The sequence below is a fragment of the Nesterenkonia natronophila genome, from assembly GCF_003595215.1.
GTDB classification, from domain to species: domain Bacteria; phylum Actinomycetota; class Actinomycetes; order Actinomycetales; family Micrococcaceae; genus Nesterenkonia; species Nesterenkonia natronophila.
Genome location: NZ_QYZP01000002.1, coordinates 630,869 through 848,600, shown reverse-complemented (window position 1 = coordinate 848,600; position 217,732 = coordinate 630,869). Strand labels below are relative to the sequence as shown.

Below are 217,732 nucleotides of genomic sequence, written 5' to 3'. Positions count from 1 at the left end.
TCCACCAGTGCAAGCACCAGCTTCATCGTTCGACTTGCATGTGTTAAGCACGCCGCCAGCGTTCATCCTGAGCCAGGATCAAACTCTCCATCAAAAAATGAACAGTTGATCTGGCAATCCGCAGGTCCGTACACGGGGGTGCACGTCCTGCAGTTACCAAATAAATAAATAATTGGTTTTCAACAAACTTGGCACACTATTGAGTTCTCAAGCTACGAATGCTGCCGGCACCACCAAAAGAATTCTTCTGGATCGCTCCGGAGCAACTTCTCAATCTTACCGGATCCCGTTGTGGCTGTCAAACTCAGGGTTTCAACTGTGTTTGAAGCGCACCACTCGAGGACCGATTCCTTGAGGAGTAGTTTTGGGGCATTTGCCCCGATCTGTAACCCTCAGTTTCCCTCGGGCACAGGAGATTACTTTACACACACTCTGAGTGGCCGCGCAAACTGCTTTGCGGTGACCCTCACCACACCTCTCAAACGCCTCAGAAGTGCGGCGACTGACTGCACTTCTGAAGGATTTTGTGCGCTTAGGAGCGTGTCACCACAGCGAGATTCTTCTTACCGCGGCGGACTAAAAGGTACCGCCCATGCAGCCATTCTGCGTCAGACACCGGGCTCAGTGCGTCCTCAACCTTGACGTTGTTGACGTAAGCCCCACCCTGCTCGATAGCCCGGCGTGCTTCACCTCGTCCGTTGACCAGTCCGGTCTCAGTTAGCAGGGTGACTGGGGTTGCCTCCTCCCCATTGATCTGCGCCGTGGGCACCTCGGCAGCGACTGCTTGGAGGGTGGCCTCGTCAATTTCTGACACCTCTCCCTTGCCGAAGATCGCTGCAGCAGCTGCGATGACTTTGCGCGTCGATGTCTCACCGTGAACTAGTGAGGTGACATCCCATGCCAGGGCTCGCTGAGCTTCTCTCCTGAACGGCTCGTCCCTCACCGCTTGGGCCAGCTGTTCGATCTCAGCTCTCGTCTTGAAAGTGAAGACTTTCAGCCGGTCCACGACGTCAGCGTCGGCGGTGTTGAGCCAGTACTGGTAGAAGGCGTAGGGCGAGCAGAGCGCAGCGTCCAGCCAAATGGCGTTGCCTTCCGATTTGCCCAACTTGGTGCCGTCGGAGTTGGTGATCAGTGGTGTTCCCAATGCGTGGACCTGAGCGCTGGCGGCTTTGCGTACCAGCTCGGTGCCGGCGGTGAGATTTCCCCACTGGTCAGAGCCGCCGAACTGGAGGGTGCACCCATAGTCCTGGTGCAGGCGAAGGAAGTCATAACCCTGCAGAAGCTGGTAGCTGAACTCAGTGTAGGAGATCCCCTCATCTGAGTTCAAGCGCTTAGCCACGATGTCTTTCTTAATCATGGTGCCTACGCGGAAGTGCTTGCCGATGTCGCGGAGCATCTCGATGGCACCCACACCCTGCCACCAGTCGAGATTGTTCACCAACTGGGCGCCGTTGGCGCCCTCCATCGAGACATAGTGGCGAACCTGGTTCTGGAGTCGCCGCACCCAGTCACTGACAATCTCGGGAGTGTTCAGGACGCGCTCTCCTGATTCGCGAGGGTCGCCAATCAGGCCCGTGGCGCCTCCGACCAGACCCAGAGGCTTGTGTCCGGCCAACTGAATCCGGCGCATCGTCAGCAACTGCACCAGGTGCCCCAAGTGCAGAGAGGCTGCTGTGGGATCGAACCCGGCATAGTACGTCAGGGGCGGTCCTGCAAGTGCGCTCTCTAATGCGGGTGCATCTGTGGAAACATGGATGAGTCCGCGCCAGGAGAGTTCCTGGTAGATGTTCTCAAAGCTGGGGTCATTGCGCTGCTCGGCGAGCGCGGAATTCTGGCTGTTCTCGGTCACCTGAGGTAGGTTACCGCACAAGTTCAGCAGGTGCTCAGAATCCTGCGGGCAGGGCCCGGGAGGCGAGAACGCGCAGTGACTGGGTCGACCGAGTCATCGCCACATAGAGACTGCCGACTCGTCCGTCGGCCTCCTCGAGCAGGCCCGTCGGCTCCACCAGGACCACACCGTCGAACTCCAGGCCCTTTGCCTCATCCGCAGTCAAGGCCACCACGTCTTGCGCCATCGACCCGGCCCCGGAGCCTAATCGCTTTCCGAACCTCGCCCTGAGCGATTGACGCACCGCGCCGACAATAGTGGCCGGCGCAATAACAGCGATGATGCCCTCACCCAGTCGCTCGTGCTCCGCTGAGACAGCGTCCGTCGCTGCAGAGACCAAGGCTGAGTCGTCGTCGCAGTGCTCGATGATCGGGTCGTGCTCCCCATCTCGCACTGTTCGAAGTGAGGTGGTCGCCAGCCCATTAGCGGCAGCCACCTGCTCCGCCAGCTCTACGATGTTGCGCGGGGTGCGGTAATTAACGGTGAGTTCCTCCACCCGAAGACGATCCCCGGCAAATGGAGCGAAGGCATCCTCCCAGCTGCTCGCGGCCGACGGCGAGGAGCCCTGGGCGATGTCCCCCACAGCGGTGAAGGACTTCAAGGGGCAGCGGCGCATCAGGACATGCCATTGCATGGGTGAAAGTTCCTGGGCCTCATCGACCACGATATGACCGTAGGTCCACGTGCGGTCGACTCCTGCGCGTTCGGAGGGGGTCATCCGGTGACTGCCGTCAGCGTTCAGGTCAGCGACCGCCTCAGCGTCCAAGAAACCTTCGATTCCCATCTCCTCGAGCTGCGGAGTGGCGTTCTCGACGGCCTTGCGAGCGTTCTCGAGGTCTTTCTCACGCGTGTATTTCTTGCGCGCCTCATCCCGTCCGGCGGATTCGTCGAGTTCACCCAGAAGTTCCGCTGCCTCATCGAGCAGCGGAGCATCGGCAATGGTGAAGGCCCTATTCGGCTCGCGGCGCAACAACCGACGCTCAGCATCGGTGAGCTGAGGGGCAACCTCGGCCAAGTACTTCGGTTTGGAATACAGGTCTTCTAGCAGGGCCTGCGGGCTCCTCGGCATCCAGCAGAGGTTCAGCAGCACCCGCACGTCCCTGGACTGCCTGACGTCTTCGTCCAGGTAGCTGCGATCCGCGTCGTTGCCAGCGGAGCGCTGCTGGAGCACGCGCTCCGCTTTCTCCGCAATCTCTCGGATCATGACTTTCACGAATGTGGATCGAGCCTCATTGTATGGTTTGCCGGTAGCTCTTGCCCGATCAATTCCCCGCTTCACCATCTTGGGGGTGACGGTGACCTTGACGCCTTCCACCTCAACATCGCGGGGCTGCGGGATGTTTCGACGGCGGTGGGCGACCGCGTCCCCGACGATCTTGACCCAGTCCAGTCGCCCCTTGATCTCGGCGACCTGGGGGTCGGGCTCCTCCACACTGCGCACCCCCGGGTAAAGGTCCGCCAGGGAGGACATCACCACCCCGGTTTCGCCGAGGGACGGCAGGACACGTTCGATATAGGACATGAACGTGGAGTTCGGCCCCACGATGAGCACGCCTGCTGATTTGAGCCGCTCCCGGTGAGCGTAGAGCAGATAGGCCGCACGGTGCAGCGCGACTGCCGTCTTGCCGGTGCCCGGACCGCCTTGGACAACCAGCACGCCGGACCGATCGGCCCGGATGATGCCATCCTGTTCAGACTGAATCGTCGCGACGATGTCGCCCATCTGCCCGGTGCGCCGCGCCTTCAGCGCGGCAAGCAGTGCACCATCACCGTGGTTCTCTGTGCCTTCGTCCAGCACGGTGGCGTCGAGCACCTCATCTTCGAGTCCTTGCACTGAGCGGCGCTTCAGCAACAGGTGTCGGCGTCGGCGCACCCCTTGGCGGTCAAACGCAGTGGCCTGATAGAAGACTCCGGCTTCGGGAGCTCGCCAGTCGAGCATGAGCCGCTGTCTGGCCTCCGAGGTCAAGCCAAGACGCCCAATGTAGCGGGAATCGCCGTTGTCCAGATCCAGGCGGCCAAAGACCAGCCGGTCGTCGACCGCGCTGAGCTGGGCGAGCCGATCCTCATACATTGTGGCGAACGCGTCCCGTTCTGAGATGTTCTGCATGGTCCCGACTGCACCGGTGGCCCGCACCTTCGCCAGCTGCTGATGGTTCTCCTCGCGCAGCTGATCCAGGCGGCGGTATAGGGCGGCGACGTATTCGCGCTCCTGGTCGATTCCAGCGTCGATCCCAGGAAGCGCGATCATTTCACCCTGTGGATCGCGCTGGCGCCCGTTCTGGCGTGCCGCTGCTGCCTTGATCTTAGATTCACTCATCCGGTGGCGAGACTCTCCCGTTTGGGTCAAAACGATCAGTCAATACTACTCCCCCCGCGATGAAAGGGCGGCAGCGCGGGCACAAGAGTCAGCCCAGAGCGTGCACGCCGCTCATTTGCGGCGCAGTATGGTGAAGCCGTCCCAACCCTTGGAACCCACAGTCTGCAGCGCTGTGGCTGTGAGCCTGGAGTCGGATGCGATCATGTCCACCATTCGGCGGGTACCGATGATATCGGGATCATGCGAGGCGGCATCAACTACAGAGCCGCCGCGCACGGTGTTGTCAATGACGATGACACTCCCGGGCCGACTCAGCTGAACGGCCGCATCCAGGTAGTCGGGGTTGGACTTCTTGTCAGCGTCAATGAATACCAGGTCAAAGGGATCTTCATGCTGCCTGATCAGGGATTCCAGAGTCTCAGCTGCGGCACCAATCACGATGTTTACGCGCTCGGAGAGTCCGGCGCGGTCAATATTCGACTGGGCCACATCAGCGTTCGCCTGTTCGAGCTCGCAGGTCACCAGCTGCGCCCCCGGGCCCGCTGCCCGCGCCATCCAGATGGCTGAATAGCCGGCGAGCGTGCCGATCTCCAGGATGCGCACGGCCCCGGTGATCTGCACCAGCAGTCCCAGGAAAGCTCCCATGTTAGGGGTGACATCGATGCCGGGGTACAGCGTCTCACCGGAGCTCTCTCGCGCGGTCCGGAGAGCCTGATCCTCGTCCACCAGCTTCTCCGCCAGATAACTGTCCACCTCGGCCCACTGCTCTGCGCTCATGCCTCTCAGGGTAGCCCTGGGCTGGGCCGGCGGGAAGGGTTCGGCTGAGTCATTGCGGTGGCGCCGATCGCTTTCCTGGTCGGTACTGCGAGACCGTCGGGTGGGAGTCCACCCAGAACCGCCAGGGGTATTCGTTGGTGCCGCCGGCTCCCGACACTCCTACGCGCGGCCCCGTGCGCACTGAGTACGACGGCGCTTCGGGCGTGAGCGCGATACTCACCGAAGCCGGGCCAGCGCTGGGGAGGAGGTCTCGCCCAGGACCTCCAATGAGGACTTCTGTTCCGTCCATGGACAGGGTGATGCCCAGACCCTGCCCGAGCCGCCCGGGCCCGGACAGCAGTTTGGCGCCGGTGTCCTTTCCTCCACGGCGTGCCACCGCGAGTTCCCGACCATCCAGCACTTCTCCTGCGCGGATCAGAATGCCGCCAGCTTGAGCAGCTCCTGCAACAAGATTGAGACAGCGGTGGATGCCATAGCTGCGGTAGACGTAGACCTGCCTCGGAGGGCCGAACAGGGTGGCGTTCCGCGCCGTTTGACCGCGATAGGCGTGGGACCCGGGGTCCTCGCCCTGATCGCCGTAGGCCTCAACTTCGGTGAGTCTCACGGTGACCGTTCCGTCGTCTGTGGTGACGGAAAGTTCACATCCCAGCAGATGGGGTGCAACCTCCGCAGGATGCTGGTCGAACATCGTACTGAGCTCCAGGTGACTGATCATGGCGCGACCGGACTCCTCATTCATCCTTCAGATAGTGCTCTGCGTGGTGGGCAACATCGTGGGCATATTCGATGGACTGGTTGTACGCCGCGATGGCGTCGTTCCAGCCTCGGTCCTCGGTGAGATCGTCACCGCTGTCACACAGGTAAATCGCAGCGGCGAGGGCGGCGTCGTCGTACTGGTGAATGTTGGCCTGCCCAGAGAGGTTACCGTCTTGGCCGAAGGCCTCCCAGGTGGTGGGAATGAACTGCATGGGGCCCACCGCGCGGTCCCACTCGTCATCGCCGTCGAGGTCACCGTCGTCGGTGTCGGGGATTTCCATCAGGCCGTCGCTGCCATCCAGCGCCACTCCGATGATCGGAGGGTCAACCACCCCGTCCTCACCGATGCTGGAGCCGCCGAAAGCCCCGTGGAGGGACTCCACCTGGCCGATTCCGGCCAGGGTGTTCCAGCCGAGCTGACAATCTGGGTCGGTGAGCTCTGCATACGCGGCAGCACCTGCGTAGGACTCCATCGCGCGGTGCGGAATCTCAGCCCGCTCGGCGGTGCGCTTCACCCACTCAGAGTCCACCAGGTCGGTGATGGGCACCTCACCAGCCTGACCTGTCGCCTGGCTGAGGACGGGCTGTTCCTGCACCGGCGCCGGAGGAAAGCCCAACTCCGTGGGATCGGGCTCCGTCTCAGTGCTGCAGGTCCGCACAACCAACACGACGACACCTACGGCTGCTATCCCGCCGAGCAGCGGGTAGAGCCGACCGCGCCTACGCTGAGCGGTATTCTGCGACACGCTGCTTGGCTGTGGCCAGCTGGTCGGCCACCCGCGTCGGTGCGGTCCCACCGACGGCGTCCCGGGATGCGAGAGAACCCTCGACGGAGAGCACCGCCCGGACCTCCGGGGTCAGCGCGGGGTGGATGTCGATGAGCTCCTGATCGGTGAGTTCGTGCAACTCTTTGGCAGGTTCGTGCTGCTCGCAGACGCGCACGCAGGCACCGGCGGCCTCGTGCGCCACCCGAAATGGCACCCCCTGCCGCACCAGCCATTCAGCGACGTCAGTGGCAAGCGAGAATCCCTGCGGGGCGAGCTCCGCCAGCCGCTCGGGATGAAACGTCAAGGTGGCCACCATGCCAGAAACCGCAGGCAGCAGCAGCGCAAGGGTGTCTACGGCGTCGAACGCCGGTTCCTTGTCTTCCTGGAGGTCGCGGTTGTACGCCAGAGGAAGCGCTTTGAGCGTGGCCAGCAACCCGGTGAGGTTACCGATGAGTCGACCCGCCTTGCCGCGGGCAAGCTCGGCGATGTCCGGATTCTTCTTCTGGGGCATTATTGAGCTGCCCGTGGAGTAACCGTCATCAAGGGTGACGAAACCGAACTCTTTCGTAGCCCAGAGAATGACTTCTTCACTGATCCTGGAGAGGTCCACACCAATCATTGCGGTCACCCAGGTGAACTCGGCCACCAGGTCTCGAGAGGCAGTGCCGTCGATCGAATTCTCCACAGGGCCGTCGAAACCAAGCTCGGCAGCCACGTGCTCGGGATCCAGTCCGAGCGATGACCCGGCCAGCGCACCGGAGCCGTAGGGCGAATACGAGAGCCTTCGGGCCAAATCTCTCAGCCGGTCGACATCGCGCAGCAGCGGCCAGCTGTGCGCCAGCAAATGGTGCGACAGGAGGACGGGCTGCGCATGTTGCAGGTGGGTACGGCCCGGCATCGGCGCAGAAGAGTGCTGCTCAGCCTGGCTGATGAGCGCCTCGACCACATCCAACACGCCCTCGGCGATGCTTGCGGCGGCATCGCGGAGGAACATCCTCACCATGGTGGCGATCTGATCGTTGCGGGATCGACCGGCGCGCAGCTTCCCACCCAGTTCCTGACCCGCGCGCTCCAGCAGACCCCGCTCCAATGCGCCGTGGACGTCCTCATCGGAGTCCGCGGGCTGAAAGCTGCCGGATGCGACGTCGTCAGCCAGCCGACCCAATGCCGAAAGCATGGCTGCCAACTCGCCCTCTGTGAGGAGCCCCGCGCGGTGCAGGACCCGAGCATGAGCCTTCGACCCGGCGATGTCGTAGGGAGCGAGCTTCCAGTCGAAGTGTGTGGACTTGCTCAGTGCAGCCATCACATCTGCGGGCCCGGAGGAAAACCTGCCACCCCAGAGTGAACCCTGGTTCGTGCCCTGCTTCTCAGTCATTAATGTTCCCCGTTCGCCATAGTTTCTGCCCGCCAGCATAACTGTGGGGTGAGCCCTGATGAGCCCACCCCACGTGTCGTGGTGTTGGGGCTACTTCTGGACTCCGGCTCCGGAGAGGTCGGGTTTGCCGTGCAGACGCTCTTCGCGCTGAGAGGCTGTCTTGGCGGAGAGACCGTATATGTCAATGAACCCGCGAGCGCTGGACTGGTCGAAGGTGTCACCAGTGTCGTAGGTCGCGAGGTTGAAGTCGTAGAGGCTGGTCTCTGACCGGCGGCCCAGCACCGTGGCACGCCCACCATGGAGCTCCAGGCGAATGTCACCGGAGACGTATTTCTGGGTCTCGTGGATGAACGCATCCAGGTTGGCTTTCAGCGGAGAGAACCACTGACCGTCATAGACCAGCTCGGTCCAGCGCTGGTCCACAGTTTTCTTGAAACGAGCCTGCTCACGCTCCAGAGTGATGTTCTCCAGCTCCCGGTGAGCGGCGATCATGGCCATCGCCCCGGGAGCCTCGTAGATCTCGCGGGACTTGATCCCCACCAGCCGGTCCTCAACAATGTCGATCCGGCCCACGCCCTGGGCTCCAGCCCGACGATTGAGCTGTTCGATAGCTTGCAGCGCGGTGACGGTCTCACCGTCGAGCGCCACAGGCACACCCTGATCGAAGGTGATGGTCACGACGTCGGGAGCGGGCCCGAATGTTGGGTCGTCAGTGTATTCGTAGACATCTTTGGTCGGACCGTTCCAGATGTCCTCCAGGAAGCCTGTCTCCACTGCCCGGCCCCAAACATTCTGGTCAATGCTGAAGGGGTTCTTCTTGGTGGTCTCGATGGGAAGGTCGTGGGCTGTGGCGTAGTCGATCGCCTTGTCGCGAGTCAGGGCGAGGTCACGCACCGGAGCGATGCACTTCAGGTCCGGACCCAAGGTTTGGATGCTGACTTCGAAGCGGACCTGATCATTGCCTTTGCCGGTGCAACCGTGGGCAACCGTCGTCGCGCCGAACTGCTGCGCAGCCGCCACCAGATGCTTGGAGATCACCGGCCGGGAGATGGCCGAGACCAGCGGGTAGGCGTCCATGTACAGTCCATTGGCGCGCAGGGTGGGCATGCAGTACTGCTCTGCGAACTCATCACGGGCATCAGCCACATAGGCTTCCACCGCACCACAGTCCAGGGCACGCTGGCGCACAGTTTCCAGCGACTCTCCACCCTGCCCTACGTCGACTGCGACTGCGATGACTTCAGCCCCCGTCGCCTCGGCAATCCACCCGATAGCTACGGATGTGTCTAGTCCGCCCGAGTAGGCAAGAACAATACGATCGGTCACTGGTGCTCCTAGATATGAAGTCGAATCGGCTTAGCTCGCCACATAGTCTACATAAATATACATACCTATGCATACTTATCGTAGAAGTGTGAAAGCAGCACATCGCCTCTGCACCGCTCCACATCAAGAAATCACGCGGTTGTTGAGAGGTCAGGTCCCTTGAGGATGCTGATCACCCAGCAACCCCTCACGTTGTTGGGGTGAGGGCCTGGCCGTGGCCGCGTAAGCTTGTGGCATGGCTGAACACAGCGGCACCCCCGAGCTGACCGAAGAGCAGTTGGAGTTTCTCCACTCCATGCTGGACCTTGCCCGTTCAGGTAAGTCCGCGGAGCTGCTGGAGTTCATTGATCAGGGTGTACCGGTGAATCTCACCAATGCCCAAGGTGACTCGCTGCTCATTCTGGCCGCCTATAACGACCATGCGGAACTTGTGCGGGGCCTGCTCGAACGCGGGGTCGATGTGGATCGGATCAATGACCGCGGCCAGACAGCGCTCGGCTGCGCGGTCTTCCGGCAGAATCATGCCATCACCAGGGACCTGCTCGCGGCGGGGGCTGACCCGCGGAGGGGCGGGCAGAACGCCTATGCCGTGATCGATATGTTCGGGCTGGACTCAATGCGAGCCCTGCTGAAGGAGCACCCGGGGACGGCCTGAGGTGCCAGAATCAGAAACCGCTCAGCCTCTGGATTCAGCGAGCGCGGTGAAGTAGTCGGCGATCTGCTGACCACCGTCCGGCCCTTGAGCGATCACCATGATGGTGTCGTCTCCCGCGATGGTCCCCAAAATGTCCCTCGATGCGGAGTGGTCCACCGCGCTGGCCAGGAACTGTGCGGCCCCTGGTGGTGTGCGCAGGACCACGAGGTTTGCGCTGGCCTCCGCAGAGACCAACAGGTCCCGGCACAGCGAGGCCAGCTTCGCAGTGGAGGTCTCCGTGATGTCGGCCTGAAACTCGCGGTCGTGCCCCTCGGCAGGCACAGCGTAGATGAGTCCGCCGTCACCGGAGCGCACACGTGCCGCACCAATCTCCACCAAGTCACGCGAGAGAGTACCCTGGGTCACCTTGACCCCCTCGGCGGCCAGATCTCGGGCAAGCTCGGCCTGTGACTTGATCGAGGACCGGGAGATGAGCTCTCGGATCTTGGCGTGGCGAGCCGTCTTGGTCGTTGGAGTCATCGGCGCTGCACCTCACTTACCGCACGGGCGGTCTCCTCATCAGCAAGGTCGGACTCCACAAGCAGCCAGGCCATGAGGGCCTTCTGCGCGTGCAACCGATTCTCGGCCTCTTCCCACACAACAGACTGTGGCCCATCAATGACGTCAGCGGTGATCTCAGCACCTCGGAAGGCCGGCAGGCAATGAAGCACGATGGCGCCGTCGTGGGCTCGGCCCATCGCCTCCGCATTGAGCTGATAGTCACTGAAGACCCGTCGGCGCGTCCGCTCCTCCTGCTCCTGTCCCATGGAGACCCACGTATCAGTGGCGACCACATCGGCGTGGCTTAGCGCCACCGCCGCCTCTGTGGTGACAGTGACCATCCCGCCGGTGACTCTTGCCCGCTGCTTAGCGGCGCTGATGACGTGGGCGGCAGGCAGATAGCCCTCCGGGCCCGCGATCCGGACGTCCATACCTGCGTTGACTCCGGCCAGCAGATAGGAGTTCGCCATGTTGTTCGCGGCGTCACCCACGTACGCCAGGGCCTTGCCTTGCAGTGCCCCGAGGTGGTCCCGGACAGTCAACAGATCGGCCAGCAGCTGACAGGGATGGTACTCGTCGGAGAGGGAGTTGATGACGGGGACTCGCGAATACTCCGCCATCTCCTCCAGACCGGATTGGGCGTAGGTGCGCCAAATGATCAGGCTGACCTGTCTGTCGAGGACCCGCGCGGTGTCTGAGATGGACTCCTTGTGACCCAGTTGCGCTTCCCCCGGATTGAAGACCAGCGGATGCCCACCCAGCGCTGCGATCCCTGCGCTGAAGGAGACGCGGGTGCGCGTTGAGGTCTTGTCGAATATCAGCGCTGCCGTCTGCGGTCCGGTGAGCGCCTTGACTGCGTAAGGGTGATCGCGCATCCAATCGGCAAGGTCCAGCACCTGGTGCAGCTCCTCAGGGCTGAGGTCCAAGTCCGTGAGAAAATGCCTAGTCATGAGTGAATGCCTCGTTCGTGTGTCGCATGCTGAATCTCTCGCTCCAGGTTCAGGGGCCTCATATGCCGCCTCATGGACCTGAACGACCTATGTGGGACGGTGCGCTCGGCCGGTGAGCGGAGTTGCCGACCAGTGCGGCCTGCAGACGAGACAGTGCCTCATCCACCTCCGCAGGGGTGAGGTTCAGTGGTGGGGCCAGTCGCAGGGTCGTGTCCCCAGTGGCGTTGATGATGAGCCCGTGGCGCTGTCTTGCGAGATTCACAACCTGTTTGGCGGGAGCTTCCACGCCCGGTAACGGGTGCAGGTCGACTCCGATGTGCAGGCCGTACTGGCGCACCTGAGCGACCTGGGGAAGCTCGCGCAGTCCCGCAGCCAGGTGTGCACCCATGGTGCGGACGTGAGCCAGCAGACCACCAGATTCGACAGCGTGCAGAGTCGCCAGCGCGGCAGCGGTCGCCGGAGGGTTCCCACCGAAGGTGGTTCCGTGCTGCCCTGCTCCCAATAACGCACTGACCTGCTCGCCAAAGGAGACCAACGCACCTATCGGGAAGCCGGAGCCCAGCCCCTTAGCCAACGTCATCAGATCAGGAACGACGCCACTGACTGCTTGGAAGCGGAACCACTGACCGGTGCGCCCCACGCCGGTCTGGACTTCGTCAAGCACGAGCAGAGCGCCGGAGCCACGCGTGAGTTCGCGGGCCCGGACCAGGTATGAGTCCTCAAGAGCCAGCACCCCCGCTTCGCCCTGAATGGGTTCCAGGAAGATGCCTGCGACGTCGTCGTCCGCGAATGCGGCCTCCAACGCGTCGAGATCGTTGAACGGCAGAAATTCCACGCCGCTGATCAGCTCGCCGAAGGGCTCCCGGTAGGCCGGCTTATGGGTCAGCGACAGCGCTCCGACGGTTCGTCCGTGAAAACTGCCCTCGAGAGCGAGTATGCGTCGCTTGCCAGTAGTCTCGCGGTGGCGCAGCACCGCTTTCAGTGCGGCCTCATTCGCCTCGGAACCGGAGTTGGCGAAGAAAACGCTGGAGCCCGAGGGAGCCTGCGCCACACTCAGCAGTTTCTCTGCCAGGGCGATCTGCGTCGGCGAGGTGAAGAGGTTGGAAATGTGCCCCAGTGTGGCGTACTGGCCGCTGATCACCGAGGAGATCAGCGGGTGGGCATGGCCCAGCGCATTGACCGCGATACCAGCCAGCAGATCCAAGTACTCGTTTCCCTCAGCATCCCAGACCCACGCTCCGGAGCCGCGAACCAGTACCGCCTGAGGGGCGCCGAAGACCCCGGTCAGCGAACTCTGGTACCGCTCCAACAGCTCCGCGGCGGCCGGGGGGCCCGGTGGCAACTGCTCAGCGATGTCCACGGAAGTCAGCCGGGCGCCGTCATGCTCACTCATATGGTGTCCTCATCGGGAACGATCTGGGTGCCGACGCCCGCGGAGGTCACAATCTCCAGCAGCATCGAATGTGGCTGGCGTCCGTCCACAATGTGCGCCCGCGGCACCCCGGAGTCTACTGCGGTCAGGGCGGCGGCCATCTTGGGGATCATGCCCGACTCAAGGGTGGGGAGCATGGCGCGCAGGTCTGCGGCGGAAAGGGAAGAGATCAGCGACGATTTATCCGGCCAGTCGGCGTAGAGGCCTTCGACATCGGTGAGCATCACCAGTTTGGAGGCTCCGAGCGCGGAGGCCACCGCTCCGGCGGCGGCGTCGGCGTTGATGTTGAGCACCTCCCCGGTGGGGTTGCCTTCGGGGTCGAACTCCGGGGCGATGGTGGAGATCACCGGGATCCGTCCGGCATCCAAGATGTCCTGAACCGCCTCAGGGTTGACCCCCGTAACTTCCCCCACAAGCCCGAGGTCCGTCTGGACTCCCTCAATCTCCACGGTTTTCCGGCGGGCCTGGAGCAGCGCGGCGTCCTCCCCCGAGAGTCCCACAGCGTAGGGGCCGTGGGAGTTGATGAGGCCGATGAGTTCACGCGAGACCTGGCCAGTGAGCACCATGCGCACCACATCCATGGCCTCGGCAGTCGTCACCCGGTGCCCGCTGCGAAACTCAGAGACGATCCCCAAGGCATCCAACATGGCATTGATCTGCGGTCCACCGCCATGCACCACCACTGGGTCAACGCCCACATGTCGCAGGAACACGACATCCTCGGCGAAGGCTCTGCGAAGCTGATCGTTGACCATGGCGTTGCCGCCGTATTTGATGACGATGGTCGAACCGGCAAACTTCTGGATCCAGGGCAGTGCCTCAATCAGCACCTCCGCTTTCTCAGCGGCGGCGGAGAGGGTGGATTCGTCCCGTGGGAGCACGGTGGGCTTCTCGGTCATGTGGAGTAAGCGCTGTTCTCGTGGACATAGTCATGGGTGAGGTCGTTGGTGAGGATCGTCGCCTCAGAGTCTCCAGCGTTGAGGTCAATCAGCACCTGCACCAGACGGTCGGAGAGGTCGACCAGGGAACGGTCTTCACCGATTCCTCCACCTCGGCAGATCCACACGCCGTTCACGGCCACATCAACTCGATGCGGGTCGAACGCGACATCAGTGGTGCCCACCGCAGACAGGATGCGGCCCCAGTTCGGGTCCTGGCCGAAGATGGCTGTCTTGAACAGATTCGAACGCGCCACGGCTCGCGAAACCGTCTCTGCGTCCGCTTCAGAGGGTGCGGCTACCGTGCGTACTTCGATGGTGTGGGCGGCACCTTCGGCGTCATCGATGAGCTGGCGGGTCAGGTCATCGCAGACAGCGGTCACCGCATCCTTGAAGTCGCCGAGGTCGACCCCCGCCTCCTCGGCCTCAGGATGGGCTCCGGAGGCCATGGCGAGCACGGTGTCGTTGGTGGACATGCACCCATCCGAGTCCGCTCGGTTGAAGCTGACCCGGACAGCTTCGTGCAGGACGGCGTCGAGGTCCGCCTGCGCGATGACGGCGTCGGTGGTGATAACAGCGAGCATGGTCGCCATTCCGGGGGCAAGCATGCCCGCGCCCTTGGCCATCCCTCCCACGGTGAAGCGCTCGGCCTCGACGCTGGCCACCTTGTAATGCGAGTCGGTGGTCATGATTGCCTCTGCTGCGGCGACTCCACCCGCAGCGTCCGTGGTGAGCTCCTCAGCAGCCTGGTGCACGCCGGAAAGCAGTGCTTCCATGTTCAGGCGTTCGCCGATCAGGCCAGTGGAGCACACGGCGACATCAGTGGCCGAAACGTCTGAGCCGGCAGCACTGAGGATCTCTGCAAGCCGCTCGGCGGTGGCGTGCGTGTCTTGAAAACCCTCTGGACCGGTGCAGGCGTTGGCGCCGCCGGAGTTGAGGATGACCGCGTCAGCCCGGCCGTCGCTGAGCACCTGACGTGACCACAGCACAGGAGCTGCGGCGAAGCTGTTTGTGGTGAAAACCGCGGCGGCGTTCTTGGTGGGTCCGCTGTTGACCAACACAGCAACATCCCTGCCGCTGCTCTTGAGACCTGCGGTGACTCCTGCGGCGGTGAATCCGTGGGCTGCGGTGACGCTCATGGAGCTGCTCCGATCATGGTCAGGCCAGTGGTTTCGGGCAGTCCAAGGGCCAGGTTCATGGACTGGACTGCCCCACCGGCCGTGCCCTTGGTGAGGTTGTCCGATGCGGAGATCACGATCACCCGGCCCGCGCGGGTGTCCACGGCGAGCTGCAGAGTCACGTGATTGGTGCCCAGCACCTGTTTGGTGGCCGGCCACTGTCCTTCAGGCAACAGATGCACGAAGGGTTCCGGTGCATAGTGAGCTGCGTAGGCTTCGCGCAGCTGAGCCTCGGAGACCCCTGGCGCGGTTCGCGCTGTGGAGGTAGCCAGGATCCCCCGGGGCATCGGCGCCAAAGTGGGTGTGAATGAGACCTGCACGGGCTGGCCGGCGACCCAGCTCAGCCCCTGTTCGATCTCCGGGGTGTGACGGTGGCCTCCCCCGACCCCGTAGGGGCTCATCCCACCCATCACTTCGCTGCCCAGCAGATGCGGCTTCAGAGACTTACCGGCCCCCGAGGTGCCCGTGGCAGCAACGACGACGACGTCGTCGGGCTCCACGAGACCCGCCGCGAAAGCCGGCGCCAAGCCCAGCAGAATGGTGGTCGGATAGCAGCCGGGCACCGCGATGCGGCGAGACGCCGCGAGCTCCTCCCGCTGCCCGGGCAGCTCGGGCAGGCCATAGGGCCAGGTCCCCTGGTGGGTCGATGCGTAGAAGCGCTCCCAATCCGCAGCCGATTCCAACCGGTGGTCAGCCGCAGCGTCGATCACCAGCACATCATCGCCCAACTGCGCCGCCAGCTCACCGGAAGCGCCGTGCGGCAGAGCAAGAAAGACCACATCGTGCCCGGCCAGGTTCGCGGCGGTGGTCTCGGTGAGCAGTCGGTCTGCCAGTGGATGCAGGTGCGGCTGCAGCTCCCCCAGACGCTGGCCCGCGTTGGAGTGCGCTGTCACCGCACCTATCTCGATCTCGGGGTGGTCGGCGAGGAGACGCAGCACCTCCCCGCCGGCGTATCCGGAAGCGCCTGAAACCGCGGCTGTGAAACTCATGCAACTCATCCTATGCGGTTTTATGCAGAGTTACCAATATTTATGCAACAGGCTCTCGCGTTCCGCTGAAGAGCAACGCTCCGGTACCCTCGTGGGATGAGTGAACCGACAATGTTCGAAGAAGACCTTCCAGATGCCGCCACAGTGACTCGCGCCCGGGAGGCAGGCGGCTCCGACGTCCTAGAGACCGTGGAGGTGCCCGCCCCGGCACCGGGACCGGGACAGCTGTTGGTGAAGACCGCCGCGGCGGGGGTGAACTTCATTGAGACATACCAGCGATCAGGGGTCTACCCGGTGAATTATCCCTTTGTTCCCGGGGCGGAGGGCTCTGGCGAAGTCGTGGCCATGGGTGAGAACGTCGAAGGTTTCAACACTGGGCAGAGGATCGCCACCGCAGAAGGGTCCGGGACGTACTCCACGCACTTTCTGGTAGACGCAGCCAAAGCCGTACTAGTGCCGGACGATGTGTCCGATCAGCAGGCAGCGGCCCTGCCACTGCAAGGCGTAACAGCTCACTACCTGATCAACTCCACCTACCGAGTGGCCCCCGGACAGACTGTGCTCACCCACGCTGGCGCAGGCGGCGTGGGTCAGATACTCACCCAGCTGCTCAAGGCCCGAGGTGCCCGCGTGATCACCACGACTTCCACCCCGGACAAGGCGAAGATTGCTGAAGCCGCCGGCGCCGACTATGTGCTGGAGTACCAGGGCTTCGCCGAGAAGGTTCGCGACATCACCAACGGTGAGGGTGTCTCCGTGGTCTATGACGGTGTCGGCAAGGATACATTCCTCGGCTCGCTAGACTCACTGGCGGTCCGCGGTACTATGGTCCTCTTCGGCGGGGCCTCCGGGCAGGTTCCGCCCTACGACCTGCAGGACCTCAACAAGCGCGGCGGGCTCTACATCACCCGGCCGTCAGTTCCCTGGTACCTGCGCAATGCGGAAGAACGCACCTGGCGGTTCACCGAGCTCTTCGGTGCCCTGACGTCCGGGGATCTGAAGCTCGAGATCGGCGGCACCTACCCATTGGCTGAGGCTGGCCGCGCCCACGATGATCTTGAAGGGCGCCGGACCACGGGCAAGCTGCTCTTGGTCCCGTAACCACTTCCGATTGTCAGGGGGTTATTGGGATATCAGCATGCTTTAGGCAAGTGAGATCCCAGTAACCCCTGACTTCCGCTGCGACACTTCAGTGCTCAGCCGCGCTGCTGGGCTCCGTGCCGATCGCTGGCCAAATCCACCGCACCGGTGCGGGCCGCAGAGGCCTCCTCCGCGGTCAGCGTCCGGTCAGCGGCGCGGAACCGGAGCGCGAACGCCATGGACTTCTTGCCCTCTTCGATGCCCTCGCCTGAGTAGATGTCGAAGAGTTGGACGTGCTCCAGCAGCTCCCCAGCGCCCTCCATCAGAGTTTGGCGCAACTCCCCAGCAGTGACTGGCTGCTCCACGACCAGTGCGACGTCCTGGGTGGTCGGCGGGAATGTGGAAAGCGGCTGAGCGATGGTCTGGCCCACGGCGGCATCGATGAGGGTTCCCACGTTCAGCTCCATAACACTGGTGCGCGCCGGAAGATCCTGTTCCTCGACAATCTTCGGATGCAGCTCACCTGCGTGACCAATCGGCTCACCCTTCAAGAGTAGGTGCGCGGTGCGACCCGGGTGGAACGCCTGATGCGTCCCCTGAACGATCTCTATCTCTACTCCAAGCAGCCGAGCGACCTTGCGCGCTGCCTCCACTGCGTCCGCCCAATCGCGTGCACGGCCAGGCTGCCCGATGATCTCACCGGGCTCCCGACCTGCCACCGCCACCGCCAGGTGATGCGGCTGGTGAGGAATACCAGCCTGTAGCTGCGCCACCACCTCATCGCCGGGATAGAAGCCCAGACCGGGGATCTCTCGGCTGCCCAGCCCCTCGTCGGGCAGGAAAACCGAGCCCGCCTCGAATAGCGCCACATCGTTGAAACCGCGGGAGACGTTGCGGCGCAGGGCATCGAGAATGCCGGGCAGCAGGGTGGTTCGCAGCGTGGGAAACTGGCTGGCGATAGGGTTTGCCAGCCGCACCATCGGCAGCACATCCGTCTCATCCGCGCGCCCAAAGAGCTGGTTGGCCTCCTCGGAGTAGAAAGGGTAAGTCAGCACCTCGGTGTACCCGGCAGCCGCCAGTCCAGTGAACACGGTACGACGACGCTGCTGCGCCTCCGTGAGTCCCCGACCGGCAGGTGCCACAGGCAGTCTGGAGGGGATGGTGTCATAACCGACCAGCCGCGCGATCTCCTCGACCAGGGACTCTGGGATAGTCAGGTCCGGGCGCCAGCTGGGGGGCGTGGCCCTCAGCATCCCGGTCTCCTGAGCCTCGATGGAGCAGCCCACGTCGGTCAGCGTCTCGGTGACCTGTTGGACACCGAACGGCACGCCGACGATCCGCTCCGGCAGGGTCGGATCCAGGGATATGGGCGCCGGAGTGAGGGGATTCCCGACCTGCGTGACCTCTCCGGTCTCGGCACCACCGGCAAGCTGGATCAGCAAATCCACAGCACGCTGAGCAGCGACCGCCGGCAACAGAGGGTCGACACCGCGTTCGTTGCGCTTGGCTGCCTCGGAGGGAAGTTTGTGCCTCCGCCGTGTCCGGCTGACCGTGATGGGATCGAAGTGCGCGGACTCGATCAGCACCGTCGATGTCTGCGCTGTCACCTCCGTGCTGGCCCCACCCATGACCCCCGCAAGGCCGATGGCGCCGCTGCCGTCGGCTATCACCAAGTCTTCAGTGTTGAGAGTCCGCTGTTTGTCGTCAAGGGTGGTCAGCGTTTCCCCCGGCGCAGCTCTGCGCACCTCGATAGCACCGGTGAGCTTCTCAGCATCGTAGAAATGCAGGGGCTGACCGAGCTCCCACATGACGTAGTTGGAGATGTCCACGGCGATGCTGATGGGTCGAAGTCCCGCCAGTCGCAAGCGAGCGGCCATCCACGGTGGGGTCGGCGCTGCGGCGTCGACTCCTGTCACTGTCCGAGCCACGAAGCTGTCGCAACCTGGGGTGTCGTAGATCGGGGCCTCGTCCTTGAGGACCACTGGATGGCCCGCCCGGGCACGAGCCGGCAGGGTGACCAGCTCCGCCGGATCCGTGAATGCGGTTCCGGTGGCGTGGCTGTACTCCCGGGCCACGCCACGAATGGAGAAGGCATAACCGCGGTCCGGTGTCACGTTGATCTCCGCGGCCGAGTCACTGAGCCCCAGCAGGTCCAGAGCGTCAGCTCCTGGCTCGGGGTCCAGTCCCAGTGTGCTCAGCACGAGGATCCCAGCGTGGTCCTCACCAATCCCCAGCTCCTTGACGGAGGCGATCATCCCCGCCGAGACGTGACCATAAGTCTTGCGAGCTGCAATGCGGAAGTCACCGGGCAGCACGGCTCCGGGGAGGGTCACGACCACTTTGTCGCCGACCTCGAAGTTGTGTGCTCCACAGACCACACCCTGCACACCGGAGGGATCGATTCCTTCTCCCGTCAGGGTCTGTGACTGGCCCTCAGGCACCACTCGAACCCGGCACCAGTTGATGGTCTTGCCGTTGCTTTGGGGCTCGGGGTGCTTCTCCAACACCTCACCCACCACGATCGGCCCCGACAGTTCGCCGGTGTGCACCTCTTCCTCTTCCAGACCTACGCGGACCAAATCAGCCATCAGGTCCTCAGCCGTTCCGTCGGCCGGAAACTGGGTGTACTCACGAATCCAAGACAGGGGAATACGCACGCCGCTCAGACCTCCATTCCGAATTGGGCGCTGAAGCGAACATCGCCCTCGATCATGTCGCGCATATCTGGCACATCGTTGCGGAACATCAAAGTCCGCTCCACGCCCATTCCGAAGGCAAAGCCGGTGTACTCAGGGTCCTTGATTCCGGCCGCAGCGAGGACGTTGGGGTTGATCATCCCGCATCCTCCCCATTCGATCCACTGGGGACCGCCCTTCGCTCCAGGGTGCCATACGTCCATCTCCGCTGAGGGCTCGGTGAACGGGAAGTAGCTGGGGCGCAGACGAATGGCAGCCTCGGGACCGAACATCTGCCGGGCAAAGTGCTCCAAGGTTCCCTTGAGGTCAGCCATGGTCAGGCCCCTGTCCACGGCCAGCCCCTCAAACTGGTGGAAAGCTGGCAGGTGGGTGGCGTCCAACTCATCTGTACGGAACACTTTGCCCGGCGCCAGCACATACACCGGCAGCGTTCGGTCCAGCAGCGCCCTGATCTGCACCGGGGAGGTGTGAGTGCGCAGCACAAGGTGAGCCTCGGCGGGCTCCACGAAGAAGGTGTCCTGCATTTCACGTGCGGGGTGATCGGGGGCGAAGTTCAGCGCATCGAAGTTGAACCACTCCGACTCCAGTTCCGGTCCTTCGGCTACCTCCCAGCCCATGGCTGTGAAGACGTCCACCACTTTTTCCTGCAACCGGGTGATGGGATGACGGGATCCCAACGGACGACGAGGCGGCGCAGCGGTGATATCCACCGCCTCCTCCACCAGCATCTTGGCTGCGTGCTCCGCTTCCAGCACCTCGGTGCGGAGACCGAGTGCCTTCTGAATTCGGCCGCGGGCCGTACCAAGGAGTTTGCCGGCCTCTTTCTTCTGATTCTTGTCCAGGTCCTTGATCTGACGGTTGGCAAGCACAATCGGCGACTTGTCCCCCGTGTGGGCAAGCCGGGCAGCTTTCAGCTCCTCAATGGTTTCGGCCTCATCGAACGCGGCGATGGCCTGATTGACACACTGCTCGACGGCGGTTTCGTCGAGGGGGTGAGGTACAGGGGCGTGCTCGTCGGCCATTGTGCTCCGTGGTTCCGTCAGACTCGGGGTGAAAAGATCCTCAGACAGTTTATGCCCATGAAGTCCGGTATGCAGACTCGGTGACGTTGTGACACAGGGCACGGTGGTACCTTTCGTAAACACCACGTCAGCAACCCGGTCGCGGGCCACACCGCTGTCACCAATACCTGAGCGAGGAGTCTCCGATATGTCGTGTGAAGAACTAGTTTCCGCACTCCCCGAAGGCCGTGTGATCACGGAGCCGGCCACTATGGAGAGCTACCGTTGGGACCGCGCATACGACCCAGACGCCGGGACTCCGCTCGCCGTGGTCCGTGCAGAGTCCACCTCAGATGTTCAGACCGTGGTGCGGTACGCCGCCGAACGCGGCATTGCGGTAGTGCCCCGCGGGGCCGGCTCGGGGCTCTCCGGGGGGTCGACCGCGGTCGAAGGCGGGATTGTGCTGTCTATGGAGCGGATGAGGGAGATCACTGTCGACCCGTTGACGCGGACCGCCGTGGTGCAGCCCGGCGCCTTCAACTCTGAAGTAAAGGCTGCTGCTGCCGAGCACGGCCTGTGGTACCCGCCGGACCCTTCCTCCTACGACTTCTGCTCCATCGGAGGAAATATCGCCACTAATGCCGGCGGCCTGTGCTGTGTGAAGTATGGGGTGACCACAGACTATGTCCTCGGTCTGAACGTAGTGCTGGCTGACGGACGTTCGGTGGCACTGGGCGGACCTCGCCTGAAGGACGTGGCCGGGCTTGACCTCACGAAACTGTTCATCGGCTCGGAGGGCACGCTGGGCGTGGTGACCGAGATTACCCTCCGACTGATTCCCGCACAACGGCCTCCAACCACTCTGGTGGCCACGTTCAAGTCACTCGATGCGTCCACCGAGGCAATCCTTGCGATCTCATCCTCCATGCGGCCATCCATGCTGGAGTTCATGGACCGCCCCACCATCAATGCAGTCGAAGATGCCACCCGGATGGGGTTAGACCGAGACGCTGCGGCCATGCTGGTCGTGCAGTCCGACGAACCAGCCGAGTTTGCAGCCAAGGAGATCGCCCAGATCGAGGCCCTCTGTCAGGAGCATCAGGCCGACGAAGTCTTTTCGACCACTGATCCTGACGAGGGTGAAGCCTTTGTGGTGGCCCGCCGGATGGCGATACCGGCCGTGGAGCAGAAGGGCTCCCTGCTGCTGGAAGACGTGGGAGTACCGCTTCCGAAGTTGGGCGACCTAGTGCGTGGAATTGAGCAGATCGCTCAACGGCGCGACATCGTCATCGCGGTGATCGCCCACGCCGGGGACGGCAACACCCACCCCCTGCTGGTCTTCGACCCAGCCGATCTCGACCAGAAGGAACGCGCGCACATCGCCTACGGCGAGGTGATGGACCTTGCTGTGGAGCTGGGGGGTACCATCACGGGAGAACACGGGGTCGGTCGCCTCAAGCGGCCGTGGCTGGCAGGGTATATCGGCGAGGATGCTCTGGACCTCAACCACCGCATCAAAATGGCTTTGGACCCGCAGAACGTCCTGAACCCCGGCGCGGTCCTCGACCCCGCCGTGCTGAAGTCCTGAAGGAGAGAAAATGGCTGACTACACGACCATTCCCGCTGTTACCTACACCACCGCCGCAGAAGCTGTCAGGCACACAATTGAAATTGGTGCTGAGCGCGGTCTGAAGCTGTGCGCAACCGTCGTGGACCCCGCGCTGGGGCTGGTGGCCTACGGCAGAGCTGATGGCATGACCCCACACAGCGTGGAGACCTCCCGACGCAAAGCCCAAACAGCCGCCTCAACCCGGAAGCCCTCCGCCGCGGTGCCGGCCGAACTCGCCACCGCGATGGAAAACGGCACCGGAGGGCTGCTGACCCGAATCCCCGGCGGCGTGCCGCTGATGTTCGACGGTGTCGTGGTCGGCGGCCTGGGTGTGGCCGGTGGGCCCCCCGCCGAGGACGCAAAGGTCGCCGATGCCGTACTCGAGGCGCTGGGAGCTGCACCGGTGGGAGGTGCGGCATGAGAATTGCTGTCCTGGTAAAAGAAGTCCCCGACAGCTACGGCGAGCGCCGGTTGAACCTGACCACTGGGCTGGCGGACCGCCAAGCCAGTGACAAGGTGCTCGATGAAATCACCAGCAGGGCGGTCGAGGCCGCAGTCTCTCATGCAGAATCGGCCGAGGGCGTCGAAGTTGCCCTAGTCACTATGGGGCCAGAATCGGCGGAGGCCACGTTGCGCAAGACCTTGGCGATGGGAGCCGACTCCGCCCACCACGTGCTGGACCCGGAACTTTCCGGTGCAGATATGACACTGAGCGCGGAGGTGCTGGCCGCGGTGCTGCAACGCATCGGCTGTGACCTGGTGATCTCAGGGGATGTGTCCTCCGACGGCACTGGTGGCGTGATACCCACCATGATCGCGGAGCGGATGGGCGCAGCCCATGCCACGAGCCTGGACACACTGGCCATCACCGACTCCACGGTCACCGGGCAACGCGAGTCCTACGGCGGAACCCTCACCGTGGAGGCCCAGCTTCCCGCGGTGGTCTCGGTCACCGAACGGCTGCCCGACGCCAGGTTCCCGGGATTCAAGGGAATCATGGCTGCGAAGAAGAAGCCGCTGGAAACCTACACCTTGGCCGATCTGGGAATTGATCCGGCCGCAGACGTCCCACGTTCGATCATGCTGTCGGTGACGGAATCGCCGGCCCGCACAGCAGGAGAAAAGATCAATGACGAGGGTGACGCCGGCAAGAAGCTGGCGGAGTACCTCACTGAAAAGAAGCTGGTGTGAGACATGGCTGAACAAAAAATTCTGACCTACCTTCCCGTCCTCCCCTCCGGCGAGCTGATGGGATCGGCAGCTGAGCTGCTGGGGGCGGCGGCTCAGCTCGGCACCCCCGTGGGCGTCATCGTCACCACACCCGGTGTGTCCCAGGCCGCTGCAGAATCGGCAGGTGAGCTTGGTGCTGCCACCGTGTACGTGGCAGAGCACGAGGCGGTGGGCACTACGTTGACGGAACCCACGGTGAATGTCTTCACCACCGCATGGGAAAGCGTCAGCCCCGAGGCGGTCCTTGTGCCCAACGACATCGACGGACGGGACCTCGCAGCCAGGCTCTCGGTGCGCACACACAGCGCAATCGCTGCCGATGTGGTGGGAGTCCATCGCGACGAGGAAGGCATCGTCGCCCATCACTCGGTATACGGTTCGACTTTTACCACTGAATCAGCCACCACTCACGGAACTCTCATCGTCACACTGCGGGAGGGTGCGGTGGACCACCGGGGCCAGGCCGTGACACCTGAGATTCATCGGGTGGAGCTCGGCGAACTGTCCCCTCATGCTGCATCGATCACGGAATTCTCGGCTTCGGCTGAGGCCTCGACTCGCCCGGATCTCCGCGGGGCACCCACAGTGGTTTCCGGCGGACGGGGGTTGGGGTCCGCGGAGGGCTTCGCCCTGGCGGAGCAATTGGCCGACGCGCTCGGAGCAGGTCTCGGTGCTTCACGAGCAGCTGTGGACGCCGGCTATGCACCGCATTCACTCCAGGTGGGCCAGACCGGGGTGACAGTGGCCCCAGACCTCTACATTGCGTTGGGAATCTCTGGTGCCGTGCAGCACTTGGCCGGCATGCAGACAGCCAAGACCGTGGTGGCCATCAATAAGGACCCTGAGGCGCCGATCTTCGACATCGCCGACATGGGAATCGTCGGTGATGTTTTTGAGGTGGTGCCGCAGCTGATCGAAACGCTCAAGGGCCAGAATTCGTGAGCGGAGACTCTGGGCGCCGCAGGCGTGGCCTCCCGAGAACCGAGGCAGAAGCGCCAGCGTCTGCACCGACACCGACACCGACACCGACAGAGGTTGAGGTGCCGCAGGACGAATCCTCAGCTCCGGCACGACGCCGCGGCGGGCTCCCGCGCACGGCCGATGCTCCGTCTTCGAATGCCGCTGAGCCGAGTACCGCAACGCCGAATGCCCCGGAGACGAAGAGTTCGGAGCCACCAGCCCCCACTGCGTCAGCGGCTCCGCGTCGCCGTGCCGGACTGGGCAGCGGCCCATCACCCAGCCAGGCCTCGACTCCCGAGCCCCGCTCTGAACCAGGTGCCTCGGCGGCACCAGAGCCCGCCGCCTCGACTGCGGAGCGGACCCGTACTGAGACCCCGCCGACCGAGCGACCCGGCACGCCGCCACGCAGACGCAGCAGAATCCCCGTATGGGCTGCCGCGGGCATCGGCGGCGTCATTATTCTGGCGGCAGTTCTGGTTCTCACTGTGCAATGGTTCCTAGGCACCGACACCGGACGCAGCTTCCTCAGCCGCTACCCGGGCCAGTACGAGCAGCCCGACGCCCCGGGTGGCTATCCGTGGTGGCTGAATTGGGCGCACTTCTTCAATGCATTCCTGATGGTGCTGATCATCAAGACCGGCATTCAAATTCGGCGTGAGACCAAACCGGAGGCCTACTGGACCCCCAAGTGGGGCAGGAAGCGCCGAATCAGCCTCACCATCTGGACACATAATGCGCTGGACCTTCTCTGGGTCCTCAACGGAGTGGTATTCGTGGTCCTTCTCGCAGTGACCGGCTACTGGTCCCGAGTGGTACCCACCAGTTGGGAGGTCTTTCCCAATGCGGTCTCCGCGGCGTTGCAGTATGTCTCACTGGATTGGCCCACCGCCGGTGACTGGGCCCACTACAACAGTGCACAGGAGTTGGCGTACTTCTTCACAATTTTTGTTGCTGCGCCTCTGGCGATCGCCACCGGAGTGCGAATGTCCGGGCTTTGGCCTGACGATAAGCACAACCTGAATAAGGCGTTTCCAGTCGAATGGGCGCGTGCAGTGCATTTTCCGGTCATGATCTATTTCACGACGTTCATCCTCTTACATGTGATTCTCGTCTTCGCCACCGGTGCATTGCGAAATCTCAATCAAATCTATACCGGCCAAGACGCCACCAATTGGGCTGGATTTTGGCTGTTTGTGCTGTCCCTGGTGGTCATCATCGGCGCGGCGCTGGCTACCCGACCCGTGATCGTCGCGCCGCTGGCCAGCCTTTTCGGAAGGGTAGGACGCTAAGAGTCCGCAATGCGAAAATTCTTCCCTGAATGATTGTGTGGTGTGTCACACTCGTGGTTGTGATGTGCACGCGCAGTTCGGCCGCACAATAAACTCGCCCATTGAAAGGACGTTATCAGGGTGGATAACTTGGCGCTCCTCGGCATCTTGGCCATCGCACCTATTCTTCTGGCAGGGATCCTCTTAGCGGGTTTTAGGTGGCCTGCGAAATACGCAATGCCGCTCAGCTACGTGGTGGCCTTGGTCATCGCCTGGCTCGTGTGGGAGATGGAGCCCACGGCACTGGCGGCGGCTTCTATAGAGGGCCTCATCGTGGCCGGAACTCTGCTGTACATCGTCTTCGGAGCCCTGCTGCTGCTCTCCACAGTCACTCTGTCCGGTGCCATGGACCGCATCAAGGGAGGCTTTAACTACATCTCCCCGGACCGGCGCATCCAAGCGATCATCATTGGCTGGCTCTTCGGCAGCTTCATCGAGGGCGCCTCGGGCTTCGGCACCCCCGCGGCGATCGTGGCCCCCCTGCTGCTCGCGATGGGCTTTCCCGCTATGGCAGCGGTGGCCGTGGGTCTGATCATCCAATCCACCCCGGTGAGCTTCGGCGCGGTGGGCACCCCCATCCTCGTCGGTATCGGCAACGGTCTGGGTGAAACCCTGCCAGGAGTACCAGAACGCATCGATGGACTTGGGATGGACTATTCCGAGTACGTCGCCAATATCGGCTTCCAGACGGCGCTGATCCACATGGCCGTGGGCATCCTCATACCCCTGATTCTGGTTTGTCTGCTCACCGGGTTCTTCGGTGAGAAGCGAAACTTCGCGCTGGGCCTGAAGGTATGGCCGTTCGCAATCTACGCCTCTCTCGCTATGACGATCCCTTCGGTGACTGTGGCCTACCTCCTCGGCCCCGAGTTCCCTTCGCTGATCGGCGGGCTGGTCGGCCTCACCCTGGTGATGTTCACCTCCTCAAAGGGCTTCCTGATGCCTAAGGAGAACTTCGACTTCGGGCCACGTGCCACGTGGGAAGAGCGTTGGATGGGCCGGATCGCCCCAGGCGATGTCAAAGAGAGCGGTGAGGCCCCAAAGATGACGATGGTCCGCGCCTGGTCTCCCTATGTGATCCTCGCGGCCCTGCTGGTGCTGACCCGCCTCATCGAGCCGGTCACAGAGTTCCTCACCACCCCCGGAGTCACGCGCCTTGCGTTCACTGACATCTTGGGCGTGGAAGGCATCGAGGCGAATGTGGACTTGTTCTACTCCCCCGGTTTCGTCCTGATCTTCGTCTCGGTGATCTCCTACCTCATCTACCGGATGAGCGGCAGGCAGATCGCTACCACGTGGAAGGTTTCTGGCAAACAGATCGCCGCGACTGCAGTCGCCCTGCTGTTCGCCGTGCCCATGGTCAGAGTGCTCATCCAGTCCGGCATCAACGAATCCGGCTTGGAGTCCATGCCGGTGGTTCTCGCCCAGGGCGTGGCGAACGTCGCCGGTGACACGTGGCCGTTCTTCGCTCCGTTCATCGGCGCTGTGGGCGCCTTCGTCGCCGGGTCCAACACGTTGGCCAATTTGACCTTCGCTCAGTTCCAGTGGTCGACGGCGGACACGATCGGTGTCAGTCCGGAGACGGTGGTCGCAGCGCAGGCGGCGGGCGGCGCCGGCGGTAACCCGATTGCCATCCACAATATTGTGGCGGCCTCCGCGACGGTCGGGCTCTTCAACCGGGAGGGTGACATCATGCGCAAGACGGTGTGGATCACCCTCTACTACTGCATTGCCGCCGGATCGGTTGCTTTCCTGGCGATCCATGGCTTCGGCCTGAACATCGGCACCGGAGGGCTGCTCCTGCTGATCGCTGGTCTCGTAGGCCTCGGCTTCTGGGCCGTGCGCCGGGGCGATTCTCCCAAGATGCAGGTACCCCCGCAGGCTTGAGATGCTGGACACGCTCGCCCTCAGCAACTACCCCTTGCGTTCGAATGTATGTTCGACTCATACTGGCTTAGTGAGCATCTGTGACCTTCGTGCCGTTCCGGTGAGGGGACCCTCTCTGGAGGTGCCCGTGCTGCCCACTTCGGTGCAGGCTGGCTTTCCATCCCCCGCCCTGGACTTCGTGCACGAGAGCATCAATCTGCAGGATCATTTGGTCTACGATCCCCCAGCAACCTTCATTGCCCGGGTGAGCGGGGACTCCATGCTCGAAGCCGGCATCAGCGATGGTGATCAGCTCTTGATCCACAAGGGCACCAGACCCAGAGACGGAGATGTCGTGATCGCGGTGCTGGATGGCCAGTTCACCGTCAAGCGATTGCGTCTGACCGGGACGGGGGTGGTGCTGGCCGCGGCAAATCCGGACTATCCGGACATTGACGTGCCGGAGCTTTCGGAGCTGTCGATCTGGGGTGTGGCGTACATGTGCCTGCACAGTCTTCGATGAGCGGGAATCTTCTGGCGTTGGTCGACGTCAACAGCTTCTACGTCAGCTGCGAGCGGGCTTTCGACCCCCCGTTGGCCGGTCGACCGGTGGTCGTGCTGTCGAACAACGATGGCTGCGCTGTGGCCATGAGCTCCGAAGCCAAGAGGCTGGGCATCGACGTAGGTACACCCTGGTTCAAACTGGCTCCCACCGCTAGGGAGCGCGGCATCATAGCTCGGTCCAGCAACTACGAACTCTACGGAGACATGAGCCACCGCTTTCTGCAGATCATCGGAGAACACTCGCACGAGGTGGAGAAGTACAGTATCGACGAAGCCTTCGCCGCATTCGGTGGTCCCCTGCAACGAGCCGGAGTGTGGGCGCGAGAACTCCGGCGGAACATTGCTGACCGGCTGAGCCTGCCGGTGGGGATCGGGCTGGGGCGGACCAAGACTCTTGCCAAGCTGGCCAACCTAGCAGCGAAGCGTGTTCCTGAGATGCGCGGCGTCTGTGTCTGGGACGATCTCGACCGAGGCTACCTCGAGTGGGTGATGAACCGACTGCCGGTCCAGCAGGTTTGGGGCGTGGGCCCGCGCACTTCAAAGAAGTTGGCTGCTGTCGGGGTGGACACTGCCGCAGCACTTCGCGACGCTGACGCACAGGAAATGCGCCGGAGGTTCGGGGTCACCATTATGCGCACAGTGCTGGAACTGCGCGGCCAACCATGCATCCAGCTTGAAGAAGAGCGCGAGTTCCGTGACTCCCTGGTCTTCAGCAGATCGTTCTCCACCCCAGTGAGCACACGGGAGACTATGGCACAGGTGCTGGCCAGTTATGCACAGCGGGCGTGCACCCGATTGAACTCGCGCGATACCGTGGCCCAAACACTGACATCCTGGGCCATGACTTCCCGGTTCAATGCGGTGAAGCAGGAATCGCCCTCCGCGACGCTGTCGCTGCCGGCTCCGAGCAACGACCCTGTTCTTCTGACACGCGCCGCCCAGGCTCTGCTGCCGCGCATCGTTGAGGGCACCCGGTATACGAAGGCCGGAATCACCCTCACAGGTCTCTCCCCATCCGGCGCCCAGCCCGCGTTTGACCTCTTCGCGGAAACTCAGCAGGACCGCGGTCTCGGTCCGCTGCTGCAGCGGGTGCGGGAGAGATCCGGGACGGACTCCATCGGCATCGGCCGTGGAGGCCTACGCTCAGCAGCCGAGTGGGAGATGCGCCGTGAGATGATGAGCCCGCGCTACACCACCCGGTGGGACGAGATGCTCGAAGTCCACGCCCGCTGATCCACCGCCGTCCGCACAGCGGTTCCACGCCGTGAATAACCTGCAAGAATAGTGCCAGGTGCAGCGGCGAAATCGGAGTGGTGATGAGTGACCTCGAAGGCGATGTCCTCTCGGTAGGCTCAACGCGAGATTCGGGGCACGAATACATACGCATCCGCGGTGCCCGGAAGAACAACCTGCGCAGCATCAACGTGGACATTCCCAAGCGACAGCTCACGGTCTTCACCGGCGTCTCAGGATCCGGCAAGTCCTCCCTGGTTTTCGGGACCATTGCCGCCGAATCACGAAGACTGATCAATGAGACCTACGACGCGTTCATTCAGGGGTTCATGCCCTCTATGCCCAGACCCGAAGTGGAGTCATTGGAGGGGCTGACCGCCGCCATCATCATTGATCAGGAACGCATGTCACCCAATCCCCGATCAACGGTGGGGACTGTCACTGACGTGAACTCCATGCTGCGCACGCTCTTCAGCAGGTTCGCAGAGCCGCAGATCGGCTCGCCCCAAGCCTATTCCTTCAATGTCGCCTCAGCGTCGGGCAGCGGAACGCTCACGAAGGGCGACGGAACCCAGAAGGCCGCAGGTTTCAGCATCACCGGCGGCATGTGCCTGCGTTGTCAGGGCAGAGGCCAAATCAACGCCATCGACATCACTCAACTGGTGGATGAGACTAAGTCCCTCAGCCAGGGCGCAATCACCATTCCCGGTTACAAAGCTGGGGGTTGGTCCGTCCGGTTCTACACCGATTCGGGGTTCTTTGACCCCGACAAACCGGTCATGGAGTACACCGCACAGGAACGGCATGATCTTTACTACCGCGAACCGGGCAAGGTGAAGATCGGCGGGGCCAATATGACTTTCCAGGGACTGGTCCCCTCAGTGAAAAGGTCCTTCTTGACGAAGGACCGCGAAGGCATGCAGCCACATATCCGGGCTTTCGTCGACCGCGCCGTAACATTCACCCGGTGCCCTGAATGCACCGGCACGCGTCTCGCCCAGAAGACACTGGCCTCCCGGATCGCAGGCAATAACATTGCCGAACTCTGCGCCATGCAGATCAGCGACCTCGCCTCGTGGATCAATGAACTCGACGCGGGAGCTGGGCACCTCCGCGGCGCCGAGCCGCTGCTGACAGCCCTCGGTGACGTTCTTCGGCACTTCACGGCCCTCGGTCTGGGATACCTCACCCTGGAGCGTTCCGCCGGCACACTCTCCGGAGGGGAGGCTCAGCGGATCAAAATGATCCGTCATCTCGGGTCCTCTCTGACTGACGTCACGTACGTCTTCGACGAACCCACCATCGGTCTGCACCCCCACGATGTCGAGCGGATGAACGACCTGCTGCTCAAATTGCGGGACAAAGGAAACACTGTACTGGTGGTCGAACACGACCCAGACGTCATGGCCGTCGCCGATCGCATCGTCGACATGGGTCCAGCCGCCGGAAAGTGGGGTGGAGAAATCGTCTACAACGGTGACTTCGCTGGATTGCGCACCTCCGGCACCGCCACCGGTGATCACCTCGAGGCGCGACAGCCAATTAAGCAGCGGCCACGCCCCGCCACTGGCATGATTCGGATCCGCGGCGCCACGAGGAACAACCTGCGGAACGTTGACATCGACATCCCGCAGGGAGTCTTCGTTGCTGTCAGCGGAGTTGCCGGCTCGGGTAAGAGCTCGCTGATTCACGGCTCCCTGGCGGAGCGTGAAGGTGTCGTAGTGGTCGATCAAGCTCCCATCAGAGGCTCGCGCAGGTCCAACCCCGCCACCTACACCGGGCTTCTGGATCCGATCCGCAAAGCGTTCGCAAAAGCAAATGGCGTTCGACCAGCCCTCTTCAGCGCCAATTCCGAGGGCGCATGCCCGAACTGCAGCGGCGCAGGAGTCGTTTACCAGGACCTCGGAATCATCGCGGGGATATCCACAGTGTGCGAAGAGTGTCAGGGTAAGCGGTTCCAGCCCTCAGTTCTCGAATACACTCTGGGCGGTTTGAACATCGCCGATGTCCTCGCCACGCCGGTCCAACAGGCCCTCGAGTTCTTCAGCGGCGAAGGCACCGGAGGTGCGGAGGCCGCGTTGCCGGCAGCTGTCAGCGTTCTCAACAGACTCCGCGACGTCGGACTGGGCTACCTCACTCTAGGCCAGCCGCTGAGCACCCTCTCCGGCGGTGAACGCCAGCGCATCAAACTCGCCATCGAAATCGGTTCGGAAGCTGAGGTGCTCATCCTGGATGAGCCAACGTCAGGGCTTCACCTGGCCGACACCGAACGGATGATCTCCATGTTGGAGACGATCGTCGACTTGGGGCGTAGCGTGATCGTCATTGAGCACCACCCGGATGTTATCTCCAGAGCTGACTGGGTGATCGACATCGGTCCTGGCGCTGGGCATGATGGCGGCCAGGTGATTTTTTCGGGGCCTCCCGAAGATCTCCTCAGCGCGAGCCGGTCACTCACCGCCGCCCATCTGATCCGACGCCGATGAGGCAATTTACTGCGTCTGACGCAATGCTAGGCAATGGGTTTCGAATGTTAATTCTGACAGTTTCCTCACAGAAACCTTGACTCGAATGCATCTTCGATTTTGCCCTGGTTGACCTTGCGCAACCGTAGAATACGTGTTCTAATATGAGTGCGCGATGGGAAGCGCGACGCGTGCAGAAGCCCTCCTCACTGCTTCTGCACGCGTCTTCCATGTCCTGGGCCCTGACAGGTGACATGACGCGGTCTTCTGCGTGGCAGTCAGCTCAACTAACTTCGACGCTGGCCATCATGCCGGAATCCTCATGGTCAAGGATGTGACAGTGGTAGACACTGCGCCCGGGATGCCGGGCGAAGTCCACCAAGACTCTTACTCGGCCCTGCGCGGGTACATTGACAACGTCGCGCCATGTCGGGTCATTTACCGACTGTCCAGCTCGCTCGATAAGCTGCATCGGCCACACATGCAGGTGGAACGGATGGTCCATGGGGGTCGGGTTGCTGATCACCCACTCTTCCACCGTTCCGAGGCTCACCTCCTGGTCGATCCTGTCCGGATCAAAGCTGCGCCCGTCAAACCCGAGATCCATCATGGACCGGCGAGGGCTCATCATCGCTCCCATACTCATGGTGAATGTGATTTCCCGCTGCACGGCGACTGGCTGGTCGCGCAGATCAGGAACTGGCGGCCGGTCAGGCACAGGAGGGGCCGCCGTCGCCGTGTCTCCGGTGACTGTCAGCGAGGCCAAAGTGGCCGCCTCAGACAGACCCCCGCCGCCCATCCTGCCCATCCTGCCCATCCCGCCCATCCCGCCCATCCCGCCGCGGTCATAACTCAGAGTGCGCAGCTGAGTGGTGCCCGCGCGCATGGTGACTAACAAATCCGCGCGGTTCCCCGGCGCAAGGGTCACCTCCTCGACCTCGCGCGGAGCCGCTTCCTGGCTGCGGTCGATGCCCAGCAGCTCCATCAGCTGCCCGCTAACAGCCAGCCGCAAGTAGCGGGAGGTGCACGCGTTGATCACTCGCCAGCGTTCCCGCTGTCCAGGACGCGCTGCCAGCTGCGGCTGATGCTGTCCGTTGATAAGCAGAAGGTCCCCCTCCCGCCCCATCATCACCTCCGAGGCCGATACTGGGGCGACCTGTCCATCTTCATCCAGGGAGAGGTCCGAGACGACCAGCATTCGCTCCCGGCTGACTGGCACCTCGTCACCGTCGACAATGATCGCTCCGTAGAGACCGCCGAATAGTTGGTCGGCGACGGTGCCGTGCCGGTGGGGGTGGTACCAGAAGACTCCCGGTGGATGGTCTTCTGGGAGATCGAAACGGTAGTCGAAACTCTGACCGGGTTCGATGGAAAGGAAGGGGTTATCCCCGTCATCACGAGGGGAGACTTCCAAGCCATGGGTGTGCAGGTTGGTCGGGGTGTCCAACTCGTTGAGCAACCGCACCTCGATCCGGTCGCCCGGCCGCACCCTCCAAGTCTGGCCCGGCACGGAGGAATTATAGGTCAACAGTCGAGCTCGCCGTCCCGCGATGCGCACCTCACGGTGGTCGGCCACGAGCTCTACACTCAGCCGTCCCTCCCGGCTGCGCAGCACCTCAGGTTCGACCAAGGTGTCATCTCGGCCGTCGGCGAGGCCTCGCCAGGGTGGTTGACTGCGGGATAAACCAACTCCCCCAACGACGACACTCAGGCCCCCCAAGCCCGCCAGCCCAAGCGCCTCCCGCCGACTGATGGGTCTCATGAGTCAGGTCTCATTCTCCAAACGCTGGCGGCGCTCCTCATACTCAGCGGTCTCGATCTCACCGCGGGCGTACCGCTCATCTAACAGTTCCCGAGCTCGACTGCGACCCAGCGGGCGAGCACCTGGGTGTTGAGGTCGGTCACCTAGGATCCTGACGAGGGCCACTACCAGCACCACGATCCCGAGCACGATCAGCGCCAAGAAGAACCAACCCCAGACCATGGGCCACCAGCCCATGTGGTCCGTATTCCAACCCATAGTTCACCTCCGAACTACCGCCGCGCATCTCACATACGACTCGGGCAATAACGACTGGTCCCCCCAGCGTTGCCGGTTTCGAGAACCGGCCCCTGGGAGAGTCACCGAAATATAGATGAAAACCATCAACGACGCAAGAGCGCCCAGTTAAGCCTGACAGCGCCCCATCCCGGAGACTCAGGAGCCCTATGCCTGCCCGGACGGTCAACGTTCCCGAAACACATCGGAAGTACGCTGTTGCGCATGTCCACCCCAGACTCACAGCCCGGTCCCGCAGCACCCCGCGGTCGAGGCGATTCAGACGATCAGGCCGCGAATCTCCAGCCACTGGCGGGACACGTCCTCCCCCACACCGCCGCCGAAGACGTGCTGGGAGTGCTCACCGGCACCTTCATGGCCGCCTTAGGCCTATATCTGCTGGAACAGTCCGAAGCCGTCAGCGGTGGCACTGCAGGACTGGCACTGCTGCTGACCTTTGGCACTCCGTTGAATCTGGGGGCACTCTTCTTCCTAGTCAACGTTCCCTTCTTCGGACTGGCGATGTGGCGCAAAGGGTGGAGATTCACTCTGCGCACCGCTTTGTCGGTGGGCGTCGTCTCCGTCTTCGCTGCCGTCTGCGAGCAGTTCATGCCAGTCCCAGACATGAACCCGGTCTTTGGAGTCTTCGCCGGAAACGTGCTCATCGGCGTCGCACTGCTCATCGTGTTTCGGCACGGAAGCTCTTTAGGAGGGTTCAACATACTGGCGCTCATCGCCCAGGAACAATTCAACCTTCGCGGCGGCTACGTGCAGATGAGTCTGGACGTCACAGTGATTCTGCTCGCCTTCACGGTTCTCACCCCGGAGAATGTGCTGCTCTCTGCAGCGGGCGCCGTCATCATGAACCTCATCCTTGCTTTCAACCACAGGCCCGGCCGCTACAGGGCCTAACCCGTAGAGCGTAGGCTGGGTGCATGATCAGCGTGTTCGACCTCTTCAGCGTCGGTGTGGGCCCCTCGTCCTCGCATACTGTGGGACCGATGCGTGCTGCCCGTCGCTTCGTTGCCGAACACGTTGTCCCGAACATCGAACAGCTGGGCGGAATCCAAGTCGAGCTGCTCGGATCGCTTTCAGCCACCGGCGCAGGTCACGGCACGTTCGATGCAGTCTTGTTGGGGTTGGAAGGCTGGGCCGCCGACGAGATCCTTCCGCAGGAGGTGGATGAGCGCAAAGCTGCCATTGAAGCCTCAGGCACGGTGCAGGTAGCCGCTCAACTGGGTCAGCGCGCGGATGTCACCCTGCGCGTGGAAGACTTTATTCAACGTCCACTGACTCATCTGGAGCGGCACTCCAATGCCATGATCCTGCGCGCGGTCGACTCTGGTGATGAGCTGCTGGCCGAAGAGACCTATTACTCCGTCGGTGGAGGGTTCGTGGTCGCTGACTCCGACTCCCCTGCCGCTGAACTCGCTGAGGCCGATGCCTCAGTTCCCTATCCCTTCCGCACCTCCGCCCAGCTCATGGCACACTGCCGAGATTCTGGGCTTCCGATCTCTGAGGTGATGCTCTCTAACGAACGTGCTCAGCGCACCGAAGAGGAGATCTCCGATGGGATCTGGCACCTCTGGGAGGTGATGGAGGCCTGCAAAGACTCGGCACTGGATCGGGAAGGCCCGCTGCCCGGCGGGCTGAACGTGCGGCGGCGTTCGCCGGCCTGGCACGCCAAACTCTGGCAGGACGACCCGGAACGCTCTTACGCCTACTGGCAGGAGTGGGTGAATTTAGTGGCCCTAGCGGTCAACGAGGAGAACGCCTCAGGCGGACGGGTGGTCACCGCGCCCACCAATGGCGCCGCCGGCATCATTCCGGCGGTTGGCTTCTACGCCACTCACTACGGCCCCGGCGCCACGTTCGCCGATCAGGCGAAACGGCGGGAGATTGTGACGACCTATATACTCACCGCCGCCGCAGTGGGCGTGCTCTACAAGGAGCAGGCCTCCATCTCCGGCGCGGAGGTGGGGTGTCAGGGAGAGGTCGGTTCGGCCTCTTCGATGGCTGCAGCCGGTCTGTGCGAAGTCCTCGGCGGGACCCCCGCGCAGGTGGAGAATGCCGCAGAGATTGCCATGGAGCACAATCTGGGACTCACCTGCGATCCCATCTCGGGACTGGTCCAGGTCCCCTGCATCGAGCGCAACGCCATCGGCGCGACGAAGGCGGTCAACGCCGCGCGGATGGCTCTGATGGGAGACGGCGACCATCGGGTCACTCTCGACGACGTCATTAACACTATGCGCGAAACCGGCAAAGACATGTCTCACAAGTACAAGGAGACGGCCCTCGGAGGCCTCGCCGTCAACGTCGTCGAGTGCTGAGCCCGCAGGCCTCAGGCTGTGAGGTCCAGGACGATTTTGCCGGAGGCGCCGCGCTGATTGTGCTGCATCGCCTCGGCGGCTTTCTCGAGTGGGTAGACGGTGTCAATGTCAACTGTCAGGCGCCCGTCAGCGACGCGCTCTAAGAGGCTCTCCAGCCGGGCGCCGTCGGGCCGCACCCAGACCCAACGTCCCTGCTGCTCCAACACACTGGGATCCGCGATTGACACATGCCGGCCCCCTTCGGTCAGGACCGCCAAAGTCTGCTCCAGGACCTCACCAACACAGTCCACCACAGTTGTCACTCCCTCAGGAGCGAGCTCACGGACACGGTCGACAAGTCCGTCGCCGTAGGCCACCGGCTCCACGCCCCAATCACGGAGGCGCTGATGGTTTGCCTCGGAAGCAGTGCCGATTACTCGTGCACCGAGCTCGCGTGCCAGCTGGGACGCCAAGCGACCCACTCCGCCGGAAGCGGCATGAATGAGGACCGTGTCGCTCTCAGTCACGCTGAGTGTCTGCAGGCAGCGCAGTGCCGTCAGTCCGGTCAGCGGCAGTCCAGCGGCTGTGTCCGCACTGACCGTCTCCGGCACATGCGCCACTGAAGTCGCCGGCACGGACACATATTCGGCGTATGTGCCGCCCTGGACAAAGTCCTTCCGCGCATAGCTGGCGACCCGGTCCCCCGCGGAGAATTCGGGAACATCGGGCCCGACCTCCTCCACCACGCCATAGACGTCCCACCCGGGTATCACGGGAAAGAACGTATCCATCATGGGATCCAGGGCACCACTCATCAGCTTCCAGTCCACCGGGTTGATGGAGGCCCGTTCAGCACGGATCAGCACCTCTCCGGGAGAAACTTTCGGGGTGGGCAGATCCATTAGCTGGAGGGTGTTCGGTTCGCCGTATTCCTTGTAAGCCATTGCACGCATATCTGGGCCAACACCACGACCGGCACAGTCATTCCAAGAGATAGGCTGGGACGGTGAGCTCCCCCCACATCCGGCGTCTGAGGATTGACGACGCCGCTGATGTGCTGGCCGGTTTCCGGGCAGACTCTCCTGAGATGGCGCTGCAGGGGGAGGTTACCGATCTGAAGTCGGCGCGCACCTATATCGAGTTTCTCACCGATGCAGAGGAGGGAAATCACGGTTTCGCTCTCGAGATCGAGCACGGGTGCATGGGAGTTGTCGGCATCAACGCAGCCACCCAGCATCGACTGGGTTGGTTCTTCTACTGGGCTCACCCGCAGGTTCGCAACCGGGGTCTCTGCTCGGCTGCCGCAGCGACCGTTGCAAACTGGGCCCTGACCAGTCACGAGCGCGCAGGCGGTGGATTCGAACGTCTGGAGCTGGGACACCGGGCCAACAACCCTGCTTCCGGCGCCGTCGCACGGGCAGCCGGGTTTGTCCGGGAAGGCACAGAACGGCGCAAGCTCCTCATCAATGGGGAACGCATCGATGTCCACACCTATGGCCGACTGCCCTCAGATCCACCTCCGCAGAGCCCACTGCTGCCAATGGAGTCCTGAGCTTCGGGCTGGTGGCCTGCCTTTAGAGTAGTCACTATGACATCAACTCTTGAGCTCAATTCGGGTCACCAGATTCCTCGGGTCGGGTTCGGCACCTCTGCTCTGAAGGCTCCGGCCGAGTCAGTCTCAGCGGCTCTTCAGGCGGGCTACCGCGCAGTGGACACCGCTCAGATGTATCGCAATGAGGAAGCCGTGGGTCGCGGCTTGCGCGATTCAGCCGTGCCGCGTGATGAGGTCTTCATCACGACCAAGCTCAACAACGAGTTTCATGCTCCACCGGATGTGCACCGCACGTTCAAGGAGTCGTTGGACCGGTTGGGTCTCGAGACGGTGGACCTGTTCCTGATCCACTGGCCCATGCCGTTCCTCGACATCGACTATGTTGATACGTGGAAGGCGATGGTCGAGCTTCGGGATGCGGGCCGCGCCTCCGCCATCGGGGTGTCAAACTTCCAACCGGAGCATCTGGAGCGCATCATTGACGCCACTGACGTGGTCCCGGCGGTCAACCAGATCGAGGCCCACCCCCACTTCGCCAATAATGAGCTGCGTGAGTTCAGCAAAGCGCACGGAATCGCCGTTGAAGCCTGGAGTCCGCTGGGCAAGGGCACCGAGCTCAGCGAGCCTGTGATCAGGGGCATCGCAGAAAGGCACGGCAGGACTCCTGCCCAAGTGGTGCTGCGCTGGCACCTGCAACGCGGTGACATCGTGATTCCAAAGACCGACACACCAGCCCGCATGACGGAGAATCTGAATGTGTTGAACTTTGAACTTTCCGCAGAAGATATGGCCGATGTGGAGGCCCTCGACCGTGGCGAATCCGGTCGACGCAGCCCGCATCCGAATGAGTTCGGTCCGTAGTCTCATGGTCGCTCCTCTGGTACCGGACAGCGCGCTGCACGCAAGCCTTCTCTTTGCGGTGGGGCAGTCTCAGCACACTGCCGAACCGCCGCCGGAACTGTCCGCCGACATGATGGACAGCGTGAGCGCGATGCTCACCAATCAAGACACCCCCCACCTGATCCCGCTTGTGCAGGAAGCGGTGCGAGCCGGCCAGCAGAGTCTCGAACGGAACCCGGGGCTCACGATCTCAGCCAAGCGGTACGCGGAGATCAGAAGCGAGTTCATCGCGAAGCACGCCATCCTTTCCAGCAAAGGGAAGCAGATCTGGCCGGTCGGCGCCACCACGATTCTCAAGCGTGCTGGGGGGTCATGGAATGCGGCGCTCCGCGCGGCTGGATTCTCCACCTCGAAACAGCAGACACCGCAGGGCTTCGGGTCTGCCAGGTTCACCCCGGAGCAGTTCTCCAATGCCATTAGGACATTCAAATCCGACGCCGCCAGGGGCAACTTCTCCACCAAACTCCAGCATTACGTGGAATGGAGAAAGCATCTCGTCAAGCAGGGGCGGACGGATATTCCGTCCGGCCCCTCGATACGCAACTTCTACGGAAGCTGGAGCGCCGCTCTCAGTTCGACCAATGCAGAAGGACCGGCCGAACAGGATTGAGCGCCGATCGACCGCACAGTATCACTCGACCCCGAAGTCGATCCGGTGGCGGCCAGTTGCCGCATTGGGTATAGGGTCCTGGCGTTCGCCAGTCTGGACCTCACCGTCGGCGGTGCGCGCCCGTACAGTGACCCAGTGCCGTCCGGGCTCCGCATTGGAGAAGACGTACCTCCACTGACGCCAGGTGTCGATCGAGACCTCGGAGGCCAGTTCTGCGGGTTCCCAATCACCGCCATCGACTTGGACCTCAACGGCCTCGATCCCCACATGTTGAGCCCAAGCACTTCCCGCGATGACCACGTCTCCGGCAGGTAGGGTCTCCAACGCTTGGGGAACATCAATCCGGGAGGAGACAAGAACCGGTGCACGTTCGTCCCAGCCGCGATCGGTCCAGTACGCGGTCTCCAGATCAAACCGTGTCACTTCCAGTTCCACCACCCACTTGGTGGCCGAAACATAGCCGTAGAGGCCTGGGACAACAAGCCGCGCGGGGAATCCATGCTGAGTTGGAAGGGGCTCCCCGTTCATGCCCACAGCCAGCAGCGAATCGCGTGCATCAGTCAAAGCCTCCAAAGGAGTGGAGGCAGTGAAGCCGTCAGAGGATCGCGACAGCACCATATCCGCTTCAGGCAGCGGGCCAGCCCGAGCTAGGAGCTCGCGCACTGGATAGCCGAGCCATGTGGCGGTCCCCAGAAGGTCACCCCCAACCGGGTTCGAAACACACGCCAGCGTAATGTGATGCTCCTCGAGCGGAAGGGCCAGCAGCTCAGACATATCGATGAGAACCTCGCTCTCCACCAGACCGTGGATTCGAAGAGTCCACTCTTCGGGGTTCAACTCAGGGACAATCAAGGCGGTGTCGATGCGGAAGAACTCGGAGTTGCCCGTAATGAAGGGAGCTACACCCGGGACACCGATGGAGGCAGACTGAGGAATGAGTGCTGCTCGTACCGCCGGCGACGGAAGAACCAGCCGGTCGACCGCCATGGCCGCGTCCTGAACAAAGGTCTGCACCGAGCGCCCCAAGGTGAGCGAGACAGCAGCCACTGCGGTACCTGCGGAGGCCAGCCCGAGAAATGCGCGTCGGGAGGCAGCCGGGAGTGGCTCGTTCTCACAAAAGCTTGTGGCATGGGGGCGAGCGGTGGTGACCAGCGCAGTGAGCGCCGCAAGTCCCAAGCCCACACCCACCACAGTTGGCACAACATCGACCCATCCCGTATCCGGGCGGCGAAGAACGAGGCCGACGAAGATAAGTCCGATGGCGCTGAAGACCACACCAGCCACCTTGGGGCGCCAGCCCGCCAAGACTCCGAGCAGGGCAGCTGCGAGCGCTCCGCCAATTGCCATGCTGATGAAAAGCACCAACTTGTTGCTGCTCCCGAACGTCGAGATCGCGAATTCTTGCAGCGCGGGAGGTGAGAGTTCAACGATGGTGTTGCCCAGCGCCACCAGGGGTGAAGCTGAGGGTGCGAAGAACCGCGCCAGAATATCAGCGAGCCCGAGGAAGACCGCCGTCGCTACGACACCGGCCACGGAACACTTGATCATGATCAAGTATCTCCCAGGTAACGTCGTCCACCACCGCGGGCGGCCAAATCCCGCACTGCCACCGGGCTGACGCCACGGAATCTGCACGCTGTGCACCTTTAGGACTTCATGGTCGAAATCGCCCATGGAACTGTCTCGTGGAACTGGTCCAAGGACTCTCAGGAAGGCCCCGAAACCTAGGTATTGGCTGAACATCTATGGCAAAGTAAAACGACTGGCGCTCTCGTGTCATAGCGTAGACGTGCATCTTCCAAGACCGTTCAAAACTGAGTGAGGAACTCAATGGCCGCAGCCCCACCCGCCACAATCGCTTCGAAGGTCAATTGGCCCGTTTTCATCGTCTCCGCGGCAATCATTGTGGCGTTCACCCTTTGGGCCGCGGCAGCTCCTGGCTCCGCCTACGAGGTTCTTGAAGGTGCCTTCACCCGGATCAGCGGCTGGCTAGGATGGTATTTCATTCTCACTGCCGCAATCGTCGTCGGCTTCGTCCTGATCGTGGCCTTCTCCCGGTCGGGACGGGTCAAATTGGGACCGGATCACTCCAAGCCGCGTTTCAACCTGTTCACCTGGACCGCTATGCTTTTCGCCGCGGGCATCGGGGTGGATCTGATGTTCTTCGCCGTGGTGGGCCCGGCCACCAACCTACGCGTAGGTCCTGGCGCCGCGGAGGGCACTCTGCAGGCCGCGGAAGAGGCAGCCTTGTGGACCATGTTCCACTACGGTATCCCTGGCTGGGCCATGTATGCCCTGATGGGAATGGCTTTCGGGCTGTTCGCCTACCGGTACCATCTTCCGCTGAGTATCCGCAGCGCCCTGCTGCCCATTATCGGACGTCGTGCGCGCGGCGCGACCGGGGACGTCATCGAAACGGCAGCGGTTATCGGCACCGTATTCGGAATCGCGACGAGCCTCGGGATCGGCGTGGTGTTCCTCAGCTTCGGCATTGGGTGGGTCTTCGACATCGAAGCGGGAACAGGAGTGCAGGTTGCACTGGTCGTCCTCGCAGCCGTGGTCGTCACGTTCTCTACCGTCTCCGGTGTGGACAAGGGCATACGCCGACTCTCGGAGTTGAACGTTGTGGTCGCGATTCTGCTCATGATCTATGTGCTCGTCTCGGGTGAGACCGTTCAACTGCTCAACGCGCTGGTGAAGAACTTCGGCGACTTCATCGCGCTGTTCCCAGGCATGCTCACCGAAACCTTCGCCTACGACACCTCAGAGGCTTGGCTCGACGAAGGATGGGTCGAGTGGTGGACCGTCTTCTTCTGGGCCTGGTGGATGGCTTGGGCGCCGTTCGTCGGCCTGTTCCTCGCACGAATCTCGCGAGGGCGCACACTGCGTCAGTTCATCATCGGTGTCCTCGTGGTTCCCTTCGCCTTTATCGCAATATGGATCTCGATCTTCGGCAATGCCACAGTCTCCCGGATCATGGGTGGGGACACCGAGTTTGCGGAACAGGCTGAGGACTTTGAAGGATCCGGTTATTTCGCGCTGATGGCCGAATTCCCGGGCGCATCTTTCATCATTGGCGTGTCTGTGCTGGTGGGGCTGCTGTTCTACGTCACCAGCGCCGACTCCGGCGCCCTGGTCCTGGCAAACTTCACCTCCAAGACTCGAGACACGACCTCCGACGGCCCGCCCTGGCTGCGCGTCGTGTGGAGCTTCATCATCGGCGGGCTGACCCTGGTGATGCTGCTGCTGGATGGGATTTACACCCTGCAGATGGCCACCGTGATCGTGGGCCTGCCGCTGTCGATCATTCTTTATCTTCTGATGGCCGGTGTCTGGCGAGCCCTGCGCCTTGAGAACTACGCCGCAGATTCGCGTCAGTCCACCCTCTCCTCTGCCCTGTCGGAACGGATTGTGGCCAGCGGGGAGGGCGCGCGCGGCCAATGGCGTCGGCGTCTCGCCCGGCACATGCAGTACCCCACCGCGGCTGAAGTCACCACGTACATGAACACTGTGGCCGCCCCGGCGATCGAGGAAGTCGCAGCCGAACTGGAAAGTCAGGGCGCTCAGGTCCGATGCAGCCGCGGGACCGTCCCGGGGACCGACATTCCTCATATGGACCTGCATGTCTTCTTCGGCGACCAACCCGAGTTCAAGTATCAGGCTTACCCGATCGCCCATTCGGTGCCCAGTTTCGCACCCCGGCTGCGAACCCAGGATGAGGTCTGCTACCAAGTGGAAATCTTCTCCGCCACCGGATCGTTGGGACATGACATATTCGGATACACCCAGGAACAGATCATCACCGATGTAATCGATTCTTACCAACGGCATCTGGCGGTTCTCACCATGAACGAGGAGGCGGGAAGGCCCGTCACCATGGAGCTCGGACAAGTGCCCGACGAATGGGACCATGATCGGACCAGCCGAACCACTGAAGGAGACTCATGACCCAGAGCACCACCCCGCAGAAGGCCGCCACTCTGTTCATAAATGGCGCTTGGGTGCCCAGTGAGAGCGGCGAGACCCGACTCATCACATGCCCCGCTGATGGCAGCGAGGTCGCACTTGTCTCGGAGGCGGGAGAGCCTGACACCCTGGCGGCAATTGCTGCGGCGAAGCAGGCCTTCGAGTCGAGGGTGTGGGCTGATACACCTGCCGCCGAACGGAGTGAATTCCTGCTCAGCGTGGCTGCAAAACTCACCGAGCGCAAAGCGGAGTTCGCTCGTGCCGAAGCCCTCGACACCGGCAAACGCCTCGTCGAGGCTGAGCTGGACATGGACGACATCATCGCCTGCTTCAAGCACTTCGCGAAGCTCGCCGATTCGAGCCCCGGTCGCGTAATCGACGCCGGAGATCCCACGGTTCGATCCAAAGTGGTCTATGAGCCGGTCGGGGTCTGCGGGATGATCACGCCCTGGAATTTTCCACTACTCCAAGCTGCTTGGAAGCTCGCCCCAGCCCTGGCTGCGGGGAACTCGCTGGTTCTCAAACCGGCTGAACTGACCCCACACACGGGGATCCTCATCATGGATGTCTTCGACTCTCTGGGGTTGCCTGCCGGAGTGGCTAATCTGGTGACCGGGCCTGGCGCCACTGCCGGTGCACCTTTGTCCTCTCACCCCGACGTCGACCTGGTGTCCTTCACCGGAGGCCTGGTGACTGGACGGAAGATCGCCGCGGCAGCCTCAGAGACCGTCAAGAAGATCGCTTTGGAACTCGGCGGCAAGAACCCTAATGTGGTCTTCGCCGATGCCGACTTCGACGCGGCCGTCGACAATGCGCTCAACGCCGGTTTCACTGACTCAGGGCAAGTCTGCTCGGCCGGGGTCAGACTGATTGTGGAGGAGTCGATCAAGGCGAAGTTCGTGGACGAGCTGGTCCGCCGCGCGGAGCATATCCGCATGGGTGGTCCATTCGACGAGCACGCTGAAACCGGTCCGCTGATCTCCGATGAGCATCGCCAGAAGGTCCACGCCTACGTCCAAGAGAGCATCAGGGAAGGATGCACCCTGCGCACCGGTGGTCACTTCGGCGGCGCCGAACATGAGAAAGGATTCTTCTACGCTCCCACGGTGCTCGACGACGTCAAACGCGGCATGCACGCCGTCACCGAGGAGTCTTTCGGACCAGTCATCACTGTGGAAACCTTCGCCACCGAGCAGGAAGCCATCGAGACAGCCAACGACACCATCTACGGACTGGCCGGGGCAGTGTGGACCTCAGATGCGGGAACTGCCCAGCGGGTCTCCTCCAGACTCCGCCACGGCACCATTTGGGTCAATGACTACCACCCCTACCTGCCGCAGGCTGAGTGGGGCGGATTCAAGCAGTCCGGCATCGGCCGGGAACTGGGACTGATGGGCTTCGAAGAGTATCGCGAAGCAAAACACATCTACGAAAACACTGAACCGGCCGTCACCGGCTGGTTCAGCATGCCAGAGGAATAGGGAGACCCTTGGACAACACCACTTTTGATTATCTGGTCATCGGCGGCGGCTCCGCCGGCGCCGCAGTGGCTGCCCGACTCTCGGACGACCCCACCGTCACTGTGGCTCTGCTTGAAGCGGGCCCGACCGATGCGGACAAAGATGAAGTCCTTCAGCTGAATCGGTGGATGGAACTGCTCGAGTCCGGTTACGACTGGGACTACCAGATTGAGCCGCAGGAAAACGGCAACTCCTTCATGCGCCAGTCCCGGGCCAAAGTGCTCGGTGGATGCTCCTCTCACAACTCCTGCATCGCATTCTGGGCGTTGCGTGAGGATATGGACGAGTGGGAAACCATGGGTGCGACCGGATGGAACGCCGATAGCACGTACCCACTGTTCAAACAGCTGGAGACCAACGATGCTCCAGGTGATCACCATGGGCGCACCGGACCCGTCAACCTCATGACGATCCCACCTCACGACCCCTGCGGTGTGGCGCTGCTTGACGCCTGCGAGCAGCAGGGCATTCCCCGGGTGCAGTTCAACACCGGAGAGACGGTGCTCAAGGGTGCGAACTTCTTCCAGATCAACCGAAATGAGAACGGGACCAGGTCCTCCTCATCAGTGGCCTATCTCCATCCCATCCTGAATCGGGAGAACCTCACGATCCTCACCGACCACTGGGTCCGGGAAATCGTGTTTGACGGAGATCAGGCCGGGGGTGTGGACGCGGTCAACAATGCCTTCGGCCGCGCGCGACGCATCACCGCAACTCGGGAGGTCATTCTCTCAGCAGGTGCCATCGACTCGCCTAAGCTGCTGATGCTCTCAGGGATCGGCCCGGCAGCGCACCTGGCTGAGCACGGGATTGAGGTTCGCGTCGACTCCCCCGGTGTCGGCGAGCACCTGCAGGACCACCCCGAGGCGGTCATCGCCTGGGATGCGAAGCAGCCTATGGTGGATGAGGCCTATCAGTGGTGGGAGATCGGGATCTTCGCCCCCACCAGAGAGGGTCTGGACCGTCCGGACCTGATGATGCATTACGGTTCGGTGCCTTTCGACAAGCACACACTGCGCCACGGCTACCCCACCTCCGAGAACACCTTCTGTCTGACGCCGAACGTCACCCACGCCAAGTCTCGCGGCACCGTGCGACTGCGCTCGCGTGATTATCGGGACAAGCCGCGGTTAGACCCCCGGTACTTCACGGATCCCGAGGGCCACGACATGCGGGTAGCTGTGGAGGGCATCAAGCTTGCTCGGCAGATTGTGGCCCAGCCAGCAATGGCTGACTGGGCGGGCGATGAGCTCTTCCCAGGAAAGGATGTCCAGACCGACGAGGATCTGGCTGCATATATCACCCGGACACACAACACCGTCTATCACCCGGCAGGTTCGGTGCGAATGGGCCCCGAGGATGATGTGATGTCACCGGTTGATGCGCAGCTGCGCATCAAAGGCGTGAAGGGTCTGCGCGTAGCTGATGCCTCAGTGATGCCCGAGCTGACAACGGTCAACCCAAACATCACCACTATGATGATCGGTGAGCGGTGCGCCCAACTCATCCGGGAGGCCAGCGCCTAGAGGCGCGCCTGCGCAGCCGGAGGGGTCGGGCGATGGGCGATCATTGTTCGCTTCGCCGGACTAACCTATTTCCAGAGGCGCCGTGAAGCAGTCTGTGTGCACGCTGGCGGTGCGAAATGCGCTTCTGTGCGTCCATCTTGTCCAGCATGGAAACCATCATCTGTGACCGGTAGTTGGCGCTGAAGACGTCACGGTGGTCTGCGACGAAAGTCCAGTACAACCCGTCCCAGTCACCGGTCCACTCCCCTCCTGGAAGATTCGACATCTTCCGCAGGTAGTTGCTTCCGGAGACATACGGTTTGGTGGTGATCTCCTCGCCCGCGGCGAACTGACTCATCCCGTACACGTTGGGCACCATGACCCAGTCGTAGGCGTCGATGAACAACTCCATAAACCATTCATAGGCCGCGTCGGGATCGACGCGCAGCAGGCACATCGCATTCCCCAGCACCATCAATCGTTCGATGTGATGGGCGTAGCCGGTGGCGATGACACGGGAGATGACCATGTCCACAGGTTCTAGCCCGGTGGTGGCGTCCCACCATCCGTCACCGAGAGCGTTGCGGTGCTCCAGTTGGTTTGCCGAGCGCATCCTCCGCCCCCTGGTCCGGTAGGTGGCTCGCATGTATTCGCGCCATCCGATCACCTGTCGAACGAAGCCCTCCACAGAGGCCAAAGGGGTGTGCTCGTCGGAGCCGTCGAGCACGGCCTGGACTACCTCGTGGGGGTCAAGCAGCCCCACGTTCATCGAAGCTGACAGCAGACCGTGGTTGATGAATGCGAACTCAGTCGAGATCGCATCTTCATAGGGCCCGAAGTCGGGAAGCCGACTGTGCACGAATTCCCGCAGGTGTTCCCGTGCTTCCTTGGAGGTGGTTGGCCAGGAGAATAGGTGGGGATCCCCTGGAGCATGAGGAAACTCGGCACTTACCCACTCAATGGCACGGATGACGTCTTCGGCGTCGTCGTCCTGCACCGGAGTGCTCGCCTCTGCCCCCGTCCACAGGTCGAGAGTTTCCTCTTGCGGGTGCAGTGGATGCTTCGCGAATCGGTCCACAGTCGGCGGGACGTATCTGCGCGGCAACTTCTTGCGATTCTCGGCATCGAAGGACCATTTGCCCCCCAGGGGCTGACCCTCCTGATCGAGCAGGATCCCGAGACGACGGCGCTGCCAAATATAGAAATCGTGCATACGTACGTCATGGTGGGCGAACCACTCATCGATCTGAGCGCCAGTGGTGAGAAAGTTGGGGCTCTCCATAAATTCGCACCTGTGGAAGCAGTAGCCACCCTCCGCAAGTGCCGCCACAAGATCCTGCTCCAACCAGTCGTCCACCACGTCGTAGCAGGTCACCTCGGCCGGCGCTATGCGTCGGATAAGTTCAGCCACTTGATCGTGGGAGGCGCGGTCGGCGACACTTCGCAGCACCTCAACGTGATATCCGTGTCCGCGCAGACGGCGAGCGAAACGGTCTATCGATGCCCGGTGAAGGACCAACTTCTGTGAGTGAAAGGCGTATTGCCGGAACAGCAGATCATGTTCGACCAGGACACAGATCGTGTCCTTGGAGACCTCGAAGTGCTGCTCAAAGAGTTGGTGCGGCAGGATCAGCCGAACCATCGGTCGTTGCGTCATCTGATCAGGCTAGGAGGCAAGAAGTTCGGCTGCGGCAAGAGCTGCTCGGTCGCCAGAGACCAACGCCCCCTGGATCGAGCCGGTGTGGCGGTGGTCCCCGGCAACCAGCGTGTGTTCGCCGACCCACTGCGCGCGGCGGTCCACCAGCGGGGGCGGCTGCGCCGGGAGCGCGTGGGGAACCACATGGTGAGTAATCAGCTCCCAGTCCTGCGTGGGCGTCCGGTACAGGCGCTCCAAATCACGACGGACCACCGCCTCCTCAGCGAGACCATCCGGCCGATCCAGAAGTGTGGTGGCTTGCACCAAGTGCTCCCCTGGTGGCGCGTAGGATGGCGCGACCTCGGTGATGGCGGCTGTGTTCCAGACTGGCCCCGCCGGGCCGCCCCCATCTCGGGCGGCGTCGAGCACCAGAAAACGGCCTGTTCGCGGAGCTTCGGTGGCGCGGAACCACCAGGTGGTCAGACCGTTGGTTTCGGGAGAGGGTTCATCGGTCAGATCGGCGAGATGCTGAGGGTCTACGGCCACCACGGCCAGACGTGCACGCAGGACCCCATGCTCAGTGGTGACCCGCACTCCACCCGATGTCTCCTCGACCCTCAGAGCTGGCGTGTTGAGCAGGACTGGATCCGCGAGCGACGCGGCCATCTGCTCAGGCAGCGCTTGCATGCCCTTCTGCGGCAGCCCGGGCACACCGAGCGCGAACCAGCGCACCAAGAGCCGGACGTAGTTTGCGGACTTCCCGCCGGAACTGTCCGCAAGGACTCCTGCCAAGAAGGTGTCGAGCACGTCGCGGCGCAGCCGGCCGGTCAACCCAGTCTGGTCCAGTGACGCACTGAGAGTCTGGTCCTCTGCGGCACGCCACGCGCTGGCTGCCCTGAGCATTGTGGGACCGATCCAGCGCACCAGTGCGCGGACATCGGAGGCCGGAACATGCTTGCTGTTCAGAGTTGAAAGTGCAAGCCCAGGGTGACGGAGCGGATGCGCCACAATAGACGTTCCCTCAGCGGTGTTCACCGCCGCCCCCACCCCGAACTTCTGCAGCTTCAGGCCGGGCACGTTGATCCAGTCGCGGACCGCCGGGTAGGCCGGGTTGAGCACCTGGAAGCCTCGGTCACAGCGGAAGCCGTTGATGTGGTCAGTGCGCACTCGGCCGCCAACTGCATCCTCGGCTTCCAGAACGGACACGCTGTGTCCGTTACGCTGCAGGCGGCGAGCGCACTGCAAGCCTGCTAGTCCAGCTCCGATCACAATGACGTCAGTGTCCATGGGGCTTCCCTTACGGTGGTGTGTGGGCCAGTCTACGGTGCCCAAGCCGGCCGGTAGACTGGGATGCCGTCAGAGGATCGGTGGATCCTGCCTGCCCTGCCACACTATGAAGGAGTGTTCGCCACTGATGAGTCCTCACCTGCTTTTCCGCGTGATGGCAATCGCCGAGGCAGTGTCATGGACTCTCCTGCTGGGCGGGATCGTCCTGCGCGCCACAGCGGACCTGGACATTGCGGTCACTATAGGGGGCGGCATCCACGGGTTCGTTTTTCTGGCCTATGCCGTGACCTCAGTGTTGGTAGCGAAGAACCAGCGGATGCACCGATGGCCTGCCGCAGTGGCGATCATCAGCGCCATCATTCCCTATGCAACCATTCCGGCCGACATGTGGCTGACCCGCACCGGGCGGCTCTCCGGTGAGTGGAGACGCGCCCCTACCGGTGATCATCATGATCAGATATGGCACGACAGACTCTTCAGGGTGGTGTTGAGGCACCCGGTGTTCAGTTGCTTTGTTCTGCTTGGAGGGGTCTCTGTGGCGTTCCTTTCACTGTTGGCTTTGGGCTCACCCCTCGACAGACTCCCGGACTGATGAGCCGCGGACCTTCTGCAGCTGCCTCAGCTGCCGAGGGCCGAGCCCCCACCGGCCGGCTCGATGCGGTGGTGACTCTCGCCGGTGCGGTCGGCGGAGCGTCTTTGTTGATTGCTCTCTTCCCTTCTGGGGCCCTGGTGAGTGGGATGAGTGTGGCGGCGTCGTTGGTGGTCCCGGTCATTGCCGGGTGGTCAGTCCTTCGCCGTCGCCCCCGGATGATCACCTCCGCCGACCGAGTCACGCTGGTGCGGGTAGCCTTGATCGGCGTGCTTACCGCCGCCCTGGTGCTGACAATCGCCGGGGCGCTCCCCTTACGAACCTGGACTGTGCTGGTTGTGGCGACATTGGCGACCGCCCTGGATGCCGTGGACGGATGGGTAGCCAGACGAGCGGACCGGGGCACCGCGGCCGGAGCCCGGCTGGACAGTGAGACTGACGCGGCGGCCCTTCTGGTGCTGTCAGCACTCTTGGCGCTGACTGTGGGCTGGTGGGTGCTGCTGATCGGCATGATGCGGTACTTGTTCGTTCTCGGGTCTGTCATCAGACGACCCTGGCGCCAGACTCTGCCCTACAGCGGATTCCGCAGGGTGGTGGCAGCCGTTCAAGCCACGGTGGTGGTGGTGGGCTTGGGCCCCGTAGTGCCAGTGTCACTGGCTGCAATGTTTGCTGGGAGCGCTTTGGCGGCCTTGCTGTGCTCCTTTGGCCGTGACATTCTGCTGCTGGAACAGACCCACCGCTCTGCAGGGTCTGGTCGAGACCACGAGTCGGAGTCCTGATGATTACCGCAGGTGACCGGGCTTTCGTAGTGCCGGCGGACCTCCCCGGCCCCAGCGGAGGCTTGACCTACAACAGACGTGTGCTGCAGACCTGGCGCTCCCAAGGGCTGGCCGTCACCGAGGAGCCTGTCTCTGGAGCCTGGCCTTCCCCCGACGAGCCGGCACGCCAGGAATTGGCCCATACCCTGCACCGCTACCGTTCCGTGCTGGTCGATGGGATTATTGCCTCGGCTGCGCCTGAGGAGATTGCTCAGGCGCAGGCCGCGGGGGTGGAGGTATCAGTGCTGATGCATCTACCCCTCCCTGCCGAGACCGGTCTCGACGCCGCACAGCAGCGCCGGGTGACCGCCAGAGAGCGCCGAGCCCTGGAGCACGCAGCACAGGTGGTCTGCACAAGTGAATGGGCACGCCGTGATGTGGCCGAACGCTATGGTGCGCTCCCACTTGCCGTGGCAGCTCCCGGGTGCGATGCCGCACCGCTGGCCTGCGGCTCCGCACCTCCTCACATACTGTTCTTGGGATCAGTCTCCGAGAGAAAGAACCCGCTGCTGCTGCTGCGCGCCCTGGAACCTCTGCAGAGTCTGGACTGGAGTCTGACGATCGGAGGGCCGCGGGGCGCCGACCGGCGGTATGCGGAAGCGGTCGCTTCAGCTGCTCATCAGTTTGCTGACCGAATCTCACTTCCTGGTCCTCTCGCCGGGAAATCCTTGGAACAGGTGTGGGATCGCACGGATCTCTTGGTGCTGCCGTCGTTGGCGGAGACCTACGGGATGGTAGTCACCGAGGCGCTGGCACGTGGAATCCCGGCAGTGGTGGGTGCAGGGACGGGAGCTCAAGAGGCTCTGACGGGAGCTCGGGACCCACTCCGAACGGATCCCACGGCCCTGCCCGGCGCAGCGGTGGATCCCTCCGATGAGACTGCTTGGACCGCAGTGTTGGAAGAATGGCTGGGCAATGAAGCTCTGCGGAGACACTGGCGCACCAACGCTGTGGCGGACCGGGATAGACTCCGACCATGGAGCGAGACCGCGAAGAATCTCAGCACAGCACTCCGGTGGTGAACCGTCCCGTGGCCGCCGACTGGTTGGGCCTGCGCCGTAGCGCCGACCACCGGGCGCGGCAGAACACCGCACCGGCAATACAACGAATCAGCTCCTGGGCGCGCGCCGGCCTGGGGGTTGGGCAAGCCGCCCTGATCATCGATCTGGGGGCTGGGACAGGGTCGAACCAAGCCTGGTTGGCACCTCGCCTGACAGTGCCCCAGAGGTGGCTTCTTGTGGACCACGACGCACAGCTGCTCGAGGTGAGCGCCGCCACCGATGCCGAGCAGGTAGTGGGCACCGATCGGATGGTTGGCTCGGTGGATCAGCTTCCAGAGTTGGTCGGCTCAGAAACTCCGACATTGGTGACCTGCGCTGCACTGCTGGATCTGCTCAGCCCTCGAGAAGCATCGCTCATCGCGCAGACGATTGCTGCCTCGCACACTGCAGCCCTGCTGAGCCTGACGGTCACCGGGGATGTCTCCTTTGCCCCTGAGGATTCACTGGATCACACGATTGCTGCCGCATTCGACGCCCACCAGCGCCGTGAAGACTTATTGGGGCCCGACGCCGCGGAGACTGTGGCCGCAATGCTGCGCGACCACGGTGCGTACGTAGAGGTGGTCCCGACGGATTGGGTACTGGACGCCTCACAGCCAGAGTTGGTGGCACGGTACCTGACCGACCGTGCCCAAGCCGCCGTGGAGCAGAATCCCGCACTTCGTGACGCGGCCGAGGAGTGGGTGCGGCGCCGGACCGAACAGTTGGACCGTGGTGAACTGACTGTGCGAGTAGGTCACCTCGACGTGGTCTGCGTGCCGGAGACTGCGGCTGCTGACTCTGCAGGCTGAACGGTGAGCACCCCTGCCCAACCAGGTGCAGGGCGGGCACCGGGCTTGCCTTGGCGAACTATCGCGGTAGGGGCTGGCCAGATCATTGTCACCGGATCACTTCTGACGGTCATTGCAGTCTTATGGGGCCCGGAGAGTTTCACCTCCGCACTGCATGGCCTCCCATGGTGGTCCTTCCTGGCAGCAGGCGCGCTGGGCGGTTTGGGAGTGCTGATGCAGGCCCTGCGGTGGCGGATCGTCGCCCGGCATCATGCCATCAATGTGCGACTCGGAGCGGCGGTCGCTCGCTGTTGGCAGGCTGCCTTTCTCAACAGTGTCCTCCCCGGGGGGCTGGCAGGTGACGCCTTGCGGGCGGTAGATGACAGCACGGATGCCTCAGTGACCACGCGTCGTGGGGCCCTAGCCAGCGGGTTCGCCTCTGTGGCTGCCGAGCGGCTGGTCGGCACCGCAGTGGTGTTCACCGCCGGCGGGCTGGTGCTGCTGCCGCTGGCGCCACTGGCGGGACTGGGTTGCCTGGGTGCGGCAATTGTCGCTGCACTCGTTGCCGGCCGGTGGCTGCGCCGCCTGCCCGCATCGGAGATTGTGCAGGTCGTGCTGCTCTCAATACTGGGTTGGATATGTTTCGCCACTCTTTTCATGCTCTGCGTGACGGTGCTGGTTCCGACCGCTCCCGCGGCAGTACTGCCCAGCTCTGCGGCCGTTGCGCTGGCCGGCATGTCAGTTCCGGTGGGTGTGGGTGGATGGGGGATACGGGAGATGGCCTCCGCTTGGAGCTTCACTCTCAGCGGACTCTCCGCCGCTGAGGGGGTCAGGGTGGCGGTGGGCTACGGAGTACTGGCCTTAGCATCTGCTATACCGGGTGCTGTCATTGCCTCGCTGCGGGTCATACCGCGCGTGCGTCGGGCCCGCCGTTTCGCCGCAAGACAGAGACCGCAAAATCGGCGTCAGCGTCCCACAGCTTGAGATCCCACGTGGCGAACCGGTGCTCAACACGCATACCCGATGCAGTCACAAACCCATCGAAATCCGCCAACGACAAGTGCCGGTCCGTGTGAAAGCCCACGAGGACGAAGCCGCCGGACCGCATACAGGCATTCATCCGACGCAGAACCTCGCTCTCGGTCCCGGGCGCCAGGAACACCATGACATTGCCCGCCAGAATCGCGGCGTCGAAGGGTTCGTCCGCTCCGATGGCAGACAGTTCCAGTTCGGCCAGGTTTCTCACAGAGTACTTCGGCCCTGGATGATCCTCCTCGGCGGCAGCGATCAGTAGCGGGTCGGCATCGACCCCATAGACAGTGTGACCTCGTTCGTGAAGCGCTCCGGAAAGCCGCCCAGGGCCGCACCCAGCGTCAAGGATGCGTGCCCGCCGCGGAACCATGGCATCAACAAGTCGCGCCTCACCGGCGAGGTCCTCTCCCTGAGCAGCCATCGTTCGGAAGCGGTCGATGTACCACTGAGAGTGACCGTGCTTGGTCTCAGTCACCCAGCGCGTGGGCTGGGACCTCGGATGTGTCATGAGCTCCACTCTACGAGGAGCTCGACGACGCCATATTAGCCCCGTCATCCGCCTCATCTGAGAGCACTACATCGCGGGTGATCTCCGCCTGGCCCAGGTGCTGACACAGCTCCTCCAACACGTGAAGAAGCACGCCCGCACAGGAAGCAGTCCAGAAGTCGTTCCACCCCGGTGGGAGAAAGACGGGAGCGGCGTCGAGGTCCGTTCTTTCGATATCGGTCAGAAACGCAGCCCGCGCCTCAGCGGCGAGCGTCAACACCTCAGCCACCGGCATCACTACCTCGAACTCAGCCTCACGGTCACGCGGCACCTCAACGCCGAGGTTCACGGTGGATGACCAGCGGCGCAACATCCCGCAGCAGTGCGTCACCAGCTGCACCACTGAGTTGCTGCCCCGGGTCGAGGTAGTGGTATTGGCGGCGTCGTCATCCAGCTGGGCGGCAAGATCCACCAGTTCATCAAACTTGTGGAGGATGAACTCCACCAAGACGCTTCTGATTCCCGATCCGACCATCCTCGCTCCTACCCTCCCACCGTGCGTCCGCGCTCAGAATAGCTCAAGGACCCCGCAGCCCTGGCCACGCCTCAGCGAGACGCATCACCGCCTGGACCGGCAGGTGGTCGGATGCCCAACCGCCTGCATAACGTTCAGCGTTGACCGCTGCGCTTGCGACTTGGAAAGACGGCGAGGCTAGGATCCAGTCGACGCGACGGCTGCTCGCCTGAGGCGGAGCGTAATTGGCGAACGTGTCCCACTGCCTGCTGCGGTGGCGACCCGCCACCGTCCACGTCTCCTCAAGCATGCCACGGTGCTGCAGCTCTCGCATCGCCGCACTGTCCGCCCCCGCGTTGAGATCTCCGGTGACAATCGCCGGCAGCGAAGAGTCGGTGACGGTCTTGCGGAGCATCCGCGCTGCCATCAGCCGTGCTCTTTCGGACAAGTGATCGAGGTGTGTATTGATGATCAGGAAGCATAGACCGGTGGCCCGGTCCCGGAAGGAGGCTGTCACCATGATCCTGGGGTAGATGCTCCCCCAGGATCTCGAACCTGGCGTGTTCGGCCGTCTGGACAGTGCGGTCTGCTCCCAATCGAGCATCTCCAGGCGTTCGGCGTCATAGATGATCGGTGTCCCCTCCCCGCGTCCTGCTGCGCTTCTGCCGCGGCCAGTGACCCGGTAGCCGTCCCCCAAAGACGCCTGAGCGAAGAAGGCCTGATCAGCGAGCGCTTCCTGCACCCCCAGCACCGTGGGTCTCTCTGTAGTGAGAAGACCCTGCAGGCGCGGAGCGCGTTCAGACCAACGGTCGGCCGACCGCAGAGCGGGGAACCTGCTGCGACGGCGAATATTCCATGACATTACGTGCAGATCCGGTGCACTGACGGGCCCCACCAACCGAGCCGGGACGGCGGGCTCATCGTTGGAGGACCCGCGGCGAACGGAGCGCTTCTTCATGGTGGGACTGTACTTCACTGGCAGCTTTGGACGCCGTGCTTGGGTGGGTGGGTACCCTGTGCGGGACTGTGAGGTCCTGCTCAGCGAAGCGGAACAAAAGTATAGGGGCCGTGCCGGGTGACGCTGACGTCGTCTGGACGCTTTAAGATCCGCAGCAGTTCGCCGCGAACTGGGATCACCATGACGCCGTTCAACTCGAGCTGATCAACTAAGGCCTGGGGGATGTCATCGGCTTCCGCGGAGACAAGGATGCGGTGGAACGGAGCGTCCTCTTGCGCCCCGAGACTTCCCTTCACGGCCTGTCGCACCTGGATCCATGGCATACCGTACGGTGCAAGTGCTTTGGTGGCTCGCTGGACCAGCTCCGGGACCAGTTCCACCCCGATTACTCGACCCTGTCTGCCCACCAGGTGTCCGAGGATGCCGGTCGACCACCCGGATCCCGCCCCCACGTCGAGCACCTTGTGCCCGGGCTGCACATCCAGAAGCCGCAGCATGGCTTTCACTGTTCGAGGTTGAGAGTTGGTCTGAGCAAAACCGATAGGCAGGGCCTGATCCACCTCAGCGAGGTAGCGGACGTCTTCGGGCAGGAAGTCCGCGCGCAGAACGGCCTCCATCGCTTCTTCGATGACGTCTGGCCGATGTTTACGCCTCATAGTTCCATGGTGCCCTGCTTGCCTCAACGTTCGGTGATTATCCACTCTTCGACTCGCTTTGTTTCCCCGTGCAGACGCACATGGAGCACTTGCGCCGTATCCTGGAGAAGTCCAGCAGTGAGATTCTCGAGTACCCGAAAGCGGTTGTGTGAAAATTCTTCGTTGGCGTTCTGCGGCGCGGCGCTCACTGGTGCCCGCACCGAGCGAATTCGCGCGGGCGTCGAATGAAGCTCCCCCACTCGGCAGCTCCCCCATCCTCCAACAACGCTGGAGCGACGTGGTGTTCTTGCACTGGAGAGTCCATCCCAACGCCGTCGAACCGTATATGCCCCCCGGCTGCTCTCCTGACGTGATGAACGGAAGTTCTTGGATAGGGCTCATCGGTTTTCAGATGTCGGAGAGTTCGTTCTTCGGCAGCCCCAGCATCCCCTGGTTGGGAAACTTCCCAGAAGTCAACGTTCGGCTGTATTCCATTGACGAACGAGGCCAGCGGGGTGTCGTGTTCCGCAGCCTTGAGGCCTCTCACCTAATACCTGTGCTGATGGCGCGTGCAGCCTTCGGGCTGAGATACCAGTGGGCCTCGATGAAGTTGGAGAAGCGAGGCGGTGACGTCGCCTACCTCACAAGACGCCATGGCCAAGCCCATGCGCGCTCGCACTTCATTGTTCGAACCCAGGAGAGTCCAGCAGAGAGTGCGGAGATCGCCGCCGATCCGCTCTCCAATTTCCTGACGGCACGGTGGGGTTTTCACGAGGTCCATCGCGGGCGCACTATCTACTGTCGGAACCATCACGAACCCTGGCCGCTTCAGCGCGCTGAACTGCTCCACCTTGAGGACGGACTCTTGGCTGCCGCTGGCTTCTCCGGCGTCACCGAGCGCGCCCCCGACTCGGTTCTGTACTCCCCTGCGGTGACCACCGTCTTCACCTCACCGCAGCGTCTCGACAGCCCGCTCAACCAGTGAGCGTGCCGCCGAAGATCTGCCATGCCAGTGCAGACTTCGCGGTGAGACTGAGAGTGATGTAAAGCCGCTCCCCCAGCAGGTAGTCACGGAACCGGCCAACCGGGCGGTACTGAAGCCACTGCACCAGGGCGAACACGTTGAAGAACAGGAACAGCGAAACGATGATCGCGTAAACAAAACCTGGCGGTTCGGCCCCCGTGGTGGAGCCCGGGGCGACGGTGTAGATCACCACTCCGACCCAAGGCACAACCCCGGCGATGCACCCGAACACGAATGGGAGCCACCCCCCGTCGCCTGGCTGGTGGTAGCGCTCCTGCAGCCAGCCGAACAGAATCATGGAGGCGTTGACGCCGAAGAGCGCCAACAGCGCCACCACATCGGAGATGCCGACCAGCTGGGCGATGATGACGATCATCAGCGAGCTGGAGAGTGCGTACTCCACCCAGCGAAAGTAGTTGTGGCTCCGCGCCAGTCCCGCTCGGTAGCGGCCGAAGAATGGTGGCGAGGCAACAATGACGTGGAACAGCGCGGACAGGACCAGGAACGCCGCGATCGCCAGTGGGATCGGCACGTCCCACAGCGTGACGGCCTCGCCCGGAGGGGTGCCGGGCGGGCCCGCGAGGTAACTGGCGGTGACCGGTAGGGTGAAATCGGTCGCGAGCAGCACCACCGCGAGGGCTTGGACCGCGTGAACGACCGCGGCAAGAATGTTGTACCGGCGCAGGGCCGCGTAGCGGCTGGCGTCGAGTTTCGTCGGACTCATGCTGCTCCTTAATAGGTGCCCACCTCCAGTAAGCCTAATACCTCCGCGAACCCGGCACACGGGAGAGTTCGAGCCCCGATTGGTAAGACGAGACGCGTGGCAGAGCATTCACACCACCGTCCCCGGGGTAGTTAGGCTGGTGTGATGGCGACAGTCATTCTCGTGCGGCACGGTCGCACCACAGCAAATGCCGCTGGGCTCCTGACCGGTAGGACCGTCGGCGTCAGCCTGGACCAGATCGGGCGTGACCAAGCGGCTCGAACCGGAGACCGGCTCGCGGCCGTTCCCCTGGTCGCGGTGGTGTCGAGCCCCCTGGAGCGTTGTCAGCAGACCGCCCAACACATCCTCGACCGCCAGGCAGGCACGCCATACGCGCCGGTGGATCTCGATCTCACTGAATGCGACTACGGCCAGTGGCAAGGCCGTCCGCTTACCGATCTCGCGACTGAGGAGTTGTGGCCATTGGTGCAGTCGCAACCCTCGGCCGTCGTCTTTCCCGACGGTGAATCTATGGCCGCGATGCAGGCCCGCTCTGTGGCCGCGATTCGACGCCACGATGCAGCCTTCGAGGCCGAACACGGGCCTGAGGCCGTGTGGGTTGCGGTCAGCCATGGTGACATCATTAAGTCAATACTCGCCGACGCGCTCGGCATGCACCTTGACCTGTTCCAGCGCATCAATGTGGGCCCCGCGTCCATATCGATCGTGGGCTACGGCGCTGGTCGGCCGAGCGTGCACGCGACCAACACTGACGCAGGGGATCTTTCATGGCTGTCGAAGGGCATCCAATTCGGCGATGCCCCGGTGGGTGGAGGCGCGGGACACAAGGCGCAGTGAACCAGATGCGCCTAGAATATTAATATGCCTACACGGGTTCACGAGTTTGACTGGCCTGATCGGGTCGTCATTGGCACCATTGGTCTTCCGGGTGCGCGCACGTTCTACCTTCAGGTGCGCTCAGGGAAACAGCTGGTGAGCATCGCCCTCGAGAAGCAGCAGTCGGCTCAGCTCGCGGAGAAGATCGACGACATCCTCGACCAGCTGCGCACCGTCAAGGGCAACCCCTTCAGCGTTCCCACGAGCACTCCGGTGGAACTTGTCGACAATGAGCAGCTCGAAACCGTCCAGGAGCATTTTCGCACTGGCGCCATGAGCCTAGGCTGGGACCCCACCACGGCTCAGGTCGTCATAGAGGCTTACCCCATTACTGATGCGGATGTCGATGACAACCATGACTCGCATGATTCGGACAGCGGTCATGAAACCGAGATGTTGCTGGTGCGAATGCCGGTAGGCACTGCTCGTGCATTCGCCAAGCGCACCCATGAGATCGTGAGTGCCGGGCGCCCGGCGTGCCCGCTCTGCGGTTACCCCGTGGACGCCGACGGGCATATCTGCGCCACTCCCGAGGACTGATGTCGGCAACGGAGCTAGTGACCGCCGAACTGACGCTCACCGGCCGCCTCAGGACAGCCTCTAACGCGACATTTCTGGGCAGCATCGGCGACGTGCTCGTCGTCTATAAGCCGATAGCCGGCGAAACTCCGCTGTGGGACTTTCCCAGCGGCACCCTGGCGCACCGGGAGGTGGCCGCGTACCTCGTCTCGCAGACCCTCGGCTGGGGAGTGGTACCGCACACTTGGCTGCGCGACGGCCCCTTGGGCGAAGGAATGGTTCAGCTCTGGCAGGAGCAAGACCCCGAGCAGAGCGCCGTCAACTTGGTCGCCACCGACCACGTGCCGAAGTCGGGCTGGAAGAGCGTTCTCGAGGGACAAGACGAACAGGGACGGATGGTCACCCTCGTTCACGAAGACTCGCCGACGCTCCGGCGAATGGCCGTGTTCGACCTAGTCGTGAACAATGCCGACCGCAAAGGCGACCATGTTCTTGCAATGACGGACGGCCACCGGTACGGCGTGGACCATGGGCTCACCTTCCACCGTGACCACAAGCTGCGCACGGTACTTTGGGGATGGATAGGAGAAGCTCTGACCACTGAGGAGCGCGAGGGCATCGAGCGAGTCAGTGAAGGACTGCTTGGTGACCTGGGCCGAAACCTGGCGGACTTGCTCACCACCGAAGAAATCGACTCGATCGCTGCTCGCTGCGCTAAGGTGCGCTTGGCAGGGCGGTTTCCCGCTCCCGCTGGCGAGATGTCAGCGGTACCCTGGCCACTGTTCTGAGGGAGCGCAGGCTCACTCCTTCAGGACGTACCGCAGGGTCTCCACCACCTGATCGGTAGTCGTGCACCAGGCCTGGGCTTCGGCGTCAACTTCCTTGAGCGGATGAACGATGTTTGCCTCGTGAAGAGTCACATAGGGCTTGCCCAGGGCGGCGCAGTAGCCGGCATCGAAGGCGGCGTTCCACTGCTTGTACTTGTCCCCAAAGCGCACCACCACCAGATCGCTCTGTTCGATCAGGGTGCGCGTGCGAATGGCATTGACCTTGGCGGACTGGTGATCACGCCAGAAATGGCTTCCGGTCTCGCCAAGATGGTCGCCGGCGGCATCGCTCGCGGGGTGGTCGGTCACGGGCGCAGTGAACACCACATCCAACCCGGCGGCTTCCGCGCCACGCTGGATTTCCTCACGCCAGTCGGTATGAATCTCGCCGGAAAGATAGACAGAGAAACTCATGACTCAAGGCTCCTTTATCGGGTGTGGTCCAATCTGGTCTGCTTCCTCATTGACCACCCTAGTAGAAGGCCAGCTCGCACTCTGGAGTCGTGCCTTGCGCATTCAACACTCTGTGTCATCATCTCAGTCGCAACTAGAAGGCGGTGCTGGGCAGGTCCTTCTCGCCATCGACGATCGCAGTGACGATTCGCGCTGCAACGAGGTCTGGATCCAGTGACGCTCCGAATCGCGGCGCTGATCCGGCGATCGGGTGCTCAGACAGCGAGGTGCCGGTATGACCAGGGCGGGCATCCACGAGTCGAATGCCCGCGCGACGATACTCGCGCGCCGCTGCGACGACGAAGGCCGCAAGCCCCGCTTTGGACGCGGAGTATGCTGCCAGTCCGGCGACCGGTGTCTCCGCGACAACGCCGCTCAGTGTTAACACGAAGGGCTCCCGGCCGGCTTGTGCCGAGGCTGCGAGGTAGGGCTGGCTCTGGGTGATGAGCTGGATCGCACTGGTCGTGTTCACGGCGAACAGTTCGTCCACCGTGGCGGGATCGATCTCGGAGGCGGCGCCGAAGGCAACGACCCCGGACGCAATCACTACCCCATCGAGACTTCCGTGCTGCGCATTCGTGGCCTCCAGCACCTCCCGAATCACAGAAGGTTCACGTAGGTCGTGCCCAGCAGACTTAGACGACCGGGCAACAATGGCGCCGTCACGCTCCAGCTGATCGGCGATCCGCGAGCCGAGTCCGCCTGTGGCGCCGACTACCAGAACAACCGCACCCTGGGGATTCGTCATGGGTATACCTTAAATTACGTGCCACAGGTCGCCTAGCCCGAGTCGGTTCGGTGAGGTGGGACGACTGCGGCATTCCCGGAAACTCATTGAGCTACACGTTGAACTTGAAGTCCACCACGTTCCGAAGTCGAATAACCTCTCGACCCACCGATCCACATCATCCCCGAACGGCGCCCAATGCCGTTGCCGGGTCCATACTTACGGTCTTACGGTCGCTGGGATAGGGGAATATCCAGTGCTTACATCGGCTAGAAGAGCCGGCTGGGGTTTGGACGCGCGCTTCCCCGTTCATCGACCTGAAGTAAGTCACCCGGGGACGGGGGCGTTCAGACGTCAGAGACTGATCAAACTCGCTCTCCTTCAAGCGCCCGGCGCAACAAGTCCACCATCTTATCGTGATGAGTTCGCACATCTGCGTCGTTCCAACTCCAGGTCTCCGCCTGCCGTGCCATCAGCTCGAGCTTCAGGCTTTGCCGCCGCGCGGGGTTTTGCGCCTTTTGGACAGGGAGGTAGTTGCTGAACTTTGAGTTGGTGCTCACGGTGACCAGCGCCAAGTTCCCGAACCAGTCGAGAAGGTGCGGATTTTCCAGGCGGTCTGTGAAGGAGGAGTGCTCGATATCCTCGGTGCGCGGGGAGAAGTGCTCCACGGAGGTGCGGTAGCTGAAGGTGAAGTCCCATCGGTTCATCTCCTCCACCAACAGGTAGTCCAGGTACGTGAACACGATGCGCGGGATAGCGAAGCCGAGCGCCATCCCATCCGGACCGGTATCCTCCTTGTCCGGGTCCGGGGTCATCGCCTCACGCAGGCGCTCGTGGGCATGGGACTCGAGACGGTGGAGGAAGCCTTGAGCTGTGATCTGCTCATCGTGATCGGCGAGTTCGGTGACGTAGCGCAGTGCGTCGGTCATCCAGTGCATCGTGCGAGGGGAGGTGTAGGTGATGCGCAGCGCCGACTGCAGCAACAGGATCCGTCGGTGCAGGCTGCGCGGTCCGGCACCGGATTCGTCAGCGGCGAATGTAGAGAGGTACCGGGGCATGTCCTGCCAGCTGTTGCCGCGCCGGGACGATCCTCGCGCGAGCCGGTACAACGACCAGCTGCCAGGCTCCTCGTCGGTGGTGGATTCGTGCCCGGTGGCCAGCGTCGCATCACGCTTGAGAATGAACTGGTCGAACAGGTAGCGGATGCGCAGCAGGTCCGTGGTGAACTTGCGCACCCAGTCGATCCGCTCCCACGGCGGCAGTGAATCGACGCGTGCAGAGAAGCGCTGCACTAGCAGTTTGTCGTCGAGCTGACGGTCATACTCCCGTGCGGAGCTGCTGCCCGCTCCCTTCACCGCGAGAACCTGCAGCAGCAGAGTCGGGAACGTGATCTGCGATGTGAACCGCTCACCGTCGTCGGAAACTTCCGACTCGGTCGTGACCGTGGTCTGGGAGTAGGCAGCCACCGCATCGTCGAGCGTCAGGGCGGTGGATTCGAGCGTTTTCGAAGCGTCATCGGCGGCGGGTAGGGCCGCTTCGGAGGTGGTGTCGATGAGCTGGGCACGCAAGCGGGAAAAATCTGATGTCGGCACCTTGTCCCAGTCGGGACCAAAGACCTCTGCGCGTTGGGAGGTGTTTCCGGCGGTGGCGCTCATCCCCACGTAGTGCTCCATATCGGAGCATGCTGTCCAGACGCGGTTCAGTAGGGCGCGATCGAGAGGGTCAGGCAGGTAGCGGAGGAGTCGCGCCTTGACGATGTCCACGGGACTGAGCTGTGCACCGCGCGTGTTCATGATCTCGAAGTACCGGTTCAGATCGGCGCTCCGGTCGATAGGCATGCGGACGACGCGGACCCTAGTGAGTAGATAGTCGATCACCCGGGGGCTCTGTAAGCGGGCACCGTCGGCCCCACCGTCCAGTAGCTGTTCGATGATCGTCGAAGCGCGGAGGATGCCGGAGTCCTCTCGATCCTTCTCATCCTCCCTCGGCTCATCGATCGTATCGGCGACGCCGCGGAGAGCGCGGGTGGCCCTCTCCCGAGCCTCGTAGGTAAGTGGCTGAAGCGGACCGATGCGATTCTGCAGACCTGGCCGGGAGGAGAGCTTGACCAGCAGGATATACAAGGTGGTCAGGCGCTGCTGTCCGTCGATCACGTCAAACGGCTCATCGACCCGTTGCGGAGGAGCAACCACAAGGTTGCCGAGGAAGTAGTCCTTGGCCTTCTCCTGCTCGGCCGCGTCGAAGACGTCGTGGATTAAGCGGTGTATCTGCTCCTCGCCCCAGGTGTAATTGCGCTGGTAGAGGGGGATCGAATAGCTGGGGGCGTCCGGGCTGAAGAGCTGCCCGACGGGGATGGCCTGGACGTCATCCTGAGCGACGGTCCGTGTCATCTCAGCGGGTCTCCTTCAGTAAAGTGAGGAGCCGTGCATCCTCGGGGTTGTCCGTCCGCGCCGTGGGCGGGGCGCTCATGTTCTCCAGCTTGATCTCCCGCGGATCGAGACTGTCGCGGATGGCGGAGAACAGGTTCACCTTGTTCAGGCCTTCCATATTGGTTCTGAGCCCTCGTGCGTAGTTGTCCGTGGTTCTCCAGCTCAGACGTTCGTACGCCAACCGGAGAGAGTATGCCCAGCGGAAGAGGTGGTCTCGTACCTGCGGCATATCGGTCTCGGAGTACTTGTTCGTGTAGTACAGGGCCGCGGCGACGTACAGCTCCCGGCAGTACCTGAATCGCGCCCCTTCGTGGAAGACCGTGAGCTCCGCACTCGTGAAGCCGGCTGTGTTGACGTCGGAAAAGAGCTCCTCGTCCAGCCGCTCATATTCCTCGAGCATGAACGCGGCGTAGTCGAAGAAGTACTTGCCCGCAGCGACCGGAGCATCGAGCTGGTGCTGGGCGCGCTTGAGGTCTCTGCGTGTCGCCGGGTCGGCATCAGGATAGGACCAATCCTGCAGGCCGGGAAGCACCGCCTTGGCAGCGCGATGGTATTCAGCCCCTGGCAGGCGGCGAGTGGACCTGCGGACTCCCTTGAAGATATCGAGGTCATCGGTGGCAAATGAATGCGCTGGCATGTTACGACTCCACCAGTGGATGCGGGCCAGGTAGGTGCCGAAGAGCCGGTCCAACTCATTCTCGTCGGCCCTCTCCCATCGCTCGACCACGGCGCGCTGCTCGGCAGTGCTGGCATCCACCATCTCGCGCAGGTGGAAAGCCTTGAGCAAGTCGTGCGGACGCAGTGATTTCCCTCGAAAGTTCTGCGAGTCAAAGAACTGGAAAGCCTCATCCTCGTCATCGGTGACGATCCTCAGAACTTTGACCTTGGCGTCGAGGAAATCCCGGTACCTGTCGACGCACCCCTGAGAACGTTCGAGGTCGGATACCCGTCGCGAGAGCTCCTGATGGACGTGGTGGATTGCCGTGTCCCCAGCCTGGAGATGGCGGATTCTCTGGCCGCGCAGAAGCGCCCGCAGCAGATGGAGGGTCAGGATTCGCTGCTGTCCATCGACCACCTCGAAATGCGACTCCTTCGGACGCCTCAAGAGGATGACGGTGCCCATAATGTACGAATGCTCCGGCCTGCTGTCGAGAGCCTCCGCGACATCGGTGAACAGCTGTGCCCCGATGCGTGGAGACCATGAGTAAGGGCGTTGGAAGTCCGGTATGCGCAGATCGGGAGCGTGAGTGCCTAACAACTCGTCGACGGAGACGAACTGCAGCATCTCGGGGTTGATCGTCATGTTGTCGACGGTAATCGATCGGTAGGACTCTGCACCAGGGGTCGTGCTGGAGTGCACTTTGGGCGCAGACCGGGCGGACCGAGGCCGTGCGCCTAGCCAGAAAGAATCCGCGTCCTCTACGAAGAGCGCGCTGAAGCGTGCTGTCATCACCAGGCTCGAGGTAGGCGAGGACCCCGCAGCTACCTAGATTCCCGGGGGCGGAGCCATCACAGCTGCAGTGGTGCTCGCTGCTTGGGCCTATCCCGGCCGCGTCCGCGGTGAGCCTGCTCTTGCCCGCACCGTTGTGTGAGTCACGAAGGAAAATCGGAGTATGCCCAAGAATTTTAGTCTAGCGGTCCGTGATGGTGCGGTCCCCATGGTCTACAACCGATTAGCCCTCGAAAGGGGCGCCAGAGCGCCGTCGATCCTTTCAGTCGCACCCTAACTCGTCATGGGCGAGGAGGCCCTGGGCATCTGGTTCACTTGACCGTGTTCCGCTGATTCGGGCAGGAGGCGATCCCCCGTTGAGTAATCAGGTTCTGAATTAGTGCGAACACGCCTCCCGAGCGGCTCTAGCCGTGTCGAAAGCGGTCCTCTGCACCTCTTCGCGGTGGCCGATTTACGACGCCGGAACGTCACCTGAATCAGCTTCGGCGCATACGTGAACTCCGAGGGGTTCGATTAACAGCCCAGACCAGCGCGACAAACGCTTAGCAGCCGATGATAGTTCACAACTCGAGTCACGATCTCAAGCTAGGGTAGAAAGGCAAAACCCCTGGCGAGGCGGCATTTCTACACGTTGAACTTGAAATCTACAACGTCGCCGTCCTTCATGATGTATTCCTTGCCCTCAAGCCGCACTTTGCCAGCAGCCTTGGCGTCGTTCATCGAACCTGCGGCCACCAGGTCCTCAAAGCTCACAATTTCGGCCTTGATGAATCCCCGCTGGAAATCCGTATGGATCACTCCAGCTGCCTCCGGCGCGGTGTCACCCTTGTGGATGGTCCACGCGCGGGACTCTTTGGGTCCAGCCGTCAGATATGTCTGCAGGCCCAAGGTACGGAAACCCACCCTGGCCAGCTGGTCCAGGCCAGATTCGTCCTGGCCGTTCATCTCGAGCATTTCCCGAGCCTCCTCGGCGGAGAGCTCCACCAAGTCCGCTTCAAGCTTCGCATCGAGGAAGACCGCTTCGGCCGGAGAGACCAGCTCAGCCAATTCAGCCTGCTTCTCCGCGGAACCGAGCACCGTGTCGTCGGCGTTGAAGACAAAGATCTGTGGTTTGGCGGTGAGCAGATTCAACCCGCGCAGCTGCTCCATATCCAGTGACTTCGCCTCTGAGAAGACTGTCCGCCCATCTTCAAGGACCTTCTGCGCCTCCAGATAGGCATCCAGCGTAACCTTGTCAGCCTTCTTGCCGGACACCTGCTTCTCCAGCTTCGGGATCGCATTCTCCAGGGTCTGCATATCGGCCAGGATGAGCTCCGTGTTGATGGTCTCCATGTCGCTGGTGGGATCCACTTTGCCGTCTACGTGAACGACGTTCTCATCCTCAAAGACCCGCACCACCTGGGCGATGGCGTGAGCCTCGCGAATATTGGCCAGGAACTGGTTGCCCAACCCCTCCCCCTCGGAGGCGCCCTTGACGATCCCGGCGATGTCCACGAAGGAGACCGTTGCAGGAAGAATCTTCGCCGAAGAGAAGATCTCAGCCAGCTTGTCGAGACGCTCATCGGGCAGGTTCACCACCCCCACATTGGGTTCAATGGTCGCGAACGGATAGTTCGCTGCCAGGATGGTCTGCCGGGTCAGTGCGTTGAAGAGGGTCGACTTGCCCACATTGGGGAGTCCCACGATGCCAATAGTCAGTGCCACGGTGGTCTAACTTACCGCGCCGTGGGGCATTAAGGCGATCACGACGACGCCGCGACCTCTCCCCATGCGTCTCTCACGTGACTGCCATCATCACCAGTGCAGCCGAACCTAGGCCGACCACGGCGAGCGCTAGGGCAGCCACGGTGCCCAGAGCAGGCGGATAACTCTCCCGACTAATGCCTCGTACCGCTTTGCCGAGACGACGCCGCTGGCTCAGTGAGATCCCGGCCGCCACTAGTGCCGCTCCGCAGAACAGCCCCAGTACCGCGGCACCGTGATATGGCGCCCAACGCAGCATAAAACCGGCGACGACCATCAGAAGCAGGGCCGTGCGAGTCCACGAAAGCAGAGTCCGTTCCGGCTGAACACCGGGGTCCTGATGGGTCAGTGCTGCAGCGGCCATGAGTTAACCTCGGATAAGAGCGATGATGACCACTACCGTGATCACGGCTGCCCCGACTCCGAGCAGCGGCGCGATGAGCGGCAGTGGCAGGGGTCTCTTGTTGCGGAGGCTTCGTTCGATCCGCAGCCAGCGGGTAAACGCGCCGGCGGCCAGCAGCGCTCCCAGCACCAGAAGCACCACGGCCAGCAGGGTCCGCACCTGCGGTTCAAAGATCTGCTGTGTGAGCGCCTCCACCGCCACGCCTCCGGCCAGCAGGGCCAACGACGTGCGAATCCACGAGAGGAATGTTCGCTCATTGGCCAAGGTGAAGCGCGGATCCGGGTCGACTCCGCCACCTAGAATGCGCTCCCGCATATCGGGTTTGGCGTTGGGGGGCTCAGATGCCACGAGGTTCAGCCAATCGCCACCGTGTCGGTGACCACCGGGTTGAGCAGCTCCGGCGAGAGGTTGATCAGCCGGAGCCTACACAGGTCGGTGATCTGCTCGTCGGTGAGGCTGCGGATCAGCGCCGATTCGGCTTCGTGATCTGTGGCGTCGGAGAGCCCGCCCCTCGGCAGGGATGAAGAGACGGGCCCGCGATGCAGAGGAATATCTATCACGCTGACCGCAGCCGGGGTCAGTGGAATGAACTGGTGACGGTCTATCAGCTTCAGGCCCTCAAACAGCACCCGAAGTGCCGCTCCGTGTGACACGGCTGCTGCGGTGCGGACCTCAAAGCTCAGATCAGTCGAGACACTGGGGGTGGCATCCGCCGTGCGACGCACAATGTCGAAGAATGCGCCCCGCATCCGAGTCACCAGTTCGTGGTAGGTCTCACCATCGGTGGGAGTGAAGGTGCCAGCGCGCCAGCCTTCGAACTGATCGGGGAAGCGATTCCTTATCTCCGCAGCGTAGCCGCCTTCCCATTCACCGAGGTCCTGTTCTGCCAGATCCGGCCTGATGCTCGGCTCAAGGTCGAGGCCGAACTGGGCGAACGTTTGGTGCGTGCGCACCAGCGAAGACACGTAACCCTGCTGGGGATTCTGCGCTCTGACAAACCCGCCCGTGATCTGCGCCTGTGTGACCCCCGATTCGGCCAGCGGAATGTCAGACCGGCCCTGCAGCCGGTGGGCCTTGTTCCACTCGGTCTCTCCGTGGCGGACCAGCACAATGCGGATCATTCTTGCTCCCTATGCGATGTCGGGTTCTATGCCCCACACTTTATGTCATCGCCTCACCGCACCGGGAGCCGATCCGCAGTGCCGGTGCGCCCGGCTCACAGGTTGCCGACCATCACCTCGGCGAGTTCCCCGAACTCATCCTCACTGGAAGCGAACGCGTGAAGCTGCAGCTGGAGCACCGTTTCCTCAGAACGCACCCACAGGTTCTCGCTGTCTTCGTCGAATACCGCCTCATCAGCGCCCCCGACCTCCGTGGGCTCGCCGCTGGCGATACTGTCAAAGAGTTCCTCACCGGGTATGTCACTGTCGCTGATGCTGAGCACGCTGACGCCCTGATGCTCAACCTCAGGGTGCGGCCACATGCATGAAGCCACTTCACCCAATTCGCCCATGGCCTCACCTTTACCTACCGGTTCGGCGATGACTGTCTCGATCTCCTCAGCGCTGAGGAGGTGGCACACGCCTCCCCCGCTGTCCTGCGGGTCATCACGGTCGGCACCGTCGGGCTCCAGCACGTCGGTCTCTAGATCGTTGGGATCCACCGTGGGGATCTCTGGTTCGTCCGAGGCGCAAGCGGCGAGTGAGCCCAGCAGAGCTGCGGCGCTCAGCGGAGAAAGTGCCCTGCTCGCGGTGGCGTATCCAGACATTGCGGTTCAACTCCGTGAGGTGTCGTCAAGGGACGCGCATCGGTCAGTGACACAACGTAGGCAAGAACTCTGCCCAGTGACAGGGCTCGCGCTGAGAGCTTGCTGGATGCACTCGGCGTGGGGGCGTCGTCGGGCATTGATTACCCGTAGGCTGAGCGCATGAATCTGCGCGACTCGCCAGCCGAGTATCCGATCACCACGTCGGGTGTTCTGCTGAGCACTCCAGTGTTCAATGTCGCAGAGGAACGCTTCAACTTCGGAACGTCGGGAGAGGAGCTCACCCGCGTCTTCGTCACCCATCCTGGAGCGGTGGCGGTGGTGGCAGTCGATGCAGATGACCGCGTCCTGCTGATCAACCAGTACCGGCACCCGGTACGCATGAACCTGTGGGAGGTCCCGGCCGGACTCTTGGATGTCCCGGGCGAGCCGATGCTCCCTGCCGCGCAGCGGGAGTTGGCCGAAGAAGCGGATCTGAGTGCAGCCAATTGGCATGTCCTGGTGGACTTCTACACCACACCTGGCGCGCAGAACGAGGCAATTCGCGTCTATCTTGCCGAGGGCCTGAGCCAGGTGCCTGAGGCTGAGCGCCACAGCCGGCAGGCCGAAGAGGCCGAGATGAGCTTCGCCTGGGTCGAGCTGGCCGACGCGGTGGACGCAATCCTAGGCGGGCGCCTGCACAACCCCTCAGCAATCGTCGGAATATTGGCTCTGCACGCCGTGCGCCAAGGGTCGGGCCGGCTGCGCGCTGCCGAGGCGGTCTGGGAGCACCACCCCCGCGGCGTCGCGCCCGCCTAACACTTCCGGCGGTTGGCCGGAATGCTCAGGCGGACTTCTTCTTGTCTGACTTCTTGCGCCGATCATCGACAGATTTCTTCAGAGCCTCCATGAGGTCCACAACGTTGCCGTCGCCCTCATCCTCGTCGTCGACGTCACCGAACATAGCGTCGGTGTCGAGCTCCTCCCCTGATTCGAGCTTCTCATCAATGAGGATCTGCAGCTGCTCCTGGTACTCATCGGTGAATCGTTCCGGCTCGAAGTCCTCGCTGTAGGACTCCACGAGGGAGGAGGCCATCTCCTGCTCTTTCTTGGACACCTTTGATGCCGGGATGTCGAATTCGGGTTCGCGCATCTCGTCGGCCCACCGCATACCTTGGAGCACAATCACGTCACCGCGTACTCGGAGCACGCCGAGCCGCGTTTTTGACCTAAGCGTGAAGGTCACTACTGCTGAACGTTCAGCGGCATCCAGAGTGCGCCGCAGGAGCACATAGGCCTTGGCGTTCTTGCCGGCCGGCTCCAGATAATAGGACTTGTCCATCACCATAGAGTCGATCTGATCCGCAGGTACGAACTGTTCGACGGCGATTTCCTTGGAGTCGTCCGCGGGGAGCTCCTCCAGCTCATCTTTGGTGATGACCACGGACTTTTCGCCGTCCTCATAGGCACGATCGATGTTCTTGTAGTCAACTGTCTTGTCGCAGACTTCGCATCGCCGTTGGTACCGGATACGGCCGCCGTCGGCGTCGTGCACCTGATGAAGGCTCACATCGTGACTCTTGGTCGCTGAGTAGAGTTTCACCGGCACGGACACGAGCCCGAAGCTCACTTCTCCAGTCCATATGGCGCGCATTGGTCGATCACTTGTCCTCGCGTTTGTGGTGGATGGCGGTCAGAGAAGTATCAAATCATCGGGGCCTTGGCGAAACCCTGACGGCGTTCCGCTGAGGACACTCGGTGTGCGTATCCTGACAGGTGCTATTGATCGACGCCGAACAGGAGACTTTTTCATGGCTGAGGACAGACTGACGATCAACACTCAGACGGTGGGCGACTCTGGGGAGATCGTCGCGTTCCTGCCTGGGCTGTTCGGCCAGGGAAAGAACTTCACTCAGATTGCCAAGGGCTTGCAGCCTGATTTTCAGTCTGTGCTGGTGGACCTGCCCAACCACGGAGCCTCGGACTGGACCCAAGAGTTCGATTACACCGCACAGGCGGACCTGGTGGCAGAGCACTTGCGCCGGACGGCAGCCAGTGACGGGCCCATCAATCTGGTGGGGCACTCCATGGGCGGGAAGGTTGCCATGGTGCTTGCGCTGCGCCACCCGGACTTAGTCAGCCGTCTTGTGGTGGTGGACATTTCGCCGGTGGAGCGCGAGTCCATGGACGAGTTCGAACATCTGCTGGACAGCCTCGCTGCGCTCGACATTGAGGACCTGAAGTCCCGAGGTGAGGCGGACACGCGTCTTCAGGAGCCGATTCCAGAGGATATGGTGCGGGGCTTCCTGCTGCAGAGCCTGTCCCGGACCAGCGAGGGCTTTCAATGGAAGGTCAACCTGAAGCTGCTTCGTGACTTACTGCCGACCATCGCTGGATTTCCTGACCTGACGGACTCCACCTATGAAGGCCCCGTCCTCTGGATTGCCGGCGAGAAGTCTGACTACGTCAAAGACAAGTACGGTCCCGCGATGCGTGAGCTCTTCCCCCGCACTACGTTGACTACCATCAACAACGCCGGCCACTGGGTCCACGCTGAGCAGGCTGAAGTCTTCACCAACGTGGTCCGGGGATTCCTCTCCGGCGCCGATGCCTGCAATCCCGGCGAAGGCTAAGCGGAGGGCAGCTCCTCAGGAACGCCCCGCCCAGGCGAAGAAGTCGCTGGCGCCGATGACCAGCTTGCCCCACTGCTGGGCGTTTTGGGCTTTGCGGGACTGGGTGCCGAACTCGGCGACGACCAGCACGTCGCAGCGCGTTTTCGAGACGTTCTTCACCGGTGCGAGCCCGTGCTGTTCGGCCAGAGCGTGCATGTCCTCCCGGGACCACTCCCGCCCGTCGGGTCCGAAGGTGGTTCCGGTGAAGCAGATCCGCGCCCCGGAGACGAAGACCTCGTCTAGCAGGAGTTCGGACTCCTCCGCGTCTCCTGAGTCCGGGAGGATCTGCTCCCCGAGCAGCTGTTCCACCTCCCTGATCCGGCGCGCGAGCTCCGCCGGCACCATCACGCGGCTCACTGCAGCCCGCAGCTGATCCGCCAGCAGCGGCCGGGCGGCCTGATGCCACTCGTCCTCGCTGTGCCGTACTTCTGCGTTGTGCGGCCGGGCGGCACGGGCGGCCTCACCTCGTAGCACCGCCCCGACGTCACGTGAGATATCCAGCAGAGCCGCAAGCCCGGGCAGATGGTCGAAGGATGGCGTCGGCATCGCCGCGTCCCGGGTGAGCAGGTAGCCGATCCCCTCCTGCTCAGCGTCGGGCTCATCAAGAGGCGTGGCCGAGGAAGTCCCGGCCGTCTCTGAATCGAAACTCTTTAACGCGTGCCGGGCAGCGTCGAGCGCTGAAGCAAACCCCTGCGAACCCGCACCACCGACCTCCAGGCCGAAAGCCAGGGGGACCACACGTCCCAAGCGCTTCATTTCAAAGTCGATCAAGCCCAGTGTGCGTTCGATCCCAACTCCGACAGGTGTGTATCCAGCCGCCGCGTGGCTGATCAGGGTCCACGCCTCCACCAAGGACGGCGCGAGGAGCACGTCCGCCGCAGAGATTCCGTACGCGTTGCGCGCATCGGCCAGATCACGCTGAGGGTTCACCAAGGTGCTGATGGCGGTGCCGTCCTCAAACGCCACGGCGATTTCCACGAGTCGGGGCCGGTCACGGGTCCCCTCGTTGCCGACCGTCAGCACCGCCACCGAACAATAACGACGCGCGGAATCCGCAGCGGTGGTTCTGCGCAGGAACCTCAGGATCCGGCGGTCCGTCTTCATGTCCTTGGGCAACACCGGTCGGGTGAGCACCAGCCCCTCTAAGGAGGTGGCCCGGCTGAGGGCTACATAGAGCTGACCCGGTGCGAACGTCCCGCCGCGCAGGTCCACGACCAGCCGGTCCAGGGTCTGGCCTTGGGACTTGTGGATGGTGATGGCCCAGGCAAGTTTGAACGGCAGCTGGGTGAACGAGCCGACGACCCGGTGTGACACTCCATCAGAGTCAGCCACAGGCTGGGTGATCTCCCACCGGTGTGGCGTCACTGTGACCGTGTCTCCGTGACGCAGCTGAACCTGGACGCAGACCTCACCGTCGGCGGTGGTTCCCACGCGGCTGATCTTGCCCAGAGTGCCGTTGACCCACCGGTCGAGGGGGTCGTTGTTCAGCAGCATGATCTGCGCCCCGGTCTTGTAGACCAGCTCGCTGGCGGTGGGCTGTTCGAACCCGTCGGTCTCCCCGGTGAGCTGAGCGAAACTGCGGTGCTCGGCGGCGTCGAGCGTCTCCAGCCTCTGCCGGTTGCGGGCATTGGCGATCCTGTTGGTGGTGGCCAGAGTCAGCCAGAACTCACCCTCCTGGGGTTCAAAGTCTGGGTCCACCCGGGTGTTGAGCTCCTCCCGGGCGGAATGCAGCAGCACACCTTCCCGCGCGGCATTGAGCAGGGAGGTCAGCCGCTGGTCACCCTGCTGCCTGAACACCTGGGTCAGCGCCACAGTGGGAAAGTCCTCTTCAAGGTACTGCGCCGCGGAAAAGAAGTAAGGGGTGTCGTAGGTGGTCTCAAAAATCTGCTGCTCGTACTGAGGCACCACCGGTGGCAGCTGCAGGAGGTCCCCGACCAACACCAGTTGCACTCCCCCATAGGCGCGGCCGGGGCGCGGACCGAATCGCTCCAGTGCGGCGACGATCTGGTCGAACAAGTCTGCCCGTACCATGGAGGCCTCATCGATAATCAGTGTCTGCAGGGTGCGCAGCGTCTCGGCGAACCGGCCGGGGTAGTACCGGCCATTGCGGATGTCGGCGATGGTGGTGGTCGGGTGGAGGCTGAACAGCCGGTGGATGGTGTAGCCCTCGACGTTCAGCGCAGCGATCCCGGTGGGCGCGGTGACGATGACGTTGCGCTCCGTCTCGGCCATGAAGGTGCGGATCAGCGTGGACTTACCCGTGCCGGCCTTGCCGGTGAGGAAGAGGTTCTTGCCGCCGTGGAGCAGCTCCAAGGCGTGAGCGAACTCCTCAGTTCTGACAATCGTCATGCGTATGCCCTCCCCTCACGTGACTTCACTGTATCGGCCGGCACCCAGCGGCCGCGTCCAGCACACGACGGCAAGGACCACTCCGACGGTGCCGATCACGACCAGCACCAGGGAGACCGCTGGCAGTCCGATGGCCGCACCCAGGATCCCGGCCAGCGGGTAGGTGAGCAGGAAGCACGCGTGGGAGAGGGAGAACTGAGCTGCGAACACCGCCGGCCGGTTCTGCTCGGTGCTGCCCCGGCGCAGCAGCCGGGCCGAAGGGGTCAGCACAGCTGAGGTCGCCGCGCCCAACAGCACCCAGGTGACAAGCAGCGCCGCCCACTGGAGGGTGCCGTCGATCCACGACATGAACCCTGGGGCAATCAGCAGCAGGACCGGCAGTGCGATGCCTCCGAAGAGCATGACCAGGCGGTCCGGAACGGTCTCCAGGAGCTTCGGCATGAGCAGCGCCACCAGCATGGATCCGCCGCCGTAGACACCGAGCATCAGCGCCACATCAGCTTCTGACCGGCCCAGATCACCCTGGACGAGCACCACGGTGTTCACTATGACCATTGCGGTGGTGGCGGCCACCACCAGGTTCAGTCCCATGAGTCCCCGGAGCTCCGCACTGGTCCAGAAGACTCGCACGCCCCGGGTCAGGCGCTCCACGAACGGAGCCGGTGCCGACACCTCCCCCACCGGGAAGCGTGAGACGCTGACTAACACCGCGGAGACCATGAAGCCGATGACAGTGCCCACAAACAGGTTCTGGTAGACCAGGACTGTCAGCAGGGCGGCCGCAATCATGGGGCTGAGCAATGATTCCAGGTCGTAGGCCAGACGGGATAAAGAGAGCGCCCGCGTGTAATCGTCCTCATCAGGAAGGACCGAGGGGATAACCGCCTGGAAGGTCGGGGTGAAGGTCGCCGAGGCAGACTGGAGCAGAAAGATCAGAATGTAGATCTGCCACGCCTCGGTGACTAACGGCAGCGAGAGTGCCACTCCCGCGCGGATCAAGTCGGCGCCGATGAGTACCGGTTTGCGGCGGACCCTGGCCAGCAGCGCCGCGGCTACCGGAGCCACGGCCACATAGGCGATCATTTTGATGCTCATGGCGACACCCAGGACAATTCCGGCGTCGCCTCCGGCGATGTCGAAGGCGAGCAGTCCCAGCGCGACAGTGAGGACCCCGGTGCCCAGCAGCGCAATGACCTGCGCACTGAACAGCTTTGCGTAGGTGGGGTTGCGGAGGACACCGATCATGCGACCATTCTCCAGTGGATAGCGCCCATGGGGAGGGACACCGCAAAGTCCAGCCAACTCTCAGCCCTATCGCCCAACAATGGACCATGGCACCCAAGCAGCAGACCGTGACCGTGGCGGGCAGGAAGCTGAAGCTGACCAACCTGGACAAGGTCCTGTACCCGAAGGCCGGGACCACCAAGGCTGAGGTCATCGAATACTTCCAGACCATCGCTCCGGTGATGCTGCCCCATGTGCGCCGCCGCGCGGTGACCCGCAAACGCTGGCCGGACGGCCCCGGCACCGCCACAGACCCCAAGGACGCGTTCTTCCGCAAGAACCTGGAGGATTCCGCGCCCTCCTGGGTGCCGCGGCTGGGGTTGCAGCACTCCGACCACGTCAACACCTATCCCCTGGCTGAGGATGAGGCGGTGCTGGCCTGGTTCGGCCAGGTCGCCGCGTTAGAGCTGCACGTGCCTCAGTGGCGGTTCGACGCCGCCGTCACCCCCTTCATCCCCCAGGACCAGGACGGCGAGCCCCCGGTGGCTGAGCGGCGGAACCCGGACCGACTGGTGCTGGATCTGGACCCGGGCCCGGGCACGGATGTCACCGACTGCGCGCAGGTGGCCCGCTGGTGCCGGGAACTCCTCGATGACATCGGCCTGCCCAGTGTGCCGGTGACCTCCGGGTCCAAAGGCATCCACCTCTACGCCGCACTGGACGGCAGCTACACCTCGAACCAGGTCTCAGAGGTCGCCAAGGAGCTGGCGCGCTCGCTGGAGGCTGACCACCCCAAGAACGTGGTCAGCCAGATGAAGAAGACCGCCCGCAAAGGCAAAGTCTTCATTGACTGGTCGCAGAACAACGCGAACAAAACCACCGTGGCACCTTATTCGCTGCGCGGCCGGCCCCAACCGTGGGTGGCCGCTCCGCGGACCTGGGAGGAGTTAGAGGACCCAGACTTGGGACAGCTGACCTTCCATGAAGTGCTGGAACGCGTCGCCGAGGGGACTGACCCCTTGGCAGACTTCGGGCGCTACACCGACCCCAGTGACGCAGACTCCCCGGCGATGGCGGAGTCGGTACCGAAGAAGACCGAGCAGAAGACCACGGACATTGAGGACGCGCTGACCAAGTACCGGTCCATGCGCGACGCCGCCAAGACCCCTGAGCCGGTGCCCGACGATTCCCCCGCCGCCCGTGAGGGTGACCCGATCTTCGTGATTCAGGAACATCACGCCACCGCGCTGCACTACGACACCCGCTTGGAGCGCGACGGCGTGCTGGTCTCTTGGGCGGTGCCCAAGGGCCCGCCGTTGGAGGTCGGCGGGCAGGGCCTGGCGGTGCAGACCGAGGATCATCCCATCGAGTACGCCGAGTTCGAAGGCACCATCCCCAAGGACGAGTACGGCGGCGGGGAAGTCTCGATCTGGGATTCGGGGACCGTGGAGATCGAAAAGTGGGAGGACAAGAAGGTGGTCTTCGTCCTCCACGGCCAACCCGAGGGCGGCCTGGGCGGCAAGCCGCGGCGCTACGCCCTGGTGCAGACCGATGACAAGGGCAAAGATTGGCTGATCCGGCTGATGAAGGACCAGCCAAAGCAGACGACAGTGCCCGAGACCCAGGAGAAAACCAGCACCCACACCAAGTCCTCCTCGCGCAAGCCAAAGAATAAGCCGAAATCCGAGCCCGCACCGCTTCCGGACCCGCTGCCCTCCCCCATGCTGGCCACCATGGGCACGGCGAAAGACCTGCGCGGCGAGGACTGGATCTTCGAAGCCAAATGGGACGGCTACCGGATCCTCTCCGCAGTCCACCATCCCACCGGTGAGGACAACGCGGGCACAGTGGAGCTGCGCAGCCGCAATGGTAAGGACTACACCACAGTCTTCCCAGAGCTGAGCGAATTAGCGGACCTCGCACCCCCCGACACGGTTCTCGATGGGGAGGTAGTGGCGCTGAACTCCGCGCACCGGCCCGACTTCGGGCTGCTGCAGCGGCGGGGCCGACTGACCAAGAAGCGTGAGATCGACCGCGCAGCAGAGCGCATCCCGGTCCACTACATGGTGTTCGACGTGCTCCACACAGCCGAACACGGAGACCTCACAGACCGCCCCTACACCGAACGCCGCCAGATACTCCGCGAGCTGGTCACCTCCGGCAAGCAGGTGCAGGTCCCGGAGGATCTGGGTGACGAGCTGGACCACGCCATGGAGGTCAGTGAGGAGCTGAAGCTGGAGGGGATCCTGGCCAAACGCGCGCAGAGCACGTACCGGGCGGGCAAACGCTCCGATGACTGGATCAAGATCAAGCACGACAACCACGCCGACGTAGTGATCATTGGCTGGCGCCAAGGCAAGGGCGGCCGAGCCAAGACCTTCGGCTCGCTGCTTCTGGCGATAGAGAACGACGACGGCGATCTCACCTACGCCGGCCGGGTGGGCACCGGTTTCAGCGACGCTGAACTGACGGAGATCCGTCAGCAGCTTGAGAAGATCACCCGCAAGACTCCCCCAGTCGACGACGTTGCCCGCGAGGACGCTGGAGACGCCACCTGGGTCACGCCGAAGCTCCACGCTGAGGTCAAGCACTCAGGCATCACCCGGGATAACCGTCTGCGCCACCCTGCCTGGAGCAAGCTCAGAGATTAGGGCTCTGACCAGGTTTTCTCCTCTCCGATGGGACGTGAATCCAACCCTCGCTCAGAGCGAGGTCATGGTCCGTTGTGTCCGGAGCCCAGGTGCGCTGGGCACGGGTCTCACGGGCGACCAGTGCCGCAATCACTGCATCAAGCACGTCGTCGGATACCACGCATTCTTCACGAAAACCGTTCCAGTCCAGCTGGGGAAAAGCGGCGTCCAACCCCTCAACGATCTGCTCTCGTACAGCACGTGCGGTGGTCGACTTGTAGCCACGGTGCGGCAGACCCCACCAGCGCAGTGCCGCGGCTGGATACACTTCGCATACGCGGCCGGAGCCGTCTCGGACGCAATCAATGCCTCTTTCTCGAAGCCGTGCTTCGACTACGGTCCAGCGCAGGGCCGGATAGGCGATCCGGTCGGTGGCCACGCTCAGGGGCCTCAAGCCAAACCGCTCACCGACCAACAAGTCAGTGCGTCGCATCGCCATGGAACGGCGCCAAGCAATGTCGGAAGTTCCCAGTCCAGTGAGCGCACCGGTGGAGTGCGCCCACACGTGCTCAACGAAGGTCTGTGGCCACCCCAGGGGGACGTCCACGCCAGTCTTATCGGCCGCGATGACCATCTCGACGACGGCACCGTCCTCGACCCCGAGCCTGGCCTCCTCAATAACGAGCTCCTGCTGATCGGAATGCCCCGTGATCACTGCGAGACCGGTGCGCGCTGGCTCGGCCGCCAGATCAACGCCCGCGTATACCAGCCCCTGGTGAGTCCCGGCCATCATTCTCATCCCTCCTGCCCAGCATCGGTGATCACGCCGAACCAAAAATTAGTGGCACATCACGCCCGCTGATGACTATTGTGCCCTTCCTAGCGGAAGTTCCGCGACGATGACAGATGCGGTTCTCTCCCAAACCTCGCCCAGCAATACGTACCGGTGCTTCTGCCATTTCAAGGTGTGCGCTGCACAGCTGCACTGCCCCCAGGTTTGAAAGCTTCAATCACGCCGACGTCATCTTCACCGGCTGGGGCAGGGGCTGGGAGCCGGGCGCGTCGATAGGCGGTTGGGTGTGGAGATCCTTCGAAGATGGGAGTGACCACACCGCCCATCTGAAAGACCTCGACGTGCCCAAGCCTACTTTCACCCGTCCTGACCTCAACAGCTTCTGTCAGCTCAATGACCTCGGTCTGATCGTCACAGGCCAGCACATTCGCCGCGAGGTAGCCAAACAAGAGGCACGCCTCGTAGCCGTATCTAGGGGGCACTCACCCGTGGGTGTCGTCATAACCGAGGAAGCCTCCTAGCTCGCGGGTCAAGGGAAGGCTCCGGGATTGCGGTGGCGGGGTCTTAGAGGCCCAGGATAGTGATAAGAGCCAAGACTCCGACGATCGGGCTTCCGGCGCGTCGAGGTCATGCATGAAGTGGTACTCGCCGTGCACCAACGCCCCTCAACCTGGGTTTGTCGCGACTAGTGGCTCCGCCTCGGAGTCGTCTCAGTCACGAAGATTGGTACCTCTTCACCTTCTTGAACCAGGTATCGAGCACCTCGATCTCCTCATTCAACTGGTCGACAGTTGGGGCCGTGTAGTTCATTGCGGGGTGTGGGTCGTGTCGTGATGCCCACCCCGAAATGCGCTTATAGGAGTCGTCGTAGGTCTTCACGTCCTCAGCTGTGACTCGGCCCACCACTCGCAATTTGCCAACCCGGACTTCCAAGGATGTGTAGTCCACCAGAGGCTCGGCGAGAACCTGGCTGATAATGCGCTCCCAAGTCTGAGACATGCGACCAGCGATGCTCTCGGTTTCTCTGAGGTAGTCGCCCTCAATCATCCCCTCCTCGTAACGGCGCAGCGCCGCAACTTCTTGCCGCAACGTTTCTATGCGTTGGGCAGCATCCCGCGCTGTCCAGGGGTGATGCATAGTCGTAAACCCCGGGCCAACCTTGCGTCGCTGTTCTATCCCTCGCGTCGCGAAGTGCACCTGGGACTCGCTCGCAGCCTTTCGCAGCATCGTGGTGAACGCTACATCGTGAGTGAAGATGACAACTTGACGTTCTTCAGCCAATGCAACAATTCCCCGTGCAACAGACTCGCGCTTCACGTGGTCGAGGGACGAAACGGGATCATCGAACACAAGAGCAGACTTGCTTACGTCAAAGTGGGCTTCGGTGAGGAAACCAGCGAAGCCCAGCGCTGTCTGCTCTCCTTCTGAGAGCACTTCAATAAGTTTCACTCCAGGTCGTGCGTTCAGAAAGTCTGCCTTATGCAATAGAGCGCCTTGTCGGGCTTTGGTGGCCTTGAAGGTAACGCGCTCTAGGCCGAGGTTACTTGTCTGGCGCATGAAACGGGCGTGCGCCTCCTCGGTTACGTACCTCCGAGTCAGGTCGCCCGCCTTGTCAGTGATTGAGCGGGTGTTGGCTTCCGAGAACTTCGAGTTGAGCGCGGCGACCTTCTGAAGCCTGGTTCGTTCCGCCTCTATCAAATCGCGGCCATCGCGCATCGCGATTTGGTCGCGCAGGCGCTTTTCTTTGGCTCGAGCCTCGTCTATTTCCTGTGCGAAGCCTTCTGACTTTACCTCTGCAGCTCGGCGGCGGTGCTCGGCAGCCGCCGTCCGCAGCCGAGTCAACTGAGCCCGGAGATCGACCGGAGTTAGCTGCTCGCCAGCAACCATCGCGTCTTTTTGAATCTGGAGTTTATCTAGGAGCGGGTCGAGCGACTCCGCGAAGTCGCCTTCTCTCTGCAGCACGGTTGCGATGGCCGACGACACCTCGCGAGGAGTAATGTCCACTTGTGCGAGGTCACATCGAAGGCGTTCAAGCTCACGCCCGGCGGCCTCAGCTTCTTGCGCGGTCGTGTCCGTGACGAATTGGTGGAACCTGGTGAGCCGGTCTGATGCATCGTCGCTGAGTTTCTGCTGACACAGGACGCATACAGCGTCATCCTCGGTATGAGGGAACGTATTTTCCGGATGCACCTCCTTGGAGTATGCTTCCGCCGCACGCCACAACGTTTGCCATACGCGCGATCCGACTCCAGAAAGTGGCTCGTCTGCGAACGCCTGACGTGAGGCGAGGCCAGCTGCGTGTTGGGTTGTCGTCACGCTTTCGGCCAGTTCCTTAAGCCGCTTCTGACCCTCCGTCCCGAGAGCCTTGTCGAGGGCTATGAGATGCTGACGAACCGCCTCGAGCGCAGACGCGGTTTCGGTCAGTTGCCGTTTCTCTTGAGTCGGGTCGCAACTTCTGAGACGTGCGATCTTGTTCGCCTGATTCTGCAGCCGCTCCTCAACGTCTGAAGGACACGCCACTGCCGCGCTTATGGCGTCGTCTGCGGTTGAGGCGCTCAGGCTTCGGAGGAAGACCCCACCGGGACCGAGGGCATCTACGTTGGGCAAAGCGCCAGGGTGACTTGCTGCTTGCTTCCAACCTTCAATCACGTGCCGTACACCTGTGCAGACCGCCGCAAGGTCGTCTAAGAGTTGGACCGCAGCCGGTCGATACGAGATCTCCGCCTCGGTTGTGAGATACGTGTCACCGCAGTGCTCATCATAGAAGGCAACTCGGCTGAGGTCGGGATCGGCTGGCTGTCCCAATTGGGCAACACGCTCGCTCGCGCCCACAGCGAAGACAACCTCCCCTGCTTGCTCCCCCGGTGTTTGAGCGAAAACATCCGTCAAAATGTCGGCGCGATGTCGCGTTCGTACCATTGACCGGATCACCCTTGCGTACCCGGACTTGCCACTGGCATTGTGCCCGAACACGACCGTGAGTCCTTCTGGCGCGAACGTGAGCTCCTGACCAGACGCAAGACGGTTGACGTTCGTGAGTCCTCTCACCGCTACGATGCGGACTGGCTCATCCTTCGTGGCATGCGTAGGTGCCAGTTGAGCGAACCAGCCGCCGTTTGGCGGTGGCTCGGGATTTTCGAAGAGGGTCCGCGCGATCTCCTCATGGTCCTGCGGTCCGAGCGCTTCGCCCCCGGCGATTCGGGCCAACGCCTTTTGCTGCCACCATGGCCTCGACTTCGCCCAGTCCAACACGTCCTCGTAGGCGCTCATCCGCACGCTCCTTGACTCACCGTGCCGAATGAGGGTAGACGGTGGGCGGGCAGGGAGGTAGTCACTGGCCACCCCCGCCTCATACGGTGCCTTGGCGCTTTGGACGTCGTGGACCGCCGCACGCACGCAATGCTTGACGAGGACAAGGACAGGCAACATTCCGCCCGTCTCGGCCATGGACTGGATGTGGCGGAAGCCTTCTCCTTACCAGGCAACTCGACTATCTCGGGCTGATGCTCCTTAAAGACTGGCCCAAGTGTATGCCTTTCGGGCAAGGCAACGATCTCGGCCTCTAGTTCAGCGCCGCGTCGCGGGTCCGTCTTACGCGCCCGCCTCACCAACTCCGTAAGTGTCGACACCGAGGGGGCTCCTTAGTCGTATCTAGCAGAACGTCCAGACTACTTCCTGTCTTCAGAGTTTTGTCCGCGCCGGGAGCCCGTCGACTACAAGTTCAACGTGTTGTGGGCTTAGGGCAAGGTGCGCAGTCGCCTCATGGAGTTCATATACGAGCACCTGCATCTAGGTCCGCGGGTAGCGTGTCGGACGTTTACGGTATGTTTTGGTTTGTGGAGACTTTCAAGCAGACACCGCTGAAACTGTTCAACATACCGCAGCACTTTGTGATCCCGTTATTCCAGCGCCCCTATGTGTGGAAAGAGACCGAGCAGTGGGAGCCACTGTGGAAAGACGTCCGTCGCGTTGCAGAACTCCGGATCGCCGAGCCGCACTTAGATGCTTCCCACTTTCTCGGTGCTGTCGTGATTCAGTCCCGCGAGGCTCAAAGCAGTCGCTTGCCTGCGTGGAACGTGATTGACGGCCAGCAGAGACTGACTACTCTCCATATCGTCGCTGATGCGACCCGATCGTTGCTGGAGCAGGCTGATCTTTCAAAGCCTGCTGGGCAGCTCGAAGACCTCACACACAACGCCGAGAAGTACGTAGAAGACGGTGACAGTCCCCTCAAGCTCCGCCACCTAAACAAGGACCGAGAGCCCTTCGACGAGCTTCTGACCGCAGAAACACCCATCGATTATGAGGATCTATCGCACCCGGACTCACCGATCGTTGCCGCACACCAGTACTTCTCGGCAGCCGTTGCGCAATGGCTAGGACCGCACAACGCGCATGACTACAGGACTAAAGCCAAAGAATTGACCAACGTCCTACTCCACGGTCTGCAGCTCGTGTCGATCGAGCTAGAGCCGGCAGAAAACTCGCAAGAAATCTTCGAGACTCTCAACGCGCGAGGGACCCCCTTGACTGCTGCCGATCTGGTGCGCAATCTCGTATTCCAGCGCCTCGAGGCCGAGGGCGCCGACACCAAGCGTGCGTACCGCGAGGACTGGTCATTTGAGACGGAGTTCTGGGCGCAAGAAATAGGTGTCGGTCGAACCTTGGTTAGTCGGAGTTCCCTTTTCTTCAACCAGTGGTTGGCGGCTAGGACAGGAGAAGAAGTCAGTCCGCAGGCCACCTTTAGCCGTTTCAAATCATGGGTAGAACTAGAGTCGGGCCTGAAGATGACAGAGTTACTGCCGACGATCAAACATCAAGCCCAGCAGTATCAGGCGTGGACCGAAGCCGCGACACACGCTGGCGGGTCGTTGGATTCTGCAGGCATGGCCTTTTATCGAATGCGAGCAAGTGGCATTGAGGTTCTGAAACCATTGATCATCTGGCTGTATGAGCCAGGACGGAACCTTCCACAGCAATACATTGACAGGATCATTCAGGCTGCCGAGAGTTGGGTATACCGTCGCCAGATGCTGCGTTTGACAGGCAGCGACTTGGGACGCATTGTCGCTGACGTCATCGCCGCGAACACAGGCGCGTCCGCCAGCGAATTGCCCGAACGAGTGATCGGTCATTTAGCGCGACTTAATGTCACTAGCACCTACTGGCCCGGGGACGAGGAGGTCCGGCAGGCTTTAGGCACAGAGGCTGTGTACAGACGATTTCCACGGTCGAGGCTGCGCATGTTCCTTGAGGCCATCGAAGACCACTACAGGGCCGAGACTGGCCAGCCGCAGGTCGAGCGCAAGAATTATCCGATTGAGCACATCTTGCCTCGAAATTGGGAAGGCACGTGGCCGGTGAATACCCCCGAGGCTGAAGAGGCACGCCAGGTGAGGGTACACCGGCTGGGCAATCTCACCCTTCTTACAAAGTCACTGAACTCAAGAGTCTCGAACGGTCCCTGGCCGACGAAACGTACTGCCCTACTCCAGCACAACACCATCACGCTCACCGGTCGGGTCGTAGGCAAGACGGAGCACCACGATTGGGACGAGACGCTCATCGACCATCGCACCGTGGAACTCATCGACGCCATGCTCGATATATGGCCCGTACCTGAGGGGCATCTCGGCAAGGTCGTCGATCCTCAGACTAAGGCCGGTGATTGGGTCGAACTCAAGCACCTGATCGAGGCAGGGCTCTTGAAAGGCGGAGACTCGTTGTCGGCTACCCATCGTGACTTTAAGGGCAAAGAAGCGGTGCTGATGCCGGATGGTGCGATTGAGCTGGACGGAAAGCGATACACGTCACCTTCTGCGGCTGGTCACGCCCTACGGAAGAAGACGACGAACGGTTGGTACTTCTGGGCTGTGAGTGATGGACGGCGCCTCCGGGACGTCCGCTCTGAATACCAGAACCTCAACCTTCAACACAGCTGATCTGAACCGTACTGGGTTTAGTTCCGTCCTTGACGTGTCCTGGGTTTGGTTCCCTTCGGTTGTGAGAATCTGACACAACCCTTAGGAGGGAATATGCCCCGTCAGTACTCCCATCAGTTCCGTGAACGCGTGCTGTCTTTACTCGATAAAGGACGCCGCGTCGATGACCTCGCCCAAGATCTCGGTGTCTCTGCTGCCACGATCTACAAGTGGCGCCACCAAGCCCGCGTTGAGGCTGGCGTAATCGAGCCCAACGGCGAGCGGTTAGGCTCCGTCTACCGGCGAAGTCCAGCCGCCGCAACAGACAAGGAGAAGACCTCTCCCGATGAGGACAAGTGACAAGCTACATACCTTCGTATACCCGGTCTGTTCAAGGAAACGATACTTTCTCTCTTGAGGTCGCCTGTCGTTTGTCTAATGTGTTCCCATGGAACTGTGCCCAGTGTCATCTCAGTGGCAGTCAACTCTATGGAACCCCCACACCGTCTAACCCTCGTGCCCAGATGCAACCGGTGTTTTCGCTCCAGCGCGCAAGAACGGAGCAGGGACAGCTCGGTGTCGTCCCTGCACCTCAGAGACTCTCTCGACCCCTACCGTATGCTGATGGGCATTCTCGTAGACGACCGCTGAGGGGCAGCTGACATGCATGAAGTCGTAGACCGAGCCGTGATCAAACGTAAGCTTGCGGAGTTTTCTGCTTTCTGGGGCGAGCGTATCGCCAGCTGGCACGTTGAGGGCACGGAGTCTGGCTCGGAGAAGCGGCATGCTCAGCAGTTCTGGTCTGACCTGATGCGGTGCTTTGACATCAACCCGGAGCGGATCGACGTCTTCGAGCGCAACGCCGATCGTGGTTCGACTGGCGGGGCTGGATTCATTGACTTCTTTTGGTCTGGCGTCGTCATCGGTGAGGCAAAGTCCCTAGGCAAAAACCTCGACGTCGCTTATGAGCAGGCGATGGACTACCTCAACGGTGGGACTGTCAGCTCTCATGAGTGGCCGCGGTTCATTATTGCCACTGATTTCGAGAACATCCGTCTGGACAGGTTGGGTGAGGATTCCTGGACTCTGAGGTTCACCATCGACCAGGTGCCGGACCATTTGGAGCAGTTGCTGTTCTTCGCCGGTGTGGAAGCACTCACCAAGCGTGAGCAGGAGAATGCCTCCATTGAGGCAGCCAAGCTTATGGCCAATCTGTTCAACGCCCTGGCTGGCGAGGAGGCCGATGAGGAAGTCGGTGATGACGCCCCCACCACCGCTGAAGAGGAGGATGACGACACTGAACTCGCATCGGTCCTGATGACTCGTTTGCTGTTCCTGCTCTACGGGGACGACGCCGGTCTTTGGGAGCAGGACTTGTTCTTTCGGTGGATCGATTCGGTGGCCTCGAAGAACATCGGACCAGCCCTCGATGGCCTGTTCAATGTGCTCAACGAGAATCCCGGCACCCGACGGAAGAAGTACCGGGGTAATCTCCCTGATCTGGAGTCACGGTTCCCGTACGTCAACGGGGGGGTCTTCGACGGCACCGGACAGGTAGGCTACTCGGTCCCGGCGGAGTTCAAAGAGGTGCTCCTGGATGCGGCCCGCTTCCGATGGACCTCCATATCCCCGGCGATCTTTGGGGCAATGTTCCAGCTGGTGAAGTCCAAGGACGCCCGTCGCGGAGATGGTGAGCACTACACCTCTGAGAAGAACATCCTCAAGACACTCGGCCCACTGTTCCTGGATGACTACCGCAAGGAAGCCGACCGGCTCATCAGCGAAACCCACCAGGTGGCCCCGCTGCGCCGTTTACAGCAGCAGATCGCCTCGAACATCTACATCGACCCAGCTTGCGGGGCGGGGAACTTCCTCAACGTCGCATACGCCCAACTGCGCCAGATCGAAACCGATCTGATAGTCGAACGTCGTCGCCGTGAAGGCACCATCACCGGCACATTGGACTCGACCTTGGATCAGCTGCTGACCATCGACAAGTTCTACGGTTTCGAGCTGAACTGGTGGCCTGCGAAGATCGCCGAGACCGCGATGTTCCTCGTGGATCAGCAGGCCAACCGTGAGCTGGCTGCCCGGACTGGACAGGCACCTGACCGGTTGCCGATCACGATTACCGCGAAGATCATCCACGGCAACGCCCTAGACCTCGACTGGAACGCTGAGCTGCCTGTCCCGGACGGTAAGACCTTCGTGTTCGGAAACCCGCCTTTCATCGGACAGTACACTAAGACGCCGGTGCAGACGGAGGACATGAGGCGGGTCTGGGGGAAGGACTACGACGGTTATCTCGACTACGTGACAGCGTGGCACGCCAAGTCCAAAGACCTGCTGGCTGAACGGCCCGGCGAGTTCGCCTACGTCACCACCAACAGCATCAGCCAAGGCCAACCCGTCCCCGCGCTCTTCGGCCCCCTTTACCGGGACGGCTGGAGCATCAAGTTCGCGCACCGAACATTTGCCTGGGATTCTGAGGCACCCGGCAAGGCCGCCGTGCACTGCGTCATCGTCGGCTTCACTAAAGATAAGGAGCCCCGACGCCGTCTCTGGGACTACGCCCACGTCAGCGGTGACCCGGAGCCGCAGCGGGTCACCAACGGCATCAACGCGTATCTCATAGATGGTCCGAGCGTTCTGATCAGAAAGTCTAATAAGCCGCTGTCTCCGGCGCTGCCACCAATGACAAGGGGAGCTCAACCCACAGACGGCGGGCACCTCACCTTCAAAGCGAGCGAAGGGACTCGGGGACTCGATCAGGACCCCATTGCCGCCAAGTACCTGCGGCGACTCGTGGGATCGGTAGAACTCATCAACGACATCGAACGTTGGTGCCTCTGGCTCGAAGATCTCACATCGAAGGACTTAAGAGCCTCGAAGAACATCCGAGACGCTGTAGAAGGGTGCCACAGGTGGAGAGTTTCTCAGCCGAAGACCGGAGACGCTTACAAGCTCAAGGACACCCCACATTTGTTTCGCCCGACCCCATTTCACCCAGCGGGACCGTACCTCTGTGTCCCTAAAGTTGTGAGTAAACGACGGCGTTATTGGACCGCGAAGAGGTTTATGCCTGACGTCATCGCAACAGATCTGGTATTCATCGCTCCCGATGAGGACGGCCTGCTGTTCTCGTTAGTCTCTTCATCTATGTTCATGACATGGCAGCGCACAGTTGGAGGCCGGCTAAAATCCGACTACCGGTTGTCGAGCACAGTTACCTGGAACACCTTCCCAGTGCCTGACCTCGAAGAAGCCACCCGCCAGCGGATTATCGACGCCGGTCAAAAGATCCTCTTAGCTCGCGACGAGCGCCCAGACCAGTCCCTGGCTGATCTCTACGACCCTTATCTTATGGGTGGCCACAAGGGCCTCCAGAGGGCTCACAACACCCTAGACACTGAAGTTGATAAGGCTTTCGGCTCCAGTAGCCGTCTTACTGGTGACAAGCAGCGTCTCGAACTGCTCTTCCCCGCGTATCAACGACTGACTAGTGACCCTGGAGGAGCGCCTTCGTGAACTTCACAGCCCTGCACCGCGCCCTTGGTAGACCACCTTCAACCATCACCGAAGAACTCCTCGATGAAGCCGTAGATGAGGGTGTGATGGAGACTGACGACCTTGACTGGAAGACGAAGCTTCCACCCCGTAAGAACCTCGCGCAGAACGATTTTCCAAAGGATGTTGCCGCTATGGCCAACGCAGGCGGTGGGGTCATCATCTACGGCGTCGAAGAGGTCCAGAAAGCCGCCACTCGCCGTACCGATGCCGGTGAGCTCGGCGAGATTCATGAACGCGCTCTCCGCTCTGCTGCTTACACCGCAATCAGTCCGCCAGTGATGGGGCTAAAGATTTATCGTCTTGGGGACGAAGGCCACCGTGCCGTCATTGTGGAAATTCCAGCCAGTACCGAAGGCCCCCACCTGATTTATCGACAGGACCTCTTCGGCGCTCCCAAACGCAACGACGCTGACACGGTGTGGATGAGGGAACGTGAAATCGAAGTCGCCTATCGGGCCAGATTCGAAGAGCGCCGTCGCGGCGACGAGGCACTGGCAGGTCTGTATGATGAGGCAGCTGCAGGGCGTGGGGACGACCGCGCCTGGCTCATCGCAGTGGCCCGACCACGGTTCCCCCACATTGGTGCACCCATTGCTCGCCACGCAATCGGCGACCTCTTCAACAGGATAAGCACCGCTGCCCCCACGTGGTCCACGAACCAGGTAACGCATCCGATCAGCAAGTGCGACTTTTTCGCCCCCCGGCCAGGTCTTCGTAGGTGGGTAGCCCCGGACCGAGGTACGCGTGACAACCGCGAGACCTGGGCCAGTGTCCACCATGACGGGTCTGCCACGCTAGTGACTACCGCTGGTGGCCATTCGCGCCGGGAAGGTAACTTCGAGCCTCACCAGATCGAGTCCTCCGCCATTGAACTCGGTGTCGTTGATTTCCTTGCACTCGCATGGTCCACGGCGGAGAAGTATGGTCTCGATGAATACGACGTTCGAATGGGTCTCGTGTGGTCAGGTAAAGAACCTCTAAGAGTCTGGACAGTCGATAGCGTGGGAGATCTGACCGACCAGTACTCGACGCCGCTATGGCGGTACACGCCGGTCGACGCCACGCTCAACTTGCAGACAACACTTGAGGATTTTCAATCAGATGTTTATGAGTTCGCGGTGACCTGTGTCAATCAGACTGGTCTGCGCGGCCTGCGATGGACACGGAGCCCTGATAAGTCTTTTGACTAGAGGTCGACTGACCGAGATGTCAGCGGGACTGGGGAAACTGAGCTGCGAGCCATGTCAGCAGTGATTTCCCGCGTGAAGCCGAGCGGCGTGCACACAACGGACGCCAGGAGTAACTTTCGCCCGTGGTGAGCGCCGCGCTTGTTCAGTCTAGAGGAGTATGTAATTACTATGGGGAGCGAGACGCCCTGAGACTGCGACGGTGCCTCAATGTGCTGGCGTTCAGTCAAGCCCTGCCTCCCCGTTCCGTCGCGGGGTACAAGTGTGCCGTGGGCTGTACGATGCCATGCTCACGCCTCGGTGATGTCGACCTGTGCGTGGGCGGCGCGTCCGGAAGCCCACAACGTCAATTCTTCAGGCGTGCCGTGGACCATCATGAGCGGGGCAGCTGCTGGGCCTCGCGTCGTCGCGCCGTAGCCGGGGCTGAAGAAGGTGATGCGGCGGTTCTGCTTACGTGCGGCCATCACAAAGAACGTCAGCGAGGCATGCTGCCATATGCGTTTGCGCAGCTCCTCCGAGATCTCCCTGCGGTGGCTCAACTCGAAACCTGGCTGGGCCCGGAGGACATCCTCGGTGTGAATGTAGTACTCAAGCGTGTTCATCGCGTCGTCGACCGGTTTCAATATCTGTGGAAAGTACGGCGGCGGGCCCGCGGCCACGCGGTCGACCGACGCGTCATACCCGCCACTGGCGAGGTTCTGCAGGGCTGCGCGTGCCTTGGGCCCCACCAGCGGCAACCGCCGACCCACCATGAGGTCCGGCCGGGAGTCGCGGACCACAATGTGCAGGGCCAGGTCCTGGGCGGACCACCCCTTACACAATGTGGGGGCATCGGCAGTCACGCTGCGCAGGGCGCTGACCATAGCTTTGCGCTCCTGGGAGGCTGTTGAAGTCATGACCCCACTGTAGGGTCGAGGGCATCCCATTGGGTACCGATGGGGGTACTGAGAGGACTCCAACGTTGACGCAGAAGGACCCGCTGGCGCGCACCTCGGACTCGAGGCCGCGGCAAGTTCTGGCGCTGATTCTGTTCGTCGGGATACCGCTGGCTGTGGGATTTGTGGGGAGCCTGCTGACCCAGGATGAGACCGATGGTTGGTATCAGGAGGCCGACCAAGCGCCGTGGACTCCCCCGGATGCGGTTTTCGGCCCCGTGTGGACGGTGCTCTACATCAGCATGGGTGTTGCGGCCTGGCTGGTATGGCGGAAGCGCCACACCGTGAACGCGACGCCTGCCCTGGCGCTGTTTGTGGCGCAGTTGGTGCTCAACAGCATCTGGTCGCCGTTGTTCTTCGGCGGCTATCCGGTGGCCGGGACTGCCGCCCTGTGGGCAGCCATGGTGGTGATACTGGTGCTGGCAGTGGCTATTGCCGCCACCATCTGGCGCTTCTGGCTGATCACACCCGTGGCGGGGATCCTGCTGCTGCCGTACCTGGGGTGGACTGTGTACGCCTCCACCCTGAATCTCTATATCGCACTGATGAACTGACGCGGCGGCGCTGACTCACGATGCCAGAAGACGTTTGCGTTCTGCGGCGACGTCGTAATCTGCGGCGGGCCAGCGCAGGTTGAGGTCGGCGAGCGCGGCGATCAGCAGCTCCTGGACTGCCAGGCGGGAGTACCACTTCCGGTCTGCACCGATCACATGCCAGGGGGCGTAGTCGGCGTCGGTGGCTTCCAGCAGCTGCGCGTACACCTCCTGGTAGCGGTTGAAGTCAGCCCTCGCGTCAGCATCAGAGGGATCGTACTTCCAATGCTTCTTCTCCCGATCCAGCCGGGAGACCAGCCGGTCCAGCTGCACTTCCGGTGACACGTGGAGCATGACTTTAATGATGACGAATCCGTGGCGTACCAGCTCACGCTCAAGCAGGGTCAGCGCATCGGTCCGCGACTCCAGCTCTTCCTCTGAGTGGCTACCGGTCACCGCAGGGACCAGCACATCTTCATAGTGTGAGCGGTCAAAGACGCCGACGTGGCCTGGCCGGGGCAGACGCCGGATCACCCGCTCCAGGTAGTGCTCGCGCTTCTCCTCCGGGGTGGGGGCGCCGAACCCCGTCACCTCCACCCCCATGGGGTCCATGGAGCTGACCACCTGTTTAACCACTCCCCCTTTGCCGGCAGCATCCATTCCCTGCAGCACTAACAGCACCCGCGGAGCGCGGGTGACACGACTCAGAGCAATCTCTACCTCCGGGGTGAACAGCTGCTCACGGCGGGCCTTCTCCTGCGGGCTCCGGCGTGGGACGCGGGCGGTGATCGCTTTGAGGACCTCGCGCTGGTCCTTCTCTGGTGCGGACACCACGTGCGCCCACATCAGTTCCTGCAGGTCAGCCAGCAGCTGCGCGCGCTCCCCCATTGCCCGTTCAGCGTCCTTGCGCTTCCCACTGAACGCGACCTTCTTGCGGGTGTGCACCTCAGTGAGAGTCAACGGCGAGCTGAACTGCGTGACCCGCCACAGTGAGCGCGGATCCCCGGTGAACGGCGTCTTCTTGGCACCGGTGGGGCCGCGGACTCCGCTGAGGCCCACCTCGAGCGGGGCGGGGTTCTGGGTATCTTTCGGCACAGTGCCTCCTAATGGTCGGCGTCCCCTTCCGGTGGGGCCTGTGTCTATACCTATCAGAGGTGGTTACTTGTCACCTGATGCCCGTGCTGCGCGCCGTTCAGCATGCTGGAGCAGAACGGCCGCGCTGGCGGCGGACCAGGCCTGCGGGCGGCAGGCGGCAGGGTACGGGACAGGTTCGTCACCCACCGGCTCACCGGCGATCAACTCGGGGAAACGGTGCTGGCTGCGGGCGCTGAGCCGCACCAGGGCGTCGAAGACCTCGTCGGCTTCCGCCAAGTAGCCGCTCTGGGCCATGCCGCGCAGGATGATCGCAGTGTCGTGGACCCACACCGAACCCGAGTGGTACCCGGTGGGGTTGTAGGCGGGGTTCTGCGCAGACAGTGTGCCGATGCCGAAGCGCCGGAGCATATCGGGGCGCGTCAGCCGCTCCACCACCACGCTCTCTTCATCAGGGGTGAGCATGCCAGTGCCCAATGCGTGACCCATGTTGCTGCCCACGCCGTCGATCGGGTGGCCTTCACCGTCGAGTCCCATGGCCAGGTAGCGATCCCCCTCACGTTCAACCCAGAACTTCTCCCGCACGCGTTGGGCCAGTGCTTGCGCCCAGTCCCGCCAGCTCTTGCCTCCGGACTCCCCGAGCGCATCAAGGAGTTCCGCTGCGCCATAAGCTGCCTGAACTGCATACGCCTGGGCTTCCACCAGCGCGATGGGTGCTGGTGCGATGGACCCATCAGCCCTGCGCATGGAGTCCCCGGAGTCCTTCCACCCTTGGTTGCTCAGCCCGTGGCCGGTCTCATCCACATACCGGAGAAAACCATCGGGTGAGCTCTCCACCGCTGCGGCCTGCCACTGCAGGGCTGCCCGCAGATTCGGCAGCATCTCTTTGACCTCGCCCAAAGCCAGGCCAGCCTTCCAGGATTCGTGCAGCAGCACGATCCACAGCGGAGTGGCGTCGACACTGCCGTAGTAGACGGCTGGAAGTCTCAAGTTGTTTTGTGAAAAGGTCTGGCGCCGGACCTCGTGGAGGATCTTCCCCGGCTCGGCCGCGGTCTCCGGATCCGTGGTGGTCGCCTGGCGCCGGGCCAGGGTGCGCAGCGTCCCCCGGGCGAGGCCCATGCTGTGCGGAAGCATCATTCGTGCCACCCACGCGGAGTCGCGGCCGAAGAGCGTCAAGTACCAGGGGGTCCCCGCAGCGGCGTAAATGTCCTCAGGCGCCTCCGGATCCCGCTGCAGCAGATGTTTCAGATCACTGAGGTTTGTGCGGACCAAGTCATTCCAGGCGTCGTCGCCAGTGAGGGAAAGATCATCCCAGTCACACGCGGCCGCCCCCGCGTCAGCATCGTGGGCGCTGCGGCTGGTCCGGGTTGCCTCAAAGCGCAGCCGGATGCTCACGCTCTCCGCGGAGGCCAGTTCAATGGGCCAGGCCAGTTTCACTTGGTCGGCTTCGGGCTGCTCCACCGCCCCGGGGGCGGGGGCCGGGTGCACCTGGGTGCGATGCCGCTCATCACTCCACTGCACACCACCGTCGATCGAGATCTCGGGCACGTCACTGGAGAAGCGACCCACCTTGACCCCAGACAGATCGGAACCGTCAGCGCCGAGTGTCACCTCCAACTGCATGTTGACCGGGTCCTGGCCCCGGGAGCTGACCGTGATCTCCACCTCGAGCTGGTGGTCTCCCACTTGTGCGATCTGGTGGACATCCACGGTGGGGTCCGGCCCGGGGTCTCCCAAGTGACGGGCTGCTGCCCAGAAGCGCGACGTCGCGCCGGCGCTGGAGGCCGCCACCGGGACAGTGGCCACGCCGTCGAGAGTGACCTCCAGCGTGCGCAGGACGCGGCGGTCGTCGATCATCCACCCTGTGCCGTCACCTGACATGCGGCCCGCCCAGGTGCTCAGTGCGGTGCCGGGGCCGTTGACTGCAATCTGCAGATCGTGCAGCCAAGGTTGCTGTGGGCTCATAGGGGAACTCCAAATCCATACGGGGTTGACATGCTTGGGCAGCCGGTCCACTATGACATCAGACACATTATGAACGTTCAAGTGAACGATCTAATGCTACTCATTTACACCAGTAGAGCAAGAGTCAGGTGACACGATGCCGAAAACGCACCCAGCGAGGCGGACCACCATCATGGACGTCGCCCGCGCTGCCGGTGTGTCCCGGCAGACCGTCAGCAACGCCATCAACAGCCCGGAGCGAGTCCGGCCAGACACCCGCTCCAAGGTGCTCCAGGTGGTCGACAAGCTGCACTACCGGCCTTCCAGTGCCGCCCGGACTCTGCGGCATCAACGGGCAGGGGCAGTCGGCACTGAGCTCAATGCCGTCGCCGATCAGCCCAGTGACATCGCCCTGCCCTTCCTGACCGCGCTGACGCTCTCGGCTGCCCGCCATGCCTGCCACATGGTGCCCTTCGCCTCGAAGGAAGCGTTCCCGCTGCTGAGCGGCTACCAGGACATGGTGCGCCGTCGCCTCGTGGACGCCTTCATACTCACCGATACTCATCCCGGCGACCCCCGCCCGGCGTGGCTGGAGGAGGCCGGGATCCCCTATGCCTCCTTCGGCCGGATTTACGACGATCCGACCCGTGGATACTGGGCCGACGTCGACGGTGCTGCTGGGACCCAGATGGCGGTCGCGCACGTAGCTGCCAGTGGCTACCAAACGGTCGGGTTTCTCGGGTGGCCGGCGGGTTCAGCGGTCGGCGATCTCCGTCGCGAGGGATGGGCTCAAGGCGTGAAAGAGCACGACGTCGCCGCCGGGCCCGAAGGAAGCGCACCACAATCACTGCCAGAAGCCCTCCGCGCGGCAGAAGACCTCCTCGACGGCCTTGCCGTGGGAGATGCTGTGGTGTGTGCCTCCGACGTGCTGGCCCTCGGGGTCCACCAGGCCGCACTGGCACGGGGCTGGACACCCGGAGCAGATATTGGCATCACCGGCTTTGACGGCTCCCCCGTGGCCCATCTGCATAGCATCACCACCCTGACCCAACCACTGGACGACATCGCCGAGCACCTATTCACCATCCTCGACCACCAGCTCGCCGGCTCCCCGGAGCCAGTCCAGGCCGCCCTGCTGGTTCCCACTCTTGACGTCAACACCAGCACGAAGATCACCCCGAAGAAAGGCACCTCATGAAGAATCACAAACGACACCTCCCTGCAATGTTCGCCATTGGGCTGACCACCACACTGGCGATGAGTGCCTGCGGTGACGGCTTCGATGACGAGGAGGCCAAGGGCAACGGCGAAGACGCCACTTCGGCCGAGGGTGACGCAAGCCTGGTGATGCTCATCGCCACCTCAGGCGAGGCTGAGACCGCCGCGGTGGAGGAAGCCACGGACTCCTGGGCTGAAGAGACCGGCAACGAGGTCGAGGTCCGGGTGGCCTCCGATATGGATCAGGAGCTGGCTCAGGGATTCGCCGGTGGCAACCCACCAGACATCTTCTATCTGGACGCCAGCCAGGTGGCTCAGCAGGCCACCACCGGGAACCTGTACGCCTATGAGGCTGAGGACAACGACGACTTCTTCCCAGCCCTGCAGGACGCATTCACCTACGACGACACCCAGTGGTGTGCACCGAAGGACTTCTCCACACTCGCGCTGCAGATCAACACTGAAAAATGGGAGGACGCCGGACTCACCGACGACGACATCCCCACCACCTACGAGGAGTTGTCCGACGTGGCGGCGACCCTGGACGAGGGCGACAGCGCAGGTTTGGTCATCTCCCCAGAAACTGACCGAGTCGGCGCGTTCGTGGTCGGCCACGGCGGCTGGTGGCTCAACGAGGACGCCACCGAGCCCACTGGCACCAGCGACGAAGTCATCGCCGGACTGGAGTACGTCCAAGATAACATGGAGGAAGGCCACTTCGTCCACGCAGGTGACGTCGACGCCGGGTGGGGCGGCGAGGCCTTCGGCACCGAGGCAGCCGCGATGACAATTGAAGGCAATTGGATCCGGGGCGCGATGAGCAGCGACTACCCCGACATCGACTACACCGTCGCCGAGATGCCGGAGGGACCTGATGGACCCGGAACCCTATTGTTCACCCAGTGCTGGGGCGTGGCCTCTGAGTCAGAGGCGCAGGCGGAGGCAGTCGATCTAGTGAACCACCTGACAACCCCCGAGCAGCAGCTGGAGTTCGCTGAAGCATTCGGCGTGATGCCCAGCCGCGAATCGGCAACCGATGAGTACACCGAGGCGTTCCCGGAGGACGAGCCTTTCATTGCCGGTGGTGACTACGGACGTGGCCCCATCAACGCACCTGATATGACTCAGGTGGTCGGTGACCTGACCTCCCAGCTTGAGGGTCTCAGGAACGCGAACATCGAGCAGATGATGGAGAGCTTCGACACCAACGCACAGGCGGTTCTGGAGCAGTGAAATCACGAGACCCACAGCGCCAGGAGGGCGCCGGATGGCTATTTGTCACCCCGGCTATCATCGTGCTGGGCCTGTTCCTCATCGCCCCCATTGGGATGGCGCTGTGGGTCTCTCTCAGTGACTGGACCGGACGCGGGAGTCCGATCTCCACGGACGTGAACTTCGTCGGCACCGAGAACTACAGCGCGCTGCTGGCGGAGCCGGGGCTGGCACGCCAGGACCTGATGATCTCCTTCCGGAATACGTTCTACTACGTCGTCGGCGTCGTGCCGCTTCAGACGGTCCTGGCGCTGAGCCTGGCGGTGTTGGTCAACGGGAGGTTCCTGCGCGGCCGCACATTCTTCCGGACCGCGTTCTATTTCCCGTCCGTGGTCTCCTCGGTGGCCATCTCCCTACTGTTCCTGTTCCTGTTTGCTGGCAGCGGCGCCATCAATAATGTGTTGGCCTGGTTCGGGGTGAACGGACCGAACTGGTTCCAGGACTCCCGCGGACTGATCCACATCTTCGGGGACTCCATTGGCATATGGAGCATCTCCGATCCGCCGTCCTGGTTGACTGACCCCTCAGTGATGGGGATGTCTTTCTGGCAGTGGTCCGCAGGACCCTCCGTGGCGCTGAGCGCCATCATGATGCAAGTAATCTGGACTACCGCCGGGACGTTCATGCTGATGTTCCTGGCCGCGCTTCAGGACCTCCCCTTGGACGTGGAGGAGGCTGCGATCGTCGACGGTGCCAGTAAGTGGCAGCGCTTCATGAACGTCACAGTTCCGCACCTGCGCCCCACGATTCTGCTGGTGGTCACCCTCGGGTTCATTGGCACCTGGCAGGTCTTTGACCAGATGTATGTCATGACACAGGGTGGGCCCGCCAAGACTACACTGACCCCGGCCTACCTCTCCTATCAGGCGGCGTTCACTAATGGGAACTGGGGCCAGGGCGCAGCAATTGCGTTCATCCTCTTCGCGCTGATCTTTATTCTCACCACGGTGCAGCGTTGGCTGATGCGCGACAAGTACGAGTGGGCGCAGAAGAAAGCTGATCGGCGCCTGAGGCGGCAGCAACGCCGCCAACACCGGGAGACCGTCAACGAGCTACAGCGAAAGGCGCAGAGTTCATGAGTGCACCTACCAAAGATGATGGCACTCCGGTGACTCCTGTGGTCAATGCCGTCGGTGAGAACAAGACCTCGCGGACCAAGAAGTTCTGGTTCTATGGGGTCCTGCTGTTCTTCGCGATCCTCTACGTGTACCCGTTCGTCATCCAGCTGGTCAGCTCTTTCAAGACCAACCCGGACGCAACCAATAACGCGCTCTCGCTGCTGCCGGAGCCTGTCACCATCAATGCCTGGGAGGTGCTGTTCAGCTCTGACTACCCCACCTGGTTCACCAACAGCATCATCGTCACCCTGTTCGTGACGGTGGGCCGGGTGTTCTTCTGTGCGCTTGCCGGATATGCACTGGCGCGGCTGAAATTCCGTGGTCGCGCTGCCCTGTTCACCGGGCTGATCGCAATCCTGGCGGTGCCCGGCATCGTGCTGCTGATCCCGAAATTCCTGATGCTGAACTACGTGGGGATCTACAACACGTACCCAGCATTGATTGTGCCCATCATGATTGATGCGGCCGGGATCTTCATCATGAAGCAGTTCTTCGAATCCATCCCGGAATCTGTGGAAGAGGCAGCCCGGATCGATGGAGCCAGCACCTTCCGGACCTTCTGGTCGGTGGTGCTTCCGATGGCGAAACCCGCGCTGATCACCCTGACCATCCTCTCGTTCCAGGGGTCCTGGAATGAGCTGGGGCATTTCATCATTGCGACGAACGATCCCAACCTCTACACCTTGACCCGCGGCGTGGCTGGATTCACCACAGGTGGATTGGGCGCAGGAAATCAGTATCCGGTCGCGATGGCGGCGGCACTGTTGATGACCATTCCGACCGCGATCGTCTTTATCGTATTCCAACGCTACTTTACTCAAGGCGCTAATGCGGGGGCAGAAAAAGGCTGAGCGTGCACGACGCTGATTGACGCAGTCCGGGCGCGTGCGCTCCGACAGTGCATTGAATCTCGCCATCTCGGCTTGCCGTCGGATCGGGTCGGTGTCGTGTCGGTGGTGGGCAATAAAATTCTCGGTATGGAACCTCAACTGGCGAGCCTAACACCGGCGCCGGGGACTGCCCGGCATTTTCCGCCGGTGCCGGCTTCGATGCGCCACCTAGCGGTGGTGCCTGAGCTCACTGCCGCGTGGGAGCACCAGGTAGTGGCTCGGCGTGCTGAGGCTGCGAAGATCATGCACCTGCTGGGTTACCGAGACCGGTGTGCTGCCGCAGCGGCCGGGGAGCCAGCAGTGGCCCGAGCTGAGACGGAGAGGGCCGCGGTCCGGGACGCAGCGCTGGTGCTGGGCGCCAGTGAGCGCACTACTACGATCCTGCTTAACGCGGCGGGTTTCGCCCGCCAGACTCTTCCCCGGATGTGGCAGGCGTTCCTGGACGGACAGGTCGATCTTGTGCGTGTGCGTAAGGTCGCTGACGCCGCTGCTCCAGAGCTCGGCGAACATTGCCTGCGCCAGCTGGACTCACGGGCCGCGGTGGAAGCTGCCCATCGCGGTGTCGCCGATTTCCAGCGGTGGCTGACTCGCTACATCGCCGAGCTTAACCCCGAAGCCTACGCGGCCGATTGTGAGCGGGCCCGCCAAGACAGGTATGTCCGCTTCGACCACCAGCCCAACGGAATGAGCTACCTTGAGGCTTACCTTCCAACTTTGGAAGCAGCAGCGATCCAGAACCGCCTCCGGGCAGCCGCCCGCGGCCTCGACTCACCCCCAGCCCACGACCACGACCGCCAGAATGAAGCCGGCCAGGACCAGCGCGACCCAGGCCAAGAGCCCACTCCTATGGGCAGTCCCGTTCCTATGGCTAGAGGTGAGGCTGCTGGTGGTGATGGCCGGACGCTGGCCCAGCGCGAAGCTGACCTGCTGGCCGTCTGGTTGCGTGATGGGCGGGTCTATGACGCCCCAGTGGAGGCGAAGATCATGGTCATGGTCCCTGAGGCGACCCTCACCGGGGCATCTGATGAGCCCGGGGTGGCAGCGGACAGGTCCTGGCGGATTCCAGCCGGACAGGCCCGCGCCCTAGCGCATAACCCGAACGCAGCTCATCAGTGGTACGAGGGTCAGGTTCGGCCCAACCGCCAGGAGGCCGATTACGACCTGCTCACCGCGAGGTACGTAGGCCGGTACCCACCCCAGCGGTTGCGGGATGCGTTGATCTTCCGCGATGGGGTCTGCCAAGCACCAGGGTGCACCATCTCCGCCCAGCGGTGCGATATCGACCACCAACACCCCAACCAGGACGGTGGAGCTACCACCGGGAGCAACCTCTGGGCGCTATGCAGGCGGCATCACCGAATGAAATCCCACGGCCTCCTCCATCCGTCGACCCCCAGGTCGGATATTCCGACGAAGTCTCCGCCCGTCGAAGAACCCCCACTTACCCCAAAGCGAAGTGGGCTCCGCGAACGCCGCCCAGTCCCACCTCATAGAGGCCCGGCCAGAGCCACAATGACCTGGACATCCACACCCATCAGAATCCTTCATTAGAGCGTGGATCAAGGATTGCTCGCGCGCTGCATGCGCGAAAACGCAGGTTCTGGCGCCGCAACGCGGAAACTACGGTCTATTCGGCCCGCACGCGGTCTTCGTCACGCAGGAAGAAGGCGCCTAAAGACCCGGCGAGCGTAGCGAAGACAGCAACAGAATAGACACCCAGAATGAGCTTCAGAACCTGGGAGAACGGATCATCCGTAGTGATCCCAGTTCCGGTCACCGTGGCCAGAGCAGCCTCGAAAAGGGCCTCCGTGTAGTCGGTTTGGGATTCGAACGCGTACAGCAACTGGCTAGAAGCTAGGACCACAACTACGGTCACCGCTGCCAGCCACCCAATTCTGGTGGAAAGCAAACGACCAGCAGAGCGGGAGCCCCGAACCCCTGCAGAAACAATCCCACCGACCCGCGCCACCCGAGCCACGCGCAGCGCTCGGACTGCTTGCAGTGCCCGAATGAACCGCAAGAACGGGATAAGCAGAAAGATGACCTGCCACCAGTTGCGACGCCAGAAGGCTTTCCCGAATCCCGCGACGTATGCGCGCAGAATGAACTCCGCAACGAACACTGACCAGAACGCCCAACCTGCCACGCTGAGAATCCGGGTCCAACCAGGTTCCGAAACAAGCAGCTGTCCCATGATCACGAACAGAAAGAGCAGGCCGAGGAAGCCCATGGGCCGATCCAGGCGCGCGGCCAATACCTCAGCAGCTTCGACACGATCCGCAGTTGACCGCACGGGTGCGCTAGTCACGGTCGGAAGACCTCCAGAAATTGGTCCAAGCACATAGGTGTTACCCACTCTACAAAGGGGCCGCCAGGCGTCATCTCGAGACTTCACATCTCATCAGAGGCGCTCGCCTCTCGACACACGCGGCGGAGACAACGCATGTGGGTACCGGGTGGCAAAGTGGAGTCATGGATTGGCCAATGATTCTGCTGGGGCTCCTACTAGGCAGCGTGTTCGGCGCAGCACTTTGCTGGGCTCTGACCCGCACAAAGTACAATGATGCCGCCGCGGCACTCAACGAGTCCCAAAGATCTTTAGCCGCAGCCGAGGGCAGGCTGGATGAGATCGAGCGTCGTCGCACGGATGATCATGACGCGGTCCAGGAGCGCGAATCTCTCTTAGAGCTCCTGCACCCAGTCCGGCAAGGTGTGACCGATATGCACCGGCGCATCCAAGAGCTTGAACGCGAACGCTCCGCGCAGCACTCTCAGCTGAGCCACCAGCTGGAAAGCGCAGCACAGGCTGATGCGACCATCATAAAGTCCACCCAGGCTCTGCTGGGTTCGCTGCACTCCACTTCAGCGCGTGGGTATTGGGGTGAGGTGCAGTTGCGTCGCGTGGTGGAAGCGGCAGGCATGCTGCCACACGTTGACTTCACCGAACAGCACACCGGTACGGGCCTAGACGGGGAAGTGCTTCGGCCCGACATGCTCGTCCAGCTCCCCGGCGGACGACACTTGGTCATCGACGCCAAAGCACCGCTGCACGCAGAGGACGCCGAGTTGCAGGCCAAGGCGCTACGTGCCCGCGTGGACGAGCTGTCCCGGAAACGCTACTGGGAGGCGGTGGAGCTGTCCCCAGATGTCGTGTTCTGCTTCCTGCCAGCAGAGTCACTCCTGTCAGCCGCACTCGAGGCCGACTCCGACCTGCTGGACCGCTCCCTCGCCAAAGGCGTGACGCTCGTCTCCCCCTCCTCGCTGTTGGCGGCGATGAAAGCAGTGGAAACGGCCTGGCGGCAGGAACGGCTGGCGGCCAACATCAAAGAGGTTGTGGATAACTCTCGGGAGCTCTACCGTCGGCTGGCGACCATGAGCAGCCACCTCAGTGAGGTGGGTTCGCGCCTGACTCAGTCGGTAGCCGCGTATAACAAGCTGATCGGCAACATTGAGCGCCGAGTCCTCCCCCAGGCTGAGGCGCTGGGGCGCCTTGAGGTCGGTGAAACCTCCAAGGGCAGACTCGAGGACCTCGGAGAAACGCTGAAGGCAGAACGGATCAACGCCGAGGCGACCCCGCTCGGGCCCCGACTCTCAGAAGACGACGGCCCCCCTAAACCGTGAGGCCGAAGACCCACACCAGCAACGTCATAGACGCAATAGTGATGATCACCACGCCAATGAGGTTGAGCAGGAAACCCCCCTTGATCATCTGTCCGATAGTTACGTAACCCGAGCCGTAGGCAATGGCATTCGGCGGAGTGGCCACCGGAAGCATGAACGCGCAGGTGGCGGCCAGTGCCACCGGTGCGGCCAACACCAGCGGATCAACGCCGGTGCCCATGGCCACACCTGAGGCCACCGGCAGGAACGTGGCCGCGGTGGCAGTATTCGAGGTCATTTCGGTCAGAATCAAGATGCCCAGGGCGGTCACACCGACCAGCACCCAAAGCGGCACGCCGGCCAGGCCCTCCACCTGCTCGCCGAGCCACGCCGACAACCCGGAGTCACCGAACTGACCCGAGAGCGCCAGGCCGCCGCCGAAGAGCAGCAGCACGCCCCACGGCAGCTTCACCGCGTAGTCCCAATCCAGCAGACGCACGCCCTTATTCGCGTCACCCCCCGCCGGCAGCAGAAAGAGCAACAAACCCACAGTGATCGCAATGCCGGCATCGTCAATGAAGGGTTCTGCCTCCTCGCCCAACACACCGAGGGCGATTAGGGCGTCAGTGCCCAGCGGGATCGAAACCCAGGAGACTGCGGCCAGAACGAAGATCAGCAGCACACGAATCTCACCTTGGCTCATGGAGCCCAGTTTCTTCAACTCACCCCGGATCAGCTCGGCACCGCCGGGGATGGTCTCCATCTCCGGGCGGAAGATGAGTTTGGTCAGCACCAGCCAGGTGATGATCATCATCACAATCGAGATAGGGACACCCACCAGCATCCAGTGCCCGAAAGTGATCGGCATGTCGTGATATTCACGCATATGACCAGCCAGCAGCGTATTGGGAGGCGTGCCGATGATCGTGCCCAGCGAGCCCACCGAGGCGGCATACGCGATGCCCAGCATCAAAGCCGTGCCGAACTTGGATTTGATTACAGTCTGTTTGGTCTCCTCGTCCGCGTCCTCTGGGCTGCCAGCGGCGTCAGGGTCCTCGCCCGCCAGAATCTTGCGCACCAACATCAGCACGGAGATGCCGATCGGCAGCATCATCACTGCCGTTGCGGTATTGGAGACCCACATGGACAGGAAACCTGTAGCGATCATGAACCCCGCAATCAGCGAGGCCGGCTTGGACCCCATCAAACGCAGGGTCACCAGGGCAATGCGCCGGTGCAGATTCCACCGCTGCATTGCCAGTGCCAACATGAACCCACCCATGAAGATGAAGATGATGTTGTTGCCGTAGGAAGCGCCCACATCATCAAAGGCAACTCCCCCCGCGGGTTCGTCACCAGCCCCTGCGTCACCCTCGGGCACCAATACCGGGAAGACGATGAGCGGGATGAGAGCCGTAGCCGGAATCGGAATGGCTTCCGTCATCCACCAGATCGCCATCAGCACCGCAGTGGCTGCAGTCAGTCGAGGCCATATTTCAATCTCGCCGGGCATAAGGAAGTAGATGAGCACCGCCCCCAGCACACCTCCGAATAGGCCACTGAGCCGGCGGATCAGCGTGGGCTTGGCAAAGCCCTCTTCCTGATGTCCAGCCGAGAGATCCGACTGTTCGCGCCCTGACTGTTCCTTGGGATCGTACTGCTTTAAGTGCGCCCCGGGGACCTGGGAACGGGAAGTGGTCATGTATCTCGGCTCCTTTTCAGGCGTCTTGTGTCACGCAGATGTTACGCAGTCCATCCTGATCATTCCCTGGGCAGGACGGCGCTGACCAACACCGTAGCGACCACCGTGAGTCCAACGACCATCCCCACTGTGCCGAGCCATCCACTCGCAGCAAAGAAGGTACCGCCGAGGTAACCGAAGAGGGAGGACCCGCCGTAGTAGCCCACGTTGTACAAGGAGGCTGATTGCGCCCGACCGGCAACTGCGAGAGCGCCGGACCAGCCCGAAGCCACAGCATGAGAGGCGAAGAAACCACCGGTCATGACCACCATCCCCAAAATGATCGCCCAGAGATGGGGCACCAAGGTCAGCACGACGCCGCAAAGCATCACCAAGTTGCCCCCAATGAGGACTTGCTTGCGGCCTAACCTCGCGGCTAGGACGCCTGCCCGGGGCGCGGAGAGTGTTCCTGCCACATAGGCCAGGAAAATCAGACTGATCAGTCCCAGCGGGAGGCCGAAGGGCGGGTCAGCCAGATGGAAAGTCATGAAGTTGTACATCGCTACGAAACCCCCCATAGTCAAGAACCCTTGGAGGTATATGACACGCAATCCCGAGGACCGCAGGTTCCCTACCAACTGACCCGCGGCGTACCTGAAAGTGCTGCGGCCCGGGGTGAAATTACGCGCACGGGGGGCAGTAAGCACGAAAATCAGAACGCAGACTACCGCTAGGCCCGTCACTGCCAGCAGACCGGGCTTCCACCCCAACTGGTCTCCCACAGGTGCCGCGATGATCCTGCCGGTCAGCCCGCCTACAGTCGTGCCAGAAATGTAGGTTCCGGCGGCCACCGCCGCAGCTCTCGGGCTGACCTCTTCGCTGAGGTAGGCCACAGCTAACGCGGGAACACCGCCCAACATCAGTCCTTCGAAGAATCGCATCATCAGGGCCAGCGGAAACGTCGGCATGAGGATTGTCAGCGCAGCGAACAGACAGGCCAAGATCACAGCCCACAGCATTGCCTTCTTTCTGCCGTAGGCATCACCAAGGTAGGACCACGGAATTACACCAAGTGCCAAGCCCAGGGTGGCCATGGACACCATAAGCGCTGCCTGATCCGCACTCACGCCCTGATCGCTTGCAATCACTGGCAGCAGCCCCTGCGGGGAGTACAGCTGAGCGAATGTCGCCACCCCGATAAAGAACAATGCCACCAGCAGCCGTCGATAAGGTCGCGTACGCGGCTGAAGCCCCTCAGATGACATCGATCACACCACGGACTATGGCTCCCACTCCTCCCAGCCCGGCAAGTGTCAACGCCAGGCGCCGCGCGAAGAGGACAGAGACGACCCTGGCCAACCGGGAGGCAATCAGTATCCCTGCCAGCACAGTGATCACGATCCCAGCCAAGAGGACCCCGAAGGGAACTCCCACATCGCCATCGGTGCTGACAGACCCCAGGGCAAGTTTCGACACAACCGAAGCCGCCCCCATGGTCATGAAAATGGGTTGCAGCGTCGCGGCGAAACTTAGCTGATCCCACCGCGCCAACCGGGAGTACACCACCATGACCGGGGCAGCGACCCCACTGGTGGTGTTGAAGAAACCGCCAATTAGACCCGCGGTGACAGCGGGCACTCGACCTGTTGCCTCGGGGAGTCTGCGCAGAGTAACTGTCACTAGCAGAGCGGCCACCACGATCGAACCGAGAATGATCGAAAGCCAACCTGCCGAGAGCATTCCGACCAGCCAGGCGCCGGGCCAGGCGCCGATCACTGCGGCCGGAATGATCAGCCAGAACTTCCGCCAGTCAATCGAAGCCCAAACGCTGAGCATGATGAGAAAACCAGACACCACGGTGGTCATATTCGTCACCAGCACCCCGAAGGCGGGCCCTAGGAGAAGTGACAGCACAGGGGCGACGACGAGACCCACTCCGGTACCAGAGAGCCGCTGCAGCACAGTGCCGATCAGGACGGCGGCGACGATGATCGCCACCGTGCTGAGAATATCCACCGTGTCATCGTAGACCAGCGCTGCAGGAGCAGCTTCAGGACCGGTTGGCGGCCCCAGCCACCCCAGGAGTCAGCTGACCACTCCCATGAGCACAGCCAGCACACCGACGATGCTGAGGTGAAGCCACACATGGATGCGAAGCACAGCCAGAAATTCGCGCAACAGGCCACTGGGAAGGTGGTGCCAGGCGGTCTTGGAGCCCAACACATGAGCCCTCATCCCCAAGCTCCGGCTCAGCAGCGCTGCCCTGAATACGTGAAAGCTGCTGGTCACCACCAGGACAGGGGCCTGCGGATGGCTCAGCAGCTTCCGGGAAAGCTGGAGGTTCTCCCTGGTGCTTCGCGACTCAGTTTCGGCAATGATGTGGCCGGGTGCGGCTCCGCACTCAATGAGGTATTCACGCATTGCGATGGCCTCTGGGCGGGGCTCATCGGGACCCTGCCCACCGCTGGTGATCACAACAGGGACGGGCTGGAAACAGCGCTGAACCTCGAGGCCTCGGCGGAGCCTGCCCGCCAGGAGCGGGGGCACCTCCCCGTCGATCAGGCCAGCCCCCAGAATGATCACGGCCTCGGGAACGAGGCGGACGCGCCGCCACCGGTACAGCAGGGAGGCAATAGCGAATAGCCCGAACGTGAGGGCCGCGTACCCAGTGACGAGCGCTGCTATGCCCAACGAGGGTCTTCAGCTGGTGGAACAGGCGCTGCGTTTACGGCCACCGCGTCCAACGTCATCGTGACCGGCCTGCTGCAGAGCCTTTCGGATCTCCTTGGGGAGGGAGAAGACGATGTCTTCTTCTGCCGTGACGACCTCCTCCGGCTGGCCGTAACCGTACTCCACCAGGAGGCGCAGCACATCGTCGACAAGCACCTCCGGAACCGAGGCTCCCGAGGTGACCCCCACGGTCTGCGCCTCAGCGAACCAGGACTCATCGATCTGGTTGGCGAAATCCACTCGCTCGGAACGTCGAGCTCCACACTCAAGAGCCACTTCCTTCAACCGCACGGAGTTGGAGGAGTTGGCAGAGCCGACCACGATCACCAGATCCGACTCCGGCGCAATTTTCTTGATCGCCGCCTGACGGTTGGAAGTCGCGTAGCAGATGTCATCCGAAGGAGGATCCTGGAGGTTCGGGAACCTTTCCCTGAGCTTTTGGACCGTCTCCATCGTTTCGTCCACCGAAAGCGTGGTCTGCGAGAGCCAGATGAGGTTATCCGGATCAGGGACCTGGATCTGGTCGACCTCCCACGGGCCGTTGACGATGGTGGTGCTCTCCGGGGCATGACCGAAAGTCCCTTCAACCTCTTCGTGGCCGTCATGGCCGATCAGCAGAATGTGGAAGTTGTCCCGAGTAGTGAACCGGACAGCCTCGCGGTGCACTTTGGTCACCAATGGGCAGGTGGCGTCAATGGTCTGCAGGCTGCGCTGGGAAGCCGCCTCTTTGACCGCCGGGGAGACACCGTGGGCGGAGAATACTAAGAGCTCTCCCTCCGGCACCTCCTCAGTCTCCTCGACGAAGATCACACCCTTCTCCGTCAGCGTGTCGACCACGTGGCGGTTGTGAACGATCTCCTTGCGCACATAGACAGGCGCGCCATACCGCTCCAATGCTTTTTCCACCGCCACCACGGCACGGTCGACTCCCGCGCAGTAGCCGCGGGGAGCCGCCAAGAGGACTCTCTTGGTCCCCTCGAAAGTCTGCTCTGCGGCGATCTCTTCAGGGCTGCGGCGCTTGCGCGGCACCGTGGGGGTGGGTACTGAAATGTGTTTGCGGGGCGTCGTCGGAGCGTCCGGCGTCGTCGTTGTCATGGTGGAAGTGTACCGGCGCGACCTTAACGGCGACGGGACGCAGAAAGCAGCCCACCGACCAGTCCAGTCAGGCCCACGACGCCGCTGAGAGCGCTGAAGACCCACCAAGCCGGCTGTGCCCACTGGGTGAACTGGACCTGAATGTGATCCAGGACCACCCCTGCTGCCTGCGGCACTTCGGTAGGGTGATGGAACTGCGGGGAAGCAACCGTCGTGGCAATCCATACGCCGAGCACGGCCGCCACCAACGCACCGCCGGCTAATCCGAACCACCGAACCGGGCCCTTTCCAATGAGCAGCCCGGCAGCCGCCAAGCCAGCAGCTGCCACTGCGAAACCGGCCCAGTACTGGCTGAGGGTTGCGATGGTGGCCCACGAGTACGGGTCCGCGGTGTTGTCCGTAGCTGCCTGGACGTCCAAAATGATCTCCGGGGCGATGATGTCGAAGCTTCCAGGTTCAACTCCAGGAAACCAGCCGAATGCGTCCTCCAACCCCTCCCGCATCGGCTCGGTCATCGCCTCCGACACCGGCGTGAGATCCAGCTCAATATCGAGCTCCCGGACTTGCCCGGAGGTGCCTGTGGCGAAGATCCCCTCCAACTGTGCGGTGTAGCCAGTGCGGGTGTCCTGCAGGACTTCATCCCACGCCTCACGGGTGCGCTCGGTGTCGAAAGCCGACGACACCACTGGGGCAAGTGCCTGGTCCGCGCCGCCGGGCACAGCCCACTGCAACTGATCGGGCAGACGGTCGGTGAGATCGTCGACGACGATCTCGGTCACCGCCTGAGAGAATTCTTCCTGCTGAGGGAGCGTTCCGGCGATATCGCGAACGGGCTCCTCGCTGCGCAGCAACTGATCCAGCTGGTGTCCGGCAAGAGCCCCTACCGACAGCATCCCCGCCAGCAGCAGGCAGAGGACGCTGAGCAGGTGTCGCATGAAGCTCCTGAGGCAGTTTCGGACCGGGAAGGCGGCAACGAGTCGGGCTAGTCTGTAAGCAGTATGAATTATCAGGAGCCAACCGCCAAAGACCGACCTCCGCTGGCCGCGCTGCCGGCGAGCTCCCAAGACACCAGTGAAGAGATGCCTTGGCCGCTGAGCCACTTCTCCGGGAAGCTGCGGGCGCATATTGACCGCGTGACACCCACGTGGGTGGAAGGTCAGTTGGTGGAGTTCAATCTGCGCAACGGCACCGCGTGGATGACCCTGCGGGATCTGGAGCAGGAAATCTCATTCCAAGCCGTCGCATGGCGAAACGTGGCGAGCGGCCTGGCCGGCAAGGGACTCGAACCCGGGTCACGAGTGGTCGCCCTGGTGAAACCTTCACTGTGGGAGAAGTCCGGTCGATTATCCCTGGTGACGCAGCGCATGGAACCGGTCGGTCTGGGAGACCTTCTGGCCCGGATCGAACGGATGAAGCAGCAGCTGGCCGCCGAGGGACTGTTCAGTCCCGCGCTGAAGAAGAGGCTGCCTGTTCTGCCCCGGAGCATCGGCCTTATCACGGGGCGGGATTCGGATGCCAAGAAAGACATCCTCCGCAATGTCAGCGCACGCTGGGCCGCCGCGCAGTTCGAGATCCGGGAAGTCTCCACTCAGGGACCCATGGCTCCGATCGAGGTGGCCGCTGCTCTAGAGCACCTGGACGCCCTGGCGCACGTAGAGGTGATCGTGATCGCACGGGGCGGGGGCGCCCTGGAGGAAGTCATCCTGCCGTTCTCCGACGAGCGGCTGGTGCGTGCAGTGGCAGCCGCACACACACCGGTGGTCTCAGCGATCGGCCATGAAGCAGACCGGCCACTGCTGGACGAAGTGGCTGACGTGCGCGCCTCCACACCTACCGGCTCCGCCAAGCTCCTGGTGCCGGAGGAAGCGGTAGAGCGCGAGAACATCAGCCTGGCGCGCACACGAATGTCCCAGGGGCTGGAGCGGATGCTCAGCGGAGAGGCTGAGTGGCTTCACGCAGTACGTTCCCGACCAGCTCTCGCGCAGCCGGAGGCCATGATCCAGGTGCGCTCTGAGGACCTGCTGCGGCTTCGGCGTCGCGCGCTCTTCTCTGCCCAGACTACTGTGGACCGGGCTCGAGACTGGGTTGCCGCCACCCGATCTCAGGTGGCTTCACTGTCCCCCCAGTCCACTCTGGACCGCGGCTACGCCGTCGTTCAGCACCGGCGGCGCATCGTCCGTCATGCCGGAGAGCTGGAGGTCGGCGCGGAGGTGCACGTGAAGGTATCCTCCGGAGAGTTCACCGCTGAGGTCACCACCACCACTGAGGAGAAGACCGTATGAGCGAAAGTCAGTTCAGCACTGCCCGCACCGACGACATCGACCAGATGTCCTATGAGCAAGCGCGCGATGAACTCGCTGAGGTGGTGACGAAGCTGGAGACGGGTGGGGCTCCGCTGGAGGAGTCGCTGGCCCTGTGGCAGCGTGGCGAAGCCCTAGCCGATAGGTGCGAACGCTGGCTCGACGGCGCCTCCGCCCGTCTGCAGGAGGTTCGCCAATCACTTGACCGAGCAGACAGCGCCGACACAGCAGATTAGCGGGCTGGCACGAGTCCGGTAACGCCGGGTGCCTCAGCCGGTACGCGTGGCGACGTCGCGATAGTCGGCGAGGAAGTCGGCGATCTCCGAGATTGCGACTTCCAGGTCCTCTACGTGAGGCAGGGTGACCACCCGAATGTGCTGAGTGTCCTCCCAGTTGAAGGCACGTCCGTGGGAGAGCAGAATCTTCTTCTGACGCAGCAGCTCGATGACGAAGGCCTCGTCATCGTCAATGGGATACAGTTCCGGATCCAGACGGGGAAAGAGGTACAGAGCACCGTCAGACTTCTCCACCGTCACGCCCTCAATCTCGGAGAGCAGCCGGTGGGCCGTGCGAGACTGCTCGTAGAGTCTGCCCTTGGGCAATATCAGCTCCTCGATGGACTGATAGCCCCCCAGGGCCGCCTGAATCGCGTGCTGGGCAGGAACATTGGCGCACATACGCATATTCATCAAGAGGTTGAGCCCCTCGATGTAGTTCTTCGCCCGGTGCCGGGGTCCGGAGATGTAGATCCACCCCGATCTGAATCCGGCCACACGCCATGTCTTGGACAATCCCGAGAAGGTGATCGTGAGGACGTCATCACTCAGCGTCGCAGCGTTGACCATCTCAGCACCGTCGAAGATGATCTTCTCGTAAATCTCATCCGCCAACAGCATCAGATTGTGCCGCCGACAGATATCCACCATCGCCTCGAGGATCTCCCGCGGGTACACCGCGCCCGTCGGATTGTTGGGATTGATCAGCACCAGCGCCTTGGTCCGCTCCGTGACTTTAGACTCGATCTCCTCCGGATCCGGCCACCAATGGTTGTCCTCATCGCAGATGTAATGTACCGGATTGCCCCCGGCGAGCTTGGTCGCTCCGGTCCAGAGAGGGTAGTCCGGGGCCGGAATGAGTATCTCGTCCTTGGGCGCGATCAGAGCGGTCAGCACCATGGAGATCAGTTCTGAGACACCGTTGCCCAACCACACATCCTCCGGCGCAGCACCCCGGAGCCCGCGGGCTTGATAGTACTGGGCCACGGCCACCCGCGCCGAGTACACGCCCTGTGAGTCGGAATATCCTTGGGCGGTGGGCAGCGTCTTGATCATGTGCCGCAGGATCTGCTCAGGAGCCTCAAATCCGAAGGGCGCCGGGTTGCCGATGTTCAACCGAGTGATCCGGTGTCCTGCCCGTTCCAGCCGCGCCGCTTCCTGCGCGATGGGCCCCCGAACGTCATACCGGACATCGACTAACTTGGGTGACTGAACGAACTCCTCGGCAAAATTCTGCATCCCCTCATCATGCACCAAAAATGCTGCGTCCGGTGGTAGCAGCTGCTCCGAAACCTCAGCCAGTGGCAGAGGCCACCGGGTAAGGCTTCGCGAAGGCATCGCGGTACTGGGCCAGGAACGTGGCAATGCCGTCGATAGCTTCCTGGAGCTCCTCCACCGCAGGAAGCGTGACAAGCCTGAAGTGCTGATCGTCGATCCAGTTGAAGGCCCGCCCATGCGAAACCAAGATCTTCTGCTGGCGCAACAGCTCCATCACAAAGGCCTCATCGTTCTCGATCGGGTAAATCTCCGGGTCGAGACGTGGGAAAAGGTACATCGCCCCGTCCATCTGCGAGACTTCGACGCCTTCGATCTCAGAAAGCTGCTTGTAGGCTACGTCGCGCTGTTCGTACAGCCGCCCCCCGGGGACGATGAGCTCCTGGATGGATTGGTATCCGCCGAGCGCCGTCTGCACTGCATGCTGCCCGGGGACATTGGGACACATGCGCAGATTCGCCATCAGCTGCACCCCCTCCAGGTAGTCCAAAGCTCGGTGTTTCGGGCCGGAGATGTACATCCATCCGGAGCGATACCCGGCTACCCGCCAGGTCTTGGACAGCCCTGAGTAGGTGATGGTGAAGACATCATCGCTGAGCGTGGCGGCGTTGATCATCTCCGCGTCGTCGTAGGTGATCTTCTCGTAAATCTCGTCGGCCAACAGCATCAGATTGTGCCGCCGGCAGATGTCCACTATCGCCTCGAGGATCTCCCGCGGATACACCGCGCCGGTGGGATTGTTGGGGTTGATGATCACCAACGCCTTGGTCCGCTCGGTGACCTTAGATTCGATTTCCTCCGGATCCGGCCACCAATGGTTATTCTCATCACAGATGTAGTGCACGGGAATGCCCTGGTAGAGAGCTGTCAGGCCCGTCCACAGCGGATAGTCAGGTGTCGGGATGAGAATCTCATCACCTGGATTGATCAGGGCCTGCAGCGTAATGGTAATCAGATCAGAGACTCCATTGCCCAGATAGACGTCCTCCACCTTGGCATCCCGCATCCCCTTGGTCTGGTAATACTGGGCTACTGCAGTGCGTGCCGAGTAGATGCCAGCAGAGTCGGAGTAGCCCTGCGCAGTGGGAAGGTGCCGGATCATGTCCATCATGATCGAATCCGGCGCCTCAAATCCGAAGGGCGCCATATTCCCTATATTGAGCTTGGTGATGCGATGTCCGGCCCGCTCCAAGCGTGCGGCCTCCACAGCTATCGGGCCACGGACGTCGTAACGGACGTTGCGCAGCTTGGTCGCCTGGGTGAAATCCTGGAACTCCTCCATAGAGAGATTCTGCCTCACATTGTCAACAATCCGCGAATTTCACACGGCAAGCGTCATCCCCAGTTCTCAGGTTCGGCCAACAACCCCTCCTCCACGAGCCAGAAAGTTGCCGCATCTTCAGGATCGAGGGCATCCTCGCCGTAGAGGAGACGACGGAGCGTCAGCAGCGCCTCCTCATTCAGAGCTTGGGAGATCTCATCCACCACGTCCGGGACCTCCTCGGCAATGCGCGAAGAGATCACCGGCACATACTGATCCTCGGGAAGGGCTCCCCGGACATCACGCAGACTGATCAGCGCATGCTCCGCCACCGCAGGGTGGGACGCGGAGAAAACGGCTGCATCAATCTCAGCTGTGATGAGCAACTCGATCAGGGTCTCGTCGTCCTCGGTGCGCAGCTCATTGGGCACACAGTCATATGTTTCCTCCAGCGCGGTGCTCACGCCAGCAATCTCAGTGGAAACACCGAAGACCAAAGCTCCGCAGTCCGCGGTCAGAGTGCCCAAGTCTTCCTCCTCCTCACCTTCAATCCCGAAGGTCTCCGCGGTGACACTAGTAATGTGCAGGCTGCTGCGCAGCACTGCCGCGGTCGGTTCGGAGAGTTCAGCCTCAGTAAGCTGAGCCTCCACCAGATCGATCAGCTCCTCGGGCTCGGCCGCGGGGCCCACACCGGTCTCCCCCTCCGGTACGGTCAGTTCGGCGTATCCTTCGGGGTCCAACTCCTCAGCCAGTGGCAAAGTGCGGGCGACCACAATCTCATAACGATCATCGAGGTCGCCGTCGTTTGCCTCACCAAGCTCGGGGCTCTCCTGCGGGTCCGCGACCGCAAGTTCAGCCGCCAACCCTACCGCGGTCTCCTCATCCTCCTTGACGACGACGGTGGGGACCTCGTGGGAGTTCAGCGCCATGGCGTACACCTCGGCCACAGTCTGATCCAAGAGGTCGCTGCCCACTGCCAGTCGCCAGGCGCGCTCGATCTCCTGCCCTGAAGGCTCCGGCGCCGGAGGAGGGGGGTCCGAGCAGCTCGTCAACAGCAGACCAAGTGCTACAGCGGCAGCCGCTGAGGCCGGCGCAGGCGGTGGCTGGCGCACAGGTGATCTGCGTCCCCTGCGCTGAAAAACCATGAGCGACATTCTACGGGGAGGGGGCCGCGGGTTTATCCTGGGAAAGATGAGAGGCGAATCTGTTGACCTGCCCGTCGAGATTCCCGGCTCGGCTCCGCTGACCACGCGCCTGCATTCATTGTTGCAGCAACCAGCTGCGGCGCAGGAGGAAGCGCAGACCGCCCGCGGTTGGGTGGATCTCGCCTATGAGGCTGCCTACGGTGAACGATACGCCGCGGCGGCCGAAGCCGCTGAAAGAGGACTGAAGGCACCTGGCTCCCAAGATGTTGAGAACCGTCTCATGCTTCTGCGACTTCTCTCCGGAGTCCATGAGATGCGCGGGGCCTCAGCCATCGCCGCCCCGTACCTGGAGGAGCGGGTCGCGCTGCTGCGGCAGCTTGGACGCACTCGGCAAGCCGAGGTTGAGGCTCAGCTGGGAACAATGCTGCTCCGCGAACCCGACCGTGTGGAAGCAGAAATTCTTCGCCGCATGGCCGAGGAGCTCGATGATGGAACGGGACCAAGCGTGCACCGTGCCGATGTGTTGTCTTCCCTCGCCGTGCGCAGCCTTCATGACGACGGGCCCGACGCAGCACTTCCCCTGATCACCGAGGCATGCGAGATTCTCGAGGCTCTGGGACGCCCCCAGGCTCTGGCTGGGGCGCGTATGTTCTTGGCGCACGCGCAGCTGCTCTCCGATGATTCGGAGGCAGCCATGGCGACGGCGAACCAAGTGCTCTCGGCTCCTGCTAACCGCGCGGTGCGTGGTGCCATGGCTATGCTCCGCGCAACAGTGCACCATCAGGCAGACCGGCCCACTGAGGCTGTGGCCGATGCGATGACGTCCGTTGAACTGTATTCCGCGTGCGGAGTGCGCAAGGGTGCCGCTTCAGCCGCTGCGCTGCTGGCCGGGATCACGGCGAGCCTGAGCGAGGCTGACACATCGGTCCTTGCATGGCGTGTCGCGGTGCAGCAGGCAGAACTGGGTGAGTTCTCCGAGTCCCGCCTGCTCTCCCTGGCGCTGGGACAGCAGCTGCTGGACATGGAGCAGTACGCCGAGGCAGAGAAGGTCCTCGAAGCTCTCTCCCTCCGCCTTGCTGGAGGCGACAGCGACTTCTCCACCAGGGGCCGCGCGCTGATGGGCCTGGGACACGCGGTGACCCAACAGAAGCGCCCCCTCGAAGCTATGTCGCACTGGGAGGAAGCCGCGACTCAATTCATCTCCGCGGAGGAGGTCGATGAAGCTGCCCGTGCACACCTGGCCGCAGGCGCCCTGGCAGCATCGTTGGACCGAGTGGACGCTGCCCGCAAACATTATGAGCGGGGGCTGAGCCTCGCTGATCAGGGCGAGGACACCGACCCCCTCATGCTCCTGCAAGCGCTGCACTCGCTGGGTCACCTGCTGTGTCGGCACGAAGAGGAGTCAGGACTGGATTATCTGGATCGCGCCATGGGTATTGTCGATGAGCACGGAACAGATTGGCAGCGCGCGGATATCACCGACACTCGGGCGAGGTCCCTGACCGCACTGGGTCGCGGCACCGAGGCAGTGGCCGCTGCATTGGAGGCTGCTGATATGTTCGCTGGCTCCGGCGATGAGGAGGCTGCTGCCGACGCCGAGATCTTCGCTGCGACGGTGCTGCTGCAAATGAACCAACCTCAGGAGGCTGAAACGCTCTTCCGCATGGCCGCGGAGTCCCGAGAAATCTCCGATCCCCTCCTGGCAACCTCGCTGGAGGGCCGCGCTGAGGCTCTCACAGCACTGGGAAAGCACGACGTCGCCGCCGGTCTGACAGCGGACTTGGAGGCTCTCAGAGCACAGCTGGCCAGTGAGGAAGATCTCCCGCACTCCGAGTAAGTCCCAACAGCACCTCGGCACAGCGCAATCGGTGCTCGGCCTTGGCCCGCCACTCCCCACCGCGCACATCCCGCGCACCGGCGACCAGTGAAAGGGCCACCGCGGCCGTTCGGATCCGGAGGCTCTCGGGATCTACGCCCGCTGCAAAGACTCGAGCAAAACGGTCGAAGGCTGCGGGCGCGTGAAGGTAGCGCGAATCCACCGCCGGCAATACCGCAAGGTGCCCCAGGAAGCAGGCCAGGTCATCGACTCTGTAACCAGGGCCCAGCGAGTCCACATCCAGCAGACACGAAATCTTATTTCCGTCCATCAGCAGATTGGCCTCATAGAAGTCTCCGTGGGTGGGCACCAAAGGACCTCTGTCGGTGACGGGGACACCGGCCAGGACCTCCTCCTCCAAACGCCTGACCCGGCGTTCGCACTGGGGCACAGCTGAGACCGCTGCAGAGGCGTAGGCGGACAGTCGGTCCGTCCAAGCGTCACGTGTGGGCAGTCCCATGACTGCTGCCGGCAGAGCGTCGAGCAGCTCAACGAACTCTGCCGGACGCACTGCAGCGGCACCATCTGCTAGGAAGTGCTCCGCGAGGGAAATTCCTCTTCCCTGCTCAAGCGCCACCACATCACGGATTGGGTCCCGCACTGGCGCCGGTGCAGGCACATCAGCCCCCAGAAGCATCCGGTGCCGTGCGGCCAGCTCACCGGCATGACCCTCCCGCAGAACCTTGAGGTAAAGGCGGCGTCCGTCGGCGAAGTCAGCGGCGATCACTGCTCGACGCAACGGACGGTAACTGACTGTCTGGAGTGCCGTAAGCTCATAGCCCTCGCCCCAGGTGGATGTGACCGAGCTGGGGTCCGTGGCCAGCTGGAGGCCCGGCAGCATCGGGTCCATGGGGTGCTGCCAGAGCACCAACTTTCCCCGCTCAGAATCGCTGCGCAGAATTCCTTCAGCGCGGTCATGGACGTGCTCTGTGGTGACCCCGACGTATAGGTCCTCATGCGCGGTGACACGGTAAATACCGGTTGCTCCAGCGCCGGGCCGGTGCTGAACTGCCTCCATGGTCACTTCCGAAGGCGGCATGTCCTTGCCGAGAAACGCCTCGGTGATCAGCGGGTGGACAGCATCAGACTGAAGGAACGCGAGCTGGTGTATCTCCACCTGATCTCGGCTGCGCGGAGCACCTCCCCGCGACGCTGCGGAAGAAAAGTTCGGCGACGACATGCAGTGAGATTACCGGAGGAAAGTTAGGCGCGTCTCCGCTGTAAGACCTTATCTAGGTTTATCGCCTGTTGCGGGGCCGGATTGACTTCGGGACTCTCCGGGCTGGCGGCAGACGGCTTGAGTTTGACCTCACTGGATGGAACAGGGGCCGGCTCATTCAGCGGTTCGGGCTCCGGGCGTTCCGCCTTAGCCGCCACCATGTAGTGAGCCGCCGGGACCGAGCGGACCTCCCACGGTTCAGCGGATCCGGGCCCGCTGCGGACAGGACTCGATTCCTGATCTGCGACTTGCCGCGGCGAACCCTCGGGTCCGAAAAGTCGGTCTGCGCTCTCCGGCAGTCCGTCGGCGTCGATCGTTACCAGCGAATCTGGTCCACCTTTGCCCGACTCGTCAGCGCTGAGCGCATCGAAAGGTCCTGTGAACCGGCGCGCAGCGACTCTCGGGGACCCCTCCGCGGCGCTAGGCTCGACTTCGCTCTGAACTGTCTCTGGCTTATGTCTCGTCGCCTGCGGTTCCGGGTTCATAGCCTGCCGCATTGCTCGCTCCACCCGCTCTCTGCGCCCAGCGCGACGCCGCACCACGGCTGACACCCGCAGGCTGGCCAAGGACGTCAGCAACACGGCTGCAAAGACTGCCGGAACGACCCATGTGAGTCCAGTGAGGAATGGAGCGGCCACTGCGGTCCCGATGCCGCCGATCATGGCTATCAGCGTCACTGCGGCCAGGATGCTGCGACCCCAGTAGATCCGGAAACCGTCCGAATTCCGTGCACTCTTCCCTGGGTTGCCTTGTGTGGTGTCCTCAGCGTTGATCCTGCTCATCTGTGTCCCTTTGTTGTCACGTCCAGCGCCTCGCAGCCCGCGGCTGCGGTACACATATCTGCGGGCAGTTCGAGCCTGACGCGTGGTCAGCCCCTGGTTCCGCCGTTCCGCCTGCTTGGGCAGCCGTTGAGCTCTCAGTATCAGCGCCGCCAGGAAGAGCCCGGCGACCAGAGGAATGAGGACTGATGAGTGAATGGGCAGGCTGGGGATCATCTCGATAATCCCGGTCAGCTGCGGGCGGAGGCTCAACGTCATGGAGGTCTCCACCTGCCCTGGGTCTCATCAGTTCAACTCTGGAGCGACGGGGGTGTCGCTGATGTCACAAGAGTATCGAAGGGAAAGCCGCAACCACGACATAAACACGAACCGCTGTGACAGCACCCCGGTGTGTCGGCAAGAATAAGCCCATGACTCCTGTGAACTCAGCGAAGCACTTCGCCCCTGATCGCGTGGCCATCATTGGTGGTGGCCCCGGCGGCTACGAGGCAGCCATGGTGGCCGCCGACGCTGGAGTCGAGGTGACGATCATCGAGGACCAGGGCATGGGCGGTTCAGCTGTGCTCACCGACGTCGTCCCTTCCAAGACGCTGATTGCCACAGCTGACGCCATGCGCCGGGTCAACGCCTCCACCTCGTTCGGGGTGCGGTTCGGCGAGACTGGGGATGACAAGTATGAAACCTCGGCCTGGGCTGACTTCTCTAGGGTCAATGAGCGGCTGCTGAAGCTGGCGCAGACTCAGTCTCTGGATATTCATCGCTCTTTGGAGTCAGCGGGAGTCAGGATTATTTCTGGGCGCGGGCGTTTAGCCCCCCCGCACAATGTTGAGGTCACCCTTCCTGACGGAGAGACCCAGCTCGTGGAGGCCGACGCCGTGATCGTCGCCACCGGCGCCCACCCCCGTGAGTTGAAGACCGCGAAACCAGACGGTGAGCGGATTTTGAACTGGACCCAGGCCTACAGTCTCACCGAAGTTCCCGAACACATGATTGTCGTGGGCTCCGGAGTGACCGGCGCGGAGTTCGCCTCCGCCTACCGCAGGCTCGGTGCTGAGGTCACGCTCGTCTCTTCGCGGGATCAGGTGCTTCCCGGTGAAGATTCGGATGCCGCTGCCGTGCTGGAGGACGCCTTCTCTCGGGTGGGCGTCCAGGTCGCAGCGCGCGCGCGGGCGAACTCGGCGGAGCGGACAGCAGACGGGGTCAGGGTCACGCTCAACAATGGCCGAGTTCTGGAGGGCTCCCACTGCCTGATGGCCGTCGGCGGGCTGCCCAACACAGCTGGGCTGGGGCTTGAAGAGTGCGGCGTGGACATCACAGAGTCCGGACATATCCGAGTGGACACCGTCTCCCGCACCACCGCCACAAACATTTACGCCGCTGGAGACTGCACAGGCATGCTGCCGCTTGCCTCGGTGGCTGCGATGCAGGGCAGGATCGCGGTGGCACATATGCAGGGCGGGGCTGTGAAGCCGCTGCAGCTGCACCGGGTTGCATCCAATGTGTTCACCTCCCCAGAAATCGCCACGGTCGGTGTCACGCAGTCCCAGGTCGATTCCGGTAAGTATCAAGCTGATGTGGTGAAGCTGGATCTTGCCACGAACCCGCGGGCCAAAATGATGAACATCGGGGACGGTTTCGTGAAGATATTTGCCCGGCGGGGTTCTGGCACAGTCATCGGCGCCGTGGTCGTGGCACCCCGCGCCTCAGAACTGATCTACCCGCTGGCTCTGGCCGTCACCCATAAGCTGCATGTGGATGATGTGGCCACCACCTTCACGGTCTACCCCTCACTCACCGGTTCGATCGCCGAAGCGGCGCGCCGGCTCCACCTGCACGTACTCGACCCCGCCGAGGAGTGAGCACCCCGGGGTTAGGCTTGAGCTCATGACTGAGCCGCGCCGCAGCACCGCTGTCGATGAGTTCGCTGAGCGGTACCATGCAAAGACTCTGGAACTGTCTCCTGAGGAGGCCACCTACCTGGGAATGCCCGGGCATGAGACTGAGTATGGTGACTACTCTCCGGAGGGAAAGCGGCAGAAGGCCGAGCTCGACGCCGCCACACTGCGTGACCTGGCGCAGCTCTCCCCTGCCGATCAGACCGACAGGGTCACCCTGCACGCCATGCGCGAGCGCCTGGGCCTGTTCCTGGCACTGCACGAAACTGGGCGAGAGGATCTGAACAACATCGCCACCCCCGCTCACGGTGCGCGACAAATCCTCGACCTGATGCCCCAGGCCACGGATGAGGACTTCGCGAACATTGCCGGGCGGCTGCGGAATCTGCCCCGTGCACTGGCCGGCTACTGGGAGTCCCTCAGTGCAGCGCGCCGCAGCGGCAGCGTCTCTGCCGCACGCCAAGTGCAGGCCGCAGCTGGCCAGTTCGCCTCCTATGCGGCGCAGGGTGGAGCGCTGGAGCAGCTGGTCCGTTCCGTGGAGTCGGCAGGGGCCAGCGCAAACGTCATCACTGATGTCCACCGCGGTGTGAGCGGGGCTGCGCAGGCGTACATGGAGCTCTCGCAGAACCTCACGGAACGGCTGCTGCCCCATGCTCCCGCCCAGGATGCCGTGGGTGCCGACTACTACCGACTGGCCTCGCAACACTTCACCGGCACCACACTGGACTTGGAGGAGACTTACCAGTGGGGTCTGGAGGAGCTGCGGCGGCTGGTTTCCGAGCAGGAGGGTCTCGCCGGCCGAATCTCTCCCGGGGCTTCCGTTGCGGAAGCCAAAGAGGTGCTCAACTCGGACCCTGCCCGCAGACTGTATGGGACCGAAGAGTTGCAGCGATGGATGCAGGAACTCTCCGACCGGGCCATCACTGACTTGAAGGATGTTCACTTTGATATCCCGGAACCCATCGACAAGTTGGAGTGCATGATTGCACCCACCACGGACGGCGGGGTCTACTACACGGGCCCGTCCGAGGATTTCGCGCGCCCGGGACGGATGTGGTGGTCAGTTCCTCCCGAGGATACGGAGTTCACCACCTGGGCAGAGACCACTACTGTGTACCACGAGGGTGTCCCTGGCCACCATCTGCAGATCGCCACGGCAGTTCTCCTCAAGGATAGGCTCAACGCGTGGCGGCGCCACGGTTGTCTCACCTCCGGTTATGCCGAGGGGTGGGCGCTCTACGCCGAGGATCTCATGGCCGAGCTGGGGTACCTGGAGGACCCCGGAGACAAAATGGGCATGCTGGATATGCAGCGGATGCGCGCCGCCCGGGTGGTGTTCGACATCGGGCTGCACTGTGGATTCCGTGCTCCTGCCGAATGGGGATCCCAGGTGTGGAACCCAGTCAATGGCCGAGCCTTTCTCCAAAATCACCTACCTCTCTCTGACGCGCAGCTCGAGTTTGAACTGACTCGGTACCTGGGGTGGCCTGGTCAGGCGCCCAGTTACAAGGTGGGCCAGAGGGCCTTTCGGCAGATCCGTGCAGAGCGGGAGCAGACAGCTGAGCAAGCTGGGGATGCTTTCAGTCTGCGCGGGTTTCACACCGAGGTCCTCCAGTTGGGCGCCTTAGGTCTGGACACACTGCGCTGGGCCCTGCAACAACAGTCCTGAGCAGAGGAGGCACCGCCGTCCCGCGGTAGATTGGAGCATATGAGCATCGACCACGACCCCACACCAGGATTCGGCCACGTCACCGTACGGGGTGGGGAGGAGGAGGGGCCCTCCAGAGAGCCCGCGGCGGACCCCGAACCCACCAGTGATCCGACGAGTCTGCCTAACCAGCAGGCGGAGAACGCGGCCAGCACCGTGTTGCATGCCGCCGGAACGGACCGCATCGACCTGGCCTGCACACTCGGGTCGGGTTGGAGCGAAGCCGCGGAGCACCTGGGAGAACTTGTCACTGAACTCGACGCCGATGATGTGCCCGGCTTCCGCACCTCCGGGGTTCCGGGACACTCCGGCTCACTTAAGGTCATCCGCACGCCCGCGGGGAAGCACGTACTTATCATTGGCGCACGCACTCACTATTACGAAGGCCGGGGAATCGATGCGGTGGCACACGGGGTGCGCACTGCCGCAGCGACCGGAGCAGGCGTCGTCGTACTCACCAATGGCTGCGGCGGGCTGAACCCCCAGTGGTCCCCCGGGACGCCGGTGCTGATTCGTGATCACGTGAACCTGACCAGCACTTCCCCATTGCGCGGCGCACATTTCGTGGATCTGACAGACTTGTACTCTCCGCGAATTCGCGCCCTGGCGCAGCAGATCGACTCCTCACTTGAAGAGGGCGTCTACGCGCAGCTTCCGGGACCGCACTACGAGACTCCTGCAGAGATCAGGTACCTGCAGGCCATCGGCGCGGACCTTGTGGGAATGTCCACGGCATTGGAAGCTATCGCTGCCCGCGCCGCCGGAATGGAGGTCTTCGGCATCTCCTTGGTCACCAACCTGGCGGCGGGCATCTCGGCTCAGCCACTGAGTCACCAGGAGGTCATTGAAGCGGGTCAGGAGGCTGCTCCGCGCATCGCCGCGCTGCTTGCAGGCATTATTCACAGAACGTTGGAGGAGAGCTGATGATGGCTGAGCTGCACAGCGATGCGCTGCTGGAGACTGTCGGACGGTGGACTGAGCTGGACCCGGACCCCGGCACCCGAGCCGAGCTGACCGAACTGCTCGACGATGCCCGAGAGGGCAGCCAAGTGGCCTACGACTCCTTGGAGCGGCTGTTCGCGGGCCGACTGGCCTTTGGCACTGCCGGGCTCCGCGCCGAGCTGGGGCCCGGACCGCTGCGGATGAACCGGCTAGTAGTCCGTCAGACTGCCGTCGGCCTGCTGAAGTACGCTAGGGAGAAGCTCTCCTCCGCCCGGCGGATCGTCATCGGGTTTGACGCTCGCTACCAGTCCGATGAGTTCGCATTCGACACTGCGCTCATATTCCGTGACGCCGGATGGGATGTGCACCTGTTCGATCAGCCAGGGCCCACCCCTCTGTTGGCTCGGCAGGTGCTGGTCCAGGACGCAGATGTCGGTGTGATGGTCACCGCCAGCCACAACCCGCCCCGTGACAACGGCTACAAGGTATATCTGGGTGGCGACCTCTCCCGGCACCTCGAGCCCGACGGCCTCGGCGTGGGTGCGCAGATCGTCTCACCGGCCGATTTGGACATTGCGAAGACCATAGAGGCGGTGGTGGCCGAGGACTTCTCCGCCGACCCGGCCGCCCCAGCGGCGCTTGCCTCCCCCGAGGTCACCCGCCCGAGCGGTGTGAGCACCATTGGCGCTGAGGCGCGGGCCAATTACCAGCAGGAAGCGCTGGAGCTGCTTGACCCGCCGAACTACCCGCACCGGGACCTGACCGTCGTGTACACGGCCATGCACGGTGTGGGCGGTCGGGCTGTCACTGAGCTGCTGCATGCGGCTGGGTTCACCGAGGTTATCGCGGTCACCGAACAGTTCGAGCCCGATCCCGCTTTTCCCACCGCCGACTTTCCCAATCCGGAAGAGGCCGGGGCGCTGGACCTTGCCCTCAAGGCCGCTCAGGAGAATGAGGCCGACCTGGTACTGGCCAACGATCCGGATGCAGACAGGCTCTCTGCCGCGGTCTACGATCCGGCGTCAGGGGACTGGAGACAGCTCTCCGGGGACGAGATTGGCGCTCTTCTGGGCCGCCACATTCTGGAGCGCGGACCCCTTCGGCCCAGGTGGCAGACCGCCGAGGGGGACGAACAGCCGATCATCGGCAACTCTGTGGTCTCCTCCCGGCTGCTTGGGAAACTTGCCGAATCCCGCGGCATGGGCCACGAGGAGACTCTCACCGGCTTCAAATGGCTGGCTCGGGTACCGAACATCGTTTTCGGCTATGAAGAAGCTATCGGGTTCGATGTGGACCCGGTGCATGTCAGAGACAAAGATGGTGTCTCCGCGGCGCTGATCTTCTGCGAACTCATGGCCGATCTCAAAGCAAAGGACGCCACAGCCCTCAGCGCACTGGACGAGATCGCTGCTGAGGCCGGTGTCCACGTCACCGGACAAGTCACCATCCGTGTCGATAACCTGTCCGAATTGGGGGAGGTCACCGCTGCGCTGCGCGAAGCTCCTCCAGCTGAGGTGGCCGGGGACCCCGTGGTCGAATCACTGGACCTGCAGACGGAACCCCTACCGGGCAAAGACTTCACGCCGGCGAAGTCCACCGACGCACTGATCTATCTGACATCAGGTGGGCACCGCGTGATTGTGCGGCCCTCCGGCACCGAGCCGAAGGTGAAATGCTACTTAGAGGCTGTCGCGGCCCCCAACTCGGAGACGCCACACGCCGTCGCCGCCGCACGCGACACCGCGCAGGAGCATCTGAATCGCATGCGCAGCTCGATGCAAGAGATTTTGGGAAAGGACTGACCCAGTGACCGCCAACCCCACGCCCAAGAGCCTGGCCGGACTCATCGATCACACCGTGCTCAAGCCGGACACGGACGAAGCGACAGTTCGCCGGGTGATTGCTGAAGCCGCGGAACACCGCTTCGCGGCGGTGTGCATCAACCCCAAGTGGGTGTCTCTGACCGCCGATGCGCTCACCGGCACTGAGGTGAAGACCTGCACTGTAGTGGGGTTCCCCCTGGGAGCAACTACCACTGCGCAGAAGGTGCACGAAACCCAGGTCGCGGTGACGGCCGGTGCTGACGAGATCGACATGGTGGTAGACATGGCAGACGCCAACGCCGGGTCCGAAGATGCCGTTCGGCGTCAGATTTCAGCGATTGCCGCCGCCGCACACGAAGGCGGGGCACTGCTGAAGGTGATCCTTGAGACGACCCTTCTGGCTGAGGAAGCCAAGACTCTGGTCTGCCGCGCAGCGGAGGCCGCCGGCGCCGATTTTGTGAAAACCTCCACCGGTTTTGCTGGTGGAGGAGCCACCGTGGCGGACATCAGGCTGATGCACCGTGAAGTGGGGGGCAGGTTGGGAATCAAGGCTTCGGGGGGTGTGCGAACGTACGAGGATGCAATCGCCCTGGTCAAGGCCGGAGCAACACGGATCGGAGCCAGCTCTTCACTTGATATTGTGGGAGCAGAGAATTCCAGCACCGGAGAAAGCTACTAGCAGTATCCTCTTCGGTGACCACCACGGCACAGCAAACAGAGGGATCGCATGATTGACGCACGCGGCCAGGTCAAGGCCTATTCCGGACAGGGACACCTCCTAGGCAACCTGGTTGCCTTCCTCTTCGTGTTCGGCATACTGCTGGGTTCCATGGTGGCGCTGAACTTCTGGGATCTGGATGCGGTGTGGTTGCCCGGGCTGGCGTTCCTGGTCCTGTACACCGGAGCTTTCATCGTGGCCAAGGAGGTCATCGGACGCTCCGACTCCCTGGACCAGCAGGACCTTCATGGCGAGCATGGGGAACCCCTGGACGCCATGGCCTCCCGCCAAGCAGAATCGGCGGCTCCTGCAAGCGAACGTAAGCCCTCCGCTCAGCGCTGACGTGCTTTCCCTAGAAGCCTGCGGCGGGGCGACCGGTTAGGTGCCAGACGTCGGCGGCGCGAAGAGCGCGTCGTAGACCTCGTTGAGCCACTGCAGCAGCGCCCCGTCCGTGAGGTCCTCCCCACCGACTCGTTTGGTGGTCGGTTTGGTCAGCAGCACCTGTTTCATGGACGCCTTGTGCTGGCCGCTGAACATACGTTCCATGCGCAGTTGGCGCGATTCCGGCAGTTCCTCCACCGGAGCAAACCGGATGAACTTGCCCTGAACTCCTACGTCGGTGATGCCTGCTGCGCGCACCCGATTGCGGAATCGCGCCACCTCCACCAGATTCTGCGCAGCAGCCGGAAGCTCCCCGTAGCGATCCGTCCATTCGGAGACTACTTCGTGGATCCTCTCCTCGGAGTCCGCAGCGGCCAGCTTCCGGTAACCTTCCAGCCGAAGCGGTTCCGAAGGGACATAGCTGCCCGGCAAGTGTGCGTTGATAGGCAGCTCGATCTTGACCTCCTCGGGGTGCGTGTCGTCCTCCCCACGGTAGTCAGCCACCGCCTCCCCGACCATACGCAGGTAGAGGTCGAATCCGACCCCCTCAATATGCCCGGACTGCTCTCCACCGAGTAAGTTGCCGGCACCCCGGAGCTGCAGGTCTTTCTTAGCCAGTTGGAATCCTGCGCCGAGTTCGTTGTGGGCCGCCACTGCCTTAAGCCTTTCCAAAGCATCCTCGCCCAACGGTTTCTCGGCCGGATAGAGGAAGTAGGCGTACGCACGTTCCCGGGAGCGTCCGACTCTTCCGCGCAGCTGGTGCAGCTGACTCAGGCCGAATGCGCTGGCTCGGTCGACGATCAGCGTGTTGGCGTTGGAGATGTCGAGCCCGGTTTCGATGATTGTAGTGGAAATCAGTACGTCAAACCGGCGCTCCCAGAAGTCCTGCACGATCTGCTCCAGCTGAGTCTCCCCCATCTGTCCATGCGCCACCTCGACCCTGGCCTCGGGGACCAGCTCGCGGACGCGCGCGGCCACCCGATCAATGTCAGCCACGCGGTTGTGCACAAAGAAGACCTGGCCTTCACGCATCAGTTCACGGCGGATAGCAGCCGAGACCTGCTTATCGGTGTAAGGACCCACGTAGGTAAGTACTGGGTGGCGTTCTTCCGGCGGAGTATTCAGTTCCGACGTTTCTCGGATGCCGGCCAAAGACATCTCCAAGGTGCGCGGAATCGGGGTGGCGGTCATGGCGAGCACGTCCACGTTGGTACGCATCTTTTTCAACTGCTCTTTGTGCTCGACCCCGAACCGCTGCTCCTCGTCAACGACCACGAGGCCGAGGTCTTTGAATTGGACGTCCTTGCTCAGCAGCCGGTGGGTGCCGATCACCACGTCGATGGTGCCTTCCTGCAGGCCCGCCATCACCTCTTTGGACTCTTTGGCGCTCTGAAAGCGGGACAACGCACGAACCCGGACCGGGAAGCCTGCGTAGCGTTCGGTGAACGTCTCGTAGTGCTGAGAGACAAGCAGAGTGGTGGGCACCAGCACGGCGACCTGTTTGCCGTCCTGGACTGCTTTGAAGGCAGCACGGATGGCGATCTCGGTCTTGCCGAATCCCACATCTCCTGAGATCAGCCGATCCATGGGGACTTCGGCTTCCATATCGACTTTGACCTGATCCATGGCCGAGAGCTGATCGGGGGTCTCCACATAGGGGAAGGCGTCTTCCAGCTCAGCCTGCCAGGGCGTGTCGGAGGCGTAGGCATGTCCCCGGGACGCCATACGGGCCGCGTAGAGCCTGATGAGCTCGGCAGCGATCTCCTTGACCGCCTTACGCGCCTTCCGTTTAGTAGCTGACCAGTCGGAGCCTCCCATTTTGGACAGGCGAGGCTCGTCCCCACCAACGTACTGGGAGACCTGATCAAGCTGATCTGTGGGCACCATCAGCCGGTCTTTGGGGGCCCCCCGTTTAGACGATGCATAGTCAAGCACCATGTACTCTCGGATACCGGCCGTTCCGGCGCGAATGGACTGGGGGGAGCCCACCGGTCGCTGAATGAGCTCCACGAACTGGCCGATGCCGTGCTGCTCGTGCACAACATAATCGCCCTTGGCGAGCGAAAGCGGATCGACCGGGTTCTTCTTCCGCCGGGTCGCGCGGCGCTTTCCCGCCCCAGAGTCCTGGCGGATGGCTCGTCCGAGCATCTCGGACTCTGTGAGCAGCGCCAGCTGCAGCGAGTCCAATGCGAAGCCTTCGGCGAGGTTCGCGGTGGTGACGGTGATCTGTCCGGGCTGGGGGGCGACATCGAGGGTTCCGGAGAGCTGATGCGGCACATCATGTTCGGCCAACAGCTCCGCAACACGCTGGGCTGAACCGGACCCGGCCGTGGTGACCACCACCGACCAGTGGTCCTTGGCGCGGCCGGCGAGGAATTCCATCACTTGTTCGACGGAACCGCGGTACCCGATGGGCTCGCGGGAATCCAGTGAGACGATATCAGCGTCCTGCTCCAGTTCGGAGTCCAGCCCCAGGGACGTGATTGACCACCATCCGGCACCGGAGCCCAGAGAGGTTTCGCGGGTCTCGGTCAAGGTCGCAAAAGCGCCAGTGTCCAATGAGGACTGTTCCTGAGCGGAGATGTCGATAGGCGCTGCGGCGCCGTCGGAACTGGCCTGCCATGCGGCGGCCATGAACTCCTCATTGGTGGCGGCCAGATCGTGGGCGCGGGTGCGGACCTTCTCCGGCTCGACCACCACCGCCAGTGACCCCTCAGGAAGTTCGTCCGTCAGCGGGATCATGGAGTCCGCCAGCACCGGTGTCAGCGATTCCATACCTTCGACCGCCTGATATTGGCTGATCTTCTCCAGCATCTCTACGGCGTGCGGCATGGAACTCATCAGACTCTTGGCCCGCGCAGCGATTTCGTCAGTGATGAGCAGCTCACGGCAGGGCACAGCGTGCACTGTGCGCGGAGCTTCGTCGGATTCGATCGAGAGCTGATCGGCGACGGAGAAGTGCCGCAGCTGCTCTACTTCATCACCGAAGAACTCCGCCCGCAATGGGTGCGTCTCGTTCGGTGGGAAAACGTCCAGAATTCCACCCCGGACAGCGAACTCACCGCGCCGAGTCACCATGTCTACGCGGTTGTAGGCTGCAGCTGAGAGGCGGGCCACTACGTCGTCGAACTGGTGGAATTCCCCGGTCGTCAGGGTCACCGGCTCGAGATCTCCGAGACCGGCAACAATGGGTTGGATGACGGCCCGGATGGGTGCGACCACCACATCCAGGCGTCCAGCCTGCTCAGGATGTGCAAGCTGACGCAGGATCCCCAGCCGCCGGCCGACTGTATCGGATCGCGGTGAGAGTCGCTCATGCGGCAGTGTCTCCCAGGAGGGGAAGTGCGCAATCTCTGCGTCCGGGGCGAAGCAGCTCAAAGCCGACTGAAGCTCTTCGGCCTCGCGGTCAGTGGCGGTGATGGTCAGCACCACCGCGTCGCGATGATGCTGCCGCAGCCCCGCGGCCACCTCGGCTATCAGCGCCGGTCGGAGACCCGAGGTGGAGGCGATCTGCAGTTCCTCGGTCCGCTCGGCTGCCGGATGCGCAGCGGCTGAGACCACCCTCGCATAAGACGACGACGCCGCCAGCGCGTCTCGCAGACCTTTCAGCGACACGAAAACACCTCACCAAATGCAGTCACGGGGAAAAGGACCTGCCTTACATTACCGGCAATACCCCTGATGTGGAGCGGTATGCTCGATATGTGATATCTCCCACTGGTCGCCCGTGGCTGGATGAGTTGGCTGCAGCCGCAGAGCTGTTCGTCACGGTGCTCGTCTCTGCCGAGCACCAAAAGGGTGCGTTGTCCTCACCAGTCCGCGCCTGCCCGGGATGGACCCTCAGAGACCTGGCAGTGCATCTGGGACAAACCCATCGATGGACTGTAGGGATGCTTGACGGGGCGGATCCGCGGCAGCGGCCCCCGATCCGGCCCGCGGAGGGGGAGCGACTATCCGACTGGTACTACGCAGAGTCTGAGACACTGCGGAAGGCCCTAGCTGTTGCAGGGCCAGACGCCCCGTGCTGGACATTGGTGAAGGAGCAGCGCACAGCCCTCTTCTGGCAGCGCCGGCAGGTCCATGAGACGGTGATTCACCTCTGGGATGCCCACCAGGCTCTCGGTGGGAGTATCGACCTCGATCCCATTCTGGCCTTCGATGGCCTCGAAGAGGTCCGCGATGTGATGTACCCGCGCATGCTCAGAGCTGAGCGGGTGGAGCCGCTTGCTCAGAACCTGGTCCTCTCCGCAAGTGACCTTCACAGTGAGTCGGTAGTTATCGGGGACGCTGAGCAGTCAGCGCATGTGCAAGGTCCCGCTGCCGATCTCCTGCTGCTGGTGTGGCAGCGGATCCCCTGGCGTCCCGTCTTCGGAGACGCCGCGGCGGAGGAACTGGTGGCACAGTCCCTCGTGCCGTGACCGCCCGGGCTGGCCGTGGCCGAGCGCAGTAGGCTTTCGGTATGAGCAGATCAACACCCCTGGGGGGTCTCGCCGACGAGCTGGGTTCAGAGATCCCGGTGGTCGCAGCGCCGATGGCAGGCGGTCCGAGCACCCCGGAGCTGGTGGTCGCCGCAGCATCCGCCGGCGGAATCGGATTTGTGGCCGGGGGCTACCAACCAGCTCGCCAGCTGGCGGATCAGATTGAGCGGGTGCGAGCGGAGGCTCCTCGGTTCGGAGTCAATCTCTTTGTGCCAAACCCGGTGCCGGTGGATCCAGCTGCCTACCGCGCCTACGTCAGCGCGCTGCAGCCTTGGGCAGACCGGTTCGGTGTCGAGCTCCCCGAGCATCCGCTGGAAGACGACGATGACTGGCAGGCAAAGCGCCAGCTCTTAGTGGAGAACCCGGTGCCGGTGGTCAGCCTGACCTTCGGACTCCCTGAGAGGGAGTCGATCGCCTCGCTCCAACGAGCCGGCTCCCGCGTGCTCCAGACCGTGACAAGCGCCGCGGAGGCGCTGCGGGCGGAGGCAGTTGGGGTGGACGGATTGATTGTGCAGTCAAGTCAAGCGGGCGGGCATTCAGGCACCTGGACCCCGCGCCGTCCCATCGACGAAACCACCACGGTCACACTGGTACGGCAAATCCGCGCGGTATCGTCGCGTCCGATTTGGGCAGCGGGAGGGATCGGCACTTCGTCGATGGTGCGGGAAGTCCGTGCCGCAGGTGCCGACGCCGCAGTGGTCGGCACCGTGCTGCTTCAGACTCCGGAGAGCGGGGCCAGCGTCGCGCATAAGAGCGCGTTGGCAGACCCGAGGTACCGCGAGACTCTCCTCACCAACGCCTTCTCCGGACGTCCGGCGCGCGCGCTCCGCAATGAGTTCACCGATGCGTTCACCGCATCAGCACCCCTCGGGTTCCCGGCCCTGCACCATCTGACCAGTTCTCTTCGCAGAGCTTCGGCAACCGAAGAGGATCCGAGCGCCGTGAACCTCTGGGCCGGGACCGGCTACCGTGAGGCGACGACAGAACCCGCCACTGCAATTCTGCGTCGTCTTGCAGGAAGCTGATTTCTGCGCGGTACCCGATGACACCGCACTCGCGGCGGTCTACGCTGACAAGATGAGCACAATGCCGTTCTTCGATGACAGCCAACTCACCCGCGTGCTGTGCGTAGTGGCCCATCCTGACGATATGGAGTATGGCGGTTCGGCGGCCGTTGCGCGCTGGACTGCAATGGGTGTCAAGGTCTCTTACCTGCTGCTGACTGCAGGAGAAGCAGGTATGCGCAGTGTCGAACCGGAACGTGCTGCACAGCTGCGTATTGATGAACAGCGCAACGCCTGCCGTGAGGTGGGCGTGGAGGGCCTCACCGTTCTGAACCTTCCAGACGGAATGTTGCAGGGTGACCTGGACACCAGACGGCAGATCGCCCGCCAGATCCGGAAGCTCCAGCCCGATCTGGTATTTGCCCAGCCGTGGGACCTGTATGTTGAGTGGGGCCTCAATCACGCCGATCATCGCGCGGCCGGCATCGCTACCGTGGATGCGATCCGCGACGCGGACAACCCCTGGGTCTTCCGCGACTTGCTTGAGGACGAGGGGTTGGAGCCGTGGGGCGTGCGATGGCTGCTGGTGGCCAGCGCAGACGCAGACCACGTCATTGACATCTCCGGTGAACCCCTGGAGAGAGCCATCCGATCCCTGCAGGCGCACCAAGCTTACTTGGAAGAACTCGGCGACCATCCCGATCCGCGCGAGTTGCTTGAAGGAATGACCACTGGGGCCGCGCAGCACAGCGATGAGCCATCGGTCACCCACGCGCTCGCCGTCGCTGCGTTTCGCATGTGAACCCGCCCTGCGGCGGGCCTGAACAGTTGAGCTGACTACCCTTCGGTGGGGTCTGCTATAGAGGCCATGAACAGCGGCCAGTTGGTCTCCTGGTGCACGATCCTCACCAGATAGGGTCGATCGACCGTCATCTCGACAGCATCCGGCGGATCCACAGGTGCTGATGTCACTCCGGCGATTTCAGTCACGGCAGCCGCCACAGTACCTTCCTCATCAATTCTCAGCACGGCTTGGTGGGCCGCCTGGTTGATTTCCACCGCAGGGTCTATCCGCGAAAGATCGTTGCCTGCGACTGTATTCGGGGCACCCATACCCTTCAACAGAGTGACGAGGTCTTTGTTGTTCTGCATATCTACAGTGGGCAGCGCAAGGTCTACGCTCGTCTGAGTTTCTTCTGCGAACGCAGCGTCCACGGCGGACCAGGACTGATCGGTGAAGTCCGCGGGTGCCGCAACATCTGCCGGCAGGACCACGTCCATGGCGAAACCCTCGGTGTACGGCAGCCTGATGACTTGGGCGTCGTCGTGCTCGGTGTAGGCTGCTTCGAACGTCTGCTGCATCGTCTCCGCCTCGACCGTGTCACCTCCGGCGGTGGTGAAGTCCCTCTGCGCGGTGTTGGCGGGGTCGAACTGCACCTGCCACTGTGCCGCTAAGACGATGGCACTCAGCAGGACGAACACCAAGTCAGGGTCGGGTGTCTCGACAGCGGACTCCTTCACCAGTCCACCGGTGTGCTCGTACACCCACTCGTCCAGCAGCTGTTGCGAATCGGCTGCGGCGAAGTCAGCAGTCACAACTCCGGCGTCGTAGGAGGACGCAAGCACATCCAGAAAATCTTGATCTGGGGAAGGCGAGTCACTCAGCACCAGCTGGTTGGCCATATGCAGCAGCGGAGTGTCAGGCAGGTCGTCCTCCTGCACCACGGCAGGGTCTCCGTCATACTCCAGCACCGCCGCCTGGAGTGCGCTGAACGCTGATGTTCTGTCCGCACCGGCAGCCCCAAGCAGCTCGTCCAGCTCCGCTGCGGCCGGACCTTCCGCGCCCTCACCGAGCATGGCCAGGGCCACCATAATTGACGCCGGGGAGAGCACCACATTCTGGCCCTGCGCGGACTCGACCAGCGCCTCAGCTCCGAATCGCGTCGCGGCGCTCACCACATCAGCGAGCGCATCCGCCTCACTGAGCGAAGCCGGCTCGTACTCCTCCGCGGATCCGACCTCCTGACCGTGGTCGGCCATGCAGGCCGACAGGGTCAGAAGCCCGAGCAGGAGGGCCCCCGCTGTCCGGAAAAGATGGTCGTGGCGCATGTACAGATGCTACGTGGTCCTGCCCTCAGGGCGGCGGCGCACTGGAAGGCTCAGGGTCCGACCTTTTGCGCATGTGGAGGCCAAGCTCATAGGCAGCCAGTGTGAGCACCCACAGGGCGGTCACCGGCACAACGAACCAGAACATGGCAGCGCTGAACGGACCAAGTGCGTCATGGTCCGCTGCAGCAAGCACCAGGTATGTCACATACGCCAGGTACATACCTGCCAGCACAAATCCTTCCCAGCGGCCGATGGACTGCCCGGTGAATGCCAAGGGAAGCAGCACCAGTGCCACTGCCACCATGACCGGCAGATCGAAGTTCACCGCTGCTGGATCCACATCGATCCCAGTGGGAGACACAATGCTGGTGAGGCCCAGGACCGCGCCGACGTTGAAAATATTGGAGCCTACAAGGTTGCCTACGGCCATATCGCGTTCACCCCGCACCGCTGCGATGACAGAAGTCGCCAACTCAGGCAGCGAGGTGCCGACGGCGACAACAGTCAAACCGATGATGAGGTCGCTGACTCCCAGGGCTGCCGCAATCGTGGTCGCTGAACTGACCAGGAACTGCGCTCCGATCACCAGCATGATCACCCCGATGCTGATCAGGATGATGTCCACCGTGGTGGCTCGAAGTCTGGTAGCCCGCAGTGAGGACGCCAATCTTCCGGCACCTTGGTCCAAAATCCCTTCCACCCCGAGCTGCGGGTCATCACCCTGAGTCTTCCGACGGCGCGCATACCAGATCGTTCCGACCAGGTAGACCAGCAGGAGGCTCAGCAGAAGCACCCCGTCCAGCAGGGAAAAACCACCGTTGAAGGCCAGTAGAAACGCCAGAACTGAGAACCCGATCATGATCGGGATGTCGGCTTTGATGAGTTGCACCTTGACCAGCAGTGCGCCAAAAACGGCGGTGAGGCCCATGACGAACAGGATGTTGGCGATATTGGATCCGACTACGTTGCCCACCGCCAGACCAGGTGACCCTGTGAGCGCCGCACCTACACTTACTGCCAGCTCGGGCGCGGAGGTGGCGAAGGCCACGATAGTGAGGCCGATAATCAGCGACGAAAGGCCCACGGTCTTGCCCAGCGACGCCGCGCCGCGCACCAACGCTTCGCCCCCCAGAACTAGGAGGACAAAACCACTGATCAGCAGAACGATACTCAGGATGGTCACCACTCACATATTACTCAGTACCGGTGGGGTGGGACTCCTTGACGCTCAGCGCAGGTGCCGGAATGTGCCGATAGGATGACAGAGCAATGAAGGCACCCCTAGAGCCAAGGAGCCACCGTGGCCATCGAAGCTGAAAAAGTGATCCCCCACTCCGTCGAGAACATCGTTGAGGCATACGCCACCGAGGCGTTCCACACCCACCTGGCTGCACAAGTCGGCTCCGAGCTCAAGAGCTTTGAGGTAACCAGGTCTGATGACGGCAGTGTGGTGATTTCTTCGGTTCAGGCCATGGGTGCTGACAAGCTTCCTGATCTGGCGCGCAAAGTGGTGAAGGGCACCGTCACTGTCAACATCACCGACACCTGGGGCGCTCCGGACGCCGGCGGCTCACGCCGGTCGGACACCGTGGTGAATGTGGCCAACGCCCCGGTGAAGGGCGTGGCTTCACAGAACCTGCACGCGCGCAGCAGCACCGAGACGCTGGCCACTGTACGCGGCGACGTGGATATCAAGATTCCACTGCTGGGCAAGAAGCTGAAGGCTCAGGCCGAGCCGCACATGGCCAAGTTCGTTGAGCTCCAGGCCAAGGAAGTGAGTAAGTTCATCGAGTCCCAACGCTGATTCGCGCGCGGGGCTGAGAAACGGCTGAAAAACTCAGTGAAACTTGTTCTGCGCAGGCGCGAGGCCTTCAAGCAGCACTGACTCCACCGCGTCGGCGGCGCGCCCGACCACTTCTGGGAGTTCTTTCATCTCCTGTGCCGAATAGTTCTGAAGGACGTAGGCTGCTGAGTCCATCCGCCCAGGAGGTCGGCCGATCCCCACGCGAAGCCGGATGTACTCACGGTCGCCGCCGAGGTGCTCAGTGATGGACTTCAGGCCGTTGTGTCCGCCCTCGGAGCCTCCGCGTTTGAGTTTCAACCGTCCGAAGTCCAGGTCGAGCTCGTCATGGACCACCACAAGCTGCTGCGGGGGGACGGAGAAATAGTCCATGACTTTTCGGATGGGGCGTCCGGAGACATTCATATACCCTTCGGAGATGGCGAAGACCACCTTAGGTCCGCCGTCTCCGAGACGCGCCCCCACCGCTTTCGCCCCAACTTTGGTGCGCGTGTAGCGTGCGCCCATGCGCTCCAGGAGCTCGTCGAGTACGACTTGGCCAATATTGTGCCGGGTGCCCTGGTAGCGGGTCCCGGGGTTTCCCAGGCCCGCTACCAACCACGTGTTATCTGCCATAGTCACAGGTTAAGGCACAACAGGTCCGGCGGATCACTCGGAGTCTTCGCCTGCAGCGTCCTCGGACTCGGCGCCTTCACCTTCAGCGGACTCCTCACCTTCTTCGCCCTCAGCATCCTCATCTTCCAGCGGCTGCTCCTGCGGCTCGTAGATGGAGACGATCTGGGACTCGAGGTCGGCCAGGGCGAGCTCGGTGCCCTCAGGCAGCACCAGAGCATCAGGCAGTGCGTTTTCGTCACGGTCGGTGATGTCGATGCTGACGGAGTCAGGCAGATTCAGCGCATCGGCCTCGACCGGCACGGTGGGCTGGTCAAGCATGTACTCGAAGCCGTCTGCGGGCTCGCCGATCACTTCGACGGGGACGTCAACGACGATCTTCTCACCCTTACGCACAGCCAGCAGATCCATGTGCACAATGAAAGGCTTGATGGGGTCACGCTGAATGTCTTTGGGCACCACCATCTCCTCATCACCCTCAATGTTCAGGGTAATGAGCGCGTTGGGGTTTCGCACTGCAAGCGCGGTCTCGTGACCGGGCAGCACCACGTGGCGCGGATCGTCGCCGTGGCCATAAATCACAGCGGGAATCTGGTCGGCACGGCGAGCGCGACGAGCTGCGCCCTTGCCGAATTCGGTGCGCACTTCGGCGGAGATATGAATCTTGTCAGCCATCGGAAATCCTTCAACAGTTGTGAACGTTATCGCCAGGCTGAACTGAAGGAGAGAGTACGACGACGCCTTGAGCATTCGTCAGAAGAAACTCACCCCGTCGATCACGGTGCTGACATCTCAGAGAAGCCGGCACCCTCGCCTGGGCACAGCCCACCACTATACACGTTCAATCTCATGCAGGAGCTCGAAAAGCTTCCAGCTGCTGCGCACCCCTGCTCCGCGGCCCGGGCCCTCTTACGGCCTAGGCCTCACCGTCGAAGAGCGTGGTGACGGAACCATCGGTGAAGACTTCCTTGATCGCCCGAGCAAGAATCGGGGCAATAGACAGCACGGTCAGCTGCTCAAAGCGCTTCTCCACCGGAATGGGCAGTGTGTTGGTCACCACCACTTCGCGTGCCCCACAGTTGGAGAGCCTCTCGGTGGCAGGTGCGGTCAGGATCGCATGCGTCGCGGCGATGATGACGCTCTTGGCTCCAGCCTCTTTGAGAATGGACACTGCCCCGGCGATCGTGCCCCCGGTGTCAATCATGTCATCTATCAGCACACAGGTCCGGCCCTCAATCTCGCCCACCACCTGTTTGGACTCCGCCCGGTTGGGCTGCGTGAGATCACGAGTCTTGTGCACGAATGCAAGCGGCACACCGCCCAGCCGGTCCGCCCACCGCTCAGCAACTCGTACGCGACCGGTATCCGGAGAAACTACGGTGACGTCCTCGCCTGCGACCTGGTCCACTATGTAATCGGCGAGCAGCGGGATGCCGAAGAGGTGGTCGACCGGCCCGTCGAAGAATCCCTGGATCTGGTCGGTGTGCAGGTCCACGCTCATAATGCGGTCGGCACCTGAGGCTTTGTACAGGTCAGCGACCAGGCGAGCGGAGATAGGCTCGCGGCCGCGGCCCTTCTTGTCCTGACGAGAATACGGATAGAATGGAGAGACCACCGTAATCCGCTTCGCGGAGGCACGCTTCATAGAATCGATCATGAGCAGCTGCTCCATGAGCCAATTGTTCAGCGGCGCCGGGTGTGACTGGAGCAGAAAGACGTCTTTGCCGCGGACAGAGTCGGAGGAGCGCACGTAGATCTCTCCGTTTGCGAAGTCATAGGCGCTCATCGGCAGCAGTTCCGTGCCCAACTCCTGAACGATTTCCTGGGCCAGCTCCGGATGCGCCCTCCCTGAAGCGATGACCATCGTCTTTTCAGTGCTCTGCCTGATCTCGTCCATGCTCAGGTGTTCCTACTTTCGGTCCGTGGCGGTGGGGGCGTCCTCGTGGTTCCGTGTCTGGTCTGCCGCCTGTGCGGCGGATGCGGCGTCGGCGGCGGCAGAGCCGGGGCGCTTGGCCTGGACCCAGCCATCTGCGTTGCGCTGCGGTGCGACTGACAGAGCAAGCGCCCCTGGGGGCACATACTTGCGCACCACGGCCCCGGCTCCGGTGTAGGCGCCATCCCCGATCTCGACCGGGGCGACAAACACGGTATTTGAACTGGTGCGCACATGTGAACCGATCACCGTGCGGTGCTTATTCTCCCCATCGTAGTTTGCGGTGATATTCCCGCATCCGATGTTGGAGTACTCACCGATCGTGGCGTCACCGGCATACCCCAGGTGGGAGAGTTTGGACCCGCGACCCACGGTCACATTCTTGGTCTCGTAGAAAGCGCCAATCTTGCCGTCCTCCCCGAGGACGGTGCCCGGCCGCAGGTAGCTGAAGGGACCGACGACGCTGCCGGAGCCGATCGTTGCCCCCGTTGCGTGGGTGCGTGTGATCTGCGCCCCTTCACCCACTGTCACATCGCGCAGCGTCGAGTCCGGTCCTATCACTGCATCCCGAGAGATCTGCGTGCTCCCGTGCAGCTGTGTGCCGGGCAGCAGCGTGGTGTCCTCACCGAGGGTGACGGTGGAGTCAACCCAGGTGGTCGCGGGGTCGATGACTGTTGTGCCTGCGCGCATGGCGGTCAAGATCGTGCGCCTGTTGAGCTCAGCACCGAGCGCTTGGAGCTGCACACGATCATTGGCGCCTTCGACCTGCCAGCGGTCTTGGGTCACCAAGGCGGAGACCCGCCGCCCTGATGCCCTGGCGATGGACAGCACGTCGGTGAGATATTTCTCACCCTGAGCATTATCTGTGGAGACTTTCTTGAGCGCCTCAGTCAGCGCCGCGGCTTCGAAAGCGTAGATACCGGAGTTGATCTCCCGCACCAGACGCTGAGACTCATCTGCGTCTTTCTGCTCGACGATGCCGACCACTTCGTCCCCGGATCGGAGTACTCTGCCGTAGCCGCTGGGGTCGTCCAATTCAGTAGTGAGGACGGTGACCGCGCTTCCGGTGGCCTGATGCTCAGCGACCAACTCGCTCAGCAGCTCGGGTGTGAGCAGGGGGACATCGCCGTAGGTGACCACCACGGTCCCCGACTCCGCGGCTGTCCCCTGGGCTGCCAGCGCCTCGAGCGCGCATTCTACGGCCCGGCCGGTGCCTGGAACATCATCCTGGTCGGCCAGGAGGACACTCGGATCATGCGCAGTGATGTGTGCTGTGACTTTCTCACGCTGGTGACGGACCACAGCGATAAGGTGCTGCGGGTCCAGTGCCCGGGCTGCAGACAGCGAGTGCTCGATCATGGAGCGCCCGCCCAGGGAGTGGAGGATCTTCGGGGTGCGTGACTTCATCCGCGTCCCGGCGCCGGCGGCCAGCACAATGACGGCTGTGGGACGGACATCGGTGTCTGGCACGTGGAAACTCCTGCAATCATTTGTCATCGAGCTCCGCCACTAGGACTCGAACCTAGACTATCGGTACCAAAAACCGGTGTGCTGCCTTTACACCATGGCGGATGGAGCGCTCGCGGCGCGCATTACATGGTACCGGTCTGCGCGAGAATCTCAGAACATGACTTTGTGCTCAACGAAGTGGTCAACTGATTCTTGGGCGGATCCAGTGCCGTAAAGCCGCACCAACTCTGCCAGCTTTGGGTGGGACGCTTCAAGCAGCTCGGCCGCGCCACGAAGCTCGGCCTCGGAGGCGACAGCTCGAAGGAGGCTGCGCACACCCGTCACAACAGCCTCATCGGAAGTCTGCTCGGCCACCGGCGGAATTCTGCGCCCCAAGGATCCCTTAGCGCTTCTGATCTGCTCCAGTCGGGTGGGAACTTCTTCGCTGCGGATCTGTCCGAAAGCGAGTTGATCGACCAACTCGTTGAGCTGATGCACTCGGGACAGCACGGCGGGGTTTCCGATCTTTACTCTTTGTGCACTGTTCAGCTGCGAGAGCATGGGAGCCGAGAGGCCCAGGATGGATGCCAGGCTTGCTTGGGTGAGCTCGAAGGTTTGTCGTATGCGATCGAATGTCTCGTTCAACGGTTCACCGTACGTTGCGCGCTGGGCTTCCCGGTTGGTGCGGGTCGTGTCGCTCATGGCTCACACCTCTCCTCTTCTCCGTGTTTGCTTCAGTAAACATTACGACACGGACAGCAGGCTGAGATGGCACACCAGGCGCCTGTCCCCTATTGCCTGAGACGAGCCAGGCTAGGTAAAGGTTGAGAACGCTCCAGCTCCTATGCTGAGGATCAGCAGGGCCACCATGAGCAGCGCTACGAATCGCGTAGCAGGTGTGACCTTCATTGGCTTTGTCTCCTCTTAGTATCGGGTGCTCCCCCGCGTGCACGATATCAGCCAGTGACTTCAGTGAGCTCCAGCCAGCGCTCCTCCAGCTCCTCGACTTCAGCGGCAATCTGCTGGCGCTGGCCTGTCATCTCTCCTAAACCTTCGAAGTCGCTCTGATCGTGTGCGGCAAGCCGAGAGTCCAGAGTGCGGACCTGCTCGGTGAGCTTGTCCAACTTCCGCTCGATGGAGGACGCCTCCTTCTGTGCGGCACGGCGCTCAGCACCGGAGATCGGGGAAGCTTCCTCCTCTTGGGAGGAGACACCGGCGGCAGGGGCACGCTGGGGGCTAGAGCCTGTGGTGTTTAGCTGCTCCCGAAGCTTGAGGTACTCGTCCACCCCTCCGGGCACGTGGCGGAAAGTGCCGTCGAGGAGGGCGTACTGCTGATCTGTGACGCGTTCCAAAAGGTATCTATCATGCGAGACCACCAGGAGTGTGGCGGGCCACGAGTCCAGGAGGTCTTCGATAGCGGCAAGCATGTCCAGGTCGACATCGTTGGTCGGCTCGTCGAGGATCATCACATTGGGTTCGCTGAGGAGCACCAGGAGAAGCTGCAGGCGACGCCGCTGGCCGCCGGAGAGATCACCGACGCGGGAGGACAAATGGGCCCTGGAGAAGCCCAGCCGCTCAAGAAGCTGGGCAGGAGTGAGATCCTTACCTTCTACAGTGACTTCAGTCTTCTCCCTTGCCAGCACTTCGCGAACGCGGTCACCCTCGATCTCTGCCAACTGTGAGAACTGCTGGTCCAGCACCCCGATCTCAACGGTCTTGCCGCGCTTGACGTGTCCCGCGCTGGGCTCCACAGTGCCGGCGATGAGCCCCAGCAGCGTGGATTTCCCTGCACCATTTGGGCCGAGGATACCCGTGCGTTCGCCGGGCCCAATCCGCCAGGTGAGGTCTTTCAGTACTGGCTTCTCCCCGTACGAGACAGAGACGCCCAACAGGTCCACCACGTCTTTGCCCAACCGAGCCGTTGCCATTTTCTTCAGCTCAATGCTGTCCCGCGGCGGGGGAACGTCGCTGATGAGCTGGTTGGCGGCGTCGATTCGAAACTTCGGCTTCGACGTGCGCGCGGGAGCGCCCCTGCGCAGCCATGCGAGTTCTTTGCGCATCAAATTCTGCCGCTTCGCTTCAACCGCGGCTTGCTGTCGGTCTCGCTCGACCCGCTGCAGGATATATGCCGCATATCCGCCGTCAAAAGGCTCGACGGTACCGTCGTGGACTTCCCAGGTGGTGGTGCATACCTCATCGAGAAACCATCGATCGTGGGTGATGACGAGCAGCCCTCCGGACGTCTTGGGCCATCGGCGTTTCAGGTGACCCGCCAGCCAGGCGATACCTTCCAAATCCAAATGGTTGGTGGGCTCATCCAGGGCTATCAGGTCCCAGTCGCCGACCAGAAGCTTGGCCAGCGCCACACGCCTCCGCTGGCCCCCACTGAGCGAGCTGACCGTGGCGTCCCAGGGAAGATCGGCGACCAATCCGGCGATGACTTCTCTGATTTTGGCGTCTGAGGCCCACTCGTGGTCGGCCTGATCTCCGACGATGGAATATCCCACCGTCTCGGCCGGCCGCAGATCATCGGACTGATCCAACACTCCGAACCGCACCCCATTGCGGCGAGTCACCCGGCCGGAATCTGGCTCCACACTGCCCGAGAGCATGCCCAGCAGCGTGGACTTACCACCCCCGTTGCTGCCCACGATGCCGATCCGGTCACCCTCGTTCACCCCAAGGGTGATGGAGTCGAAGACAGTGTGCGTCGGATACTCAATATGCAGAGCCTCAGCGCCAAGTAGATGTGCCACCTGTCTAGGGTAATGACACTGAGAGCCGCGGCAAATTGCGGGACCTCAGAGGCCCATAGTCTCCCGGAGGCCAGTCGCCAGTGAGAGCAGCGCTCCAACAAAGGCCAGAAAGATCACCAGTCGACGGACCGCAGCGTCGCGCGCCCATCGACCTATGAGCGTGCCGAGGCCCAGACCCAGGACAATGACAACCAGGCTTCCGGCCCAGAACCACCAGGGAAACATGGGAATCTCATCACCGCTGAAGGTTACTTTGGTCAGGAACCCTGCGGCCGAGAACAAGATCCAAAGAGGCTGCAGGGTCGCCGCGAAGGCCCTCACGTTCCACTGAGACACGACTGCATAGACGGTCATGGCGGGTCCCCCCACACCGGCCAGGACGACGCCGCCGCCTGCACCGACACCAGTGAGGACCCTGGTCACCGGACCGTCTGCGCGGGCATGAATTCTGCTGACCACAAGTGAGAGTGTCAGGCCGAGGAGCACCAGTGAGGCCACTGCAATGTAGAGCGGCCCTGGTGACGACACCGCTGCGATCCAGCCGAACAACGGCATCACCAGCAGCGCAACTGGGGCGATGAGCAGTAGTCGCCGCCACTCGATGTCCCGCCAGACGAGCCCAATCATCAGCAGTGGCGCCACGAACGACAGCATATTGGTCAGCATGACTCCGGTGTGCGGTCCAAGGATCACCACCAGGAAGGGAGCCAGCATCATCGCGAAACCCAGCCCGGTGATCCGCTGCAGAACTGCTGCCACCAGGATCAGGCCGAAAACGACAGCAAGGAGCACGGTATCTTCCCCCATGGTCTAGAGCAGCCGCGCCCCGGCAGCCGGACCTGAAACAGGAATGGCCCAGACGTCCAGCCGCTCCTGAAGCCCCGTGGCAAGCTGGCTGGCGGCTGAGGCATCCCGAGCTAGGAACATCAGCGTGGGCCCTGAACCGGAGACCATGCCCTGCATCGCCCCCTCCGCCATGCCCGCATCCATCATGTCATCGAGTTCCGGAAGCATAGCGACCGCCGCTGCCTGCAAATCATTGGACATGAGGGTCGTTATCATTTCAGCGTCTGCGGCGCAGGCGGCCCGGACCAGGTCATCGTCCAGCTCGGGCTGATCAGCCCTGAGCCCAGCGAGTTCGCGCATGGAGTCGAGCTTCTTGTACACCTCTGGCGTGGAAAGACCGGTACGCGCCGGCACAATCACAAGGTGCAGTTCCCCCCGGGCCAGCAGCGGGGAGAGGTTGTCCCCGATGCCCTGACCCACCGCTGCGCCTCCGAAGATCGCGAAGGGAACATCAGCCCCGAGCCGTGCACCTAGATCTGCCAGCTGCTCCTTGGTCAGCCCGGCTTCCCAGAGGGCGGAGCAGGCGACCAGAGTAGCGGCCGCGTCGGCGGAACCGCCACCCATACCCCCGGCGATCGGAACGTTCTTGGTGATTGTGAGGTCCACCCCGTAGCTGGGCCGCTCGGCCCCTGGGAAGCTCAACGTGGCAGCGTCGCGCTCCTGAAGTGCCCGGCGCAGCAGCACCGCCGCCTGGTGGGCGAGGTTGTTCTTATCGAGCGGCATCTGGGCGGGGACCGTTCCGCCGGACAGCGGGTCCTGGTGCTCCACGCTCGTGAAGGAGGAACGTTCAGACAAAGACACAGTAATCGCGCCGTCGGACCGTGGGCTGGCAACAACCTCCTCATACAGGGAGACCGCGTAGTACAGCGTTGCGACCTCATGGTAGCCGTCGGAGCGTGCCGGTCCGACCCGCAGGCTTAGATTCACTTTGCCTGGGGCTACCGCCGTGACGTGGCCAAACAGCTCGCTGTCTCTCATTCCCTCAACTCTAGCCCTGACCACGGATCTCCCCGGCAACCACCGACTGTGCGGCAATCCTCGGCTCAGCTGCGGCGGTCGCTGTGGATACACTGGGTTGTTGTGAGTGAGGCTATTGCGAATCCCGGTGAGACACCAGCTGCCTACCGACCGGAGATCCGCCCCGCCACGGCGGAGAATGATGGTCCAGTGCGCAGCCAGAACGATGAGAAGTCCAAGAAGAGGCGCCGGCTCGAGTACCCCCCGGCTCCGGAACCGCTTCCAGTGCCGGTCGTAGACAATCACGCACACTTGGACTTCCGGGACGGAATGGTCCGGGTCACTGTTGCCGAGCATCTGGACGCGGCCCAGAGTGTAGGAGTCAATGGCGCGATTCTGGTCGGCTACGACGTCGCCAGCAGTGAGTTCGCCGTCCGCGCTGCCCAGGACGATCCTCGCGCCCGCGCCGCGGTCGCCATCCACCCCAATGACGCGCCCCATCTGGAGGACAGCAACTCCTACGACGAGGCATTCGCGCGGATCGGGGAGCTGGCCGCACAGCCCGGAGTCGTGGCCGTCGGTGAGACCGGGCTGGACTACTTCCGCACCGAAGAGTGGGGACGGAGTGCTCAGCAGAAGAGTTTTTTCGACCATCTGGCACTGGCCTTCGAGCGGGGGCTGGCTGTCCAGATCCACGATCGAGATGCCCACCGGGATGTGGTAGCGGTGCTGAATGACGCCCCGGCACGGCCTGCTTCAGTGGTCTTCCACTGTTTTTCCGGCGACGCAGAACTTGCGCGAATATGTAACCGTAACGGGTGGTACATGAGCTTCTCGGGCAGCGTCACTTTCAAGAACTCCCATGATCTGCGTTCGGCTCTGCGGGTCGCGGACCCCCATTTGATCCTGGTCGAGACGGATTCGCCATTTCTGACTCCCCATCCTTACCGAGGTCAGCCGAATGCACCCTATATGGTGCCGCAGACTATGCGCCTGATGGCCGACGTCCGCGACGCGGAGCTGAGCCAGCTGTGTCAGCAGGTAATGTTCAACACGCACCAGGCCTACGGGCAGTGGACTGCGGCGCGATGACCGACGCCGCTTTCTCCCGTGGTGACGGCGCCCTCCCGGGCATGCTCTCTGCTTCTGACATCCGGAGGTTGGCGACAGATCTGGATGTTCGACCCACCAAGAGATGGGGCCAGAACTTCGTCATCGACCCCAATACCATTCGCCGCATCGTCGACTTGGCGGACCTGGATGGACATGAGCATGTGCTGGAGATTGGCCCTGGGTTGGGCTCGCTCACCCTCGGCCTGCTGGACAAGGCCGCACAGGTCACCGCGGTGGAGATCGACCCGAAGTTGGCTGCTCAGCTGCCTGTCACCGTGGCACGTATGCGTCCGCAGAGGGCGTCGAGCCTCACAGTGGTCTGCGAGGATGCCATGCGACTGGATCCCGAGTCGCTGGATGACCCCAGCGTGGTGGTGGCCAATCTGCCCTATAACGTCGCAGTGCCGGTGGTCCTGCACCTGTTGGAGGTCCTGCCAAGTCTGACAAAGGGCCTGGTCATGGTTCAGGAGGAGGTCGCTGACCGGTTGGCCGCCGGACCCGGTTCCAAGACGTACGGGGTTCCCAGCGTCAAGATCGCCTGGGACACTCAGGCGCGGAAAGTCGGAGTCGTTGGCAAGAAGGTCTTCTGGCCTGAGCCGCGCATCTCCTCCGGTCTGGTGCGCTTCGAGCGAGGGAGACCGGTCTCTGCCGAGCTCAGCCGCCAGGAAGTCTTCGCTCTCATCGACGCCGCCTTCGCCCAGCGGCGTAAGACCCTGCGCGCTGCGCTGAGCGAAATCATGGGATCCGGAGCGCGCGCTGAGCAGGTGCTGCGTGAAGCAGGCGTTGATCCGCAGGCGCGGGGAGAAACCTTAGACATTCACGCTTTTGCACGGATTGCTGCCGCTCTGCGGTCAGCTAGCCCGACGTGAGCTACGCAGCATAGATCTCATCCACCTCATCGGCAAAGTCCTCGATCGCCTTGGTGCGGATGAGCTTCATCGAGGGCGTCAGGTGCCCCGAGCCCACCGTGAGCTCAGCGTCCACAATCCGGAAGGTACGGACCGACTCCGCCCGGGAGACGTGCTCATTCGCCCCCTCCACAGCATGCTGCACTGCAGCATGCAGCGCTGTGGAGGCAGCGTCGTCGGCGAGCGCCTGCGTCACGGTAAGCTCCCCGAACCCTTCCTGCGCCGCCCACAGGAGAACTGCTTCCGGATCTAGGAAGACAAGCGCCGCCACAAAGGCTCGGCCGTCACCGACAGCCACCGTGTGGGCCACCAGAGGGTGAGAACGCACCGCCTCTTCCAGCGGTGTGGGGCTGACGTTCTTGCCCCCCGCGGTCACAATAAGCTCCTTCTTCCGTCCCGTGACAGATAGGAACCCGTCAGCGTCCAGCGATCCCAGATCCCCGCTGCGGAAGAAGCCATCCTCGTCGAAGGCCGCCTGGGTCTCTTCGGGCCTGCCGTGGTATCCGTCGAAGATGACCGGACCTTTGAGCAGAATCTCACCGTCTTCAGCGATCTTCACTGAATTGCCCGGCACTGGAAGTCCTACAGTGCCGATGCGGGTCGCTCCGGGGATGTTGAGCGTGATCGGTGCAGTTGATTCGGTGAGACCGTACCCCTCTTGAACAGGAAGGCCTGCCCCGGAGAAGAAATGTGCGATCTCCGGACTCAGTGGGGAGGCGCCGGAGACGATGTGTGTCACCTCGCCACCGAGCTTCGCACGCAGCTTGGAGTACACCAGTCGGGAGAACAGTGCATGTTTGGCCCGCAGCCCCCACGAAGGTCCGGAACCTGCACCCGCTGCGGCAGACTCCTGAGCCTGCGAATATCCGATCGCGGTCTTGCGCGCTTCCTCGAAGATGGCACCCCGTCCCTCATGCCTGGCCTTGGCCGCTGCTGAGTGGTAGACCTTCTCCAGCACCCGCGGGACCACTAGGAGCCAGGTGGGACGGAATGTGTGCAAGTCCTCTAACAGTGTCCTGGTGTCAGCGGTGTGAGCGACCTGGATACCGCGGTGGAGGCAGATCAGCTGCACCGCGCGGGCCAGCACGTGAGCCAGCGGAAGGAACAACAGCGTGCGGGACTCGGCCTCCCCGAGGATGTCAGAGGCGAACGGCACGATGTTGGCCGCTCCCTCGACCAAGTTACGGTGAGTGATCGCCACACCCTTGGGCTTCCCCGTGGTGCCTGAGGTGTAGACCAAGGTGGCAACGTCGTCGGCGCGAGCTGTGGTTCGCGCGGACTCAAGCTGGGTGGTGGTGACGGTAGTCGAGTTCGCCGCGATCTCGTCCAGATCTGCGCCCGACGCTATGGAGTAGATCTCTAAGCTGGACTTCTTCCCACCGACCATATTGGCCCCAGCCTGCACAGTGCTGCGCAGATCCTCACTGCCGATGAGCACGAGGTGGGCTTCAGAGTTGGCCAACAGGTGGGCGATTTGGTGGGCTGAACTAGTCTCATAGATCGGCACTGAGATGCCCCCGGCAAACCAAATGGCTTGGTCCACCACCGCCCAGGAGTAGCTGGTGGCGGCCATCACGGCCACTTTGTCTCCGGGCTGGACACCCAGACCGATCAGGCCCTTGGCAACCTTCCGAACCTGCGCCAAGAAGCTGGTGATGGTCACATCGAGCCATCCACCGGCTCCGTTGCTGATCGCGTAGACGGGGCGTCCTGGCTCCGCCTCGCCCAGTGCCAGGACTCCATGGGTGACGTTGACGTGGTCTTCGACCCTGGTGATCGGCTCTGTGGTGGTTTCACGAATGGGCTGAGCAGTAGTCACCGCGCCAGTCTAACCACCCGTTCCTGAGCAAACCCGGTGATCAGCCGCTCCACAGCTGAACGTGCGACGGTCAGCTCAACCGCTTGTACTCCTGAGCTCGTTCGCCGCGTCGTAGAGTTCGCTGGCGTTCATCCTGTGCTCCCGTGCGACCTCTTTTGCGGCCTCCTTCAGCCGTTCTCCGCCCGCGGCGCGCCGGACGACGGCGCGGGCGGCCTCCTGGAGCGTCACGGTGTTCTGGGCGCCGGTGTCACTTGGTGCGGCCCCGTCGAGAACCACTACGATCTCGCCTCTAACGCCCCGTCCCTTGTGGCGTTCGGCGAGGAGATCAGCCAGTTCGCTGAGTTCTCCGCGCAGGACCTCCTCATACTTCTTGGTCAGTTCACGGGCGACCGCGGCCCGTCGGCCACCTCCGAGGGCCTCGGCGAATTCGGCCACGGTGGAAGCGACCCGGTGGGGAGATTCGAACAGAACCGTCGTCCATTCCTCACGACGCAGCCGCTGGAGCAGCGCTCGCCGCTCCGACTGCCTGCGCGGGACGAACCCGGCGAATGTGAACCGGTCGGTGGCAAGACCCGACAGAGCAAGCGCAGTGGGGACTGCAGAGGCCCCTGGCGCTGCTGTGACGGGTACCTCGGCCTCGATGGCTGCTCTCACAAGTCGCCGTCCAGGGTCGGACACAGCTGGCATGCCCGCGTCGGAGACCACCAGCACGCGGGACCCTTCACGTGCCAGACTGATCAGTTCTGCAGAGCGCGCAGCCTCATTATGTTCATGCAGACTCACGAACCGGGCCCCGGTCCGCTCCCCCAACGCGTTGATCAGATGGCGAGTGCTGCGGGTGTCTTCGCAGGCGATCACTTCGGCGCTGCGAATCAACATGCGCAATCGCTGGGTGGTGTCTGCCAGGTTGCCAATAGGAGTGGCAGCAAGCACCACCGGTGCATCCCACAGCCATTCCTCTGAGAGGTCCAGCACCTTGATCGTCTCCTTCGGTCCACCAAATCGTGTCCTGTGCCAAGTAGCATATCCAGGGTGAACCGCGCTTCCTCCCCCACCGAGCGCCGATCCCCCACTGGCCCGCGCAGTGCGCAGCTGTACTACGAAGCCAAACTCGGCGCCGAGCGGTTCGTTCCGGGTCTCTGGGGCTGGGTCGTTCCACTGACCATCTTCACCTGTGCCCTTGGGCTGCGGCTCTACGGTCTCAACAATCCGCACGCACTGATCTTCGACGAGACGTACTATGCCAAGGACGCGTACGCCCTGCTGCTGGCCGGTTACGAGCTGGAATGGCCCAGCGGCGCCGATGATGATTGGCTCGCCGGCGACCCACAGCCTACACACGAGGGGGCATATGTGGTGCACCCGCCCCTGGGAAAGTGGCTGATTGCTCTGGGGATCATCCCATTCGGTGTGGAGGAAGCGATGGGGTGGAGGTTCTCCTCCGCCGTCGCCGGAGCGCTGGGAGCGCTGCTGATCGCACTCATCGCTCAGCGCATGTTCCGCTCGGTCATTCTCGGCGGCGTCGCTGGGTCACTCACCGCTGTGGAGGGCCACCACCTGGTGATGTCCCGGGTAGCGCTGCTGGATATCTTTCTCATGCTTTTCGTGCTCGCAGCCTTCGGGGCGTTGCTGGCCGACCGGTACAGCGGACGTCGACGCCTGGCCGAGTGGGCAGCCCAGACCCCTGCAGAGTCTCAGCAATGGGCGCATGGGCCCGCGCTGATGTGGCGACCATGGCGCTTGGCCGCCGGGGTGCTGCTGGGCTGTGCGATCGCAGTGAAGCTCTCCGCCCTGTCCTTTGTGCTGGTGTTCGGAATAATGGTGGTGCTGTGGGACTTGCAGGCCCGTCGCGCGCTGGGTGTCCGCAGGTGGGTGCGGTCAGGACTGCTCTATGACGCCCTCCCGGCGATGGTGACGGTGCTGCCTGTAGCGGCCGTCACGTACCTGGCCTCCTGGACCGGATGGCTGGTCAGCGAGGACGGCTGGGGACGCCAAGCATACGACCCAACGCCTACCGGCCTGGCGGGAATCGTCCCCAGCGCCGTGCGGGCCCTGTGGAACTACCACTCCTCCGCCGCCGACTTCCACACCGGCCTGGAGTCAGGACACGAATACGCCTCTCATCCGCTGACTTGGCTGTTCATGGGCCGTCCTGTCTCAATGCACTACCAGGGTTTGGGTCAGGGAGAGGAGTACGCGCACACGGGCTCAGTGTGCCCGGCGGAGTCCTGCTCCTCAGCTATCGTTGACTTAGCGAACCCGATGATCTGGTGGGCAGGCACCATCGGGCTGGCTGTGGTCCTGGGGCTATGGTTGGGCCGCCGGGACTGGCGGTACGGTGCCATTCTTTCCGGCGTTCTTGCCGGGGGCGCGGTGTGGCTGCTGTTTCCTGACAGGACCATGTTCTTCTTCTACACGATCAGCTACCATCCCTTCATCATCCTCGCCGTCGTTGTGCTGGGTTCCTTGGTTTTGCGGGCGGGGACCGGACCGGTGAGCCGGGAGGGGACCACGCGGCACGCTTCCGGCATTGTCTCCGCACAGCAGCGCAACACGGTCATTGTGCTGTGCTTTGTGCTGTTGGCAGTGGCCGTGTCGATATTCTTCTGGCCGGTTTGGACCGCGGAGCTGCTGCCATATGAGCAGTGGCGACTGCGGATGTGGGTGCAATCATGGATTTGATATGAGCGTCCACACGAAACCCGAAGTTCGACGTAGAGTCCGGGCCGCCCGGGCTGCGCTTTCTGCTGCGGAACTGGCTGACCGCGGAGAAGCAATGGCTGAATCATTAGAGCGTCACATTCACCCAGCAACCGTGGTGGCCGGTTACGTGCCGATGCAGGGGGAACCGAATGTGCTGCCGTTCCTCAAGCGGCATACGCTCCGGAGCGGACCGGTGTACCTGCCCGTCATACCCCCCACCGGCCACATCCTTGGCTGGGCCCCGTGGCATCCGCAGTCCCCCATGCGCCGCCATCCGAAACTGCCGATCTACGAACCCGCGCACGGCTCTCCACTGCCCTCTGGGGTGCTGGTGGATCATGCCTCAACATCGCAGTGTCCCACTTCACTTGTGCTTCTGGTTCCGACACTGGCTTTGGACACCGCTGGCGCTCGTCTGGGGCAGGGGGGCGGATACTATGACGCAACCACCGCGAAGTTGTTCGAAATTCTGCAGGAGCACCCGAAGGTCAGCTGTGAGCTCATCGCTGTGGTGCATTTCGGTGAGCTGATGGAGCCAGGGTCGTTTCCTGTCGAGAGCCACGACCTGCGTGCAGCCCGAGCGGTGACAGAATACGGCGTAATCGACCTTTAGGCCCTATAATTGGCACTCGAACCTACAGAGTGCCAAACCTTCAAGGACCGCTGTCATGCCTACCTACGCTTATGCGTGCAAAGAATGCCACTACGCCTTTGACGCTGTGCAGTCCTTCTCCGAGAACTCGCTGACTGAGTGCCCCCAATGCACGGGTCAGCTGCGCAAGAAGTTCGGCAATGTCGGCGTTACCTTCAAGGGATCAGGCTTCTACCGGACTGATTCGCGCAAGACTGCCTCCAGCAGCAGCTCTTCGGCAGAAGGCACGTCCTCCGCGAGCAGCAGCGAGGGTTCTAGTTCGGAAAAATCGGCTTCCCCCAGCAGCAGTTCGGCCGACTCGGGCAGCTCATCTGCAAAGGCGCCAGCAGCCTCTTCCAGCTGAACCGAGGCCTCGCTGTGCTCAGTCAGCTCCCCCGACCATGGTCAGGTGAAGTCGTCCTGAGCTGGTTGCCTCGGCAAGCTGAGCTGCTGTCGGAGCATCAACAGCCAGGACCACCACATCTTGGGAGTCGCTGGTGGCGCCCAGCCAGTTTTCAGACTCGTCCTGCGGGATCCATATCACCGGCGCAGCCTCCGCGATTCGGCGAGACTCCCCTGCTGCTTCAGGAGTCTCTGGGGAAGCCAGCACGTCCACCCGCTGCCCCGGAGACAGCAGACCGATGAGGGCGGTATCGGCGGGCCGGACTGGGACTGCGACGGTGTCAGGTGAGTGACCTGTCAGCAGCCCCGGACCCACCAGCTGAGTGTGGTGGACCACCGCTCCTGCCGGCAGCGCCACGGCCGATGTCTGGCCGAGCATCTCCTGGAGCTCTGCTTCGTAGTTGGACGGAACAGCAGCTGCATCAACCTCTGTCTGCTCCAGCGAAGTGGCGTGCAGCACCTCTCCTGCGACCACGTCATGGGTCACTCTCACCACATTGACCTGCTCGACTCCCGAATGCTCCCCGGCCAGGAGGGCAGCGGCGCCAGCGCAGAGCGCCAGCATGAGGGCCACCACGACGCGGAACCGTCGAACCAAACGCAGAACTCCCCCGCGGTGCAGCCTCCGCCGAACCTTTGGGGGTTTGTTCGCCGTGGAATTTAGCGCCCGCTGCCGCCTCCGCTCAGCTCTGGGCCTCGCCGGCAGGAACGGGACAGACTTCACGCTTCCAGAGCTTGGGTCTACGGACAGATTCGAGGTCGGCGGGGGCCTGCGGCGCCCTCTCCGCGGTGCCGGGAGCAGGAGCTTTTCGCTTCTCATACCGCCCATACTGCAAGAGGGGTTGCTGGAGGTCCTTGCTGATCGGATCGCTGTGGCGCACTCGGAGTGGCGGGCAGGGCGGCTCGCGCTGTGTGGAGAACGCTGAGTGGTTCAGTGACCCCAGTGCGGGGGCTTCTGAGATCTCAACCACTTCGCTCGCTGCTCCGTCCCATCCTCCGCTTGGGTCCGCTCACTGCTCAACGGGTCATAGGCCTCGGATTCGGTCTCCTCGGACTGACCGGAGGTTCCGGGTGCGGTGACTCGCCGGTTCTTCCGGCCACCGGTCTCCTTCGGGGCCTCCGAAGTGCTCTTACGACTGTTCATGACGAACGTCTGCGCTCCTGAGGCGAGGGCCACAGCTTATTGCGCCGGTGCGAATCTTCATCCTCGGCATCGGCAGCGCCGCCGAATCGCACCGGGCCTGTGGCGTGGGAGAGCACACCGCGGCCGTATTGGGCGAATTCGGGGCCGGAACCGAGTCCCACCTTCTGCGCTACCATTTCGGTGGTCGATCCTGGATCGCTGAAGACTTCGATCGTCCACAGCACCATATAGTGCCATCCCAGGTCAGCGAAGCGTTCCGGGCGCAGGCGCGAACGCTCACGCACCGACAGTTCGGCGTAACGCTGCGTGCCGTCAGAGACCATGGCCACGGGAGTGACCGGGCTTTCCGGTGCAATCCGGCGTGGGCAGGCGGCCAGATCCAGCGTGCCTCTGAAGCCATCTTCGACTCGTCCTCCACGTGCCCGGATCCGGTCCACCAGGTCAAGCACCAGCGGGTCTTCCAGCTCCGCAGAACCCGAAGGATTTGACAGGCCGGCGGTGCCGAGCTGCAACAGGTCGTGGACAAGGGTCCCGCCCGGGTCAAGCATGCTCCGATCCAGGTCCTCAGGTCCGATAGAACTGACAACAGTCAGGCCCCCGCGAGCCCGAGTGACGGCCTGCGTGAAATACTCCTGGCCGCGAGGGCCGGAAAGCTCACCGAATTCGTGCGCGGGTTGGCCCTTCACACTCCGGCCAAACCCGATGGAGAGGATGACATCGTCTCGGACGATCCCGTGAGCCCGCTCCACCGGGGCTACCACAAACTTCTCCCCAGTCCCTACACCTGCGGCACCAGCACCGGAACCGCCAGGAACCCCGGCTGCACCGTGTTCGAAGAATGGGGCTGCCCACGGATGGTTGGCAAGGTGCAGCCGAATGGCATCGGCGACTCGCTTGGCGTGCCACTCGGACCCGGTGACCACAGCCAACGAGCGGTTCCGGTGAGCGCGTACGTGCTCAAAGACGAGGTCCACTACCCGGTTGACCTCCGCCGTCGGAGACTCCACCGGTTCTCGAGCCCCGGTCCCCTGAACCTTTTCTACCCGCAGGCGCCTGCCCTGTCCGGTCAGTTGGGATGCGTCGGGAAGCCGCACGAGCGTGCCATCGTAGCGTGCCTCCGCAAGCAGCTGTGTCAGCTCCTGGTCCACGCCACGGTGGACGTGGCGAAGTGAATACTCGGGCAGGATGCGAGCCAGCTCAGCGTAGCTGGACTCAGGTACCTGGGACTCGGCTTCGCGCGCAATCGGGTCTGCCGAAACGATCATTGGCTTTGGCGCCCCGCTTGCAGGATCACCGAATGCCACCACTTGCCGGGCCCGGGAGATCGCGCCCAACGCCGCAGGAACAGCAAGGGTCTCTGCGTCGAGGAGAACGACGGCGTCGAAACGTGGCTCGTTTCCGGCCGCTGGGAAGTGTGCTGCCAACCCCAACGGTGACGTGGCCCATATGGGAACCAACGGTTGACTCAGTTCGACGTCAATGGACTCCATGTCAGCCACGGTGGGTTCGGCTTCGCGCAGCAGGCTTCGCAGGTGGCCCGCAGCCTCGGGGTGCGACTCCACCGCAGATTTCCACTTCACCGCCAGAGTGTGGTTCAGACGCTGCGCCCCGGAGGCGATATGGGCGGAGTCGGCCGCGCGGAATTCGGACTCGATAGTGCGCAGATTCTCCCCGGAGGTCATGGCGAGGTACTCATCCCCGGAAATCATCGCTTCCAGAGCTGACTGCCACCAAGCAAGCTCCAACTCATCGGCCACCTGGGTGGCTGGAACCTCGCGCTCAGCGAGATCCGCCAACAAATCATCAAATCCCTGCTCGCGAAGCTGTTCCGCCAACAGGGTGCGTTCAGGCAGGGTCTGCAGCGAACGCTCGTCCTCGGCCAACGCTTGCGCGGTGGCGAAGAGAGTGTCCACGGGGACGTCGAACAGCGTCGCCCCTTGGTCGTCCATAGGGACCAGCACGGAGACGAGTTTCTCCAGCCTGGTCTGAACCTGGCCCACTCGATCAACTAAGGCATCCAAATTCTTGGGCACCTGTGGCAGTGAAGTCTCTCCCCGCTGGTTGTCCGATGCCCAAGTGGCCCACTCTTCCCGCTCAGACTGAACATCCACCAGCGACCCGTGCAGGTCATTGATGGACACGCCAGGACGAATGTACTCCTTGGCCACGCGGCGCAACCGCGAACGGGCCATAGAGCTCATCTCAACATTGTTCTGCCGACGCCACCACCCTGGGGCCGTGGCAGCGATCAGGTCGTCGACGTCGCGGGCGTAAATGTCACTGCTGAAGCGTCCCAGCGACTCCTGCACACGCTGGAAAAGGAGAACCTGTGAATGCCACTCTGCGAAATTCTCACCGGGTGTGACCTTCGCAGATCGGCACGCCACCTCGATCTTTTCCCAGAGGTCGGGCAGTTCGGCGTGCAACTGATTCACCAGGACTTGGGCGTCCAGTGTCTCCTGCCGGTTGGAGAGCTTGGCTCCGAACCAGGGGCTGTTGCGCATCTCAGCGGAGAACTCTCCCAGCTCCGCGATCCGCTTGAGCTTCACTGCGATGGCAGATCGGTCCACGGTGTTGTCCAAGACTGAGCGCTTCAGCCGCACACCCGTGCTGGGGGCCGGGCTCAGGCTGATCAGCGCAGCGAGGGCCTGCATGGCCTGATACGGTGAGCAGCGCCACCGTTGACGAACCTTGTGGAGACTGGTCACGTGGTCTCGCAGTTCGTGCCGACGCTGAGCGAGTCGGCGGTGCAGTTCCCCGAGTCGAGGCGGCTCTGCCCGCTCGGCGCGCTTGATGGCCCGGACTATTTGGGCTTTGATCTCCTGGGGCGACGACGACGCGCTCACATTGACTGCCAACGTGCCAGCCTTGGCTGCCGAGAGTCGCTCACTGAACTCGGTCAGCGTGTCTGAGCGCTCAGCGACCACAAGGATACGCTTACCGGACCATGCCAGACCGGCTACTGCGTTGACGGCGGTCTGCGTCTGACCGGTACCCGGCGGCGTCGATATCACGGTTGATACTCCGGAGACAACAGCGTCGAGGGCTCGCTGCTGGTCCTGATCAGCATCACAAACCAGTCGTTCGGCACCTGGGGAGCGTTCGTCGACCGACTCGAGTCCTGCGGCCACAGCGATCGCCTCGTCCTGGTTCAACCGCTCACCCTCTGCGAGATGCTTCAGTAAGGGATGCTCCAAGTTCAGGGCGGCGGGGTTCCCCAGATCTGCCAGGTCGGCGAAGGTCGAGATGTAGAGCTGCTTCCACACTTGGAGACTCTCCAAGGGCGCCTCCGAGGCGGACCCTGCGGCGGCCGCGACCACTTTGGACAATAGGTCGGCGGTACGTGCTGGATCGAACCGGGCGGTGACGTAACCGGCCTGGTGGAATACCTGCGGATCTAGGGCCACGTTGTGGACCTGCTCAAGGTGACGACGCAGCGCAGGGTTGAGACCAGCCGGTGCCGAAAACTGCAGTTCGTAGTCCGTGGCCCCGGTGTGGGTCTCACTCCTGCTGCGCAGACTGATCGGAACGAGCATCACCGGTGCGGTGAACGACTCAACACCTGCAGCGGTGGCCTCCGTCCAAGATGCGATGCCCGCCGCGAGGTATCCGACCTCGATCCCGCGCTCTTCGGAGAGCTCCCGGACCTTACTGCGGATATTTGCGGCCGCTTTGAGGCCAGGCTCTAGAACGCCAGGGTCATTGAGCAGGGTCGAGAGGCGGGTGCGGCGGCCCCCGAAAAGCTGCATCAACCCGGAGGCATTGGCTTCTGTCAGGTCCACGGCGTTGTGCTGGCTTGGAGTGAAGCGCAGCATAGTGTCGTTCTCCGTCCCGGTGCCCTGGGATTCGATCCAGGTAAGAATCGGAGCGGTCTGGTGGGTGTTTTCCTCCGCGGCTGATTCCAGCGGTTTCGCAGCAGGAGTCGACGCCACTTCGTCGTCGTGCTCGAAATCCTCGTGGATAGGAGACTCCGCGGAAGAGGCTGACGTATTCTCTGGCACCGGTTCCCTCCACAACACTTACAGGTCTGGAACGCAGATTACCGTTACTCCCACTCGATCGTCCCTGGCGGTTTCGAGGTCACATCGAGGGTTACCCGATTGACCTCTTCGACTTCATTGGTGATGCGGTTTGAGATGGTGGCCAGCAGATCGTAGGGCAGCCGTGACCAGTCAGCTGTCATCGCATCTTCAGAGCTGACTGGTCGCAGCACGATCGGGTGCCCGTAGGTGCGCCCGTCGCCCTGCACGCCCACACTTCGCACATCGGCCAGCAGCACCACCGGCATCTGCCACACTTCGGCGTCCAGACCAGATGTGGTGAGCTCCTCACGGGCGATTGCATCGGCCGCGCGCAGCACCTCCAAGTTGCGCTCGGTCACCTCGCCGATGATGCGGATGCCCAGTCCGGGACCGGGGAACGGATGGCGCTGGACGATCTCTGGTGGAAGACCCAGTTCGGCCCCGACGGCACGCACCTCGTCTTTGAATAGGGCCCGGAGCGGCTCCACCAGTTGGAATTCCAGGTCTTCGGGAAGCCCTCCCACATTGTGATGGGACTTAATGTTGGCCGCTCCTTCGCCGCCGCCGGATTCGACAACGTCGGGGTAGAGCGTGCCCTGGACCAGGAATTCGACCGAAGCGCCCTCCGCCTGCGCCTCCTCCAGGATATTGCGCTCAGCTTCTTCGAAAGCGCGAATGAATTCGCGCCCAATGATCTTTCGCTTCTCCTCCGGGTCGGTCACCCCAGCCAGCGCCAACAGGAACCGCTTCTTCTCATCAGCCACATGCAGCTTGGCTCCCGTGGCTGCAACGAAGTCGCGCTCCACTTGGTCGGCCTCACCCTCACGCATCAGGCCGTGGTCAACGAACACGCAGGTCAGCTGATCGCCGATAGCCTTCTGCACTAGCGCCGCAGCTACCGCGGAGTCGACACCTCCGGAGAGTCCGCAGATGGCCTGAGCGTCTCCGACCTGCGCTCGGATGGCGGCAACCTGTTCCTCGACAATGCTTCCGGTGGTCCATTCGGGGGTCAGCCCCGCTCCGCCGTAGAGGAAGTTCTCGATGACCCGCTGACCTTGGGGTGAGTGCTTGACCTCGGGATGCCACTGGACGCCGTAGAGCTGGCGCTCCTCGTCGGCGAAGCAGGCCACGGGTGCGGCCTCAGAAACTGCCAGGACCTCGAACCCTTCCGGGGCGGCGGTCACTGCATCGCCGTGGCTCATCCAGGTGGTCTGGACTCGATCGGTCCCGTCCAGCAGTCCGTGCGGGGCAGTAGTAGACCGGACTTCGGTCTTGCCGTATTCACGCTGACCCGTCCGGGTCACCTCTCCACCCAAGGCGTGCGCCATAGCTTGAAACCCGTAGCAGATGCCCAGAACCGGGACGCCGGCTTCGAACAGGTCCCGCTCCACTGCAGGGGCGCCCTCAGCGTATACACTCGACGGACCGCCGGAAAGAATCACCGCTGCGGGTCGGCGGCCCAGAATTTCGGCTGCGGAGAGGGTGTGCGGGACGACCTCCGAGTAGACCCGTGCCTCACGAACCCGCCGGGCGATCAGTTGCGCATACTGAGCGCCGTAGTCGACCACCAGCACGGTCTGGGCGGTGTGGTCCGGGCGTTCTGCTGCAGGGGTATCAGAAGTCACCTGACTATCTTAGTCGGTGCGCACCTGCCCGGGAGGTGCTGACCCCAGCAATCCCCGCAGTTATACCATCGGTAGGAACAGACGCATTTCTTGAAGGAGCGCTCGCGCATGCACATTATGTTTACCCAGCGGACCTGGAACCAGGCGCTCCTGGCCTCGCTGGCCGTCGCAGGCCTTCTCCTCACCACCGCCTGCGGAAACGATGATGCTCCCGAAGAGGCCACCGAGAGCCCGGAGAATGAGCAGACTGCAGAGGACGCCAGCCCCGATTCAAACAGCGATGATGCGGCGACAGAGCCTGAGAGACAAGAGGCGGACTCCGAAAGCGATGTCTTCAGCATGGAAGAAGTAGCTGAGAACGACACTCAAGAATCGTGCTGGGCAGTGATGGACAACACCGTCTACGACCTCACGGGTTGGATCGACCAACATCCAGGCGGCCCCGGACGCATCGAACAACTGTGCGGAACCGACGCAACTGATGCCTTCGACAGGCAGCACGGTGGCCAGGAGAGACCTGAAGGTGAGCTCTCCGAGTTTGAGATCGGCAGCCTCGAGGAATGAGCGCCGGTTGTCTCACCATAGGGAACCGACGATTGTATGGGGTCAGTAGCGCGGCGCCGCAGCGGAGCTGCCCGCTAGGTCGCTTCCGACAAAGCCGACCACTTTCCGCTCCACAAAGAAGCTGAAGAACGGCACGAGACCTCCACTGATGATCAGTGCCAAACGTCCCGCCCCCCAACGAAGCATGTACCACAGTCGGAAGCCTGCAACGAGGTAGACCACGTACGCCACACCGTGGGCCTGAGCGATCAAGGTCGAAGTGGACCGCGCATCCTGTAGGGATTCGGCTGGGTAGAAGCCGATGATGTTGGAGGTTCCGTCGACAGTGGTGCCACCGAGGTACAGCTCGTAACCGTCCCAGAATGTCCACCCGAAAAGGGAACCGCTGATGAGAATCTTGGCGACCATGATCAGCAGGAAGATGCCAGTGATGAAAGCCATCACTCGATAGAACGTCAAGCCACTTCGGATCTGTGCGGGGGTCCCGTAAAGTCGGCGGACATTCTTCTGCGGACGTGGCGGAGGCTCACCCAACGTCACGTTCGAGCTGGCCTGCTGGTCGGTCATGTTCTCTCCTCCGCGTGCTCGTCCTGCTGTCTGTGCTTCTCCAACTGCTCAGCTCGCCACTGCTCCTCCCATTCACGGTCGAGGCGCTCTTCTTCGAGTCGACGTTCGTGGGCGTCCTTCACCAGGCGCCACCAGAGATAGAACGCGAAACCGGCGAAGACGACCCATTCCACGGCATAGAACAGATTGAGCCAGTTGATATCACTGCCTTCAGGCTGAGGGCCCACCCATACGGGCTCCAACGACGACGCTGCAATAGCTTCTTCGCTGAAGTCCACCACGAAACCGGAGTATGCGTCCTCACCCCAGAGGTTGATCAGCTCGGCCACCGACAGTGTGGGCAGGACCGGGTAGGGAAGTTCGCGAGGCCCAGGGCCTGGAGCCTCCGTGGGTAGCAGTCTCCCTTGGAGCGCCATCTGGCCCTCCGGTGCAGGGCCGACGCCTTCGGTGTAGTCTGCTGTCCAGCCGCGAACGACGGGGATCACCTGCTCTCCCGGGGCGCCTTCGACCCGGAAAGCGGCCACTGCCCAGTAACCGTCCTCACCGCTCTGGAGACGTTCAGCGACAAAGACATCGGTCTCCGGGACAAATTCACCGCGGAGGTTCACGATCCGGTCCGCTTCAGCAATGCTGATCGAACGCTCAGGCTCGTAGATTTCAGTGAGCTCCACCGGAGTTTCAGTGTCTTCGGCGTAGCTGTGCTCGGTCCGAGTCTGGTCGAACTGCCAAGCTGAGAGGACGACGAACACGGTAGCCAGCACCAGCGCGAGGACCAGCATGGTGATCCACTGAGGTTGGCGAGCAGTCGCCCAGAAGGAGGATGAGGGCACCTCACTAGGATACGCGTGCCGCCACGCGAGTTCTACATGAGGTAGAAATACCCGATTTCTGCTATCCCGTTTCCGGTGTCAGGATGGTGACATGATGCGACTAGATCATGTCTCTTTTGCGGTGGGCCCTGACGGAATGGACGCCACGGTGAAGCGAATCACCGATGCTTTGGGAGTCGACCGGGTCAAGGGCGGAATTCATCCCCGGTTCGGCACGACAAATGCCATCATCCCGCTGACTGACCGGCAGTACCTTGAGATTGTCGAGGTACTCGATCATCCCAGTGCGAACAAAGCACCGTTTGGGCAGGCAGTCCGCAATCGATCTCAGATCGGGGGCGGTTGGATGGGCTGGTGTGTCACTGTCGATGACCTTGTCCCGTTCGAAGACCGGCTGGGACGCCGGAGCGTGCCGGGCAACCGCAAGTTCCCTGACAACCAGGAGCTGACGTGGCAACAGATAGGCATCAAAGGTCTCATCGCTGACCCTCAGGTCCCATACCTGCTGCGCTGGGATGACGGTACGGAGCACCTGCACCCTTCTCGGGCTTATGAGCCACAGGCCAAGCTGGTCAAACTCTCAATCGCGGGCTCCCCGAAACGAGTTGCGGACTGGCTGGGCTCCCCTGACGCAGACCCCTTCGACAACGTTGCAGTCGAGTGGGTAGCACCGTCTGGCACTCCGGGGATTATGAGCGTAACGTTCTCCACTCCTAAGGGCGAAGTCACGATCTGACTGAAGCTGCCGCTCCAACCTGAGAGGGTTAGAGCGGCAGCCCGGCGGAGGCTTGCGGAAGACTCAGCTGTCAGCTGCCGCCTTGTTCAGCTCATCCTCCAGCTTGGCGCGCTTGCGCTCCTGGACTTCTGCTAAGCGTTCAGCGCGGCGAGCACGCCGACGCTTAGTGGGCCACGTGATCAGCAGCGCGACGATGCTGAAGATGAGCAGCAGTGCTGCCAACCAGATTCCCGCGTCAATCCAGAACTGTTCGGGGTAGAGCCTGATCAGCGTGGAGTCTGAGGGGAAGCTCCAGTTCCCCTGCGGGAAGAACAGATTGTGGAATTCGGTGAAGAACAGTTGCCAGTCCACAATCGCCAGGACGGCCACAGCGACCATCAGGCCGATAGTGGCCCAGGCGCCGGCGAAGACGCCGCGGGCAAGGCCTCCGGGTCGCCAAGAACGCAGCAGCAGTGCCATCAACAGTGTCAGCAGCAGCAGCCCCACTCCGATAATCATGGCGTACCACAGCAGAATCTTGACATCTGCCATATGCGCCACTTCATCATCAGTGAACAGGGGTTCCCCATTGGGCGCGAGCTGCGCGAGGTACCGGGAGTCGGCGCCGTTGAGCAGGAAGTCAGTGCCGTAGGAGCCGTAGAGCAGGCGCTCACGGAGATCCCACCCGCCGGGGTCCGAGGGAAACCCTGGTCGCCAGTAGGTGAACATGAGGAAGATCGGGCTGGCCACGAGTCGAATGGCCAGTACCGCAAACAACAGCGGTGTGAAGATCGCGATCAGAACTGTGAAGAACCTCGAGACTCCCCTCTTGTCCTTCTCCACCTCTTCCTGCAGCTCATCCTCATTGGGCGGCACCGCGGTTTGCTCGCGGCGGACCGTCGCAGCGGGCTGGTCAGGGGAGCGCTGATGCCGCGGCGTCACCGGTGAGGCTGTCGAGACAGCTGGTGATTCGGTGCGCTGGGCGGGTGAATGCTCGCGAGGCAGCGCCGTGGTGCGCTGCTCATCCGCTGCAGCTGGCGCTCCTGTAGTTGCGCTATCTGTGCCACCGACTCTGTCCGCAGAAGTCGCCGACGGCGCGGCAGCTGACTCATCAGAGAGCGAGCGCGTATCGGTCTGCTGTTGGCCCATTGGGGGCACTACCTCAGTCGGCTGAGCTTCACGGTCATCCTTAGACCGATCCGCAGGAGCTGGGACCCCTGCAGCGGGTTCCGATGAGGGCTGTGTGCTGTCATTGTCTTTCCGGGAGGACTCCTCCCCAAGGTGATCCTCAGGGAAGTCTGGCTCCGCCGAGGCGAAGGCACCGTAGTCCAGACCGGACTCGAAAGACTTGTCCTCCGAAGTTTCTTCGCGAGGTTCGTCAGGGTTCTGGCTCATTGTTCGCCTCTCCACGCATTACTGGCCTGACTACACAGTAGAGCTACGATCCTTCACTGTCCCGGAACCGACTCGGCAAGTTGCGCAATTTTGTGGCCTCACGCCGTGAGCTCGTGGTTTCCAGAGTCGTATCTCCCCAGGTCACCGGTGACCCCAGCCGCGGCCGCCCGGGACCCAAGGACGATGGTGTAGACCCAGTAACCGGCCAATACGGCGACACCGATGCCGATGCGCAGCCAGTCCGGCCACGGCGCGGGAGTCACGAACCCCTCCACAATGCCAGAGACCAGTAGCACGAGGCACAGACCCAGAGCGACAGTGATCAGCCTTCGCGCTTCTTCCGCGATGGAAGTCAGTCTCTTCTTCTGTCCGGGCGCAATCCAGGACCAGAAGATTCGCAGGCCAGCGGCTGCGGCGACGAAGACGGCTGTGAGCTCCATCAGCCCGTGCGGCAAGATGTTCAGCCAGAAGTCAGCCGCCGCGTCCTGTTCATACATCACGCCTGCGGCAATTCCCACATTGACGCTGTTGACTCCAAGTATCCACGCTGGCCAGACGCCAGTGATTCCGAAGGCGACGCATTGGGCGGCAATCCAGGCGTTATTGGTCCACACCTGGGAGGCGAAGGCTGAACTAGGGTGCTCTGCGTAGTAGTTAACGAAGTCCTCTTCGGCATAGGACTGCCGGGCCGCCTCAGGCATGATCAGGTCAATCTGTGGGTGCTGGTAGACCCACCAGCCTGAGGCGGCGCCGAGTCCGAGGAATATTGCTGCGATGATCAGCGTCAACCAGCGCAGCCGGTAAAAGGCCACGGGCAGCCCCTGCAGGAAAAAATAGGCGAGTGAGGTGAAGGCGTTCTCGCCGGCGCCGGTCAGCTGAGAACGCGCCCGTCCAATCCCCGCGGAGAGGCTGGCAGCGACAGGTGAATCCGGTGCAACTGATTGAATCATCGACAGATGGGTCGAGGCCCGCTGATAGAGCACGAGCATTTCGTCAGCTTCTGCAGCCGTCAGCCGCCGCTTTGAGGCGAGCCGGTACAACCGGTCCCATTGCGGCTGGTGCACGGCAACAAATGCATCGATGTCCACGGGGTCCACACTATAGGCTGGGCCCATGCGCCACGTGGTCACCGGTGAAGCAGTCGCCCTGGAACTATCGTCGGTGTCTGTGATCACGCGGGGCGCCTCACTGCTGCTGGACCTCGTGGTCTATTGGACGGCCATGGCGCTGGCTCTTGTAGCACTGGGCTTGACGGGGACAACACTGGGGGTCAGTGAAGCAGCCGCTGCGGCGCTCACTCTGACAACGGTGGTCGGCTTCCTGGTCATCACCCCAGTCGCTGTAGAGACGCTCAGCCGCGGCCGGTCAGTGGGCAAGCTGGCATTTGGCATCCGGGTAGTACGTGACGATGGCGGAGGGGTCCGTTTTCGGCACTGTCTGATCCGTGGCTTGACGGGTTTTGCGGAGATCTATCTCACGCTGGGCCTGCTTCCGCTGCTGACCGGGGTGTTCACCGAGCGAGGCAAACGCCTGGGAGATGTGATGGCTGGCACCTACGCCATCAGGGTGCGTCACCTAAGTGTACGGCCGATGATGCTTCCGGTTCCGCCGAGTATGGCTGCGTGGGCACAGATCGCGGACATTGGGCGGCTTCCCGATGATCTTGCTGCTGGCGCAGCACGCCTACTGAGCACGGTGCAGGGGGGTGGACGCAAGGTAGACATGGCGGCCGTGACAGATGTCAGCGACCGGCTGGCCGCCGACATCGTCACCTACGTGGCGCCGGCGCCACCCACAACCTCATCCGTAGAGTTCCTCTCCGCCGTCATGGCGGAGAGGAGAAACCGGGAGTACCAACGGCTGAGGCTGAAGCAGGACCGAGCTGAGAGCCTGCACCGGCGCCTGCACACGCTGCCTTACACGTAGTTCAGTATCGGTAGTGGTCGGGTTTGTACGGGCCGGCCACGTCAATCCCCAAGTACTCCGCCTGATCCTTTGTGAGCTCAGTCAGTTCAGCGCCCAGGGCATCAAGATGCAGCCGGGCAACCTTCTCGTCGAGGATCTTTGGAAGTGTGTAGACCTCGGAGGCGTAGGCATCACTTCCGCTGAAGCCCTTATGAGACTTGGCGAACAACTCGATCTGGGCGATGGTCTGATTGGCGAAGCTTGAGCTCATGACGAACGATGGGTGACCAGTGGCATTACCGAGGTTCAGCAGGCGCCCCTCGGAGAGCACGATGATGGAGGTACCGTTGGGGAAGACCCATTCATGGACCTGAGGCTTGATCTCAATCTTCTGAATTCCAGGGATGGCGGCGAGTCCCGCCATATCGATCTCGTTGTCGAAGTGGCCAACGTTCCCCACAATTGCCTTGTCCCGCATCAGCTGCATCTGTTCAGCGGTGATGAGGTCTTTGCCGCCAGTCGTCGTAATGAACAGGTGAGCCTTCTCCACGACGTCATCCAACCGAGCCACCTGATAACCGTCCATCGCCGCCTGTAGGGCGTTGATCGGATCAATCTCTGTCACGATCACGCGTGCGCCCTGTCCGCGGAGTGCGTCAGCGCTGCCTTTCCCGACGTCTCCGTATCCGCACACCACGGCGGTCTTGCCACCGAGGAGCACGTCCGTGGCGCGCATGATTCCATCAGGCAGCGAATGCCGGACGCCGTACTTGTTGTCAAACTTTGACTTGGTCACTGAGTCATTGACGTTGATGGCCGGGAACAGGAGGCTTCCATCGCGAGCCAGCTGATACAGGCGGTTGACCCCGGTGGTCGTTTCCTCAGTGACACCCATGATGGTGGAGGCGATTCCGGTGAAGCGCTGGGGATTCTCCTCGATGCTCCGACGCAGGGTGTCCAAGATAATCCGGTACTCTTCAGGGTCGTCATCCTGTACGGAGGGGACCCCGCCAGCGGCCTCAAACTCTGCACCCTTGTGCACCAGAAGAGTCGCATCGCCACCATCGTCCAGAATCATGTTGGCCCCCACGCTGGGATCCTCGTCCACCCCAGGCCAGGCGAAGATCTGGGCAGCTGTCCACCAATATTCTCGAAGAGACTCGTTCTTCCACGCGAACACCGGAACGCCCTGCGGGTCTTCGGGTGTTCCGTTCGGGCCGACGACCACAGCGGCTGCCGCCTCATCCTGAGTAGAGAAGATGTTGCAGGATGCCCACCGAACCTGCGCTCCCAACGACACCAGCGTTTCAATCAGCACTGCAGTCTGCACAGTCATATGCAAAGATCCGGCGATCCGGGCCCCTCGCAGCGGCTGTTCCGCGGCAAACTCCTCGCGCAGGGACATCAACCCCGGCATTTCGTGCTCGGCAAGTCGAATCTGGTGCCGACCTGCTTCGTGAAGTGAGATGTCGGCGATCTTGTAGTCAAAGCTCATGAATTGTGATCCTTCAGCAGAGTAGGGACGCCCTGATCAATCGGATATCGTCGGTTGGTGTCGCCGACGGCGACAAGCTCCTGGCCCTCCTGGCGCAGGGGACTTCCAGTGACCGGGCATCGCAGAAGCTGCATTATCAAAGGCTCGATCAGAGACGTGCGTGGCATGGTCTCCAGGGTACCTGCCCGCACTGATCGCACTGCCCTACCTGTCATCTGCCGACGTAATCACCCTGGGGCAGCGCTTAGGGAGTTTGGCCGACAGGCTCAGTCGGGAAGAAGCCGGAGGTGCCCGCGGCTGACGCCGGAACTTCCTTCGGGAGCAGAAAGTGGCGTCGGTGCTTGCCGCCCGGGCACCCTCGCCGCAGGCTCTCGGCGAGTTTCCCGCACGGCATCAGCTAACGCCAGAAGGTCATCTTCGCTCTCCTCAGGCGAGGAGTAGTCCAAACGCAGCAGCTCCCAGCCGCGGGGAGCGCGAACCGCATCAGCGTGGCTGGCGCAGAGGTCGTAGGCGTGCGGCTCGGCGTAGACACTGATCGGACCGACGACGACAGTTGAGTCAGCGTAGGAGTAGGTCAGGGTCGCCGCAGCCGGAGCATCGCAACTGTGTTTGGTACAACGGCGTTTGGAATCCACGATCACTGAGCCTACCCAGCTGACGCCGAGATTTCGGGAATTCCGAACAACCCGTGTCCTAGCGCTCCACGCGCAATGGCACATACTGGGCACTGGGACTGATAGGAACAATCGGAGTTGAGGTGAAACCTCCGGCCTCATCACGCGTGACAGTGCCGCCGAACACTTCGCCCTCGCCAGCGGTAATGATCACGGCCGAAAGGTCCGCCAGCCCCCCGTCCTGCGAGTGGTCAACGAGGTCATCGTACGTCACCTCAGCTGAGGCGCCGGCGGGGACCTCCAGGACCAGATCGTCAGTGCGTTCACCCTCACTGTCTAGGAGCCGGTAGGTCACCTGTGCCTGCTGATCCTCCGACGGCGCCAAGAAACGAAGATCCGTTCGGTGCTCCCGGGGCAGCACAGCGCCGGAACCTGCACTCAGCGGTTCTGCTGCGGCTGACCAGCTGAAATCTGCAATCGGGTCTCTCTCCTGCTCCTGATTCTCAGCCTCGATTTCTTCGCCGGCAATCGGGTCGGGCTCCGGGTCCACCTCGACGGTGACCGGCTGTCCATCCCCGGCACTGCGCACTGCTGCGAGGGTGGGCAAGTCGGAGTTCACGACAATGTCATAGGTGCCGGACGGGAGACCGTGGAGGCCTGGTGCCGAGACTCTTCCCGGCTCCACGGTGAACACGCCGGGTGTGTCCGTCTCCACCTGACCGTCTGGACCGAAGACTTGCAGCTCCACAGTCACGCTCTCATCCCCTGGGGCGTAGAACCATAACTGCGGGTCTTCTTCCGACCCGGCAGGCACCCCGACCGCGATGTGCTGCTGTTGCGGTCCCGGCAGGGCAGTCAGCACCTCCACCCCGAGTCCGCTCCCTCCCGCAGCACTGGCGGATTGCAGGTGTCCAGCCACCGGGGCGCCACTTGCCTGCACATGCACGGCAATTTCGGAGTCAGGCTCGGCAATGCCAGCCACGTTCACCGTTCGGACCGAATTCTGCGGAATAAGCACTGTAGCGGACCCCAACATTCCGGTATCACCATCGGCATCATAGGTCCTGACCTCGGCGGTGGCATCGCGACTGTGGGGATTCGCCAGGGTGAGCAGTGAATTCGCGCCCGCGCCCGTCTCTGGTCCTAAGAACCACTGGCTGCGGCCCGGAGCATCGCACATTCCTGCAGTCAGACCCGTGACCGGGCCTGAATCTGCACTGTAGGAGTAGGCGGCGGCGGCTACTGCCGCTCGCGAGGGGGATCGTCCGGGCAATGGCTCGACTTCCAACAGATGCACGCCCTCCTCGGTCTCGAACTCACCCGAGATGAAGGGCCTGTCTGCCAACGGGCCCTCGGTCGCGTCGTCGCGGTTTCCCTCGGAGATGAGGTTCTCCGCCTCTCCCCGCCCTTGATCGTCCAACGCAAACCATTCGACAGCGGGAAATTTTCCGTCAGTAGCTGCGAACACCATAGCTGTGGTGTTCGCAGCCGCGGAGTCATCCCGCTCCTCGTATTCAAGAACTCCCTGCTCTGACAACGTCTCCGGGCGTCCGGGCACAGAGGGACAGGTTAGTGTCTCTGCCACCTCTGGACCAGCCACCGCATGCGGTTCGAGCACCACCGGTTGCTCCTGGGTCTCACCGGTCATTTCCATGGCGGCTGACCCGACAACAGTTGCAATAAGGCCCAGGCCGGCCAGCACTGCCACTGTCGGGGCAGCCCGCACGACGCGATCGTTCGGAGTGCTGGCCACCTGAGTGTCCGTGCCCCGGGTCTGGTCGCGCTGGGCGCGGCGCCGCGCCTTCTGCTGCGCCTTGAGGTACTTCCTCACTTTTCTCGAGGTCATGGGCGGCCCTCCCCGCGAAACGTGAGCCGGTCGTCAGAGACCACTGGAAGAATCCGCCAGCTTCGAGGCAGCGGCAGTGCGACGAGGAGAAAAATCAGGAGCAGGGCACCCGTGAAAACGAGAATCGGGTACTGGAACTGGGGACTGTGGCTCAGTTCCAGGTGCCCCCGAGGGTCTTCGGCGAAACTCTCTGGGAGGTGGAACTGCTGGCTCCACGAGACCTCCTCGGGTTCGGCGCCCAGGCTGGACGCTGTCACCGGCCGCAGCCTCTCCCCATCGAGGGTGGCCTGCCAACCGGCGGCGCGTTCTGAGGCAATCTGCACATGGTATTCGGTCCCATCGTCCAGCTCGAGGGCACCGCCTTCGGGGAGCAGGACTGCGGACAGATCGGCTGCAAGCCGATGATGCTCACTGGGCAGCAGCGCCACGGGTTCCCCATCAGCTGTGACGATTCGAGCCCAGGCGGTGGGCGCACCGACCACGCCTGCCGGTGCAGCAAGCTCCTCGGAGGGTCCGGACTCTATGCGCCAAAGGGCACCAAATTCAGTATCACCGACAGCCGTCAGGCCGCTGGCCGTATCGACAGCCTCCCGCAGAGCTGTTCCCTCGCTCACCAACACATGGCCTATTCCCAGCTCGAAGGCGATCTCCGCAGTGTTCTCGGAACCAGGCACAACGACGCTTGCCACGAGGTCCCCGAGCCGCTGTTGAGAACTGCTGAGCTCCCCCGGAGCGCTTCCATTCGTGCCAGGTTCCGCCAGCGCACCGAAGGCCCAGAGGGGAAGCTGCTCCTGCACGGCAGCGCTGCGATGCTTGTCCAATGTCTCACCGCTGCGAGACCGTAGCTGGGCGGTCACTCCCTCATGCGAGGAGGACAGCACCAGAGTTCTGGTGGCAGCTGGTCCCGCCCCAAGGTCTGCGGCCGTGGCCGGAAGGGTACGGACAGCAGCCGGCGCAATAAGGACCTGCTGCTCGTTGACTGCAGTAATTGTCCTATCAGCCAGCTCGGCCGTCGGTATCAGCCGCGGCGCAGCCCAGAAGACGCCGGAGGCGAAGATCGCCAGAACAAGAAGGGTGGAGGCCACCGGGGTGAAGATGCCTCCGAGGACGGCGTGCGAACCAGGCCCGCCCTGGAGCCCACCGATGGCAGCAGCAATCAGGCAAAGCGCCAGCGCCGAGACCATGGGGCCGATGTGACCTCCGAGGACTTCGCCACCCGCGGTCCCGGCGGCCAGCCGGCTCACCAGAGCGGAGTACCCCACCAGGCCGAGAGCTATGAGGCCGCAAGTCATCATCAGAAGTCGGCGGCCCGCAGCCAGCATTGCCAGCACTGCGATCACGACCAGCGGCGCGCCGATCAGAAGTGCCAGGCGCAAAGCCCAAAAATCGGCGTCAAGTGCCCCCGGCAACCACCCGAGACGCTCGGTGTTGGCAGCACCCGGCAACCCGGCTGCAGGGTCGAAGGCCTGGGAAAAGCCCAGCAGCTGCTGCCAGATCGGAGCCGATACTCCCGCCTCGGTCGTGGGCAGGTTGCGCCCGGGCTCAGTGATCAGCGCCGCAACAAGGCTGGAACCGCGATCAACAGTGGACATCAGCATGGGCAGGAAGATCGCCAGGGCGGGGATCGGCAGCATCCACAGGACGCGCCCTTGACGCCCCAGCAGCAGGGCGGCCGTCACGCAGCTCAGCACCGCCGGCACTAAGAGAACCGGCGCAGCGGCGGTGACCCCCGCCATGAGCAGGGCAGCCGCGGCGGCCGTCTCCCACCCCGCTGTGAGCCGCAGAGCAGCGATCCCGCCCGGATGGTCACGCCGCTGGCTGTGGAGGCGCACGGCGCGGACCGAGACCAGCACGAGCACTGGCAGCAGGATGTGCGCGATGACGGCGCCTACACGCCCCTGACCGGAAGCCGCCTGGAGCGCCGGGAGGAGCGCCCAGATCAGGGCTGTGATTACGCGGTGCATGGATGCTGAGCTCCAAAGGCTCGCCGCCCACCATGCGGTGAGGGCACTCAGCGGTGCCGCCAGGATAACTATCCACAGCAGCACCATCGACGCGTGGCCAAGGCTCACCGCGGAGAAGATGAGTAGGACGAGGTTGAAAGGGTCTGCGGCGGCGCGTTCCCCTAAGGAATCGGCGACCAAAAAGGAGAGCGTGTGATTCCAGATCTCGTTCAGGGACGAGGAGGCAGGCGCTGCGGCACCTCCGCCGAGGGCGCCGGCTGTCAGCAAGTCTCGGAACCCCACCAGTGAGATTCCGGTCAGTACAGTCAGGAGCAAGAATAGCCCCAGTCGGTCTCCCGACCCCCGCGTGGGCAGTTGGTCGAACTCACCGTCACCTTCGCCGACCTCCAGGAGCGCGTCCTCATCCCCCGGTGCTGCCGAGACCGGCGCCGTACGCTGACCTGTGACACCTACCGTCTCGGCAGTGGTGTCCCGACGTCGCTGATCACGCAGAGTGGTGCCGCTGAGTCGAGCCTCGCGGACAGCCTGATTGCCGGTCCGCAACACTTGTTGGGGTGACTCGCCCGCTCTTTCCGGCCGTGACAAAGCTGCCTTCCGTCCTGCAGCGCGGTGCCGACGGAGTCTCCAGATGGCGGCCACATTCACCAACGCACTTGCCGAGCTGCCGAACTGTGACAGCCCTGCATCAGGTGCCTTGCACACTAACAGCGCGACTAAGCGTGCCGCTGCGGCGAACCAGAGTCCCAGCCAGACAAACGGCAGCGCAGTCAGGTGAGCACGGCTTAGTCGCAGGCGCACCTGGCTTGAGCGCTCAGCGTGGGAGAGCAGCAGGCTGCCGCCCAACCGATGGACCATCGCGCCCTGTGGCGGTGCCGGTCGGCGCACTGCCGCGCCGGACTCCAGCACCGTGCGAGCGCCCACCTCGCGCGCTCGCGCACAGAACTCAGCAGCCGCGTAGTCGTCATCCAACTCCGGGCTGTAGCCACCTAGATCTCCGAAGAGACTGGCTCGCACGAGCATGCCATGAGCGGAGACACCGGGCACCTCGTCCCGTCCGTCATATTGCCCCTGGTCCAGCTCTTTGGGTTCGGTAAGACTACTGACTTCACCGGAGCGGGTCACCCAGAGTCCCGCACTGAGCAGACGCGGCTCTTCAATGCCTGCGACCCACTGTTTGGCTCCTACGACTTCAACGGTCCGATGAGTTTCTTCATCTTTGACCGTGAAGATCCGCTCTTCGAGTTGCTCCAGTGCTGTCGGCTCCGCCACGGTGTCCGCCGAAAGAATCCACAACCACTGGAACTGCGGAGCGAACCCGTTTCCGAGCTGCCGCTCCAAAGTCCTCCACAGCGGCGTAGACTTCACTCCCCCGGGGCCGCTGGAGAGTGTCTGCTTGGCCTGACGGCGGTCGCGGATCAGTCCCGAATGCAGGGAGCGAGACAGATCCTGAGGCCCCGTGTAGGTAGCAGAACTGAGTTCAATGACACTGTCGGGCTGTCGGGTCTGCCACTCCAAACCTGCAGCGGTGTTCAGCGCCCGACCATGGGCGTCCCACTGCGGGGACGCAAAACCGCCGCCGTCATGAAGTACGACGGCGGCGATGTGGAGGCGGGCAGCGGGACCACTCACCTACCGGCCCCCATGGGAGCAGTCGGCCTCACGTCAGCGTGCTCGTCTCTTCAACTTCCGACGTTCACGCTCGGAAAGCCCACCCCAGATGCCGAACCGTTCGTCGTTTGCCAGGGCGTAGTCTAGGCAGTCCTGCTTGACGTGACAGGCGCCACACACTTTCTTGGCATCGCGAGTGGAACCGCCCTTTTCTGGAAAGAATGCCTCCGGATCAGTCTGTGCGCAGAGCGCATCGACTTGCCAGGCCAATTCTCCCTCAACCTGTTCCGTCGGTACCAGCATGGGAATGCCCAGCCAGACTGAATCAGCCGCGTCATCCGCACCCGTTCCAGGACTTGTCTGAGTGCGGCGGGAAGGCGCCTCACTCAGAGCCGTCACCGTACTGTGCTTTTCGGCTTCTGCAGCCTCAGCCTCAGCAAGGAAAGCAGTGGCCCGGTCCTCCAACGCGGAACCGTGCTGGAACTGTTCTGCTGCTGATGGGTCCGCCGGATCGACGAACCAGTCAGGTGGTACGTCGATTCCGCTCCTACGGACAGATCTCTGGTCCTGCTCGGGGCCGATTTCACTCAGCCGCTGCGGCTTCCCCATACTGTGGGCCTCCCCCGGCTCTTCCTTGCGCTTATACACTCGTAACGGTCCTTGTCTCGTCCCTAATTACACTGGTGTGAGTAAACATTCGTCAAGTGCCCTCGGCGAGTCGCACCGGACCGGCGTGCCGCGCCCCTCGGGGCACCGCTGAAGACAGCAGCAAGCAGGAGGACGATCAATCATGTGCCCACTGACACTGGGAGATTCCTCGGGCAAGGACCCTGTGGAGTTTGCCGAGCTCGTCGAACTCTTGGCTGCCCGCCCCCAACCTGCTCTGATCTACTACGACGGGAGTGCGGCACCCGATGATCCGACGGCGCGGATCGAACTGTCGGGGAGAGTTCTGGCCAATTGGGCGACCAAGCTCATCGGGCTGCTCGCGGATGAGCATGATCTCTCTGCTGGGGAGGCGGTGCTGATCGACATGGTCCCGCACTGGAAGGCAGCGGCACTTGCCCTCGCAGCCGGTGCACTGGGAGCAGATGTCCATCTCGCCGGAGGGGATCCCGACAAGACACAAACGGCGCAGGTCCTGGTCGCTTCGGACCGACCCATGGCGTGGGTTGCCGGGGACGGCTTGGCAGACGCGGAGCTCGCTGCTGTCTCCCTCGGAATGCTGGACGACTCATTTCACGAGGCAACAGGTCAGGAGATTCCCGCCTGGGTCACCGACGTGTCAGCGGAGGCCCGCCAATACCCCGACCACCTGCTGACTCCCCTGCCTGCAGCGGCCTTGCCGCCTCTGACTAGTCGTTCAACGAACCAAGCGCTGTTGCTCAGGCAGTGGGGCTCGGAGAGCTTCACCCAGATGCTTGGCACCTGGGCGGCTGGAGGCGTCGTCGTGCTTTTTCACGGACCTGAGGGCGGGGAGAGCTGGGACCGGATGCTGCGGAATGAGGGGATCAGTCTGCAGAGTCCCTAACCTGCGGCATCTGATCGGTGTAGGGAGGCGCATGTGCCGCTGCCAATGCGGTCTCGCCCTCAGCGCTGCCCGTGAACACCCAGAGCTTGTAGGCTACGAACCGGAAGCACATGGCCATCCCCATACCGATGATGGAGCCAGAGACGAAAGAGGCCAGCTCACTGCGCAGACCCAGAATGTAGAAGCTGAATGCCACACAACCCGACATGATGAGAAGGCCGATGAGATTCATGAGGACAAACATCGCCAATTCACGTACACGGGTTCGCGTGCGCTGACGCCTGAAGGTCCAGTAACGGTTGCCGAGCCACGCGAAGATGGTCGCGACGGCCACTGCAATGGCCTTGGCCTTGACGTGGGATTCGTCCATGGGGCCGGTGATGAGCCACAGGAATATGGCGGAGTCGATGAGAAATGCACCCGCTCCCACCACTCCGAACTTCGCCAGTTCCCGCCAGAGGGCTTGAAAGAGGCGCAGCCCCCTATCCAAGACTTCGCCCATCAGCCCACTGCCTTCGGCGCACCCAGTGAGCGAGCGCGGACGTCTCGAGGTTGGGCAATGAGTAACTGGGCGCCCTCGGAGCTGAATACCTCAGTGGATCCGACGGGGATGTAGACCGAGTCCCCCGGACACAGCACCGCTGTGCCTGCTCTGACGCTTCCCGAGGTGCAGAGCACGATCATCGGTCCGGCGTTGTCAGTGCGGTATTGCGGCCCGACGGCTGGGAAGTCTATGTGGGTCAGCTGAAATTCCTCAGCTTCGGTCACGTACCGGTCGGCACCTGGGGCTAGGACCAGGGGCTCGAGCAGCTGCGGGTCCGTCGGGGAGGCGTTGAGGATCTTGAGTAGGCCGGACACGTCGACGCGCTTGGATGTGAGCCCACCGCGCAGCACGTTGTCTGAACAGGTCTGCACCTCCACTGCGACGCCGTGGAGGTAGGTGTGCAGCGTCCCCGGTGCCACGTACATAGCTTGGCCTGGGGCGAGGTCCACCCGATGCAGCATCAGAGCCACAAAGATGCTGGGGTCTCCGGGGAAGTGCGACGTTATCCGGCTCAGCGTATCGGCCAGTGCAGGCTCCAGGACTGAAGTGGCCCTCATGGCCAGTTCCTCCGCAGCGACGCTCAGCAACCCCGTCCGGTCCTCCAACGCCATGCGGACGGCAGCACCGTAATCCCCGCGCAGGATCTCCAGCGACAGTCCCTCCACCGCAATGGCGAGGTCCCCCTCCGCAATGAGCCGCTGTGCTTGTGTCAGGCGTCCGGCGACGGCATCTGAGTCATCGAATCCCGAGAGTGCAGCGAACTCGGTCAGCGCGAAAACTAGCTCAGGCTTGTGTTGGGGGTCCCGGTAGCTCCGCTCTGGGGCATTCGGCGGGATCTGGGCCGCCTGCTCAGCCGCGAAGCCGGACTGCGCCTGCTCGAGTGCGGGGTGAGCTTGGATGGACAGCGGCGTGTCCACGGACAGTACTTTGACCATGAAGGGTACGTCGGTGAGCGCCTCACCGGTCTCGAGATGTGACGGGTCAGTCGGGTGGGAGCCCATCCAGATCTCAGCCTGCGGACTCGCCGAAGGAACCCAACCGAAGAGGTCACTGACCGCCGTTCTTGAACCCCACTCATAATGCCGGACGGGGTTTGTCATTCTGAACACCGCTGAGACTCTATCAGCGGCTTCCTGGGGGCAGGCGACGCCTGGGCCGGGAAATGGTCCAGGTGTGGTGAAGGTCGCAGACGGCAATGTGTTCATCTGGGGAGGCGCTGTCTCAATCGGCGGGGCTGCAATCACCGTTGCCGTTGGCAGCACGTTCGAGCAGACCCACCTCGCCACGCTGCTGGGCTTCAATGAGGTACAGCTCGGTGAGCGGTGATCCGTCCGGCTGTGTCACCTCCGATGGTTCTGGCTCAGCTTCCTCTTCGGGTTCGTCGTCAGCCACGGCCTCGTCGCTGTGGTCAGGAGTGGGCCCGGGGGGTTGAGTCTCCTCCTCAGGGGCATCCTCCTCAGGAGTTTCCTGCTCTTCTTCGGAGTCAGTTTCAGGTTCAGGCACTGTCTCCTCTTGCTGGTCGGCGTCGTCCTCGCTCGCATCATCGTCCTCACCTTCGCCTTCGCGGGCGATGAGCTCATCTACCCGTGAATGGATCTGGTCGAAGTCGGGATACGTGGAGAAGAGGTCGCCGGAACGTCCGAAGTCAGGGGCGCCGAGGGTCAGACGCTGCGGCTCATGCTCCTGCGCATCTGCTGCGAGGTCGAGCAGGCTGCCCAATTGCGACTGCGGCAGGTTCGTATCGACAAGATTTTCCCCTGCGGCCATCATCTCCGTAAAGCGCGTCAGCAGAGTCTGGGGGGAGAACTGCCCGATCATAGCCTGTTGGACGCACTGCTGACGTTCGATGCGCGCATAGTCGTGACTGAAGTCGCGGGATCGGGCGAAGGAGAGAGCGTCGTCCCCGTCGAGTTCCAAGGTACCTGGCTCGAACCACCGGTCGCCCCACTCGTTAGTTTCCGGGTGACGTCCTCGGTACGGAACCCAACCGCCTGACTCCACCGTGATCCCGCCCATGGCGTCGATGAGCTCGGAGAAACCGTCCATGTCCACCATGACGTAACCGTGCATGCGCAGATCGAGAGTCCCGGACGCAGCATCTATCATGGCTTCCACACCCGGATCCTCAGCTTCTGGATAGAGGTGGCTGTAAGAGTTGTGCACCTCTGTGTAGAGGAAGTTGATAATGCACTCATTGCCGCAGTTGTACCCGTTGGGGTAAACCTCCTGCATCGGAGAGTCCTCACTGAACTGGGCATTCTGGAAATTCCGGGGGATGGAGAAGATGATGGTCTCAGCCGAGGACTGATTGACCGAAACCACGTGGATTGAATCTGGACGCAGGCCTTGGCGACCCTCACCCGCGTCAGCGCCGATCAGCAGAAAGTTGTACCGGCCTTCATCGGCGGAAATCGCAGGGCCGGCACTGAAGATCCCGGCCAAAGCCTGGCGGCCCTCATTGAGGATATATGCCGCGTATCCCAGGCCGCCCGAGGTCAGCACCATCAGTGCCACCATGACCACCGCCAGGATCGGCTTGGAACCTGGGGGCAGCTGACCGAAGCGAATCAATCGGAAGGTGTCCAGCCACAGAACCAACCAACCCACGGCCAGGAAAGCCAAAATGACAGACGCCGCCCACATGAGGAATGGCTGGGTCAGTGCACTAAGCAACACAGACCTCATCGTGAAATACATTGCGAAACCCAGCAGCGCAGTGAACCAGCAGCCCACTGTGACGGCCAATGCGACCCGACCCAGCCTGCGGGATCCCACCGTGACCTGGGCGCCGCCGGGCACCAGCAGTGTCAGAAGGATCAACACACAGGCCCGTTTGGTCCGTTCTCGCTCGGTGGCTGAGCGCGGGTTGCGCAGGGCATCGTTCCCGTCCTGAAACTGGTGGTAGGTGATGCTTGGCGTGATCACGTCAGGCGACCACTTCTCGTCCGGAAGGTGCCCAGCTGCGCTGCCTCGCTGCGCAGCGCTTCCCCCTTGGCGTGAGCTTGTGCGGCCAAATCGGCCTGAAAGGTCTGGAGTTTGTCCCGCAGGGCGGCTGCCTGCGTGTCGGTTCCGGAAGCAAGTGTGCGCACCGCTAGCAACCCCGCGTTCCGAGCTCCGCCAACCGACACAGTGGCGACCGGCACTCCTGCGGGCATCTGCACGATCGACAGCAGTGAGTCCAGGCCGTCGAAATGCGCTAGCGGCACCGGGACCCCGATCACCGGCAGGGGCGTGACGGAGGCTAACATCCCGGGCAGGTGAGCTGCCCCACCCGCCCCGGCGATCAACACCCGCAGGCCTCGGGTGTGAGCCTGCGTGCCGTAGTCGATCATCTCAGCGGCCATCCGGTGTGCCGAGACTACGTCGGCTTCGAAAGTGACGCCGAACTCATTGAGTGTCTCGGCGGCCGCCTTCATTACCGGCCAGTCGGAGTTCGAGCCCATCACGATGCCGACCTGCGGCTCGCGGTCTTCGGAACTGACGCTCATGCCTGTGCCTCTCCTTCGGTGAGGATATGTGCCACCTCAGCAACACTCTGCCGGACCCGCGCCAACCGTGTACGCCTAGCCTCATAGGTCTCATCACGTCTGGTGGTCTGCGTCAGCATCGTCACGTGACCGATCTTTCGCCCAGGAGTGGGCTCCTTACCGTAAAGGTGGATCTTAGACGCGCCGGAACGGCGCATCGCTGCCGGCAATGCCGAATGGAGGTCTTGGTTGGCGCCACCGAGCAGGTTCTTCATCACCACATAACCGCCTGCCCCACCAGTGACTGAGGTCGCTCCGAGCGGCAGATCCAGGACGGCGCGCAGATGCTGCTCGAACTGGCTGGTGACAGAGCCATCGATGGTCCAGTGACCGGAATTGTGCGGACGCATAGCAAGTTCATTGACATAGATACCTGGCGGTGTACCAGCAGCGCCGTCGTCCTCAGCGATCTCAAAAAGCTCCACAGCGAGCATCCCGGTGACACCGAGACGCTCCGCGATAGTGGTGGCGATTCGCTCCGCCTCAGCTAGGTGATTCGGAGACGTGCGGGGAGCCGGCGCGACTACCTCATCGCAGACACCATGTGTCTGGGTCGAGGCGACCACCGGGTACGCTGCAGCAGCGCCAGAAGCTCGCCGTGCCACCTGGGCAGAGAGCTCCCTGGTGAAGGGCATCTTCTGCTCAGCGAGCAGCCCGGTGCGTTCCTCCGCTGCGCGGTCGAACCAGCTGATGACTGCCGGGGCGTGCACTGATGAAGGGTCATCAAGCACCATGACGCCCTTTCCGTCGTAGCCGCCGCGGGGAGTCTTCAGCACCACCGGCCAGCCGACAGCGCTGCCGAAGCTGGCCAGATCCTCAGTGGTATGGACCTCTGTCCAGCGGGGATTGGGCAGGCCCAATTCGTCCATCGCCCTGCGCATGGCCAGCTTGTCCTGGGCGTAGATCAGTGCCTCCGGAGAGGGGTTCAGGGTTGCTCCCGATTCCACCAACGCTGTGAGAACACCCTCGGGCACGTGCTCATGGTCGAAGGTGATGGCGTCCAAGCCCTCCGCGAATTCCAGCACGTCCTTGGCAATGCGAAAGTCGCCGATGGTGGTCTTGGAGATCACTTGAGCGGCTGAGGCCTCAGCTGATCCGGCCAGCAGATGCAGCTCGACCCCGAGTTGGGTGGCGGCCGGAGCCATCATGCGTGCCAGCTGACCATCACCCAGCACTCCGATTTTCGGCACAGAAGTATTCACAGTCCCCCATTATGTGGCACGGTCCTGGTCAGGGTGAATATCACCACACCGTCTGACTCCGCACACTCGGTGAATGTGGAGAGTGCCGCTCTATCCTCAGGGGGTAATGAACCCACACACTTGGGGGAAGGAAAGACAATACGTGGCACGGTATGTAGTGACATTCGACACGCCCGATGCCGGCATCCTGCAGGCGGAGGCTCCCGACTTGCTGACCAGCTACGGATTCTCCACTGACACTTACTTCCCACGATTGGGGATCGGCGTGGTCGACGGTCAGCGCGCGCAGTTGGCGAGCCTCAGCGAACGCTGTCACGAGCTGAGGCGCCCGATGACATTTACACCGGAACTGACCTACCACGCGATTACCGAGCTTCTTCCCTCAACTGGCACCGGTGAGCCGCCGTTCGAAGACACCGCTGAATTGACTTGGGGGCTGCAGGCGATCGGGATCGACTCCGCCATGGTGGCCCGGCAATCCGGCACGGGCGTCCGGGTGGCGGTTCTGGACACTGGTTTCGACGTCACGCACCCGGACTTCTCCGCACGTGGAGTGGTGGCCCAGTCCTTCGTCCGAGAAGAGGATCCGCATGATGCCCACGGTCATGGGACGCACTGTGCAGGTACCGCCTGCGGACCGTGGGAGCCTCACTCCGGCCCAGGGTACGGGGTAGCTCCGGGGTCTGAGATCTACGCGGGGAAGGTCCTGGGCGATGAGGGCGCCGGATCCGACACCTCAATCCTCGCTGGTATCGACTGGGCACTGCAGAACGACTGCCACGTCATTTCCATGTCTCTCGGCGCCGATGTTCGGGAAGTCCACCCGCCATACGTGGCAGCCGGGCGCAGAGCTATGGAGCAGGGAGCCCTGATCATCGCAGCGGCTGGAAACAACGCCCAGCGCAATGCAGGGGTGCCGGGGTTCGTCGGCGCTCCGGCGAACAGTCCTCATGTGCTGGCCGTCGCAGCAGTCGGCCCGGACCTGTGCACCGCTGACTTCTCCGCACGCTCTTCCGCCCACGCCGGGGGTGAGGTCAATCTCACCGCCCCCGGTGTTGAGGTGCATTCGGCATGGCTGGGCGAAGATCGGTACCGCAGGATCAGCGGCACCTCCATGGCGGCCCCACATGTGTCCGGGATTGCGGCTCTGGTCTGCGGAGCTACCGGCGCTCGCGGCGACGAGCTTTGGGAGTGTCTGCTGGATCATGTGTCACCACTGGCGCATTCGGATCCGCTGGATGTCGGTGCCGGCTTGGCCAAACTCCCGGAGACCGACAGCTGGTGAGCCCGTGGAGGTGCTTCCGATCATGACGGAGCAGGAGTGGGTCGTCACTGTCGCCCACCAATACCTTCAACACATCGACGACGTGGTCAGCAACCTTGAATCTCTCGGATTCCGCACCAGCGGGGTCCTCCGCAACCTTGGCCAAGTCACCGGAGGCACCACTGTGCCGCACGCTTCAGCAGACTCCGTTCGCAGTGCCCTTGCTGCCGTCACCGGCGTCGCTTCGGTGGATGCGGTCCATCGTTACAGGGCCGCGCCTCCCGACCATGACGTTCAGTGACTGGTGTGGTGCACCCGCGCCAGTTGTTACCGGCACAACCTGCGCCTTGCTACAGGAGAGGAACCGAGCCACACGCCCCTGTGCGACGGTCCCCTCGAAGATGCAGTGACCCAACGCTACTGGAAGACCAGACGGCAGAACTCGTCGAAACTGCCCGCTAGGACGTGGTCGTCTTGGGAATAGCGCGGGTTGAGCATCACGCCTTCTACTAGTACAGGGTCGGGACGGCCCTCTGTGAGCCTTCGACGGCGAAGGACTACGTCGACCGCGCCCCACCGCAACTCTGGAACCGCGCGGACGGCACGCACTGCTACCCGACTGACTGCCTCAACCTCAGCGGTGCTGAGAGCCTGACGGAGCCGCCGCTCGGTGACGAGCCAAGCTTTGTCGGGCGTAGCCAAAACCCTCAGTCGCCGACCGGACGGCCGAGCCTGGACCCATGTGTATCGATGAGGAAGAACAGAAAGACTGAGAACTTCGTGATCGTTGAGAACCTGAACGCCGTCCCCGTCCCAGGCTGATCTACTCGACAAGACGGAGACTTGCTTAGTGCGTCCCCCCATGAATCGGGCCAAGCTCTTAATCGAGGTGATTAGTCGGGACCTGACAACAGGTACGGCATGATCCTCGAGGAGGCCCATTATCAGGGGGGGGTTCTTCACTACCCTCCGAATCACGTAGCGATCAGCTGACGTGCGCCCCCCGGCGGTTACCCAAGTACGCACGCCCAGAGCTGACTCGACTATGCTGACCCGGTCGGTGAGGCGCTCAACCAGCTGACCCTGGTTTTCGAAGTATTCGTGGATGAGCTCGCCTGCTGTCCAGTTTTCCTGATCTCCACCACATTGGGCGGTTAGCGGGGCGATGGCCCTTGCAGCGCACGGCATCTGGATGGGTGACTCTGCGGGCGGGCCAGCAACAGTGTCTGCGAATCGAAGCTGGTATATGTCCTGAGTGACGTCCCTAGGCTGACCATAGGTGGGGAACGCCGCAGAAAGAAACCCCGCGTTAGTGTTGATCTCGATGACGAATGCTTTCCCTGTCCTCAAGTCGGTGATGATGTCTACACCGCCCCAAACCAAGCCGGGGATCGCGGCGATTGCTTCGCGCGCAGTTGCCTTGACATCATCGCTGGCGTTGTCGAGGTCCTGTCGAATGTCAGCACCCATGCTATTGCCGCCGACATTTCGCACTGTCACGGTGTGACCCAACGGCGGGACATCGTTCAAAGTGATCCCCTGACGCTGGAGGAAGCGTCGTGTGACCTCATCCATTGGGATCGCACCCCGCTTAAAAATGGTATTTCGGGCCCGCTGAACATTCTTATCCTGAATAAGCTCTTGGATAGTAGATGAGCCGTCTCCAACAACATGCGGGAAGACACGCTCGTTCACGGCTACAACCTGGTCGGGAGAGGCCATTACCCGCATTTCTTTACCGACCACAATATGTTCTTGAACGATCACGGCATCGCCGTACCGGCGCGCGAACTCGAACCCGAGGCGTACGTCCGCATCCGAAAGAAGGTCGGTTGAAACTCCCCGCCCCTGGTTGCCGCCTTTGGGTTTCAATACGACGGAGCCTGCCATGGTCCTGGCTGCCTCCACCGCTTCTTCACTGGAGTGGACGACTTTGGTCTGCGGCGTTGATACCCCCCGGCCTTCGAGGAGTTGAGCGGTGAGCGCCTTATCGGCAACAATAGTCGACCCGAGATCGCTCTCGTGTGCCGTGGGCCCATTGGTCAGGAAACACTTGGCGCCAGCAGTGATTACGGAAGTTGATTCCGTTAACCATCGAACTTCGGCGCCCGCTGCTTCTGCTCCCAGGGGGAGCGTCATCGCGCCTGAGGGCCTGTTGAAGCGGATCGCGGCGTCCTCGAGAGCCGTTCCGGGACTCTTGAGGGGCCACTCGTTTGGGTCTCCAGCAGGAGTTGCGCTCAATCGTGAGGGACGCCTCCCAGGTGGCCATTCCCCCAGGTTAAGTCTGAGGTGGTGGCCTAACTCGTCAGCACCTCTCGTCATTCCCGGGTTGTCAAGACGCCAGCGGCGTATCGGGCGTTGAGACAACTTCTCCACAACATCCTCGAACTCCTCTTCTGACACGGGACCTGTCACTGCATCGTGGTTCGGAGCCGAGGTTTGCGACCGCATCGGGTAGAGCTTCAGGCTGACATTCCGCAGCCCACGGCTATCCCGAATTTCCAGGATCGCCCACATGGTGAATGGCAACGCGTCTGCGATGTCCCTGGAGGACTTTGAATCGTTGTTTGCGAGGAGGGATGAATCTCCGAGACCGTAGACCACCCAGCGTCCTCTGTGGCGTTCGACCTCCTGCATACGCTGATTGTGAGAACCCAGGATGAGGTCGAAGTCCTTGTTTAACATCTGCTGTGCAAGGGAGTACTGCAGTCTGTTATGCCAGGCAGAGCGAGTACGCCATGAGGGCATGGCAATGTGCAGCGCGTCCGTGACCTGGTTCGTTTGTCGTGGTCGTGGAATCTCGCTGGTACTCAGGGGGGCAAGACCCGGGCGATCTTGTCGCGCTATGAGTGACGAATTGCGCGCCGAGGCGCCTCGACCGCGGTGATGAAGGCAATGAAAAGCCAATTCGCCTCCACCCACGGAAGCCGGCATACGGACGCGCAAAGGCTCTACAGCCTCGTGAAGAGTTTGCCCAACACCGAAGAAGGCGAGGTCCTGTTCTTCCAACAGGGGCAACGCGGACTCTAGTTCAAACGGCTCCTCACTGAGGGGGCTGGGCGTAGCCAAATGAACGGCGTCAACACCGAGTTGTCGCATTCTCGTAATGCGCTCGCTGATGGTACCAGGATCCGTAATCAGGTTCTTATTTTCCGATGCACTTGGCCCGACCCGCCCCGGAGAGCATGCTCCAATTTTGAACCTGGAAATTACGTAGTCTGAGCGTTCAACGAAGGCGGCCAAAGTCTCTGGTGATTGCCCCGTGGTAGCTGGGGTCGTCGAGTTTGAGGTTCCATCCACCCAACCGCTGACACTACTTATATCAAAGTCAGTAATGAAGATTCGATAATATTCTGAGGACAATATATCTCCATTTCTAGTTAATCAGCTTTCCAAGATGCTCTCTCTAATCGCAGTGTTGGACTAGCAGACTCGACGTGTGCGTGTACAGTCTCACTTCACATTACCGTTGGGGCACGCGCGTTAGTTGCAATACCACACCAATCAGCGATAATTCTTTTCTGCAACGCCCCACAGACCCGACGCTCCCATGTGGACCGTTGAGTGACGATGGTGCCCCGTCCTGACACGGGGCGATGCTGCCTAACGGGTATAGGACTGCTACGTCCTCAAGGGTTGTGGCGATATGCGACTAATAGCTGCTTCCGCGAATTTTTTGGGGGTTTCTTCTTACGACTTACAGCTGCAAGGTACGGTCTCACACACCCTCCATGTTGGGGATATGTTGGGTTTTCGACAGTGCTTCAACCCTGCACACACACCAGCCTAGGGACCTGGTGGTTCTCGTGAAGGAACAGCCTCGTTCAGGCAAGCTAAGATGCTCGAGTCCATGGACCCACGGAGGGTGTTCCCGAAACCACAGCACCATCGGAAAGCCATCGCGCACCCCAGCATGGCTCGGTTCCGTGCACAGACCTACTGCAGGGTTGAACCTTAGGCTGGCTCCAAGTATTGATGGGGCTAGAGGCGACGACGGCACGCGTGTGGCTGGCGGGGATGGCAACGAACCTAAGTTGTCCGACGCTTGGGGCATTACGGGCTACGCATCGTGTAACTCCTGCTTAATGACTTCAGCTCGTTGTATACGGTTTTTCCTGCTCCAATCAGCCAAATATCCGACATTATCCTTGCTGTTGCGAAGTTCATCCACGAATTCGCCGGCGTTGATGACCTGGGACAACCGGCTGTCGGCTGCCCCTGCCCGACTCACAAACGTCTCATAGGTGACCTTCTGCACCCTGTCTGCAATTGCAGAATCGACGTCCTCTGAGGGATCGATCCACATGGTGGTAAGAAATGCCGTTACTCCAGCAGACAATGCACCGATCAGCTCTTTGGTCTCACTGGTGACACCGTCGGGAGCAGCAAGTTGCACAGCGACGACGATCACAAGCGCAGACGCAACGGCAGCTAAACCGGAGGGTACCAGGACCCATCCCTGCATGAGGGTGTATGCAGCCTTGGGGTTCGGGGAACTTGCTTTCAGGCGTCGCCGACCGACCCAATCCAAGACGAACCCAGTGCCTACCAGGAGGAGCGCAATGATCACGGCCACAGCGAGCCAACGACCTTTGGCGAAGTATCCGTAAGCGAGGAATAGGCTCCCCAGCGCTATCAGAAGGGAGCGGACAGGCGTCCCGACGACGGAAAATGTCACCTGTTACATCTCGGAACAGTGAGGAGGGGCGTGTGTGCAGCAGATCTGGAGACCGGCCGATGATTGGACGAAACGCAACTTGGCATGAGGATTCTCTTTACGGCAAACCCCGAGGTCTACTCCGCGGGCTTCCAACATGTGACCCATGCCGGCAAGCATGTCTAAGACCTGCTGACTTGAAGCAGGCGCACCTTCTTTGTCGAAAATGCCTTCAACAATTCCGCGTGTGCGTTCCTGTGCTGGTTCGAAGGCAGCTGGCTCTTGCACGGTATCCCCCTACTCCGCTTGAGGCACCAGGCACATCTGGAGTTCTCATTACTGAACGTACTCTTCTCTCTGCCTCTTAGGCAAGGGTGTCGTGACGCGGATCAAGCATGGACCCTCGCGGGTCTCTTGCGGCCAGACAATCGTCGAGGGGAAGCGGCATGAGCAGGCCATATCGCCGGGCTGGCCCGGCGCCGAGTGGATACCCTCAACGCCATGCTGCGCAACGAGGCTAGGCAAATCCGTGAATGGGGCTATCTCCAACGGCTACATCGTAGCCAAGCGCGGTACGCTTCCATCGCGACATCGTCGCAACCCGCCACCACACCACACCTACGATCCCCCGTGGAAAGAGTCTCTGAAGGCTGCCGGTGTCGGCCCGTACCGGGTACATGATCTGCGCCATTTCTTCGCCTCAGGTCTCATAGCAGCCGGGACGGATTTGGTAACCGTTTAGCGCCAACTGGGGCACCAGTCGGCCACAGTGACACTAAATCGCTACAGCCAACTCTGGAGCACCCACCCGGAGGTTACGCGCCCTGCCGTTGAGGCCATGATGGAGCAGTGCCTAGACGCTCATGTTGGCAATAAGTTGTGCAAACAGAGCGAATAGCGCGCTGACCTGGGACGATAATTTTTAGCGGGTATAGGACTGCCACTTGCGACGGCGGTGTTCTGCCTGCACAATCCGTACCGTTCCTGATCGGGCGCGCATGACTATGGACTGGGTGGTCACCCGGTCACCCTCGTAGCGCACTCCGCGCAGCAGGTCCCCATCGGTGATGCCGGTGGCAGCAAAGTAGCAGTTGTCCGACTTCACCAAGTCATTGGTGCTGAGGATTTGGTCGACATCATGGCCTGCATCGAGGGCCCGCTGCTTCTCCTCATCATCCTTAGGTGCCAATCTGCCCTGGATGACTCCGCCCACCGCACGAATGGCGCAAGCGGTCACGATCCCCTCTGGCGTACCGCCGGTCCCCATCAGGACGTCAACCCCAGTGTCTGGACGGGCTGCGGCGATCCCCCCGGCCACGTCGCCGTCCATGATGAATCGCGTTCTGGCCCCCGCTTCGCGAATCTCGTCGACCAGCTTGGAGTGTCGCGGCCTGTCAAGCACGCACACGTTGAGCTGATCCACGCTCTTCCCCGTGGCCTTCGCAATCAGGTGCAGGTTCTGCTTGACGGGCAGTCTGAGATCCACCATGTCAGCAGCCTCGGGCCCGGTCACGAGCTTATCCATGTAGAAAACGGCGGAGGGGTCCAGCATGGACCCACGTTCAGAGACGGCCAGCACCGCCAGCGCATTGTCATAACCCAGAGCAGTCAACCGGGTACCGTCGATGGGATCCACTGCCACATCGGCCTCAGGACCGGAGCCGTTGCCCACATGCTCACCGTTGAAGAGCATGGGCGCCTCGTCCTTCTCCCCCTCTCCGATAACCACGACACCGTTGAGATTCACGGTATCCAAAAGGGAACGCATAGCGTCGACGGCCGCGCCGTCAGCACCGTTCTTGTCACCTTTGCCGACCCAGGCGCCGCCGGCGATGGCCGCGGCCTCGGTGACACGCACCAGCTCCAAGGCCAGGTTGCGGTCCGGCTCGTCATCGCCCACAGCAAGTCGCGGGTTCAGATGCGAGAAGTCTTCGTCCTGCCGGGCGTCAGTCTTTGCGGTCACTGTGGTCCACCTTCCAGATCTCCGAATGCGCCCGACGTCTATGTCCGGCTGCCCTCCAGCATATCGGCTGCCTCTGGTCTTCCTAATGAGAGAATGGTGAACGTGAATGATGAGCGCCCAGTACAGATCACCCCGGCTCAGGCCCAGCGCCTGCGCACCCCCATGATGGGCATGGTCCTCACCATGGTCGTGCTCTCTGGAATATTGGCCGTCTTCTGGTTCGCTAATCCTGAACCGGATGTCACCTACAGCCGTGACGAAGACGTGCACGAGGCTGCCGCCTGGACAGATGACGTAACTGACTACTCCCCCATCGCTGCGGATGTGCCCGAGGGTTGGACGGCAAACTACGCCCGTTGGGAGACCCGAGCTGAGCAGGGAGTTGATGTGTGGGAAGTCGGTTACACGACCGCAGAGGTCAATTTCCTGGGCTTCGCGCAGACGGACAACGCCAACCCCGCCTGGATCAACGCCGAGACTGAAATGGCACCGGCCACCGGCTCGGTGACGGTGGAGGGACTGACTCTGGAGACCCGGGAAGAGGGAGATCGGCGCTACTTTGTGCTGGAGGATGAAGAGAACGACGTTGACGGCACCACAGTGGTGATCACCACCGACGCGCAGGACAGTGAGCGCGAGGCTGGTATTGACGCCATCGTTGGCGCCATAGGGAGAGAGATACCCGAGACCGACGACGCCCAGGAGACCGATGAGTGATCCAGCGGCGGAACAACCCACACCCGCAGCTGCATGGAAGCTTCTCAAAGCGGGGAATGCGCGCTTCGTCACCGGGGATGTTCACCACCCCAATCAGAACGCCGCCCGCCGCTCGTCGCTGACCGATGCTCAGCACCCTATGGCGGTGATCTTCGGCTGTTCAGACTCTCGATTGGCCGCTGAGATCATCTTCGACGTGGGACTCGGCGACGTGTTTGTGGTGCGCACTGCGGGACAGGTCATCGACGACGCGGTGATGGGATCGCTGGAGTTCAGCGTAGATGTGCTGCACGTGCCGCTCATTGTGGTGCTGGGACACGACTCCTGCGGAGCGGTCTCTGCCACATGGGAGGCAGTCGATAGCGGGACTCTGCCCACCGGCTACGTCCGGAATCTGGTGGAACGGATCTTTCCCTCGGTGCTCACGGCACAGCGCTCAGGAACCACATCAGTCAACGGGGCGGTAGAGGAGCATGTAAAACAGACCGCTCTGCGAATGATCGACCACTCACGAGTGCTCCATGAGGCCGTCAGTGACGGCCGTACCGCCGTTGTCGGACTGACGTACCGACTCGCCGAAGGCCGGACCGATGTTGTCTCGCAGTTGGGGGATCTCTAGACCGGTGGTGTCCTACATCGGCGAACTTCTCACCGCCGGAAGCCCGGCGCAACTGGTGGCAGGACTGCTGCTCGTCGTCGCTGGTCTCAGCTTCGCAGTTTGCGGCACGGCGCTGGCGATCATCGATGCTCAGCAGCACCGCCTGCCGAACCGCATTGTTTATCCCTGGTCTGGTTTCACCGTCGGGCTGTTGGTCCTAGTGACGTTCCTACTGAGCGACGCGGCGAGCTTGGGCCGTGCTGTTGCTGCGGGGCTGGCATGGGGGACGCTGTTTCTCGCCGTGACTGTGATCCACCCACCGGCCATCGGAATGGGAGATGTGAAGCTGGCCGTGGTGCTGGGGCTCTACACGGGCTTCTTCGGCTGGGAGGTCTTCGCAGTGGGCGTAGCGTTGAGCTTCCTCCTCGGCGGACTGGTTTCCGTCGGGCTCTTGGTGACTCAGCAGGTGAGTTCGTCGACCAAGATCGCTTTCGGTCCGTTCCTCATCCTCGGCAGCGCTGCAGCTCTGATGCTCAGCTGAACTGCTGCAGAGCGTTCCAAGCGTCTTTCACCATCTGACGGGCATTGCGCTGCGGATGCCATCCCAGTTCTGCCGCTGCGAGATCACCGGAGGCCACGAGCACGGCTGGATCGCCGGCCCTGCGGGGGGCCTCCGAGGTAGGCACCTCGCACCCAGTGACATCGCGCACGGCATCAATGATTTCCCGCACTGAGGTTCCGATGCCGGTACCGAGGTTATAGACAGCGTGCTCGCCACCTGTGGCGGCATGCAAAGCTCGGACGTGTGCATCGGCGAGGTCTACAACATGGATGTAATCACGAATGGCCGTGCCATCCCGGGTGGGATAGTCGGTGCCGAATATCTTCGCCTCCGGTCTTTCCCCCATGGCGACCCGGAGCAGATTGGGAATCAGGTGGGTTTCGGGATCGTGGCGTTCGCTGAGAGCACCCGAGGCTCCGGCCACATTGAAGTACCGCAAACTCACCGCCGCCAACCCATGAGCCTTCGCCTCCGCAGTGAGCATCTGGTCGATCGCTAATTTGGACGCACCGTACGGGTTGGTGGGAGTGGGCGGCACGTCCTCGGTGATCTTGTCCACTTGGGGCTCCCCGTAAACCGCAGCGGTGGAGGAGAAGACCATACGTGGTACTCCAACCTCCCGCATGGCGTCGATCAGGCGCAGTGAGGCAACAATGTTCCCGTGCCAGTACCGTTCCGGATGTTCGACTGACTCCCCGACCAAAGACTTGGCTGCCAAATGCACCACACCGTTGAAGCTGGAGTCAAGCACTTCTCCTGCGTCGCTGATGTCACCTCTGTGCCACACGGCCCCAGGCAGCTCCACATCCTCATGGCCGGTCGAGAAGTTGTCCAGCACCTCGACGCAGTGACCGTCCTGCAGGAGCCGTTGGACCACCACAGCCCCTATGTACCCAGCACCTCCGGTCACAAGAAGTTTCACACGCATTACCCTACTTCGCCGCTAAGGTGGAGACCATGCCGACGCCGGAATTCATACAGGACCTGCGCAGAGACATCGGAAAGAAGGAGCTCCTTCTGCCAGCCGTGACAGCTGTAGTGATCCGACGGGCTGACGATGCGGCGGCCATGCCCTCGGCACCTGAGGTGCTGCTGGTCAAACGCGCTGACAACGGGGACTGGGGTGCCACCTCAGGAATTATGGAGCCCGGAGAGGGACCGGCGACCGCGGCCGTCCGCGAGGTCGCGGAGGAGACAGGAGTCGTCGCCCGTCCCGTAAGGGTGGCCAGTGTTTCCGACCACGGGTTGGTCATATATCCGAACGGCGACCGGTGCCGATTCACTGACATCTGTTTCGAGATGGAGTACGTCTCCGGTGCGCCCCAGGTAGCCGACGATGAGTCGACCCAGGTGGGGTGGTTCTCCTCCGAGGCACTTCCGGAGCCCTTCACGCGGCATCACCGGCAGCGTATTGCGGCGGCACTCAACTCCGGCGCCCCGACCACATTCGACGCTTAGCCTGCGAGCGCACGTTGGGCGATACGTTCGGCGTGGCGAAGCAGCGGGGTGTCGATCATGCCCCCACGGAACTGAAATGCGCCGCTGTGATGTGCGGCTTCGTCCAGCAGGGCATGAGCGTATTCAGCCTCTTCCGCAGTGGGGCGGTACGCCTGGCGTATGGGATCGACTTGACTGGGATGAATACAGGCCTTCGCGGCGAAGCCGCTGCCCACAGCGTCAGCGGCTTCTGCCGAAAGCCCAGCGGTGTCTGAAATGTCGGCGTAGATGGCATCCACCGCCGCCTTCCCGCACGCGGCGGCAGCAAGCAGGATCGCACTTCGGACATGACGAGCGATATCCCGGTAGGTGCCGTCAGGGTGGCGAGACGATGTTCCCCCGATGGACACCACCAGATCCTCAGCACCCCACATGATGGCCGATGTGGCAGGGTGACCGGCGATCTCATGAGCCGCGGCAGCTCCACCGGCCGTCTCACACAGGGCTATCACCTGAGCGTCTGGGAATCTTCTGTGCACAGCTTGGACGTCTTCGGCGCTTTGGGTCTTGGCGAGCATGATGTGCTCGGGCTGGTAGCCTGCGAGCACCTGCACATCGGCGTCGAACTCAGCAGTTCCTGCGGGGTTGATCCGCACAACAGTGCGTGAGGCCGTGTGGGAATCAATTCCGCTCAGGTGATCCGTCATTACTCGGCGGGCCCGCTCTTTGTCTGCCGGCGCCACTGCATCCTCAAGGTCCAATATGACCGCGTCGGACCTTTCGGCGGCTTTTGCGAATCGGTCGGGGCGGCCTGCCGGGCAGAACAGTAATGCCGGGCCAAGGGCAAACGCCGCTGGGTCATTTCTGTTCATGATGCTCCTTCATCCACATCATCACCTGACGGGTGCATTCGGCCACCACGGTGCCGTCCTGATTGCGCCCTGTATGTCTGATGGTGACGATACCTTGGCCGGACCGCGACGATGAGGAGCGTTTGTGCAGAATCTCGGACTCTGAGTAGAGCGTGTCTCCCGGGTAGAGCGGGTGCGGGAAGCTCACCGTGTCAAAACCGAGATTCGCCACGATCGTGCCCTGGGTCAGCTGGGCCACTGAGGACCCCACCAGGGTCGCCAAAGTGAACATTGAGTTCACCAGAGGACGGCCGAACGGCTGCCCTGCCGACCAGTGCGCATCAAGGTGCAATGACTGCGTGTTCATCGTCAGAGTGGTGAAGAAGACGTTGTCTGCTTCGGTGACAGTGCGCCCTGGGGCGTGTTTGAACACGGTGCCGACTTCGAGCTCGTCGAAGTACAGTCCCCGCTGCTGGATGGTGCTCATATCAGGACAGTCCCAATGATCGGGCGATGAGCATCAGCTGGACTTCGGTGGTGCCCTCACCCACCTCGAGAATCTTGGAGTCTCGGTAGTGACGCGCCACGGTGTACTCGTTGATGAATCCATAACCTCCGAATATCTGGGTGGCGTCCCGAGCGTTGTCCATGGCGGCCTCCCCTGCCACGAGCTTGGCAATTGACGCCTCGGTCTTGAAAGGCTTTCCTGCAGCCATCCGATGGGCCGCCTCGTAGTAGGCCAAGCGGGCGGTGTGGGCCCGGGCCTGCATCCGGGCGATCTTGAAGGAGATTCCCTGGTAGGCGCTAATCGGCGAGCCAAAGGTCTTGCGCTCATTTGCGTATCGAACTGCCTGATCCACGCAGCCTTGAGCAGCACCGGTGGCCAGTGCTGCGATGGCGATGCGCCCCTCATCGAGGATTCCGAGGAAGTTCGCGTAGCCGCGGCCACGTTGGCCCAACAGGTTTTCTTCTGGGACCTGGCAGTTGGTGAAGGACAGCGGATGGGTGTCCGAGGCATTCCACCCGACTTTGTCATATCCGGTACCGACAGCGAATCCGGCCGTTCCAGCTGGAACTATGATGGTGGAGATCTCCTTCTTGACTGTGCCGTCGCTGGCCTCAGAAGTGCCCGTGACCGCAGTGACGGTCACCAGGGAGGTAATATCTGTGCCCGAATTGGTGATGAACTCTTTGGTTCCGTCGATTGTCCACTCGCCGTCGTGCAGTGCGGCAGTGGTCTTGGTGCCAGATGCATCAGAGCCGGCATCAGCCTCCGTGAGCCCGAATCCAGCCAATCGTTTGCCCGTGAGGAGGTCCGGCAGCCATGTCTCCTTCTGATCCTCGGAGCCGTATTTGAAGATCGGCATCGCCCCGAGCCCAACGCCGGCCTCTAGGGTGATTGCCACTGACTGGTCGACCTTCGCGATTTCTTCCAGGGCCAGGCACAGGGCCAGGTAGTCGCCTCCCTCGCCTCCGTACTCCTCCGGGAAAGGAAGCCCAAACAGTCCCATGCTCCCCATGTGGGCAATCACCTCATAGGGGAAGCTGTGCTCGGCGTCATGCTTGGCCGAGACCGGTGCTATAACCTGTTCAGCGAAGTCTCGCACTGATTCGGCGAGGGCCTGGTGGTCTTCGGACAACAACTGCGTCATTTCACATGTCCTTGCTATCAGGGGACGGATCGGCTTCTACTGTGGCCAGGACCTGTCCTAGCCGGACGGTCTCGCCTTCTCTGACGTGTATACGCACACTGCCTTCCAGCGGTGCTGACAGGGGATGCTCCATCTTCATCGCCTCGACAGTGATCAATCGCGCCCCAGCTGACACGTGGTCTCCAGAGCTGGCAGCCAGGGAGACCACAGTGCCGGGCATAGGTGATCTGACTTCCGGCACGGCTTCGACGAATTCAGCCTCGATCAGTCTCAGCTGACGGTGGGTCTGGGCCTGGTGGTCCAGCACGGTCAACATTCCGGTGAAACTTTCGGCTGTGACCCATACCTGTGTTCCGTGCCGGGTGTTGGCGCCGGCGCTGAGGTGCACCTTGGAGGTCGTCCGGGATGTGCGCAGCAGGTAGGAGCCCACATTTTCGTCGTGCCGCAGGTCTGCATCACCGTCTACGACGACGTCGAACACCTCCTCCGCACCCCCGGGTCGCTCCCACAACACCTGGATGGTGGGGGCATAGTGGGCATTGGACCGCCAGCCGTCGCACTGCCATCCTCTGGGACCGGCAGCCTTGGCTTCAGGGCTCGCGAAGGACCTCGTAGGTGCGGCAAACAACGCGGCGGCAACCGCATGGTCTCGCTCCGGGCCGGGAAATTGCAGACTCGGCAGTTTCCGCTCAATCATGGTGGTGTCCAAGCGTCCTTCCCGCACATCAGGGTCTGCGGTCAGCTGCTGAAGGTACTGAGTGTTTGTGGTCACTCCGTGGATGACCGTGCCGCCGAGGGCGGAGTGCAAACGGGAGAGTGCCTGCTGACGGTCAGCGCCGGTCGCGATGACTTTGGCAAGCATGGGGTCGTATTCCGTGCCCACGGTCAGCCCGAGCACCAGCCCTGAGTCCACGCGGACGCCTTCACCACCGGGTTCGGTGAGTCCGAGAATCTCTCCGGTGCTGGGCATGAATCCGGCTTCAGGATCTTCGGCATAGATGCGCGCCTCCACGGAATGCCCGGTGAGGGCGATATCTTCCTGCCGCAGAGCCAGGGATTCCCCAGCGGCGATCCTTATTTGCTGCTCCACCAGGTCGACTCCGGTGACCTCCTCAGTAACCGGGTGCTCCACCTGTAGGCGTGTGTTCATCTCCATGAAGTAGAACTTCTCGGGCTCATCATCGGAGACCAGGAACTCCACAGTGCCCGCCCCAACGTAGGCCACGCTGCGGGCCGTGTCGACTGCAGCCTGGCCGATCCGGTCTCGAGTCGGCTCATCAAGCAGAGGGGAAGGGGCTTCCTCAATGATCTTCTGATGGCGGCGCTGAAGTGAGCATTCGCGCTCGCCCAGATGAACAACGTTGCCGTGGCTGTCTGCTAAGACCTGGACCTCAATGTGCCGGGGGGAACGAATGAGCTGTTCAATGAACAGAGTGTCGTCTCCGAAGCTCGCCGCAGCCACACGGCGGGCTGTTGCCAATGCGTCCGGCAGATCCTGAGCCTGCTCCACCGCATGCATTCCTTTGCCGCCACCCCCGGCGGAAGGCTTGATCAGGACAGGGAAGGTCAGTGCTGTTCCTGCAGTGATGAGCTGCTCATCGGTGAGCCCGGGCTCACTGATCCCCTGGATCAGGGGCACCCCAGCCTCGGCGACGTGGTTCTTGGAGCGGATTTTGTCGCCCATGATCTCCAAGGCACGATCCCCGGGACCAATGAAAGTGATGTCCGCCGCCGCGCAAGCTCGGGCAAAGCGTACGTTCTCGGAGAGAAATCCGTAACCGGGGTGGATGGCATCCGCACCGGTCTCACGTGCCGCCTCAATGACAGCGTCGATGTTGAGGTAGGACTCTGCCGCCGCAGCTGGACCCACGCACACCGCGCGGTCGGCGAGAGCCACATGCTTGGCCTCGGCATCGGCCTCAGAGAAGATCGCCACAGCGGTGATGCCCAACCTTTTCAGGGTTGTGATCACTCTGCATGCGATCTCGCCGCGGTTCGCGACGAGGACAGTGCTGAACATGGTTCTCCCTACATCCGGAAGAGACCGAAACCGGTCTCAGGCATGGGGGTGAGGGCACAGGTGCCCAGAGCCATGGCCAACACCCTTCGGGTATCTGCCGGGTCTATGACGCCGTCGTCCCATAATCTTGCTGTGGAGTAATAGGGCTGGCCCTGAGCCTCATAGGTGTCCCGTATCGGTGTCTTGAACGCCGCTTCTTCCTCAGCTGGCCATTGCTGACCGGCCGCCTCGAGCTGGTCCCGCTTCACAGTGGCGAGCACTGATGCTGCCTGCGTGCCTCCCATCACGGATACGCGCGCGTTAGGCCACATGAACAGGAACCGCGGTGAGTACGCCCGGCCACACATCGAGTAATTACCCGCACCGAAGGATCCGCCGATGATGACAGTAATCTTCGGAACACGCGTGGTGGCCACGGCCGTCACCATCTTCGCCCCGTTCTTAGCGATGCCTCCGGCCTCATAGTCACGGCCCACCATGAATCCGGAGATGTTCTGCAGGAACAGCAGGGGGATGCCGCGCTGGTCGCAGAGCTCAATGAAGTGTGCGCCTTTGAGCGAGGATTCGGAGAACAGGATCCCGTTATTGGCGACGATCCCCACCGGGTGTCCGTCGATGTGGGCAAATCCGGTGACCAGGGTGGTGCCATAGTCGCGCTTGAACTCGTGGAATGCGCTGTCATCCACCAACCGAGCGATCACCTCACGGACTTCGAGGGGTTGGTTCACATCGGTGGGAATGATTCCGTAGAGCTCATCAGCCTGGAACCGTGGGCCTACAGGGGTGTTCACCTCCCATGCGCGGAAGCGGGGCCGAGGCAAAGTCTCTACGATGTCCCGGACGATCTGCAGAGCGTGATCGTCGTTCTCTGCGATATGATCCGCCACGCCGGATTCGGATGTGTGCACTCGCGCTCCGCCAAGCTCCTCCGCTGTCACCACCTCGCCCGTAGCAGCCTTGACCAGGGGCGGACCGCCCAAGAAGATCGTGCCTTGGTTGCGCACAATCACCGATTCATCGCTCATGGCCGGCACATAGGCCCCCCCTGCAGTGCATGACCCCAGGACAGCGGCAATCTGTGGGATCTTCTTTGCTGAGAGGTTGGACTGGTTGTAGAAGATCCGACCGAAGTGATCTCGGTCTGGAAAGACGTCGTCCTGCATGGGCAGGAAGGCTCCCCCGGAGTCCACCAGGTACACACAGGGCAGATGGTTCTCCTCAGCGATCTCCTGGGCGCGCAGATGTTTCTTCACGGTGATCGGAAAGTAGGTCCCGCCCTTGACAGTGGAGTCATTGCAGACGACCATTACCTGCCGGCCATGGACCAGTCCAATTCCCGTGATGATTCCAGCAGCTGGGGCGGCGTCGTCGTACATGCCGTGAGCGGCGAGGGCGCCGACCTCCAGGAATGGGCTTCCTGCGTCCAGCAGTCGGTTTACCCGGTCACGAGGCAGCAGCCTTCCACGGTCCATGTGCCTTTGCCGTGACTTCTCGGGGCCACCGAGCGAAGCCCGGTACAGGTGGTCATTGAGCTCCGTGACGAGCTGCCGGTTAGTCTCTGAGTTCGACGCAAAGAGCGATGACTGCGGATCCGCTTTGCTGAGGAGTGCCTCCACCTTGGGTATCCTCCCTATCAAGCTCGCCGGTAACCCCTTTGAGTTAATGTTGACTAACCGAAATCTAACCTAGTGGCGGTGATCACGTTTGTCCAGCATGGCGAGTGACAGCAGCGGAGTCCAGCAGAAGACTCGACGCCAGACCGAAAAGGAGCAGCGCTATCGGGACCTCCTGGAGGCTGCGGGCCGACTTTTCGGGACACATGGCTATGCGTCTGTGGCGCTGGATGACATCGGAAGCGCGGTTGGGGTCTCCGGGCAGGCCATCTACCGGCACTTCAAGGGAAAGCAAGACTTATTGGGTCGGCTACTCCTCGACAGCAGCTACACGCTGCTGGAGGGTGGGCGGCGAATCCGCGATACTTGCCCAGACGTGCACGAACAGGTCGAGAAGCTCATCGAGTTTCACGTGCACTTCGCCCTGGAGTCCCCGGAGATCATCCGCGTCCAGGAACAGGAGATGTCCCAGTTGGTGGACGCCGACCGGGCTGCCGTGCGGCAGATGCAGAGGGAGTACATCGACATTTGGGGTGCGGTGCTCCAAGGGCTGCATGCAGACATAGGCCGGATCGAGCTGCGCACTCGAATTCATGGAGTTTTCGGGCTCATCAACTCAACTGCGCACTCTATGAAGCACTCCTACCGGCGTCCACCCACCCGCGAGGAAGTAGCCGAAAGCGCTCCCACGCTGGCGGCAATGGCTCAGGCCGCCATCAACTGCCGAATCTCCGGCGACTGTGGTGAAAAGCCACTCTCCCCTGGGGCCCGGTGCACTGAGTGACAACCATGCGCATCACGCCCCAAGACTCGGAAACTTCGCATTTTATTGTGAGCGAGTTCACACGGTGTTAGTTTGAGTTAAGTGTTAGTAACTCAAACCGTTTCGGACCCTTAAGGAGATCTACGTTGAGTGTTGGCCCGGCGAGTGCCCCCGGATCGGGTGGTGGCCGGTTGACGGTGGCCCATGACACTGGGCCCACTGATGCTCCACTGCTGGAGACCACGATCAGTCAGGCGCTGCGGCTGACTGCTGAGCAGTTCCGCGAGCGGGAGGCCATGGTGGACGCTCACGCTGGGCGGCGCTGGAGCTACGCGGAGTTCCAGCGAGATGTCCGCCGCCTTGCCAGAGGACTGCACCGATTCGGAGTCCGTAAGGGAGACCGGGTAGGCGTCTGGGGGCCTAACAGCTGGGAATGGACTTTAACTCAGTTCGCCACGGCGGAACTCGGCGCCATACTGGTCAACATCAACCCCTCCTACCGCCAGCATGAGCTCAACTATGTGATCAAACAGTCCGGGATGACCGCAGTGGTTTCCTCGGGAAGTTTCAAGAACCAGGACTATCCGGGCATGCTTGAAGCTGCAGAACAGGAGCTGGGAGACTTCAGTGTCAAGGCCATCATGGGATGCCCCAGCTGGGATGAGTTGATTGCGCCTGAGGCCGATGACCAGCTGCTTGATGAGATTGCGGCCGGGCTGGAGAACAACGACCCCATCAATATTCAGTACACCTCCGGAACCACCGGCTTCCCCAAGGGTGCCACGCTGACCCACCGTAATATTCTCAACAACGGCTTCTTCGTGGGTGAGGTCAACCGCTACACGGAAGTTGACCGGATCTGCATCCCGGTGCCCTTCTACCACTGCTTCGGCATGGTCATGGGAAATCTTGCTGCCATCACCCATGGCTCGACAATGGTCATCCCTGCTCCCTCCTTTGATCCTGTGGCCACGCTGCGCACGGTCGAAGAGGAACGCTGCACCAGCCTCTACGGTGTGCCGACGATGTTTATCGCTGAGTTGGGTCTCGAGAATTTCGCCAGTTTCGACCTCAGCACCCTTCGCACCGGAATCATGGCCGGATCTCCCTGTCCAGAAGAGATCATGCGCCAGGTCATCGATAAAATGAATATGTCCGAGGTGACCATCTGTTACGGCATGACCGAGACTTCACCAGTCTCTCTGCAGACCCGCCCTGAGGATAATCTGGATCTGCGGGTCGGAACAGTGGGGCGTGTGGGACCCCATGCGGAGGTCAAGGTTGTGGACCCCGGAACTGGAGAGACCCTTCCGGTAGGTGCTGCCGGCGAACTGTGTACTCGGGGCTATCTGGTCATGAGGGAGTATTGGGAGAACCCCGAGAAGACTGCCGAGGCCATCGACTCTGACATGTGGATGCACACCGGCGATCTGGGCCGAATGGACGCGCAAGGGTACGTCAGAGTCACCGGTCGCATTAAGGACATGGTGATCCGCGGCGGCGAGAACATCTACCCGCGGGAGATTGAAGAGTTCCTTTACACCCATCCCGACATTATTGATGCTCAAGTCATTGGGGTTCCGGACGAAACGTATGGGGAAGAGCTCATGGCATGGGTGAGGCTTCGCGAGGGTGCCCCTAGGTTGACCTCCCATGACCTGCGAGACTTTTGCCTAGGCGTGTTGGCTCACTTCAAAATACCCCGGTATGTGAGGCTCGTAGATGAGTTTCCCACCACAGTCACAGGAAAGGTGCGGAAGGTCCGAATGCGTCAACTGGCCCTGGATCTGCTCGCTACACCAGGTGAGGTGGACGACGCAAGAGCTGAGAAGCCTGACTGAGCTCGTCCTACCTTAGGAATGAGCGCACGTCCCCACCAAGTTTGTCACCTGGCGGGGACGTGAAGTTGCCGATTCCGATCTTCAGCCCGGATGGGTCATCGACATGACATCCAATGCTTTGTCGAGCTGCTCCTCGGTCAGGTCCCCGCGATCGAGGTAACCGAGTTCAACGACTGCGTCTCGCACCGTGAGCTTGTTCTTCACTGCGTGCTTAGCGATGTCTGCCGCCGCCTCGTAACCGATGTGCTTGTTCAGCGGAGTGACCACTGACGGTGAGGCCCCTGCCAGAAAAGCGCACCTGTCCTCGTTGGCGGTAAGCCCACTGATCATCTTGTCAGCCATGACCCGAGAGGTATTCGACAGCAGGCGGATCGATTCGAGCAGGTTGGCGGCCATCACAGGTATGCCCACGTTGAGCTCGAAGGCACCGTTGGTGCTGCTCAGTGCCACAGTGGCGTCGTTGCCAACCACCTGGGCACAGACCTGGATTGCCGACTCACAGATCACCGGGTTGACCTTGCCCGGCATGATCGAAGATCCCGGCTGCAGATCGGGGATGGCCAGTTCGCCCAAACCTGTGTTGGGGCCGGAACCCATCCAACGAAGATCGTTGTTGATCTTCATCAGTGAGTAGGCAATGTTGCGAAGCTGACCGGAGGCCTCCACGAGACCATCCCGGTTGGCTTGGGCCTCGAAATGGTCCCGGGCCTCAGTCAGTGGAAGTCCCGTGTCCTTGGCCAGGTTCGCTATGGCCTTTTCCGCAAAGCCCAGCGGGGTGTTGATCCCGGTGCCGACCGCGGTGCCGCCGAGGGGCACTTCCGCCACCCGAGGCAGTGAAGAGTCGATACGCTCGATCCCGTACCGAACCTGCGCTGCGTATCCTGAGAACTCTTGACCCAAGGTCACCGGTGTTGCGTCCATCAGGTGGGTTCTTCCGGACTTCACGACCTCGGAGAATTCCCCGGCCTTCTCCTCCAGTGCTTCTGCCAGGTGCGCCAGGGCAGGCTTGAGGTCGTTGATCAGCGCAGAGGTGGCCGCGACGTGCACGCTGGTGGGGAACACGTCATTCGAGGACTGGGAGGCGTTCACGTGGTCGTTGGGGTGGACTTCCTTGTCCGAGCCCTTCTCTGACAAATACCGGTTGGCCAAGGTGGCCAGGACCTCGTTGGTGTTCATGTTGGAGCTGGTGCCGGAGCCGGTTTGGAAAACATCTATCGGGAAGTGCTCATTCAACTCCCCTGAGGCCACCTGATCGGCCGCGGTCACGATCGCCTCAGCCAGCTCGGCATCCAACACACCAACTTCAGCGTTGGCCTGTGCTGCTGCCTTTTTGACCCGGGCAAGAGCCTCAATGTGGGCAGGCTCCAGGGTACGGCCGGAGATGGGGAAGTTCTCGACCGCACGTTGGGTCTGGGCGCGGTAGAGAGCTTGCGCGGGGACCTTGACCTCGCCCATCGTGTCGCGCTCAATACGGTATTCATTCTCAGTGGAAGCATCACTCATGTGCTCATCCTAACGTCAGGGTGGGCTCAGGGCTGGGCCAGGGGCCACAGTTCTCGCCGAATCCGTACCATAGGGGTATGGCCTCCCAGGATTCCGCACGCTCGCTCGGCGACGATTTCGTGACTGCCCTCAGACGAACATTGGTACCAGTGATCCTGCCGCTTCTGGTCATGTGGGCGCTGTTTGTGGTGTCGATACTCCTGGGCAACTGGTTCAATCGCACCCTTGCCCTGGAGGCCCGGGACCTGAGCGGCCTGATCGGCATACTATTCATGCCGCTGCTGCATGGTGGTCTAGGACACCTCATCGGCAACACTATGTCGTGGCTGGTGCTTGGTGGCATGACCTCACTGCTGACCCGACGGTTTACCACGGTGATGGTGAGCCTGTGGCTGCTCTCCGGGGCAGTCCTGTGGATTATCGGCACACCCTGGGTATGTCACGCACCTGAGGGCACTGGCTGCGTTGTCAATCACATCGGCGCTTCCACAGTGATATACGGCTTCGCGGCCTTCATCGTGACGTACGCAATCCTGGCCCGTCGCTTCTTGGCCATGTTGTTCGGACTCTTTGTCGCATTCGTCTACGGGATCACTATGCTGCTCGGGATGCTCCCCTTCACCCCGGGTGTCTCCTGGACCGGCCACCTGGCTGGTGCTGCGGCGGGAGTCGCAGTGGCGTTCTTCTTCACCAAAGAGGCACGTTCCCAGCGCGCCCGACCAACCCGCGAAAGCCAGCAGATTGAGTACTAATTCTCCTCCAACAGCTCGGTGACCAGGGCCGCGATCCGACTGCGTTCCGATCGAGTCAGCGTGATGTGGCCGAAGAGCGAATTGCCTTTGAGTATCTCCACCACTGCCGCCACACCGTCATGACGTCCTACCCGAAGATTGTCCCGCTGAGCGACGTCGTGGGTGAGAACAATCTTGGAGTTCTGCCCCATACGGGACATCACAGTGAGTAGGACATTCTTCTCCAGGGACTGGGCCTCATCCACAATGACCCAGGCATCATGGAGCGAACGTCCGCGGATGTGGGTCAGTGGCAGCACCTCCAACAGACCCCGGCTCATGACCTCCTCAAGGACGTTCTCACTGACGAGCGCGCCGAGAGTGTCGTACACAGCCTGTCCCCAAGGGTTCATCTTTTCCGACTCGGAGCCTGGCAAGTATCCCAATTCCTGACCGCCAACGGCGTAGAGGGGCCGGAAGACGATGATCTTCTTGTGCTCCCTGCGCTCCAGAACTGCTTCCAGTCCCGCGCACAGGGCCAACGCTGACTTCCCAGTACCGGCTCGACCGCCCATCGAGACGATCCCGATCTCCCGGTCGCAGAGCATATCGATGGCAAGTCGCTGCTCAGCGGAACGACCGTGGAGCCCGAAGACGTCCCTGTCCCCACGCACCACCTGGACATACTTCCGGCTGGTGGCGTCGACCTTGACTCGTCCGAGTGCGGAGCCACTGCTGGACTGGATCACCAAGCCCGCATTGGCAGGCAGCTCGTCCGCGGCGTCGAGCTCAATACGCTCACCGTTGTAGAGCTCCCCCACCTGCTCCTCCGTGGCACTGATCTGCGCCACCCCTGTCCAGCCAGAGTCGGTGACCCATTCGTTGCGGTACTCATCGGCCGCCAAGCCGATGGCGGAGGCCTTCACACGCATCGGAAGGTCTTTGGAGACCAAAGTGACGTCGCGGCCCTCGTCCGCAAAGCTCTTGGCGACAGCCAGGATTCGGGAGTCGTTGTCCCCCTGCCGGAACCCAGCGGGAAGAACGCTTTCACTGATGTGATTAAGCTCCACCAACAGGTGGCCACCCTCTTCATTGAGCGGAATGGAGCAGTTCAGCGCGCCGTGCTTCACGCGCAGTTCATCCAACAGTCGCAGAGCAGAACGGGCGTAGTAGCCGAGCTCCGAATCATGGCGTTTCTTCTCCAGCTCAGAGATCACCACGATCGGGATGATCACTTCATGCTCAGCGAAGCGAAGCGCAGCTTTGGGGTCTGAGAGCAGGACTGAGGTGTCTAGCACATAGGACTTGCGTGCCAGCTCAGCGGCTACATCAGTGTCAAAATCCACGGCATTGTTGGGGGTGGTGTTGAGGGCGGCCACAGTGTCTCCAGACGGGGATCGTCCGCACAGGGAAAGCAGAAAGTCCCACAGCTGAGCACATCCCGGGAGCGGCGTCGTCCTCTTCGAACTCTTCCCCAAGTTCGAGGTCTTCGACGGACTCGTCCCAGTACTCGGCTGCAGGACCTGGTGCATCCCCGCAACAGTTTTCGGATGGGGGGCGGCGGGCCCTCAGCCGATTCCGCGGCCAGGGACCGTGGCGGCCCCATCTGCCTGGTGGCATCAAGCTGTGGGCCTTCCGGTCAGTGTTCTGACAATCCCCAATGTAGACCTCGGGAGGCGTCTGCGCAGGTCAACACACCGAACCTTGTGTGAAATCTCGGTTAACAGCAGTGCCGTTGCCGCCTTGGCTCTGCTGGTGCTGGGAGTGCGCGCCGACTACTGACCGTAACGCCGTTGGCGGTTTGAGTAGTCACGGACTGCACGGAGGAAGTCCACGCGACGGAAGTCCGGCCAGAGCGCCTCGGCGAAATAGAACTCTGAGTACGCCGATTGCCACATCAGAAACCCGGAGAGCCGCTGCTCGCCAGAGGTGCGAATGATCAGATCTGGGTCCGGCTGTCCCCGGGTGTAGAGCCATTCGCCGATTTCAGCGGGCGTCAGCGATTCCGCCACCTCAGCGAGCGTTCTGCCCTCGGTGGCAGCACTGCGCATCAGATCTTTCACAGCGTCAACGATCTCCTGCCGTCCTCCGTAGCCGACCGCCACGTTGATATGGATGCACGGCTGCTCCCCGGACGGTTCTGCTTGACCCCTGCGCGGCTGAGCCTCGACGCGGGGAATCGCTCCCGTTGCGGTCGTGACATCCCAGAGTTTGGCGGCCAGCGGTTCCGGCAGCAGCTCAGGCTGACCGACAGGATGCACACTTACGGGCCGACCACCGGGCCTGGCTTCGGTCAATCGATCTAGAGTGTCACTGATGATGCTCATCAGTTGCTCGAGCTCGTCGTCGGAACGGTTCATGTTGTCCGTGGAGAGCATGTAGAGCGTGACTGTGGGGATCCCCAGATCTGCACACCAGCCTATGAACTCAACTATCTTGTCTGCGCCGGCCAGGTGGCCGTCCGCGGTATGCGCACCGGCCAATCGCGCCCACCGCCGGTTGCCATCAACCATGACTCCGATGTGCCGCGGCAGGCGGCAGGAACGGAGATCGCTGAGCAGACGCCGTTCGTAGACGGCATAGGCCATATCCGTCAGCCCCAGCAGCGAGCGCTTCAGCGGTCCGCGTTCAGTCACGAGCACCACTGTAGGGGATCAGACCGGCCAGAGCTTGCGCCCACTAAGTTACTGACAAGTATCTTGAGCTATTACACTAGTTCGATGGGCTCCGACACCTCGTACGCAGAGCACACCCCGCCTGCAGATCAGCTGCTCAACAACAACATTCCCCTCAAACCACGCATGCGTGGCTGGCTGCATGCTGCCATGGTGCCGCTGGCACTGGTGGCGGGCGTCGTCGTCGTAGTTCTGGCCCCGACCACCACGCTGCGGATCGCCGCGGGGATATACGCAGTGACTGGGCTCCTGCTCTTTGCAGTCTCCGCAATCTACCATCTGGGGCGCTGGTCGGATCGGACCGCACGAGTGCTCAAACGCCTGGATCACACCAACATCCTGCTCATCATCGCCGGCACCTACACTCCCATGACATTGGCGCTCTTAGATGACCCGCAACGCAGCATCCTGCTCTCCGCCGTATGGATAGGTGCCCTGGGCGGGGTGGCCTTTCGGCTGTTCTGGACAGACGCGCCACGCTGGCTGTACACGGTGTTCTACATCGTGCTGGGCCTGGCTGCCGTGTGGTTCCTCGGGGACTTCTTCGCCGCAGACGTCATCGCCGCAGTTCTGATCTGCGCCGGTGGCGCAGCGTACATCACGGGTGCGGTCTTCTACGCGATGAAACGTCCTAACCTTTCCCTGCACTGGTTCGGCTTCCACGAGCTCTTCCACGCATGCACGCTGGTGGGTTTCATCTGTCACTACGCCGCGATCCTCGTCGCAATCAGCTGATCCCCGACAGCGCTGCGCTGACCGTATGCGCCGGAGCCAAGCACACTCCCCCGCCCGGCCCGGACAGACACACGCTGAGTGCCAGCGACTGGTCCGCGCCGACGACGACGCCTTCGCCCATCGGCTCCACCGGAATACCCAGAAGTGCCCCGACTCGCCTGACTTCAGCAAGTTCCGCAGCCGTGGCGCTGAGGAGGCGGAACGCCGGGGACCCCACCGCTGCCCGGCGTGCGGCCAACAGTGAACCGCCCACAGCCAGCGGCGCCTGGGGTCCTACCAGAGGCACGTGGTGAAGAATGTCGGCGGTGTCAATCTGTGCAGGAGGCTGCTGAAGCGCGGACGCAGACTGCAGAGCCTGGGCCAAGGCAGCGACGCTACTGGGCTCGGGCCCGTCCACCGGAGAAGCAAGTTGCCGACCGCTCTGCCCCGGCGCCTCCGAATCCTCAAAGGAGTCCGCCAGGGTGAAGGCTTCGTCCTTTTCATGCCGCACAACAGCGCATGTGAGGGTGCGCGTGAGGACTCCATGGGCCCGCTCCGCCCAGCTATGTTCCCGGCCGGTTCCGGTCAGCGCTGAGGCGAGACTGAAGCAGGCATTGGCTACATGTGCATGATCGGCCAGGGTGCCCAGCCTTTCTCCGCGGGCACCGCCGTAAGAGGTCCGGTGCACTTGAACACCGTCAGCATGGGACTGAGTGTGCACCGTCCAGAGTTTCTCCCCGAGCTGCTCCGCGAAAGTCAGGACCTCGGGGTCGTCCCAAATCATCGCAGCCTCAGCCAAAGAGCGCACAGCCTGGGCGTTCCACGCGGCGACTACCTTCTCGTCGCGGGAGGGCTGCGCACGGGCGGCGCGGATTCGTCGCAGCTGCGGAAGCACAGCTTCCCAGATTTCGCGGTCCGCGCCGGTCATCGGCTCGTCGAAGTGCACGGTCCTTGGGGTGGCTTCAGTCATGTTGAGTGGGACACCGGAGCGCAGGGCATGCTCATCGGCCGGTACGCCTCGGTTCAGCTCAGTGAGCCGCTGCGCATGAGACTGAGGAAGTGCGGCATCGGCGGCCGCCTGACGGAGCTGCTCGTCGCTGAAGAGGTAGGTCGATCCTTCGGAGCGATGGCCCTCAGCGTCCACAGTGTCCGCATCCAGCGAGGAGGCCAACAGCCCCTGAGCAGTGAGCATCCGCTCCCCCAGCCACGCGAGGGTCATTCGGGCGACCCTTTCAGCCCTGGCCCGGACGTCGACACTCGCAGCCGGGTGACGGGAGAGCCGGGCATAGGCTCCCAGCAGCTGAGCGTTGTCGGAAAGCATCTTCTCGAAGTGGGGCAGCTGCCAGGCCTGGTCCGTAGCATAGCGGGCGAACCCTCCTTCCACGTGGTCGAACAGCGCCGAACGAGCCATCGCCTCCATGGTGTGGATCGCCATTCCACCAGCCCGATCGATTGCGGTTCCTCCCTCGCGCAGCTCCCAGGCGGACTGCTCCAGCAGCCAGGTCAACACTGGTGAGGGCGGAAACTTGGGGGCGGAGCCGAACCCTCCGTACACAGTGTCTTCATCGGCGATGAGCGCCTCGAGGATCTGTTCGGTGAGGCCCGCCATGGCCTCCTGGCTCAGGGCGGGGGCGGGGGCGTTGTCGTCATCCGTATGCACTACGGTGGCCATCTGAGCCTGCCGATGCCGCTGCTTACCTAGTGCCCCAGCGATCGTGGCGGCCTGCTCCTGAACCTGTTCGCGCCGCTGAATCCACGCTTCGTGGACGGCCTGAAGCACTTCGGTGAACGATGGGACCTGACCGGCTCGCCGGGGTGGGAAGTATGTCCCAGCGTGGAAAACGCGGCCATCAGGCAGCGCGAAGATACTCATAGGCCAACCACCCTGGCCTGTCATCGCTTGTGTGGCGGCCATATACGTATCGTCTACGTCGGGATGCTCCTCGCGGTCGACTTTGATGCTGACGAACCGTTCGTTCAGAAACGCTGCCACGGCGTCATCTTCAAAACTCTCGTGGGCCATCACATGGCACCAGTGGCAGGCTGCATACCCGATGGACACGAAGACCGGGACATCTCGGTGCGCCGCCTCTGCAAAAGCTTCACGCCCCCAAGGCCACCAATCCACGGGATTGTCCTCGTGCTGACGAAGGTATTCCGATTGCGCGCTGCTGAGCCGCTGTGCCATGCCCCCACGGTACCTGGGCTGCCTTGTCCCTCTATGCTCGGCTTTCTCGGGAGACTGTTGCTCGGAACCGCCGAATGTCGAATTCACTCGTTCTCAGCGCTGAGTCGACCGTGAGAGCGGAGGAATTTGACACTACTTAGCGGGGGTCCGATCAAAATCCCGCGCGGGACTAAGCGACGGCGCCTCGCCGCTGGTCGATGGTCTGTGCGATCTCCCGGACCGCGTCTGCAAAACCGGTCCTGGAATCTGCGTCAAAATAACGCAGCACCGTCCACCCCCGGGCCCGGAAGAAGCGGTCGACCCGCCGATCTCCCTTGGCCCGGGCAGGATCGAAGTGCCACGCGCCGTCGTACTGGATCGCGATCCGCCAGCGCCGGTACCCGAGGTCGGCACATGGTGACCTGGGCAGCCGGGGGTCCGCTGGAATCTGCAGTTCAGGCTCCGGGAGGCCGGCGCGCATTATGGCGAGCCGCAGCAGAGTCTCTTGGGCGGAGTCAGCGCCAACTCTTATCAGGTCGTAGGCGGTGCGCGCCCGTGAGCGGCCCGGGGTCCGCGGGTGTCGGCGGATCATCGCACCCAGGGCCTCGAGGGTGGCATGAGGTTTGCGTCGCCCCTCATATCGAGGACGGGGTCGCCGCACCAGGGAGTCGCCCAAGACCACCAGGGCATTCGCCGAGAGTAAGGCGGCGCATTCGAACCACATTCGGTGTGGAGCGCTCATGTGCAGCCCCTCGAGGGTGACGAGCTCATCGCTGGCAGCAGCGGCCTTATGCCCGATCACTCCCTGGCGGCGAGGGGGATTAGGGCAAGTGTTAAGCACGGAGAGGTGGATGGCGTCGTCGTGGGGAGTATGAAGCGGCAAACCCCGCAGCGTGGCGAGTGTGGTGTGGGAGAGCCAGCTGCCTGGCACGTCTAGGAGCAGGCCGTGAGCTTTGTGGCGCAGCCGACCCCGCGCGTCCAACTGCTCTGCCGTCCTGCGCTCCAAATAGACGCCCGCACCCAGCTTGGTAATGTCAGCGCGCTGCAGCCGCGACTCTGGGATCCCGTGAGCGCGCAGCAGGGGTACAGTCAGTGGCCCATCGCGCAGCTCCGCTGGCAGTGGCTCGGGATAACGCATGTCCCTAGACTGCCGAATTGCTCACCTCTACATGTGCGTTATCCACAGGGCTGTGGATAAACGCCGAGGGGCTGACAGATGTCAATTCACCCCGTTCTCAGAATCCGACGGGGCCTGGTAACGTCCAAATCTGACATTCGGCGCTCAGGCTGCCCACACGACAGAGGTGAGGGGGCGAAGGGTGAGCTTAACGAGACGCCTTGCCTCCGGCAATGCCGGGCGCCTGGAACTAGACGCGGGGTTCTTTCTCCACCGCGGGCTCTGACCGCCCAACGGAACTGCGCGACTCCGGCGACTGCGCCGCAGAGCCGAATCGCGCCTCGGCTGCTGATGTGCGGGCGTGCTGCTGGGCCTCGGAGATCCCGGCCGGAGTGATCTCACCGGGGAACTCGGGTTCCTCGCCCGCCAGTTCAGCTTCAGCCATAGTTCGGTACTTCATTCTGCGCATACGTTTGCCGAGGTCACGGACCACGACTATGAGCATGACCACAATCAGCAGGGTGAACAGAAAACCCTCGATGCCGGGGGTAATGTCAGCCTCACTCAGTCCATCCCGGAGGTCAGGCGATTCCCCGCCGCCACCACCGCCCGGCCACCATTGGGTGAGGGAGGGGACTAACGCGCCGGCCGAAGTGAACACAAGCCCTATTCTACGCGTTCCCTCTCAAGCCGGAGAACAGGTCATTCTCTGGTATGGACGTCTCCACTTTGGAATCGGCCAAGACAAAATCGTCGTAGGGCCACACCTCACGAAGGAAGTCATTGGGAGTGGCGAAGAAAAACCCGTCCGGTTCCACCTGGGTGCGGTGGGCGCGCAGGGCGGCGTCACGCGCTTCGAGGTAGTCACCCACCGGAACCTGTGTGGTCACCTCATGGTGAGTCAGCCAGTCCGGCCGCTCATCAGAGTCCCAGCGGGCCAGCCTCTCCCCGAAAGGGGAATGGATTCCGGCCGCAACCAGTGCCTCATGCAGAGCTCGGAACCGACCAGGATTGAACGCTCGATCGTAGTAGAGCTTCTGCGGCTGCCAGGGCTCCCCGCTGTCCGGGTACTTCGCAGGATCACCGGACGCGTGGTACGCCTCCAGAGTGGTCTTGTGGCTCATGATGTGGTCGGGGTGGGGGTAACCGCCGGACTCGTCGTAACAGGTCACCACATGGGGACGGAAGCGGCGGATGAGCCGGACCAGGGGCGCGCTGGCCAGTTCAAGCGGCAGTGAGGCGTAGGAGCCGAAGGGAAGCGGCGGCGGAGGATCCCCCTCCGGCAGTCCCGAGTCGAGGAATCCCAACCAGACGTGCTGCACCCCGAGTGCCTGCGCAGCTTCAGCCATCTCGAGTCTCCGCACACCTGTCAGGTCCCTGTGGCACTGTGGGACCTCTGCAGCGGCGGGGTTCAGCAGACTTCCGGCCTCCCCTCCGGTGACAGTGACCACCATCACCTCGGCACCGGCGTCGGCGTAGGCCGCCATCATTGCTGCCCCCTTCGATGATTCGTCGTCCGGATGAGCATGGACTGCTAGCAGTCGCAGCCCTTCCGAGTTCGGCACGGCGGCGTTCGCGCTCGGCGCACGAGCCTCGAGCTCATCTGCTGCGGCAGCGGCGCGGGGGTCGTCTGCGGGGACTGCTGGGGACTCCGGGGCGCTTTCGGGTGACGTGGTGTGGTGCATAACCACATAGAATAGTCGCTGATGAGTACGCCAGAGTCCGCCGGCAGTCCTGCGACCTTCGATGTTTCGAGTCGTTACGGCCCCCCACGCAGGGGCTTGTCTCCCCGAGCCCAACGGGTGCTCATCTTCGGTTCACTGCTGGTGGCGTTCGCCACCACCGTATGGTTCACCATCAGCCTCAGCATTGGCCGGTTGGACTACCAGGACGTCGGGTACACCATCGTTTCTGATTCTCGCGCTGAAGTGGACTTCGAGGTCACCAAAGACTTCGAGGACACGGCACAGTGCATGCTTCACGCATTGGACGACTCATATGCAATCGTGGGCGCGCGGATCGTGACCATCGGTCCCCATGAGGGAAGTGGGGACGCGGACCGCAGCAGCTATTACAGCGCAGAGCTGCGCACCGAGCACCGAGCCGTCACCGGAATTGTGGACTCATGCTGGTTGGTGGACTGACAAGGCGCGGCATTTCGTCGCCCTGAGAACTACGGCCACAGTTCACAATGGGCGCAATAACGCGCGGATCGTTGAGTTTCCGCTGATTCCTCCCTAAGATGTTGCACTACGCAACAACCCCGCCAGGGAGGTCCCCGGCGGGGTCTCTATTTAGGTAGTGGTCTGTGGAACCGACCGGCTGCCTGCAGATTAGAAGAGGAGAGCACCGTGTCCGCACACACCACAGAAGTCGAGGGCAACTCTCAGTGGCTGTCGCAGGAGGCTTACGACCGACTCTCTGCCGAGCTCGATCAGCTCAAGGGCCCCGGTCGCCAGGAAGTCGTGGACCGTATCGCCTCAGCTCGCGAGGAGGGCGACCTGAAGGAGAACGGTGGGTACCACGCCGCCAAGGAAGAGCAGGGCAAGATTGAGGCGCGCATCGCCTACCTCTCGAAGCTGCTGGAGAACGCCAACGTCGGCGGCACTCCGCCAGACGACGGCGTCGTTGAGCCCGGGATGCTGGTCAAAGCCCGAGTAGCGGGTCGAGAAATGGAGTTCATCTTCGGCAACCGTGAAGTCGCAGGCGATACTGACCTGTCGGTGTACTCCGATGCCTCGCCCATGGGCGAAGCCATCAACGGCGCCAAAGAGGGTGACAAGGTCAGCTACACCGCGCCAAACGGCCAGGACATCGAGGTCGAGATACTCTCCGCCCAGCCCTACACCGGGTAGTGGGAACGCGGGCGCGGAGCGCTCAGCTCATCACTAGGGGCTCGTAACCCTCTGCTCGCAGGGAGTTCAGCACCAAGGCGGAGTGTTCTGAGCCTTTCGTCTCCATATTGATGACGATCGATACGTTGCCCATGGACAGCTCTCCCCCGATGCGGGAGTGATCAACGCCTATAACGTTGGCGTCGGTATCGGCAATGATCTTAGAGATGATCGCGAGTTCGCCGGGCCGGTCCTTGAGCATCAGCTTCACAGTGAGGAACCGGTCTGCGGCAGCGAGCCCGTGTTGGATAACCCGTAGCATGAGCATCGGGTCGATGTTGCCGCCGGAGAGAACGGCGACCACACTCTTCGGAGTGATGCCGAGTTCCTCCAGTTTGCCCTCCATCAGTGCGGCGACGCCCACCGCCCCGGCGGGCTCCACGATGAGCTTGGAGCGTTCCATAAGGAAGATCAAAGCCTTAGCGATGGCATCCTCACTGACCGTCACCACATCATCGACGAGCTCCTTGATGATCTCAAACGGTATTTCACCGGGCCGTCCGACTGCGATCCCGTCGGCGATTGTCCGCACCCCTTTGAGCGGCACGAGCGCATCCGCTGCCAGCGACGGCGGGTAGGCGGCGGCATTCTCCGCTTGAACCCCTATCAGTTTGATCGTTCTGCCCTGTTTGGCAGCCTGCTGCTTCAACGCCACGGCTGCCCCGGCCAGGAGGCCTCCCCCTCCGATTCCCATCAGCACAGTGTCGACATCGGGCTGCTGTTCCAGGATTTCAAGTCCAATAGTCCCCTGGCCCGCAACCACATCGGTGTGGTTGAACGGGTGGATGAAGACCGCACCCGACTCATCGGAGAATCTCTGAGCCTCAGCCAAGGCCTCATCAACGTTTGAGCCATGCAGGACCACCTCGGCACCGTGGTCTCGGGTGGCGGCCAATTTCGGCAGCGCCACACCCCGGGGCATGAAGATTGTAGCCTCCACTCCGAGCTTCTTGGCAGCCAGCGCCACACCCTGGGCATGGTTTCCGGCAGATGCCGCGACGACGCCGCGGGACTTCTCCTCCTCTGTCAGCCGAGCCATTCGCACATACGCGCCCCGGACTTTGAAGGAACCAGCCCTCTGCAGGTTCTCTGCCTTGAGGTGCACCGTGGCGCCGAGCATCCGCCCCAAGGCCCGAGAGTGCTCCATTGGCGTGTCTACGATGACACCCTCGAGGAGCTCGCGGGCCGAAGTGATGTCGCTCAGCTGCACGTTAAGCTCGCGACCGGGCATTTCGAGAGAGTCTAAGTGGGTCATTTCGGGGACGAGTCCTTATCTTCGTCGTCGCTTCTGCTTCGGCGGGCGCGCTGGGCTCCATGGTGGGGGTCAGGACCTTGACTGGAAGTCTCAGCCTCGCCCTCGCCCTCCTCCGGATCTTTGCCACGCCCGGACCCGTGTTTCTGTGGGTCCAGCACTGGGATGGTCTCAAAGATTCGGCGTTTGAGCGATGCTGTACTGGCCTGCTCCTCGGCCTCGAGCTGTTCCTGCTGAGCAGCACGGCGCAGAGCCTCTTCCTTGACGTCCTGCTCCATGGCCAAAGCCTCAGCGTCTCCGCGCCACTCCTCCTTATTGAGGTACTGCGTGGCTCGCTTGATGAAGGCCAGGACCGGCACCGCGAAGAGCGCCCCAATGAGTCCCAGCAGAGTAGTACCGGCCGTCACCGCGAGCACCACAGCCAGTGGGTGAAGTTTGACCGCCTTGCCCATGATGATCGGCTGCAGCACATTTGACTCGATCTGCTGCACCAGAAGCACGACGCCGAGCATCAGCAGTGCTGTCATGAAGTCGTGGGCGACCCAGGCCAGCAATACCGCGACGGCGCCGGTGACCACAGCACCGACGACGGGGACGAACCCACCGAAAAAGACCAACACGGCGATCGGGAGGGCAAGCGGGACATCCAGAATGACCGCGCCGATATAGATTCCGAGCGCATCGACGAAAGCCACGAACACCTGAACCCGCATGTAGGTGCCCACCGCGGTCCATCCTCTGCGCCCCGCGCCATGGATGGCTGGGCGGTGCTTGGCCGGCACGAAAAGCACCATAAAGTCCCAGAGCCGACGACCGTCTGAAAGGAAAAAGATGAGGGTAAAAAGTACGAGAATTGTACCGATGGCAATGTTTCCGGCGACGGAGCCGACACCGGCAGCGCCAGACATAATGGCATCCGAATTGTCCTCGATCCAATTCAGCGCCTCCTCGAGACCCTGATTGAACTGCTCGGTGGAGACCTCCAAACCGAAGCTGCGGGCGAATTCGTCCGCCCAGTCGATGAGCTCGACGATGCCGGTCTCCACTTGACCTGCCATCTCAGCGAAACCAGAGACGATCTCACTGCCGACCAAGTAGAGGATGCCGAAGACCCCGCCCATGAGGACCAGGATGGAGGTCATGGCAGCCAGGATCCGCGGGAACTTGAGTTTGCGGAACGCGTTGTGCAGCGGCCGCAATAACGAGGCCAGAAGCCCCGCTATGAGCAGCGGGATGAGCAGGAGCATCACGTGGCTGAGCAGCCATATCGTCACACCCACGGCGATGAGAATGATGATGACCCGCCAGGACCATTCCGCAGCAATGCGCACTCCCCACGGGATGTCCTGACGCAGGCGGTTCTCATCCGATTCTTTGGAACCAAGGGCCGCCTGGTCTCCGTTCGGATGTGCGGAGTCAGCCGCAGGCGCGTTGTCAGCCGCGAAGATCGTGGCAGATTCCGCGGTGTCTTCTGGTGAGTAACCAGTGCTCATGGCTTCCATCTTGTCACGGAACCTCGGGAATGCTCGGTGGCTGACCTGCGGTCCTCATGGTCGGGTGCACGAAGGGCCCGCCACACGTTCGGAGAACGCATAGCGGGCCCTTCGGTGATATTGAAGTCTGTCAGCTCACTCGGTGATGGAGCGGAGAATGACGATCACGCGGAGGATCTCGATGTAGAGCCACACCAGGGAGACGGTGAGCCCGAAGGCTGCTGCCCAACCGTACTTCTGCTCCACACCAGCTTCTACACCTTCTTGAATGTTGGTGAAGTCAAGCACCAGGGAGTAGGTGGCAAGCAGAATGGCGAAGGCGCCAATTGCTACACCCAACCACCCGGCGCGCATGCCGAACATTCCGATGTCAGTGAACATCACCATGCCCAAATTCACCAAGCTGAAGACGGCGTAGGCAATCAGTGCGGTGAAGAAGAACTTGGTGAGTTTCGGAGTAGCGCGGACCTTGCCCGACTTAAACAGCGCAAGCACGGTACCGAAGACCACCAGAGTCGCCGTCACGGCCTGCACGGCTACACCTGGGTAGGCCATCTCCAACACCCACGTCAAAGCGCCCAAGAAGAAACCCTGGGTAGCCGAGTATGCAAGGATCAACCCTGGGTTCGGCTCACGCCGGAAAGCGTTGACCAGCCCCAGCACCAGACCACCGAGTAGGGCGACGAGGGCAAGACCCATGACGATTCCGGGCATCATGGTCGCCAGCGTCACCGCGGCGCCGGCTCCCACCAACAGCACAGCGAAGCTGGTGACGGTCTTGCGGATGACGTCGTCATACGTCATCGGAGTGCCCTCTCGCCCAGCGTGCTCGGGCAAGTCGTACTGCCGCTGCAGGTCCTCTGTCTGCGGCACGCCATGTTGCTGGGCGTAAGTCTTCTGCTGACGTTCTTCGCGCACAGTGCCGGCGCCGGAGTCCATGTAGAACCGACGGCGCTTATCCGCATTGAACTGGTCAGGCATAGCACCGGACTTGAACACCGGGTTGCTGGAGCTGCCAAATTGCATGGCCATAGTGGTTGCGCTCTCCTTCATGGGGTACGTCGTCAACGGCGAAGTTGTAGCCTGTATCTATTCTACAAGCACCCGCACACTGAATATTCCGCGTGACGGGCCCGGCCGACTCAAACTTCTTCAATACCGCGAGCGTTCAGCGCTCGGCCTGTGTTGCGGGCATGATCTACGGCACCCAGCAGCAGCGGCACAGTCCGGGCGCGAAGGTCGCGCTCCAATCCGCGCGCACGCGCCTGCTGCCCCCCCAAGTGGAACAAGTCGGCCAGGTACGGAATGGCACGCAGCATGATCAGCGCAGCCAGTGCGACCCGGCCCGGACGGACGCCGAAGGGTCGGAGCGGCGCAAGCACCCGACGCAGCACTCCCACAAGGTCGGCAGGCTCGGTGGTGAGCAGCAGCAGCTGGGCGGCCAGCAGACAGGCCAGGATCCGGCTGAGGACCTCAGCAGCGGTGAGCGGGTCGTTGAGCATCACCTGCAGGACCACAAGCACCACCAACAGGATCCATAGTCGCCGAATTAGGCCCAGGACCATCAGAAGTGGGATGCGCGCCGCGACGACCGCGCCAAGCACCACTCCGACGACGCCGGCGCTCACCAGCGGGTCCCGGGCCAGCAGCACCGTCGCAGTCACCAGTGCAAGCACTAGCACTTTGGCGCCGCTGGGGACTCGGTGGAGAAAACTGTCTCCGGGCGCTCGGCGCCCCAATACTTGCTCGCGCGGGCGCAGTGGACGGGGGCGCCGGGGTATTCTCATACAGCACTTCGGTGTCGATAGGTGCTGATCACATCTCCTGGAGGACCATCGGCAATAATCCTGCCGTCATGGACTAGCAGCGTGCGATCCGCGCGTGCGGCCAGGTCGAGGTCGTGCGTGGCAGTGATGGTGGTGATGCCGTGCAGCTGACCCAGCTTCTCCACCCGCTGATTGAAGCGCTGCGCATTGACCAGGTCGAGCAGCGTCGTGGGCTCATCGAGCACCAGGATCTGCGGCCGCAGAGCAAGAACGGTCGCGAGGGCAACGAGTTGCTGCTGACCTGAGGACAGCTCTTGGGAGCTCCGCTCTGCCAACTCAGCGATGCCCAGCTCTGTCAGACACCGCAGGGCAGCGGCACGGCGTTTGGAGGTGTCACGGAGGCTGCGCCGCAGCGAGAGCTCAACATCCTCCAAGGGGGTGGGCATCACCAGTTGGGCGGCTGGGCTGGAAAAGACGAAGCCTGTTCGCTGACGTACCGCTCTGCCCTGATCCACGGTGTCCTGACCATCGACGCTCACATAGCCCTCGGTCGGCTCAACCAGCCCGTTGACGAGTTGCAGCAGGGTGGACTTGCCACCACCATTAGGCCCGATCACCGTGATTCGTGTCTCGGTCAGCTGCAGGTCAGGAACGTTCAACAGCAGGCGGGCCCCCGCGAAGACACGGACCCCCCTGAACGCGATTCCACCTGAGGCGGGAGAAGTCATCGCCTCGTCAGGATCCAGGGGGCAGCTCGATGCACCAGAGCGGCAGCTCCGGCCGCGACCAGCGACTTGACCACGTCCCCGGGCCAGAACGCGATGTCAAAGAAGAAGGCCTCGCGCAGGCCGACTTCCAGGTTGATGCTCATTCCAAGGATCCCCAGGGGGTGAGTCACCAACATGCTGCCCGAGATGGCGGCAAGAAACAGGAGCGGCACGCGCCAGCGCACAGGGCCCCGACTCAGCACGGCACGTGCAATGAACCCAGTGACCAGCGCAGTCAGCGGGAAGGCCAGAAGATAGCCCGCGGAGGGTCCTGCCAATACTCCGAAGCCGCCCACAAACCCGGCAAAGATCGGCAGTCCCAACAGACCCAGAGCCACATAAAGCCCGGTAGCGGCGGCACCCCGCCAGGGGCCCAGCACCAGACCAGTGAGCGCGACACCCAGCGTCTGCAGGGTAATGGGCACTCCGAAGTTCCCCACCGGGATCGGTGGGGCAAACGCCAGAACGGCGATCAGCGCGGCAAATACACCAATCAGTGCAATGTCCTGAGCTGTGATCGGCGCGCGATGACGCCGAGACGTCATCTCGGTGGAACTCGCCTCGGCGGCTGGCTTGGACATGGTGCGCACCCTTCGGTGGATGTACGGGCAATGACATTTAGCTAGAAGCACTTTAAGTGTAAATTGAACGGTGTTCAAATCACCCGTGAGTCACTTTCTTCACCTCAGCGTCCAGCAGAGCAATAAGCCCCTGCTCATAGACACGGTTCGTCTCATCATCAAGGCGGCCGAACAGGCGTGCATTCTGCTCAACGGCCAACGCCCCCAGTGCGTAGCGCATGAGCACACCGGCCCCGTCACTCGCCTGGCGAGAGTCCTGGCCCTGACTCTGCAACGCCGCACACAGAGCCGGGACAGGTGGAAGTTCCGGGTCCAGGGAGTACGCGATAAGGATGAGGTCGCCGCCGTCCGGCAGCTCCAGGATCAACCTGCGCAAACCCTGCATCAGGTCAAGAGGTTCGCCCGAAACTTCTCGCAGCGGCTCCAGCACGCGATGCGCGACTTGCCGCAGCATCTCTTGCTTATTAGGTACGTGATAGTAGAGAGCGCCAGGCTGCACGCCTAGCTCCCCGGCCACTCGACGCATGGAAACGTCTTGCACACCATACTGGGCCACCAACCTATGGGCGGCCTGCACAATCTGCCCAGCCGTCAATGCCATTGGACCAGCATACGGCCGATCGCGAGGCTGCTTATCCGGGAGGCGTGGACCTTTGTCCCCCTACTGGGATTCGAACCCAGACTGTATCGATTTTAAGTCGACTGCCTCTACCAGTTGGGCTATAGGGGGCGAAGGGAGGGCGAAGATCTCAACACAGCCCTCCCCCTGCGAGAACAGCTAGGTTCAGCTCTTGGCCTTGGCCTTAGCTTTTCCGCCCCCGGCTGCCTCATAGAAGGCCTGGGTCGGGTTCTCGAGATCGGGAAGGGGGGTCACATCGCGTCCGAAGACCAATTCATTGACCCAGCCACCGGCCACGCGAACCTTGCGTTCGACAGTAGGTATGGCCATACCGTGGTAACCGCGATGCGCGGCCCAGGCCAACAGGCCCTTGATCTTCACACCCATCGGGTTACCGACACCCTTGTAGAGTCCCAGACCCGCGACAGCACCCAACGAGTCGTGCTTGTACTCGGCGATCCTGCCGTCGCCAAAGCGCGCGGAGTAGAGGTTTTTGGCCAGCAGCTTCGCCTGGCGCCAGGCATGCTGGGCGTTCGGCACACAGAAACCGCCGGGGCCGGTACCGGTCAGGTCCGGAATCGCTGCAATGTCTCCGGCGGTCCAGGCGCCTTCGATGATATCGCCGTCCTCGTTGAGGATCTGCAGGGTGGCCGAGCCGGTGAGGCGACCACGCTCGTCGACCGGGAAGGATGAGCTGCGCGCCACGGCGTTGGCCGCGACACCGGCGGTCCACACCAGCGTGTCAGAGGCGAAGGAGTCGACTTCGGACTTGTCTGCCATGGAGATGAGTGTCAGTTCGCCATCAACCGCGGAACCCAGCGAGGTGTTCAGGAGCACCTCGACGCCGCGGCCACGCAGGTGCTCCACCACTCCGACCGCCTGATCCTCGGTGACTTCCGGCATGATGCGGCCCATGGCTTCGACCAACACAATTCGCACGTCTGACTGCGAGAGTCGCGGGTTTTGGCTCACGGCAGCGCGAATGATGTCTTCCATCTCCGCGACGCATTCGATGCCAGCGAACCCGCCGCCGACCACAGCGAAGGTCAGAGCGCGCCGCTTTGCGGCCTCATCGGTCATCACCGATGCAGACTCAAGCCGCTCCAGAATGTGATTGCGCAGGCCCATGGCTTCCTCAATCGTCTTCAGGCCGATGCCGTTCTCAGCAAGGCCTTCGATCGGGAAGGTCCGGGTCGTGGCGCCAGCCGCCATGACGATGTCCTGGTAGGGCACTTCCACGCTGTCGCCTTCACCCAGCCCGACCATCGCAACTTTCGCACCGTGGTCCACGGATGTGACTTTTCCTGTGATCACCTCGGTGTCTCTTAGGTGCCGTCGGTGCGGCACTACGGCGTGACGGGCCTCGATGTGACCGCCGACCACCTCAGGGAGGAACGGCTGGTAAGTCATATACGGAAGTGGGTCCACCAGGGTGACGATTCCCCCGGCCGCCTTGACCTTCTTCTGCAGCTGTTGGGCGACCGTCAGGCCGACGTATCCGCCGCCTACGATCAGAATGCGGGGTTTCTCAGAGAGCTTCAGTGCCATGGGCTCCATCCTATATCGGTTTCAAAAAGACGTGATCGCTGTGGACTCTGCGGTCCTTGCGGCAGGGCGCCATTGCTGTTGAGGGTCAGTCGGTCTCGCGGCGAGAGAGCAGATGGAGGGCCGCCAGAGTCATCAGCACCACGAGAGCCAGAGCGCCGACGCCCAGGGTGACAGGTCCTGCCCAGTCTTGGGCGGACCTGACCTCAGCCGCCTGTGGCAGGTCCCGGGGCTCCCCCTCAGGGCCCGCCTCCACATCCGCGTCCTCAGG

190 protein-coding genes, 2 tRNA genes and 1 rRNA gene (1 of these 193 only partly in view) are annotated in these 217,732 nt (G+C 62.5%); 76 read left to right on the top strand and 117 right to left on the bottom strand.

The genetic code is table 11. The features are described 5' to 3' along the window. The 8 genes from D3250_RS09015 to D3250_RS08980 form a co-directional block, all read right to left on the bottom strand. Positions 1 to 94 (bottom strand): 16S ribosomal RNA (locus D3250_RS09015); the annotation flags it as partial. Between the two features lie 438 nt (positions 95 to 532). After that, positions 533 to 1,849 carry a tyrosine--tRNA ligase gene (tyrS, locus tag D3250_RS09010; RefSeq protein ID WP_119902986.1) on the bottom strand — a complete coding sequence of 439 codons (1,317 nt, stop codon included), beginning with the start codon at positions 1,847 to 1,849 and terminating at the stop codon, positions 533 to 535. A 34-nt stretch (positions 1,850 to 1,883) separates the two neighbouring features. Then, positions 1,884 to 4,136, bottom strand: coding sequence for a HelD family protein (locus tag D3250_RS09005; protein WP_119903080.1), 2,253 nt, complete (start codon positions 4,134 to 4,136; stop codon positions 1,884 to 1,886). Between the two features lie 180 nt (positions 4,137 to 4,316). Then, positions 4,317 to 4,982 carry an O-methyltransferase gene (locus tag D3250_RS09000; RefSeq protein WP_119902985.1) on the bottom strand — a complete coding sequence of 222 codons (666 nt, stop codon included), beginning with the start codon at positions 4,980 to 4,982 and terminating at the stop codon, positions 4,317 to 4,319. A gap of 49 nt (positions 4,983 to 5,031) precedes the next feature. Continuing rightward, positions 5,032 to 5,721: a DNA-3-methyladenine glycosylase gene (locus D3250_RS08995; RefSeq protein WP_438830136.1), complete on the bottom strand. Its 690-nt coding sequence runs from the start codon at positions 5,719 to 5,721 to the stop codon at positions 5,032 to 5,034. Next, on the bottom strand, positions 5,714 to 6,484 hold the full coding sequence (locus D3250_RS08990; RefSeq protein ID WP_225973243.1) for a lytic transglycosylase domain-containing protein: 771 nt from the start codon (positions 6,482 to 6,484) through the stop codon (positions 5,714 to 5,716). The genes D3250_RS08995 and D3250_RS08990 overlap by 8 nt, the downstream gene beginning before the upstream one ends. After that, positions 6,459 to 7,880 carry an argininosuccinate lyase gene (gene argH, locus D3250_RS08985; protein WP_119902983.1) on the bottom strand — a complete coding sequence of 474 codons (1,422 nt, stop codon included), beginning with the start codon at positions 7,878 to 7,880 and terminating at the stop codon, positions 6,459 to 6,461. Before argH ends, D3250_RS08990 begins: the two co-directional genes overlap by 26 nt. Positions 7,881 to 7,970: 90 nt before the next feature. Further along, entirely contained in the window at positions 7,971 to 9,206 is a 1,236-nt protein-coding gene (locus D3250_RS08980) for an argininosuccinate synthase (RefSeq protein WP_119902982.1), read from the bottom strand. Positions 9,207 to 9,441: 235 nt separating this feature from the next. Here D3250_RS08980 and D3250_RS08975 point away from each other — a divergent pair, with 235 nt between their 5' ends. Continuing rightward, positions 9,442 to 9,861: an ankyrin repeat domain-containing protein gene (locus D3250_RS08975; RefSeq protein ID WP_119902981.1), complete on the top strand. Its 420-nt coding sequence runs from the start codon at positions 9,442 to 9,444 to the stop codon at positions 9,859 to 9,861. A 21-nt stretch (positions 9,862 to 9,882) separates the two neighbouring features. Here D3250_RS08975 and D3250_RS08970 read toward each other — a convergent pair whose 3' ends face one another. From D3250_RS08970 to argC, 6 genes are all read right to left on the bottom strand, one after another. After that, positions 9,883 to 10,380 (bottom strand): arginine repressor, encoded by a 498-nt coding sequence (locus tag D3250_RS08970; protein ID WP_119902980.1) that lies wholly within the window; start codon positions 10,378 to 10,380, stop codon positions 9,883 to 9,885. Next, positions 10,377 to 11,351, bottom strand: a complete 975-nt coding sequence (gene argF, locus D3250_RS08965) for an ornithine carbamoyltransferase (RefSeq protein WP_119902979.1) — start codon at positions 11,349 to 11,351, stop codon at positions 10,377 to 10,379. The genes D3250_RS08970 and argF overlap by 4 nt, the downstream gene beginning before the upstream one ends. 70 nt (positions 11,352 to 11,421) lie before the next feature. Then, the gene (locus tag D3250_RS08960; protein ID WP_119902978.1) at positions 11,422 to 12,744 is read right to left on the bottom strand and encodes an acetylornithine transaminase; all 1,323 of its coding nucleotides are present in this window, start codon (positions 12,742 to 12,744) and stop codon (positions 11,422 to 11,424) included. Then, positions 12,741 to 13,682, bottom strand: coding sequence for an acetylglutamate kinase (argB, locus tag D3250_RS08955; protein WP_119902977.1), 942 nt, complete (start codon positions 13,680 to 13,682; stop codon positions 12,741 to 12,743). Before argB ends, D3250_RS08960 begins: the two co-directional genes overlap by 4 nt. Continuing rightward, complete coding sequence (gene argJ / locus D3250_RS08950; RefSeq protein ID WP_119902976.1) at positions 13,679 to 14,860, bottom strand: bifunctional glutamate N-acetyltransferase/amino-acid acetyltransferase ArgJ; 1,182 nt, start codon at positions 14,858 to 14,860, stop codon at positions 13,679 to 13,681. Before argJ ends, argB begins: the two co-directional genes overlap by 4 nt. Further along, on the bottom strand, positions 14,857 to 15,888 hold the full coding sequence (gene argC, locus D3250_RS08945) for an N-acetyl-gamma-glutamyl-phosphate reductase (RefSeq protein ID WP_119902975.1): 1,032 nt from the start codon (positions 15,886 to 15,888) through the stop codon (positions 14,857 to 14,859). Before argC ends, argJ begins: the two co-directional genes overlap by 4 nt. A 96-nt stretch (positions 15,889 to 15,984) precedes the next feature. On the opposite strand from argC, the gene D3250_RS08940 reads away from it, so the two are divergent. Next, positions 15,985 to 16,989 (top strand): quinone oxidoreductase family protein, encoded by a 1,005-nt coding sequence (locus tag D3250_RS08940; RefSeq protein WP_119902974.1) that lies wholly within the window; start codon positions 15,985 to 15,987, stop codon positions 16,987 to 16,989. 95 nt (positions 16,990 to 17,084) lie between these two features. Here D3250_RS08940 and pheT read toward each other — a convergent pair whose 3' ends face one another. Next, positions 17,085 to 19,625: a phenylalanine--tRNA ligase subunit beta gene (pheT, locus tag D3250_RS08935; RefSeq protein ID WP_119902973.1), complete on the bottom strand. Its 2,541-nt coding sequence runs from the start codon at positions 19,623 to 19,625 to the stop codon at positions 17,085 to 17,087. A 5-nt stretch (positions 19,626 to 19,630) separates the two neighbouring features. Beyond that, positions 19,631 to 20,686 carry a phenylalanine--tRNA ligase subunit alpha gene (pheS, locus tag D3250_RS08930; protein ID WP_119902972.1) on the bottom strand — a complete coding sequence of 352 codons (1,056 nt, stop codon included), beginning with the start codon at positions 20,684 to 20,686 and terminating at the stop codon, positions 19,631 to 19,633. Between the two features lie 187 nt (positions 20,687 to 20,873). On the opposite strand from pheS, the gene D3250_RS08925 reads away from it, so the two are divergent. Genes D3250_RS08925 through D3250_RS11865 form a run of 4 tightly spaced genes read left to right on the top strand, consistent with a single transcriptional unit; the run spans position 20,874 to position 24,446 of the window. Beyond that, the gene (locus tag D3250_RS08925) at positions 20,874 to 22,253 is read left to right on the top strand and encodes an FAD-binding oxidoreductase (protein WP_119902971.1); all 1,380 of its coding nucleotides are present in this window, start codon (positions 20,874 to 20,876) and stop codon (positions 22,251 to 22,253) included. A 10-nt stretch (positions 22,254 to 22,263) separates the two neighbouring features. Beyond that, positions 22,264 to 22,695, top strand: a complete 432-nt coding sequence (locus tag D3250_RS08920) for a GlcG/HbpS family heme-binding protein (protein ID WP_119902970.1) — start codon at positions 22,264 to 22,266, stop codon at positions 22,693 to 22,695. After that, positions 22,692 to 23,465, top strand: coding sequence for an electron transfer flavoprotein subunit beta/FixA family protein (locus tag D3250_RS11870; RefSeq protein ID WP_119902969.1), 774 nt, complete (start codon positions 22,692 to 22,694; stop codon positions 23,463 to 23,465). Before D3250_RS08920 ends, D3250_RS11870 begins: the two co-directional genes overlap by 4 nt. A gap of 3 nt (positions 23,466 to 23,468) precedes the next feature. Beyond that, entirely contained in the window at positions 23,469 to 24,446 is a 978-nt protein-coding gene (locus D3250_RS11865; RefSeq protein WP_119902968.1) for an electron transfer flavoprotein subunit alpha/FixB family protein, read from the top strand. Here the strand turns inward: D3250_RS11865 and D3250_RS12040 are convergent. Then, positions 24,427 to 24,948, bottom strand: a complete 522-nt coding sequence (locus tag D3250_RS12040; protein ID WP_225973242.1) for a hypothetical protein — start codon at positions 24,946 to 24,948, stop codon at positions 24,427 to 24,429. The genes D3250_RS11865 and D3250_RS12040 overlap by 20 nt on opposite strands. Position 24,949: 1 nt before the next feature. Between D3250_RS12040 and D3250_RS12035 the strand changes: the two genes are divergently transcribed. The 5 genes from D3250_RS12035 to D3250_RS08885 all read left to right on the top strand — a co-directional run bounded on the left by D3250_RS12035 (position 24,950) and on the right by D3250_RS08885 (position 31,941). Beyond that, on the top strand, positions 24,950 to 25,753 hold the full coding sequence (locus D3250_RS12035; protein ID WP_225973241.1) for a cytochrome b/b6 domain-containing protein: 804 nt from the start codon (positions 24,950 to 24,952) through the stop codon (positions 25,751 to 25,753). Between the two features lie 120 nt (positions 25,754 to 25,873). Beyond that, the gene (locus D3250_RS08900) at positions 25,874 to 27,679 is read left to right on the top strand and encodes an L-lactate permease (RefSeq protein ID WP_119902966.1); all 1,806 of its coding nucleotides are present in this window, start codon (positions 25,874 to 25,876) and stop codon (positions 27,677 to 27,679) included. A 70-nt stretch (positions 27,680 to 27,749) separates the two neighbouring features. Then, the gene (locus D3250_RS08895; RefSeq protein ID WP_225973240.1) at positions 27,750 to 28,181 is read left to right on the top strand and encodes a LexA family protein; all 432 of its coding nucleotides are present in this window, start codon (positions 27,750 to 27,752) and stop codon (positions 28,179 to 28,181) included. After that, positions 28,178 to 29,455 carry a Y-family DNA polymerase gene (locus D3250_RS08890; protein ID WP_119902964.1) on the top strand — a complete coding sequence of 426 codons (1,278 nt, stop codon included), beginning with the start codon at positions 28,178 to 28,180 and terminating at the stop codon, positions 29,453 to 29,455. The genes D3250_RS08895 and D3250_RS08890 overlap by 4 nt, the downstream gene beginning before the upstream one ends. Positions 29,456 to 29,538: 83 nt before the next feature. Beyond that, positions 29,539 to 31,941, top strand: a complete 2,403-nt coding sequence (locus D3250_RS08885; RefSeq protein ID WP_119902963.1) for an ATP-binding cassette domain-containing protein — start codon at positions 29,539 to 29,541, stop codon at positions 31,939 to 31,941. 262 nt (positions 31,942 to 32,203) lie between these two features. On the opposite strand, the gene D3250_RS08880 is transcribed toward D3250_RS08885, so the two are convergent. After that, entirely contained in the window at positions 32,204 to 33,682 is a 1,479-nt protein-coding gene (locus D3250_RS08880) for a multicopper oxidase family protein (RefSeq protein ID WP_119902962.1), read from the bottom strand. A gap of 3 nt (positions 33,683 to 33,685) precedes the next feature. Continuing rightward, on the bottom strand, positions 33,686 to 33,940 hold the full coding sequence (locus D3250_RS08875) for a DUF4381 family protein (RefSeq protein ID WP_119902961.1): 255 nt from the start codon (positions 33,938 to 33,940) through the stop codon (positions 33,686 to 33,688). Positions 33,941 to 34,177: 237 nt separating this feature from the next. Between D3250_RS08875 and D3250_RS08870 the strand changes: the two genes are divergently transcribed. Next, entirely contained in the window at positions 34,178 to 34,870 is a 693-nt protein-coding gene (locus D3250_RS08870) for a YitT family protein (RefSeq protein WP_438830135.1), read from the top strand. Between the two features lie 23 nt (positions 34,871 to 34,893). Beyond that, entirely contained in the window at positions 34,894 to 36,291 is a 1,398-nt protein-coding gene (locus tag D3250_RS08865) for an L-serine ammonia-lyase (protein WP_119902959.1), read from the top strand. 11 nt (positions 36,292 to 36,302) lie between these two features. Here the strand turns inward: D3250_RS08865 and D3250_RS08860 are convergent, their stop codons facing one another. Then, a complete protein-coding gene (locus tag D3250_RS08860) occupies positions 36,303 to 37,223 on the bottom strand; it encodes an NADP-dependent oxidoreductase (RefSeq protein ID WP_119902958.1) in 921 nt (306 codons plus the stop codon). Between the two features lie 53 nt (positions 37,224 to 37,276). Between D3250_RS08860 and D3250_RS08855 the strand changes: the two genes are divergently transcribed. From D3250_RS08855 to D3250_RS08845, 3 genes are read left to right on the top strand one after another with little or no spacing between them, the layout of a single operon-like run. Then, positions 37,277 to 37,822, top strand: coding sequence for a GNAT family N-acetyltransferase (locus tag D3250_RS08855; protein ID WP_119902957.1), 546 nt, complete (start codon positions 37,277 to 37,279; stop codon positions 37,820 to 37,822). A 36-nt stretch (positions 37,823 to 37,858) separates the two neighbouring features. Next, positions 37,859 to 38,683 (top strand): aldo/keto reductase, encoded by an 825-nt coding sequence (locus D3250_RS08850; protein ID WP_119902956.1) that lies wholly within the window; start codon positions 37,859 to 37,861, stop codon positions 38,681 to 38,683. Beyond that, a complete protein-coding gene (locus D3250_RS08845; protein WP_147383514.1) occupies positions 38,634 to 39,332 on the top strand; it encodes a hypothetical protein in 699 nt (232 codons plus the stop codon). The genes D3250_RS08850 and D3250_RS08845 overlap by 50 nt, the downstream gene beginning before the upstream one ends. Positions 39,333 to 39,353: 21 nt before the next feature. Here D3250_RS08845 and D3250_RS08840 read toward each other — a convergent pair whose 3' ends face one another. Then, positions 39,354 to 40,880, bottom strand: coding sequence for a molybdopterin-dependent oxidoreductase (locus tag D3250_RS08840; protein ID WP_119902954.1), 1,527 nt, complete (start codon positions 40,878 to 40,880; stop codon positions 39,354 to 39,356). Positions 40,881 to 41,162: 282 nt separating this feature from the next. Here D3250_RS08840 and betT point away from each other — a divergent pair, with 282 nt between their 5' ends. The 3 genes from betT to D3250_RS08825 are packed head-to-tail and all read left to right on the top strand — an operon-like array spanning position 41,163 to position 46,344. Continuing rightward, positions 41,163 to 43,280, top strand: a complete 2,118-nt coding sequence (betT, locus tag D3250_RS08835; RefSeq protein ID WP_119902953.1) for a choline BCCT transporter BetT — start codon at positions 41,163 to 41,165, stop codon at positions 43,278 to 43,280. After that, positions 43,277 to 44,779, top strand: a complete 1,503-nt coding sequence (locus D3250_RS08830) for an aldehyde dehydrogenase family protein (RefSeq protein WP_119902952.1) — start codon at positions 43,277 to 43,279, stop codon at positions 44,777 to 44,779. Before betT ends, D3250_RS08830 begins: the two co-directional genes overlap by 4 nt. Before the next feature lie 8 nt (positions 44,780 to 44,787). Continuing rightward, positions 44,788 to 46,344 carry a GMC family oxidoreductase gene (locus D3250_RS08825; protein WP_119902951.1) on the top strand — a complete coding sequence of 519 codons (1,557 nt, stop codon included), beginning with the start codon at positions 44,788 to 44,790 and terminating at the stop codon, positions 46,342 to 46,344. A gap of 40 nt (positions 46,345 to 46,384) precedes the next feature. Here D3250_RS08825 and D3250_RS08820 read toward each other — a convergent pair whose 3' ends face one another. Together D3250_RS08820 and D3250_RS08815 are read right to left on the bottom strand one after the other, a co-directional pair. After that, positions 46,385 to 47,980, bottom strand: coding sequence for a cryptochrome/photolyase family protein (locus D3250_RS08820; RefSeq protein WP_119902950.1), 1,596 nt, complete (start codon positions 47,978 to 47,980; stop codon positions 46,385 to 46,387). Between the two features lie 9 nt (positions 47,981 to 47,989). Beyond that, positions 47,990 to 49,246 (bottom strand): flavin monoamine oxidase family protein, encoded by a 1,257-nt coding sequence (locus D3250_RS08815; RefSeq protein WP_119902949.1) that lies wholly within the window; start codon positions 49,244 to 49,246, stop codon positions 47,990 to 47,992. A gap of 127 nt (positions 49,247 to 49,373) precedes the next feature. Between D3250_RS08815 and D3250_RS08810 the strand changes: the two genes are divergently transcribed. Genes D3250_RS08810 through D3250_RS08790 form a run of 5 tightly spaced genes read left to right on the top strand, consistent with a single transcriptional unit; the run spans position 49,374 to position 53,468 of the window. Continuing rightward, on the top strand, positions 49,374 to 49,838 hold the full coding sequence (locus tag D3250_RS08810; RefSeq protein ID WP_119902948.1) for a DUF3817 domain-containing protein: 465 nt from the start codon (positions 49,374 to 49,376) through the stop codon (positions 49,836 to 49,838). Further along, positions 49,838 to 50,614 (top strand): CDP-alcohol phosphatidyltransferase family protein, encoded by a 777-nt coding sequence (locus tag D3250_RS08805; protein WP_158583116.1) that lies wholly within the window; start codon positions 49,838 to 49,840, stop codon positions 50,612 to 50,614. Before D3250_RS08810 ends, D3250_RS08805 begins: the two co-directional genes overlap by 1 nt. Continuing rightward, complete coding sequence (locus D3250_RS08800) at positions 50,614 to 51,675, top strand: glycosyltransferase family 4 protein (RefSeq protein ID WP_119902946.1); 1,062 nt, start codon at positions 50,614 to 50,616, stop codon at positions 51,673 to 51,675. Before D3250_RS08805 ends, D3250_RS08800 begins: the two co-directional genes overlap by 1 nt. Then, positions 51,630 to 52,505: a class I SAM-dependent methyltransferase gene (locus D3250_RS08795; protein WP_147383513.1), complete on the top strand. Its 876-nt coding sequence runs from the start codon at positions 51,630 to 51,632 to the stop codon at positions 52,503 to 52,505. Before D3250_RS08800 ends, D3250_RS08795 begins: the two co-directional genes overlap by 46 nt. A 45-nt stretch (positions 52,506 to 52,550) precedes the next feature. Next, complete coding sequence (locus D3250_RS08790; RefSeq protein WP_158583115.1) at positions 52,551 to 53,468, top strand: lysylphosphatidylglycerol synthase domain-containing protein; 918 nt, start codon at positions 52,551 to 52,553, stop codon at positions 53,466 to 53,468. Here D3250_RS08790 and D3250_RS08785 read toward each other — a convergent pair. The 4 genes from D3250_RS08785 to D3250_RS08770 form a co-directional block, all read right to left on the bottom strand. Further along, positions 53,389 to 54,024 (bottom strand): class I SAM-dependent methyltransferase, encoded by a 636-nt coding sequence (locus D3250_RS08785; RefSeq protein ID WP_119902943.1) that lies wholly within the window; start codon positions 54,022 to 54,024, stop codon positions 53,389 to 53,391. The two genes, D3250_RS08790 and D3250_RS08785, sit on opposite strands and share 80 nt — an antisense overlap. A 10-nt stretch (positions 54,025 to 54,034) precedes the next feature. Next, positions 54,035 to 54,538 carry a mycothiol transferase gene (locus D3250_RS08780; protein ID WP_119902942.1) on the bottom strand — a complete coding sequence of 168 codons (504 nt, stop codon included), beginning with the start codon at positions 54,536 to 54,538 and terminating at the stop codon, positions 54,035 to 54,037. A gap of 43 nt (positions 54,539 to 54,581) precedes the next feature. Further along, positions 54,582 to 55,475 carry an endonuclease/exonuclease/phosphatase family protein gene (locus tag D3250_RS08775; protein ID WP_225973239.1) on the bottom strand — a complete coding sequence of 298 codons (894 nt, stop codon included), beginning with the start codon at positions 55,473 to 55,475 and terminating at the stop codon, positions 54,582 to 54,584. A gap of 80 nt (positions 55,476 to 55,555) precedes the next feature. Then, positions 55,556 to 56,131 (bottom strand): protein-L-isoaspartate O-methyltransferase family protein, encoded by a 576-nt coding sequence (locus D3250_RS08770; RefSeq protein ID WP_119902941.1) that lies wholly within the window; start codon positions 56,129 to 56,131, stop codon positions 55,556 to 55,558. A gap of 190 nt (positions 56,132 to 56,321) precedes the next feature. Between D3250_RS08770 and D3250_RS08765 the strand changes: the two genes are divergently transcribed. Continuing rightward, positions 56,322 to 57,095, top strand: a complete 774-nt coding sequence (locus D3250_RS08765) for a YqjF family protein (protein WP_192892592.1) — start codon at positions 56,322 to 56,324, stop codon at positions 57,093 to 57,095. Here D3250_RS08765 and heR read toward each other — a convergent pair. Next, positions 57,085 to 57,858 (bottom strand): heliorhodopsin HeR, encoded by a 774-nt coding sequence (heR, locus tag D3250_RS08760; protein ID WP_119902940.1) that lies wholly within the window; start codon positions 57,856 to 57,858, stop codon positions 57,085 to 57,087. The genes D3250_RS08765 and heR overlap by 11 nt on opposite strands. A 144-nt stretch (positions 57,859 to 58,002) precedes the next feature. Between heR and D3250_RS08755 the strand changes: the two genes are divergently transcribed. From D3250_RS08755 to D3250_RS08745, 3 genes are read left to right on the top strand one after another with little or no spacing between them, the layout of a single operon-like run. Next, a complete protein-coding gene (locus tag D3250_RS08755) occupies positions 58,003 to 58,695 on the top strand; it encodes a histidine phosphatase family protein (RefSeq protein ID WP_119902939.1) in 693 nt (230 codons plus the stop codon). A gap of 24 nt (positions 58,696 to 58,719) precedes the next feature. Continuing rightward, positions 58,720 to 59,274 (top strand): DUF3090 domain-containing protein, encoded by a 555-nt coding sequence (locus D3250_RS08750; protein ID WP_119902938.1) that lies wholly within the window; start codon positions 58,720 to 58,722, stop codon positions 59,272 to 59,274. Continuing rightward, positions 59,274 to 60,041 (top strand): SCO1664 family protein, encoded by a 768-nt coding sequence (locus D3250_RS08745; protein ID WP_119902937.1) that lies wholly within the window; start codon positions 59,274 to 59,276, stop codon positions 60,039 to 60,041. Before D3250_RS08750 ends, D3250_RS08745 begins: the two co-directional genes overlap by 1 nt. A 12-nt stretch (positions 60,042 to 60,053) precedes the next feature. Here the strand turns inward: D3250_RS08745 and D3250_RS08740 are convergent, their stop codons facing one another. The 9 genes from D3250_RS08740 to D3250_RS08700 all read right to left on the bottom strand — a co-directional run bounded on the left by D3250_RS08740 (position 60,054) and on the right by D3250_RS08700 (position 69,053). Continuing rightward, positions 60,054 to 60,494: a YtoQ family protein gene (locus tag D3250_RS08740; RefSeq protein ID WP_119902936.1), complete on the bottom strand. Its 441-nt coding sequence runs from the start codon at positions 60,492 to 60,494 to the stop codon at positions 60,054 to 60,056. A gap of 133 nt (positions 60,495 to 60,627) precedes the next feature. After that, positions 60,628 to 61,281 carry an SDR family NAD(P)-dependent oxidoreductase gene (locus D3250_RS08735; RefSeq protein ID WP_119902935.1) on the bottom strand — a complete coding sequence of 218 codons (654 nt, stop codon included), beginning with the start codon at positions 61,279 to 61,281 and terminating at the stop codon, positions 60,628 to 60,630. Between the two features lie 344 nt (positions 61,282 to 61,625). Then, positions 61,626 to 63,650, bottom strand: a complete 2,025-nt coding sequence (locus D3250_RS08730) for a GmrSD restriction endonuclease domain-containing protein (RefSeq protein WP_119902934.1) — start codon at positions 63,648 to 63,650, stop codon at positions 61,626 to 61,628. Position 63,651: 1 nt separating this feature from the next. Next, positions 63,652 to 65,139: a DUF262 domain-containing protein gene (locus D3250_RS08725; protein WP_119902933.1), complete on the bottom strand. Its 1,488-nt coding sequence runs from the start codon at positions 65,137 to 65,139 to the stop codon at positions 63,652 to 63,654. Between the two features lie 624 nt (positions 65,140 to 65,763). Next, a complete protein-coding gene (ychF, locus tag D3250_RS08720) occupies positions 65,764 to 66,843 on the bottom strand; it encodes a redox-regulated ATPase YchF (protein WP_119902932.1) in 1,080 nt (359 codons plus the stop codon). A 73-nt stretch (positions 66,844 to 66,916) separates the two neighbouring features. Then, positions 66,917 to 67,246, bottom strand: a complete 330-nt coding sequence (locus tag D3250_RS08715; RefSeq protein WP_119902931.1) for a DUF202 domain-containing protein — start codon at positions 67,244 to 67,246, stop codon at positions 66,917 to 66,919. A 3-nt stretch (positions 67,247 to 67,249) separates the two neighbouring features. After that, the gene (locus D3250_RS08710) at positions 67,250 to 67,600 is read right to left on the bottom strand and encodes a YidH family protein (protein WP_119903076.1); all 351 of its coding nucleotides are present in this window, start codon (positions 67,598 to 67,600) and stop codon (positions 67,250 to 67,252) included. Between the two features lie 38 nt (positions 67,601 to 67,638). Next, positions 67,639 to 68,406, bottom strand: coding sequence for a histidine phosphatase family protein (locus tag D3250_RS08705; RefSeq protein ID WP_119902930.1), 768 nt, complete (start codon positions 68,404 to 68,406; stop codon positions 67,639 to 67,641). Between the two features lie 95 nt (positions 68,407 to 68,501). Beyond that, positions 68,502 to 69,053: a hypothetical protein gene (locus D3250_RS08700; RefSeq protein WP_119902929.1), complete on the bottom strand. Its 552-nt coding sequence runs from the start codon at positions 69,051 to 69,053 to the stop codon at positions 68,502 to 68,504. A 159-nt stretch (positions 69,054 to 69,212) separates the two neighbouring features. Between D3250_RS08700 and D3250_RS08695 the strand changes: the two genes are divergently transcribed. Then, positions 69,213 to 69,848, top strand: a complete 636-nt coding sequence (locus tag D3250_RS08695) for an NUDIX domain-containing protein (protein WP_119902928.1) — start codon at positions 69,213 to 69,215, stop codon at positions 69,846 to 69,848. Positions 69,849 to 69,873: 25 nt separating this feature from the next. On the opposite strand, the gene ku is transcribed toward D3250_RS08695, so the two are convergent. Continuing rightward, the gene (gene ku / locus D3250_RS08690) at positions 69,874 to 70,683 is read right to left on the bottom strand and encodes a non-homologous end joining protein Ku (protein ID WP_119902927.1); all 810 of its coding nucleotides are present in this window, start codon (positions 70,681 to 70,683) and stop codon (positions 69,874 to 69,876) included. A gap of 157 nt (positions 70,684 to 70,840) precedes the next feature. Between ku and D3250_RS08685 the strand changes: the two genes are divergently transcribed. After that, positions 70,841 to 71,662: an alpha/beta fold hydrolase gene (locus D3250_RS08685; protein WP_119902926.1), complete on the top strand. Its 822-nt coding sequence runs from the start codon at positions 70,841 to 70,843 to the stop codon at positions 71,660 to 71,662. Positions 71,663 to 71,677: 15 nt separating this feature from the next. Here the strand turns inward: D3250_RS08685 and D3250_RS12145 are convergent, their stop codons facing one another. Beyond that, a complete protein-coding gene (locus D3250_RS12145; protein ID WP_192892583.1) occupies positions 71,678 to 74,050 on the bottom strand; it encodes an AAA family ATPase in 2,373 nt (790 codons plus the stop codon). A gap of 15 nt (positions 74,051 to 74,065) precedes the next feature. Next, complete coding sequence (locus D3250_RS08675) at positions 74,066 to 75,295, bottom strand: MFS transporter (RefSeq protein WP_119902925.1); 1,230 nt, start codon at positions 75,293 to 75,295, stop codon at positions 74,066 to 74,068. Between the two features lie 14 nt (positions 75,296 to 75,309). On the opposite strand from D3250_RS08675, the gene D3250_RS08670 reads away from it, so the two are divergent. Further along, entirely contained in the window at positions 75,310 to 77,925 is a 2,616-nt protein-coding gene (locus D3250_RS08670; RefSeq protein ID WP_318778948.1) for an ATP-dependent DNA ligase, read from the top strand. On the opposite strand, the gene D3250_RS08665 is transcribed toward D3250_RS08670, so the two are convergent. The 3 genes from D3250_RS08665 to D3250_RS08655 all read right to left on the bottom strand — a co-directional run bounded on the left by D3250_RS08665 (position 77,915) and on the right by D3250_RS08655 (position 81,967). Then, on the bottom strand, positions 77,915 to 78,697 hold the full coding sequence (locus D3250_RS08665; protein WP_225973238.1) for a DUF429 domain-containing protein: 783 nt from the start codon (positions 78,695 to 78,697) through the stop codon (positions 77,915 to 77,917). The two genes, D3250_RS08670 and D3250_RS08665, sit on opposite strands and share 11 nt — an antisense overlap. A gap of 167 nt (positions 78,698 to 78,864) precedes the next feature. Further along, a complete protein-coding gene (locus tag D3250_RS08660) occupies positions 78,865 to 79,146 on the bottom strand; it encodes a hypothetical protein (RefSeq protein ID WP_119902922.1) in 282 nt (93 codons plus the stop codon). A 265-nt stretch (positions 79,147 to 79,411) separates the two neighbouring features. Then, positions 79,412 to 81,967: an AAA family ATPase gene (locus D3250_RS08655; RefSeq protein ID WP_119903074.1), complete on the bottom strand. Its 2,556-nt coding sequence runs from the start codon at positions 81,965 to 81,967 to the stop codon at positions 79,412 to 79,414. A 566-nt stretch (positions 81,968 to 82,533) separates the two neighbouring features. On the opposite strand from D3250_RS08655, the gene D3250_RS08650 reads away from it, so the two are divergent. From D3250_RS08650 to D3250_RS08635, 4 genes are all read left to right on the top strand, one after another. Next, on the top strand, positions 82,534 to 84,639 hold the full coding sequence (locus D3250_RS08650; RefSeq protein ID WP_225973237.1) for a GmrSD restriction endonuclease domain-containing protein: 2,106 nt from the start codon (positions 82,534 to 82,536) through the stop codon (positions 84,637 to 84,639). Between the two features lie 93 nt (positions 84,640 to 84,732). Beyond that, positions 84,733 to 84,978 carry a transposase gene (locus tag D3250_RS08645; RefSeq protein ID WP_119902920.1) on the top strand — a complete coding sequence of 82 codons (246 nt, stop codon included), beginning with the start codon at positions 84,733 to 84,735 and terminating at the stop codon, positions 84,976 to 84,978. Positions 84,979 to 85,281: 303 nt separating this feature from the next. Continuing rightward, on the top strand, positions 85,282 to 88,146 hold the full coding sequence (locus D3250_RS08640) for a DNA methyltransferase (RefSeq protein WP_119902919.1): 2,865 nt from the start codon (positions 85,282 to 85,284) through the stop codon (positions 88,144 to 88,146). Then, entirely contained in the window at positions 88,143 to 89,378 is a 1,236-nt protein-coding gene (locus D3250_RS08635) for an AlbA family DNA-binding domain-containing protein (protein ID WP_225973236.1), read from the top strand. The genes D3250_RS08640 and D3250_RS08635 overlap by 4 nt, the downstream gene beginning before the upstream one ends. Positions 89,379 to 89,665: 287 nt before the next feature. Here D3250_RS08635 and D3250_RS08630 read toward each other — a convergent pair whose 3' ends face one another. Next, on the bottom strand, positions 89,666 to 90,271 hold the full coding sequence (locus D3250_RS08630) for a maleylpyruvate isomerase family mycothiol-dependent enzyme (protein WP_158583114.1): 606 nt from the start codon (positions 90,269 to 90,271) through the stop codon (positions 89,666 to 89,668). 65 nt (positions 90,272 to 90,336) lie between these two features. Between D3250_RS08630 and D3250_RS08625 the strand changes: the two genes are divergently transcribed. Continuing rightward, the gene (locus D3250_RS08625) at positions 90,337 to 90,864 is read left to right on the top strand and encodes a TspO/MBR family protein (RefSeq protein ID WP_119902917.1); all 528 of its coding nucleotides are present in this window, start codon (positions 90,337 to 90,339) and stop codon (positions 90,862 to 90,864) included. A 15-nt stretch (positions 90,865 to 90,879) separates the two neighbouring features. Here the strand turns inward: D3250_RS08625 and D3250_RS08620 are convergent, their stop codons facing one another. Both D3250_RS08620 and D3250_RS08615 read right to left on the bottom strand, forming a co-directional pair. Next, positions 90,880 to 91,938, bottom strand: coding sequence for a PPK2 family polyphosphate kinase (locus D3250_RS08620; RefSeq protein ID WP_119902916.1), 1,059 nt, complete (start codon positions 91,936 to 91,938; stop codon positions 90,880 to 90,882). Positions 91,939 to 92,001: 63 nt separating this feature from the next. Beyond that, positions 92,002 to 93,900 carry a glycogen debranching N-terminal domain-containing protein gene (locus D3250_RS08615; RefSeq protein ID WP_119902915.1) on the bottom strand — a complete coding sequence of 633 codons (1,899 nt, stop codon included), beginning with the start codon at positions 93,898 to 93,900 and terminating at the stop codon, positions 92,002 to 92,004. Positions 93,901 to 94,036: 136 nt separating this feature from the next. On the opposite strand from D3250_RS08615, the gene D3250_RS08610 reads away from it, so the two are divergent. From D3250_RS08610 to D3250_RS08590, 5 genes are all read left to right on the top strand, one after another. After that, the gene (locus D3250_RS08610) at positions 94,037 to 95,077 is read left to right on the top strand and encodes a LacI family DNA-binding transcriptional regulator (RefSeq protein WP_119902914.1); all 1,041 of its coding nucleotides are present in this window, start codon (positions 94,037 to 94,039) and stop codon (positions 95,075 to 95,077) included. Next, complete coding sequence (locus D3250_RS08605; protein ID WP_119902913.1) at positions 95,074 to 96,330, top strand: sugar ABC transporter substrate-binding protein; 1,257 nt, start codon at positions 95,074 to 95,076, stop codon at positions 96,328 to 96,330. The genes D3250_RS08610 and D3250_RS08605 overlap by 4 nt, the downstream gene beginning before the upstream one ends. After that, positions 96,327 to 97,448 carry a carbohydrate ABC transporter permease gene (locus tag D3250_RS08600; protein ID WP_225973235.1) on the top strand — a complete coding sequence of 374 codons (1,122 nt, stop codon included), beginning with the start codon at positions 96,327 to 96,329 and terminating at the stop codon, positions 97,446 to 97,448. The genes D3250_RS08605 and D3250_RS08600 overlap by 4 nt, the downstream gene beginning before the upstream one ends. Next, on the top strand, positions 97,445 to 98,338 hold the full coding sequence (locus tag D3250_RS08595) for a carbohydrate ABC transporter permease (protein WP_119902912.1): 894 nt from the start codon (positions 97,445 to 97,447) through the stop codon (positions 98,336 to 98,338). Before D3250_RS08600 ends, D3250_RS08595 begins: the two co-directional genes overlap by 4 nt. Before the next feature lie 126 nt (positions 98,339 to 98,464). Beyond that, positions 98,465 to 99,928 carry an HNH endonuclease signature motif containing protein gene (locus D3250_RS08590; protein ID WP_147383511.1) on the top strand — a complete coding sequence of 488 codons (1,464 nt, stop codon included), beginning with the start codon at positions 98,465 to 98,467 and terminating at the stop codon, positions 99,926 to 99,928. Positions 99,929 to 100,004: 76 nt separating this feature from the next. Here the strand turns inward: D3250_RS08590 and D3250_RS08585 are convergent, their stop codons facing one another. Next, positions 100,005 to 100,685, bottom strand: a complete 681-nt coding sequence (locus D3250_RS08585) for a hypothetical protein (RefSeq protein ID WP_225973234.1) — start codon at positions 100,683 to 100,685, stop codon at positions 100,005 to 100,007. Positions 100,686 to 100,849: 164 nt separating this feature from the next. On the opposite strand from D3250_RS08585, the gene D3250_RS08580 reads away from it, so the two are divergent. Next, complete coding sequence (locus D3250_RS08580) at positions 100,850 to 101,998, top strand: DNA recombination protein RmuC (protein ID WP_119902910.1); 1,149 nt, start codon at positions 100,850 to 100,852, stop codon at positions 101,996 to 101,998. On the opposite strand, the gene D3250_RS08575 is transcribed toward D3250_RS08580, so the two are convergent. From D3250_RS08575 to D3250_RS08550, 6 genes are all read right to left on the bottom strand, one after another. Continuing rightward, positions 101,988 to 103,679: an SLC13 family permease gene (locus D3250_RS08575; protein WP_119902909.1), complete on the bottom strand. Its 1,692-nt coding sequence runs from the start codon at positions 103,677 to 103,679 to the stop codon at positions 101,988 to 101,990. The genes D3250_RS08580 and D3250_RS08575 overlap by 11 nt on opposite strands. Positions 103,680 to 103,738: 59 nt before the next feature. After that, positions 103,739 to 104,872, bottom strand: a complete 1,134-nt coding sequence (locus D3250_RS08570) for an MFS transporter (RefSeq protein WP_225973233.1) — start codon at positions 104,870 to 104,872, stop codon at positions 103,739 to 103,741. A 40-nt stretch (positions 104,873 to 104,912) separates the two neighbouring features. Beyond that, entirely contained in the window at positions 104,913 to 105,674 is a 762-nt protein-coding gene (locus D3250_RS08565) for a sulfite exporter TauE/SafE family protein (protein ID WP_119902907.1), read from the bottom strand. Positions 105,675 to 105,743: 69 nt separating this feature from the next. After that, positions 105,744 to 106,349 (bottom strand): YdcF family protein, encoded by a 606-nt coding sequence (locus tag D3250_RS08560; protein ID WP_119902906.1) that lies wholly within the window; start codon positions 106,347 to 106,349, stop codon positions 105,744 to 105,746. A gap of 9 nt (positions 106,350 to 106,358) precedes the next feature. Then, a complete protein-coding gene (locus tag D3250_RS08555) occupies positions 106,359 to 107,483 on the bottom strand; it encodes a 4-hydroxy-3-methylbut-2-enyl diphosphate reductase (protein ID WP_119902905.1) in 1,125 nt (374 codons plus the stop codon). A gap of 23 nt (positions 107,484 to 107,506) precedes the next feature. Further along, complete coding sequence (locus D3250_RS08550; RefSeq protein WP_119902904.1) at positions 107,507 to 108,418, bottom strand: hypothetical protein; 912 nt, start codon at positions 108,416 to 108,418, stop codon at positions 107,507 to 107,509. A gap of 63 nt (positions 108,419 to 108,481) precedes the next feature. Between D3250_RS08550 and xseA the strand changes: the two genes are divergently transcribed. Both xseA and D3250_RS08540 read left to right on the top strand, forming a co-directional pair. Next, positions 108,482 to 109,765, top strand: coding sequence for an exodeoxyribonuclease VII large subunit (gene xseA / locus D3250_RS08545; RefSeq protein WP_119902903.1), 1,284 nt, complete (start codon positions 108,482 to 108,484; stop codon positions 109,763 to 109,765). Further along, positions 109,762 to 110,019, top strand: coding sequence for an exodeoxyribonuclease VII small subunit (locus D3250_RS08540; RefSeq protein ID WP_119902902.1), 258 nt, complete (start codon positions 109,762 to 109,764; stop codon positions 110,017 to 110,019). Before xseA ends, D3250_RS08540 begins: the two co-directional genes overlap by 4 nt. A gap of 33 nt (positions 110,020 to 110,052) precedes the next feature. Here D3250_RS08540 and D3250_RS08535 read toward each other — a convergent pair whose 3' ends face one another. Genes D3250_RS08535 through D3250_RS08525 form a run of 3 tightly spaced genes read right to left on the bottom strand, consistent with a single transcriptional unit; the run spans position 110,053 to position 113,739 of the window. After that, positions 110,053 to 111,297 (bottom strand): pyridoxal phosphate-dependent aminotransferase, encoded by a 1,245-nt coding sequence (locus D3250_RS08535; RefSeq protein ID WP_119902901.1) that lies wholly within the window; start codon positions 111,295 to 111,297, stop codon positions 110,053 to 110,055. A 55-nt stretch (positions 111,298 to 111,352) separates the two neighbouring features. Further along, positions 111,353 to 112,615 (bottom strand): pyridoxal phosphate-dependent aminotransferase, encoded by a 1,263-nt coding sequence (locus D3250_RS08530; protein ID WP_119902900.1) that lies wholly within the window; start codon positions 112,613 to 112,615, stop codon positions 111,353 to 111,355. Positions 112,616 to 112,668: 53 nt separating this feature from the next. Continuing rightward, positions 112,669 to 113,739, bottom strand: a complete 1,071-nt coding sequence (locus D3250_RS08525) for a glycine betaine ABC transporter substrate-binding protein (RefSeq protein ID WP_147383510.1) — start codon at positions 113,737 to 113,739, stop codon at positions 112,669 to 112,671. 46 nt (positions 113,740 to 113,785) lie between these two features. Between D3250_RS08525 and D3250_RS08520 the strand changes: the two genes are divergently transcribed. Further along, positions 113,786 to 115,576, top strand: a complete 1,791-nt coding sequence (locus D3250_RS08520) for a hypothetical protein (RefSeq protein ID WP_119902898.1) — start codon at positions 113,786 to 113,788, stop codon at positions 115,574 to 115,576. Here the strand turns inward: D3250_RS08520 and D3250_RS08515 are convergent. Then, on the bottom strand, positions 115,530 to 116,795 hold the full coding sequence (locus D3250_RS08515) for a phosphotransferase (RefSeq protein ID WP_147383509.1): 1,266 nt from the start codon (positions 116,793 to 116,795) through the stop codon (positions 115,530 to 115,532). The two genes, D3250_RS08520 and D3250_RS08515, sit on opposite strands and share 47 nt — an antisense overlap. A 23-nt stretch (positions 116,796 to 116,818) precedes the next feature. Continuing rightward, positions 116,819 to 117,871, bottom strand: coding sequence for a hypothetical protein (locus D3250_RS08510; protein WP_147383508.1), 1,053 nt, complete (start codon positions 117,869 to 117,871; stop codon positions 116,819 to 116,821). Positions 117,872 to 118,023: 152 nt separating this feature from the next. On the opposite strand from D3250_RS08510, the gene D3250_RS08505 reads away from it, so the two are divergent. Genes D3250_RS08505 through D3250_RS08480 form a run of 6 tightly spaced genes read left to right on the top strand, consistent with a single transcriptional unit; the run spans position 118,024 to position 125,041 of the window. Further along, complete coding sequence (locus D3250_RS08505; RefSeq protein ID WP_119902895.1) at positions 118,024 to 119,472, top strand: NAD(P)H-quinone dehydrogenase; 1,449 nt, start codon at positions 118,024 to 118,026, stop codon at positions 119,470 to 119,472. A 25-nt stretch (positions 119,473 to 119,497) separates the two neighbouring features. After that, entirely contained in the window at positions 119,498 to 121,177 is a 1,680-nt protein-coding gene (locus D3250_RS08500; protein ID WP_119902894.1) for a DUF885 domain-containing protein, read from the top strand. Positions 121,178 to 121,216: 39 nt separating this feature from the next. Then, positions 121,217 to 122,140, top strand: a complete 924-nt coding sequence (locus tag D3250_RS08495; RefSeq protein WP_119902893.1) for a purine-nucleoside phosphorylase — start codon at positions 121,217 to 121,219, stop codon at positions 122,138 to 122,140. Next, complete coding sequence (locus tag D3250_RS08490; RefSeq protein WP_119902892.1) at positions 122,140 to 123,960, top strand: phospho-sugar mutase; 1,821 nt, start codon at positions 122,140 to 122,142, stop codon at positions 123,958 to 123,960. The genes D3250_RS08495 and D3250_RS08490 overlap by 1 nt, the downstream gene beginning before the upstream one ends. Positions 123,961 to 123,964: 4 nt before the next feature. Further along, entirely contained in the window at positions 123,965 to 124,660 is a 696-nt protein-coding gene (gene deoC / locus D3250_RS08485) for a deoxyribose-phosphate aldolase (protein ID WP_119902891.1), read from the top strand. Positions 124,661 to 124,708: 48 nt separating this feature from the next. After that, positions 124,709 to 125,041 (top strand): hypothetical protein, encoded by a 333-nt coding sequence (locus D3250_RS08480; protein WP_119902890.1) that lies wholly within the window; start codon positions 124,709 to 124,711, stop codon positions 125,039 to 125,041. Positions 125,042 to 125,077: 36 nt separating this feature from the next. Here the strand turns inward: D3250_RS08480 and mfd are convergent, their stop codons facing one another. Further along, the gene (mfd, locus tag D3250_RS08475; protein WP_119902889.1) at positions 125,078 to 128,695 is read right to left on the bottom strand and encodes a transcription-repair coupling factor; all 3,618 of its coding nucleotides are present in this window, start codon (positions 128,693 to 128,695) and stop codon (positions 125,078 to 125,080) included. 89 nt (positions 128,696 to 128,784) lie between these two features. On the opposite strand from mfd, the gene D3250_RS08470 reads away from it, so the two are divergent. Genes D3250_RS08470 through D3250_RS08460 form a run of 3 tightly spaced genes read left to right on the top strand, consistent with a single transcriptional unit; the run spans position 128,785 to position 131,364 of the window. Further along, complete coding sequence (locus D3250_RS08470) at positions 128,785 to 129,498, top strand: maleylpyruvate isomerase family mycothiol-dependent enzyme (RefSeq protein ID WP_158583113.1); 714 nt, start codon at positions 128,785 to 128,787, stop codon at positions 129,496 to 129,498. A gap of 41 nt (positions 129,499 to 129,539) precedes the next feature. Next, positions 129,540 to 130,583: an NAD(P)H-dependent flavin oxidoreductase gene (locus tag D3250_RS08465; RefSeq protein ID WP_119902887.1), complete on the top strand. Its 1,044-nt coding sequence runs from the start codon at positions 129,540 to 129,542 to the stop codon at positions 130,581 to 130,583. A 52-nt stretch (positions 130,584 to 130,635) separates the two neighbouring features. Next, positions 130,636 to 131,364, top strand: coding sequence for a PIG-L deacetylase family protein (locus tag D3250_RS08460; RefSeq protein WP_225973232.1), 729 nt, complete (start codon positions 130,636 to 130,638; stop codon positions 131,362 to 131,364). A gap of 35 nt (positions 131,365 to 131,399) precedes the next feature. Here the strand turns inward: D3250_RS08460 and D3250_RS08455 are convergent, their stop codons facing one another. Both D3250_RS08455 and D3250_RS08450 read right to left on the bottom strand, forming a co-directional pair. Further along, positions 131,400 to 132,671 (bottom strand): serpin family protein, encoded by a 1,272-nt coding sequence (locus tag D3250_RS08455; RefSeq protein ID WP_119902886.1) that lies wholly within the window; start codon positions 132,669 to 132,671, stop codon positions 131,400 to 131,402. Positions 132,672 to 132,696: 25 nt separating this feature from the next. After that, positions 132,697 to 133,854, bottom strand: a complete 1,158-nt coding sequence (locus D3250_RS08450) for a calcium/sodium antiporter (RefSeq protein ID WP_119903069.1) — start codon at positions 133,852 to 133,854, stop codon at positions 132,697 to 132,699. Between the two features lie 117 nt (positions 133,855 to 133,971). Here D3250_RS08450 and D3250_RS08445 point away from each other — a divergent pair, with 117 nt between their 5' ends. After that, on the top strand, positions 133,972 to 134,475 hold the full coding sequence (locus tag D3250_RS08445; RefSeq protein ID WP_119902885.1) for a DUF2505 domain-containing protein: 504 nt from the start codon (positions 133,972 to 133,974) through the stop codon (positions 134,473 to 134,475). 33 nt (positions 134,476 to 134,508) lie between these two features. Here D3250_RS08445 and pth read toward each other — a convergent pair whose 3' ends face one another. From pth to D3250_RS08400, 9 genes are all read right to left on the bottom strand, one after another. Continuing rightward, on the bottom strand, positions 134,509 to 135,087 hold the full coding sequence (gene pth, locus D3250_RS08440; protein ID WP_119902884.1) for an aminoacyl-tRNA hydrolase: 579 nt from the start codon (positions 135,085 to 135,087) through the stop codon (positions 134,509 to 134,511). Between the two features lie 33 nt (positions 135,088 to 135,120). After that, positions 135,121 to 135,759 (bottom strand): 50S ribosomal protein L25/general stress protein Ctc, encoded by a 639-nt coding sequence (locus D3250_RS08435; RefSeq protein WP_119902883.1) that lies wholly within the window; start codon positions 135,757 to 135,759, stop codon positions 135,121 to 135,123. Positions 135,760 to 136,000: 241 nt separating this feature from the next. Beyond that, a complete protein-coding gene (locus D3250_RS08430) occupies positions 136,001 to 136,981 on the bottom strand; it encodes a ribose-phosphate diphosphokinase (RefSeq protein ID WP_119902882.1) in 981 nt (326 codons plus the stop codon). A gap of 12 nt (positions 136,982 to 136,993) precedes the next feature. Further along, positions 136,994 to 138,514, bottom strand: a complete 1,521-nt coding sequence (gene glmU / locus D3250_RS08425) for a bifunctional UDP-N-acetylglucosamine diphosphorylase/glucosamine-1-phosphate N-acetyltransferase GlmU (RefSeq protein ID WP_119902881.1) — start codon at positions 138,512 to 138,514, stop codon at positions 136,994 to 136,996. Between the two features lie 4 nt (positions 138,515 to 138,518). Continuing rightward, positions 138,519 to 138,589 (bottom strand) — tRNA-Gln (locus D3250_RS08420). Between the two features lie 48 nt (positions 138,590 to 138,637). Beyond that, complete coding sequence (locus D3250_RS08415) at positions 138,638 to 139,168, bottom strand: DNA-binding protein (protein WP_119902880.1); 531 nt, start codon at positions 139,166 to 139,168, stop codon at positions 138,638 to 138,640. A gap of 254 nt (positions 139,169 to 139,422) precedes the next feature. After that, positions 139,423 to 141,222, bottom strand: a complete 1,800-nt coding sequence (locus tag D3250_RS08410) for an ABC-F family ATP-binding cassette domain-containing protein (RefSeq protein WP_119902879.1) — start codon at positions 141,220 to 141,222, stop codon at positions 139,423 to 139,425. Positions 141,223 to 141,267: 45 nt separating this feature from the next. Continuing rightward, positions 141,268 to 142,014, bottom strand: coding sequence for a TSUP family transporter (locus D3250_RS08405; RefSeq protein WP_158583112.1), 747 nt, complete (start codon positions 142,012 to 142,014; stop codon positions 141,268 to 141,270). Positions 142,015 to 142,032: 18 nt separating this feature from the next. Then, a complete protein-coding gene (locus tag D3250_RS08400; RefSeq protein ID WP_119902877.1) occupies positions 142,033 to 143,046 on the bottom strand; it encodes a 4-(cytidine 5'-diphospho)-2-C-methyl-D-erythritol kinase in 1,014 nt (337 codons plus the stop codon). Positions 143,047 to 143,148: 102 nt separating this feature from the next. Between D3250_RS08400 and D3250_RS08395 the strand changes: the two genes are divergently transcribed. After that, positions 143,149 to 144,117 carry a TatD family hydrolase gene (locus D3250_RS08395; protein ID WP_225973230.1) on the top strand — a complete coding sequence of 323 codons (969 nt, stop codon included), beginning with the start codon at positions 143,149 to 143,151 and terminating at the stop codon, positions 144,115 to 144,117. Beyond that, positions 144,114 to 145,007 (top strand): 16S rRNA (adenine(1518)-N(6)/adenine(1519)-N(6))-dimethyltransferase RsmA, encoded by an 894-nt coding sequence (gene rsmA, locus D3250_RS08390; RefSeq protein ID WP_119903067.1) that lies wholly within the window; start codon positions 144,114 to 144,116, stop codon positions 145,005 to 145,007. The genes D3250_RS08395 and rsmA overlap by 4 nt, the downstream gene beginning before the upstream one ends. A 1-nt stretch (position 145,008) precedes the next feature. Here rsmA and D3250_RS08385 read toward each other — a convergent pair whose 3' ends face one another. Continuing rightward, entirely contained in the window at positions 145,009 to 146,865 is a 1,857-nt protein-coding gene (locus D3250_RS08385) for an AMP-dependent synthetase/ligase (protein WP_225973229.1), read from the bottom strand. A 75-nt stretch (positions 146,866 to 146,940) separates the two neighbouring features. Further along, positions 146,941 to 147,840, bottom strand: coding sequence for a 16S rRNA (cytidine(1402)-2'-O)-methyltransferase (rsmI, locus tag D3250_RS08380; RefSeq protein ID WP_225973228.1), 900 nt, complete (start codon positions 147,838 to 147,840; stop codon positions 146,941 to 146,943). 57 nt (positions 147,841 to 147,897) lie between these two features. On the opposite strand from rsmI, the gene D3250_RS08375 reads away from it, so the two are divergent. Genes D3250_RS08375 through D3250_RS08365 form a run of 3 tightly spaced genes read left to right on the top strand, consistent with a single transcriptional unit; the run spans position 147,898 to position 150,563 of the window. Next, complete coding sequence (locus tag D3250_RS08375; protein WP_225973227.1) at positions 147,898 to 149,547, top strand: dolichyl-phosphate-mannose--protein mannosyltransferase; 1,650 nt, start codon at positions 147,898 to 147,900, stop codon at positions 149,545 to 149,547. Between the two features lies 1 nt (position 149,548). Further along, positions 149,549 to 150,181 (top strand): 5-formyltetrahydrofolate cyclo-ligase, encoded by a 633-nt coding sequence (locus tag D3250_RS08370; protein ID WP_158583111.1) that lies wholly within the window; start codon positions 149,549 to 149,551, stop codon positions 150,179 to 150,181. A gap of 55 nt (positions 150,182 to 150,236) precedes the next feature. Further along, positions 150,237 to 150,563, top strand: a complete 327-nt coding sequence (locus D3250_RS08365; protein WP_119902874.1) for an FmdB family zinc ribbon protein — start codon at positions 150,237 to 150,239, stop codon at positions 150,561 to 150,563. A gap of 18 nt (positions 150,564 to 150,581) precedes the next feature. Here D3250_RS08365 and D3250_RS08360 read toward each other — a convergent pair whose 3' ends face one another. The 4 genes from D3250_RS08360 to guaA all read right to left on the bottom strand — a co-directional run bounded on the left by D3250_RS08360 (position 150,582) and on the right by guaA (position 157,341). After that, complete coding sequence (locus tag D3250_RS08360) at positions 150,582 to 151,199, bottom strand: RcpC/CpaB family pilus assembly protein (protein ID WP_158583110.1); 618 nt, start codon at positions 151,197 to 151,199, stop codon at positions 150,582 to 150,584. Between the two features lie 333 nt (positions 151,200 to 151,532). After that, positions 151,533 to 151,745 carry a hypothetical protein gene (locus D3250_RS08355; RefSeq protein WP_119902872.1) on the bottom strand — a complete coding sequence of 71 codons (213 nt, stop codon included), beginning with the start codon at positions 151,743 to 151,745 and terminating at the stop codon, positions 151,533 to 151,535. Beyond that, positions 151,742 to 155,746, bottom strand: coding sequence for a DUF4011 domain-containing protein (locus tag D3250_RS08350; protein ID WP_119902871.1), 4,005 nt, complete (start codon positions 155,744 to 155,746; stop codon positions 151,742 to 151,744). Before D3250_RS08350 ends, D3250_RS08355 begins: the two co-directional genes overlap by 4 nt. A 44-nt stretch (positions 155,747 to 155,790) precedes the next feature. Further along, a complete protein-coding gene (gene guaA / locus D3250_RS08345) occupies positions 155,791 to 157,341 on the bottom strand; it encodes a glutamine-hydrolyzing GMP synthase (RefSeq protein ID WP_119903064.1) in 1,551 nt (516 codons plus the stop codon). A gap of 159 nt (positions 157,342 to 157,500) precedes the next feature. Between guaA and D3250_RS08340 the strand changes: the two genes are divergently transcribed. Further along, the gene (locus D3250_RS08340) at positions 157,501 to 157,956 is read left to right on the top strand and encodes a cytochrome b5 domain-containing protein (protein ID WP_225973226.1); all 456 of its coding nucleotides are present in this window, start codon (positions 157,501 to 157,503) and stop codon (positions 157,954 to 157,956) included. A 42-nt stretch (positions 157,957 to 157,998) separates the two neighbouring features. Here D3250_RS08340 and D3250_RS08335 read toward each other — a convergent pair whose 3' ends face one another. Together D3250_RS08335 and D3250_RS08330 are read right to left on the bottom strand one after the other, a co-directional pair. Then, positions 157,999 to 158,523, bottom strand: a complete 525-nt coding sequence (locus D3250_RS08335; protein WP_119902870.1) for a DUF3817 domain-containing protein — start codon at positions 158,521 to 158,523, stop codon at positions 157,999 to 158,001. Next, positions 158,520 to 159,353, bottom strand: coding sequence for an SURF1 family protein (locus D3250_RS08330; protein ID WP_119902869.1), 834 nt, complete (start codon positions 159,351 to 159,353; stop codon positions 158,520 to 158,522). The genes D3250_RS08335 and D3250_RS08330 overlap by 4 nt, the downstream gene beginning before the upstream one ends. A gap of 91 nt (positions 159,354 to 159,444) precedes the next feature. Here D3250_RS08330 and D3250_RS08325 point away from each other — a divergent pair, with 91 nt between their 5' ends. After that, positions 159,445 to 160,089 carry a VOC family protein gene (locus D3250_RS08325; protein ID WP_119902868.1) on the top strand — a complete coding sequence of 215 codons (645 nt, stop codon included), beginning with the start codon at positions 159,445 to 159,447 and terminating at the stop codon, positions 160,087 to 160,089. A 63-nt stretch (positions 160,090 to 160,152) separates the two neighbouring features. Here the strand turns inward: D3250_RS08325 and D3250_RS08320 are convergent, their stop codons facing one another. Then, positions 160,153 to 161,463, bottom strand: a complete 1,311-nt coding sequence (locus D3250_RS08320; protein WP_119902867.1) for a DUF1461 domain-containing protein — start codon at positions 161,461 to 161,463, stop codon at positions 160,153 to 160,155. Between the two features lie 98 nt (positions 161,464 to 161,561). Next, positions 161,562 to 162,551: a stage II sporulation protein M gene (locus D3250_RS08315; protein WP_192892582.1), complete on the bottom strand. Its 990-nt coding sequence runs from the start codon at positions 162,549 to 162,551 to the stop codon at positions 161,562 to 161,564. A gap of 25 nt (positions 162,552 to 162,576) precedes the next feature. Between D3250_RS08315 and D3250_RS08310 the strand changes: the two genes are divergently transcribed. After that, a complete protein-coding gene (locus D3250_RS08310; RefSeq protein ID WP_119902866.1) occupies positions 162,577 to 163,389 on the top strand; it encodes an RDD family protein in 813 nt (270 codons plus the stop codon). 1 nt (position 163,390) lies between these two features. Here D3250_RS08310 and ahcY read toward each other — a convergent pair whose 3' ends face one another. The 6 genes from ahcY to D3250_RS12140 form a co-directional block, all read right to left on the bottom strand. Further along, positions 163,391 to 164,863, bottom strand: a complete 1,473-nt coding sequence (gene ahcY / locus D3250_RS08305) for an adenosylhomocysteinase (RefSeq protein ID WP_119902865.1) — start codon at positions 164,861 to 164,863, stop codon at positions 163,391 to 163,393. Continuing rightward, positions 164,860 to 165,030, bottom strand: a complete 171-nt coding sequence (locus D3250_RS11860; RefSeq protein WP_192892581.1) for a Trm112 family protein — start codon at positions 165,028 to 165,030, stop codon at positions 164,860 to 164,862. The genes ahcY and D3250_RS11860 overlap by 4 nt, the downstream gene beginning before the upstream one ends. 99 nt (positions 165,031 to 165,129) lie before the next feature. Next, on the bottom strand, positions 165,130 to 165,498 hold the full coding sequence (locus tag D3250_RS08295; protein WP_192892580.1) for a DUF3499 domain-containing protein: 369 nt from the start codon (positions 165,496 to 165,498) through the stop codon (positions 165,130 to 165,132). Between the two features lie 58 nt (positions 165,499 to 165,556). Further along, positions 165,557 to 167,323 carry a DUF5719 family protein gene (locus D3250_RS08290; RefSeq protein ID WP_119902862.1) on the bottom strand — a complete coding sequence of 589 codons (1,767 nt, stop codon included), beginning with the start codon at positions 167,321 to 167,323 and terminating at the stop codon, positions 165,557 to 165,559. After that, a complete protein-coding gene (locus tag D3250_RS08285; protein WP_119902861.1) occupies positions 167,320 to 170,916 on the bottom strand; it encodes a glycosyltransferase family 2 protein in 3,597 nt (1,198 codons plus the stop codon). The genes D3250_RS08290 and D3250_RS08285 overlap by 4 nt, the downstream gene beginning before the upstream one ends. 33 nt (positions 170,917 to 170,949) lie before the next feature. Continuing rightward, positions 170,950 to 171,504 (bottom strand): WhiB family transcriptional regulator, encoded by a 555-nt coding sequence (locus D3250_RS12140; protein ID WP_119902860.1) that lies wholly within the window; start codon positions 171,502 to 171,504, stop codon positions 170,950 to 170,952. 181 nt (positions 171,505 to 171,685) lie between these two features. On the opposite strand from D3250_RS12140, the gene D3250_RS08275 reads away from it, so the two are divergent. Next, a complete protein-coding gene (locus tag D3250_RS08275) occupies positions 171,686 to 172,426 on the top strand; it encodes a TIGR03089 family protein (RefSeq protein WP_119902859.1) in 741 nt (246 codons plus the stop codon). Here the strand turns inward: D3250_RS08275 and D3250_RS08270 are convergent. From D3250_RS08270 to D3250_RS08250, 5 genes are all read right to left on the bottom strand, one after another. Further along, positions 172,407 to 172,928, bottom strand: coding sequence for a GtrA family protein (locus D3250_RS08270; RefSeq protein ID WP_119902858.1), 522 nt, complete (start codon positions 172,926 to 172,928; stop codon positions 172,407 to 172,409). The two genes, D3250_RS08275 and D3250_RS08270, sit on opposite strands and share 20 nt — an antisense overlap. Beyond that, entirely contained in the window at positions 172,928 to 174,070 is a 1,143-nt protein-coding gene (manA, locus tag D3250_RS08265; RefSeq protein ID WP_225973251.1) for a mannose-6-phosphate isomerase, class I, read from the bottom strand. Before manA ends, D3250_RS08270 begins: the two co-directional genes overlap by 1 nt. A gap of 121 nt (positions 174,071 to 174,191) precedes the next feature. After that, on the bottom strand, positions 174,192 to 175,895 hold the full coding sequence (locus D3250_RS08260) for an LCP family protein (RefSeq protein ID WP_119902856.1): 1,704 nt from the start codon (positions 175,893 to 175,895) through the stop codon (positions 174,192 to 174,194). After that, positions 175,892 to 176,458 (bottom strand): 5-(carboxyamino)imidazole ribonucleotide mutase, encoded by a 567-nt coding sequence (gene purE, locus D3250_RS08255; protein ID WP_119902855.1) that lies wholly within the window; start codon positions 176,456 to 176,458, stop codon positions 175,892 to 175,894. Before purE ends, D3250_RS08260 begins: the two co-directional genes overlap by 4 nt. After that, complete coding sequence (locus D3250_RS08250; RefSeq protein WP_119902854.1) at positions 176,455 to 177,699, bottom strand: 5-(carboxyamino)imidazole ribonucleotide synthase; 1,245 nt, start codon at positions 177,697 to 177,699, stop codon at positions 176,455 to 176,457. The genes purE and D3250_RS08250 overlap by 4 nt, the downstream gene beginning before the upstream one ends. Positions 177,700 to 177,841: 142 nt before the next feature. On the opposite strand from D3250_RS08250, the gene D3250_RS08245 reads away from it, so the two are divergent. Next, complete coding sequence (locus D3250_RS08245) at positions 177,842 to 178,984, top strand: S8 family serine peptidase (protein ID WP_225973225.1); 1,143 nt, start codon at positions 177,842 to 177,844, stop codon at positions 178,982 to 178,984. A 22-nt stretch (positions 178,985 to 179,006) separates the two neighbouring features. Next, positions 179,007 to 179,264, top strand: coding sequence for a hypothetical protein (locus D3250_RS08240; RefSeq protein WP_147383507.1), 258 nt, complete (start codon positions 179,007 to 179,009; stop codon positions 179,262 to 179,264). Between the two features lie 116 nt (positions 179,265 to 179,380). Here the strand turns inward: D3250_RS08240 and D3250_RS08235 are convergent, their stop codons facing one another. The 3 genes from D3250_RS08235 to glpX all read right to left on the bottom strand — a co-directional run bounded on the left by D3250_RS08235 (position 179,381) and on the right by glpX (position 185,583). Continuing rightward, on the bottom strand, positions 179,381 to 182,062 hold the full coding sequence (locus D3250_RS08235) for a CapA family protein (protein WP_119902851.1): 2,682 nt from the start codon (positions 182,060 to 182,062) through the stop codon (positions 179,381 to 179,383). Positions 182,063 to 183,023: 961 nt separating this feature from the next. Then, positions 183,024 to 183,641, bottom strand: coding sequence for a hypothetical protein (locus D3250_RS08230; RefSeq protein WP_119902850.1), 618 nt, complete (start codon positions 183,639 to 183,641; stop codon positions 183,024 to 183,026). Between the two features lie 901 nt (positions 183,642 to 184,542). Continuing rightward, on the bottom strand, positions 184,543 to 185,583 hold the full coding sequence (glpX, locus tag D3250_RS08220; protein WP_119902848.1) for a class II fructose-bisphosphatase: 1,041 nt from the start codon (positions 185,581 to 185,583) through the stop codon (positions 184,543 to 184,545). A gap of 102 nt (positions 185,584 to 185,685) precedes the next feature. On the opposite strand from glpX, the gene D3250_RS08215 reads away from it, so the two are divergent. Genes D3250_RS08215 through D3250_RS08205 form a run of 3 tightly spaced genes read left to right on the top strand, consistent with a single transcriptional unit; the run spans position 185,686 to position 187,439 of the window. After that, on the top strand, positions 185,686 to 186,300 hold the full coding sequence (locus tag D3250_RS08215) for a DUF4245 domain-containing protein (protein WP_158583108.1): 615 nt from the start codon (positions 185,686 to 185,688) through the stop codon (positions 186,298 to 186,300). Next, positions 186,293 to 186,919 (top strand): carbonic anhydrase, encoded by a 627-nt coding sequence (locus tag D3250_RS08210; RefSeq protein WP_119902847.1) that lies wholly within the window; start codon positions 186,293 to 186,295, stop codon positions 186,917 to 186,919. Before D3250_RS08215 ends, D3250_RS08210 begins: the two co-directional genes overlap by 8 nt. A gap of 4 nt (positions 186,920 to 186,923) precedes the next feature. Beyond that, complete coding sequence (locus D3250_RS08205) at positions 186,924 to 187,439, top strand: prepilin peptidase (RefSeq protein WP_158583107.1); 516 nt, start codon at positions 186,924 to 186,926, stop codon at positions 187,437 to 187,439. Here D3250_RS08205 and galE read toward each other — a convergent pair. Beyond that, positions 187,432 to 188,382, bottom strand: a complete 951-nt coding sequence (gene galE, locus D3250_RS08200) for a UDP-glucose 4-epimerase GalE (RefSeq protein ID WP_192892579.1) — start codon at positions 188,380 to 188,382, stop codon at positions 187,432 to 187,434. The two genes, D3250_RS08205 and galE, sit on opposite strands and share 8 nt — an antisense overlap. Positions 188,383 to 188,417: 35 nt before the next feature. Here galE and D3250_RS08195 point away from each other — a divergent pair, with 35 nt between their 5' ends. Next, the gene (locus tag D3250_RS08195) at positions 188,418 to 188,918 is read left to right on the top strand and encodes an NUDIX hydrolase (RefSeq protein WP_119902844.1); all 501 of its coding nucleotides are present in this window, start codon (positions 188,418 to 188,420) and stop codon (positions 188,916 to 188,918) included. Here the strand turns inward: D3250_RS08195 and D3250_RS08190 are convergent. Genes D3250_RS08190 through D3250_RS08170 form a run of 5 tightly spaced genes read right to left on the bottom strand, consistent with a single transcriptional unit; the run spans position 188,915 to position 195,036 of the window. Further along, the gene (locus D3250_RS08190; RefSeq protein ID WP_119902843.1) at positions 188,915 to 189,769 is read right to left on the bottom strand and encodes an HpcH/HpaI aldolase/citrate lyase family protein; all 855 of its coding nucleotides are present in this window, start codon (positions 189,767 to 189,769) and stop codon (positions 188,915 to 188,917) included. The genes D3250_RS08195 and D3250_RS08190 overlap by 4 nt on opposite strands. Then, positions 189,756 to 190,235, bottom strand: coding sequence for a MaoC family dehydratase (locus tag D3250_RS08185; protein ID WP_119902842.1), 480 nt, complete (start codon positions 190,233 to 190,235; stop codon positions 189,756 to 189,758). The genes D3250_RS08190 and D3250_RS08185 overlap by 14 nt, the downstream gene beginning before the upstream one ends. A 1-nt stretch (position 190,236) precedes the next feature. After that, entirely contained in the window at positions 190,237 to 191,400 is a 1,164-nt protein-coding gene (locus D3250_RS08180) for an acyl-CoA dehydrogenase family protein (RefSeq protein ID WP_119902841.1), read from the bottom strand. A 1-nt stretch (position 191,401) separates the two neighbouring features. After that, positions 191,402 to 193,420 (bottom strand): acetyl/propionyl/methylcrotonyl-CoA carboxylase subunit alpha, encoded by a 2,019-nt coding sequence (locus D3250_RS08175; protein ID WP_119902840.1) that lies wholly within the window; start codon positions 193,418 to 193,420, stop codon positions 191,402 to 191,404. An 8-nt stretch (positions 193,421 to 193,428) separates the two neighbouring features. Then, positions 193,429 to 195,036 (bottom strand): carboxyl transferase domain-containing protein, encoded by a 1,608-nt coding sequence (locus D3250_RS08170; protein ID WP_225973224.1) that lies wholly within the window; start codon positions 195,034 to 195,036, stop codon positions 193,429 to 193,431. A 97-nt stretch (positions 195,037 to 195,133) separates the two neighbouring features. Here D3250_RS08170 and D3250_RS08165 point away from each other — a divergent pair, with 97 nt between their 5' ends. Both D3250_RS08165 and D3250_RS08160 read left to right on the top strand, forming a co-directional pair. Next, complete coding sequence (locus D3250_RS08165; protein ID WP_119902839.1) at positions 195,134 to 195,817, top strand: TetR/AcrR family transcriptional regulator; 684 nt, start codon at positions 195,134 to 195,136, stop codon at positions 195,815 to 195,817. 125 nt (positions 195,818 to 195,942) lie between these two features. Next, complete coding sequence (locus D3250_RS08160) at positions 195,943 to 197,637, top strand: AMP-binding protein (protein WP_318778946.1); 1,695 nt, start codon at positions 195,943 to 195,945, stop codon at positions 197,635 to 197,637. A gap of 81 nt (positions 197,638 to 197,718) precedes the next feature. On the opposite strand, the gene D3250_RS08155 is transcribed toward D3250_RS08160, so the two are convergent. Further along, a complete protein-coding gene (locus D3250_RS08155) occupies positions 197,719 to 199,140 on the bottom strand; it encodes a class II fumarate hydratase (protein ID WP_119902837.1) in 1,422 nt (473 codons plus the stop codon). 77 nt (positions 199,141 to 199,217) lie between these two features. On the opposite strand from D3250_RS08155, the gene D3250_RS08150 reads away from it, so the two are divergent. After that, the gene (locus tag D3250_RS08150) at positions 199,218 to 199,892 is read left to right on the top strand and encodes a rhomboid family intramembrane serine protease (protein WP_119902836.1); all 675 of its coding nucleotides are present in this window, start codon (positions 199,218 to 199,220) and stop codon (positions 199,890 to 199,892) included. On the opposite strand, the gene phoH2 is transcribed toward D3250_RS08150, so the two are convergent. Continuing rightward, positions 199,889 to 201,217: an RNA 5'-3' helicase PhoH2 gene (gene phoH2 / locus D3250_RS08145; protein WP_225973249.1), complete on the bottom strand. Its 1,329-nt coding sequence runs from the start codon at positions 201,215 to 201,217 to the stop codon at positions 199,889 to 199,891. The genes D3250_RS08150 and phoH2 overlap by 4 nt on opposite strands. Before the next feature lie 429 nt (positions 201,218 to 201,646). Next, positions 201,647 to 202,474 (bottom strand): polyprenyl diphosphate synthase, encoded by an 828-nt coding sequence (gene uppS / locus D3250_RS08140; protein ID WP_438830142.1) that lies wholly within the window; start codon positions 202,472 to 202,474, stop codon positions 201,647 to 201,649. Between the two features lie 117 nt (positions 202,475 to 202,591). On the opposite strand from uppS, the gene trhA reads away from it, so the two are divergent. Beyond that, entirely contained in the window at positions 202,592 to 203,281 is a 690-nt protein-coding gene (gene trhA, locus D3250_RS08135) for a PAQR family membrane homeostasis protein TrhA (protein WP_119902835.1), read from the top strand. Here trhA and D3250_RS08130 read toward each other — a convergent pair. The 4 genes from D3250_RS08130 to mca form a co-directional block, all read right to left on the bottom strand. After that, positions 203,274 to 205,448 (bottom strand): thioredoxin domain-containing protein, encoded by a 2,175-nt coding sequence (locus D3250_RS08130; protein ID WP_119902834.1) that lies wholly within the window; start codon positions 205,446 to 205,448, stop codon positions 203,274 to 203,276. The two genes, trhA and D3250_RS08130, sit on opposite strands and share 8 nt — an antisense overlap. Positions 205,449 to 205,617: 169 nt before the next feature. Beyond that, a complete protein-coding gene (locus tag D3250_RS08125; protein ID WP_119902833.1) occupies positions 205,618 to 206,565 on the bottom strand; it encodes an endonuclease domain-containing protein in 948 nt (315 codons plus the stop codon). A 229-nt stretch (positions 206,566 to 206,794) separates the two neighbouring features. After that, complete coding sequence (locus D3250_RS08120) at positions 206,795 to 207,205, bottom strand: hypothetical protein (protein WP_119902832.1); 411 nt, start codon at positions 207,203 to 207,205, stop codon at positions 206,795 to 206,797. Between the two features lie 10 nt (positions 207,206 to 207,215). Then, positions 207,216 to 208,229, bottom strand: a complete 1,014-nt coding sequence (mca, locus tag D3250_RS08115) for a mycothiol conjugate amidase Mca (RefSeq protein ID WP_119902831.1) — start codon at positions 208,227 to 208,229, stop codon at positions 207,216 to 207,218. A gap of 21 nt (positions 208,230 to 208,250) precedes the next feature. On the opposite strand from mca, the gene D3250_RS08110 reads away from it, so the two are divergent. Together D3250_RS08110 and greA are read left to right on the top strand one after the other, a co-directional pair. Next, positions 208,251 to 208,688: a DUF4307 domain-containing protein gene (locus tag D3250_RS08110; protein ID WP_119902830.1), complete on the top strand. Its 438-nt coding sequence runs from the start codon at positions 208,251 to 208,253 to the stop codon at positions 208,686 to 208,688. A gap of 207 nt (positions 208,689 to 208,895) precedes the next feature. Next, the gene (gene greA, locus D3250_RS08105; RefSeq protein WP_119902829.1) at positions 208,896 to 209,399 is read left to right on the top strand and encodes a transcription elongation factor GreA; all 504 of its coding nucleotides are present in this window, start codon (positions 208,896 to 208,898) and stop codon (positions 209,397 to 209,399) included. Between the two features lie 22 nt (positions 209,400 to 209,421). On the opposite strand, the gene ilvA is transcribed toward greA, so the two are convergent. From ilvA to D3250_RS08055, 10 genes are all read right to left on the bottom strand, one after another. Next, positions 209,422 to 210,693 (bottom strand): threonine ammonia-lyase, encoded by a 1,272-nt coding sequence (gene ilvA / locus D3250_RS08100; RefSeq protein WP_192892578.1) that lies wholly within the window; start codon positions 210,691 to 210,693, stop codon positions 209,422 to 209,424. Beyond that, entirely contained in the window at positions 210,690 to 212,183 is a 1,494-nt protein-coding gene (locus D3250_RS08095) for an AI-2E family transporter (protein WP_119902828.1), read from the bottom strand. The genes ilvA and D3250_RS08095 overlap by 4 nt, the downstream gene beginning before the upstream one ends. Before the next feature lie 135 nt (positions 212,184 to 212,318). After that, positions 212,319 to 213,215, bottom strand: coding sequence for a Bax inhibitor-1/YccA family protein (locus tag D3250_RS08090; protein ID WP_225973223.1), 897 nt, complete (start codon positions 213,213 to 213,215; stop codon positions 212,319 to 212,321). A 110-nt stretch (positions 213,216 to 213,325) separates the two neighbouring features. Then, the gene (locus tag D3250_RS08085) at positions 213,326 to 213,970 is read right to left on the bottom strand and encodes a CbiQ family ECF transporter T component (RefSeq protein ID WP_119902827.1); all 645 of its coding nucleotides are present in this window, start codon (positions 213,968 to 213,970) and stop codon (positions 213,326 to 213,328) included. Continuing rightward, positions 213,967 to 214,677: an energy-coupling factor ABC transporter ATP-binding protein gene (locus D3250_RS08080; protein WP_119902826.1), complete on the bottom strand. Its 711-nt coding sequence runs from the start codon at positions 214,675 to 214,677 to the stop codon at positions 213,967 to 213,969. Before D3250_RS08080 ends, D3250_RS08085 begins: the two co-directional genes overlap by 4 nt. Continuing rightward, the gene (locus D3250_RS08075) at positions 214,674 to 215,297 is read right to left on the bottom strand and encodes a biotin transporter BioY (protein ID WP_225973222.1); all 624 of its coding nucleotides are present in this window, start codon (positions 215,295 to 215,297) and stop codon (positions 214,674 to 214,676) included. Before D3250_RS08075 ends, D3250_RS08080 begins: the two co-directional genes overlap by 4 nt. A gap of 79 nt (positions 215,298 to 215,376) precedes the next feature. After that, on the bottom strand, positions 215,377 to 215,898 hold the full coding sequence (locus D3250_RS08070) for a TetR/AcrR family transcriptional regulator (protein ID WP_119902825.1): 522 nt from the start codon (positions 215,896 to 215,898) through the stop codon (positions 215,377 to 215,379). A gap of 55 nt (positions 215,899 to 215,953) precedes the next feature. Then, positions 215,954 to 216,027 (bottom strand) — tRNA-Leu (locus D3250_RS08065). Between the two features lie 54 nt (positions 216,028 to 216,081). Then, positions 216,082 to 217,464, bottom strand: a complete 1,383-nt coding sequence (locus D3250_RS08060) for an NAD(P)/FAD-dependent oxidoreductase (RefSeq protein WP_119902824.1) — start codon at positions 217,462 to 217,464, stop codon at positions 216,082 to 216,084. An 85-nt stretch (positions 217,465 to 217,549) separates the two neighbouring features. Then, positions 217,550 to 217,732: the final stretch of a S8 family peptidase gene (locus D3250_RS08055; RefSeq protein ID WP_225973221.1), read on the bottom strand. The gene runs 1,296 nt beyond the window's last position; 183 of the gene's 1,479 nt are visible here — the last part of the coding sequence; its start codon lies off the right edge, out of view; its stop codon occupies positions 217,550 to 217,552.

Bases quoted from the DNA above. Each gene is read 5' to 3' on its own strand.
- D3250_RS09005 (WP_119903080.1), bottom strand. From the start codon at position 4,136: ATGATCGCGCTTCCTGGGATCGACGCTGGAATCGACCAGGAGCGCGAA.
- D3250_RS09000 (WP_119902985.1), bottom strand. From the start codon at position 4,982: ATGAGCGCAGAGCAGTGGGCCGAGGTGGACAGTTATCTGGCGGAGAAG.
- D3250_RS08995 (WP_438830136.1), bottom strand. From the start codon at position 5,721: ATGAATGAGGAGTCCGGTCGCGCCATGATCAGTCACCTGGAGCTCAGT.
- argH (WP_119902983.1), bottom strand. From the start codon at position 7,880: ATGACTGAGAAGCAGGGCACGAACCAGGGTTCACTCTGGGGTGGCAGG.
- D3250_RS08975 (WP_119902981.1), top strand. From the start codon at position 9,442: ATGGCTGAACACAGCGGCACCCCCGAGCTGACCGAAGAGCAGTTGGAG.
- D3250_RS08970 (WP_119902980.1), bottom strand. From the start codon at position 10,380: ATGACTCCAACGACCAAGACGGCTCGCCACGCCAAGATCCGAGAGCTC.
- argF (WP_119902979.1), bottom strand. From the start codon at position 11,351: ATGACTAGGCATTTTCTCACGGACTTGGACCTCAGCCCTGAGGAGCTG.
- D3250_RS08960 (WP_119902978.1), bottom strand. From the start codon at position 12,744: ATGAGTGAGCATGACGGCGCCCGGCTGACTTCCGTGGACATCGCTGAG.
- argB (WP_119902977.1), bottom strand. From the start codon at position 13,682: ATGACCGAGAAGCCCACCGTGCTCCCACGGGACGAATCCACCCTCTCC.
- argJ (WP_119902976.1), bottom strand. From the start codon at position 14,860: ATGAGCGTCACCGCAGCCCACGGATTCACCGCCGCAGGAGTCACCGCA.
- argC (WP_119902975.1), bottom strand. From the start codon at position 15,888: ATGAGTTTCACAGCCGCGGTTTCAGGCGCTTCCGGATACGCCGGCGGG.
- D3250_RS08940 (WP_119902974.1), top strand. From the start codon at position 15,985: ATGAGTGAACCGACAATGTTCGAAGAAGACCTTCCAGATGCCGCCACA.
- pheS (WP_119902972.1), bottom strand. From the start codon at position 20,686: ATGGCCGACGAGCACGCCCCTGTACCTCACCCCCTCGACGAAACCGCC.
- D3250_RS08925 (WP_119902971.1), top strand. From the start codon at position 20,874: ATGTCGTGTGAAGAACTAGTTTCCGCACTCCCCGAAGGCCGTGTGATC.
- D3250_RS08920 (WP_119902970.1), top strand. From the start codon at position 22,264: ATGGCTGACTACACGACCATTCCCGCTGTTACCTACACCACCGCCGCA.
- D3250_RS11870 (WP_119902969.1), top strand. From the start codon at position 22,692: ATGAGAATTGCTGTCCTGGTAAAAGAAGTCCCCGACAGCTACGGCGAG.
- D3250_RS11865 (WP_119902968.1), top strand. From the start codon at position 23,469: ATGGCTGAACAAAAAATTCTGACCTACCTTCCCGTCCTCCCCTCCGGC.
- D3250_RS08890 (WP_119902964.1), top strand. From the start codon at position 28,178: ATGAGCGGGAATCTTCTGGCGTTGGTCGACGTCAACAGCTTCTACGTC.
- D3250_RS08885 (WP_119902963.1), top strand. From the start codon at position 29,539: ATGAGTGACCTCGAAGGCGATGTCCTCTCGGTAGGCTCAACGCGAGAT.
- D3250_RS08880 (WP_119902962.1), bottom strand. From the start codon at position 33,682: ATGAGACCCATCAGTCGGCGGGAGGCGCTTGGGCTGGCGGGCTTGGGG.
- D3250_RS08875 (WP_119902961.1), bottom strand. From the start codon at position 33,940: ATGGGTTGGAATACGGACCACATGGGCTGGTGGCCCATGGTCTGGGGT.
- D3250_RS08865 (WP_119902959.1), top strand. From the start codon at position 34,894: ATGATCAGCGTGTTCGACCTCTTCAGCGTCGGTGTGGGCCCCTCGTCC.
- D3250_RS08860 (WP_119902958.1), bottom strand. From the start codon at position 37,223: ATGCGTGCAATGGCTTACAAGGAATACGGCGAACCGAACACCCTCCAG.
- D3250_RS08850 (WP_119902956.1), top strand. From the start codon at position 37,859: ATGACATCAACTCTTGAGCTCAATTCGGGTCACCAGATTCCTCGGGTC.
- D3250_RS08840 (WP_119902954.1), bottom strand. From the start codon at position 40,880: ATGATCAAGTGTTCCGTGGCCGGTGTCGTAGCGACGGCGGTCTTCCTC.
- betT (WP_119902953.1), top strand. From the start codon at position 41,163: ATGGCCGCAGCCCCACCCGCCACAATCGCTTCGAAGGTCAATTGGCCC.
- D3250_RS08830 (WP_119902952.1), top strand. From the start codon at position 43,277: ATGACCCAGAGCACCACCCCGCAGAAGGCCGCCACTCTGTTCATAAAT.
- D3250_RS08820 (WP_119902950.1), bottom strand. From the start codon at position 47,980: ATGACGCAACGACCGATGGTTCGGCTGATCCTGCCGCACCAACTCTTT.
- D3250_RS08815 (WP_119902949.1), bottom strand. From the start codon at position 49,246: ATGGACACTGACGTCATTGTGATCGGAGCTGGACTAGCAGGCTTGCAG.
- D3250_RS08810 (WP_119902948.1), top strand. From the start codon at position 49,374: ATGAGTCCTCACCTGCTTTTCCGCGTGATGGCAATCGCCGAGGCAGTG.
- D3250_RS08805 (WP_158583116.1), top strand. From the start codon at position 49,838: ATGAGCCGCGGACCTTCTGCAGCTGCCTCAGCTGCCGAGGGCCGAGCC.
- D3250_RS08800 (WP_119902946.1), top strand. From the start codon at position 50,614: ATGATTACCGCAGGTGACCGGGCTTTCGTAGTGCCGGCGGACCTCCCC.
- D3250_RS08795 (WP_147383513.1), top strand. From the start codon at position 51,630: ATGGAGCGAGACCGCGAAGAATCTCAGCACAGCACTCCGGTGGTGAAC.
- D3250_RS08785 (WP_119902943.1), bottom strand. From the start codon at position 54,024: ATGACACATCCGAGGTCCCAGCCCACGCGCTGGGTGACTGAGACCAAG.
- D3250_RS08780 (WP_119902942.1), bottom strand. From the start codon at position 54,538: ATGGTCGGATCGGGAATCAGAAGCGTCTTGGTGGAGTTCATCCTCCAC.
- D3250_RS08775 (WP_225973239.1), bottom strand. From the start codon at position 55,475: ATGAAGAAGCGCTCCGTTCGCCGCGGGTCCTCCAACGATGAGCCCGCC.
- D3250_RS08770 (WP_119902941.1), bottom strand. From the start codon at position 56,131: ATGAGGCGTAAACATCGGCCAGACGTCATCGAAGAAGCGATGGAGGCC.
- heR (WP_119902940.1), bottom strand. From the start codon at position 57,858: ATGAGTCCGACGAAACTCGACGCCAGCCGCTACGCGGCCCTGCGCCGG.
- D3250_RS08755 (WP_119902939.1), top strand. From the start codon at position 58,003: ATGGCGACAGTCATTCTCGTGCGGCACGGTCGCACCACAGCAAATGCC.
- D3250_RS08750 (WP_119902938.1), top strand. From the start codon at position 58,720: ATGCCTACACGGGTTCACGAGTTTGACTGGCCTGATCGGGTCGTCATT.
- D3250_RS08745 (WP_119902937.1), top strand. From the start codon at position 59,274: ATGTCGGCAACGGAGCTAGTGACCGCCGAACTGACGCTCACCGGCCGC.
- D3250_RS08740 (WP_119902936.1), bottom strand. From the start codon at position 60,494: ATGAGTTTCTCTGTCTATCTTTCCGGCGAGATTCATACCGACTGGCGT.
- D3250_RS08735 (WP_119902935.1), bottom strand. From the start codon at position 61,281: ATGACGAATCCCCAGGGTGCGGTTGTTCTGGTAGTCGGCGCCACAGGC.
- D3250_RS08730 (WP_119902934.1), bottom strand. From the start codon at position 63,650: ATGACACGGACCGTCGCTCAGGATGACGTCCAGGCCATCCCCGTCGGG.
- D3250_RS08725 (WP_119902933.1), bottom strand. From the start codon at position 65,139: ATGACAGCACGCTTCAGCGCGCTCTTCGTAGAGGACGCGGATTCTTTC.
- D3250_RS08715 (WP_119902931.1), bottom strand. From the start codon at position 67,246: ATGGCCGCTGCAGCACTGACCCATCAGGACCCCGGTGTTCAGCCGGAA.
- D3250_RS08710 (WP_119903076.1), bottom strand. From the start codon at position 67,600: ATGCGGGAGCGCATTCTAGGTGGCGGAGTCGACCCGGATCCGCGCTTC.
- D3250_RS08705 (WP_119902930.1), bottom strand. From the start codon at position 68,406: ATGATCCGCATTGTGCTGGTCCGCCACGGAGAGACCGAGTGGAACAAG.
- D3250_RS08700 (WP_119902929.1), bottom strand. From the start codon at position 69,053: ATGTCTGGATACGCCACCGCGAGCAGGGCACTTTCTCCGCTGAGCGCC.
- D3250_RS08695 (WP_119902928.1), top strand. From the start codon at position 69,213: ATGAATCTGCGCGACTCGCCAGCCGAGTATCCGATCACCACGTCGGGT.
- ku (WP_119902927.1), bottom strand. From the start codon at position 70,683: ATGCGCGCCATATGGACTGGAGAAGTGAGCTTCGGGCTCGTGTCCGTG.
- D3250_RS08685 (WP_119902926.1), top strand. From the start codon at position 70,841: ATGGCTGAGGACAGACTGACGATCAACACTCAGACGGTGGGCGACTCT.
- D3250_RS12145 (WP_192892583.1), bottom strand. From the start codon at position 74,050: ATGACGATTGTCAGAACTGAGGAGTTCGCTCACGCCTTGGAGCTGCTC.
- D3250_RS08675 (WP_119902925.1), bottom strand. From the start codon at position 75,295: ATGATCGGTGTCCTCCGCAACCCCACCTACGCAAAGCTGTTCAGTGCG.
- D3250_RS08665 (WP_225973238.1), bottom strand. From the start codon at position 78,697: ATGATGGCCGGGACTCACCAGGGGCTGGTATACGCGGGCGTTGATCTG.
- D3250_RS08655 (WP_119903074.1), bottom strand. From the start codon at position 81,967: ATGAGCGCCTACGAGGACGTGTTGGACTGGGCGAAGTCGAGGCCATGG.
- D3250_RS08645 (WP_119902920.1), top strand. From the start codon at position 84,733: ATGCCCCGTCAGTACTCCCATCAGTTCCGTGAACGCGTGCTGTCTTTA.
- D3250_RS08640 (WP_119902919.1), top strand. From the start codon at position 85,282: ATGCATGAAGTCGTAGACCGAGCCGTGATCAAACGTAAGCTTGCGGAG.
- D3250_RS08630 (WP_158583114.1), bottom strand. From the start codon at position 90,271: ATGACTTCAACAGCCTCCCAGGAGCGCAAAGCTATGGTCAGCGCCCTG.
- D3250_RS08615 (WP_119902915.1), bottom strand. From the start codon at position 93,900: ATGAGCCCACAGCAACCTTGGCTGCACGATCTGCAGATTGCAGTCAAC.
- D3250_RS08610 (WP_119902914.1), top strand. From the start codon at position 94,037: ATGCCGAAAACGCACCCAGCGAGGCGGACCACCATCATGGACGTCGCC.
- D3250_RS08605 (WP_119902913.1), top strand. From the start codon at position 95,074: ATGAAGAATCACAAACGACACCTCCCTGCAATGTTCGCCATTGGGCTG.
- D3250_RS08595 (WP_119902912.1), top strand. From the start codon at position 97,445: ATGAGTGCACCTACCAAAGATGATGGCACTCCGGTGACTCCTGTGGTC.
- D3250_RS08590 (WP_147383511.1), top strand. From the start codon at position 98,465: ATGGAACCTCAACTGGCGAGCCTAACACCGGCGCCGGGGACTGCCCGG.
- D3250_RS08580 (WP_119902910.1), top strand. From the start codon at position 100,850: ATGGATTGGCCAATGATTCTGCTGGGGCTCCTACTAGGCAGCGTGTTC.
- D3250_RS08575 (WP_119902909.1), bottom strand. From the start codon at position 103,679: ATGACCACTTCCCGTTCCCAGGTCCCCGGGGCGCACTTAAAGCAGTAC.
- D3250_RS08555 (WP_119902905.1), bottom strand. From the start codon at position 107,483: ATGACAACGACGACGCCGGACGCTCCGACGACGCCCCGCAAACACATT.
- D3250_RS08550 (WP_119902904.1), bottom strand. From the start codon at position 108,418: ATGCGACACCTGCTCAGCGTCCTCTGCCTGCTGCTGGCGGGGATGCTG.
- xseA (WP_119902903.1), top strand. From the start codon at position 108,482: ATGAATTATCAGGAGCCAACCGCCAAAGACCGACCTCCGCTGGCCGCG.
- D3250_RS08540 (WP_119902902.1), top strand. From the start codon at position 109,762: ATGAGCGAAAGTCAGTTCAGCACTGCCCGCACCGACGACATCGACCAG.
- D3250_RS08535 (WP_119902901.1), bottom strand. From the start codon at position 111,297: ATGCAGAATTTTGCCGAGGAGTTCGTTCAGTCACCCAAGTTAGTCGAT.
- D3250_RS08530 (WP_119902900.1), bottom strand. From the start codon at position 112,615: ATGGAGGAGTTCCAGGATTTCACCCAGGCGACCAAGCTGCGCAACGTC.
- D3250_RS08525 (WP_147383510.1), bottom strand. From the start codon at position 113,739: ATGGTTTTTCAGCGCAGGGGACGCAGATCACCTGTGCGCCAGCCACCG.
- D3250_RS08520 (WP_119902898.1), top strand. From the start codon at position 113,786: ATGAGAGGCGAATCTGTTGACCTGCCCGTCGAGATTCCCGGCTCGGCT.
- D3250_RS08515 (WP_147383509.1), bottom strand. From the start codon at position 116,795: ATGTCGTCGCCGAACTTTTCTTCCGCAGCGTCGCGGGGAGGTGCTCCG.
- D3250_RS08510 (WP_147383508.1), bottom strand. From the start codon at position 117,871: ATGACGTTGAGCCTCCGCCCGCAGCTGACCGGGATTATCGAGATGATC.
- D3250_RS08505 (WP_119902895.1), top strand. From the start codon at position 118,024: ATGACTCCTGTGAACTCAGCGAAGCACTTCGCCCCTGATCGCGTGGCC.
- D3250_RS08500 (WP_119902894.1), top strand. From the start codon at position 119,498: ATGACTGAGCCGCGCCGCAGCACCGCTGTCGATGAGTTCGCTGAGCGG.
- D3250_RS08495 (WP_119902893.1), top strand. From the start codon at position 121,217: ATGAGCATCGACCACGACCCCACACCAGGATTCGGCCACGTCACCGTA.
- D3250_RS08490 (WP_119902892.1), top strand. From the start codon at position 122,140: ATGATGGCTGAGCTGCACAGCGATGCGCTGCTGGAGACTGTCGGACGG.
- D3250_RS08480 (WP_119902890.1), top strand. From the start codon at position 124,709: ATGATTGACGCACGCGGCCAGGTCAAGGCCTATTCCGGACAGGGACAC.
- D3250_RS08465 (WP_119902887.1), top strand. From the start codon at position 129,540: ATGAGCAGATCAACACCCCTGGGGGGTCTCGCCGACGAGCTGGGTTCA.
- D3250_RS08460 (WP_225973232.1), top strand. From the start codon at position 130,636: ATGAGCACAATGCCGTTCTTCGATGACAGCCAACTCACCCGCGTGCTG.
- D3250_RS08455 (WP_119902886.1), bottom strand. From the start codon at position 132,671: ATGCGCCACGACCATCTTTTCCGGACAGCGGGGGCCCTCCTGCTCGGG.
- pth (WP_119902884.1), bottom strand. From the start codon at position 135,087: ATGGCAGATAACACGTGGTTGGTAGCGGGCCTGGGAAACCCCGGGACC.
- D3250_RS08435 (WP_119902883.1), bottom strand. From the start codon at position 135,759: ATGGCTGACAAGATTCATATCTCCGCCGAAGTGCGCACCGAATTCGGC.
- D3250_RS08430 (WP_119902882.1), bottom strand. From the start codon at position 136,981: ATGGACGAGATCAGGCAGAGCACTGAAAAGACGATGGTCATCGCTTCA.
- glmU (WP_119902881.1), bottom strand. From the start codon at position 138,514: ATGACAAATGATTGCAGGAGTTTCCACGTGCCAGACACCGATGTCCGT.
- D3250_RS08415 (WP_119902880.1), bottom strand. From the start codon at position 139,168: ATGAGCGACACGACCCGCACCAACCGGGAAGCCCAGCGCGCAACGTAC.
- D3250_RS08400 (WP_119902877.1), bottom strand. From the start codon at position 143,046: ATGAGAGACAGCGAGCTGTTTGGCCACGTCACGGCGGTAGCCCCAGGC.
- rsmA (WP_119903067.1), top strand. From the start codon at position 144,114: ATGACCGACGCCGCTTTCTCCCGTGGTGACGGCGCCCTCCCGGGCATG.
- D3250_RS08370 (WP_158583111.1), top strand. From the start codon at position 149,549: ATGAGCGTCCACACGAAACCCGAAGTTCGACGTAGAGTCCGGGCCGCC.
- D3250_RS08365 (WP_119902874.1), top strand. From the start codon at position 150,237: ATGCCTACCTACGCTTATGCGTGCAAAGAATGCCACTACGCCTTTGAC.
- D3250_RS08355 (WP_119902872.1), bottom strand. From the start codon at position 151,745: ATGAACAGTCGTAAGAGCACTTCGGAGGCCCCGAAGGAGACCGGTGGC.
- D3250_RS08340 (WP_225973226.1), top strand. From the start codon at position 157,501: ATGCACATTATGTTTACCCAGCGGACCTGGAACCAGGCGCTCCTGGCC.
- D3250_RS08335 (WP_119902870.1), bottom strand. From the start codon at position 158,523: ATGACCGACCAGCAGGCCAGCTCGAACGTGACGTTGGGTGAGCCTCCG.
- D3250_RS08325 (WP_119902868.1), top strand. From the start codon at position 159,445: ATGATGCGACTAGATCATGTCTCTTTTGCGGTGGGCCCTGACGGAATG.
- D3250_RS08320 (WP_119902867.1), bottom strand. From the start codon at position 161,463: ATGAGCCAGAACCCTGACGAACCTCGCGAAGAAACTTCGGAGGACAAG.
- D3250_RS08310 (WP_119902866.1), top strand. From the start codon at position 162,577: ATGCGCCACGTGGTCACCGGTGAAGCAGTCGCCCTGGAACTATCGTCG.
- ahcY (WP_119902865.1), bottom strand. From the start codon at position 164,863: ATGAGCTTTGACTACAAGATCGCCGACATCTCACTTCACGAAGCAGGT.
- D3250_RS11860 (WP_192892581.1), bottom strand. From the start codon at position 165,030: ATGCCACGCACGTCTCTGATCGAGCCTTTGATAATGCAGCTTCTGCGA.
- D3250_RS08290 (WP_119902862.1), bottom strand. From the start codon at position 167,323: ATGACCTCGAGAAAAGTGAGGAAGTACCTCAAGGCGCAGCAGAAGGCG.
- D3250_RS12140 (WP_119902860.1), bottom strand. From the start codon at position 171,504: ATGGGGAAGCCGCAGCGGCTGAGTGAAATCGGCCCCGAGCAGGACCAG.
- D3250_RS08275 (WP_119902859.1), top strand. From the start codon at position 171,686: ATGTGCCCACTGACACTGGGAGATTCCTCGGGCAAGGACCCTGTGGAG.
- D3250_RS08270 (WP_119902858.1), bottom strand. From the start codon at position 172,928: ATGGGCGAAGTCTTGGATAGGGGGCTGCGCCTCTTTCAAGCCCTCTGG.
- manA (WP_225973251.1), bottom strand. From the start codon at position 174,070: ATGACAAACCCCGTCCGGCATTATGAGTGGGGTTCAAGAACGGCGGTC.
- purE (WP_119902855.1), bottom strand. From the start codon at position 176,458: ATGAGCGTCAGTTCCGAAGACCGCGAGCCGCAGGTCGGCATCGTGATG.
- D3250_RS08240 (WP_147383507.1), top strand. From the start codon at position 179,007: ATGACGGAGCAGGAGTGGGTCGTCACTGTCGCCCACCAATACCTTCAA.
- D3250_RS08235 (WP_119902851.1), bottom strand. From the start codon at position 182,062: ATGCGACAACTCGGTGTTGACGCCGTTCATTTGGCTACGCCCAGCCCC.
- D3250_RS08210 (WP_119902847.1), top strand. From the start codon at position 186,293: ATGAGTGATCCAGCGGCGGAACAACCCACACCCGCAGCTGCATGGAAG.
- D3250_RS08195 (WP_119902844.1), top strand. From the start codon at position 188,418: ATGCCGACGCCGGAATTCATACAGGACCTGCGCAGAGACATCGGAAAG.
- D3250_RS08190 (WP_119902843.1), bottom strand. From the start codon at position 189,769: ATGAACAGAAATGACCCAGCGGCGTTTGCCCTTGGCCCGGCATTACTG.
- D3250_RS08185 (WP_119902842.1), bottom strand. From the start codon at position 190,235: ATGAGCACCATCCAGCAGCGGGGACTGTACTTCGACGAGCTCGAAGTC.
- D3250_RS08180 (WP_119902841.1), bottom strand. From the start codon at position 191,400: ATGACGCAGTTGTTGTCCGAAGACCACCAGGCCCTCGCCGAATCAGTG.
- D3250_RS08175 (WP_119902840.1), bottom strand. From the start codon at position 193,420: ATGTTCAGCACTGTCCTCGTCGCGAACCGCGGCGAGATCGCATGCAGA.
- D3250_RS08165 (WP_119902839.1), top strand. From the start codon at position 195,134: ATGGCGAGTGACAGCAGCGGAGTCCAGCAGAAGACTCGACGCCAGACC.
- D3250_RS08155 (WP_119902837.1), bottom strand. From the start codon at position 199,140: ATGAGTGATGCTTCCACTGAGAATGAATACCGTATTGAGCGCGACACG.
- D3250_RS08150 (WP_119902836.1), top strand. From the start codon at position 199,218: ATGGCCTCCCAGGATTCCGCACGCTCGCTCGGCGACGATTTCGTGACT.
- trhA (WP_119902835.1), top strand. From the start codon at position 202,592: ATGGGCTCCGACACCTCGTACGCAGAGCACACCCCGCCTGCAGATCAG.
- D3250_RS08130 (WP_119902834.1), bottom strand. From the start codon at position 205,448: ATGGCACAGCGGCTCAGCAGCGCGCAATCGGAATACCTTCGTCAGCAC.
- D3250_RS08125 (WP_119902833.1), bottom strand. From the start codon at position 206,565: ATGCGTTATCCCGAGCCACTGCCAGCGGAGCTGCGCGATGGGCCACTG.
- mca (WP_119902831.1), bottom strand. From the start codon at position 208,229: ATGCACCACACCACGTCACCCGAAAGCGCCCCGGAGTCCCCAGCAGTC.
- D3250_RS08110 (WP_119902830.1), top strand. From the start codon at position 208,251: ATGAGTACGCCAGAGTCCGCCGGCAGTCCTGCGACCTTCGATGTTTCG.
- ilvA (WP_192892578.1), bottom strand. From the start codon at position 210,693: ATGACCCACTTAGACTCTCTCGAAATGCCCGGTCGCGAGCTTAACGTG.
- D3250_RS08095 (WP_119902828.1), bottom strand. From the start codon at position 212,183: ATGAGCACTGGTTACTCACCAGAAGACACCGCGGAATCTGCCACGATC.
- D3250_RS08090 (WP_225973223.1), bottom strand. From the start codon at position 213,215: ATGGCCATGCAATTTGGCAGCTCCAGCAACCCGGTGTTCAAGTCCGGT.
- D3250_RS08085 (WP_119902827.1), bottom strand. From the start codon at position 213,970: ATGAGAATACCCCGGCGCCCCCGTCCACTGCGCCCGCGCGAGCAAGTA.
- D3250_RS08080 (WP_119902826.1), bottom strand. From the start codon at position 214,677: ATGACTTCTCCCGCCTCAGGTGGAATCGCGTTCAGGGGGGTCCGTGTC.
- D3250_RS08075 (WP_225973222.1), bottom strand. From the start codon at position 215,297: ATGTCCAAGCCAGCCGCCGAGGCGAGTTCCACCGAGATGACGTCTCGG.
- D3250_RS08070 (WP_119902825.1), bottom strand. From the start codon at position 215,898: ATGGCATTGACGGCTGGGCAGATTGTGCAGGCCGCCCATAGGTTGGTG.
- D3250_RS08060 (WP_119902824.1), bottom strand. From the start codon at position 217,464: ATGGCACTGAAGCTCTCTGAGAAACCCCGCATTCTGATCGTAGGCGGC.